Genomic DNA, 229,928 nt, shown 5'->3' with positions numbered 1-229,928 from the left:
TGCCGTCGCCGCCGGTCAGTTCCCGGACCCGCTCGACACCCTCCTCACCGCGCTCGGCGACCACGTCGGTGGCGCCGAACTCGCGGCCCAGATCGGTGCGGTCCTTGTGCCGCCCCATCAAGATGATCTGCTCGGCACCCAGCCGCCGGGCGGCCAGCACCGCCGACAGCCCGACCGCGCCGTCCCCGATCACCGTCACCGTGGTGCGCGGGCCCACCCCGGCGGTCACCGCGCAGTGGTGCCCGGTAGGGAACACATCCGACAGCGCCAGCAGCGACGGCAGCAGAGACGAATCCTCACTGGCCACACTGGCCGGCAACTTGACCAGCGTGCCCTGCGCCTGCGGCACCCGCACCGCCTCGCCCTGGCCGCCGTCCACCCCCGGCGCGCCCCACTGCCCGCCGTGCCGGCACGAGGTCTGCAGGCCCTCCCGGCAGAGATCGCAAGTGTTGTCGGCCCATACGAACGGCGCCACCACCACGTCACCGGGCCGCAGCCCCGACACCTGCGCGCCGGTCTCCTCCACCACGCCGAGAAACTCGTGCCCGATCCGGGCGCCCTGGTCACTGGCCGGACGCGACCCGTACGGCCACAGATCGCTGCCGCAGATGCAGGATCGCAGCACCCGCACCAGCGCATCGGTCGGCTCGCGCAGCACCGGATCCGGGACGTCCTCCACCCGCACGTCACCGGCACCGTAGATCAACGTCGCACGCATAAAAGAGATCTCCGATCATGTGAAGTCGTCTCAGCACTACCCGGAGCAGGGCACACGCGGCTATTCGCCCGCCCCGTCGGCAGCCTGTTATCGGTAAAGAACCGCAGCCGCGGCAGCCGTCTGGACGACCAGATGCCCCCGCGCGGCCGGACACACGGTCGAGCGGCCTGCGCCGGGCTTCGGTCCGCGATGAGGAACTCTCCTGCTCGCCGTCGGTTCCTTGAGATCCAGCCTGCCGTGAGAGAAGGCCCGATGACAGGCCGGGCCGTTCGGGGGTGTGGCAGGGCCCCTCACAAGGGATCCGCCGCTCTCGGAGGTGGTGGAACACTGGACCCATGGCAGGTGACAGACACCAAGGCGGGACCGAGCTCGGGCGGTTCCTGCGGGCCCGCCGCGAAGAGGTCACCCCCGACCAGGTCGGCCTCACCGCCGGTCCCGGCCTGCGCCGCACCCCGGGGTTGCGCCGCGAAGAACTCGCCACCCTCGCCGGCGTCAGCGTCGACTACTACACGCGCCTGGAACGCGGCCGCGAGACCCGGCCCAGCCCCGCCGTCGTCGACGCCCTCGCCCGCGCCCTGCGCCTGGGCGAACCCGAGCACCAGCACCTGCTGGAGCTGGCCGTCCGCGCCGCCCGCCACATCCCCGACCCGGCGGTCGTCCCCAGCCGCACCGTCAAACCCGGCGTCAAACAGCTGCTGGAAGCGCTGCGCCCGCACCCCGCCGTCGTCCAGAGCCGCACCATGGACGTCCTGGCCGCCAACCCCGCCGGGTTCCGCCTGTACGCAGGCATGCAGGACTGGCCCGCCAAGCACCGCAACCTGGCCCGCTACACCTTCCTGCACCCCGCCGCCCGCACCCTGTTCCACAACTGGAACAGCCAGCTCCGCGGCTGCGTCGCCCGCCTGCGCGCCCTGGCCGGCACCGACCCCGACGCCCCCGATCTCGCGGCTCTGGTCGGCGAACTCCTCCTCAAAAGCCCCGAGTTCGCCAAACTGTGGGAACGCTACGACGTCCGCCCCCACACCGCCGGGACCAAAACCTTCCACCACCCCGAAGTCGGCGACCTCACCCTCGGCTACCAGGGCATGCTGCTGGAAGGCGCCCCCGGCCACCGCATGTCCGTCTACCACGCCGAACCCGGCACCCCCGACCACGACGCCATGATCCTGCTCGACATGGCGGCCCCCGCCTCCACCGACACCCACCCCATCGACCGGACCCACCGGCCCAGCTGATCATTCACTGTCACTCCACCACGCTAGATTCCTTGGGGCCGCCGTGGGGCAGGTGGAGAAGGTCGGGTCGGGGCAGGCGGGTACGGCAGGTCGCGGGCATCGGCCTCGACCGTCTTCCCCCAGAGGTGTGCACCCCCGAACCGTGAGTCCCGTCCCAAGGGCAGGGAAGCCGAGCTGTCGGCTGCGCTCGGCTTGCCGATGGCCTCAGCGTGGCCGTTCCGCCATCCAGCGGCGGTGACGTGCGGCGTGGCGTATCCCGTCGGGCGGGGAGGTCGTGGCCGGTGGCGCCTGGGGGGCGATGGCGTGGGCGAGCGCTGCGGCGCGGATGCCGTGGATGATCTCGTCGAGTGCGCCGATCGCCTGCCGCAGTGTCCTGCGTAGCCGCTCGGTCTCAGCGGGGGTCACCCGGCGATGGGCCGCGGCGGCAGGTCGGCCGTCGCGCTGCCGCCGGGGCAGCTGGTCGTCACCGTCCTGTGGGCTGAGCCGGGCGAGGTCCTGATGCAGGTCCATGCTGACGGTGAACGCCCGGCGGATCAGCCCGTCGGCCAGCACGGTGAAGTCGGGGGGCCCGCCGTCCGCGGGTAGATGGGGCCGTTGTTCCGGCATCGCAGAGCTTCCTTACTGGATTGAACGACGACGGCCCCGCGGTGGTGAACTCGCTCCGCCCGCCGCGCGAGCCCAGAGCGGCGGCGTGGATTTCCTCTCCGGCCGCATCAGCCGCCGGCATCCGGAGCGTGGGGAGAAGAGTCCGGGTGGACGTTGAGACCGCGGTCCAGGCCGGTGATGCGCAGCAGTTTGGCGACCTGCGGGCGGGGGGCGGACAGCCGCAGGGTGAGGCCGAGTCCGGTGGCCTGGCGCTGGATGCCGATCAGCAGGGTCAGCCCCGCCGCGTCGCAGAAGGTCACCCCACTCAGGTCGAGGATCAGCAGCCGGGCGCTCCTGGGCAGCGCGGCGAGCAGACGCTCACCTAGTGCGGGGGCGGACGCCATGTCGAGATCGCCCTGCAAGGCGAGAATGGCGATTCCCGATCGTCCGCGGGGAAACGCAGTGGCCCTGGCGGCTCCATGGGAGCGGTTCACTGCTGCGAACCTGGTGTGTTCGGCGTATCGGTTGCTCAGAGCGGTGGGCCTGCTGCCGGTCATGGCGATCTCCGATCGCGAGGTGGTGGCTCCGGCCGTGTGAATCCTGTCCGCTGATCAGCGCGACGTCGCCGGTTCACGCAGTCGTTCGCCTTGCCGTGTCGAGGCGCTTCGGGGTGGTTCGGCGCCCCACCCGTCCCGCGGCTTGGCCGGAGCGGTCGGTACGACCGGCACGTCGCGGGCGGGCAGCCTGCCGGCAGGATCGGCGGCCCTCTCCAGGGCCGCCTGAGCCGCCGCACTGCCGGTGGCGGCCGGGACGGTGAGCAGCTCGACGCGGCGGCCGTCGGCGTAGATCGCGGTGAGCAGCCCGGCGGGCAGGTGGTCGAACCAGCTCAGCAGGACCTCGCGGGTGTCGTCGGGACCGTTGACGAGCAGGCGGCGCGGATGGCTGTCCCAGTCGGCCGCCCGCAGCAGAACGTGGCTGATCGGCCGGCGGTCGTCGGGTGGGCCGTGGGCCCTCAAGGCCAGCAGCAACCCGGGCAGTTCGGCGACCGGATCGGCCGAGCGGGGCCACCACGCACCGTCCAGAAGCGTGCGGCCCCGTGCTGAACGGTTTCGGCTGAGCGGGGCGGACGGCCGCAGGGCGAGCCGGGGGGCCGAGGGCGGCGGAGGGCCGACGATCGTTCCTGGTTCCGCGGTGGCACGCATGGGATTCCCCTTCCCCTTGAACCGCGAAGCGGTTCCGAGCAGTGAACGAGCCGGTGTGGCGGATCACCCTCTAGGGTGGGGATGTCGTCTTTGCCGGATATGTTTACTCTAGCCGCCAACCCTCGGCGCCTTAAAAACCTGGAGTAATATCCGCCCAAGTTTTCGACATTTCTCCCCTGTCTTTTGATTCTGAGGGTTTGACGGAGGGGGATTTCCAATTCCGAATTTCCGTCCGTCCGGAGGTGCCGAATCCGTGCCGCCAGGGCCGACCTGGGGGCTTCTCGGCGTCCTTGATCTGCAGTGATCAGTAGTGGAGCGCGGCACGAGGAACGTCCCCTGGCCGCTCAGCGTGGCGAGAAATGCAGGCGTGAGGAGAGCTGCCGAGGCCCGCCGGGCTCCGACCGCCCCACCGGCTCCGGTGGCCGCTGGGGTCAGCGGGAGCGCAGTCTGTCGAGGCGATGGGCCGGCACCCCGAGCGCCTGCAGAGCGTCGCGCAGTTCGCCGCGCTCCGTTGCGCTGACCGGTGCGTCCCTCATGTACAGGCCCATGATCAGCTCGCCGATCGCCTTCTCCCACCGCCCGAGGGCGGCCGAGTCGGCCACACGCCGCAGCGTCGAGGCGGGAAGGCGATCCTGGAAACCCCCGGGCAGGCACCGCATGGCGTCAGCCAGCTCCCGGTGCTGCGCGGCTGCCAGCGGTGGCGCGGATGCTGGTTCGGGGGGCGGTCTGGTGAGACCGAGTAACCGCACCATCTGATCCATCGCGCCCACAGCGTGCCCCTGCCTTTGCTGGCCCGGAGGGGGCGCCCGGCGTTCGTGCCCGTTATTCCGGAGGTGTGGCCAGCTCATACCCCCGAACGCCCAGGCCCACCCATCGCGATGAGCCGGCGCAGGGTGGTCCGGCGCTCCAGTGACCTCGATCGCCGGCAGCACCCCCGGGTGAGGCCCGGTGGCGTAGGCTCCGTGGTACCGGAGGCACTTCGTGCGCGGGCCGCCATGTCGGCGCCGTCTCCGGCGATCACGACCCGGTCCTCCACAGACCGAGAACGGGGCCTTCGAGATGGCCCGCACGGTCTTCGATTCGCATACGTCGCCAGGCGGCGGTCCCGGTCGGCCAGGTGCCGCGGAGGAGATCCGCGCCTCCCGTGCCACGCGATTCGGTGTCATTCATCGCCCACCTCCCGGGGCGGTAGAGCGTTCCGTGATCGGAGATCACCAATGAGCGCCATGACCGCCGCGTCCACTGCCGATGATCTGACCACGGCACCCGCCACGGGACGGGTGCCCGCCCGTCGGCGTCCCGGCCACACCACCGTCGCGCTGCACGGTGACCTCGATGCCGCCGCGGCGCCGGCACTGCGCGAGCATTTGCTGCGCATGCTGCGTCCAAGCGGCAGGCTGCTGATACTCGACCTGGGAGAGGTGCCGTCCTGCGACGAGGCGGGGCTCGCCGTTCTGGTCGGCGTCCAGCGCCGCGCGGCAGGACTCGGGATCATCGTCCGCATCGGTGCCCCGAACCGGCAACTCACCGAACTCCTCCACCTCACAGGTCTGGACCGCGTACTCGTGGTCCAGACGGCTCCGGGGTGACGATGAAGGACGAATACCTCGCGCTGATGAAGGGCCTCGCCGCGGGCATGGCCCTTGCGCTGACCGCCGTCTGCGCGGTCATCGCCGTCGTCTCTCTGATCGTCTCCTGAATCGGCCGGCCGGAGGCGACCGCGCAGTGCACCCAAGACCCTTCGGGGACCGGGCCGGCGGCAGATCGGACCGCGCACCTGCGTAACCGAGGTGTTCCGGTGGCCGCGAGGGGCAGGGGTCCTGATGTCCGACCAGGAGGAACAGATGAGCGGGCAGCCGCACGACCGGGTCGGCGCGGACCACGCGGGCCCGGTCGAGGCGATGGACTCGGCGATCGTGGCCGTCAGCGCGTCCGGCAGGATCACGGCCTGGAATCCCTGGGCCCGGCATCTGCTGGGTTACACCGCCGAGGAGGCGCTGGGACGGCCGATGGAGCGGTTCCTGCCCCGCATCGCAGCGGGCGGTGCCCCTCCGATGCGAGACCACCGCATCCTGCGGGCGCTGCGGGCCGGTGTCCCCGACCACGCCGACGGCGACTCGTTCACCCATCGTGACGGGCACCCGGTGATGCTGGCCTGGTCATCCGCTCCGATCCACGCCGACGAGCCGGGAACTGAGGGACGCGGAGCCGGGGCGGTGACCGGAGCGGTCATCGTGCTGCAGGACGCGACCGAGCGGCTCCGGATCGAGCGGGAGCAGCACGACCGGATGGAGCAGGCGCGGCGGGCCAACTCCCGGCTGGCGCTGGTCGCCGAGATCACCACCGTGCTGTCGTCCACCCTGGACGAGAACGAAGTGCTGCGGCGACTGGTCCGGCTGGCGGTGCCCGCACTCGGTGACTGGGCGGAGGTCGACCTTCTCCTCCCCGACGGCCGCGTCGAGCGCGTTGCCGCGACCCACCGCGACTTCTCCCCCGCCGACATCGCTCGCCTGGAAGGGCCGCTGCCACCGCTCCCCCGGTCCCCGCGCGGCCCCCTCGCGCGAGTGCTGCACGGCGGCACGACCATGGTCGTCGGCGGCGACGCCGCCCGGCCCTACTCCGACGAGCCGCTCACCGCCGCCCAGCACGAGCTCTTCCAGACCATGGACGCCCACAGCGTGATCATCACCCCGCTGGCCGCCCGGGGCGAGACCTATGGCGCGCTGACCCTGGGCTACTCCCGTCCCCGGCACGACTACGGTCCTGACGACCGGCTCGTCGTGGAGGACATCGCGCGCCGCACCGGCCTCGTCCTGTCCAACGCCCGGCTCTTCGCCACCCAACGGAACACGGCCGAGGCCATGCAGCGCAGCCTGCTCACCCCTCTGCCCCAACCGGACGACCTGCAACTCCAGGCCCGGTATCTGCCCGCCGCCCAGGCCAGCTGGGTCGGCGGCGACTGGTACGACGCCTTCCCCCTCGCCGACAGCGCCACCGGGCTGGTCATCGGCGACATCATGGGCCACGACCTGCACGCGGCGTCCCGCATGGCACAGGTCCGCAACATGCTCCGGGCCCTGGCCTGGGACCTCGCCGCGCCCCCGAGCATCGTGCTGGAGCGCCTGGACGCGGTGATGGACGCCGTCAGCGACGCCGAACTCGCCACCGCCGTGTTCGCCCGCGTCGAGAGGACCGCCGCCGGGCCCTGGCACCTGCGCTGGTGCAACGCGGGCCACCCCCCGCCGCTCCTGATCACCCATGACGGCGCCACGACGTTCCTCGAAGAGCACGGAATGCTGCTCGGCAACCCCGGCCTCACCGGTGGCCGCCCCGACGGCACCCGCGAACTGCCCGCGCTGTCCACCCTGCTGCTCTACACCGATGGCCTCATCGAGACCCGCGGCACCGACCTGACCGACAGTCTCACCGGCCTTCGCCGCCACAGCGCCCACCTGGCCCGGCTCCCCGTGGCCGAACTGTGCGACCAGCTCCTGGAGCGCATGGAACTCAGCGGCGAGGACGACCTCGCCCTCCTCGCCCTCCGCATCCCCGCATGAAGGCACGGGCACCACGCCCCCGCGACCGGGACCGGCGTGCGCCTCCGCTCACAGGGGTTCGCTGATCCAGCGCCAGCCGCCGTCGACACGCCGCGCACTGATCAGCTGCGCGCTCCCGGAGTCCGCGACCTCGGCGATCATCCTGACCAGCCGGCGGTGGAAGTCCGCGGGCGGACGGCCCTCGCCCTGCGCCCCCTCCAGAAGGGACACGCTGACCTTCGCCTCGTCGCGCAACTGCACGGTCAGCCGACCGGTCCTGTCCAGACGCAGGACCACGATCGCATCAGCACGGATCAAGTCGCCTTCAGCAGCCGAAATCCATACCTCTGGTGCATTACCGCTCATGAGCCCCACCCTCCATGAGTCCAGGAGCCCGCCTCACCCCCGAACCTAGTACGGCCCCCGCCACAGCCCCCTCGGCGCGCCGACGAAGAGGGCAAGGCCCAACGAAACGAGGTACCCGCGATAGGCGGCCGGTCAGCGACGACTCCGGCCTCTTCCCCATTGGATGGCGCGGCGGAAGCGCCGATCACTTCACCAGCCCCCTTCCTCCCCCCGGGGGAAACAGACCCGGCCATAGCCTCACCTCAAGCTCCCACCACCTCACCTCCGTCGCCGTTGCTGCCGGCCATGTCGGCTCGTTGTCCGCTCCACGGTTCTGAAACAGGGCAGCACCACACGGCATGGCGCGGCATGGGGATGGGGTCGGATGTGGACAGAACAGTACAGCCCGACACTAGGAGCACTGCCCTGATACGAGAGTCGCGGACTTTCAATCCGTAGGTTGTGGGTTCGAGTCCCACGCGACCCACCCAGCCCAACCAGGGCAGACACGAGACCACCCGGCTTGTCCGCCACCCGCTTCGCCCCGCTTCGTCCCTATCTCGGGTCAAAAGATCAACATGCGTCGGGCAGCGCAGGAGCCGATCGAGCTTGATGTCGGTGAGGCAACGGCCGCTTCAGGATGTGGCGGAGCCCGCGACCGGGCTTAGAAGCGGGTTGGCGTTGGCGGCGACGAAGTCGCGGGCGGCTTGGCAGAAGGCGCGGATGCGGTTGGTCTCCGCGGACGTGCGCCAGGTCAGCCGCCATTCGAATGGAAGGCCGTCGCGTATGGGTACGTAGGCGACGTCCGGGCGTCCGTCGTACAGGCTCGCGTGCGTGGGGACCGGGAAGATACCGCGGCCCGCGCCGACCAGGGCGAGCAGTTCCTGGATGGTCCCGAACTCCGTGCCCCGCTCGATGGGCTTGCCCGTGGGGGTGGCGGTCGGGGTGGTGAGGGCGTCCAGTTCGGCGGGGACGCCGCGCGGGCGCAGGACCTTGTCGCGAGAGAGGTCCTCGATGGAGACCGAGGAACGGCGGGCAAAGGGATGCCTGGCCGAGACGGCCAGCATCGGCGGCTCGTGGAAGAGAATCGGGCCTTCGCTGAGGTCGGGCCCCGGGGCCCGGGCCGCTGTGAGCATGAGGTCGACGGCGTCGCCGAGCAGCGGGGCGAAGCCGTCGGTGTACCGGGTCTCCTCGATCTGCACCTGGCAGGCCGGGTGCCGGGCGTGGAAGGACTCCACGACGTGGAGGACGAACTGGGCGGTGGCGGTGCCGATGAAGCCGACGCGCAGGAGCCCGTCGACGCCCCGGCCGGCGGCGACCGCTCGTTCGATGCCGTCGAGGATCTGCTGGTAGGCGGGCCGCAGGTCGTCGTAGAGCCGCCGGCCGATCGGGGTCAGCGCCACCCGGCGGCTGGTCCGGTCGAACAGCGCGGCACCGACCGCCCGCTCCAGCTTCTTGATCGTCTTGCTGACCATCGCGACCGAGACCCGCAGCCTCTCGGCGCTGCGGCCGAAGTGCAGCTCCTCGCCGACCGTCAGGAAGATTTCGATCTCGCGCTGCTCCACCATGCCCTCCAACCGTCAACCCCCAGGTTAACGATCCTTGCATGATCGGCTGTTGTTGACGATTCCTGCGCGCCCGATGGTTGTGGTGTGGCCAGAACGGCACGGCCACCGCTTCGGAACTGAGGAGAGCCCCTGTGACTTCCCGTGATCTGACCCTTGTCCTGGGCGGGACCGGCAAGACCGGACGACGCGTCGTCCAGCGGCTGACCGGACGCGGCCTCCGGGTCCGGATCGGCTCGCGATCGGGCGGGGTGCCCTTCGACTGGGCGGACCGTGCGACGTGGGCGCCCGCGCTCGACGGTGTGCACGCGGTATACGTCGCCTACTATCCGGACCTGGCCGCCCCCGGTGCGCCAGAGACGATCGGCGCGTTCGCCGAGCTCGCGGTGGAGTCGGGCGCGGGGCGTCTGGTGCTGCTGTCGGGGCGCGGCGAGGACGAGGCGCTCGCCTGCGAACGGACGCTTGCCGCTTCGGGCGCCGACTGGACGGTGTTGCGCGCTAGCTGGTTCGCCCAGAACTTCAGCGAGAGCTACCTCCTCGACCCGGTGGTGAGCGGCGAGGTGGTGCTGCCAGCGGGTGAGGTGCGCGAACCGTTCGTCGACGCCGGCGACATCGCCGACGTCGCCGCGTCGGTCCTCACCGAGGACGGGCACGGCGGCCGTACATACGAACTGACCGGACCGCGGCTGCTCACCTTCGCAGAAGCCGTCGCCGCCATCGGCCAAGCGGCCGGCCGCGACATCGCCTACGTGCCCGTCCCCGTCGACACCTACGCTCGCGCGCTGGCGGCCGAAGGTGTCCCGGACGAGGTCACCGGCCTGCTGACCTACCTGTTCACCACTGTCCTGGACGGCCGCAACGCTCACCTGGGCGACGGTGTCCAGCAGGTCTTGGGCCGCCCGGCCCGCGACTTCTCCGACTACGCCAACGACACCGCCGCCACCGGCATCTGGACCTCCAAGGACGCGATATGAAGATCCTGCAGACCGCGACCATGCTGGCCGCCCTCATCTCCACCGGGCTCATGGCCGGGCTGTTCACCGGCTTCGCCTACGCCGTCATGCCCGGCCTGAACCGATCCTCCGACCGAACGCTCATCGAGGCCATGCAGGGCATCAACAAGGCGATCCTCAACCCCGCTTTCATGCTGCCCTTCATGGGATCCATCCCCCTGATCGCGCTGGCGGTGTTCCTGGCCTGGCGCGGCCACGGCCGGCCGGCCATGCCCTGGCTCATCGCCGCGCTCGCGCTCTATCTGATCGCCTTCATGGTCACCAGCGGAGTCAACGTCCCCCTCAACGACCAGCTCGCCAAGGCCGGCGATCCCCAGCACATCGACCACCTGGGCACCGTGCGCGACCAATTCGAGAACAGGTGGGTCATCGGGAACACCGTCCGAGCGCTCCTGCACACCGCCGCGTTCGCCTGCCTGGCCTGGGCCCTGGTCGTGTACGGCGCACACCGCCTCAACGAAGGCCCGGGCACGAACGCGTCAGCGGTGCCTTCGACGCACAACAACGGTGCAATCGTCCCTGCCGCCCCCCACCACCCGCGCCCCGTCCACCATGGTGCGCACCACACCCTCCATCGCTGATTCCGCTCACCCCGCACCTGCACCGCCTCGCCGCTCACTCCGCCGGCACGGGCCCGCTGGGCCCGTGCCGGCGGGCCCGTGCCGCAACCGCGGGCTCGTCCGGGGCGTCGCCGCCGACCGCGAGCATAGGAATGAAAGTCGACCCCTCGCACGGGGGAGTTCGATGGGCGGCCGAGCCAGTGACTCCGTCGGCTCGCGGGCACGCCCCGGGCTGGCAACGGCCACCTCTGCGAACTGACGAGGGCATGACCGGAGGCTTGAGCGGGGCGGTAGTAGCAGGGAATGCCCCCGCTACTGGCGGCGTGAAGAGGAGTCAATTTGGGGAGGGAGACGACCCGCTGGCGCAGTTAAGACGGACGCTGGCAGCCTGAGCCGAGCCATTTTTCCCACTTACAGAGAAACGGTGTCCCAGTTTCTCCTTCAAGACTCGAATCGATGCCGCACTTCGCCGCCGCTACTAGCCGATTGCCGACCTAAGAGGGCGCCATCGAACAACCGCCGGAAGTGCCGGGACCGCAGGGCGATGGCGCGGGTCAGAGCGTCACCTTTCTTGGCGCCGCCTGGCGGTGTACTTGAAGAAGACCGTTCCTGCCGAGAAGATGACGGCGGCCACTCCGATCAGGATGAGGATCTGGACGAACGCCGACGCTGCTGATGGCATGGGGGTTCCTTTCCCGGCGGAGCGGCTGGGGGTCGGCTGTCAGGCGCCGCCCCGAAGGGAGACCTTCCCGCTGGGCCATGACGGACGCCTCGATCTCGGGACGAGGGCGGCGGCCCGGACGGGTTCGGTCGCCACGATCACGACATCGGCCCCGAACGTCTCCCCGTCGGCGGGCCGCAACCCCTCAGCGGTGACAGCTCGCACGGCGGTCGCCAGTGACAGGGCTCCGTCCGGCAGTCGGGCCGCACGTTGCTCCGGTATCCGTCCCATGCCGAGCGGAGCTGTTCACGCGTGGCCGAGCGATCGTCGGTGATCTCCAGATCGGCCAGGTCAGAGCGAGGTCGGCCGGTTGGACGCACAGCGCCGCGCAGTCGATCAACTCGTGAAGGGAGGCCGTTGTCGCCCTGGAGCGAATGCGCAGCTCTTGGGGAGACTTGTGGTGCTCGACATCTAAGCGTCGGCGTTCTTGCACCGGATCCCGCCGGACCCCTCCACGCCCAGCACCCACCCGGTCAAGCCGCCGTCTCTACGGTCGCCACGCCGGCGCGGACCATGATGCGCTCGCTCTGCCGACAGGTCGACATCCGTCACAAAAGTGGACTTATGGGGACAAATACCCCTAATCGGGGGCACCGATCCTGGCAATCTCGGCAATCCGCGCTTCCACCTTGGGGGGTTGTGACAGCCTAGCTACGGGTTGTGCCCATACGAGAGTCCGCATTAACCAATGTCGCGAACTGCTGTCGACGCACCGAGGATGCCGATGCCTGATTTCTTCCAATCCACCACCGGTGCCGAGCAACAGAATGTCCGGCGAGCCCGCAGGTCAGTAGCCCATGGTACGCATCGACAGAACAAAATACGAGCGCTTCACCTGTCCATTTCCGTGCTCCCCGCAGTGATTATGGGTTTTCTCGGGTTCGCCGCCGTGGCGGTCGTGTACGACGGCACCGTCGTGACCCAGGGTGCGCGGCTGGTGCTGATCATGGCGACGGCCGGGGCGGTGATCACCCTCGGAGCCGCCTTCGTGGCGGCGGACTCGGCGACCCGCCAGATGCAGCGGCGGCTGTCCGAGTCGGCCCTCCAGGGTCAGGAGAACATGCAGCGGCGGCTCGGCGAGCTCGGATTCCTGATCCTTGAGGGGCGGCGGGACCTGCAGCGGCTGGCCGAGGGGCTCCGCGCCGGCGGGACGGCCGCCCCGATCAGCGAGGACTTCCCGCCCCCCGTCAACGCCGACTCCTATCTGCAGCTCGTGCACGAGCTGCGGAAGGCGCAGAGCGCGGCCTGGAACGCCGTGGTCGGCGCCGCAAGCCGCGATGCGGCCGGTGAAAGCGGTCACCGGGTCGCGGTCTTCGTCAACCTGGCCCGGCGGATGCAGTCGCTGTCGCATCGGGCCATCCAGGGCCTCGACGAGCTGGAGAACCAGGTCGAGGACCCAGACCTTCTCAAGGGGTTGTTCAGAGTCGACCATCTCAGCACCCGCATGCGTCGACAGGCCGAGAGCCTCGCCGTGATCGGCGGAGCTGCTTCGCGCCGCCGGTGGACCAAGCCGGTGACGGTGTACGAGGTGCTGCGCTCGGCCATCGCCGAGGTGGAGCACTACAACCGAGTCAAGGTGGTGCCTCCGGTCGAGGGGAGCCTGGACGGCGGCGCGGTCGCGGACGTCGTCCATCTACTGGCCGAGCTCATCGAGAACGCCACCAAGTTCTCGCCGCCGCAGACGCAGGTGCTCATTCGCTTCGAGAGGGTTGCCGCGGGCATGGCCGTCGAGGTCGAGGACCGCGGCCTGGGCATCCCGCGGGAAGACCAGCGGCGGCTGAACGAGCTGCTCGCCGATCCCGATCGGGCCGACACTGAGGAACTGCTGAAGGACGGGCGGATCGGACTACTGGTGGTATCCGCGCTCGCTCGCCGCCACAAGGTCCGCGTCCAGCTCCAGGGCAATGTCTACGGCGGCACCCAGGCCATCGTCGTCGTTCCGCAGGAACTGGACGGCCGCGAAGCGGAGGAGGCGGAGGAGGCGGAGGCGAGGCCCCCGGCGGAACCGGTGGCCGCCGGGGCACGACCCGACGCGAGCCTCTCGTCCCCACTACCGGCGCGCGTTTCCGGCTCCAGGCAGGGCGTCGAGACCCGTCAGGGTCTGCCGCTGGATGAACGTGATCCGCTCGGCGCCTCCCTGCCGGCGCCCTCGGCGGCTGAGGATTCCCGGCACCGGCTCCCTCCCCTGCCCGCGTCCGGCGCCCCGGCGGCCATGACGGGCCACGGAACCGCGCCGGACTCCGGAACGGGGCCGGGCTTTCCGGGCGGCGCCGGCGAGCGGCCGCCATTGCCGCAACGCCAGGCCCAGACCAGCCTGGTGCCCGAACTGCTCAATGCGCCCGCTCCCCCGCGAGATGATCAAGAAGTCGAATACAATCCCGGTTTCATGGCCGCATTCAAGAAGGGTCTGGACAGCGGCGCCCAGGAATACAACGACTCCGCCGGTGATCCCGACAATGCGAACTGACGATAAGTACACGACAAGGAGTTTCCGTTGAGTGTTGCCTCCCCGAACCAGGGTCGAGATCTTGCTTGGCTGTTGCGGGGGCTCGGCGAACAGGTTCCGGTCATTCGCGGCAGCGTGCTGCTGTCGTCCGACGGAATGATGAAAGCCGCCGACGGCTTTGACCGCGCCAGCGCAGAACATCTCGCCGCGCTCGCCTCGGGGCTCTTCTCCATAGCACGTAGTGCCGGAACGAAGTTCGACGACAGCAATGAGGTGCGGCAGGTCGTCGCGGAACTGAAGTCCAGCCAGTTGTACATCTCCTGGGCCGGTTACAACTCCGTGCTCGCGGTGCTCGCCCGGGCGGAGGCCGACCCGGCCGTCGTGGGTTTTGAGATGGCCCGGCTGATCAAGGCCGTCCGCCCCTTCCTGGACACCGCGGCACGGTCGACGGCCGCGACGAGCGACCGAAGCCGCGCGTTTTGACGACCGGCGACGATGAGCTCTGGCTCGACGAAGCCGCCGGGCTGCTGGTACGCCCGTACGCGGTGACGGCCGGCCGCACCCACCCGACCGTCGACCTGGACATGCTGTCCTTGGTGGTGGCGGCCGACGGGCATCCCCCGGCCATGGATCCAGAGCATGCCAAAGCGCTCGAGCTGTGCCGCAAGCCGACCCCGGTCGCCGAGGTCGCGGCACATCTGCGGCTCCCCGTGGTGGTCACCAAAGTCCTCATCTCCGATCTGGTGGACAGCCAGGTGATGACCGCACACGCGCCGCGAACCGCGGCCGATCCCACCGACCGAGCCCTTTTGGAGAAACTGCTCGATGGCCTACAACGAGTCTGAGGCGCTCCCCACTCAGGTCAAGATCCTCATAGCGGGCGGTTTCGGTGTGGGGAAGACGACGTTCGTCGGTGCGGTGAGCGAGATCGAGCCGCTGAGCACCGAGGAGCTCATCACCTCGGCCAGCGTCGGCATCGACGATCTCGGCGGGGTCGAGCACAAGACCACCACCACCGTGGCGCTCGATTTCGGCAGGATCACGATCGAACAGCACGGGATCGTCCTCTATCTGTTCGGGACGCCGGGGCAGCGGCGGTTCTGGTTCATGTGGGACGAACTGAGCGCCGGAGCGTTGGGCGCCATCGTGCTCGCCGACACCCGCCGTCTGGAGGACTGCTTCGAGGCGGTCGACTTCTTCGAGAGCCGGGGGACCCGGTTCCTCGTCGCGGTCAACGAGTTCGACAGCGCGTTCCGCTACGGATCCGAAGAACTGCGGGCCGCTCTCAAACTCGACCCGCGCGTACCGATCGTGCTGTGCGACGCACGGGACCACACCTCCGCCATTTCCGCGCTGCAGGCCCTGATCCGGCATCTCCTCACAGGCGCCCCCGCAGTCCCTGCCTGACAGAACTCCAACACATGGAAAACGCTTAATTCGGTGCCGCCACTTCGTTCTCGGTCCGCAATCCGCTAAATCAGCGTGCCCATCTTCGCAGTCGGTCATAAATGGAGGCCTCCGTGACATATTCATCCAATGACCAGGCCGGGGCGTTCTCGGCCCGTCCCTTGATGCCGCCCGATCGTGAAGCGGCCCAGCGCGTGAAGCGCCTCCGGGAACTCGGCCTGGGGCAGGCACGGGAGGGCGAATTCGATGATTTCGCCCGCAGAGTCGCGATGGAAGCGCAGGAGCTCGTCGGGCTTCCCGGCACACCGGTGGCCTTCGTGAACCTCGTCGGCGACGATCAGTTCATCTGCGGCGTCTACACGCCACCGGCAGCCGCCGAACTCGTGGGTGGCGTCCTCGGGGCGCGAGTGCCCCTCGACGCCGGCTACTGCCCGCATGTCGTCGTCCGGCGCAAGGCCCTGATTCTGGACGATGTCCTTGATTATCCGCGTTTCGCGGGCAATCCGATCGTCGACAAGCTCATGGTGCGCAGCTACGCCGGAGCTCCGCTGACCGACCGCACGGGCACGGTTCTCGGCACGATCTGCGTCGTGGACAGCGAACCGCGCCCGTGGGGCAGGGCCGGGCTGGATCTCCTGAAGCGCCGGGCGGTCGACCTCGCGGACCTGATACACCGCCGCGAGGGCCTGCCGGGCTAGCCGCCCGGCGGGTCCGGTGAGAGGTCCGGAGAAACGGACCGGGGGCGATCCCGGCGCCGCTCTCCGGACCTACTCGGCGATGAGACCGTCAGGGCTCAAGCCGCCCGGCAACCTCGCGCGCCGACGGTGGCGTCGGGCGGTGAGGGGGTCCGGGGGATCACCGTGGCCGGGTCTCGGTCGCCGGGCCTCGGTCGCCGGGCCCGTCCGCGGCCGCGGATCACGAGACCCGACTCTTCGGCCCGTAGGCGTCGAGTATTCCGGTGGCCAGCAGCCGGAATTCCGCGGCGACACCGACGATGTCATTCCTGAGGAACTCGATGGCGGGCCGGACCCGTGCCGGATCTGCGGCGGTCTCCTCAGCCCATTTCAGGACTTGGGCGACCGCGATCAGGTAGGCGATCGCGCGGCCGGCGAGGACCTGCTGCGCCTGGCCCAAGCGCTGATCGAGGAACCCCAGGTCCTCCTGGAGCGCTGCGACGGCGGGCGCTGTGAGCGGCCAGTCGGCCAGGAACCCGCTGAGAGGCCGACCGGACCGCCGGGTCAGGCAGTGCGCGGTCAGTTGCTGGCTGAGCATGTCGTTGTTGCCGTCGAAAATACTGAAGACCCGTGTGTCCAGGAACGCCTGACCGGCGATGTTGGTGGGAGACCCGCAGCGGTATCCCTCAGCGCCGGTCAGCTGCTGATAATGCTGGGCCGCGCTGATCATCCGCTCGGTCGCGACGGTTTTGAGAGCCTGCACGGCCGGAAACGCCGGAGCCAGGTCGCTCTTGAAGTCCACTCTCGTCTGCAGGTAATGGCTGAGCGCCTCGCAGATGGTGGAGGAAGTGTCGATGGCCGCGAGCCTGTACTTCACGAACCCGATCCTGGACTGCGACTTCCGCCCGATCTGGCGGCCCTCCGCGTACGCGTGCGCCTCCCGGCTGATGCGGCGCAGGAAGCCGGCCCCCGCCGCCGCCAGCAGCGCTCGCGACGCCAGGAAAACGTCCACCGAGTTCAGGCCCGTCTCCTCGGCATCGATTCGCCGGTGCCGAGGGACGGTCACATCGATGTCGTTGACCCCGTAGTCCAGCAACTTCAGGCCGAGCGCCTCGTACAGTTCGACGGTGCGGAACCCCTCGCTCCGCCTGACGACGAAGTAGCCGTACTCGTGACGGTGGGCGTTCTTCGCAAGGACCAGCCACCAGTCTGCGGAGGAGCTGAGCGCCTGCCAGTGCTTGCGGCCGCGGATCCGGTAGCCTCCCTCGCACTCCTCGAATGTGGTCGTCATGACGGAGAGGGCGGAGCCGGCGCCCGGCTCGGTGGCGGCGAGCCCGGCCATCAGGGGATCGCCGCCGGCGAACAGCGGCAGCATCTCCTGCTTGGCTTCTTCACCGGCCCACTTCACCACCGGGAGAAGCGCAAGTGCCGTGTTGACTATCACGTAGACACCGAGTGCCACGTTCCATTCAGAGGCCGTCTCGACGATCCGACACATCTCGACGCTGCTGTCTCGCCCCCCGTACTGCTTGGGCAGAGTCGGAAGCCGGACGCCGGCCCTGACAAGGAGCGCCCAACTGTCGGGCGGAAGGATCTGCTGCGGGAAGGTCGCCGAGTCGAACTTGGACGCGACCGCGTCGAAGCCGGCGATGAACTCGTCCGTCGACAGAGCCAGCAGATGATTCGTCGGCAGTACATCATTCGTCATGGTGTCCGCTCTCACGGGTCGTCCTGCCAGGGGCAAGGGGGGAAGCTGCCAGGATCCGGCGGTCAAGGGCGCGCCGATGTTCTTTTCATCCGCTGTGACAGGCCATGGACCACCTTCCGAATCACCGGGATCTTGGGCATATGTCATGGTCATTCGGTCGATCAAGGAGTGCAAGGAACATCATGCTTACCGCAGTGGGCGCGTTAATCATTCACACCTGTGTGACCTGCACAGACTCGCGGATCAGCAGAGCTCGCCCTCCTCGGACCATGACCTGACCACAGCGCAATCACGAGACGTGGTTCCAGCCCGGATGCGGAGATACACCCGGACTTGAGTACCACGGCGCCATACCGCGGACGGATTCCACACTCGAACCGACCGCGGTGTTGATCAAGGTTACACGGAGCCCTTTTCAGCGCGATATGGTCCTGCGGAGTTTCGGGGTTGGACTGGCTTTGTCGAGTCCTTTATTGGGCTTCACGCAGGTGAACCAGGGGTCGTCAACGCCCGGCGAGAACTCTGCGCGGTCGGCCCGGCCGGGATCCCAGGGGTGATGACGTTACGGCCGGTCCGGACAGGCCCCGGACTCCTAATACCGCCTCGCGTACCAGGTCGGTTGCTCGCCGAACATGCCCTTGAAGTCGCGGATGAAGTGGCCCTGGTCGACGTAGCCGAGGTCGGCCGCCAGCGCGGCCCAGTCGATCGCCCCGCCGGCGGCCATGCGTGCGGTCACCTCATGCAGGCGATAGCGGCGGATCACCCACTTGGGCCCGATGCCGACGTACTCCGCGAAAAGCCGTTGCAACCCCCGCATGCTCAGCCCGAGCTCGCCGGCGAGGTGCTCGACCCTGGTCACGGCCTTGTCCCTGGCGATCAGCTCGACCGCGGCCACCGCCTGGCGCACCCGGGGGTCGTCGTCCGGCAGGTGTTCCAGCAGGAACGCCTCCACGGTCGGCACGTCGAGCGTCGTGGGCAGGTCCGGGCCGAACACCTCGGTCGCCGGGACGACGCGGTCGGTGATCGTCGAGACGGAGGCGCCGAGGAACGGGCGGAAGCAGCCCGGCCGGAACGCGACGCCGAAGACCTGGTCGCGGCCCTCGAGGACCTTGATCTGGTAGCCGCTGCACACGCCGTTGACGTCCGCGCGGCCGCCGCCGAGCGACAGGTGCACGTTCGGGTACGGCACGATCTTCTGCCGGTAGGGCTCGGCGTAGTCCCAGCGAGCCTCCCAGTACCGCTCCACCCATGGCGCGAGCGCCGGCGACGGGTCGTGGAACGCGTGGCGTTGATGCCTGGTCCACGCACCGCGCAGCTCACGAACGTCCCGCTCCACACGGCAGAGTGTATGTCGCCTTTGTCCAATACCCCTCCGGCCCGGGTCCCCTAGCGTCGCCGCCATGTCACATCTGTCCGACGCCGCCGAGGCCATGGCCGCAGTCGTCCGCACCATCACCGACGCCCAGCTCGCCGACAAGACTCCGTGCACGGAGTACGACGTGCGGGCACTGGTCAACCACCTCCTGTTCTGGGGGCCGTCGCTCGCCGGCGGCGGCCGCAAGGAGTCCGTTCCGCAGCCGGCGGCCGCCGAGTCCGAGGTGGACCTGGCGGCCGGCGACTGGCGCGGCCGCCTGCTCGACCTGCTGGACGACATCACCTCGTCGTGGGCGCCGCCGAGCGCCTGGGAGGGCGAGACGAGCATGGGCACGCCGCACACGCTGCCCGCGCCCGTCCTGGGCGACATGATCGTCGGCGAGCTGGCCATGCACGCCTGGGACCTGGCGGTCGCGACCGGGCAGCGGCTGGATCTGCCCGCCGACCTGCTGACGCACCTGCACGACACGGTGTTCGCCAACGTGGAGCAGGGGCGGGAGATGGGCATGTACGGACCGCAGGTCGCGGTGCCGGCCGACGCACCCGCCTTGGACCGCATCCTCGGCCTGACCGGCCGTGATCCCGCCTGGACATAGCCCCTGGCCGGTGATGTCGGTCCCACCTGCTGAAGACCCGCAGGCTCCCGGTCTATGCCTCTGCAGCTAGGCCGGGGTGCCGCCGGTGTTGTGGATCAGCTGCTTGAGCACCTTCAGGGTGGTGACGTAGTCGGCGTCATCGATGTCCTGGTGGATGCGGGCCCCGATCGCCGGCGCGTGCTCCTTGACGTCGGCACGGGCCCTGTCCCCCGGCTCGGTGATCCACAGCCGTCCGTCGGCGTCGCGCGTGATCCAGCCGCGCTCCAGCAGGACCTCCGCCTCTGCCTTCAGGTCGTCTTCCGGTCTGATGTACGAGCTCATGGCCTGCTGGAGTTCGGGGATGGTCATGCCGTGGCCGTCGGGTGAGATGTCGTTCTTCGACAGGTTGCGCAGCAGCCAGAACTGGGGCTGGGTGAAGCCGATCTCGGCCAGTTGGGCCCGGATGAACGAGATGAGGGACTCGTAGGCCAGCCCGGTCCAGTAAGCGGCGGGCTGCGCGGCGGAGATGTGCTGGATGGTCATGTTCGGGTCCCCCTGAATGTCGGCTGATGTGAGCACCGTAAAACCTCAAGCACACTTGAGGGCAAGACCGGCCTCGTCCAACACCCGCCGCCCACGGAGCGCGAGAAAAAGGCAGTCGGCTCCGCGCCACTCGGGGGAAGGTCCCGGCGGCGGTTCGGGCCAAGTGGACGTCTACCGCGCTGGCCAGCACCGCCAGCCCGGCGAACACGCCTCTGGCGACGACCCGTGGCCGCTGAAACGGCGGCGCTCTGGGAGTAGGGCGGGCTCGAATTCCGATTGGACGGTCGGGAACCATCCGAGAATAGGCTTCCCGCAAACCGGGGGAACAGCAGAGTGTCCGCGCATCTGGGGGGAAGCTCAAGCTGTCGTCAGAGGGCCTCACGATGACGCGGTCGTTGAGCCCGGCCTGTCATTTGCTCGGCTGGGGGACCTTGCAGTTGGCGGTGGGGTTGAGACCGATGTAGTTGAGCGGACCGGAGGCCAATGTGATTCCGATCGTGGCAATTCTGGCGCAGCTGCCGTCGAACTGGGTGTAGTAGTGGCGCTGTCCCGCGGCGAGCGCTCCTATGACCAGCCAGGCGACGAGCATCCACCGTCCGGACCTCATCGCTACCTCCGGTGACCGCTTCGCCGACCCTGGGGTACGACAGTAACGACAAGATCGTCCATAGTTAAGCAAGTCGGGCCTGGTGTGTCATGTCACCAGGCCGTTGTGTTCTCGACGAAGCTCCGCCCACCGGGCGGTCTCCCGACGCCCCGACCGTGCACAACCCTCCCGCAGACATCGCCCAGCGTCCAGCCATATCGCTCCCACAGCTACACCCACGCTGGCTGCGGCGGCGTCGCCACGGGGGTCGTGGACGGGCACCACGCGTCCGGCTGTTGCGGGAGAACCCTTAGAAGGACGGCCGAGAAGATCGGGGATCGTTCGGGGTGCTCCCTAATGGCGAGGCGTGTCACCGACCTCAAGAGTTGAGACACGCGGTTCGCGAGCTCGCCGGCATGTCGAGTTCGAGGAGCGACACCCACGACGCGGCAGAAATGAGATGCAGTGCGCCTTGTAGGAAGACGCCGGAATCGCGGCGGCCCGGCCCCGGTGGACGCCCTCCCAGTGGTGGTGCGGCTGGACAACGTGGTTCGCCGCTACGGGGCCGGTCAGGCCGAGGTGGCTGCCCTGGACGGCGTATCGCTCGACTTCGGGCCTGGGACGTTCACCGCGATCATGGGGCCGTCGGGCTCCGGCAAGTCGACGTTGCTGCACTGTGCCGCCGGGTTGGACCGTGTGGACGAGGGCCAGGTGTGGTTGGCCGGCCAGGATCCGTCGCGGCTGCCGCGGCGGACCTTGACCGAGCTGCGGCGTGACCACACCGGCTTCGTCTTCCAGGCGTTCAATCTGATCCCGACGCTGACGGCGAAGCAGAACGTGGAGCTGCCGGTGCGGCTGGCGGGCCGCGTACCCGACCCGGACCAGGTGGCACGGTCACTGGACCGTGTGGGACTCGCCGACCGCGCCCACCACCTGCCGACACAGCTTTCAGGCGGTCAGCAGCAGCGGGTGGCGGTCGCGCGTGCGCTGGTCGCCCGGCCTCGGGTGCTGTTCGCGGACGAGCCCACCGGCGCTCTGGACATCCGCTCGTCGCGGGAGGTCCTCCGCCTGCTGCGCGACACCGTGGCGCAGAGCGGAACGGCCGTGATCATGGTGACGCACGACCCCGTGGCCGCGGCGCACGCCCAGCGGGTGGCGTTCCTCGCCGATGGACGTCTCGCCGGCGAGCTGGCCGGTGCGAGCGCGGAGAAGATCGCCGCGCGCATGACGCTGCTGGAGTCCGGTCGATGGGCTGATGGTCAGGGTGGGCACGAGCCGACCCGTTCCGACGCGGTGGGAGCCATCTGTGCGCGGGATTGACCGGCTGACCTGGGAGCTGGGACTGGCCAGCGTGCGACAGCGCTGGTCGAGCTTCGTGGGAGCGTTCGTGGCCCTGGCGGTCGGGACGCTGATCACGGCCGCCAGCATCCATGTCCTGGTGGCGACCACGAGTACACCCTCACCAGGGCCACAGCGTTTCGCGGCGGCTGAGAGCGTCGTCGTCCCGGTCGACGGTTTCGGGACGCCGTTGCCGGCACCGGCAGGCCTGCCCCGCGAGACCGTGAATCGGGCACAGCGCGCCGGCCCGTCCGTGGTGGATCGCAGCTTCGCGGTTCGAAGCCCGACCGGGACCGAGGCCGTGGGCCACGGATGGTCCTCGTCGTCCCTTGCCTCCTACAAGCTGCTCTCCGGGCATCGGCCGATCGATGACCACCAGATCGTCGTGGCGGCCGACGGCACCGGATCCGCTCACCTGGGCGAACGGGTCAGGGTGGCGACACCGCTGGGAACGGCGTGGTACACCGTCGTCGGCGCGGCCGAACGCAGGTCGTTCGAGGACGCGGTCTTCTTCACTGACGCGGAGGCCGCTCGCCTGTCCCCGGCTGTGAATGCGGTGGCCGTCCAGGCGCCGGCGTCCGCGGTTCGCGCTCGTGTGTCCGGCGAGACTGCCGGAGTACTCGCCGGTGACCTGCGGCGGGTGGCGGATCCGGCCGCCGTCGGCGGTCTCGGCAGAGCCCGGTCCGTGGTGCAGATGACCACCGGGCTGTCGGTCCTGGTCGTGGTGTTCGTCCTGATCGCGACGTTCGCCTTCGTCGTCGAGCAGCGGTCGCGCGAACTGGCGCTGCTGAGTCTGGTGGGCGCCTCGCCCGCGCGGATCCGAAGGATGGTCCGTGCGGAGACCGTGGTGGTCGGCGCCGCCGCGGCACTGCTGGGGTGCCTGCTCGGGATCCCCGCCAGCCTGCTGCTGCGGTCCTGGATGGTGGCGAACCACCTGGCTCCGGAGTGGTTCCACGTCGGTTTTCACCCCGCGGCGTTGGTGATCGCGTTCCTGGTCGGCATCGGAGCGGCGGTGCTCGGCTCCGCCGCCGCCTCATGGCGCGCGTCTCGCGCCCAGCCGCTCGACGCCCTGCGGGAGACGATGGCCTCGCCCCGCGTGATGTCTCCGGTGCGGTGGATACTCGGCGGCCTGATCCTGGTCGTCGCCATCACTGTCGCGCTCGTGTTCGCCGTGATCAGCCCGTTGAGCGCCGCGAATCCGGGAACCTATTTCGAGGTGCCCGTCCTTTGCGCGGCGGGTCTCGCGATTCTTTCGCCAGTGCTGGTGCGCCCTGTGGCACGGGTCGTGACCTGGCCGCTGATGCGCTTCGGCGCGCTCGCGCTGGTGCTGCGGCAGAGCACCCTCAATGGCGGACGCAGGGTGGCTGCCATCGTGACGCCGGTCGTCCTCGCCGTCGGCATGTTCGGCGGGATGATCGGCATGCAGAATTCCGGCCGTGACGCTGCCGCCCGCGAGCGCACTGCCTCGATCCAGGCCGACTTCGTCGCCACTCCGGACCTCGGCGGAACCTTCAATCTTCCAGCCGTCTCCGCCCTGCGCCACGCCGGCGGCATCCGGAGCGTCGAAGTGATCGACGAGGTCGTCACCCTGGCCACGAAGGACGGCACGGTTCTCGACGCGGTCGACGCGCGAGGCGTCGACCTCAGCGCTCTCGGCGACGTGGTGACGCCACGTGTGCGGCAAGGCTCGCTCGACGCGCTACCCGCCGGTGCCATCGTGGTCGGCCGCGACCTCGCCGCCTCCGCCGACCTGCGGATCGGCCAGCCCCTCGTGGCGCGGGCCGGCAACGGTCGTCGCGTTCCCGTGCACGTCGCCGCCGTTGTCGACTCAGTGCTCGGGGGTGGTGCGGCCTACGTGCCCAGCGAGCTCCCGGGAAGCATGCCGCCTGGCACAGCGTTCCTCCGCACCGTCCCCGGCAAGAGCGCGACACCGCAGCTGAGAGAACTGCGCGAGGCAGGCGTGCGGATCGAGCCCGTCTCGACGTACGTGGCCCAAGCGAGCCAGGCCGAGAAGGAGGACTCGCATCTCGCGAACGTCGTCATCCTGGGCATCGTGATGGCTTACGCCCTCCTGGCCCTCGTCAACACCCTCGTGACGAGCGTCTCTGCGCGACGGCGAGAGATGGGCGCCCTCAGCCTCACCGGCGCCACCCACCGGCAGATCGTCGGCATCGTCGTCAGCGAGGCGGTGCTGGCCGTGGCGGTCGGCACCCTGGTCTCGATCCTCTCCGCGGGGTCGGTGCTCGGACTGCAGCACGTCACGCTGAGCCGCGTCATCGACCATCCACCTCTGGCATTGCCCTGGGCCGATCTCTTGCAGATCGTCACGCTGTGCACCGCGACAGCCGCACTCGCTGCCATCGTCGCCGGCTGGCGCACCCTCGCACGCTTCGAGGCCGTGCCCACAAGCGAGTAAACGCGCCAGTGGCCAGGAAGGGCGGACCGTGCGGAACGCGAGGACCGTCTGCGGACGCAGGTCGCGCACCGATTAGCTTTGCGCGCCGCGCCCGTCTTTAGGTGTGAGATCGACTCCCGGAAGGCTGGCACGATGCGGAAACTGACCTACGGCATGAACCTGAGCCTGGACGGCTACGTCGCCGCGCCGGGTGACGATCTCGGTTGGGGCGTGCCGAGTGACGAGTGGTTCCAGTGGTGGTCCGACCGGGTGGGGGCGACGGACCTGGCGCTGTACGGGCGCAGGTTGTGGGAGACGATGAGTTCCCACTGGCCGACCGCCGATCAGCAGCCCGGCGCCACCCCGGCGCAGATCGAGTTCGCTCGCCGCTGGCGGGACATGCCGAAGGTGGTGTTCTCCTCCACGATCGACAAGGTCGGCTGGAACGCCCGCCTGGTCACCGGCGACGCGGTCACCGAGATCACCCGGCTCAAGAACGAGGACGGAGGCCTCATGGACATCAGCGGCGCCACACTCGCCGCGACCGCGATGCGGGCCGGGCTGATCGACGAGTACGTGCTGGTCACCCACCCGGTCCTGCTGGGCGGCGGCAAACCGTTCTTCACCGCGCTGGACGACTGGGTGAACCTGAACCTGGTCGAGACCCGGACGTTCCCCGACGGCGTACTCCTGACCCGATACGAGACGAGGTGATGAGCACGGGCCGAATGCTCGGCTCGTAGGGCGGACGACGTCGTCCTTGATCGTGACGGTGGTCTTCGGGCAGGCAGACGCCCCGCCGACGACGCCGGCGGGGCGGCCGTGTTCGCATTGCCGCGCAGGTGTTCAGCTGGTCGCGGTGACTTCGGTGACGCCGGCCCGTGCGCTGAACTCGTCGGCAGTAGGGACTTGCCTGGTCACAGCGTCGCGGGCAGGCTCAGCCACGGTTTGTCGGTGGCGTCGAATCCGGTGAGCTCGGCGATCTTCCCGTCGACGATGTGCAGGACCGCGATGTTGAACAGACGGTATTCCGTGTCGCCGGGGGTGCGGAGGTACAGCACGGCGGCAGGCATGCGGTTGACCGTCGTGGCGACGCAGCGCCAGTCGTCGCGGCCGCGCTGGAAGAGCCCGCCGGAGACCCAGCCGTCCACCGCGTCCTCGGCCGTGACGATCAAGGTGTCCGGCAGCATCGCGAAGCGCAGGTCGTCGCGCAGCAGGGCCGTCAGCCCGTCGAGGTCGTTGCGCTCATGGGCGTCGATGTACGACTTCACCACGCCGCGCTCGTCATTCGACAGCTCGTGCGTCGCGGGGCTCCGCCAGTCGAGGCGGCGGTCGGACAGCTGCTCGCGCATCGTCACGCGCGCCCGCTGCAGTGCGCTGGTCACCGATGCGACGGTCAGTTCGAGGGCGTCCGCGGCCTTCGACGCCGGCCAGCCGAGGACGTCGCGCAGGATGAACACCGCCCGCTGCCGCGGCGGCAGGTGCTGGACGGCGACGATGAACGCCAGCTCGATCGTCTCCCGTGCCACCACCGCTTCCTGCGGGTCCTCCGGGAGCATCCGGTCCGGGTAGGGCTGCAGGTAGCGGACTTCCGAGCCCGCGTCCGGCAGATCGGCAGGCACGGGTGTGCGGTCGTTGCGCTTCTCCAGGAAGTCGAGGCAGGCGTTCGTCGCGATCCGGTACAGCCAGGTCCGCAGCGCAGCGTGACCCTTGAAGGTCTCCCGCTTGTTCCACGCCCGCAGGAACGTTTCCTGCGTCATGTCCTGGGCGTCCTCGTAGTTCGCGAGCATCCGGTAGCAGTGCACCTGCAGCTCACGCCGGTAGCGCTCCGTGATGTGCGCGAACTGTGCCGTGTCATGTGAGCGGGCCGCCGCGATGAACGCGGCCTTGTCGGCGCCTAGCAGGCTGGCGTCGGTCATTGGTCGTCAATCCTTCCGCGGGTGGCGAGGGGCTACCAGAACTGACGACGTGGCGAAGGATTACTGATCGGTGAAGTCGCCGGCACCGGGCCGCTCGTCATGAGGGGCGGGTGGGGAACGATCCAGGGGACGTGTTCGGGTCGCGCACACCCTCGTTGTCGAGGTGAGGTCCCCACAGTACTGGCGAAAAAACAGGCGGACGAAGCAACGGCGGCGCCGGGCTCACGTTGGGCAGGGCGGTGGCCCGGCCGCTCGTCATGGGCGGCGGTAGCGGGCAGAATGCTCTGCACGGTCATCTCGTTCCGGCCGGCTGGTACTCATCTTTCCCGTGAGCGTGAACATGGACGCTGAGAAGCAAGGGACCCCCGTTCAGCCTGGCCGGCTCGCGAACCTCCGGTCCAGGCTCCGCGACGGGCAGGACCGCGCGCCGACCTCGGTCTTCGTCGTCGGAACGCTGTTCTCGGGCTCGACACTGCTCGGGCGCGACATGACCACACGGATCCGGGGCGCCCACTACGTCGGCGAGCTGAACAACTACACGCAGATGCCCGAGTACAGCCACAAGAACGCCAGTCGAGACTGCGGGCCCTGCTCACTGCTCGGCAAGGAGTGCCGGCACTTCACGGACGCGCTCCGGGAGCGGGTGTCGTACGACGACATCCCCGGCATGCACCGGCGCTTCGCGCAGTCGCTGGGCGTTTCGGTGGTCGTCGACGGAAGCAAGTACGTCGCCTGGCTCCGGCAGGCCATCGAGCAGCAGCTCGCCGACCCGGCCGACCGGGCACCTGTGAAAGTGATCGTCACGGCCCGGAACCCGATCGCCTTCGCGATCAGCTACCGGAACCGGACGGGGGAGCCGCTGTGGCGGGGCGCGGGCATCTGGCGGGACACGTACGTGGACGCCCTCCGCACCGTCAACATGTACGGTCTGCCGCACATGGTCGTCCGCTACGAGGACTACATAGCGCGCCCGGAACGGTCGCTGGAGCGGCTGGCCGGCTTCCTGCACCTTCCGCTGGACTCGGAGCCCGACAACACGAGGATCCACGACACCGGCGGCAATTGGAGCTCCTTCGTCCCGTACGTGGGGAAGGAGCAGCTTGAGACGTTCATCCGGCGGCTCGACGGTCCCGGGCGTGCGGAGGCGGAGGACTTCGTGCGGCATGCCCGGGCGTATTGGAACGACGAGAAGGCCCGGGAGGACACCCGCTGGCGAGGCGGCTTGGAAGCCGGTGAGGTGAACGCGGTCCTCAGCACGCCGGGGGTGACCGACTTGGCGAACGTCCTCGGCTACGACGTCGCGGAGGTCGTCCACGCGGCCGTCCGCGGCACGCCGCCGAAGCCCCGCAAACCCATGCCCGCCGCAGAGCAGTGACGCACGCCGCAGCGGCGGGTGCCACGCGGCTCAGTCGGGCAGGTCGGCCAGGGCGGCTTCGGCGGCGCGGCGGCCGGAGACCAGGGCGCCTTGGATGGAGCCGGTGTCGCGGTGGTCGCCGCATACGTAGCGGCCCCTGCGTATCCGCACCGGGCGCCGCAGCCGCAGTGGCGGAAGCATCGCCGGAAGAGCGCCTTTGATCGGATAAGTGGCGATCAGCTCCCACGCGGCGGTGTCACCGTAGATCTCGTCCAGCCGCCCGCGCACGCGCGCCTCGTCGGCGTCGATCCCGAGCACGGAGGTCGAGATGAGCGCGCGGCCGTCGGCGGAGTACTCGGGCGCCGCGTCGGTGAGGACGAGGGTGTCGGTGATGATCCCCTCGGCGTCCAGGATCTGCAGGGGCTCCTTCAGCGGGGAGTTCGGCGCCGCGTGGTAGAAGGTGGTGACGTCCCGCATGACGGGCGCCTCGACCTCGGGGACGAGGGCGGCGGCCTGGGCGGGGTCGGTCGCCACGATGACGGCATCGGCCTCGAACGTCTTCCCGTCGGAGGTCTGCACCCCCTCACCGGTGACCGCTTCCACGGCGGTCTCCAGCGACAGCGCTCCGTCCGGCAGCCGCGCCGCGAGTTGCTCCGCCATCCGTCCCATCCCGAGAGCGGGAACGCCGATCGTGCCGCGCGCGAACGACCGCCAGATCAGGTGGAAGAAGCGGCTCGACGTCTCCAGTTCCCGTTCCAGCAGCACTCCGGCCAGGAACGGGCGCAGCAGCTTTTCGATCATCTGATCGGAAATGCCCCAGTGGCGAAGCTCCGCGGCCGTGTCGCGGTCGGCCTGGTGCAGGATCCGCGAGGTGGGGAACGTCAGGTCGCGAGCGGTCATCGCGGCCACTGCGGCCTTGTCGCGGACGGAGCCGATATCGGCAAGGGCACCGCTCAGCGCATGCCGGGGGTGCTTCCACGGGAGCATCACGCGCTCACGCCGTCCCTGATGGAAGACGAGCAGACCGGAGGCGAACGGCCTCAGGTCCAGGGCCTGGATGTCCAGGACACGTCTGGCCTCGGGATAGGCCGTATTGAAGACCTGGAACCCCCGGTCGAGACGGAATCCGTCGACGATGTCGGTCCGCGTCCGGCCCCCGACCCCGTCGGACGCCTCCAGCACCTGTACCGGCACCCCGGCCTCGTGCAGCCTCACCGCACACGCCAGCCCGGCCAGGCCGGCACCGACGACCACCACGGAACCAGTCACCAGACCCCCACTTTCCGTAACGGCCCCTCGGATGGGCGGTTCGACCTCACGGTCCTCCTGCCCATCCTGTGGCCCCTTACCCGGTCACCCCCCGTCGTGCCGAGCGGGCCGTAGTGGTTCTGGGTCAGGCCTTGGCGCGCTGCTGCTTGAGGCGGAGTTCCTCTTCGCGGACTTTGGCTCGGGTGGCTTGCTCGCGTTCCAGCCACTCGGGGTTTTCGGCCTTCAGGTCCTCGATCTCGGCTGTGGTGAGGGGGCCCGTGATGCCGCCGCGGGCCAGGCCTGAGGCGGAGACACGGAGCTTGGTGGCGACGACCTGGCGGGGGTGGGGGCCCTCGCGGCGAAGGTCGGTGAGCCAAGCGGGCGGGTTGGCCTGGAGCGCGTTCAACTCGTCCCGGGAGACAGGGCCTTCCTGGAACTCGGTGGGCGCTGCCGACAGCAGGATCCCCAGCTTCTTGGCCGCGGTCGCGGACTTCATGGTCTGCGGGGTCTTCGCCTTGGACGTGCTCATGGCTCAAGGGTAGCCAGCGGAAGGGGGCTGCCCGGACGTGACTAGGCTGAGGGAGTGACCGAAGGTGAGTTCCGGCTGGCCTACGTGCCTGGGGTGACGCCCGCGAAGTGGGCTGGAGTGTGGGCCGAGCGGGTGCGAGACGTGCCGCTTCGGCTGGTGCAGGTCCCCGCCGCCGATATCGTCCCCCTGCTGCGCAAGGGTGATGTGGACGCGGCGTTCGTGCGCCTGCCCGTCGACCGCGAGGCCCTCCACGTGATCCCGCTGTACCTGGAGACGACCGTCGTGGTGGTGCCCAAGGACCACGCGGTGGCCGCGGCGGAGGAGGTGGAGCTTGCCGATCTCGCCGACGAGGACGTGTTCGAGCCGCTCGACGAGGTCCTGACCTGGGACGAACGCCCCGGGCAGCCCGCCTTCACCCGTCCCGAGCACACCGCCGAGGCGATCGAGTTGGTGGCGTCGGGGACCGGCACCCTGCTGCTCCCGCAGTCTTTGGCCCGCCTCCACCACCGCAGAGACCTCACCTACCGCACGGTGACCGACGCTCCTCAATCCCAGATCGGCCTGGCCTGGCTCGAGGTCGTGACGACCGACCTCATGGAGGAACTGATCGGCATCGTCCGCGGCCGCACCCCCAACAGCTCCCGCGGCCGCAACGCCCAACAGCAGCCCGCCACCAAGAAGCCGCCGCGCCAGCGCTCCACCCCTAAGCAGCCCCGCCGCCAAAAGCGCCGCCGGACGTGAAGAGACGCCCCAATCCGCGGGGCGCGATTCCGCGACGCTACGGGGTCACTGCCAGGTGGCCGTCTCTGGGGCGATCCCGTGAGTGCGAGCGCACTCGTCGATGATTTGCCGGAACCAGGAGGCCAGCCCGGCCCGGATTCCGTCGTAGTGGGAGGAGAAGCCGGGGTCGGACTCGAACATTCTTCCCAGACACACCTGCATCTGTCGCGTGAGCGGGAAGAAGTTGGAGAACACTTCGCGGTGGCGTTCGACGATGCTCCCGTGTGCGCGAAGCGGACCGCTCGGCGAGCCGCGCACGCTGCTCGCGCAGGGTGGCGCCGATCGGGACGGTCACCCCTGCCAGCTCGGCGGCCACGCCGACCGTGACGCCCTCGCGGAGGTCGCGCTCGCGTTCAGTCATGGACGTCATTGTTTCCCTCCTCCGCCGAACCTGGGGCGACGATTCCGACCGAGGCGAGATCGCGCGCTTCTTGGCCGTCAGGATCGAACTCCAGCGCCGCGGTGAACGCGACCCGCGCGCCCTCGGGGGTGGTCACCTCGACGTCGCGAGTACGCCACGGCGTATCCCTCGGCCCGGTTCGCCGTCGGAATCGTCACGAACATCGGCATCAGGTAGATGCCGCGGAACACCTCTGGCGCGACCGCCTTCAGTCCATGCTCGGTCACGGGGCCCATCTCGAATGCGTCGAAGTAATCACTCATGCGGTCTACCGTCGCCCCTCACGCGGCGTGAGGGTCAAGCCCGATCCGTGGCGCGGCGGCGCAGGTGGTAGTGGACGGTGACGACGGCAAGCAAGGGGCCCCAAAGCAGCAGTGGCGCGTAGAGGATGTCGATCAGCCAGCGTGCCCAGGCGGTGCCGTCGATGTGGGCGTTGAAGCTGGTGTAGACCAGCAGGCCTCCGTAGACGGTCGTGGCCACCGAGCCGAGCGCGGCGGACACGGTCACGGGCAGGATTGGGATCCGCCTGCCGTGCAGGAACGGGACCCACCGCGGCCAGGTCTCGCCCCAGGGCTGGATCAGCCCGAGGGCCAGGAGACCGAAGAGCTCGGACAACGCGGCGAGCGCGGTGAGGTACAGCGAGCCCCAGCCAGGTGTGTGCAACTGCCTCATCTCCGCGTCGGCAAGCCCGAAGCTGATCCCCGCGGCGAGGCCGAGCCGCCACAGCCCTGACGGCACGTTCACCAGAGCGATGACGTGCGCGGCCCACTCGGCCCACCGGGGCACCCCTGGAACGGTCCTCCACGGCGACGTACGGTTCCCGGACCGCGAGACGTCTCCTACCGGGCGAGGCAACAGCGTGGTCATCACAACCTCCTGGGGTAAGGGCCGATCACGGCCCGTCGGGCTTGGTGATCTCCGCCCTGGCACAAACGTGCCGTGCCGCACCTGGTGGCCGACTCCCCCGCCAGAGTGGATCACCTGTGCTCGTTCCCTCCCGCGGGGGAAGTCGGCGCCCCCGCCGCGCCATCCGGAGACGCCAAGGTCACCGGCCGCGCGATCGAGATCACCGACCCCGCACGGAGCGCCGCGATGCCGACCGGGCGAGGACTGCCCCCGACATGGCCGGCGCGAAGCATGGCGTTCTCAACGGTCGTCCGCACCGCTGTCGCCATCGCGTTTGCGATGCCTGTGTTCACGGAGCCGCCAGGTGACGACGGCGAGGACGACCACAGCGACGATCACGATCGCGGTGACCCGCCCGGCGACATGCTCGACCCGGGCATAAGCGTGGCCGGCGAAGTATCCGAGCAGCGTGAAGCTCACGCCCCAGACCAGGCCCCCGGCGGCGTTGTAGAGCAGGAACACCCGGCCCGGCATCCCCGAGACGCCGGCCAGCGCGGGCATGATCGCGCGGAAGAACGCGACGAAGCGTCCGACGAAGACGGCGGCACCGCCCCTGCGCCGGATCAGGTCGCGGGCACCGTCCACACGGTCGCGGTGGCGGCGGAGGGGACGGCTGTCCAGAATCGGCTGCCCGACATGGCGTCCGATCTGGTAGCCGACGAAGTCCCCCGCGATCGCCGCCAGGACCACGATCACGGCGAGCCACACGACGGAGACCTTCTGCTGGGCGGCCAGCGCCCCGCCGAGCACGACGGCGGTCTCACCGGGCAGCACGAAACCGAAGAACAGCGCGTCCTCGCAGAACACGAGGCCCGCGACGACCCCATAGACGACCGGCCCAGACAACCCGGCCACCCATGACGTAACCGAGGCGAACAAGACTTCAGCGCCCCCATCCGGACCCTTGAAGGCCGACGGCGCTCCGAGCCCACCCGCCGGCACCTCGCCTGCCGGACCTTTCCCCTACCCGGCGTCAATACCCCGACCGGCCGGGCCGTGCCCTCATCGGCCGGTCAGGAGTGATGGCGCCGGGTCGACGCGGCGGCCGTCAGCAGAACACCTTGCCCGCGAAGGCATAGAGCTTGTCGGCCGAGGGCGGGGAGGAGCCGAGGTTGACGGACAGGTTCATCTGCCGCCCGTCGTCGGAGCGGAGCGCGTAGGTGGTGTAGCCGATGAGCTGACCGCTGTGCCCGATCATGCGCTTGCCGCAGGGCAGCGTGTACTCCTGGAGCCCGAGCCCGTAGGCGAAACCAGCGCCGGTGGGGTGCACGGCGCGCATCGCGGCGAGCGTCGCGGGCGACAGCAGGCGCCCGCCGAGCAGCCCGTCGAGGAACCGGCCGAGGTCGCGGGTGGTGGAGATCATCTCGCCCGCCGCCCAGTCGAGGGAAGGGTTCATGCGGGTGGCGTCCACGGTCCGCCCGTCCGGCAGCAGTGCGTAGCCGTGCGCGTGCGGGCGCGGGAGCCCGGGCCGGTCGCCGGGGACGATCGTCTGGGTCAGCCGGAGCGGACGCAGCACGCGCCGTTCCACCTCGTCCCCGTAGGGCCGACCGGTCAGCCGCTCGATCAGCTTCCCCACGACCACGTAGTTGGTGTTGGAGTACTTCCAGGTGACGTCCGGGGGGTTCTGGGCGGGGGTGCGGAACGCCTGCGCGAGGAGCCGGTCGGGCTTGTAGGCGCGGAACCGCTCCGCCCCGCGCCAGCGGTTGGTGGACCATCCCGGGTCGCTCATGTAGTCGCGAAGCAGGCTGGTGTGCTGGAGGACCTGCCGCACCGTGATGCGCTCCCCGTCCGGGACGACGCCGGGCAGGTGCTCGGCCACGGGGTCGTCGAGCCGCAGCCGTCGCTCGTCGACGAGTTGCAGCAGGACGGTGGCCGCGAACGTCTTGGTGACGCTGCCGATCCGGAAGTACCCGGCCGGGTCGGCGGGCCGTCCCGTCCGGACGTCGGACAGGCCCGCCGCGCCGGACCACTCGCCACCGCCCGCGGTCCGCACGCGGAGCAGGACGGCCGTGGCCGCCTTGGTCTTCACCAGGTCGTCCAGCATCCCCTGGAAGCCGTCCTGGGACGAGGGGGCCCGGTTCGACTGTGGCTGAGCCGTATGCGCGTCGGGCACGGCGATGACGGCCATGGCCGTCGCGAGGGTCGCCGCCGTCGCGCCGGACGCCGCGAACGCCGTCCATCGAGAGATTCTGATCATGGGGGGACGCTACGGAGCCGGGCCTCTTGCCGCCCATGGGGACGGCCACCCGGCTCCCCTGCGGAAAACCGCACTCGCAAGGCGTCGTCGGCGACGCGGAACTTGCGTTACGGGCTGGTCGGCGTGGGCGTGTCAGCCGCCCAGCTTCGCGACCAGCGAGCGCAGGTGCTGTGTCGCGGCGTTCTCCTGGCCGCGCTTCACCCATGCCTGGATGTGGTCGCTGACCAGCTCGGCAAGGCTCGCGCGCTCGTCATCGCTGAACTCGACCGTGGTCGTGGTGCTGGTCCGGCAGTCGTAAGCCGTGAAGAGGATGTCTCCGACCGCCTGTTCGGCCGCCGGGGGCTTCCGGTTGCGCTGAGCATGCCATCCGGCGCTGCTGTTGACGACGCCCCAGCCGTGCAGGGCTTCGTAGTTGGTGAGTTCGAGCCTCATGGGCCGGGTACCTCTCGCGAAGAGGGTGTGGCCACACCCTAGGCAGCACCTTACGCGGGTATCTCCCCCAGGCAGACTGACCAGGCGACACGCGTGGGCGATATTCGGCACGGGCCGGGGGCCGCAGCCGCGTGTCTCCGGTTCTCCCGATCGGGAACGTCCGACCTCCGCACTATGGTGCGTTGTCATGAACACACTTCAGACCCGCTTCGATGAGAAGGCCCGGGCGTGAGCCGCTACCGGGGGCCCGCCACCCTGATCAGCGGTGAGGGAGCGGAGGTCGAGGTCTACGTCGATCTGCGCGCCAAGCAGCGGGAGTGGTCCGGGACCGCGACCATCGCCGACTTCGATGCCGACGGTCCCGCCGACCAGACGCTGAGGCTTCCCGACGGCCGCGAGGCACAGGTCACGCTCGGCGGTTCGGAGGCCTGGTCCGACGTCGTCACGCTGGTCGGAAGCGGTTCGCCGCCTTTCGCCTGAAACCGGCGCCCCGGCCAGGCCTGCCCGCAGGGGCCTGGCGCGTGCGAAGAGGCCGCCTCGTTCTCGATCGTTGCCTACGATTGTGCAGATGCGTGTCCTCCTCGCCGAGCGAGTGGCTCCGTCCGCGCCTTTGGCGGACGACGAAGTCGGTCTCTCGTACACGGCGAGCGCGGAGGGCGTGATCGGTGTTCTGGCGACCAGCGAACCCGGTCTGGCGCGAGGCTTCGTCCGTGGGCCTGGACACAATTCGTTGCCGTTCTACCGGCCGCCGCCGTCCTGCCCGGCAGTGCTTTACAGCTACGTGGCGCATGAATGGCATCGGCTGGAACTGTCCTGCCTTCCTGTTTCTTACCCGGTGATCGCCCTGCTGCCGCGTGGTGAACTGCTGGTCGCCTGTCCCTGCCTCCCCTGGGTCGACGGCCGCTGGGAGTCCCGTAACGGCCACGTTTTCGGCTCGGACGGAACGCATCGGCGCACTTTCGCGCTGGGCGATGACATCGAGCGGATCGTCTCGGACGATTCCGGCACCATCTGGACCACGCACGGCGAGCAAGGCTGGCCCGACTCGTTGAGCCTGGTACGCCGGGACCCGCAGGGCACCTGGCTGTGGGACTCGGGGATCGCATGCCTCGACGACGCCGTCAACAGCCACGCGGGAGTCACCTGGGCGTACCGGAGCGGCTCACTGATCCGGATACAGGCCGACCGTACGGCCGAATACGCATGCCCGGTGGACGACGTTCGCGCACTCGCCTTCACCGGCGACCACCTGTTGCTCGCCGGGCCCGACGACCGGCTTTCGTGGTGCGCGTTGCTCGACGGTGCGATCCGGTGGCTGGACGCCGCGGAAATCGTCGGACCGGCAGGCGGCCCTTTGCGGGATTGGCAGGTTCTCGACACCCACGGCCCTCACTTGTACCTGTACGACCATGGCGACGGATATCACCGCCTGGACATCACGGATGAAGCACTCGGTCGCCCCACGCTTTGAATCGGGCAAGGAATAGCCGCGGTTGCGTCATGTTCCGGTTCTCGCCGCGTCCACGGCCGCCCGCACAGTGGGATAGACGTGCCTCAACTCCGCCCTGGCTTCGGCGGTGCGCAACACGTCCCGAACCTGGCCCACGTCGCCTGCCAGCAGGAACCTGACTCCGCGGGCCTCCAGTTCCTCGGCCACCTCGTCGAGCATGCGCACCGCGCTGACGTCGACGAAGGGGACCGTCTCGGCGTCGATCACGACGGCCGTCGTCCCTTCCCGTCCGGCGGCACTCCGCACCGTGGACCGGATCCGCTCGGCGTTGGCGAAGTAGATGCCCCCCTCGACGCGCAGCACGACCACTCCCGGGATTCCGCGGCCGTCCGTGTGCCTGTCGAGCGCGGCGAAGTGCCCGCTCTCTGGCAGCCGCCCCAGTTCGCTGATGATCGGGCGCGAGGAGCGGTAGAGCAGCAGGAGCAGCGAGGCACCGATGCCGATGAAGAGGCCGGGCAGCGTGTCGAAGACCATCACCCCGAGCATCGCGGCGACCGCGGCGGCGAAGTCGGGCCGCGCGGCGACGCCGTAGGCCCGGCCGAGCCTGTGGGTGAAGACGCGGTAGAGGGCGGCGAGCGAGGGGATGTCGACGAGTTCGACCACCGCCGCGACCACCACCCCCGCGAGCACCGCCTCGGGGAGCCTCTCGAAGAGGCCGGTGAGGAAGAGCAGCGTGATCACGGTGAGGAGGGCGACGAAGACCCCGGAGAGCTGGGTGCGCGCGCCCGCCGTCCAGTTGACGGCGGTCTTCGAGAGGCTGCCGTTGACGACCATGCCGCTGGACAGGCCCGCGCCCAGGCCGGCGGCCCCGAGCCCGATCAGCTCGCGGTCGGCGTCGACCTCGTAGTGGTCGCGGACGGCGTAGCTCTTCGCCGCCCCCAGCCCCTCGGCGAAGGCGACGAGCAGCACGCCGACGCTTCCGGCGGCGAGGGCGCCGACGTCGTCCACCGAGACGTCGGGGAAGCCGAACGAGGGCGGCCCGGTCTCGATGGCGCCGACGACGGCGACGCCGCGGTCCTCCAGATCGAAGGCCGCCGACGCCGCGATCCCGAGCGCCACCGCGATCAGCGAGCCGGGCACGGACGGGGCGGCCCGCTTGAGGACGAGGATCAGCAGGAGGCTGCCGACGCCGACCAGGGTGGTGAGGCCGCTGATTCCGCCGAGATCGCCGATCAGGGCCCAGATCCTCTCGAAGAAGTCCCCCGACGCGCCCTCGACGCCGAACAGCTTCGGCAGCTGGCCCGCGATGATCGTCAAAGCCAGGCCGACGATGAAGCCCTTCAGGACCGGCTCGGAGATGAAACCGGCGAGGAAGCCGAGGCGCAGCAGTCCGGCGAGGAGCGCCGCGACGCCCACCGTGACGGCCAGCGCCGCCGTCATCGCGGTGCGCAGGTCCGCACCCGAACCGCCCGCGGCCTCACCGACGATCGCCGCCGAGAGCGCCGCCGTCGCCGCCATCGGCCCGACCACCAGGTGCCTGGAGCTGCCGAAGGCGGCGTACAGGATCAGGGCCGCGGGCGCGGCGTAGAGGCCGACCACGGGCGAGACGCCGGCGATCGTCGCGTAGGCGAGCGCCTCGGGCACGAGGACCGCCCACACCGTCACCCCCGCCAGGGCGTCCCGCCCCAGCCATCGCCGCCGGTACCCCCGCAGCGAAGGGAACAGCCCGAGCATGCCCGGCCCCGTCAGGAGGACAGGTCGCTGATGGCGCCGCCCACCAGCTTCGCGGCGAGGATCAGGCAGACCACGGTCATGATCGCCGAGTTGTTCCGCTCCATCCAGACCTTGAGGCCGTCGAGGAGGTGCTCGGAGCGCTCCTTCAGGGCGAAGTAGAGGACGACCGGCGCTCCGGTCCCGAGCGCCCCGATCACGACGAAGACCGCGAGCGCCGCGGCCTGCGCGCCGGCCGGGACGTCCGTGCGCGCGATCGCCGCCGCCGCGGCGATCACGAGCAGCAGGTTCTTCGGGTTGAGCGCGGACAGCACGATCCCCAGCGCTCCCGCCTTGACGGGGGTGAACGAGTCGACCGTGCGCATCCACTTCGGCAACGACACCTCCTCGTCGCCGCGCGGACGGCCGCGCCACTCCTTCACCGCAACCCACAGCAGCAGCACGCCGAGCGCCAGGTCGAGCGCGCTCACCCAACTGGCCGGCTGCCCCTGGTCGCTCGGCCCCGCGCCGCCCGAGACCAGCAGCACGATCGCGCCGACCAGGGACAGTCCCAGGATCCAGCCCAGGAGCAGCGCCGGCCCGTTGGTGCGCGCCCTGGGCGTCGCGAGCATCAGCACCGCACCGATGATCGGGAACGGGCTCAGCGCCACTCCGACGCCGTACGACAGAATCTGCCCGATCGCTTCGCCCACGACCCCCTACCTCACGCCGGTTCGACCTCGCCCGGCCGCCAACTCCGGTCGAACCAGCTTTCGAGCGGACCGTAGAGGCGCAGGACGACGAACCACCCCTTGCCGGGGACCGTCTGGATCCAGTTCGCCTCCCTGCCGGGCGGCGCGGCCGGGCCGAAGTGGACGACCGTGTCGCCGCCGTCCTCGGCCCGCACGGCGCCGGAGAGGCTGTTCACGCTCGGGTAGGGGTCGGAGGTGCGCAGCAGCGACCGGGTCTGGGGGTCGTAGACGTCGACGGCCCAGAAGTTCTTCGCCGGGACGTCCTTGGGAAGGGTGAGCGTGTAGTTCCTCCCGCCGTCGAGCCAGGCGCCGGTGGAGTCCTCCGCCGTGTAGGCGTACTGCGATCCGGCCCCGACCGTCGCCGCCGCCATCGCCGGCGTGATCACAAGCGCCGCATGGTGGAACACGGCGCGAGCGTCCAGCAGGCGCGCACCCTGCGGCGAGAGGAACTCGTGGCTCCCCGAGGGGAACATGTTCTTCCACGAACCGCCCGGATAGTAGTAGAAGCTCGGGTCGCGGGGTTTGAAGGTCAGCGTCCGCGCGAGGCCCGACCCGATCCGCGCGGCGGTGCCGAGGATCGAGCGCATGCGGTCGTCCGGTCGAAAGGGCGTGCCGGGCACGATGCCGATCGAGGCGAGCTGGCCCGCGCGCTCGGGGTCGAGCGCCTCGGGCGGTTCCTCCTGGACGATCTCGTCGACCTCCTCGAAGAACGAGAGGTCGTTGGCGGGGACCGTGTTGAAGGCGGAGTCGGCGAAGTTCACGAAGCGCTGGTCGGGCGGGTCGGCCGCGTCCGAGAGCGGGTAGATCCGCGTCCTGAGCAGGCTTTCGACGCCTCCCAGCACGCGGAGGGCCGCCCAGCAGGAGAAGGTCGGCGACCGCGAGACGAAGTAGCCGTCCGGGACGTCGCCGTCGTAGCCGGGAGGCAGGAAGAGGTACTTGCCTCCCTTGCCCCCGTCGGGTCCGGCGATCCCCATGTCGGCGACGTAGCGCTGCCAGAGGTCGTCGACGACGCTCAGCGACCCCTCCGGCACCTCGATCACTGTCGGGCCGTCCTGGTCGAGCGCCAGGAAGGCCATCCCGTACGCGGTCTCGGTGTTCGCCGTGAGCATCAACGGCGCGGAGCCGCAGCGCGGGGCCGTGTAGCCGATCGTGCCGGAGTCGATGCCGAGACTCCGCAGCCCGCGCCGCATCGCCACCATCGCGGCGCCGGGCAGGCAGGTGAGGAAGACCTCGATCCCCCGCAGCAGGTCGAGCGCGTCATAGCCGCGGGTGACCGTGTCGGGCAGCGGCAGGCCGTCGAAGAAGTCCATCTCGCCGAACAAGGTCTCCAGCCGGTCCGGGACGCTCATCGACGCGAGGGTCTCAGCCGATATGCCCGGGCTGGGCGCGTCGCTCACGTGAGGCACCGCGTTCCTCCTAGGTCAGCCCACAGCCTCGATCTCGCCCGGCCGCCAGGTCTTGTCGAAGAACGGTTGCAGAGGGCTGTAGAACCGCAGGACCACGAACCATCCCCTGCCCGGCGCGGTCTGGATCCAGTTGCCCTCCGGTACCCCGTCGGGCCGGTCGGGCCCGAAGTGCACCGTGGTCGTGCCGTCCGCGCCGGCGGTCGCCGCCGGGGTGGGATAGTCCTGGCTGCCCGCCCGGGGGAAGCGTTGCGGCGTGGAGAGCATCGAGCGGGTCTGGTTGTCGTAGACGGTGCACGACCAGAAACGGGCGGCGGGGATGTCCGGCGGAAGCACCAGGCGGTAGCGCCTGCCCCCGTCGAGGCCCTGATCCTGCCGGTCCGCGAACGCGAACAGGTACTGCGAGCCGATGCCCGGCAACGGTGCGGTGAACGCCGGGCTGATGCCCACGCCCAGGTACCACCACCAGGTCCGCAGGTTGAGCATGCGGGCGCCGTCGCTCGCACGGAGTTCGACGCCCCGGTCGGTGATGTCCGGGGGCGGGGTCATGAAGTCGTAGCCGGACGCGAGCAGGCCGTTGATCCACTGGGAGGACGCACCGTAGAAGTGCGCTCCCTCCTCCGGACGCGGGCGGCAGGCGACGGTGCGGGCCGTCGCGTTCCCCACCGCGGCCGCCTCGGCGAGGATCCCCCGCATCCGCTGATCCGGCTCGAAGGGCCGCCCCTTGACGATCCCGATCGCGGCCAGCGCGCCGGCGATCTCGGGATCGAGCGCCTCGGCCGGCTGATCGTGCACGAGCTCGCTCGCGACGTCGAAGTACGTCGCGTCCGCGGGCGGGACGGTGTTCACGGCGAACCCGGTGCCCTCGACGAAGCGCGGCGGGTCGGGCCTGCGGAGCGCGGCGGTCCACGTCCGCGCGGTCCACGGCACCGGCGGGGCCGTGCCCCCCGTGACGATCTCCCCGATGCTGGTTCCGAAGAACCCGGGCGCGTAGCGGTGGATGCGCAGCCCCTCCTTGATGCGCTCGACCGCCGGCCCCGGGTCGTCGCCCTCCAGGAACGCCCGCCCGCCCAGGAGGAGCCGCGTGGTGCGGGTCGGCTGCGTGAAGTGACCGCCCTCCGGAAGCGGACCCTCATAGCCGGGCGGGACGAAGAGGTATTTGCCGCCGGCTCCGCGATCCGGCCCTGCCATACCGGGATCCGCGACCCAGCGGAACCACATGTCATTGACGAAACAGAGGGACAGGGGCGGCATTTCCACGACCAGCGGCCCCTCGGTCAGGTCGAGGAACGTCACGAAATAGACGGTGTCCGCGTTCCCGGTCAGCACGAGCGTCTCGGGATCCATGAACTCCGAGAAGAGGAGGACGTCGTGGTCCCTAATCCCCGCATCGAGGAAGCCCTTGCGCGCCGCCCACACATTGACCCCGGAGTACGCGTCGAGGAACGCGCGAACGGCGTGCACATAGTCCAGATGGTCGTAGACGCGGTCGGCGGTCTCGCCGGTGGGCCTGCCCAGCGGAAACTCCAGAGTGCCCAGATGCGTCACCACCTGCTCGGGCGTCGAGAGCGACGTGATGACCTGAGGTGGGATCCGTCCGGCTTGCTGCAAGGCGTCGCTCCGTTCTGGGAGAGGTCTCCTCTCGCCCATGAGCCGTACCTACAGCGGACCACCACTAAACGCAATGTTCTAAGTCATTGGTTTCAAATTACTCGGCGGGCTGTGGAGATTACCGAGCTTGAAGTTGTTCTCTTCCGTCCGGGATCAGCAGGTCTTCCGGTACGGGACGTCGGGAATGTTGGCCTTCCACTCCTTTTTCGTCAGTCCGCCGGTCGTTTCGCAGAGTTCGGCCCGCAGCCGCTCGGGCCCCACCGCATGGGTGCGGAAGCCGCCGAGGGAGTCCACGCTGACCAGCGACCGGCCGTCCGGTGTGAACGCCATCGCCAGCACCGTGCGGCGGTGGCCGGTGAGCGGGATTCCCAGCGGGGTGCGGGTGCGCAGGTCCCACAGCTTGATCTCGCCGTCGGAGCCGGAATCGCCGTAGGCGACGGCCAGCACCCGGTCCCTCGCGTCGTGCACGGGCAGGGAGTAGCGGCCGGTCGGGGTGAGATCCCCGGTGCGCAGGACGTATCCCGTGCGGGCGAGCGTGACCGGATCGTAGAAGGAGACGCTGCCCCGGAGCTCGGAGGGGCCGTCGAAGATCATCGACCCGTCCGCGCTGTACCGGCCCGCTTCCAGGACCGTCGAGCCGCGCCGCAGCACCTTCCCGGACGGGAACTCCACGAGCGTGTGGCCCGAGAGCACCGCCCGGCCGTCCGGACGGAACGCCACCGCCCCCCACGGCTCCCCGCGCACCTCCCGGATCCGCCGCATCGGGGAGAGGCCCCAGAAGGACAGGGACCTGCCCGCGTCGTCGGGACGGTGCTGGACGAGCGACCGCCCGTCCGGCGCGAAGTCCACGTTCTCGACGACCGGGTCCGAGTAGTCGGTGACGGCACCGGGGAGGGAGCCGATCCGGGTGCGCCTCGACAGGTCCCAGACGTCGATCTTCCCGTCGCCCATGCCGGTCCTGACCGCCAGCATCCGGCCGTTCGGGCTGAGCTTGAGCCCCGACCCCGTGCCGAACTGCTCCTCCGGCAGCTCGAACCGCTTGGCCGGCGGGCTGGTCGACCAGATCTCCACGGCCTCGCCGTCCCGGAGCACCGCCATCGTGGAACCGTCGCGGCTGGAGGTCGCCACGTCGTACTTGACGGGTTCGCTCGCTGGCGGCTGGGTGTAGCGCGTGATGTCGAGGGAGAACAGCACGCCGTCGCCGCTCGTGCACCGCAGTTCGGCGTCGCCCGCGGTGAACCGGAAGGTTCCGGCCGCGCACTCGTCCATCGTGGTCGGGTAGCGCATGACCAGGCCGGTGTCCACCGACACCCGCCACAGGTTCAGCTGGGTCGCCAGGAACTCGCCCGAGTGGCTGAAGGTCTGGTCCGCCCAGGTGACGTCCCTGTCCCCCTCCACCTCGTAGGAGGTGTCGGCGTCGATCGTCACCAGGCGCACGCCCTTCTTGCCCGGCAGCGCCGCGGTCCGGCCGTCCGGGCTGAAGCGGACGGCCCCGAAGCTGGACTCGTCGCCGATGTGGAAGTCGGGCGTGGGCAGCTTCTTCCGGGTCCGCAGATCGATCCAGGTGACCCTCTTCAGAACCTTGATCGACAGCAGCGTCTCCTGCGGGGAGAACGAGAGCGCACCGATCATCCCCGGTTCGTTGAACACCTGCCGGCCGGTGCGGGTGTCCCAGACGGTGACGCCGCCGCGGTGGGCGCCCGTCTCGGTCGCCGCCAGGTAGGTGCCCGCCGGGCTGAGCTGGAGTTCGGCCGCGCCGACCAGGCCCTGGTCCTTGTAGCGGATCACATTGCGGACGCGCAGGCCGGGCACCGACAGGATGGCGACCGTCCCGTCCATGACCTTCACGGCGACGGTCCTGCCGTCGTCGGACATGTCGATGGCGCCGACCCCGGCCGCGGCGCGGAAGGAGCCGACCTCGCGCCCGCTGTCGGCCTCCCACACCCCCGCCTGGTTCCCGCCGGCCGCCGCCAGCAGTCGTCCGTAGCCGTCCAGGTCGGACCACATCGCGTCGAAGTCGGGCAGCCGGACGGACAGCCGCTCCACCTGGTGCCGGGTCGCGGCCAGCGCCGACCACGACTCGGGGGTGTCGGCGAGCGACCCGGCCGCGACGGCGAGCCTGCGCGCCAGGTCCGGACGGCTGCGGCGCAGCGACTGCGCCAGCCCCGCGACCTGGGCGGACGCGGCGCGGTCGCGCTGCCCGACGACGGTCCGCCGCTGGTCGATCGCGACGACGGCCGCGCCGATCGCGATGACCAGCAGGACCGACAGGCCGACGCTGATCAGCGCGCGCAGCCTCCCCCGGCGCAGCGACAGGTCGGCGGCCGCGTCCAGGAAGCCGCGCTCGACCAGGTTGAGGGTCAGGTGGCGGCGGCCGGTCGCGGCCCACGACTGGGCGCGTTCCAGGGCCGTCCCCTGGTAGAGGTCGCTGCGCTTGCGGCCGTGGCCGTGCCAGAGCCGGGAGGCGTCCACGAGGTCCTGGTGGACGCCCAGTCCCGCACGCTCGGCGTCGGCCCACTCGCGCAGCCTCGGCCACGCGCGGATGAGCGCGGCGCTGGACAGCGTGACGGTCCCGTCCGTCCAGACCAGGACGCCCGCGCCGGTGAAGTCGCGCAGGACGCGGTCGACGACCCGGTCGTCGACCTGGCCGTCGGAGAACTCGTCCCGGCGCGCCGAGCGCAGCGTGTCCTCGGCGCGCTCGCCAGGCGCGACCAGCCGCAGCAGCAGTTGCGGCACGGCCTCCTGCTCGCGGACGCCCAGGCCGGTGAACACGACCTCCGCGAGTTCGGCGCGGGAGGGCTCGGGCGGCGCGGGCCGGTCGTCGGGGACGGCCCTGCGGGTGGCCTCCTCCAGGTCGATCGCTCCGACCAGGCCGAGAAGCAGGTCCTCGGCGTCGGGGCGGTCGGCGGGATCCTTCGCCAGCGACGCCGTCACCAGCGAGCGCAGCGGCTCCTCCAGCACGGAGGTGTCGGGGTGGTGGGTCTCCACCTGACGCGCGATCACGGGCGGGGTGTCGCCGGTGAAGGCGTGCCGTCCGGTCGCGGCGAACAGGACGACCGCGCCCCAGCCCCACACGTCCACCTTGGCGTCGCCGTGCTCGCCCCGGTACCGCTCCGGCGGCATGTACCGCAGGGTGCCCTTGAGCAGGCCGGTCGTGGTGGGCTGCTCCTCGATCCGGGCGATCCCGAAGTCGATGAGGCGCGGCCCGTCCGGGGCCAGCAGGATGTTCTCGGGCTTGAGGTCGCGGTGCACGACCCTCGCGCGGTGCACCCCCACCAGCGCGGTGGCCAGCCCGATCGCCAGGCGGCGCAGCTCGTCCGGCCCGTACCGCCCGGCGCGCTCGACGGCCTGCCGGAGGTTCGGCCCGGCGACGTGCTCGCTGACGACGAACGGGATCGGCCCGTCGAGGTCGGCGTGCAGGACCTTGGCGGTGCAGTAGGCGGCGACCTTCCGCCACGCCCAGGTCTCCTTGCGGAGCATCTCGCGGTCGCGGTCGTGGACCCCGTACAGGGCCTTGACGGCGACCCGTTCGCCGCCGGGCCCGTACCCTTCGTAGACGACGCCCTGGCCGCCCGCGCCGAGCCGTCCGTCAAGGTAGAAGGAGCCGAGCTGGCGGGGGTCGCCGGGTTGGAGCGGCTCGGCCATGGCTCTCCTCGCGCTGCCGGTGGAACTCAGATGATCCTCTCAGTCAGACACCAGTGTCTGTCTGTTTGTTCGCCCTTCCACGGCACCGCTGCGAAGGAAGAGCGCGATCAGTCCTCGGCGAAGGCCAGGGCGGTGAGCTCCGATGCGCTGGTCATGAGACGCCGATCACAGGAGTCCTCGTTTGACGTCCTCGTAGACCCTGGACCACCACGAGCCGCGTTTGCGGTACGCCTCCCGGTCGGCCTTCTTGACCCTTCGGGCCAGCTTTCTGCCATGGGAGAGCCTGCTTTTCTCGTAGGCCTCGTCGTCGCCTTCGTCCTCCTCCGGGAACGCTTCGAGGAAATTCTGCCAGGCCGCCAATGCGTCAAGAAAGGCGATCAGCGAGGTGTTGACAGCCCTGAGGTTTCCGTTGAGGTAGTGCACGACCGCCCCAGCACGGTCCAGGCAGTACAGCCCCTCGATGCCGGTTTCGTTCTGCCCGAGCACGAAGGCCCGCCTCCCGTCCGGGAGTTCGACCGGCCTTAGCGGGCGCTGATCCTCGCTCGGATAGAACATGCCCTCGATCTGCCGGGGCAGCCCGAAGCGCTCGAGAGCGGCAACGGCATCGGAGGGGACGTCGACCGAAGCGATCGCTTCCGGCGAGAGGTCCATCGCCCCGACTTCTTTCCACGGGTCATCCGAAAGCCATTGAGTTAGGTAAGACACCTGACCTTCTCTTCTGTCGTTGCGAATCGGAGATTCGATCCCGCACCCTTTTCTCGATCGAGTGTTTTTCCGAGGTTCAGTGCGGGGGCTGTGATCGGCTCCAGCTTCGGGCGGGGCCTGGTGTGATGTTCCGTTTGGGGTTGGCGCTGTTCATGGGGGGTTGCGTGTCGAGCCGGGCGTGGGCCGGCGGGGACGAGGGATCGGGGACAGGTGCTGGTAGCGGGGCGGTATCTACTGGAGGAGCCGATCGGCAAGGGAGGAATGGGCGAGGTCTGGCGCGCCACCGACCAGAGCCTGGAGCGGACGGTCGCGGTCAAACTGCTGCTGACGACCGCGCCGGACCCGCAGGCACGCGAGCGGTTCCTGATGGAGGCGCAGACCGCGGCCCGCCTCAGTGACCCGCACGTGGTGGCGGTGTACGACTTCGGAACCCACGAGGGCCGGCTCTTCCTGGTGATGGAGTACGTCGACGGGCACAGCCTCGCCCGCGAGGGAGCCGTGCGCGGTGCCATGACGCCGGCGCGGGTCGCCGACATCGCCGCGCAAGCGGCGGCCGGGCTGTCCGCCGCGCACCGGCAGGGCGTCGTGCACCGCGACATCAAACCGGGGAACCTGCTGCTCGCCGCCGACGGCACCCTGAAGATCGCCGACTTCGGCATCGCGCGGTTCACCGGCGAGGCGTCGGCGGCGCTCACCATGACCGGCCAGGTGATCGGCACCAGTACCTACCTGGCGCCCGAACGGGGCCTGGGCCGTCCCGCCGGCGCGCCCTCCGACGTGTACTCCCTGGGCTGCGTCCTGTACGAGTTGCTGACCGGGCGGCCGCCGTTCCACGGCGACAGCGCCGCCGCCGTCGTGTTCCAGCACGTGGACGCCGCTCCCGTGCCGCCCCGGCACGCGTGCCCGGGGTTGCCAGGCGCGTTCGAGGACTATCTGATGCGGCTCCTGAGCAAGCAGCCCGAGCAGCGCCCCACGGCCCCCGAGGTGGCCGCCTGGTTCGCGGAACGTCCCTGGCACGCCGACCGGCCCACACCGGAGACCGCCGTCACCTCCACGGCCCGGCTGCCCGTCGTCGATCTGCCGTCGCCCGCACCGAGAACCCGTTCGTGGACGCGCTACGGCATCGTCGCGGGCGCCGCGGCCGCCGCGGTAGTGATCGCAGGTGGAATCGGATTGGCGGTCGCCTCAGATGGGGACCGACCTACGCCGTCCCCGACGGTGTCCACATCGGCGCCATCGGCGGGTAGCGCATCTCCGAGGCCGTCCCCGGAGAACAAGTCCGCCGTCGAGCGCCACGGCCCGCCCCCGAAAAAACCACAGAAACCGGCAAAGAGGGCACCCAAGCGCAAGAAGGGCAAGCACAAGTGAACCGCCCGGGTTCGCTGGACGGTAGCCATCGCGGCGGATGACCCGCTCGTCAGTCCAGGTCGTCCCACCGCCATGGAGCCGCCGGGGTGCCGTCGGGCTCGCGGCCGTACCGGAACCGGTCTGCCCGATCGCCCAGTCTGACGTACGCGTCGAAGCGGCCCACCTGCGGTAGCCGTTCGGCCAGTTCCGCGGCGGGCTCGTGCGCTCCGACTTTCCGCAGCTTCTCCAAGATGGCCGGAAAGTTGACATATATGCCAATTTTGGCGAGGTCGGCGTGGGTGCCCAGGTCACGGGCCAGTAGACGGTCGATCTGCGCGTGGGCACCGACTGAGTGGAGGCCTTCCAGGAGGGTGGCGACTGGGCCGGGGCCGGTGAGGTCGGCGTGCGTGGCGGGGTCGCGGGCCATCAGCCTGTCGATCGGCTCGTCGGCATCCAGACGGTGCAGGGTGTCCAGCAGATGACCGACCGAGGACGGGTCGGCGAGATCCACCTGGGCGACGGCACGGTCTGCCAAGGCCACGACCTGCGCTTCGGCGTGCAGTTCCCGCAGGTTGATCAGGAGGTCGCAGGCGCCTCTCGTGTCGGTCAGGTCGACGGTGCGCACGGTGCGTTCCAGCAGCGCCGCGATCAGTGCGGCTTCCCGCACCCGGCGCAGGGACTTCAGCAGGGTGCTGACCGCTCTGGGGTCGGTGAGCTCGGCGTGGGCGGTGACGCGTTCGATCAGAGCCGCGACGTGGGCGTGCGCTTCCACGCCGCGCAGAGCGAGCAGCAGTTTGCCCACCGCGCCGAGGTCGGTGAGGTGGACGTGCGACTCGGGATTGCGGGCCAGCAGTCGACGGATCTGTGTCTCCGCTTTCACCTGACGCAGATTGCCCAGCAGACTGGAGAGCGCCTCCGGGTCGGTGACCTCGACGAGGTCGGCGGGGTTGCGCGCCAGCAATTGACGGATCTGCTTGTCGGCTTTCAGCCGGGGCAGTGTGTTCAACAGGTGGCTGACCGCGGACGGATCGGTGAGATCGGCCTGGGCGACGGCACGGTCGGCCACCTGCATGATCTGTGAGCTGGCCTTCAGTTGGCGCAGGGTCTCCAGCAGTCGGCAGGCGCCTTCGGTGTCGGTCAGATCGGTCCGGGCGGCGGGGGTGGCGGTCAACAGCCGGTCAACCTGCGCGTCGGCCTTCATCAGGTGCAGGGCGGCCAGGAGGCGGGCCACTCCCCGGGGGTCGGTGAGGCCGGCCCGGTGAACAGCGCTGCCGGCCAGCGCCACGGCGTGCCCGCTCGGCTCTTCCCTTCGCCCGTGGTCCAGGCGGTTCAGCAGCCGGGCCGATTCGTTCGGGTCGGTCAGGTCGGCGGGGTCGTGGGCCATGTCACCCGCCACCTGCGCTTCGCGCTTGAGCCGGCGCAGCGCCCAGAGCAAGCGGATGACCGAGTCGGGGTCCGTGAGATCGGTGCGGTGGACGTGCTGGGCCGTCACTACCGCGAGCAGCGCGGTGGGCGCTTCGCCCCTGGAGTCTTTCAGGAACTGGTTGATCGCTCGGGGGTCGGCCAGGGCAGCGCGAGCACCGGGGTTCAGGGCCAGCGCTCGGGCGAACTCGTGGCTGCTCCCCATCTGGGCCAACAGTGAACCGACCGCGGTGGGACCGGTTGAGAGGGCGTGATCGACGGCACGGGCGGCCAGGGTCGCGGCCTGCGCGTCCGCCTTCACCATGATGAGCTCATGCAGGAGGTCGGCGACCGCTCGATGCCGGGAGAGGTCGGTCCGGTCGGTGACCCATCGCACCGCCTGCTGTTCGTCGGGATCGACCTGGTGAAGCAGGTGGACCAGGCGGCGGGCGGGAGTCCTGCCGACCCAGCGGAAGACCGGGCTGGTAAGACCCTGGCTGACGGCGTTCTTGTACATCTGTGCGGCGTGCCGGAGCAGCCCCCTGCTGTTCGCCGCTTCGGCGAGCCGCCGCAGGTCGTCGGTGGCGGTCCCGGCAAAGGCGTCCCAGAAGGTCGCGGGAGGAACGACCTCGGCACGATGGTGGCGGCCGTGCTGGTCGAGGTAGTCGTTGAGCTCATAGGCGGCGGGGTCGCCGGTGCGGGCGCGGAGCGGGGTCACGGCGGTCAGGGTGTGGCGGATGTCGGTGCGGCTTCCGTCGGGGCGGTGCCCGCGTTCGAGGTCGCGCAGCGCGGCGTCGATGTCGGCGAAGGTGTCGGGACGTTCCCATGGCCGCAGGTAACCATCGGCGGCCGCGCTGAGGAGGGCGGCGGGCAGCGGGGAGCGGACGCCGAGCCGGCGGGCGTCGAGGGCGGCGGTGATCAGCGCGCGTTCGATCGGGGTGAAGTGGCCGCCCGCCCGGCTGACCTGGCCGTCCAGGTAGGCCGCCAGGAGTTCGGGGCCGCCGCTGAGGTGCTGGATGACCTTGCCGTCGGTGGCACCCGCGGCGGCCGCCGCGGCCATCCTCGGGTCACCGGTGAGGTCGGCCAGCCGGCGCTGCTGCTCGGTGTCCAGACGGTCGGGAACCGGGATGCGGACCGTGCGGGCCCCGGTGAGCAGATCGCGTGCCGCCGCGGACGTGTCGGGCGAACGGCCCAAGGCGGTGAGGTGACGCCAGTAGGGGTCCTCCCACATGGCGCCGGCCGCGATCAGACCCGGTGTGCTTTCCAACGTCTCGGCCAGCAGCGTCGCGGCCACCGGCCCCTCGGCGCCGTCGAGGAACTTCTGCGTTTCGTTCAGCCACAGCACCGTCGCGGGGGTCGCCTGCCCGGACTTCAGCAGCGCGACCAGGCCGCCGGCACCGGGACACAGCAGCCGCCGACCGGGCACGACGGCGCGGACGCCCTCCCACAGCGCGCGGGTCTTGCCGACCGAGGAGTCCCCGGTCAGTATCACCAGCACGCCCTGCCCTGCCGGATCGGCTGCCCGCTCCAGAACAGCGCGCAGCTCGGCGTCGTGCGGCCGGGGCAGATAGGCAGGCAGCGCCCCAGCCTCAGGCCCGCCGGTGGCGGGTGCCTTGCCCAGCGGGAGCGCGCGGTGCACGCCCAGCAGCAACGGATCCGCGTCAGCGACGATTACGGCGCCCGCCTCCGGCCCCGGCCCCCGGTTGGCGGAAGCCTTCTTGGCCTGGCCGCGGGCAGCTCGGTGCGTTTCGAGCCATCGCGCCCTGCGAAGCAGATAGTGATCCTGGACGTCGAGCACGAAGGCCCCTGACTCGTGGCGCTCCTTCAGCCGGGCCATGGCCGGGACGATCAGCTGCAGCATCTGCGCCTGGTTTCGGGGCACGGTGCCGCGGCGCCAGTCGCTGATGGTCTGCTTGGCGACGCCGCTGCGGCGGGCGGCGGTCTCCTGGTCCCAGTCGCACAGCTCCAGAAGCCGGTTCAGCCGCGCGGTCCACTCCGCCCGCGGATCGGACGCGTCCTCACTCACAGGGCCCGCCGCGATGCGTCAGGGGCGGGGCCACGACTGTCCGGATCCGACTCGGACCGATCCGGACAACACATCGACGCAGGTGGGAGCGGGGTGGCCCGGCGCAATCGCCTCTGGAGGGGGACGGCACGTGGCGTGCTGGGTGTGCCCGGGCCGTCCGGCCCGGCAGCCAACGATCTCCAGGAGATGCCATGTTCACCACGGCGCTGGCCGTGCCGGCCGTCATCGTCATCGCCCTGACGGCCGCCGCCCGCATTCCGGCCGCGGCCGCGGAACTCGTCCGCGCCTGCCTGTCCCTGGTCCAGGCGCTACAGGAACTACACGCCTCGCTCGCCCCGCCTCGCCCGACCGCGGCACCGCCCGCCGGCCCGGCCTCGCCTCTCCCCGCCGCCCCTCGCCAGGGCGCCCCCCGCAGCACGGCGGTACCCGGGGGCGGGAACGCGGACCCGGCATGAGAACGCACAGCGCCGAGCCTAGCGCGATGACCGCGGACATTCCCGGTTATAACCGTGCGGCCATTGGGCTTGGACATTTCCGACGCCGCCTGAATTTCGCAATCCCTTTGCATCACCGTACAAGTGGGTGGTGGCGCCAAGCCGTTCTAAGTGACGCTTGAAAAGGCCGTCGCTGATCGGCGATGGGCCAGAGAGAAGGGACAGAGGACATGGGAGATCTACTTTCGCGACGGATCGGGGCGAGTGCCGCGGTCCTCGCGCTCGGTGCCGCGATCGCAGCGGGTGGGCAGACCGCGGCGAGCGCGGCGACGCCGGGCCGGCACACCACCTCGGCGGTCGCGGGCACGGGCGCCTGCACGACCGGGATGTTCTGTCTGTGGGGGAAGCCCAACTACGACCCACCGCTGGTCGCGCGGATCTACCCGGTCACCCACGGGCACAGCGACGTGGGATCGATCGGGGCCGTATCCGGCTACAACGCCACCAACCAGGGCCAGATACTGTGGCAGCGGCTTAGCGGCTGCATCAATGGGACGGGCCCGCGCGTCTACATCCCGCCCTTCACCCACTTCTCTGACATCCGCCCCAAACTGGGCTGGCGGGGCGGCTTCTGCGTCACCCATTCCTGATCGCCATAGGCTCACCGGGGCCGGCCCTGTGCGGCCCGGCCCCGGTGAATGGACGAGGCAGCCCTATTTGAACGCCTCGCGGCAGGCGGTGATGGCGTGGTACTGGGCCACTCCCAGGTGCATCAGCATGTCCCGGCACTGCGCCCCGCGGGCCGGGCCGTTGCTGGGGTTGGCCGCCCAGGTGCAGGCATGGGTGGCCCTCTCACGGACCAGGTAGTGCTGAGACTTCAGGTAGGCCGTGCAGTGATCGACGTTGGCGTGGGCTGGGGCCACCGCCAGCAGCGGCGCCGCGGCCATGGCCAGCAAGACGCTGGTCGCGCGGAGAGCGGTCTTCCGGATTCGCATGCGATATCTCCTGTGCGGTCTGGTCGTCCTGTGCAGTCGCCCGGGGGCTTCTTGAGCATCATCCGAACCGGCCCGTCGGAACCACGCGCTTGTGCTCTGGCGCAACTCCGTTGACCGGTCTGGAGAGCACGTGTGCGGGCTGCGCCACTCGACTCGGGGCCCTGCCGCCGTCCGATTCGTCAGGGCCGAGTGCGGCTTCTGTGCTCAGGTAGGGCGCGACGTGGAAGACGTGATGAGGGCGTCGCCGAGTGGGGTGCGGGTGTAGAAGGTGCGTCCGGCGTGGCGGGCCTGGAGGATGAGGTCGTTGGCGGCCAGCACGGCGGTGTGGCGGGATATCTGCGAAGGGGAGATCCCTGTCTGGCCGTGGATGGTGGCGGTGGGGGTGGCGACGGTGATCGCGATGAGGATGCGGGCGCGGGTGGGGCCCAGGAGTCTGGCCAGCGCGGTGGGGTCGGCGGCCGGTAACGGCTGGTGGGTCAGCGGGTAGACGAGCACGGGTGGCAGGGAGTCGTCGACCAGGACGACGGGTGTGGCGGCGCAGAACCATGAGGGGATCAGGTGCAGCCCCCTGCCGTCGAGGCGCACATCCCAGGGGACGGGGTAGCGGGCCTGCAGCATCCGGTCGTCGGGGTGCCAGACGGCGAACGGACGCAGGCTCGCCAGCAGTTCCCCGGGCCCTCCGGACGCCGCGACGCCCGCGAGCCTGGTGTGCTCGATGGAGACCTGCCTGCTGATGTCGGCCCAGCGGGGGGCCAGCGCGGCGGAGAAGTAGGACCGCAGGTGATCGCCGAGGAGGGTGAGGGCGCCGGAGTCCGCGACGGCCAGGTCCGCGCCCCAGCTCGGCGCCCCGCTGCGGTCGGTCAGCCTGTCGAGTTCGCGGCGGATCTGCGCGCGGGGGGTCGACAGGACGGTGTCGAGGGCGGGTTCCAGCCCGGCCGGTCCGGTGTGCGGGGTGAGGAAGTCGGGCCAGTACGACGAGGCCGGCACCAGCGGCAGCAGGCACCTGCCCACCGCGGCGCCCACCGGCCGGGCCGACAGGCCGCCGAGCGTGTCGGTCCGCCACCGCACGACGTCGGCGGGCGGTGACAGGCCGGGACGTGGCCGCCTCAGCCGGTGCAGACTCAGCACCAGTTCCCACAGCGCGTCCGGCCGCATCGAGACCCGCGTGCGCTCAAGGTCCTCGGGCTCGAAGAAGATGCGCAACCTCACGAGGGCGGAATACCCGCCCCCAGAGATCCGCCAACGCCATTACATCAGCACACAAAGAATCGATTCTTGATATGCGCCTAAATCATGCTAATGGGGATGTGTCTAGCAAAAGAGAATCGAGCTAGATGCTTCCCCGGCGGGCATCGGTGTGCTGAACGCAGGCCGGGGGAAGCGTCCTACAGCACAGTGGCGGGAGCGGGGTCTGCCCGCTCCCGCCACTGGCGGGGGTTCAGCCCTTGCGCAGTGCCGCGAAGAAGGTGCGCAGGTCGGCGGTCACCGCGTCGGGGGCCTCGAGGGAGGCGTAGTGGCCGCCGGTGGGGAACTCGCTCCAGTGCACGATGTTGGTGTTGTCGCGTTCGGCGAGGGAGCGGATGGTCTGGAAGTCGTCGGCGAAGACCGCGACGCCGGTCGGCGCGGTGTTGATGGCCGGTTCGGCGCCGGAGTGCGCCTCGGCGTAGTGGTAGCGGCCCGCGGTGGCCTGGGTGTTGGTGAGCCAGTACAGCGTGACCTGGGTGAGGATCTGGTCGCGGGTCACCAGGCTCGTGCCGTTGCCGAAGGAGTTGAACAGCTCGCTCCAGGCGAGCTGGCCGACCGGCGAGTCCGCGATGCCGACCGCGACGGTCTGCGGCCGGGAGGCGTTGATCGCGTTGTAGCCGCCGACCGACTGGAACCACTGCATGTGCTCCAGCGCCGCGTACTCCTTGGGCCCGAAGCCGGCGAACTCGGCCGGGTCGCCCGAGGGGAAGGAGAACAGCTGCAGCACGTGCATGCCGAGGTATCCGGGCGGCTTGAGCAGCCCGAGCTCCCGGGAGACCATGGTGCCGGCGTCGCTGCCGTGCGAGCCGTAGGTCTCGTAGCCGAGCTTGCGCATGAGGGCGTCGAAGGTGCGGGCGACCCGCGCCATCGTCCAGTCCCCGTCGGCCAGCGGGGTGCTGAAGCCGAAGCCGGGGATCGAGGGGACGACGACGGAGAACGCGTCCTCGGCCTGCCCGCCGTGCGCGACGGGGTCGGTGAGCGGGCCGATCATGTCGAGGAAGTCCACGAACGAGCCGGGGTAGGTGTGGATGAGCAGCAGCGGGGTGGCGTCCGGCTCCGCGGAGGGCACGTGGATGAAGTGGACCTCCTGGCCGTCGACGTCGGTGAGGTAGTGCGGGAACTCGTTCATCCGCGCCTCCTGCCGCCGCCAGTCGAAGTCGTTGCGCCAGTAGTCGACGGTCTCGCGCAGGTAGCCGTTCGGCGTGCCGAGGTCCCAGTTGTCGACCGCGGCGGGCCGGGGCAGCCGGGTGTTGGCCAGTCGCAGGGCGAGGTCGTCGAGCTCGGCCTGCGCGATCTCTACGCGGAAGGGACGGATTTCGGAGGAAGCGGTGTTCGTCGTCGTCATGTCTTCACAGTAGAACCCATATAGGAAGACCTGATTCCTAATGATGCGGCATCATGCTGAACATGCTGGAAACTTCGGCGAGGCTGCTCGCCCTGCTCTCGCTCCTGCAGTCACGACCGTCCTGGCCGGGCTCTGAACTGGCCGAACGCCTCGGCGTGAGCGGTCGCACGATCCGCAACGACATCGCGCGGCTGCGCGAGCTCGGCTATCCCGTGGACGCCACGCGCGGCACGACCGGTTCCTACTCGCTCGGCGCCGGCACGAAGCTGCCTCCGCTGCTGCTGGACGACGAGGAGGCCGTCGCCATCGCGATCGGGTTGCGCGCCGCGACCGGCATCAGCGGCATCGGCGACAGCAGTGCCCAGGCCCTGGCCAAACTGGAGCAGGTGCTGCCGCACCGGCTGCGCCGCCAGGTGGCGGCGATCCACCAGTCCACGTCGCAGGGGCCGCACAACACCGGTTCCAACGTCGAGGACCCGGAGGTCGACGCTGCGGTCCTGGCCCAGATCGCGACGGCCGTCCGCGACCGCGAATGGTTCCGCTTCGACTACACCACCGGGGCCGACGACCGGCCGGGCGAGCTGCCCTCGGGCACGGCGGCGACGTCCGGGCACAAGCTCGTGGAGCCCTACCGGCTGGTCAGCTGGACGCGCCGCTGGTACCTGGTCGGACGCGATCCGCAGACCGGCGCCTGGGCGACGTTCCGGGTCGACTGGATCACCCCGCGCATGCCCACCCACCGCGTGTTCACCCCGACCCCGCTGCCGGGGCTCGACTACACGAGCTTCGTCCTGCGCGACGTCGCCTCGACGGGCTGGAAGGTGCACGCCCGGATCACCGTGTTCGCCTCCGCGCAGGAGGTGCTGTCGCGAATCAACGCCACCGTCGGCGTGGTCGAGTCGGTCAGCGACGAGCAGTGCGTGCTCGTGACGGGGGCCGACAGCCTGGAGACCATCGCGGTGTACATCGGCATGCTCGGACTCGACTTCGAGGTCACGGGACCGCCCGGTCTCATCGACCATCTCGCCGTCCTGGGCGAACGCTACCTGCGCTCCATCGGTCAGGCCGGCAAGGGCGGCGGCGATGCGGACTCGGCCCGGCGTCCGTGAACGCTCCGCCTTAAGGCGCCTCCTACGGCGCGGCGTCTCGACGTCCCGCAAGGGTCACTTCCCCACGGTGGCCTGGACGGTCTCGACCTCGTCGCCGACCTTCAGGGGGAGCGTCGCACCGCCGGCGAGCGCCAGGCTCAGCACCGCCGCGACCAAGCCGAGCGCGGGACGCCACCGCGGCCTCCGGGCCGCCCTCGGCTCCGTCGCTGCGACGCAGTCGCCGACCGCGATGCGCTTCCGGACGGCGACCCAGGACGCCGCCTCTTCGTCGTCCAGCCCGCATGCCAGGACGAAGGCGACCAGCAGTTCCTCGCGAGGCAGGCTCTTGCGGCCGAGCGCCGTGGACGCGGTCGAGTAGGGCAGGACGCGACCTGCTTCGGCGGCCCGGCGCTCCAGTTGCCGGTAGCTGAGACCCGACCAGGCCTTGAGCCGGCGCAGCGCGGCGATGAACTCGCCCTCGTCGGTGGCCACGTCCGGTGACGGTGGCGATGCGGTCACGTTCTCACCCCGATGCTCGTCGATCGCTCCACTATGCCCCAGCCTGAACAGGCCGTACAGCGTCCCGCACAAGCTCGAACAGCATGACCTCTTGATCACCGCGGCCCGCCGCGGCCAGCCTCTGGCGCATCCCACACGACTGTTCTGGAGGTCGCATGCGACGGATCAATCCGTTCCCCTTCGCCATCGCGCTCACGGCCGCGCTGGCCGCGGCGGGCTGCGGCGGCGACGCCGTGGGCGCGCCGAGGGCCGCCCGAAGCGCGCCCGAGCCCGTCGACCGTTCGATCGCGAGTTACCTCGACCGCACGCTGCCCAAGGGCCCGGGCGGGACGGTGGTCGCCGCGCGCGGCGCCGAGCTCGTGCACTGCAAGGGTTTCGGCCTGGCGGACCGGACGGCCGGGACCCCGGCCACCTGCGACACCGTCCACGACGTCATGTCGATCACCAAGCAGTTCACCGCGGCCGCCATCATGAAGCTGGAGATGATGGGCAGGCTCCGGACGACCGACCGGATCGGCACGATCCTCGGCCCGGTGCCCGCGGACAAGCGCGGCATCACCCTGCATCACCTGCTGACGCACACGGCCGGGCTGGCCGAGGGGCTCGGTGACGACTACGAGCCCGTCTCCCGCGACGAGATGCTGGCCAAGGCACTGAAGTCCAAGCTGGTCTCCCGCCCTGGCGAGGAGTTCCACTACTCGAACACGGGATTCAGCGTGCTCGCCGCCATCGTCGAAAAGGTGTCGGGAACGAGCTACGAGCGGTTCCTGGCAAAGTACTTGTTCGCACCGGCGGGAATGACCCGGACGGGCTACGTGCTGCCGAAGTTCTCCCGGTCAGAGGTGAGCGTCGAGTACGACGAGGACGGCGCGAGCCAGGGCCGGCCGTTCGACCATCCCTGGGCCGCCGACGGACCGTACTGGTACCTGCGCGGCAACGGCGGCATGCTGTCCACCGGACGTGACATGTTCAAATGGCATCGAGCGCTGCTCGGCGACACGATCCTCAGCGCCGCCGCCAAGGCCAAGATGTTCGAGCCCCACGCCCGGATCCCCAAGACCGAGGCCGCCTACGGCTACGGCTGGGGCGTCCTGCACACCAAGGACGGCCGGGTCGGCTGGCACAACGGCGGCAACGACTGGTCCTTCGCCAGTTACAGCCGGATCCTGCACGACGGAACCATGGTCTATTGGGTCACCAACCAGGCCGCCCAAGCAGGCCGATGGAACCTCGAGGAACGCGAACTGGAAATGAACCAGGCCCTGGCCGACCGCACCCGCGACGCCGATTAGCCTCTCAGCGCTGTTCGGTGAGCCACTGGTCGAAGGTGGTCGGCATGATGCGGGCGTCCGGGCTGGGCAGGAGGGCGTTGCCGGCCGTTTCCAGGCTGAACATCGTCGACCACGTCGGCACGAGCTTCACCGTGCGGCCGCGCGCCTCGTTGGTGCGGCGGGCCATGTCGACCAGGTCCTGGGGCTCGGGCCCGGCGACATCGCTGTAACGCCCCTGCGGCCGGCCCGTCGCGATCTCGGCGAGGACGTCGGCGACGTCCGCGGGCGCGACCGGCTGGACCAGCAGCGGCGCGATCGTGGCGACCCCGTCCTGCTCGGTCCAGCTCGTCACCATCGCGGCGAAGTCGTGGAACTGCGTGGCCGGGACGATCGTCCACGGGACCGGGCCGGCGGCCGCCAGGCGCTCCTGCTCCCGCTTGCCGGCGTAGTGCGCGTTGCCTTCGATGCGGTGGGCCCCCGCGATCGACAGCAGCACATGGTGGCCGACTCCGGCGCGCTCCTCGGCGGCGAGCAGGTTCCGCGTGACGGCACCGAAGTAGGCCACCGTCTCGGCCGGGTCGGCCGCGGTGCTGTTGGTGACGTCGACGACGGCCTCGACGCCGGTCAAAGCGTCGTCGAGGCCCTCGCCGGTCGTCAGGTCCACGCCGAGCGAGCGGCTGATGCGCACCGCTTCGTGGCCGTCCCGCTGGAGAGCGGCGACGGTGAGGGTTCCGATGTTCCCGGTCGCGCCGGCGACGGCGATCCGCATGGCGGCCTCCCTTGTCTGGTGTTCGGGAGCCTATCATGGACTAAATAGATCCATTATGTCTGCGATAGGCTGGTGTCGTGAAGCTGCCTGTGAGCACCGAATGGGTCCTGCACTGCGCGACCACGCTGGCTCAGCTGGATCCGGGAGTCAGCGCGTCGACGGCGCAGCTGGCGCAGTACTACGACCTGCCGGCGCCCTATCTCGCCAAGCAGCTGAAGGCCCTCGTCAAGGCCGGACTGCTCACCGCGACCGCGGGCCCGCGCGGGGGGTTCCGGCTCGCACGGCCCGGCTCCGAGATCACGCTCCTGCAGATCGTCGAGGCCGTCGACGGCACGTCCTCCCCGTACGAGTGCCGCGAGATCCGCCGGCAGGGACGGGGGGCGCTGCCGGCCGCCGAGTGCCGGGAGCCCTGCGTCCTCGCCGCGAAGATGGCCGACGCCCACCAGGCCTGGCGGGACAGCCTCTCCGGCGTCACCCTGGCCGACGTCCTCGACATCCTCCCGCCGTCGGCGCCGGCCCGCACCCGATCACGCCTGGCGGAGCCGTCCTAGCCTGCGCCCCTTCCGCACTGGGAAGGAGGACCCGGAGTGGTCTGGTCGATCTTGGTCTCGGGGGGCCTCGGGCGTCATTAGGATCCCCTGGTGCTCTCCAAACGATCTTTCGCGGGCGGCGGTCTGCTCGCCCTGCTCGCCCCCTCGGCACTGCTCGGCGCGCCCCCCGCCGCCGCCGACGACGGCGGTCCCGCGGAGCCTCCCAAGGTCGAACTGGTGCTCGACGTCAGCGGCTCCATGCGGGCCCGCGACATCGACGGGCGCAGCCGGATGGAGGTCGCCCAGCACTCCTTCGGCGCGGTGGTCGACTCCCTGCCCGCCGAGACGCAACTGGGCATCCGCGTGCTCGGGGCGCGGTACCGGTTCCCCGGCAGCAGCAAGGCCGTCGGATGCACCGACACCCAGCAGATCTCCCCGGTCGGCCCGGTGGACAAGGCGCGGGCGAAGGCGGCGATCGCGACGCTGCGCCCCACCGGCTGGACGCCGATCGGGCTCGCGCTCCGCGCGGCGACCCGGGACCTGGGCGCCGGGGAGACGACACGGCGGATCATCCTCATCACCGACGGCGAGGACACCTGCTCGCCCCCCGACCCCTGCGAGGTGGCCCGCCAGCTCGCGTCCCAGGGCACGCACCTGGTCGTGGACACCCTCGGGCTGACCCTCAACGACAAGGTCCGGCAGCAGCTCACCTGCATCGCCGCCGCGACCGGCGGGACCTACACCGCCGTCCAGCACGAGGAGGAGCTGACCGGGCGCCTCAACCAGCTCGTCCAGCGCGCCGGCAGCACCTACAAGAGGACTCCCGAGAAGGTCGCCGGGACCGCGGGGTGCGCCGACGCACCCACGCTCGCACCCGGCGTGTACACCGACCGGGAACGGTTCAGCGAGCACCGTTGGTACCGGGTGTCGGTGGCCCCCGGCCAGGAGCTGCGCGCCTCCGTCAGCGTGTCGCTCGACCGGACCCTGAACCCCGACCACGGGGTGCTGCTGCGCGCGGTGTCGGGGGCCGGGCAGGAACTCGTCCGCGGCACGGACGCGGGCAGCGGACGCACCGACGTGCGGTCCACCGGCCTGCGCTGGTCGGACCAGCGGACCGAGGCCTCCGCCTCGCCCTCGCCGGACGGCGGTTCCGGCGGCACGCCGGTCTGCCTGGTGGTGAGCAACTCCTTCTCCGCCCCGGCGTCGGTGCGGACGGCGCCCGGCATGCCGCTGGAGCTGACCGTCGACCTCGTGCCGTCCTCGGACGCGCCGGGCGAGCCGGACCTCGGCCGCGGCTGGCTGCTGCTGCTCGTGCTCGCCGGGACGGGCCTGGTCGCAGGCCTGGTCACCGGGTGGCTCGCCCGGTGGCGGGTGGCCGTCTGGAAGGAGAACTGACCATGCGCACCCCCCTCCTCCTCGCCTGCGCGGCCGCCGCCTGCGCCGTCCTGCCCGCGACCGCCCTGCCGGCCTCCGCGGACGCCTCCCCGAGCCCGCGGCCGACGGTCGGCACCGCGGGGACGTCCTTCCTGACCGCGACCACCGTGGAACCGGGGCAGCCGGTCCGCGTGCCCGCCTCGACCGGCGACTACCTGTACTGGTCGTTCGCCGCCGCGGCCGGGCAGACCGGGCGGATCGCGGTGACGGTGACGCTGCCTCCCGCGGCGAGCCGCCACGGCGCCGCGACGTACACCATCGACGTCTTCGACGGGCTGCGGCGCCGCCAGGCGTGTACGGCCGGTCCGCAGAACGCGACGGCGGCGGCCGGGGCCGCGAGCGTCAGGCTCCGCTGCACACTGCGGCAGGTCCGGGCGTGGGCCGAGCCGTGGGCCGACGACCCGCTGCCCGGCACCTACTACCTGCGGCTCGCGGCGAGCGGACTCCCCGAGCAGGACCTCGGCCTGCCGATCCGGGCCGACGTGCGGATCAGCGCCAAGGACGGGGACGCCCGGCCGGCGGGCGCGGAGCTGAAGGCGCCGCTGTCCCCGGCCGTCGACCCCGGAGCCACGCTCGCCCCGGGGACCGCGCCCTCGGCGAGCCCCGTGAACTCGGCGCCGAAACCGGCGGAGCGGGTCAGGGGCTGGTTCTCCTGGCCGTCGAGCCGGTGGTGGTGGACGATCGGCGGAGGCGTCCTCGCCGCCGTCACGGCCGTGGCGGGCTACAGCCTGACCCGGCATCCGCGCCGCTGGTTCTCCGCACCGCGCTGAACCGCTCCGGGCGGTCAGAGGCCGTCGATGCCGATCTCGTGCATCTTCCCGTCGGGGCCCAGACGGAAGCGCCGGGGCGGGCCCATCCTCGCGATCGCCTCGGCGTAGGCGGCTTCACGTTCGGCCTGCTCGCGTCCCGTCGGATCGGTCACCTTGAACCCGTACATGGGGATCTCTTCAGCGTTGAGGTCGGTGTCCTCCGGGAGGCCTTCGAGGACGAAACCGAACAGGAAGCGCAATGCGTCCTCGCCCATCTCCAGCGGATGGAACGGCAGCGCATACGGCTCCTCGTCGTCCCAGGCCGGATCCGGCTCCACGGCGCGTTCGCCGGCCCAGTACGGGCGCTCGAACTCCAGCGGCTCGCCGATGTTCTCCATGACGCCGCTGTCCGGGGAGAGGCTCAGCGAGCGCACCAGCGTCCCGTCCTCCCAGATCGCGAACGCGAGCCAGTCGACGACCGAGTGCATCCAGTGCAGGACGATCCGGCGCCCCTCCCCGAGCCGCCGCAGATGCTCGGGCAGTTCCGACGGACGGTCGAGCACGGGCCTGTGGTCGATGAGCAGATCCGTCCCGGGCAGTGCGAGGGCGTAGGTCACGTCGTCGGGCGGGTAGGTGCGATCGAGCGTGCCGTCAGCGATCCGCTCGATCGCGTGGCCCGGATGAATGCGCCGGACGAGGTTCTCGGCCTCAGCACGGCCTGAGGGCGGTGCCCCGGCCAGCGCCGACCGCACGTCGCCGTCCGTGAATGCCAGCAGCGCCGTCTTGGCTCCCATGCCGCTCCCCAGGTTCGCGTGTCCATTGCCCCCGATGAGCGAGAACTCTAGGGATCGGCGCTGACACTCCTCTCGGCATTTACATACATGGCGTATGTATGTACTCTCCTGTGTGATCTTTCCAGGGAGGGACGCTCATGCGGGCGGTACGGCAGACGGCATGGGGAGGCACCGAGACCATGGCGCTGGTCGAGGTGGCGAGACCGGCACCGGTCTTCGGTGAGGTGCTCGTGAGGGTGGTGGCGGCCGGGGTCAATCCGGTGGACGTCTACACCCGCCGCGGGCAGGCGTACAACCGGGTCCTCGACCTGCCGTTCATCAACGGCTGGGACGTCGCCGGTGAGGTGGTGGAGACCGGCTACGGCACGCCCCGGTTCCGGCCGGGCGACCGGGTGTTCGGCATGCCGTGGTTCCCCCGGGCGGCGGGCGGCTACGCCGAGTACGTCACCGCCCCCGCCCGCCATTTCGCCCGGATGCCGGACGGCCTGGACTTCACCGAGGCGGCGGCGCTGCCGCTGGCCGGGCTGACGGCGTGGCAGATGCTCGTCGAGGTCGCCGCCGTCGCGCCCGGACAGCGGGTCCTGGTCGCGGGCGCGGCCGGCGGCGTGGGGCACCTGGCGGTCCAGATCGCCAAGGCCCGCGGGGCGCACGTGACCGGCACCGCGAGCGCCGCCAAGCACGCCTTCGTCCGCGGGCTGGGCGCGGACGAGGTGGTCGACTACACCGCGGCCGAGGTGTCCGCCGCGGTGCGGGACGTGGACGTCGTCATCCAGATGTTCGGCGGCCGGGCCGGGCTCGACGCGCTGGAATGCCTGCGGCCCGGCGGTGTCCTGGTCAGCGGCCAGGCGGCCTGGACCCCAGGGCTGCACGAGCGTGCGGGCGAGCTCGGCGTGCGCGCCGTGGACTACCTCGTCGACCCCGACGGCGCGGGGCTCGGCGCGCTGGCCGGGCTCGTCGCCGCCGGACGGCTCAAGGTGCACGTCGACGCCGTGTTCCCGCTGGCGCAGGCGGCCGCGGCGCACGACCGCATCGACGGCGGCCGCACCACCGGCAAGATCGTGCTCGCCGTCGGCGAGCCCGCGTGAGACGGGGAGACACGGCAATGCCCGAGGAGCACATCGCGCCGACCGCGGTCGTACGGGCGTACGCGCGGGCCAAGAGCCGCGCCGACGTCCCGGCGGCGATGCGGTTCTGTCACCCGGACGTCGTCTTCGAGACGATCGCCTTCGGGGCGGTCGCGACCGGCTGGGACGAGGTCGCCCGGCAGAACACCGCGTTCCTGCGCACCTTCCCCGACTACGGCGTGGAGTTGGAGTACCTGGTCGAGGCCGGTGAGCTGGCCGTCGGCGCCGGGACGGTCCGGGCCACCATGGTGGAGAGGCTGGTGGGGATCGAACCCACGGGCAGGTCCTTCGCGCTGCCGTTCGCCTGCCACTGGACCGTGCGGGACGGGCTGATCGCGCATGAGCGGTTCTTCTTCGACTTCCATCAGATGTGCGAGCAGCTCGGACTGTCCACAGAGGCCGCGGCGGCGAAGTTCGCCGCCTGGCGCGAGCGTGCGGAAGAGGCGACGCGATGACGACGTACGTGCTGGTTCATGGTGCTTGGCACGGCGGCTGGTGCTGGCGTCACGTGGCGGCGCGGTTGCGGGCCGCGGGGCACGAGGTCCACACCCCGACGCTGACCGGCCTCGGTGAGCGCGCCCACCTGGCGGGGCCCGAGATCGGCCTGCGGACGCACATCGACGACCTTTCGGGCCTGCTGACGTACGAGGACCTCCGGGACGTCGTGCTCGTCGGGCACAGCTACGCCGGTCTCGTCGTGCGCGAGGCCGCCGACCGCATGCCGGAACGCGTCGCCCGCATCACCATGGTCGACGCCTGGGCGGGCCGCGACGGGGAGTCGCTGGACGACGTGGCCCCCGGATTCTTCCGCGACTGGATCGAATCGGTCACCGTCGACGGCCTCGTCCCGCCCGCCCCCGCGGCCACCGTCGGCGTGACGGAACCGGACCAGGTCGCATGGCTGGAATCCAAACTGACGCCCCATCCGCGGCGGACGTTCTCCCAGCCGACCCGGTTGTCCGGGGCCGTCGACGCGATCCCGTGCGGCGCGGTGCTCTGCACGCCCGGCGGGCCCATGCCGTTCGTCCGGCTCGCCGATGAGCACGGCTGGGCGGCCACGGTCCTGGACGCCGGCCACGACGCCATGGTCACCGCACCGCGCGAACTGGCGGACGTCCTCCTCCAGGACGCGTGCGACTCCTGACCCGGCTGGTCGGGCATGCCCGGCACGCCGACGTCCTCGGGTTCGTCTCCGTTCTTCTATTCTCGTCCGGGTCGGGAGGAGACGCGGGTGGCAGCGAACACGAGTGCGCGCCGGAGTCAGCAGGAACGCACCAGGGCGACGACGGGCGCCCTGGTCGCGGCGGCTCGCGAGCTCTTCGTCGATGACGGGTTCTCCGCCACCACCCTGGACGCGATCTGCGCCAAGGCCAGGGTGACGCGCGGCGCCTTCTACCACCACTTCAGCAACAAGGAGCACATCTTCCGCGAGGTCTACGCCGCCGAGCAGGAGAGGCTCGCCGCCGTCGTCCGGCAGGCGTTCCGGGCCGAGCGGGATCCGTGGGACGGCGTGTTCGCGGGCTGCCGCGCCCTGCTGGAGGCGTCGCTGGAGCCCGACGTCCGCCGGATCACCCTGCTTGAGGCGCCGGGGGCGCTCGGCTGGTCCGCCATGCGCGACGTCCAGGCGGGTTGCAAGGACCAGATGCGGCGCGGGCTGGCCATCGCCGTCGAGGCCGGGTGCATCTCCGAACGGCCGCTGGATCCCGCCACCTCGCTGCTGTACGGCGGGATCTGCGAAACAGCCCTGGACATCGCGCGCACCACGGACCAGCGTGCCGCGTTGGACGGTTCACTGGCGGAGCTCCGCCTGGTGCTCGCCGGCGTCTCCGGCCGTGCGACCGCCGGCTGCGCCCACACGGACCGTCCCTGAGCCCCTCTGGGCCTCTGACCCGGCGTCACGAGCGGCGACTGCCCGGAGTCCGCGCGGTGCGCGGCCGCTTGCGCGTTCGCCGAGGCGGTCAGTCGACCATGAGCCAGCCGCGCACTTCGGCCTCGTGGTCGATGAAGCGGTCGCCGGAGACGTCGATGACGACCTTGTCGATGACACCTCCGGTGAACCGGAACGGCGGCCGGTAGTCGGGGGTGACGGGCGAGCCGTCGGCACGGCCCACGCAAATCCCGTCTCCGACGGGACAGAAGTAGCTGGGCTGGGTGATGATGCGGGCGTCGGCCACCTGGCGCTCGTTGACGTACAGGGTGAGGAGGCCCGACATCCCGGGCATCTCGGGGTCGGTGCCACGTTCCTCGGCCTTGAACTCGGCCGTGAACGTGTGCCTGCCCCGCTGAAGGGACAGGTCGGCGGTGACGACCTGCAGGCGGCTGCCCACCCAGTTGTAGGCGTAGGTCAGGCGGCCGTCCTTGATGTACAGGCTGTGCCCGCCGGAGACGCCGCCATGGGCGAACAGGACGCCCTCGACGTCGTCCGAGTGGAGCTCGACCCCGGCGACGATGGTGTACGACCGGCCGTTCGTCATGACGCCGGACTGCTCGGGCACCGGCGCGCAGTCGGGGTAGTAGACGTAGCGGTCGCGGCGCGGTGTGCCCTGCGGCCGTTCGGCGAGGGTCTGCTCCAACGCGGTGCGGTCGTCGAGCGGAAGCCCGTTGTAGAGGCCGGCGTGGTAGTGCCACAGGCCCTTGAGCCGCTCCAGCCGCTCGGGCTCCCGGACGGCCAGGTTCGTGCTCTGGGCGCGGTCGCGGGTGAGGTCGTAGATCTCCCACTCGTCTTCCTCGAACCTGCCCCAGCCGCTCAGGGGCGGGTGGACGGTGCAGGCCAGCCACCCGTCATGGTAGATCGCGCGCTGCCCCAGCATCGCGTAGAACTGCGTGAGCTTCCCGGGCGCCGAGGGGTCGGTGACGGAGGCCGCGAAGCTCCGCCCCTCGATCGGGCTCTGCGGGCGTCCCCTCAGAACCTCCGGAGGCTCGACGCCCAGCAGGTCGTAGAGCGTCGGCGTGACGTCGACCGCGTGGACGTACTGGTGGCGCGCCTGGCCGCGGGCCTTGATCTTGGCGGGCCAGGCGACCAGGCACATGTCCGCGACGCCGCCCTCGTAGCCGGCCCAGCGCTTCCAGTACGGGAACGGGGTGTCGAACGCCCACGCCCACCCGGTGTTGTAGTGGTTGTAGGAGGTGGGGCCGCCGAGTTCGTCGATGTGCTCCAGGGACAGCTCGGCCGGGGTGGGCAGGCCGTTGAAGAACCGCCACTCGTTGAACGTCCCGTCCGGGCCGCCCTCGCCGCTGCCGCCGTTGTCGGAGACCGCCACGATGATCGTGTTGTCGAGCTCGCCGGAGGACTCCAGGAAGTCGATCACCCGGCCGAGCTGGTCGTCGGAGTAGGACACGTAGCCGGCGAAGACCTCGGCCATCCGGGCGAACAGCCGCCGCTCCCCCTCGCTCAGGGAGTCCCACGGACGGACCGTGTCGAGCTCCGGCCACGGCTGCCCCGCCGGGCCCGTCGCGTCCGGCTCGCCGTGCGGGTTGATCGGGGAGAGCTCGGTGTCCTCGGGCAGCAGGCCGATCTCCTTCTGACGGCGCAGGATCTCGGGCCGGATCGCCTCGTAACCCTCGTCGAAGACCCCCTTGTACCTGTCGGCCCACTCCGTGAAGACGTGGTGCGGCGCATGGGCCGCGTCCAGCGCCAGGTACATGAAGAACGGCTTGTCCGGCTGGACGGCCTTGGCGTCACGGATGAACTGAATGGCCTTGTCGGACAGGTCCTTGGCTATGTGGTAGCCCTCCTCGGGCGTCCCCGGCGTGGCGACCTGGTGGTTGTCGTGGACCAGGGTCGGATACCAGGAGCTCGATTCGCCGTTGAGGAAGCCGTAGAACCGCTCGAACCCGCACCCGAGCGGCCAGCGCCCCTTGTAGGCGGCCATGCTGGTCTCCCACCCGGGCGCCAGATGCCATTTGCCGACGCAGTAGGTGTTGTAGCCGCGCTCGGCCAGGACTTCGGAGATGAACCCGTTCCCCTCGGGGATGCGGGTGGAGATCCCGGGAAAACCGGCGCCGAACTCGGCGACCGTGGCCATTCCGTTCGACGTCGCGTTCCGGCCGTTCAGCAGCGAGGCCCTGCTCGGCGAGCACAGCGCGGTGGTGTGGAAGTTCGAGTAGCGCAGGCCCAGGTTCGCGATCCGGGTCATCGTCGGCGTCTTCACCGGGCCGCCGTAGCAGTCCATCGTCCCGTACCCGACGTCGTCCCACACGATCACCAGCACGTTCGGGGACCCCTTGGGCGCCCACGGCGACAGGAACGGTTCCCAGTCCGGCTCCGAATCACGGATGTCCAGAGCGATCCTGCCCTTGAAGCCCTTCGCCATGACGCCGCTCCCCCGCGTGCGCTTCCTCCGCTCACCGGTGCGCTGCCGCCGGATACGTTCCCTCCGTGGGCGGCGGTGGTACCCGCACCGCGTCAAGGCCTCGCGATGAAATGGTCACCTCGGGGCGGCGCGCCTCATGCGGGAGTGGTGCCCGCGGCGTGGTTCAGAGCGGTGTTCTCGGTCCTGATGCGGATTCTCAGGAGGCCCAGGTTCACGACGGTGAACAGCAGGGCGGTGATCCAGCAGGTGTGCACCAGCGGCAGGGCGACGCCCTCGACGACGACCGCGACGTAGTTGGGGTGGCGCAGCCGGCGGTAGGGGCCCCGGTCCACCAGCGGCAGGTGCGGGACGATGATGACGCGGGTGTTCCACCGTCTGCCGAGGGTGGCGATGCACCACCAGCGCAGCCCCTGGGCCAGGACGGCGAGGGCCAGCATCGACCAGCCCAGGATCGGGACGAACGGGCGGTCGAGCAGCCGCGCTTCGAGCAGCGCGCCGCCGAGGAGGCCGACCTGGGCGGCGACGATCCCCGGGTAGTGCCCGCGGCCGTACTCCACACCGCCCCTGCTCCTCGCCCAGGCCTGGTTCCGGCGCGCCACGATCAGCTCGGCGATCCGCTCGGCCCCGACGAGCGCGATGAGCAGCGTGAACCCGATCACGGGTTCACCAGCGCAGCAGGAGCAGTTCGGCGGAGAACCCGGGGCCCAGCGCCATCAGCAGCCCGGGTTCGCCCTCCGGCGGACGGCGCCGTTGGATCGTCTCCTGCAGCACGTTGAGCACCGAGACCGAGGACAGGTTGCCGACCCTCCGCAGCGATTCCCAGGTCAGGTCGAGTTCGCCGTTCCCGAGGGCGAAGGCCTCGGCGATCGTCTCGATCACCTTCGGCCCCCCGGGATGGCAGACCCACGAGGTCACCTCGCCGGGAGACAGACCGTGCTCACCGAGGAAGGCGGTGACGTCGCCGGCCAGCGTCGCCTCGACGTGGTCGACCAGGTCGGCGGCCAGGACGATCCGGAAGCCGTGCTCGCCGACGTCCCATCCCATGAGCCGCTGGGTGCCGGGATAGAGCTTGCTGCGGGTCGCGACGACCTGCGGCCCCCAGCGGACCGGCAGCCCCGGACCGGTCTCGCGGTCACCCCCGACCGCCACGGCGGCCGCGGCGCCGTCCCCGAACAGGCCGCTGGCCACCAGGTTGGCCAGCGAGCCGTCGTCGCGCTGCGCCGTCAGCGAGCACAACTCGACGCAGACCAGCACCGCCACCTGGTCGGGCCACGCGCGCAGGTAGTCGTACAGCCGGGACAGTCCCACGGCGCCGGCCGCGCATCCCAGCCCGAAGATCGGTACCCGCTTGACGTCGTCCCGCAGGCCCAGGCGCTGGGCCAGCGACGCGTCCAGCGAGGGGGTGGCGACCCCGGTCGAGGAGCAGAAGACCAGCTGGTCGACCTGCGACGCGTCGACCCCCGACGCCTCCAGCGCGCCCCGGGCGGCCCGCTCCCCGAGGGCCAGCGCGGTATCGGCGTAGACGCCGTTCGCCGTGGTGAAACCGTCGAGGTTCGCGTACTTCTCGATCGGCAGGGCCAGGTACCGGCCCATCACCCGGGTGGCGGAGTGGAAACGCTCCACCACCCGCCGATCGGCCGCGGTCGCCTCGACGACCGCCTCGGTGATCTCACGCTGGTCGTAGTGATGTTCCGGCAGGACGGTCTGAACAGCCCCTACACGCACAGCTCCCCCTAAGGCCACCCTCCCGCCCCTTACCCATCGGTGCGGCTTGTACCAGCCGGACGGGTTCGATGGGGCGATCAGGTGGCCCGTGAAAGGGGATGCTCACGCAGCGGGCAGCACGTTCAGCCGCTGCAGCAACTCACGCGAGACCGTGGCGCGCTTGGCGGCGTCGCCGTCCTTCACGACGTCGAGGTTCAGCGCGAAGGTGTAGCCGCGGCCGTCGCGCTCGACCCACCCGGCCCACCAGCCGGTGCCGGGGCCGGGGGCGTTCTGCCAGCCCGACTTCGCGTACAGCTTGTACCCGTCCTTCTCCTCCTGCTTGATCAGGTCGCGGACGGTGCGCTGGTGCTCGCGCGAGGCGGGCAGGCGTTGGGCCGCCAGCCGCTCCATGAACCGGGTCTGCTCCACCGCCGAGATCTCCAGCGGGCCGTCCAGCCAGAACCGGTCCACCTTCGTCCCGGTCTGGCGGTTGCCGTAGCCGAACCGGTGCAGCCACTGCCGTTCGCGCTTCAGGCCGATACGGCGGGCGATCACCTGGAACGCCGCGGCGTTGGAGATGCGGATGGCCTCCCGCATCGTCATGTCCTGCTCCCATTCGGGGAACGGCTGCGGCGTCCCGTCCCAGGGGATCACCTCGTCGGGGCTCTTGACCACCCCGGTCTCCAGGGCGACCAACGCATGCGGGACCTTGAAGGAGGAGGCGGGCACCAGCCGGGTCTCGGCGCGCCGCCGGTCCACCACGGTCGTGTTCCGGGTCTTCACGTCCAGCAGCGCGAACGAGCCGCGCACGCCCGCCGCGTCGAAGACGGCCAGCAGATCGTCGCGTTCGGTGACGCCGGGCCGGATCTGATCGGTCGCGGCGACGGCGGTGGCGCCGCGCGGCGCGGAGTCCTGGGCGGCGGCGCCGCACGCGGCGGTGCCGAAGAGGGTGAGCGCGGCGAGTGCGGTGGCACCCAGCCGGACGCGTGTAGTTCGGGAAGAGGGCTTGATCATGCGGTCACTCGATCATCGCGCGACCCCTCTTGTCCAATATGGATATCAATCACCGATCAGGATTGAAATACATATCATTACCGGTCAGAGCCGCGATCTCCCGATTTCAGGGAGGATCTCGTCGGCAATGTTCGGACATCCCATGAGAGGGGCCGGCTCGCCGGCCGGCCTCGTGCGGTCACGCAGACACAGTTGTCTGCCAGTTGGCCGGAACACCTTCTTCCGGCCGTTTCACACCGATAGGTTCTGATCATGGGCTGGGACGGTGACGGGGTGCTGGCGGGCCGGTACCGGAACCTCGGCCGGATCGGCCAGGGCGGCATGGGTTCGGTGTGGCGCGCCCATGACATCGACCTCGACCGCGAGGTCGCCGTCAAGGAGCTCCGGGTGCCCGAACAGGCCACCGACCAGGAGCGGCGCGTCTGGTACGCCCGGATGGAGCGCGAGGCCCGCGCCGCCGCGCGCCTGAGGCACACCGGGATCGTCACCGTCTACGACCGGGTGACGGGCGACGACGGCCGTCCCTGGATCGTCATGGAGCTGGTCCGCGGGCGCTCCCTCGAACAGCTGCTGGCCGAGTGGCCGGCGCTTCCCCCGGGCCAGGTCGCCGCGATCGGGCTCGCGATGCTGGACGCCCTTTCGGCCGCTCACGCGCAGGGCGTCGTCCACCGCGACGTCAAGCCCGCCAACGTGCTCCTCGAAGGCGACCGGGTCCTGCTCACCGACTTCGGCATCGCCGCGCTGGAGGGCGACGTCACCATCACCCGGTCGGGGATGGTGCTGGGCACGCCCGCCTACATGTCCCCCGAACAGGTGGAGGGCAAGGCCGTCACCCCGGCCTCTGACCTGTGGTCCCTGGCCGCCACCCTGTACGCGGCGGTCGAGGGGCGCCGTCCCTTCGACGGGCCCAGCCATGGAGCCGTCTTCGTCGCGATCGCCACCCGGCAGCCGCCACCGCCGCGGTGCGGTGGGCCGCTGGCGCGGGTCCTGAACGGACTGCTCCGCAAGGAACCGGACGACCGCCTCTCACCCGCCCAGGTCCGCGACCTGCTCAACGCCGCCCTGAACCCCACCGCCGGGACCGCGGCCGACGTCGGACCGCCCATCCCCCACCGGCCGCCGCCCCGCACCGCGCTCCTCCACCCGCCCCCCGCGGACATCCCACTCCGGCGCTACCGAAAAGCCCTCGTCAGAGCCGCCCTGGTGTGCACCGCCCTCGCCATCCTGGCCTTCCTGGCCGGCCCGTGGAGGGCGGTCGTCGACGAAGCCCTCGACAGGCGCTGGGACGTAACGATCATTCTGCTGCTGCCCGTCGTCGTGGCGTTCATCGTCATGTGCGGGCTGTGGTTCCTGCCGCACAGGCCGACGCTCGTCCTCACCCTCGTGTTCGCGATCCTCGTCGGCCTTCACTGGGAACCCCTCCTTGTGTACATGCACCACAAGGGCGGGATTCCGATCATCGAGCCCACCACCTGGTTCGAGATCTCCTGGGTGCTGAGCACGCTCGCGTTCATGTTCGCCTTCACCGCGGTGAACCCGTCACTCGCCGGACGGGCGACGGACCCGCCCGCCCGCGCCGCCCTCCTCACGGTGGCCGTGCTCACCGAAGGTCTGATGGCCCTGCTCTGGATCGTGCCCGTCTATGAGGCGGCAGGGTCGGGCCTGGACATGGACTCGGACCACGACCTGCGCCTCTACCCCCCTCTCATGCTCCTGGGCCTGATCTGGCTCGGCGTCCAGCCGTTCATCTGGTCGAGCAAGGTCAGAGCCGAGTTCTCCCGCCACTGACCGATCCGGGCCGTGCTCGTGGCCCGTGCTGCGGAACCGATCATGGAGGCGGACCGTCGCAGGGTTTCGCGGTCGTTCAGAGGACCAGGGACGAAGGACGAGATGACTCAGTTTCCGCAAGTGCCGGCACCGGCGGACCTCGCCGCCGCCGGGCCCAAGGGCGCCAAGAAGATGCTGACCAAGGCCGCGGACCCGCTGCCCGCCGCCGAACTGGCGCCGTTCTTCGAGCAGGCCTGCCGGGAACTGGTGCGGGCGGGCGAGAGCGAGCTCGCGTTCTGGGCGTTCGGGCAGGCGCGCAAGGTCGAGAAGGACCATCCCGCGCTGCTCGACCTCGACCGGGTCCAGGACGTCTTCCTCGAACTCGTGCCCGCGGGCGGCGTCGGACCGGCCGCGCTGCGCGACTACGCCAAGACGCTCGCCGCGGAGCTCCCGGCGGAGGAGGCGCACGCCCGCTTCCGCGCGGTGATCTGCGCGGGGTTCGACGCCGGGCTCATCCCGTACGCCCGGATCTTTCCCGACCTGCGCACGCTGGCCCGCGCCGCGAAGATCAAGAAGCGGGACGAGGAGGAGTTCCTGGCGGAGCGGCTGCTGCGCGCCGGGCTCATGCCCGTCGCGTCCCACCAGATCTGGGCGGCCGCCCGGGATCCGCTCGCCGCGGTGGCCCGACGCGACGACGCCCTGATGGAGCGGCTGATCGCCGCCGAACCCGACTCCGCCCACCACGACGAGGAGAGCGGCGAGGAGGTCGCCGAGGAGATCCGGCAGATGTGGCTGGAGTGCCTGGCCGCGAGCGGCGCGGGGGCGCACCTGTCGGCCCACTGGTTCGGCCACGACGGACGAGGGTGCGCGGCCGCCGTCCTGCTGGAGCTCGTCGACCAGGCGGGGGAGCGCCTCTTCCCGGACGCCGAGGTGGTGTACGGCGACGAGACCGACCCCACGCTTCCGCCTCGCGACTACCGGAACATCCTTCCCCAGAACGAGATGGGCACCGACGCGCCCCGCTGGTGGGGTTCGAACTTCGACGCGGGCCGGCAGGCCGCGGACGTGGCGTCCGGGCCGGAAGGACGCGACCGCTTCGCCGCCCTGCTCGACGCGTTCGTCCGCGACATGGGGTACTACGGCAACGTCGACTACCCGGCCACGGTGAGAGCGCTCTGGGGCCTGCCGGAGACCCGGGAGGTGCTGAGCGAAGCCGTCGAGGGCTGGAAGGCCGACGCGGGCCGCCCGGACCTGCCCTTCCTCCACACCGCGCTGCAACGGCTGGTGCGGCTCACCGGCCGCAGCGGAGGTCTCCTCGACCTGGAGCCCGGCGTCGCCGAGGGGCTCGACCCCGCCGACCCCGTGGACGCCCTGCTGGCGGCTCTGCGCGGCGGCATTCCCGCCGAACTGGGCGTGCCCGGTGACGGGACGCCGTCGAAGTCACCGAAAGCGGGCCGGACGATCATCCAGCACCTCGGATACCTCACCGTCACCGAACGGTCCTGGCACGCCTACGCGTCCGTCAGCGGCGACGACTCCCTGGGGGTGAGGCTTCCCCAACTGCCCGACGGGATGCTGCCCTGGTACGACGGCGAGACCGCCGTCCTGTCACGGGTGAAGGACGGCGTCTGGCAGTCCTTCCGGGTCGAGGGGCAGACGGGCCAGACCGTCGCGCTGACCCTGGACCCCGACACCGCCACCGCACGCCCCCAGGCGCCGGGGACCGCCGAGGTGACGTTCCCGGGCGCCGCCGGGCCGAGCGAGGTCCGGTCGAGCCGCGGCGCGATCACGGTCACCGCCTCCGACGGGACCCGGACGGCCCGGCTGCCCTTCTCGCCCGTCATGAGCACCAAGGGCGGGCTCGTGCCGCCGCCCGGCTGGTGGCCGCGGCGGGACCCGGCGGACCCGGCCGGGTCGGCGGCGCTGCGGCGGCTCGGCCGCGAGGGGGCGGCGCGCCTGCTGGAGGCGGCGCTGGCCGGACCGCGCGCGGCCGCCGGCGCGCTGGAGGCCGTGCTGCCCGAGGTGACCGCGCCGCCCCTGCGCGACGGCGTCCTCGCGGCGGCCCGCACCGCGGCCGAGTGCCTCCTTCTGGCCGTCGAGGTGCGGGACCGGATCGGCCGTCCCCAGCCTCCGGCGCTGCCCGCGCTGGTCTCACCGGCCGCCGGCCTCCCCTTCGAGCGCACCGCGGCGCAGACGAGATGGCTCGTGCGCCAGCGGCTCATCGCCCGCGCGCTGGAGTCGGCGACGAACGACGAGCCCGAGGCCGGCAAGCCCTACCTCGTCCGGACGGTCTCCCTGCCGCCCCGCGCCTACGTGGGCGTCGAGCCGGACACCCTGGCGGGCTACGCGCTCCCGGCCGTCCTGCCGTGGACTCCTGACTCGCAGCGCGAACGCATCCTCGACGTCCTGCGCCTCTGGGCCAACGCTCCGATCGGCGACGGCACGGACTCCTGCCGGCTGCTGCGCCTCACTCCGGCGGGCGCCGAGGGGCAGACCCGCGCCGAACACCAGATGGTCGACAGGCGGCTGGAGAAGGAGGCGCCCGGGGAGCTCTGGCGCACCCCCGGCGGCGCCCTGCTGATCTTGGACTACCAGCGGCGCGACCGGACCGCGACGGCCGTGGAGTACGCGCCCGGAGGCGAGTTCGACCAGGACGGGCCGCCCGGCTGGCAGGCGGCCCGGGCCCCGGTTCCCTGCTGGGGCGACGCCGACCGCGTCGTCCGGCTCATCCGGTTGCTGGCCGATCGCGGCCCCGCGCCCATCGATGCCGCCGCCACCGTCCGCGATCTGGCGGAACGTGCGGGATTCGGGTTGGCGGACGCCGTCGAGGTCTGCCGGTTCCCCGCCGGCATCCTGGACGAAGACGTCTCCGCCACCGGCGCCACGCTCCCCTACCCCATGCGGGACGCGGTACGGGAACGCCTGCTGCCCGACGACCCGGCCGACCTCTGGACCACGGGCCTCGACGTGGACGCGGCAGCCGACTGGTGGCGCACCCACGGCGAAGCCCAGCCCGCAAAGCCGTGACCTAGGGCCTGTCTCGAAGTGGCCCCGCCCACGCGCGCGAACGCGTGACCTGCCCGGTGCCGCGAAGCCAGAGGCGAGCGAAGTGGGCCGGGACTGAAACAGGCCAGCGGCCCGCACGCGATGTGCGTGCGGGCCGCTCCTGTCAGTCGTTCCGACCCGTCACGCCCGCGTACTGACGAAGGCGTCACCGGAGCCGTTGGTGTCGTTGGCCACGAGGTTGGACGCGGCCGACCCGAACAGCACGGTGCGCCCGTCACCGCTGATCCCCATGGCCTCGCTGCGGCCGTCGCCCTGCTCGCCCGCGGCGCTCACGGACACCCGCGTCGTCGCCTGGGTCAGCAGGTCCGTGACGAGGACATCGATCTTTTCGTTCGTGTCCTCATCCGGGGTCAGGTTCGTGGCGCGCGACTCGTACGTGACGAAGCGTCCGTTCGCGCTCATCGAGGGCCACGCGCTGTCACCGTTGCCCGGAGTGCCTCCAGTGCCGACGCTGACCTGCCGGGTCGTGCCGCTCTGCAGGTCCCGGCGGTACACGTGGGAGGTCCCGTCGTCGGATCCGCCGCCGAAGGCGACGTAGCGGCCGTCCGCACTGATCGAGGGTGAACCGCTGCCCAGCGTGAACTGCTCGCCCGGCACGGTGAGGCTCGCCCGCGTGGTCGTCATGGCCGTCCGGTCCCGGACGAACACGTCATACGTGTCGTTGGTGTCGTCCGGGACGGCGTTCGAGGCCTTCGACGTGAACGCGACGTAGCGGCCGTCCGCGCTGATCGACGGCTCGCTGCTGGACTCCCAGAGCGGTTCGCCGGCGGTGCTCAGGCTGACCGCTTCGGTGGTTCCCGCCGCCACATCCCGGAGGTAGACGTTGTGGTAGCCGTTGTCGACCCCGGGCACGAGGTTCACCGAACTGGAACTGAAGGCGACATAGCGACCGTCGGCGCTCACCGACGGCGAGTACGCCGCGGAATTTCCCTGGTCCTCGTCGCTGTCGACGTGCAGATTGGTCACGGCACCGGTCCACCGGTCCTTCAGGAAGACGTCGTACGTCCCGTTGGCGTCGCCCGCCACCAGATTGGAGGCCTGCGAGGTGAACGCGACGTAGCGGCCGTCCGCGCTGATCGAGGGGTCGGAGCTTTTCCCGTTCCCCTCCGCGCCCGTGCCGGAGACGCTCAGCCTCTCCGTCCTGCGCGTCCAGCGGTCGCGCATGAAGACGTCCGGTACGCCGTTGGTGTCGCCGGGCACGAGGTCGGTGGCCGCGGAAGTGAACACGATGTAGCGGCCATTGCCGCTCACCGCGCCGCCCCACCGGGACCAGTCCGAGTCCAGCCCGCTGTCGGCGTTCCCCTCCGCGCCGGCGCTGCTGACACTGACCCGGCTGAGCGAGAGGACGGGGTCCGCTGCCACTCCCGACTCAGCGCCGGCGGCCTGAGCCAGCGCGATCTGCATCGTTACAGCAATGGCCGCCATGGGTAGAACAATGTGTGCGCCGAGCCCGCGTCGCGGCATGCATCCATCTCCTCACAGTGCGTGTGATCATGCATTGACAACTGCTTGACGCATGTGCGGGGCGAACGGATTACAGCACCGCTGGAAAAGCCATTCGCCGGGTTCGGTAAGTGCGCGAGAACCGTTTCGCGGAGGGTCTTCTATTTGTCAGGGCGCCGGTTCACTCGGTGAGGCGGTGCAGGTCGGCGATGACCTCGGAGGCGGCGACGGGGTCGAGTTCGCCGAAGGCGAGCGGACTGCCGGAGTGGCGGCCCGTCATGAGCATGACGCGGCCGATGTGCTGCTCGGCATGCTCCTCGGGGTCGAAGACGCGGATGCCGGGCTCGAAGGTGACCATCACGTGCCGGTCGTCCGGGGTCATGCGCATGACCTGCCGGCGGAAGCCGCCGGTCTCCTTCTCGCCGATCTCCCAGCCGCGCGACGTCATGCCGAGGATCCTGCCGAAGTGGACGGTGCCGCCCTCGAAGCGCCGCAGGCGGTCGCCGCCCCGTTCGTCCTCCCGGAGGGTGTGGACGGGACGCCCGAGCTGCGGGAACGGCTGCAGGATCTCGTAGTCGGCGAGGATCGCGGCCCAGGCTCGGACGGCGGCCTCGCCGAGGACGAGCGGGTGCGGCAGCGCGACCTCGACGTCGCCGGGAAGCGTGAAGGCGTCCTCGTGGACGTCGGCGAGGGTCCCGTCCTCGGCCACCCGGAACGTGTCCGCGCCGGCCGACCACACCAGGCGGCGGGCGAGGTGGCGCATGAGCGGATGCTCGACGAACAGGGAGGCGAACTCCCCGGCCGTCCAGGTGCGCCCGGCCGCCATCGCCGCCTCCAGGCGCTTGATCTGGTCCGCGGCGACCGTGCGGACCTCCTTCTTGAGGCCGGTGAAGCGTGCGTGGGCCGCGGGGGCGAGGGTGGCGTCGTCCTTGACGCCCGGTTTCGGCAGCGTCTTGCGGGGCCTGCCGCTCTCGTCGGCGACGAAGGGCCTGAGCTCCTCGTCGAAGCCCACCACGAAGCGGCGCGGCCCGTAGTCGAGCGTCAGGGAGCCGTCGGCGTCCAGGCCCAGATCGGGGACGAGCCGGTCGGCGAGCTGCTCCTGGGTGAGCCCGCGCTGTTCGGCGGCGTACTTCAGCAGCTCCCGCGCGGACCGCCCGATCCACTTCTGGTCCTCGGCCTTGTTCGCGAGCCGGTCGAGATGGCGGAGCGCCGGGTCGGTGCCGAGCCGGCGGAACAGGTTGAGCGCGGACTGCCCGCCCGCCTCCCACACGTAGGCCCTGGACCACCGTGCGACGATCGGCGCGAGCCGGTCGGCGGTCCCTTCGTCGCCGAACTCGGCCAGGGCGTACTGCACACCGGGCGACGCCCACAGTCGGGGATGGCGGTCGGCCTCGTAGAGGGCCCAGGCGAACTCGGCGAGCGACTCCGGGTCGAGAGGGGCGACGACCAAGGGCACGCCGGGATACGGCTTGTGCTTCTCCGAGATGGACAGCATCGTCAGCAGATGCCGGGTCGCGGCCAAGGGGAGCGCCTGCCGGCGCTGGCGGAGCAGGAGCCGCGGCAGCTTCTCGGGGTCCCAGCCCTCCGGGAGGTCGGGCAGCGGATCGGGGTACACGTCGAGCGGGTCGGTGCGCAGCCGCGAGACCGCCTGCACCGCCTCGTCCCCGTAGTACCTGGCGGCCTCCACGAGGACGTCGTGGCCGTGCCGTTCCGCGACCCAGCGCAGCGCCGCCTCGGCGCGATCCCGCTTGGGGCCCGGCTTGCGCAACGCGTCCGGGATCGTCAGCCGGACGGCCTCCACCCCGTGCACCTCGTACCAGGCCTCCTGCGCATGGTTGCGCCCTTCGTCACCGAAGTCCTTGATCATGCCTTGGGCGACGGCGTGGTCCAGGAAGGGTTCGAGGGCGTAGACGCTCCATTTCTTCTTTTTCAGCTGGTGCATCACCAGCGGGTAAGCGGCCATCTCATAGCGCGCCACCGCGCCCCTGTCGGCACTGACGTTCGAGAAGTCGGCGAAGGCGTCCCAGTAGCGTTCGTCCGCGAGCAGTTTCTCGCCGAGTTCGCGGGGAGCCTGCATGACGAGCCCTATGTAGAGGCGCTCGAACCGCGACTTGGACTGCCACTCGCGCGGCTTCCACAGTTGAAGAGCGTCGCCGCTGGCGAAGAACGCGGCGAGTTCGTCCCAGTCGGTGTCCTCTGGCATGCGCGCCTGCCCGTACTTGTACGGGGCCTCCAGCCACTCCTCCCGCCGGCCGGGCGCCCAGCGGACGAGGGTCGGCTCTTTCGGCGGCTTCAGCTTGAGGACGACCGGTTCCCTCGTCCCGCCGGCCCAGGGCGGCTGGACGAGCAGGGCGGGCAGAGCGGCGGCGGGGGCGTCCTCGACGTGTGGATCTCGGCTCATCGTCGTGATTATTCCGGCCGGCGGGCGTCCCGGATCACCGTTTCCGGGGCTCAGCGGGCGCTGCGCTCCAGCATGTCGTGCATGTAGGCGCGGAAGCGGCGAAGGGTCGGCGGGTGGTCCGCGAAGCGCCGCTCGCCGTCCGTGTCGACGATGCCCACGTGGATGAACCCGTTCACGATCCAGATGATGTTCCAGAGGCCGAGTTCGAGGTCGTAGTCGGCGCGCACCGCGCCCCTGAACATCTCGACCACGGCGGCGATCAGCGGGCGGTACAGGCTCTCGACGTCCTGCACGTCGGCCGCGTCCCGGAGCCAGCGGTGCACCCACAGGGCCCGCATCTCCGGATGGGCCACCGAGTAGTCCAGGTACCGGTCGACCAGCGTGTGCAGGCCGGGCAGGTCGGGCGGGACGCGTTCCATCACGGCCCTCATGTGGGCGGCCTCGGCGTTGTAGTACCGGTTCATCACCTCCAGGTAGATCTGCCGCTTGTCCCCCACGAGGCGGCTGATCTCCGGCGGGCTCATCCCGGCGACCTCCCCGATCATCTGCAAGGTGGTCCCGTCGTATCCGAGTTGCACGAAGAGCCTGCCCGCCGCCTCGACGACCAGTTCGCGTTCCTCCTGGGCAGCCACAGTCCCTCCCTTCGACGCCCCCACATTCCGGTCGCACCTGCACAGATACCCACCGTCCGACCAGTGACGCGGTCCGTCCTGTGACGCCGGGACGCGCCGAGAGCCTCGACAGAGATCATTTACGGCCCAGGGCCCTCACCCCGTCACGCTCCGTGATTGTTCTGTCACCTCGGCGCGAGCGCAGGCGTGCCAGCAGGGCGATCGTCGCTCAGCGGCCTGGTCCGTACCGTTGGGCTCCCCCCGTCACTTCCCCCCGGAGGACTCATGAGGATGCCCTTACGCGCCGCGCTGACCATCGCGGGCGCCGTTCTGGTGTCGGCCGCTCCCGCTCTCACTTCCGCGTCGGCGTCGGCCGTCGGTGCGCGGGCCACGGGGACCTTCTTCTACCACTCGCCCGACTCGGGGGACGTGGAGATCGAGGACCCAGACAACGGCGAGTGCCGGCTGCTGTTGCAGGGCGCCACCAGCGCTGCCAACCGCACCGACGCCCGCGCCACCCTCTTCCTTGACCGGCTCTGCGAAGAACCGGCCGGCCTCACCCTCAATCCCGGCGAGGCCAGGACCTTCACGAGTCCTCTCCCGCACAGCGTCATGTTCGGGTGACCTGGTCCGCGTGGCCGTCACCGGTGCAGCGCCGGCATCGCGGGTCCTTCAGTGCCCTCGCTTCGCTGCATTCGCCGCAGTGCGGGCAGTAGGCCACCGCGCCTCTGACCCAGCACTGAGCACTGAGGGCCTCGCTGCCGAATCTGTGGTCCATGGTGTCCCCGTCGGTTTCGACGGGGGCACCCTCGTCTCGGCCGTTACCGTTCAGCACCGGATAGCCGCGATCGCACGAACCGCACCGCCTCAGTTCCCAGCTTGCTCTGCAGACGTCGCATGAGCCGCGGAACGTGGCTTTGTCCCACACCTGAAAGGTTCGGGAGGGATCGCTTGAGGCGTTCCGGCAGAGGGGGCATCGGGCGAGTTCCGCCAGGCTCTCCGCAGCGGCCTTCACCTCGGCCTGCAACCGGTCGACCAGCTCGGCGTTGTCACCGCGCTGCATGAACTGGGCGGAGCGATGGCCGAGGGTCCCGATCCGGCGTCGCACCGCGGCGAGTTCATGGGATGCGGGCGGCCTCACGACGGAGAGGCCGTTCGCGCTCCTGACGATCCAGTCCGTCCCCTCCGCGATGGCGTTCGCATAGCGGGCCGGGCAGTCGATGCGCGCCGGGTATCGCGCGAACAGGTGCTGGGCGAGGGCCCAGCGGAGACTGCGCGCCAGCCGCGTCACGCTGTCGATCTCCAACGGTGACACGGGAAGGAGCGGCAGTGCTCGGCCGCCGCCGGACGGAGCGGGCGCCTCGCAGCCCTGGAACGTCCTGAGCCGAACGTGGAGTGGCAGCTTCTGCCGCGTCTCGCGCTGCCCGGGGTAGACGATCAGCGTGCGCGGCTCCGTCGTGGCCGCGGAGGCGATCGCCTCGATCTCCTGGGACACCCGGCCCGGCTGCTCCGAAGCGACGAGCGCGTGCGCGACCGGAACGACGCGCAATACGGGCTCGCCTCCGCAGCGCAGCACGAATGTTCCTGCCTGCTCCCAGCGAAGGCCCACGGGCTCCGGGTACCAGCCGCCACATGAAACCTCTCCGCCGGGCCCGAACGAGCCTTCCGGAACCAGGTCCAACTGCGCCAGCGCATGCGTGAGGAGGAGGCCGGTGTACAGCGTGAACGATTCGCACCACTCCTGGATCCGGTCGTTGGTCGTCCCGGACGGACCGTTCCCGCTCTTCGCGGCGACCCACGCCCGCCAGAGTTCGGCGGCTCGCCTGTACCTGTCGTCGTTCGTGAAGACGTTGGTGGTGCGCAGGACGGTGCCGACATCGGCGTGACGGTGGACTCCCGGCAGGATCGTCGGCCCGCGAAGTTCGACCAGCGCGTTGCGCAGCCGCTCCAAGTCCTCCCGCAACTGCTTGGCCCTCGTACGCCGGGTGCTGCTCTCGACGAGGCCTTCGATGAGGAGGAACATGTACTGGCTCACCCGCCATGGGCGTCCGCTCGCGTCCTCCGCGTAGGTGCTCACGTCGTCGAGCATGGCCTCGATCCGTTCGACCTCGGCCAACCGTCCCTGCACGTGGTCCCAGAGATGGTCGACGAGCCTGGCGAGCACCCGGTTCTCGTAGAAGTCCAGATCGGTCTCGCGCGCAGGGTCGAGGAGGCGTCCCGGGCGAATGCCGTCGGGACGCAGCGCCGCCCAGTCCTCGCTGCGGGCGGTGAGGCGGGTGATGGCGGCGGGAGTGACGCGCCGTACCTGCGACGCCGGCACCAGCCGGTTCACCGCCCGCAGTCGGGCCACGGGCAGATGGCAGGCCGCGCGCAGATGCGGGAGGCAGCGCTCGATCGCCTCGTCGATGTCGCGGGGGCGCAGGCGCTCGTCCATGTCGGCCCCGCCCATCAGCGGGGTCTCCGACAGCCACTCCTCCGCGGTGACGTCCCCCGCGACCAGCGAGTCGAGCCTTCTGCCGATGGCCGTGACGATGTACGTCGTGATGTCGTCGGGCATGGCGTGATGCCCGAAGTCGCCCTCGTCACGGTGATGCCGGGTCTCGTCCCACAGCGTCCACGTCCCGTCCGCGGCGAGGTACCGGCCGGGGCGCAGGGCCGTCGCGTTCAGGAAAAGGGAGCGGCCGCCGGGCGCGAAGAACAGCCTGCCGAGGGGCATGCGCCCACCTGGCGGCCGCTCCACCTCGCGCCCCAGCAGCCGGTCCCAGATCCGCACCGGCATGTCAGACGCCCCTCCGCAGATGGATCTCCTCGTCGAGCCGTTCGAGCGACCTGTGCGGGACGGTGCCGAACGGCGCCCAGAGCCCGGGCAGATCGTCGCGGAGTCCCTGGATCAGATCGAACGGGATCTCGAACCGGCCGCGCAGCTTGCGCAGGACGCGGGTCGCGAACGCGTGGTCGGCCGCCTGCCCCTGGCCACCGCCCGCCGCGCACACGACCGGGACGAACGCCTCCAGGTACTTCATGGTCCGGGACCCGGACGAGATCCGGAAGTCCCGGAAGAGGCGGTCCCGCAGCTCGCCGTCCAGGAAGGCGAACACGCTCTGCGCGGCCTGCGCATGCGTCCGGCGGGCGCGCTCGAAGGCCGCTTCGAGGGCGCCGAGCGACGGCGGAGCCGGCAGCGGCGGGACGGGGTCCGGTTCGAACATCTGGGGGCGGGCGGGGAGTTCCAGCACGTGCGAACGGTCGTAGGTCTTGTCGGCGAAGGCCACCGTCGTCTCGTCGTGGTTGGCCGTGCCGATGAACCACACGTTCGGCGGGATGACGAGCTTGCGGCCGTCCACGAGCCCTCGGGGGGCCGGCTGGACCTCGGTCGTCATGAGCTCCAGGCTGGGCGGGGCGCCGTCCGGCTTCCTCGTCTGTCCTATCTGGTACAGGACCTCGCTGAAGTACTGCTCCGGGTGCGACAGGTTCATCTCGTCCAGGACGACGAAGAACGGACGGTCGGCGTAGGCGGGGCAACCGGCCTGGTAGAGCGCCTGGGTGAAGGGCGACTCGTAGAACCTGCGCTCGAAGGCGTTGAAGTACCCCACGAGATCCTGCGGGGTGCGCCAGTCGGCGCTCACCGGGACGAGAGCGGTCTCGGCCTGGAGGGCCTTGGCGAAGACGATCGGCAGCTGCGTCTTGCCGATGCCGCTGATCCCCTGGAGGAGATGCAGCCGCGACGCGGCCAGCCCTCCGAGGAAGAGGATCAGGTCCTCCTCGGCGTAGAACATGCGGTACTGCTGGGCGACATAGTTCCGGAGCCAGTAGACGAAACTGTCCAGCTGCGGGACCTGGCCCAGAAGGTCGTCGCGCTTCTCGTTGTGCTGCGCGTCCATCGCGCGGCATTCGGGGAAGGGCGACTCGCCCTCCTTCCGCGCCGTCAGGCTCTGGATGTCCTGGTGCAGTTCCTGGACGCGGACGCGGTAGGCGCCGACCGAGGCCTCCATGGCCTCCTTGGTGACCTTGAGCCGCTCGAGCTCCAGGGCGGTGATCTGATGGCCGGTGAGCTGCCGCTGCAACCGCTCGTTGTCCGCGACGAGCACCGCGCGCTCTTCCCGCCAGCCGCGCTCCGCTTCCTGGAGCCTTGCGAGCCGTTCCGTCACGTCCTCGGGCACCTGGCGCTGGAGGCGGAGCGCGGAGTTCTCGGTCCGCAGCTCCTGCAGCTCCTGCAGCACCTCGTCGGGCGGCCGATGGCCGAAGGCCCGGTCGACGCGGTTCCGCTCGTCGCGCTCCTTCTCCATGTCGGCGGTGTGATCCTGAAGCGCCCTACAGCGCTGTTCCAGCTCCCTGGACCGCAGCTCGGCCCGTTCCACGGCCGCGGCGACGGCGTGCTCCACGCGTTCGCTCAGCAGTGCACGCGCGTCGGCCAGATCCTCGTCCCGGGCGTTCAGCTCGACCTCGAACTCCCGCAGGCGCGCCCGCTCCTCGGTGAGTTTCTCCGTCCGCTCGGCCAGTTCCCGGCGCTGCACTTCGAGATCGGCGCCGAGCGCGGCGCGGGTGCGGGCATGCTCCTCCGCCAGCTCGCGCTGCCGGGTCTCGACTTCTCGCCGGGTGCTCTCCAGCGCCTTCCGGGCTTCGGCGAGCGCGGTCTCCTTCGCTCGTTCCTTGGCGGCGACGAGCTCGCGTTCCTCTTCGACCAGCCGCTTCTCCCGCTCGTCGAGTTCGCCGCTCCTCTTCTGGACGAGGTCCCGTTCCGCGGCCAGTTCCCGAGCGTCCTTCTCGATGGCCGCGAGACGCTCGGCCGCCTCCTCGGTACTTCGCTCCAGGGCCTGCCGCGTCTCGTCCACACGCTCGGCGGCCTGCCTGAACAGGGCCACGGCCTCGGCGGCCTTCTGCCATTCGGCGGCGACCGCCCCGTCGTCCACTCCGCGGGCCGGGGGCTCCGCGGGCGCGGGCAGAGCGTCCTCACCTCCGACGGCGGCCACCGCCTCGGGACGTCGCGCTTCGGCCTCCTCCTCGGCCGCCTTCCGATTCACCGGCTTGGCGGCGGCCGGCCTGGTCCGGCGCTGGGGCGTCTGCCGACGCGCCTGGGCGGGGCGCTTCTTGGCCATCGTGAACTACTCGTCCTTCCTTGGAGCGGAATGGATGTCAGTGCAGGGGGATGAGTTCCGGCACGGCGAGGGCGGCCAGCTCGCGGCACCATTTCGCGTCCTGCGCGGCGGAAGGGTCCCTTCCTCCGTGCGAGACGCGGTTGCGCATCGTGCCGAGCGCGGCGAGCGCACTGAGCAGGTCGGGACGCCGCGCCGCCAGCCGGTGCAGGGGATGCTCCGCGTTCCGGTGCGCCGCCACGAGGGCCAGGGCGCCGACATCCTTCAGGAGCATGTCCTTCCCCGCCTCCAGGTCCCTGGCGGCCTTGCAGAGATCCTGATCGAAGAGCCGGGGGACGGCCTGGAACCCGATGCCGTGTGCGGCCTCCTCGATGACGGACCGGTTGAGCGCCCGAGTCGACGCGAGGGCCCGGACGGAGGCGACCGACACGGGAAAGCCGCGCGCCAGGCGGCGGAAGAGCTCCTCGTACAGGCGGTGCGTCGCGTGCACGACGCGCTCCAGCGCACCCGCCTGGTCGCCCAGCATGACGGCGAGGTCAACCTCGGTCATCAGGTCGAAGGCGTCCTCGTCACTCCGGACGGACGCGCCGAACTCGGCGACGAGCACGGATTCGACGTGGGCGCGCGCCGTCGCGTCCGCCTGCCGGTAGGTGCGCTCGGCGCGCTCCGCCTTCGTCCGGGTCACGCCGCGAATCCGCTCCGCGAGCGGCCCGCCGTCGTGCAGGCACCGATCCAGGAGCTCACCGAACATGGCACTGCTCCCGACGCCGAAGGGGTCGTGCGCGACCAGCTCCCCGGATCCGTCGGCCGTGGCGAATCCAACGACCAGGACGGGCTCGGGGGCGTCGATGAAGGCGATCCGCTTCAGATCCGGCGGCCGGTCCCCGCCCGGCCCCGGGCGGGCGACCGCCGTCTCGCCCGGCCGCGCCACCGGCGCCAGACCCTGGCCGCGCTCGAACTCGCGCACCCGCCGGGCCTCCCGCGCGTCCCGGTCCAGCCGGGCGACCTCGATGATCTGTTCCGGCCGGGGCCGGCCGGGGGCGGCGGCCTCCGTCCCCGCGTCGGCCGTGTCGACGATCGTGGCCTCGACGTGGTCCGGGTGGCCCGTGGTGCCGAGCTGGAGCCCGGCCCTGCCCGGGGCCCGCCAGGTGACATGCGCGTCGACGAGCCGCCCGGCGGTGCGGGGCCACAGGTCGCCGCCGGCCTCGGGCGACTGGAAGACGTACCGCACCGACCAGGACGTCTCCTCGGCGACGCCGCCCGTGCGGAGCGCCCGCCTCCCCTGCTCGGTCAGCTCCCCCTGCCGGTCGAGCAGCCCGTGGTGGACGGCGTGGTCGATGATGTGCGCGCACAGCCGAACGTGCAGGTTGATCCGGGCCGCTATCAGGTCCGGCTCCCGGACGCCCGCGTGGCAGAGCCCCAGCACGACGCGTTCGAAGAGATCGAGCCCCCGGTGCGGCAGGACCGGGGCGGTCACGCGATGCGCCCACGCTGGGAAGGCCACGCAGATCCGCTCGTCGCGCCGCGGCGGCGCCGGGCACAGCTGGACGATCCTCGCGCTACGGGGAAAGGACGGTGCCATGCTCACCTCCCGAACGGCACAGCCGGAGGAACTCGGTCAGCGGCCCGACCTGCGCGGGAGCCGCGGGTCCTTCGAACATCGCGGCATCGCCCACGGTCACCAGCAGGCGCTTCTGCCGGCTCATCGCCACGCACAGCCGGTTGCGCAGGGTGAGGTGGCCGTAGCGGCGCCGCACCCAGCGATCATGGGCGGCGCCCGCGGGCGGCGGACCGGCCGGAGGCGATGATCTCGTCGTGGACAGGAACACCACATCGAACTCCTTGCCCTGGAATGCGTCGACGCTCCCGACGTGCAGGCGGTCCAGCCGGCGGCCTCCGGCGTCGTACTGGAGCCCCCTGACCAGCTCGTATCCCTGGTCGGTGCGGCGAGCGAGGTCGCGCGCCACCAGTTCCCGCCAGATCTCGTCCACCTGGTCGGAGTAGAACGAGATGACACCGAAGGTGAGGTCCGGCGCCGACGGCAGGAGCCGCTCCAGCTGGTCGGCGATGACGCGAGCCTCGGCCCGCCGCCGTTTGCTGCGCTTGCCGGACTCGGCGCCCCGGGCGTTCGGGACGTCGATCCACGCCGCGTGCACGCCCTCGTAGCCGGGCAGAGCGTGCGCGAACTCCTCGTCCGGACGCGGCGATTCGAGGATCCCGTCGTAGAAGCAGCGGCTCACGAACGCCCCGAGCGTCCGGTGCATCCGGAACTGGGCGTTGAGGGTGACGACGCGGTCCACCGAGGCGCCGGGAGCCCGGAGGTTCTCGAACAGGCGCTGGAACAGGCTCTCGCGCAGCCTTCCGCGCACGCCCGCGTCGAGCCGCTCCACCTGCCGCTCGACCTCCGGCTCCAGCATGTGCGGCAGCTGGTTGTGGTCGCCGACCAGGATGATGCGCCGGCCCGCGTGGATCAGCGGGATCATCAGATCGAGCGGGTTGGCGCGGGCCGCCTCGTCGATGATCACGGTGTCGAAGACGACGTCCTCGATCCGCGTCTCCTCCTTGGCCACCGCGACGGTCGGCGACGCGGCCTGCTGGCAGGTGGCCGCGTAGGAGGCGGTGTAGGCCCGCAGGGTCCACTCGACGGCGACCGGGTCGCCGCGCAGCCCTTCGAGGTAGTCCAGCATGGCGAGCTGGGGGCCGCTCTCGCCGGAGTCGCGCACCCGCTCTTCGAGCTCTTCGGCGATCTCAGCGAGCAGGTCCTCCACGTCGGGGTCCGCTGCGACGGGCGCCTGCGGCCCGGTCGCCGGGCGGAGCGCCTCCAGCAACCGGTCACGTGCCGCCGCCAGCTCGGTCAGGAACGGGACGGGCTCATCGACGTCCCAGGAGGCGGCCCTGGCCAGCAGGTCCAGATCGGCCCCGTGACCCGCGTCCTGCCCGTGCAGCGCGCGGACCCGGCGCAGCGCCTTCGCCGCCGCCGCGGGCCCGTCGTCCGCGAACGACTCCGCGAGGGTCCGCACGCCGCGCAGCGCCCGGGCCGCCAGCTCGCGGTCGTCGTCGAGGTCGAACGGGACGGGCCGCGAAGCCGTCTCCAACCGGCGGCGCGTGCCGTGCAGCCGATCGGCGAGCCCGGCCGGGAGCAGTTCGCCCGCCAGTTCCTCGATCTCTTTCAGCAGGCGCGCGGTCTCCTCCGGCGGGGTCGGTGTGAGCAGGTAGCCGGCCGCCCTGGCGGTCACCGTCCGCAACAGGCCGAGCGCCCGCCCGAAGGAGTCGGTGTCGATCTCCTCGGTGAGCCAGTCGACCGTCTCCTGCAGCCACCGGTCGGTCTGGACGGTCGTGCCGCGGCCGGCGCGGTCCACCTTGTTGGCCGGGAGGCCGAACACCCTCGAACGCTCGACCAGTTCGTCCACCGCGGCGTGCTGGAAGCTGGTGAGCAGGATGCTGCCGCGCAGCCGCGCGTAGCCGCGGCCCTCCTCGGCGAGGCGGGTCTGCAGGGCGGTGATCACCTGGGTCTTGCCCGTGCCCGGCGGGCCCTGGATCACCGCGATGTCGGGCGTGTTCAGGGCCACCTCCAGCGCCCGCTCCTGCATCGGGGTGGGCTCTCCGCCCCGGAAGCAGTCGCGGACCGCGGCGGAGACCGCCCTGGTCGTCCTCCTGGGGGGATCCGCGCTGACCGTCTTGCCCTCGAACAGCGCCAGCAGGTTCGGGATCCTGGTCCCGTCCGCGAGGATCCGGTCGAAGGCGGCCTTGCGCCGCTGCATCTGGCGCCGGTCGCCGCGGAACGAGCGGTAGAGGAAGCCCTGGGGCGGAGGCGCGACCGTGCGGTCCCGTCCCACTCCGGAGACCCGCCGGCGTCCCAGGTCCACGAGCCTCAGGTCGATCGTGCCCGCCGCGACGTCCGCCGCGACGACGGTGCCGCTGACCACGCCCCTGCCGAGCCGGTCGCCGATCAGCGCCCACTCCGAGGCGTCCTCCTCGTCCGCCGCGGCGAGGGCTTCGGGCAGGGTCTGGGCGGCCTCCAGTTCCAGGGTCTCCCGCGTGTCGAGGCCCCGCCGGGCCCTCTCCGTCAGCGTCAGCTCCTGGTCGTCGAGGTGGGACGACGCGTCGACGCGGAACCGGTAGACGCCGTCACCGAGCGGTTCGCGCTCGGTGTAGCGCCCGAAACCGACATCGCGCACCTGCCGCCGGACGAACCGGGTTTCGAGCCGGTTGTACTCGTGCCACATGGCCAGGAAGCCCTGGCCGGTGGCCAGCCGGTTGAGCTGGTGCTTCATCTCGGCGTGCGCCTCGCTGGCCCGCGAGACGTCGGTGAACTCCAGGCGGCACTCGGTCAGCCGCAGCGGCCCCTGCCCCTCCTCGTCGCCGGTGCGGCGCAGGCGGTGCAGCACCAGCCGTCCGTCCTCCGTCCGGACGTCCCCGGTCACGCCCCGCCCGTGGATCCGGTAGCCGGTCGGCGCGCTCGGGTCGCTCAGGCCGATGGACACGACCAGACGGCGGGGCGCCTCCGGCCCCGCGTCCGCCCTCGGGGGCAGCAGCAGGCGCTCGGTGAGCCACCGGACGATCTCGTCCGGCCTGTCCCTGAGCTTCCTGTCCCATCTCCCGACCGTGTCCATGACCCGGTCGCCCACGCCGACGGACTGCGGCTCCAGCGGATCCGCCTGCTCGTAGGTGTGGACGTCCAGGCCGATCCGGAGGCGACGCCGCCGCCCCTCGTTCTCCACCTTGCGCGTCGACAGGACCGCGATACGGGCGCGGTTCGACGTCGCCCGCGCCAGGCGTTCGCGATCCTGCTCCCCGTCCGGTCTCACTCCGCCTCGGACGGTCCCGCCGACGCCGGCGACCACCTGGCCCGTCGGCATCTTGGCCAGGATCACCTCGTGCCAGCCGTCGTCGAGATTCTGGAGGGCGTCGGGGGCGCCGTCCCAGAGCAGCCAGACGAAGTCCGAACGTCCCGGCAGGGGTTCGGTGACGGTGCCGGACGCTCCGCGGGGCGCCGGAGCGCGGTTGCCGCGACCCGGGGCGCTCATGTCCGGTCCGTTCCGAGCAGGCGGAACCGCAGCACCCGGTGGAGCTGGGACCGGTGGCCGAAGTGAACGCTCCACTCCGGGACGTCCTCGTACACCGGAACCGTCAGCTCGCCGTCCGGCTCGACGACGCGCGGGGAACCACCGGTGCGCCGGCTGAGCCACAGCGGTTCACGACCTCTGTTCCGCACGGCCAGCCCGCTTCCCGGTTCCCACCACAGCCAGGCGATCGGACGGTCCTGGTCGGCGTCGGGCGCCAACTGCGCGGTGCGCGCGGTCACGCACAGCCATTCGCGCGGCGGAATCGCGAGGCCGTCACGGGTCCCGGCGTAGGTCTCCTCTCCGGGGACGGCGAGATGCATCAAGCCCATCAACTGCCGTGGCGTTGTGGTGCCGCACCACGGGCAGGCGGCGGATCCGACGATGAACGTCTGCGTGCATTGCGCGCACGTGAGCGTGAGGTCCGCGGCGGTCTGGAGCTTGGTGCGCCATTCGGCCACCGTCGCCCGTTCGACCGGATGCGATCGCCCGGCGCCGAAGGTCCGCTCGGCCAGCGTCCTGAGGCCCGGCGTGAGGACGGCCCGCCTGGGCAGGCCGTAGCTCGACCGGTTGCGGTCGTCGCCGGGATCGTCGATCCAGGGCAGCTCGCCCGCGAACGCCCGCTCCTCTTCCTCCGGCTCGCCTTCCTGGACGTCGTCGCCGAGGAAGGGATGCACCAGCGCGAGCGTCTCGAAGGCCATGACCGCGAACGCGTAGGCGTCGCTGAGGCTGGATATGCCCATGCGGCCCGCGACCACCTCGGGCGCGCCGTATCCGGGCGTCGTGAACGACTCGTCGGGGACGACCGACTCGACCTCCAGGTTGTCGGCGTCGACCAGCCACACCTGCGAGTGCTCGGCGGACGCCGACGCCATCATGTTCCCGGGCGAGGGGTCGCCGTAGACGATGCCCCGGGCGTGCAGCGCCGCCAGGACGTCCGCGGCCCTCGCCAGCAGCCGGAGCCGGCGTCGCAGCCCGCCGGTCTCCCCGTACCAGTCCACGAGATCCGTGCGCGGGGGCGGGTTAGCGAGGACGCGCAGAGCGGTCATGTCGCCGAGCAGCTCCATCGTGTAGCCCACGTCCGGTTCCGCGAGCATGGCCAGCGGGCGGGAGATGGCGAGCCCGTCGAGGTCGAGCCGTCTCACCGTCCGGAGCCGCTGCCGCAGCCGCTCGGCGGCCCGCCGCGTCCGGGCCCGGAGGACCTTGACGGCCACGCGGTCGCCCGCCGCCCAGACCTCGCCCTGCCCGCCCGTCCCCAGCAGGCGCGTCAGCTGGAGCGGCCGTCCGTGCTCGTCCTTCACCACGCGCATGTCGCCGACGTCTCCGTCCGTCTCAGCCCAGCAGGTCCTCTAGCTCGTCGAAGGACATATGGGACGTATCGTTCGGCCGGGCGCTGCGGGCCCTCGCGGTGACGCTCATGGTGACCCAGGAGAAGTACCGGGACAGCAGGTGGGCCTCGTCGGCGCGCACGGGCTGGATCACGGGATCGTCGATGAAGGCCCGCAGGACGTCGAAGGCCTCGTCGTCCATGTCCTGACCGACACCGACCGCCAGCCGCACGGCCTTACCTCCGCGCGGCGAGGCCAGCAGCCGCTCGAGCGAGCCCCGCCAGTCGTCGTTCGGCAGCCCGTCGGAGACCAGCACCAGGGTCGGCGTGAAGGCCCGCCGGGAGATGACGTTCTCGTCGGCCAGCAGCTCGTTCACCAGGTCGAGCGCCTCGCCCAGGGGCGTGCGTCCCCGGGGCAGCATGTCCTCCCAGACGACCTCGGCGGCCGGCGCCGGTGGCTGGTGCAGCGCGGCGCCCCCGCCGCCGAAGGTCACCACGCCGACCGTGATCTCACCGCGGACGGTGTCCTCGTCGGCGAACGACCTGATCATCGCGGCGATGCTGCGGTTCAGCACGTCGATCTTCCCCGCCTCCGCCATGCTCCCGCTGACGTCGGCGAGGACGAGCACGGGCAGGGGACGGGGCGGCGGCGCGGACGGCCGTGCCGCGGACGGGTCGGGCATGGCGGTTCCCTTCTGCTTTCCGAAACGAAACATTCCAGAATGAGAGGCAGCACCCCTTCCGTCAAGGCTTTTCCGAAAGATAGGCAAACTGCGGTCATAATCGGACCGACCGGAATTCCCGCTAGCACCAAATAGGCGATAAACGGGCGATCCGGCATTACACCCCTTGACCGGCCACGGAGCGGCGGCTCCCCGGCCGCTCGGCCCCCTGGCGTGGCGGGAGGGCCGGATGTTTCGCGGTGGCGGGCAGTGGGATGAGTCCTTACTCCAGAGGTCTTGGAGGCACGGATGGCGCGGATCGATCGGATCGCCGAGCCCTGGGGGACGAGGACGCCCTACGGTCCGGGCGAGGACTGGCCCGTCCGAGTCGACACCTTCCTCCAGGAGGGGATCACGCCCCGGGACGTGGACCGATGGGTGCCGACCGCGTCGATCCTGCACTCCAACGGGGACGGGATGGACATCGCGGTCAAGGACGGCCGGATGGTCGGGGTCCGCGGGGCGGCCGGAGATCGGATCAACCGGGGACGCCTCGACCCCAAGGATCTGTACGCCTGGCAGGCGGGCGCCTCGCCGGACCGGCTGACCCGTCCGCTCGTCCGCCGGAACGGCACGCTGGTGGAGACCGATTGGGACACCGCGATGGACGCGGTCGTCCGCCGGAGCCGTGAACTGCTGGACGAGCAGGGCAGCGGCGCGTTCGGCTTCTACACCAGCGGCCAGCTCTTCCTGGAGGAGTACTACACGCTGACGACCATCGCGCGCGCCGGGATCGGCACCAACCATCTGGACGGCAACACCCGCCTGTGCACCGCCACGGCCGCGGCGGCGTTGAAGGAGTCGTTCGGGTGCGACGGGCAGCCCGGGACGTACGCCGACATCGACCACGCCGACGTCATCGCGCTGTTCGGGCACAACGTGGCCGCGACGCAGACCGTGCTGTGGATGCGGATGCTCGACCGGCTGGCCGGCCCGGACCCGCCGCGGGTGATCTGCGTGGACCCCCGGTCGACGCCCGTGGCGCGCATGGCGGCCGTGCACCTGGCGCCGCGCCCGGGGACCAACGTGGCGCTGATGAACGGCCTGCTGCACGAGATCATCTCGACGGGGAGGATCGATCGCGACTACGTCGACGCCCACGCGGTCGGCTACGAGGAACTGGAGCGGCGCGTCCGGGAGTACCCGCCCGGCCGCGTCGCGGAGATCTGCGACGTGCCCGAGGAGCTGATCCGCCGGGCGGCGGGGCTGCTCGGCGGCGCCGGACGGCTGGTCTCGACCGTCCTGCAGGGGTTCTACCAGTCGCACCAGGCCACCGCCGCCGCCGTGCAGGTCAACAACCTGCACCTGATCCGGGGAATGCTCGGCCGCCCCGGCTGCGGGGTGCTGCAGATGAACGGGCAGCCCACCGCCCAGAACACCCGCGAATGCGGCGCCGACGGGGACCTGCCGGGCTTCCGGAACTGGGCCAACGACGACCACGTCGCCGACCTGGCCCGGATCTGGAACGTCGAGCCCGAGCGCATCTCCCACCACGCGCCCCCGACCCACGCCATGCAGATCTTCCGGTTCGCCGAGCAGGGGTCGATCCGCCTCCTGTGGATCAGCGGCACGAACCCGGCCGTCTCGATGCCGGACCTGGCGAGGATCCGGTCCGTCCTCGCGCAGGAGCGGCTGTTCCTGGTGGTGCAGGACATCTTCCCGACCGAGACCACCGAGCTGGCCGACGTGGTCCTGCCGGCGGCGGCCTGGGGCGAGAAGACCGGCACCTTCACCAACACCGACCGGACCGTCCACCTCTCGGAGAAGGCCGTCGAGCCGCCCGGCGAGGCCCGCCCGGACCTGGAGATCTTCCTGGACTACGCCGGGCGGATGGGCTTCACGGGCAGCGACGGCACTCCCCTCGTCGGCTGGACCGGCCCGGAGTCGGCGTTCCGCGCCTGGCAGGAGTGCAGCCGCGGACGCCCGTGCGACTACACCGGCCTCAGCTACGAAAGGCTCCGCGCCGCGGGCGGCGTCCAATGGCCCTGCGACCGCGACCATCCGGGCGGCACCGAACGCCTGTACTCCGGCGGCCGCTTCTGGGCCGCCCCCGCGGACTGCGAGAGCTTCGGCCGCGACCTGGTCACCGGCGCCCCCGTCGAGGAGGCGGAGTACCGGTCCCTCAACCCGTCCGGCAAGGCCGTCATCAGGTCGGCCGGCTACCTGCCACCGCACGAGGCGCCGGACGAGCTCCGCCCGTTCCACCTGATCACCGGCCGCACCGTCCACCACTTCCACACCCGGACGAAGACCGCCCGCGCGCCGCAACTGCGCGACGCCGCCCCGGACGTCTGGGTGGAGATGAGCGCCGCCGACGCCGAGGCCCACGACATGCGGGAGGGCGACCTCGCCGAGGTCTCCAGCCCGCGCGGCGTCGTGCACGCCGAGGTGCGCGTCACCGGCATACGCTCCGGCGTCCTGTTCCTGCCGTTCCACTACGGCTACTGGGACCTGCCGGAGGGGGCCGCCAGGACGCGCGCGGCCAACGAACTGACGATCACCGACTGGGACCCCGCCTCCAAGCAGCCGCTGTTCAAGACCGGCGTGGCCACGCTCCGGCTGCTGGAGCGCGGCGGCGAACCCGCCTCCGCAGACCGGGCCGGCGAGGCCGGACCGGCTCGGAGCCGAACGGCGATGGCCGACGAGGAGCCGCGATGAACGGGATCGGTCTCGCCCTGCGGGGGCTGCACCACGGCGAACGCGCTCTCGCCCAGGATCTGCTGCGCGTCTCCGAACGCCACACCGGCGACCACGAGATCCACCACGTGGCCCGGGACCTGTCCGCCTGGTCCCAGCGGCATGTGCGCGAGCTCGCCGAGATCGGCGGCCGGTACGGTGCCCGCCTGGGCACCGCGCACCCCTTGGAGACCGGGCTTGGCGCGAAGCTCCGGGGGAAGGGCGGCGAACTGGTCGGGCACCGCGGCCCGCCCGGCATGCCGCTCCTGCACGACCTGCGGCACGTCCACGTCCAGGCCGCCGGAGTCTCCCTCGACTGGGAGATGATCGCGCAGGCCGCCAGAGGGAACCGCGACACCGCGCTGCTGCGCCTGGTCGAACGCTGCCACCCCGACACCCTCCGGCAGATGCGCTGGGCCGACGCCCACCTCAAGCAGCTCAGCGCCCAGGTGCTGAACGGCTGAGTCCCCGCCGCCGGCCCGCCGGAGCATGACCGGACAACCGGTCGGAGGCCGGCTACAACCATCGGTTGTGCGGGCCTAGGGTGGGCGCGTGGACACCGAGGGGCTGCGCTCGTTCGTCCGGGCGGCCGAGCTCGGGCAGTTGCAGCATGCGGCCGATGAGCTGGGCGTGACGCAGCAGGCGGTCTCCAAGCGGATCGCCGCCCTGGAGCGCCGGCTGGAGGTGCGCCTGTTCACGCGGACCGCCCGAGGCGTCGAGCTGACGCTCGACGGTCAGGCGTTCCTGCCTCACGCCCGGAGCATCGTCGCGGGCGTCGACCGCGCCGTCGCCGCGGTCAGGCCGGGGTCGCGGGCCCTCAGGATCGACGTCCTCGGCCTGCGGAGCGCGCAGGCCGTCGTCCTGCACGACTACTGGCGGTCGCGTCCCGGAACCGACCTCGACGTGGTGACCCTGAGGGTCGAGGACCCGCGGGCGGCGGTCGCCGCCGTCGAAGCGGGCGAGATCGACGCGTCGTTCCGCACCGTCACCGACCCGGCGGCGCTGCCGGCCGGCATGCGGATGATCCGCGCGTTCGACTCCCCGCTCGAACTCCTCGTGGGCCCGCGGCACCCGCTCGCCGCGGCGCGACGGCTGACGCCGCCGCAGCTGCGCAGGCACCGGATCTGGGTGCCGGGCATCGCGGCGCGGAGCGAGTGGGCGGAGTTCTACGACCAGCTCGCCACCGGATTCGACCTGCGCATCGACGCGGCGGGCCCGCACTTCGGGGACGAGGTGCTCCTGGACACCCTCGCGGATTCCGCGGACGTGGCCACGCTCGTCGGGGCACGCGACCGCTACGTCTGGCCGGCGGACCACGATCTGCGCCGGATCCCCATCGTGGACCCGGTCCTCGCGTATCCGCTCTCGCTCATCCTCCCCGGCACGAATCCGCACCCGGAACTCCGCGGATTCATCACCTACCTCGAAGGCCTGCCGAAGCTCTCCGGGACGGTCTGGCTCCCGTCCTGGGCGTCGCCGCACGGCGGCACCGACCGGTGAACCTCGTCAGCCAGCACACCGAAAAGGACCGCGGCATGCCCGGCGACCATCTCATGCGCATCCACAGCACCGAGTTCCAGGCCATGGCCGAGAGGGTCCTGCGGGCCACCGAGCTCACCTCCCGCCTGAACGTCCTGCCCTTCGAGGACGAGGCGGGCAAGGCCGGCCTGTTCGAGCGGATCCTCGGCAGGCCGCTGCCGGCGAGAGTCACGATCTACCCGCCCTTCTACACCGACCACGGCCTCCGCCTGGACCTCGCCGAGCGCGTGTTCATCAACCAGAACTGCACGTTCCTGGACTACGCCGGCATCCGGCTCGGCGAGCGCGTGATGATCGGGCCGAAGGCCACGTTCATCACCGTCGGCCACCCCGTCGATCCCGGGGAGCGGCGGGAGTGGCTGACCGGCGGGCCCATCGACGTGGCGGAGAACGTGTGGATCGGCGCCGGTGCCACGATCCTGCCCGGCGTCAGCATCGGCCGCGACTCCGTGGTCGCCGCCGGCGCCGTCGTGGCCGACGACGTTCCGCCGTCGAGCCTCGTGACCGGCGGCAAGGCGGACCTGAACCGGCAGTGGTGACGACCGCCCTCACGGGCGGGGCGGACGCGGACCGTCGCGGAGGGTCGCCTCGATCGCGGACAGCTTGTCGGCCAGGTGGAGCAGGGCGCCGACGGAAGGGTCCCCGGTGTTCCCCGCGAGTGTCCGGGAGCGCCGGTAGGCGGCCTTGACCTCCGTCCAGCGCTCGGCCCCGGACGGCGTGAGGGTGCCCTGGAGCTCGGCGAGCTTGAGGAGGTTGGCCTCCGCGTCCGAGGTGAGGGTCTGGGACTCGGCCCGGTAGTGGTCGTCGATGACCGCTTGCAGCTCGGTGTCGTCCATGACCGGGAGGATGCGCCCGGCCAGCTTGTTCATGTCGCGGTAGGAGCCCTGGAGCCGGAACGGCGGCTCGGTGCGGGACGAGTCGTCTTGGGCGGCGGAGGCCATGTAGGCGCGGTTGACCGTCAGGACCACCTGCTGCGCGCGGCGGAGCTTGGCGAGCACGGACAGGATGTCGTCCAGCTCGGCCGGGGAGTAAGCGTGGGACAGGCGGTCGGGGTGGACGGCCGGGTCCCCTTCCGCCAGGCGGACGAGCAGTTCGATGTCGCCGCGGTCCCTGGTGCTGAGGGGCGCTAGCACGGGGTTCGAGGTCAGGGCGTTCTCGATGTAGCTCATCGCGAACAGTTCGTCCTTGCCGGACAGGACGTCGCCGAGGTTCCACACGTCGGCGCGGTTGGCGAGCATGTCGGGGACGCGGAAGCGCCGGCCCGACTCGGTGTAGGGGTTCCCGGCCATGCAGACGGCGAAGCGCTTGCCGCGCAGGTCGTAGGTGCGTGCGGCTCCGTCGATGCGGCGCTGGGCGTCGCAGAGCGGGATGAACTTCTGCAGGAGCTCCGGAGAGGTGTGCTGGATGTCGTCGAGGTAGAGCAGGACGTTGGTGCCCATGTCGAGCGCGAAGTTGATCTTTTCGACCTCGCGGGCGGCGGTGGCGTCGGGCGCCCTGGCGGGGTCGAGCGAGGTCACGCCGTGCCCGAGGGCCGGGCCGTCCACCTTCACCAGGGCCAGGCCGAGGCGCTCGGCGACGTACTCCATCAGGGTCGTCTTGCCGTAGCCGGGCGGCGAGACGAGCAGGAGCAGCCCCATCCGGTCGGCACGCTCGCCGTCGCCCGCGGCGCCCAGCTGCTTGGCGAGGTTGTCGCCGATGAGGGGAAGGTAGACCTCGTCGATGAGGCGGTTGCGGACGAACGCGCTCATGGTGCGGGGCCGGAGGCCGGCCGTCCCGAGGCGCCTCTCCTCCGCGGCCACCAGCGCGTTCCGCTGTTTCTGGTAGGAGCGGAAGGCGGGGACGCGCTCGGTGCGGAAGCGGTGCGTGCGGGCGAGGAGTTCGTCCAGGCGCAGGTCGAGGCGGCGGTCGTCGATCCGCGGATGGCGGCCGAGCAGGTCGCCGACGGTGGCCGTCAGCGCGGCCGGCGAGTCGTACCGGGCCGACGGGCACAGCAGCAGGGAAACGGCCTCGGGCAGGTCGGCCGGGTCTCCGTCCGCCCCTGTCGCGAGGTAGGCGGAGAGCCACGCCTCGGCGAGCTGCCGGCGCGCGGCGACGGTTCCCGCGCCGCGCAGGTCCTCGTCCAGGGAGAAGTCGCCGAGCGCCTGCGTGAAGTCCTTGAGCAGGGTGCGGGCGCCCTGGCTCGTCACGAAGCCGTCCGGGGCCGCGGCGAGTTCCTCGATCAGGTACTCGGCCGTGAGCGGGTCGGGTGCGGGCATGGCGTTGAGCTCGGCGAACGCGGCGACCGCCGAACGGAGTTCCTCGGTGAGGGCGGAGAGGGCGCCCGGCCGTCCGAACGCCTCGCGGGCGCGGACGAGCGAGCGGGCGCGGACCGTCCACGTCGCGCGCTCGGCCTCGTCGGGGCCGTGGGTCCAGAAGAGCTGCGCGGCGGCGCGCGCCGCACCCGGGTAGCGCAGGAGGCCCGCCTCGGTGCGCAGGCGCAGGAGCGCCTCCAGGATGCGGGCGGCGTCGTGGTCGTGGACGCCCCGCTCGTAGCCCTCGTCGTAGCGGTCGGCGGCCGCGTCCCGGACGAGGGCGAGCAGGCGGCCGCCGGCCTCGGCCCGGCGCAGGTCACCGGGGTCGGCGCCGGCGAGGACCGACGTCGCCAGGTACTCGGCGCGATAGGTTTCCGCCGTTTCCGAGACGAGGCTCTGGCTCCAGAAGCGGCGGGTCCCCGCGAAGTCCGCGTCGTGGACGGGCGCGCGGTAGTCCGTCCCGGTGATCGCGAACGCGACGGTGTCGCGGTGCGGGACGAGGGTCAGCTCGATCGGACGGGTGTCGACCGCGAACCGGTGGCGCCCGAGCCGGATCGTCGCGCCGTCCTCGCCGTACAGGTCGAGGCGGTCGCGGAGGGCGCGCCCGGCCTCCTGGCGGGCGGCGTCGAGACGGCCCTCCAGTTCCTCGGCCCGGACGGCGTCGTCGAGGGCGCGCAGCTCGCCGGCGATCGCGCGGAGCCGGAGCACCGTCGCGTCGGTCGTGAAGTAGACGGTGACCTCGTCAGGGGACGCGAGCGTGGCGGCGCGGCGGCGGACACCGGCCAGGATCCGCTCGGCCGACCCGGTGAGCCGGTCGCTCCGGCGGGCGCGCTCGTCCAGGAGCGTCTGCTTGCGGGAGGAGAACGCCTCGTACAGCTCGGTCCGCCTGGCCTCCAGCTCGGTGAGGAAGTCGTCCAGCTCGGCGAAGCGGGTCTGGAGCGTCTCCAGGCGGAGCAGCAGGCCGCCGAGCCGCGCGTCGCAGTCCTCGGGCGTCGCCGCGGCGGCCAGGGCTCCGGCGACGGACCGGTCCAGAAGCGCGAGCTCCGCCGCGAACGCGGCGCTTCCCTCGCGGGCGAGCAGGTCGCGGCGGCGGCCGTCGAGGACAGCGCGGGCGCGGTTGAGGCCGCCGAGCACCTCGCCGACGCGCTCCAGGATCGCGGTCCGCGCGGTGGCGTCCGCGATGTCGAGGTCGCCGACGACCTCGGTGACGACGTCCAGCCCCTCGTTCTGCGCGTCGAGGAGCCCGGCCAGAGGCGCGGCGTCCGCGGCGGTCTCGATGGCGCGGGCCGCGTCGGTGATGCGCTCCATCTCGGCGTGGTAGCCGGTGAACGCGTCCTCGCCCCGCAGGTGCTCGACGGCCTGCCGCGCGGCCTCGTCCAGCTCCGCCCGGACCTCCCGCGAGAGCTCGTCGATCCGGGCGCCGTCGGCGTAGCGGAGGTCGCGCAGCGTCTCCAGGTGCCCCTGGGCGCGGCGGAACTCCGCCAGCCGGGCGATCCAGCCGTCCGCGCTCCGCGGCGCCTCGGCCCTGGCGCGGCGGACCAGGGCCGCCTGCCGCTCTGCCGCCTCCGCGACGGCCGTCGCCGCCTGCTCGGTGAGCGCGCGGACCTTCTCGTACTCGTCCAGGACCCGGGCGGCCGTGGAGCGGACGTCGGCGAGCGGCGCGGCGAGGTCGCCGAGGCGCTCGTCGCCGAGCCAGGGGTACAGGTCCGAAGCGCGCGTGCACGAGGCGATCAGCGCCTCGAACGCCCTGGTCGACGGGGGCGTCTCCGCCGCCGTCCGGGTGATCGACAGGCACTCGGAGACGCCGCGCACGAGGTCGGCGTTGCCGACCCGCTCCAGCGGGCCCGTGCCGACCGGCTGGGCGGCGGCGTGCGCGTCGGAGGTGAACGGGGTCGCCCAGATCTGCACCGGGTGGACGCGGGACGGCTCGTCGGAGAGCGCCCGCATCACCACGAGCGTCCCGTCGTCGAACAGCGAGTACCCGTGGCAGGTGATCGGCGCCGCGACCCGCTTGCGGATCACGTTGTAGGGCAGCAGCGACGACCGGCCGTCCTCCCGCGAGTGGAAGACGTAGAGGACGTCCTCCCCGTTGGGAGAGCGGACGACCCGCTCGTACTCCAGCCCCGTGACGTCGGTGTCGAACGTCTTCGCGGCGCCCGTGTCCAGGTGGTAGCCCCCGGGGAAGACGATCCCGTGGTCGTCGGGCAGCCGGCGGCACGCCTGCGCGATCCCGTCGACCCGCACCACCCGCTCGGTGCGGACGTTGAACACCAGGTGCCGCCACGCGGACTCGTTGTACGGCCTGATCCGCAGCAGGATCAGCGCCCCGACCCGGGCGTGCAGGACGTCGGCGTCCGCGAGCGACTGCAGCGGCTCGTCCACCGGCTCGGAGTAGATCCCCTCGCCGGTCGCGGTGTCGTCCTCGGTCTTGACGGTGAGGGTCCCGCCGGCCGTCGCGACGAAGACCTCCCCATCGATCGAGATGTGCGGGTGCCGGCCGGCGACATGGTCGTCCCGGGTGGCCTCGATCCAGTCGACGTCGTGCGCGGGAGGGAACGCGTGGTCGCGCTCGCCCTGGTTGTCCTCGTAGGCGACTCCGCCGTCCGGCGCGGTCCGCCACCGCAGGACGCGCAGGTCCGACAGGCGCGGGCCGGTCTGGAAGACGGCGAGCAGCCGCCCGTCCACCAGCCGCAGCTGGAGCAGCCGCGCCTGCCGGTAGTACCGGTACATGTCTGCGAAGTCGCGCACGAAGCGCGGGTCGTCCAGCAGGCCCGGAACCGCGTCCGGGCCCGCCCGGACGAAGGCGATGCCGTCCTCGCCGCGGGTGAACCGGTGCAGCGAGAAGACGTCGCCGACCGACGTCTCCGGCCGCAGGCCGGGGACGACGTTGTGGCCGAAGAGCATCACCTCGCCGAGCGCGACGATGTCGCGGGGCACGCACCTGTCCGCCGTGCGGATCCGCTCGGTGCCCGCCTGCCGCAGGTCCGAGCCCCCGAAGACCTCCAGCCTGCGGGCGTTGAGCGCCTCCGCGCGGCGTGCCAGCTCGCCGGCGTGCCCGGCCAGCCGCGCCCGCAGCACCTCGTACGTGCCGTGGTCCGGCTCCGCGTGCCGTGGTCCGGCCCCGGTCCCGCCGGGCTCTGTCATGTCCACGCCCACCTGTCTCCCGTCCGTCCACCGCGACGCACGCGGCCCGTCACGTCCCTTGCCTGGACGCCTCGTCAGCCGGATGCGAGACCGGCGGTGAGCCCGGTGCCGTTGACCTTCGACAGCGGGGCGTCGGCGACGCCCCGGCGGCGCGCGGCGTCCAGGACGTCCTGGAGGCCGGCGGTGTCCGGGCCGCCCGACCTGATCAGGCGCAGCAGGAGCGCCGAAAGGGTCAGGTCCCGCACCCCGCCGGTGTCGACCGCGCCGAACAGGCGCGACAGGTCGCCGGTGAAGCTCCCCGACCCGTCCAGCCACGGACCCGCCACCGCCCGCGCGACCTCGGAGTTCTGCACGAAGCCGTCCACGCTCTTGCCGAGGGCGACCGACCCGACCAGGCGGTCGAAGAAGACGGACTCGCCGCCGACGATGCTGATGTCGGCGTGCTCCAGCCCGGTGGCGAGGACGGTGGCCTGCGCCTCCGCGACCTTCTGCTGGACCTCGATGCCGGCCAGCCGGACGTCCTTCTCCGCCTCCAGGCGCAGCCGGTATTCCTCGTGCTCGCGGGACGCCTCGTCCAGCGCGGCCATCGCGCCGGCCTTCTCGGTCAGCCCCTCCGCCTCGGCCTTCAGGTTCTCGCGGATCCGCGAGGCCTCGACCAGCGCCTTCTCCCGCGCGACCGCGGCCTCCGCGCGCCCGACCTTCTCGACCGCGTCGGCGTCGCGCTCGCGCACCTGGACCTCGGCGAGCCCGGTCGCCGCGGCCTCCGCGCGGATCCCTTCGGCCAGCCTCGTCTTCGCCTGCGCGTCCAGCTCGGCGGTCTCCTGCCGGGCCCGCGCCAGCGTCAGCTCCTCGCGGGCGCGGTGCACGGCGGCCGCCTCCGCCGCCTCGGCGGCCTTGATGTCCTTGACCAGGTTCTCCTGCGCCTCCGCCTCCGCGTGGATGATCAGCGCCTGGCGGTCGCGCTCGGCCTCCTCGACCGCGCGCAGCCGCTTGATGGCCTCCTCCTGCTCGGCCACCGTCCGCTCCACCGCGATCCGCTCGCGGACGACGTCCGCGATCTCGCGCTTCTCCGCCTCGACCTCCTTGTCCGCCGCGATGCGGGTCAGCTCCGTCTCGCGCTCGCGGGCGATGACCTCCAGCAGGCGGTCCTTCTCGATCCGCTCGCTCTCGATCGCGAGGACCCGCTCCCGGTTCTTCGCCGCGACCGACACCTCCCGGTCCTTGTTCTCGTGCTGGACGCCGAGCTGCTCGTCGGTGCGGATGTGCGCGGCCTGCGCCCGCAGCCGCTCCTCGGCCTTGACCCGCTCGATCTCGGCGGTCTCGCGGGCCCGGACGGTCTCGACCTCGCGCTCCTGGCGCAGCTCGGCGTCCGCCTGCCGGCGCTCCAGCTCCAGGATCGCCTCGCGCGCCTCCACGTTCTGGCGGGTGATCTCCTTCTCCTCGTTGCGGGCGTGCTCGTTGGTGCGGACGTGCTCGATCGCGGTCAGCTCGGTGATCTTCCGGATGCCCTGCGCGTCCAGGATGTTGGAACTGTCGAGCGAGAGCAGGGGCGTCTGCTCCAGGTGGTCGATGGCGGCGTCCTCGAGGCTGTAGCCGTTCAGGTCCGTGCCGATGACGCGGATGATGTGGTCGCGGAACTCGTCGCGGCGGGTGTAGAGGTCGGCGAACTCCAGGTGCTTGCCGACGGTCTTCAGCGCCTCGGAGAACTTGGCGGCGAACAGCTCCTGCAGCGTCTCCCGGCTGCTGGCGCGCTCGGTGCCGATCGCCTGCGCGACCTTGATCACGTCCTCGACGGTCTTGTTGACGCGGACGAAGAACGTGATGCGGATGTCGGCGCGGATGTTGTCCTTGCAGATCAGCCCGTCCCGGCCGGTCCGTTCGATCTCGATTGTCTTGACCGAGATGTCCATGAGCTCGGCGCGGTGCAGGACGGGCAGGACGATCGCCCCGGTGAAGGTGACGTCGACCTTCTTGAGCTTGGAGATGATGAGCGCGCGGCCCTGGTCGACCTTGCGGAACAACCGGGTCACCATCAGCACGAGGCCGAGGGTGACGAGCAGCGCGAGAGCGAGGAGCACACCGGCTCCTATCGTGATGGTGTCCATCGGGATCCCTGTCTGCGGGAGGGGAGGGTGGCGCGGGGTCCTAGCGGAGGCCGGGGGCCGTGTCGTGCGGCATGACCCAGAAGAACCGGCCGTCCGGATCGAGATCGAAGATCAGTGCCGTGCTGCCCGCGGTGAGGCCGGCGCCGGCCGCGGCGCCCGCCACCGGCACGTCCATGGCGGGCTGCCGCACCTGGACGATGGCGGACGACCCGTCCGGGGCGGTCACCTCCGCCTGGCCGAAGTCCGGGCCGACCCGCCCGGTGCGGATGACGCACGGCAGGCCGACGAAGTCGCGCAGCGACGTCTCGGCCCGGTCCTGGAAGACGTGCCGCAGCGGCAGGACGACCGCCCGCGTCCCGGCCCAGGCGGCGGCCAGCGCGACGGGGAGGACGAGCGCCCGGGCGGCGGCGCCGTCCAGCAGCGCCGATCCGGCGAGGCTGACGAACCAGGCGAGGCCGACGAGCACCGACAGCGCCACCGTGGCCGGGACGCCGCCCAGCCCGAGCGGTGCGAGCCGCTCCGCGGCGAACCCGTCCTCGGCGCCGGCGCCGGCCCCCGTGTCGGCATCGGCGCCGGCGCCGAGGAGGTCGACTCCCAGCCCGCCGAGCAGGACGAGCGTCCAGTACCCGGCGACGACCAGGAGAGAGAAACTGAAAAGCGCGGTCGGAAAACCGAGCGCGACATCGGTGAATTCGCCCATGTGAATGCACGCTTCCGCGTCGAGACGTCAGGAACCCCGGCGGGGCGGTGAATGCGGCCGGCCCGGCCGTGAAAAAGGCTTCGTCAGGTGAAGAAGTGGTCCCGGTCAGCTATCCGGGAAGGCGTGCGCCCAGAACACCCGGCTGCGGGCGGGGCGGCGGTGGAGGCGAGAGGCACGCGGGTGCGGCGCTTCCGGCGCATACGAATAGTGCCGGGGAGTCATAGACCCTCCTGATCGGAGACGTATCCTGTCTCGCCGACCAGACTTCCCGGCACACCGAAAGACACTTTAACTCATTCGCCGCGCTAAGGGAACCCATTTATCCGCGACCCCGGGGAAGCCGGGCGGGCGGGGCGGAGTTTCCGCGTTCCGCGGTCCGCCGGGTGGAGCGCCCCGTCGTCTGCTACAAGTGTAGTAACTAGCGGCCGGCCGTACGGCCGCGGGGATGACGACGGGAGAAAGGGCCTCATGGTCTTCAAGCAGCTGCTCGGCGCCTTCGGTGTGGGCGGGCCGTCGGTCGAGACCGTTCTCGCCGCCTCCCACACCCGTCCGGGGGATCTCCTGACCGGCGAGGTGCGGGTACAGGGCGGTGACCGGGACGTCCACGTCCACCAGGTGGTGCTGAGCCTGGCCACCAGGGCCGAGTACGAGCACGGCGACCACGAGGGAGCCGGGAGCCGGGAGTTCTACCGGGGCGCGATCACGGGCGGTCTCCACCTGGGGGCCGGGCAGTTCCAGGCGATCCCCTTCCAGATGCCGCTGCCCTGGGAACTGCCGGTGACCGAGGTCTACGGGCAGCACCTGCACGGCATGGCCATGGGCGTCCGCACCGAACTCGAAGTCGCCGGCGCGATGGACTCCGGCGACCTGGACCCGGTCTCGGTGAGCCCGCTCCCGTCCCAGCAGCGCGTCCTGGACGCCTTCGGGACGCTGGGCTTCATGTTCAAGAGCGCCGACGTCGAGGAGGGGCACATCGCGGGCGTCCACCAGGAGCTGCCGTTCTACCAGGAGATCGAGTTCTTCGCGCCGCCGCGGTACGAGGGGCGGATAGCCGAGGTCGAGCTCACCTTCGTGTCCGACCCGCACGGGCTCGTGGTGATCCTGGAGGCCGATCGGCGCGGGAACGTCTTCTCCGAGGGCGACGACGTCTTCGGCCGCTTCCACGTCTCCCACGACCAGGCCCTGCACATGGACTGGGAGAACCAGGTGGAGGGCTGGCTGCGGGCCGTCGCCGGACACCTCCACGGCGGGTTCGCCCACGGGTCCCACGGATTCCACGAGCCGTACGGCCACCACGGCGACCACTCCGGAGGACGCGGCGGGCCGGGCTGGGGCGGCGTCGCGGCCGGGGCGGCGGGCGGTCTGGCGGCCGGGTTCGTGGCGGGTGCCGTCGCCGGCGAGATGCTCGGCGACGACGAGGAGGAGAAGGACGAGCCGTCGGTGGGCGACGCCTTCGCCGAGGTGAGCGGGCAGGCCGCCCAGGACGCCTACCAGGCGGCGGCCTACGAGCAGGCGTACGAAGACGCGTACGACGACGCTTACGAGGACGCCATGGAGAGCTTCGAGGAGGAGTGAGAGGGGCCCGGCTACTACATCTGTAGCAGTAAGGCTATGGTCGGAGAGACGACCGACGAGCGGAGGAAGACGATGCCTTTCTGGGACAAGCTGCGTGCCTCCACCCAGAGCATGCAGACGCAGCTGCTCAGCAAGAAGAACGAACTGACGAGCGGAGCGTTCCGCGACGCGAGCATGGCCATGTGCGCGCTGGTCGCGGCCGCCGACGGCAGCGTGGACCCGTCCGAACGGCAGCGGACCGCGTCCCTGATCGCCTCCAACGAGGTGCTGCAGAACTTTCCGGCCGACGACCTGCAGCGGCGGTTCAACGACTACGTGTCCAAGCTCATCGCCGACTTCGACTTCGGGAAGGTCGCGGTCCTCCAGGACATCGGCAAGGCGAAGAAGAAGCCCGCCGAGGCCCGCGCCGTCATCCAGATCGGCATCGTGATCGGCGGCGCCGACGGGCACTTCGACCAGAGCGAGAAGGCCGTCGTCCGCGAGGCCTGCTTCGCCGTCGGCCTCGACCCCGCCGAATTCGAGCTCTGACGGACGGCGCCCGTCACCGGAACGCGAGCAGCGACACCAGGAACGACACGAGGACATGGTCCAGTTGCAGGGTCGCGGCGGTCAGCGAGCCGGTGACGACGCCGTTGCCCATGAACAGCAGCGGGCCGGTGACCGCGTTCTTGGCCGGGGGCGTGCCCAGCAGCGCCTCGACGCGCTCGACGATGCCGGACTCGGCGAACGCGCTCACGGGCCCCGGGCCGCGCGGGTGCGCGAGGGCGACCTTGGCGATCGTCCGGGCCACGGCGGCGCGGTCGCCGGTCGCCTCCGCGGCGTCCTCGTCCGCCCAGCGCTCCGTCGCCAGCCGCAGCCGGGCGGCCAGGGGCCGCAGCGGCGGCAGGACGGCCGAGGCGAGGACCCCGGCGGCGAGGTAGCGGTGGTGCCGGTGCCTGAGGTGGGACGTCTCGTGCTGGAAGACGACGTGGAGCTCCTCGGACGTCAGGTCGCGCAGCAGGCCCCGGGAGACCAGGACCCCGCCGTGCCGGCCGGGGACCGCCACGGCGATCGGCACGTCGGTGTCGAGCGGTTCGCGGGCGTCCGCCCGCGCGGTGCGGAGCGCGGCCGCCCAGCGTGCGGCGGCCCTGCCCGCCGCCGCGAGCCCGGCGGCCGACAGCACGGCCGCCGGGACGCCCACCGCGTCCGGGACCGGCCGGTCGTCCCCGAACAGCGCCCATTCGGGGACGTGCGCCGCGGCGGACGGCGCCAGCGTCGCCGCGTAGTTGACGGCCACGAAGAAGCCGGTGCCGAGCGCGGCCACGGCGGTCATCGCCCCGGTCGTCGCCAGCAGCCGCGCCGACCAGGACGGGTGGAGCCGTGACGGCGCCTTCGCCAGCGCGGCGCTCAGCGTCAGCATGATGGCGAGGGGCAGGAAGGTGAACCAGTTCACCCGCCGTCCTCCGGAAGGTCGAGGAACTCGCGCAGCTTCCGCGCCTCCTCGGCGGTGAGGGACCGCGCGAACCGGTTCAGCACGTTCCCCGGGTCGCTGGCGTGCCGCAGGTGGTCGCGCATGCGCCCCGCCACCAGCTCGGACTCGTCGACGGCGAGCCGGTACCGGTAGTGCCGTCCCGCCCGGGTGCGCGAGACCAGCCTCTTGTCGTGCAGCCGGTGCAGGATCGTGTTCACCGTCGTGTAGGCGGGATCACCGTCCAGCCGCTCCACCAGCTCGGCGGTGCTGGCCGTCCCGCCCAGCCCGGCCAGCGCGGCGAGCACCTCCGCCTCCAACTGCCCGAGCGGCCTTCGCGACACCGTCCTCAGCCTCCCTTGCGCAGCACGTCCGGCTCAAGGTAGACCAGGCGGGCGATCGGAACCGCCTCGCGGATGCGGGCCTCGGCGTCGTTGATCGCGTCGGCGACCTCCCGCGCGTCGTCGCTCAGGTCCACGGCGATCTTCGCGGCGACCAGCAGCTCGTCCGGCCCGAGGTGCATGGTGCGCATGTGGATCACCGCCGGGACGTCCCGGCCCTCCACGATCGCCCGCCTGATCAGCCGCAGGTGCTCCGGGGTCGCGGACTCCCCGACGAGCAGGCTCTTCACCTCGGTGGCCAGCACGATCGCGATGGCCGCCAGCAGCACGCCGATCGCGGCGGTGCCGATCCCGTCCCAGACGCCGTCGCCGGTGATCAGGGTCAGGCCGACGCCCGCGAGCGCGAACACCAGCCCGATCAGCGCCCCGGTGTCCTCCAGCAGGATCACCGGCAGCTCGGGCGACTTGGACCGGCGGACGAACTGCACCCAGCTCGACCGTCCGCGGCTGCGGTTGGACTCCCGGACGGCGGTGCGCAGCGCCGCTCCCTCCAGGACGATCGCCACCAGCAGGACGGCGATGGGCACCCACTGCCACTCCTCGATCGGGTGCGGGTCGCTGATCTTGTGCCAGGCCTCGTACAGCGCGAACAGCCCGCCGAGGCTGAACAGGACGATCGCCACCAGGAACGCGTAGATGTAGCGCTCCCGCCCGTACCCGAACGGATGCTCCTCGGTCGCGTCGCGCTCCGCGCGCTTCCCGCCGACCAGCAGCAGCGCCTGGTTGCTGGAGTCGGCCACCGAGTGGATCGCCTCCGCCAGCATCGACGACGAACCCGTCAGCGCGAACGCCACGAACTTGGTGACCGCGATCCCCAGGTTCGCGCCCAGCGCGGTGATGACGGCCTTGGTACTGCCTTCGGCGCTCACGGACTCCCCTGTCGTCCCCGCCCTCCGCAACCTCGGGCGACTCGAAACTACTTTTGTAGCAGAAACGGTGGGGACCGGGCGGATCGGCCCTCGGCGGTCCGCGATCATCGGGGCCCGGGGGGCCTGCCTGCCGAACGCCGCGGAATCCGGCAGGATCCATGGGGACGAGACTGCGGCCGACCGGAAGGGCTGGGGGACATGGACGAGTTCGATGTCGTGGTGGTGGGGGCCGGGCCGACGGGTGAGAACCTGGCCGAGCGGGCGCACGCCGGCGGGCTCAGCGTGGCGGTCGTGGAGAGCGAGCTGGTGGGCGGGGAGTGCTCGTACTGGGCCTGCATGCCCAGCAAGGCGCTGCTGCGCCCGGCCGCCGCGCTCGCCGACGCGCGGCGGCTGGCCGGCGCCCGCGAGGCGGTGACCGGTCCGCTGGACGCCGAGGCCGTCCTCAGGCGCCGGGACGAGTTCACCTCGCACTGGAAGGACGACGGCCAGGTCGCGTGGATGGACGGGGCCGGGCTCGTCCTGGTGCGCGGCCACGGGCGGCTGGACGGGCCCAAGCGCGTCGCGGTGCGGACCCCCGACGGCGGGCGGCGGGTGCTGACCGCCCGCCACGCCGTCGCGGTGTGCACCGGCACCCGCGCGGCCCTGCCCGGCCTGCCGGGTCTGGACGAGGTGCGCCCCTGGACCAGCCGCGAGGCGACGTCCTCCGAGCGGGTTCCGCCGCGGCTCGCCGTCATCGGCGGCGGCGTGGTGGCGTGCGAGATGGCCACGGCCTGGCGGGCGCTCGGCAGCGAGGTGGTGCAGCTGGTGCGCGGATCGCGCCTGCTGCCGCGGATGGAGCCGTTCGCCGGCGAGTCCGTGGCCGAGAGCCTGCGCGCGTCCGGGATCGACCTGCGCTTCGGCACCTCGGTCACCGGAGCTCGCCGCGACGGGCAGGTGACGCTCACCCTGGACGACGGCGGCACGGTCACCTGCGACGAGGTCCTGTTCGCCACCGGCCGCAGGCCCGCCACCGACGACCTCGGGCTGGACACGGTCGGGCTGGCCCCGGGCCGGTCGATCGAGGTCGACTCCACCGGGCTGGCGGCCGGCGTGCCCGGCGAGTGGCTCTACGCGGCCGGGGACGTCAACGGCCGCGCCCTGCTGACCCACCAGGGCAAGTACCAGGGCCGGATCTTCGGCACGGTGATCGCCGACCGCGCCGCAGGTCGCCCCCTCGACACCGCCGCCTGGGGACGGAGCGTCGCGACCGCCGACGAGCGCGCGGTGCCGCAGGTCGTCTTCACCGACCCCGAGGTCGCCGCCGTCGGCCCCACCCTGGAGGAGGCGACCCGCGAGGGACGCCGGGTGCGGGCGGTCGACTACGAGATCGGCGACGTCTCCGGGGCCTCCCTGTACGCCGACGGCTACCAGGGCCGCGCCCGCGCCGTGGTCGACCTGGACCGCGAGACGCTCCTCGGCGTCACCTTCGTCGGCCCCGGCGTGGCCGAACTCCTCCACTCCGCCACGATCGCGGTCACCGCCGAGGTCCCCATCTCCCGCCTCTGGCACGCCGTCCCCTCCTACCCGACGATCAGCGAGATCTGGCTCCGCCTCCTGGAGACCTACCGCGGCTGAGCACTCGGGACGAGCCGGGATCCAGCCCGGCGCTACGCCTCCGAAGGCGCGGACAGCCGGCCGTCGGTCATGGAGTACACGCGGTCGGCGGCGGTGAGCCTGGCCAGATCGTGGGTGACCATGACCGTGGCCAGCCGGCGGTCGCGGGTGAGCCGTTCGAGCAGCTTGACGACCTGCTCGCCGCGGACGTGGTCCAGGGCGCTGGTGGGCTCGTCCACGAGCAGCACCTCCGGGCCGTTCATCAGGGCGCGGGCGATGTTGACGCGCTGGCGCTCGCCGCCCGACATCTGGTGCGGCCGCTTGTGCTCCAGGCCCGCGAGGTCCACGGCGGCCAGCAGCTCGCGGGCCCGGCCGGCGGCGCGCCGCGGCGACCGGCCGGCCAGGTGCGCCATCACCGTCAGCTGGTCGAGGGCCGTCAGCGAGGCCGGCAGGTTGGGCTGCTGGAAGACGATGCCGATGTGGTCGCGGCGCAGCCGGGTCCGTTCGGCGGGACGCAGCCCGGTGGTCTCCCGGCCCGCCACCGAGACCGTCCCGGACGCGGGGGTGATGAGCGTCGCGGCGACGGCCAGCAGGCTCGACTTGCCCGACCCGGACGGCCCGACGACGGCGGCGAACTCGCCGGGCCCGACCTCCAGGCCCACATGGTCGAGGGCGGTCAGGGTGCGGTCCCCGTCGGGGTAGGTCAGGACGACGTCGGTGAGGGCCAGGCTCATCGTGCGGCTCCCAGCGCGGTCAGCGGATCGACAGAGGTGATCTTGCGGATGGCCAGCGCGGCGCCGGCCGCCCCGAGCGCGATCATCACCGCGACGGGCAGCACGGTGGTGGCGGCCGAGACCACGAACGGGACCCCGTCCCCGATCGCCAGCCCCGCGAGCCCGCCGGCCGCGCCACCGAGCCCGGCCCCGGCCAGCAGCACCAGGACGGCCTGGGCGAGCGCGTCGCGCAGCAGGTAGCCGGTGCTCGCGCCGAGCGCCTTCAGCACGGCCACGTCGCCACGGCGCTGGATCGTCCAGACCGTGAAGAACGCGCCGATGACCAGCGCCGAGATGGCGAACAGGAACCCCCGCATGAGTTGCAGCGACCCGTTCTCGGAGGAGAACGACGGGATCGCGGACTTGGCGTCCCCTTGGGCGAGGGTGGTCGTGCCGAGCCGCCGGTCGGCCGCGCCGAGATCGGCATGCCCGGTCTCGCGCAGCAGCAGGACGGTCGCGGCCCGGTCGCCGCCGCCCGGTTCGAGGGCGCGCCAGTCGTCGATGTCGAGCCAGGCGACCGGCGCGTGGCTGTAGGACGACGCGCCGCCCGTGCCGGCCACGGTGAGCCCGTGCCCGAGGACGTCGACCCTGTCGCCGGCCGCCAGCCCGGTGCTGTCGGCCAGTTCCGCCGACAGCACGATCTGCCCGGGCGCGGGCGGGTGCGCCCGGTTCCCCGGGGCGACGCCGAAGAGCGCGGCCGGTGCGCCGCGGTCCCCGGACGGGCCGAAGGACATCCGGCCCATCGAGACGCCGAGCGGCTCGGCCTTCACGCCCGCGACGTCCTGCCAGCCCGACGCCGCCGCCCGGTCGATCCGGCTCCCCGCGAAGGAGGTCTCCCCGCCGAACACGATGTGGTCGGCGGGGAGGTCCTCGATGGCCGAGGCGCTGTCGCGCGCGAGGCCGGCCGTCAGCCCGGACAGCATCGTCACCAGCAGCGTGATGAGCAGCACGACCGACCCCATCAGCGCGAACCGCCCCTTGGCGAATCGCAGGTCTCGCAGTGCCACGAACACCGTGGGCCCCCGTTCCACGTCATCATCCCGAAACCGACGCTTCCCAGCGTGCGCCGCGGGCCGCGCCCGGCACATCGTGCGCCGGGACGGGCGGATCGCCTTCTTCCGGACGCCGGGACATCAACCTTTCGATCGATGCGGCTCGCGGATCCGTCGCCTACTGTGAGTGAGAAATGCCGAACGATCTGTTCTCGCCCGCGATGCGGTTGCTCGGCTGGGCCGTGCACGGCACCTTCCTGGTGCTGCTCGCGATCGCCCTGGTGCGCACGCTGCACGACGGGCGGGCGGGGATCGCCGCGGGCGGCCTGGCGCTCGGAGCCCTCTACGTCGGCGGGGTGGTCTGGGCCGGGCACGACCGGCGCGCCCGTCCGGTTCCCGCGCGGCTGTGGCTCGCGCTGCTCACCGCCGCCTGGGCGGGGCTGGCCGCGTCCTCTCCCGACTTCGTCTGGCTGGCCTTCCCGCTGTTCTTCCTCTACCTGCACCTGCTGCCGCTGCCCGCCGCGCTGCCCGGTGTGGCGCTGCTGACGGGCGCGGCGATCGGGGCCGTGGCCTGGCACGGCGGCGGGGTCACGCTGGCGGAGGTGCTGGGCCCGAGCATCGGCGCCTCGGTCGCCACCCTCATGGCCCTCGCCTACCGGGCGCTCTACCGGGAGAGCGAGCAGCGCCGCCGGCTCATCGAGGACCTGGTCCGGACCCGCGCGAGGCTCCTCAGGGCGGAGGCGGACGCGGCACGGCTCACCGAGCGCGAGCGGCTGGCCCGCGAGATCCACGACACGCTCGCCCAGGGGATGTCCAGCATCATCCTGCTGCTGCGCGCCGCCCGCCGCGACCTCGACAGCGACCGCGACGCCGCGGTGGGACGGCTGGCGGAGGCCGAGCAGGCCGCCGCGGAGAACCTCGAGGAGGCCCGCAACTTCGTGCGCGAGCTGGCCCCGCCCGCCCTGCAGCGCTCCTCCCTGCCCGACGCGCTGCGCCGGATCACCGAGTCGGCGGACGCCCGTTCCACCGCCCGCATCCGCTTCCAGGTGTCCGGGCCTCCCGCCGAGCTCCCCGTCGACTACGAGGTGGCCCTGCTGCGCATCGCCCAGGGCGCCCTGGGGAACGCGGCCGGGCATTCGGGCGCCGAGAACGTCGGGGTCACCCTGACCTATCTTGACGACATGGTGGTGCTGGACGTCTTCGACGACGGGCGCGGCTTCGACCCCGCGGCGAGCGGCGGGCGGCGGCCGGGGGGCGGGGCGGGCACCGGCTACGGGCTGCGGGCGATGCGCGACCGCGCCCGCGCGCTGGGCGGCGCGCTCACCGTCGAGTCGGCCCCGCGGGAGGGGACGGCCGTGGTGGCGACGCTGCCGCTTCCCGGCGCCGAGGAGCGGCGATGAGCGGGCCGATCCGCATCCTGCTGGTGGACGACCATCCCGTGGTGCGCTCCGGGATCCGCGCCATGCTCGCCGACCAGCCCGGCTTCGCGCTGGTCGGCGAGGCGGCGACGGGGCTGGAGGGGGTCGAGGAGGCGCGCCGCCTGTCCCCCGACGTCGTGCTGATGGACCTGCAGCTCGGCGCCGGGATGCACGGCAGCGAGGCCACCCGCCAGATCACCGCCGCCGGGGCGGACGCGCCGCGCGTCCTCGTGCTGACCACGTTCGACACCGACTCCGACATCCTCGCCGCCATCGAGGCCGGCGCCACCGGCTACCTGCTCAAGGACGCGCCCCCGGACAGGCTGTTCACCGCGATCCGGTCGGCCGCCGCCGGAGACAGCGCGCTCGCGCCGAGCGTCGCCTCGCGCCTCCTCGGCCGGATGCGCTCGCCCACCGCGACGCTGACCGCCCGCGAGCTGGAGGTGCTGAGGCTGGTCGCCGAGGGGCTCTCGAACCGGGGGATCAGCAGGCGGCTGTTCCTCAGCGAGACCACGATCAAGACGCATCTGGTGCACATCTACGCCAAGCTCGGCGTCGACTCCCGCACGGCCGCCGTAGCCGCCGCCACCCGGCGCGGCCTGATCCGCCCGTCCTGACCCGGTGCCGACCAGTCGGGCGGGGCCGGAGCCCCGCCCGCCCGGGACCGGACTGCTACTGCTACTGCTTCAGCAGGGTCCGCATCTTGGCGATCTCGGCGGTCTGGGAAGAGATGATCTTTCCGGCCAGCTGCCTGGCCGGCGGGAACTGCCCGGCGGACTCCTCGGTCCTGGCCATCGCCACGGCGCCCTCGTGATGCTCGATCATCATCTCCAGGAACGCCTTGTCGAACGCCCCGCCCTTGGCGGCCTCCAGCTCCTTCATGTCCTTCTCGCTCATCATGCCGTCCATGCCGTCCATGCCGCCGTGGTGCATGCCGCCCATCCCGGTCGTGCCGGGCGAGGGGACCGGGGAGCCCCAGCTCCTCAGCCACGCGCTGAGCTGCTGGATCTCCGGTTCCTGCGCCTTCTTGATGTCGGCGGCCAGGGCCTTCACCTGCGCCGACGAGGCGCGGGTGGCGGCGAGGCCGGCCATCTCGACCGCCTGCCGGTGATGCGGGATCATCATCTGCGCGAACATGACGTCCTGGCCGTTGTGCGGTCCGGCCTGCGCGCCGCCCGGCGACGCCGAGTGGCCGGGCATGGAGTGCGAGGGCGCCGGTTGTCCCGTCGAACCCTCGTCGTTCCCGCACGCCGCCAGCGCGATCGCCAGGGCGGGGACGGTGAGGAGCGCGAACGCTCGCTTCATGGTGGTGGCCTTCCGTGTCGAGTGCTGTGATCAGTGGTCGGCGGCGGCGCCCGATCCCGGGCGCCGCTGGACCTCCTACAGCCTCAGCACGCTCAACCTGTGCAGGGACGGTCTCGGCGGCGGGCGTCCGACCAGCAGGATCCGCACCCGCGCCGGCCTCGAAACGGCCCTTGGCGGCGACCTTCGCAGGCGCAGTGCCAGGAGGGCCAGGGCAAGCGCGAACAGCGTCAGCATGGCCAGGCAGACCTGGCCGCCGGGATGATCAGGATGGCGGTCGGAGTGATGGTCGCCGGGCCGGTCGCCCTGGGGCGGGCGGTGCCCCGTCACCGCTGCGGTGACGGGGACCGCGTGCCCGGCGGCCATGGACGTCAGCGGGACGCCGATCATCCCGGCCGGGCTCGATGTGGCCTGGAAGCCGTGCATCGCCAGCAGGCCGAGAAGCACGAGCAGGCCGGACGCCAGAGAGAGGACGTCCCGGCGCACAGATCGCCTCAGCCGTCCCAGCCACCGTTCCGCGTTCGCGCCGCCCCGTCCGGGGAGGCCGCCGACGTGCATGCTCATCCCGGGAACCAGGGTAGCGAAGCGTGATCGGCGGTCACCGGCGGGTCACCGGGTCAGGCGACACCCGGTCAGGCGACATCCGGTCAGGCGACACGGACTCCACCGGCGAACGGGCGGCCGGCGATCGGGGCGATCTTGACGACGTCGCCGGTCTGCGGCGCGTGGACCATGTTGCCGTTGCCGATGTACATGCCCATGTGGTGCAGGTCGCTGTGGAAGAACACCAGGTCGCCGGGCTTGAGCTGGCTCATGCTCACGTGGGTGCCGGCGTTGTACTGGCTGCCGGTGTAGTGGCCGAGGGTGATGCCGACCTGCGCGTAGGCGTACAGGGTCAGGCCGGAGCAGTCGAAGCCCTTGATGTTGGCGCCCTGCGCGGTGCCGTAGCTCGGGCCGGACGCGTTGCCGCCGCCCCAGGAGTAGGGCACGCCCTGCTGGGCCAGGGCGGCCCGGACGGCCGTCATCGCCTTGGCCGAGGCCCCGCCGGAGTTGATGTTGGGCATGGAGCCGGGCCGCGAACCGGCGGTGTTGAAGGTGCCGAGCTGCTTCTCGACCTTCTTGAGCTTGACCTGGAGTTCCCGGCGCTTCTTCTTCGCCTCGCCGGTGAGCGCGCGCACCTGGGCGGCGCGCTGCTCGGCGGCCTTGCGGGACCGGTCGGCGCCCTGCATCACCTGGAGCATCTGCGTGATGCGGGTGTCGTTCTGCTTGGCGAAGTAGTTGAGGGTGGCCGACTGGTCCAGGACGGCCTGCGGGTCGGAGGCCGAGGCGAAGCTGATGGCCGGGTCCGCGGGGCCGTTCTTGTAGCTGTCCGCGGCGATCTTCGCCATCCGCTCGCGCGCCTCGTCCAGGGCCTTCTGCTGCCGCAGGGCGCTGCTCCTGGCCGTCTTCGCGGCGTGCTCGGCCTGCTTGAGGCGCTCGCGCAGTCCGTTGTACTGCTCGCTGAGCTTCTCGGCCTCGTCGGCGAGCTTCTCCTGCTGCGCGGTCAGTTGCTTGCGCGTCGGCTTGGGCTCGGCGTGGGCGGGCGCGGGGGCGAGAAGCCCGGCGGACAGCGCGAGGGCGGCCGTCCATGCCGTGACGTTCGAGCCGGTGCGGATCCTGCGGCGGGCTGTCGTTCGGGGGCCGGCAGCTCGTCGCTGCATACGGTGTCCTCTCCTGTAACGCCTACCGGGTCAGCTGACGGGTTCGGGCCGGAGTCGCCCTTCCGTCCGCGCGGGACGGATTCACCCCTGAAGATCGGGTCCCCGGTTCCCCGGACGGAGCCGTCCGCGGGATTCGGCGCGGTCGCCGGCCGTCCCCGGCGGGGACGTCGGACCGAGACCTCCTACGGAGCGTAGGAGGTTTACGGGCGGTTCGCCACCTGAGCGGAGGTTTTCCTCAAAAGCCACATACCGCCTCAGCAGGTGGCGGCCAGCTCGGCGATCGCCGCGGCCCCGGCCAGGAGCGGCGCGGTGACCGCCGCCACCACGAAGAGGCCGGCCGCGAGCCGGACGGCACGGCGCGGCCTCGGCGGAGCGGCGCCCTCCAGCCGCAGCACCCGCTCCCTCAGCGCACCGGCGGCGGGCTCGCCCGCCGCCCCGAGCGCCCCCGCGCCGGTCGGCGCCGCCGACAGCCGGCACAGGGCGCCGACCAGCGGCTTGCTGCCGTGGACGCGGACCGCCGCGTCGTCCGCGGCCATCTCCAGCAGCAGCGGCAGCCGCGCCTTCGCGCGCCGGACGGTCGGCAGCCACGGCAGCATGGCGTGGACCAGGTCCAGGGCCAGCAGGAGCACATGGTGGCGCTGGCGCAGATGCGCCCGCTCGTGCGCCAGGACGGCGCCGAACTCCTCGGCGCTGAGCGCCCGCTGCGCCCCGGTGCTGACCACGATCGCGCGGTGCCGGGACGGCAGCGAGTACGCCACCGGCACGGGATGGTCGAGGACGAGGACGTCCGGATGGCGCCGGTCCTCGCCGGCGACCAGCCGCAGCATCTCCCGGTGCCGGCGGCGGTGGCGCATGGCCCGGCCGAGCCTCGGCAGGCCGCGGGCGAGGACGGCGGCGCACGCGGCGGCGAGGACGGCGGTCGCGACCGCCGCGGCGACGGTGGCGAGACGGCCGTGATGGGGCAGGCAGTCGCGCAGCCGCGACAGGAACCCGTGGCCCGGGCCCGGCGGCGCGAGCAGCGCCGCCGCCGCGCTCCCCGCCGCCGCGATGGTCGTCCCGGCGAGGGCGGCCGCCCAGCAGGCGATCGCCGTCCCCGGGCCGACGGCCGAGCGCCGCAGCAGATCCAGGGCGGGCCCCGCCGCGCATCCCAGCAGGACCACCGAACCGGCCAGGCCGGCCACCAGGAGGATCACGGTCACGCGTCCTCGCCGGCGGTGCGCCGCCGCAGGGCGTCCAGGAGGTGCCGGGCGTCCTCCGGCGGGACGCTCTCGGCGAACCTCGCGAGGATGGCGCCGTGGTCCGCGGCCTCGCTCAGGGCGTCCATCATCAGCTCGACCGCATACTCCTCCTGCGGCCGCGTCGGGCTGTAGCGGAAGGCCGTGCCGTCCTGCGTGCGGCGGACGAGCCCCTTCTGCGCCAAGCGTTCCGCCACGGTCTGCACTGTGTTGTAGGCCAGCGCCTTGTCCGCGTTCTCGTTCAACTCGGCCAGCAGTTCACGGATCCGCAGCGGGTGGGGCGCCGCCCAGAGCACGTCCATGATGGAGCGTTCGAGCGCCCCTCCGAGTGCGGACACGCGGTCACCTCCGTCCCGCCCCCATTGTGCCGGACGTCTCCTGAGCACCCGCCTCCAACAAGGGGGTCTCTCCAGCGTGGACGGGCCTGCGGCGCCCGGGCATCCACCAGTTGGCCCCGCCGCACAGCTCCATCACCGCGGGGACGAGGATCATCCGGACGATGGTGGCGTCCACGAGCACGGCGACGGCCATGCCGAGACCGATCTGCTTGACGGACACGTCGGGGCCGAGCAGGGACGTCCCGAAGACGGCGATCATGATGGCGGCCGCGGCCGTGATGACCTTGGCGGTGCGCGCCAGCCCGCGGGTGACGGCCGTCCGGGTGTCGCCGGTGCGCTCGTACTCCTCCCGGACCCGCGAGATCAGGAAGACCTCGTAGTCCATGGACAGGCCGAACAGGAGCGGGAACATCATCATCGGCACCCAGGTCGTGATCGGCATGGCGGTCGGGAACCCGAAGGCCTCGCCGAGCCACCCCCACTGGACGACCGCGACCAGCACGCCGTAGGCGGCGCCGATCGACAGCAGGTTCATCACCGCGGCCTGCACCGCGATCGTGACCGACCGGACCAGCGCGACCAGCAGCACGAGGGACAGGGCGACGACGACCCCGATCATCAGCGGCAGGCGGGAGCCGACCTCCTCGGCGATGTCGATCGCTCCGGCGTTCGGGCCGCCCACCTGGATCCCGCCGCCGCCCGGCGCCCCGGGCAGGACGTCGTCGCGCAGCCGGTGCACCAGGTCGGCGGTGGCCTCGTCCTGGGCGCCGGTCGCGGGGAAGGCCATGAACGTGGCCGCCCGGCCGTCGGCGCTGATCCGGGGCGGCGTGACGGAGGCGATGCCCTCGGTCCGGCGGACCGCCTCGACGACGGGACGCAGGTCGGCGTCCGCGGACCCGATCCGCGCGGCGAAGATCAGCGGCGCGCCGTAGCCGGGCCCGAAGCCTTCGGAGAGGATCTCGTAGGAGGTGTGGCTGCTCCGGTCGTGCGGCTGGACGCTGGCGTCGGGCAGGCTCAGCCGCATCGACAGGACGGGGGCGGCGAGCACCAGCAGGCCCGTCCCGGCCAGGACCGCGGCGACCAGCGGCCTGCGCTGCACCACGCCGGCCCAGCGCTCGGCGGGGGGACGGTGCTCGCGGGTGCGCGGGCGGGACGCGCGGCGCGGCAGCCGCAGCGAGTCGATCCGGCGGCCGGTGAAGCCGAGGAGCGCCGGCAGCAGGGTCACCGCGGCCGTCATCGTGACCAGCACCGTCACGGACGCGGCGATGGCCACGCCGGTCATCAGCCGCTGCCCCATGACCACCAGGCCGAGCAGCGCGATCACCACGGTGGTGCCGGCGAACAGCACGGCGTGCCCGGCGGTGGAGATGGCCTTGGCCGTGGCGCCCTCGGGGTCGTCTCCGTCCTGGAGGGCCTCCCTGTAGCGGGTCACGATGAACAGCGCGTAGTCGATGCCGATGCCGAGCCCGACCAGCGCGGCGACGAGCACCGTGAAGTCCGGCGCCGGGACGAGGTGCCCCACCAGCTTGATCAGGGCGATGCCGCCGAGGATCGCCGTCAGCGCCGTCGCGATCGGCAGGCCCATCGCGACCAGCGATCCGAAGGAGATGAACAGGATCACCGCCGCGGTCAGCAGGCCCACGCCCTCGGCCGGTCCCTGCTGGGGCGTCTCGGCCTTCTCCGCCCGCTCGCCGCCCAGGCCCAGCGTCACGCCGTCGCCGGAGGCGTCCTTGACCGCGTCCACCAGGGGCTTGACGTCGGACTTCTTGGCTTGCGCGTCGGTCAGCGGGATGGTCGTCCTGGCGATGCGGCGATCGCGCGTCACCAGGTTCCCGTCCTGGTAGGGCGAGGTCACCGGTCCGGTGACCGGTGAGGCGTCCAGCTCGGCGACGACCTTCTCGATCCGCCGCCGCGCGGCGGGGTCGTCGATCCCCTTCGCCGCCTTGATCGCGAGGGTCAGGGTGTCGCCCCGGCGCTCGGGGAAGTGCTTCTGGATCAGCTCCTGCGCCTTGGCGGAACCGGAGTCCCCGCCGGAGAAGTCGTTGTCGGACGGGGCGCCGTAGCCGAAGCCGGCGAACGCCACGGCTATCACGCCGACGAGCCAGGCCAGGAGGACGAGGCGGCGGCGCCGGTGGCAGAAGCGGGCCAGCGCCGCGAGTGCGCCGTCCGGTCGAGGGTGTGCGGATTGCTCGCTCATGGCGGCGATCGTCGCGCCGGCGGGGCGCCCGCCGCGTCTGACCGGGGACGGCCGCGCCTACGCGTTCGGGCGTACGCGGCACCGTGGCCCGCTCCACCTGGCGGAGGAGCAGGTCACGCACCTGAGCGCAGGAGCGCCCCCGCACCACGACAGTAGGATTCCGGCATGGAACGCCGTACCGGGACGTTCTCCCTGCGAGCGGTGACGCATGACGTCCTGCTCGCGCTCTTCGTCACCGTGATGCAGGTCCAGGGGACGGTCGCCCGTGTCGCCGCCGAAGGGGCGACGCGGCCGCTCGCCGACCTGGGAGATCTCGGCTACGCGCTGCTGGTGGTGAGCGGCCTCGCCCTGCTCGTCCGCCGCCGGTGGCCGGTGGCGGTGTTCGCCGTCGCCGCGCTCGCCAGCCTGGCGTACTACGGTGCCGGCTTCCCGGACGGCCCCGGCTGGCTCGCGCTCTTCGTCTCCCTCTACACCCTCGCGGCCTACGGCGACGGGCGCCGGTCGCTGGTGATCGCCGGTTCGGGGATCACCGTGCTGGCCGCCGTATGGCTGTACACGGCCGCCGACATCGAACCGCGCGCCGCCATCGGCTGGGTGTTCTTCCGCATCGGCGCGTCGGTCATGAGCGCGGCCCTCGGCGAGTCCGTCCGGTCCCGCCGGGTCATCGCGGCCGAGGCCGAGAAGCGCGCGGAACTGGCCGAGCGGACCCGCGAGGAGGAGGCGCGGGCGCGCGTGGACGCCGAACGCCTCCGGATCGCCCGCGAGGTCCACGACACCGTCGCCCACGCGGTGGCGATCATCAACGTGCAGTCCGGGGTCACCGCGCACGTGCTCGACAAGCGCCCGGAGCAGGCGCGCGAAGCGCTGCGGACCATCGAGGAGACCAGTTCCCGGGCGCTGCGGGAGATGCGGGCCGTCCTCGGCGTCCTGCGCGACGACGGCGACGGCCGCGCACCGCACCCCGGCCTGGACCAGATCGGCGAGCTCACCGCCAAGGCGCGCGAAGCGGGGCTGGACGTCACGCTGGAGGCGTCCCCGCCCGCGGCGCCGCTGCCGAGCGCGGTGGGCAGCGCCGCGTACCGGATCCTCCAGGAGTCGGTCACCAACGTGATCCGCCACGTCGGCCCCACCCGGGTGACGGTCGCGCTCAACCCCGGGACCGACGTCCTGGAGATCCGCGTGACCGACGAGGGCCGCCGCACCGGGGACGGCACCGCGAGCGCCCCGGGCGGCCCCGGCCACGGGATCCTGGGCATGCGCGAGCGCTGCCGGCTGCTCGGCGGCGAGTTCGACGCCGGCCCCACTCCGGGCGGCGGGTTCGAGGTGGCGGCCCGGCTCCCCCTCGCGCCGGCCGGCCCGCGGCGGGAGGCGGCACCGTGAGCGCGCCGTCCACGGCACCGATCAAGGTGCTGCTCGCCGACGACGAGGGGCTCGTGCGGTCCGGGTTCAAGCTGCTCATCGACGTCGAGGACGACATCGCCGTGGTCGCGGAGGCGACCGACGGCGCGCAGGCCGTCGACCTGGCCCGCGCCGCCCGTCCCGACGTCGTCCTCATGGACATCCGCATGCCGCGGCTGGACGGCATCCAGGCCACGGCGCGGATCACCGCGACGCGCGGGCTGGAAGACGTCCGGATCCTCATCCTCACCACCTACGACACCGACGCCTACGTCTTCGAGGCGCTGCAGGCCGGGGCGAGCGGCTTCCTGCTCAAGGACGCCGGGCCGGCGGAGCTCCTGCACGCCATCCGGGTGGTCGCCGCCGGAGAGGCGCTGCTCGCGCCGCGCATCACCAGGCGCCTCATCGGCAAGTTCACCGCGTGGCACACGGCGTCGGCGAACGCGCGGGACCGGCTCGCGCCGCTCACCGGCCGCGAGCGGGAGGTGCTGGCCCTGATCGGGCGGGGGCTGAGCAACCAGGAGATCGGCGCCGAACTGTTCATCAGCCCGGCGACCGCGCGCACCCATGTCAGCCGCACGATGGCGAAGCTCGGGGCGCGCGACCGCGCGCAACTGGTCGTCGTCGCCTACCAGACGGGCCTGGTCGTCCCCGACGCGTGACCCCCCACGCGGCCGGTCAGTGCGCGGGGTCGCCGAGCCGGCGGACGATGCGGACGAGTGCGGCGCGCTGGCCGTCCGGGTCGTCGTCGAGGTCGGGCATCAGCATCCGCCGGAGCTGCGGTGTGGCGAACCACCAGCCGGCGAGGACGATGACGGAGTACAGCAGTTCCCGGGCCGCCAGCCGGGTGTCCAGGTGCCCCGACTGCTGGGCCCTGGCCAGCGCGGCGATCTTCTCGGCGTAGTGCGCGGTCCGCTCGGCCTCGGCCGCCACCGGGCCCTCGCCGTCGCTGTGGAGGCCCTCCCAGTGCAGCAGCCGGACGAAGTGCGGGTGCGCGCGGTGGTAGTCGAAGACCTGGCCCGCGTACTCGCCGAGGTCGCAGGCCGCCTTCTCGTCCAGCGGCACGGCCTCGGCCAGGCGTTCCAGCTCCGTGGTCAGCACGATCGCGAACATCTGCCGCTTGTTGCCGAAGTAGGAGTAGATCCGCTCCTTGTTCACCCCGGCCGTGGCGGCGATCCGGTCCATGCGGGCGGCCTCGGGGCCGTGGGCGGCGAACTCGCCGACCGCGGCGTCCAGGATGAGCCGCCTGGTCTTCGCGGTGTCCCATGCCATGGCCCGAGCATACCGAAGATTCCAACTAATGAGTTGGAAATCTGCCGCCGGCCGTGGCAAACTCCAACTCACGAGTTGGAGTTATCGAAACCGCAAGGAGACACCATGCCCCCGGTCCGCCCCACGCCCCCCGCCGCCGCGGCGCCGTCGATCCACCTGCGCGCCGCGTTCACCTGGCTGGCCGTGTACTTCATGATCATGGCCACGCAGCTGCTGCTGGGCCCCCTGCTGGGCTCGCTCTCCCTGCCGCTCCGAACGCTCGTGGTGACCGGCGTGGTCGTGCCCACCGTCGTGTACGCGCTCGTCCCCGCGATCCTGCGGACCTACGGCGCGCTGCGCCGTCAGGGCACGCGGCGGGGGACGAAGCGCACGAAGGGGATGTGGTGGCCGACCTGGCGGTAGTCCTCGACACTGCCGTCGACGGCGAAGCCCATGAGCTTGCACAGCTGCCGCGCGGCGGCCGGGTGGCGAGGGGCGTACCGGGCCATGATCTCGCCGCCCTCCTCCGTCGGGATCGGGGAGGCGGTCGCCTGGACGCGCTTCCCGCCGATCTGGAGCGTGACGTCAGGGCTCGCCATGACGTTGCGGTACCAGTCCGCACGGGGGCCGAAGCCGGAGGCGGCGACGTAGCCCCGTTCGTCCTTCTGGACGACCTCGATGACGACCTGGCGCGGCAGGCCCGAGACGCGGCCGGTGTGCGTGAGCAGCATGATGCGGCGCCCCATCAGCGGCCCGAGCCCCACGCGGTACAGCCGGATGGGCAGCCGCCACAGCACGCGGCGCAGTCCGGTCGGCGGTGCGGGCCTGTCGATGATCTCCATGACTCTCTCTCCTTGCCGAGGTCGGGACGGCGGGTCCCGAGGATCCTCAGGGCCGTTGCTCCAGCAGGTCGTCCACCGCGGACAGGACGTCGCCGACCGGGAGGGCGTCGTCGATCATGTAGTGCAGCATCACGCCGTCGATCGCCGCGGTGATCAGGGTGGCCGCGCCGGTCAGGCGGCCCGGGGGCCAGTCCGGACGCAGCGCACGGAGGCGGTCCGCGATCTGCGCGCGGGCCTCCCGCAGCTCGTCGCGCAGCACCGCGCCCAGCGCCGGGTCGCGCATCGCGCCCACGATCAGCTCCGCGGCCAGCCGGGAGCCGAGCTCGTCCGCCGGAGCCCGGGCCAGCTGGCGCCGCATCGCCTCCAGCGCCGCGCGCTCGTCCGGCGCCCCCAGGAGCTCGGCGACCATCGGCCCGACGATCAGGTCCGTGGCCTGCCGGAAGATCGCCGCGTGCAGCCCGGCCAGCCCGCCGAAGTGGTAGTGGATCAGGCCCGGGTTGGTGCCGGCGCGCTCGGCCACCGCGCGGGTGGAGACGCCCGGCCAGCCCTCCCGGCCCAGCAGCGCGATCCCGGCGTCCACCAGCTGCCGGCGGCGGCGGTCGCCGCGCGGTGAATTTGGTCGATCGGCCAAGTTGGTCACATGACCAAGTTAGCACCGGTGGAGCGTCGCCGGAACGGACATGGGGGACCCGCCGCCGGAAGGTCGTCTCATCCGGCGGCGGGCCGGTCTCGCGCCCTCAGCCCACGCCGAGGGTCAGGATCGGGGCGCCGCTCGGCCGGGACGAACCGCCCGCGGGCTCGACGGTCACGCCGATGCGCCGGGCGTCGCCGAGGCCCGAGGCGATCAGAGGCCGGTTCTCGCCCGACGGGTTCATCGTCCCGGCCGAGCGCGGAGCGGCCGGGCCGAGCCACCACAGCTGGTACGTCCTCGCCGACGGCAGGCGCGGCATCCGGGAGGTCGTGACGACGGCCCTGCCGAGCGAGCGCGACGAGACGACCGTGACGGTGGCGGCGTCCGGCGTCCGGACGGTGGAGGTGTGCGCGTCCGGCGCGCTCATCACCGCGGCGACCTGCCGGTTCAGGGACTGCTCGTGCTCGGCGGACCGCTGGAGGCGCCAGGCCGCGCCGACGCCCGCCATCGCCAGCACCAGGCAGGCCGCGGCGGCCAGCCAGGTCAGCCCGCGCGTGCGGGGGGACGGCAGGCGCCGGGCGAGCGGCGGCGACTGCCGGGTCCGGGCGATCTCCGCCATGACCCGTCCGCGCAGCTCGTCCGGCGGGCGCCGCGCGGCGGCCAGCGCCAGCCGGGTCGCGGTCTCGCGGAACCCCGCGGCCTCGTCGGCGCAGGCCGGGCAGCCGGGCAGGTGGCGCTCGAAACGGCGCCGCTCGGTCTCGGTGAGCGCGTCCAGCGCGTAGGCGCCGGCGAGCCGGTGCGTGTCGTGTTCATGCAGGTCGTGGGTCATGGCTGCACTCCCAGGCAGTCACGCAGCCGGATGAGTCCGTCGCGCATCCGGGTCTTGACGGCGGCGAGGCCGACGCCGAGCAGTTCGGAGACCTCGCGATAGGTGTAGCCGCCGTAGTAGGCGAGCCTGATCGACTCGCGCTGGGTCTCGGTCAGGCCCCGCATGCAGCGGCGCACCTGCTGGTACTCCAGCCGGACGCCGACCTCCTCGGCGACCTCGTCGTACTCCGGCCCCGGCGCGGCGGCGCGCTCCTCGCGGTCGCGGTCGGCCTGGCTGGAGCGGACCCGGTCGACGGCGCGGCGGTGCGCCACGGTCAGCGCCCACGACGTCGCGCTGCCGCGTTCCGGACGGTAGTGCGACGCCTTGCGCCACAGCTCGACCAGCACGTCCTGCGCGATCTCCTCCGCCTGCGCGGGGTCGCGGACGATCCGCAGCGCCAGCCCGTACACGGGCCCGGACAGGCGTTCGTACACGTCCCCGAACGCCTCCTGGTCGCCGCGGGCGACGCGGCCGAGCAGCTCGGCCAGGTCCGGCGGCTCGACGCCGACCGCCCCAGCCGGGCGCGGTCCGATGCCCGCTTCGTTCATCTCCACACTGATGATTCGGCGCGGACGGCCGGACGGATGGGTTCGGATCCCGATGAAATTTCGACCCATCCATCTGCCGTCCGGCCCCGAACACCGGTTGTGACAGACGAACGAGCGACCGAGCCACCGCGTCCGGTGACCGCCGCCCTGAGCGGGGCGGCGGCCGCCGCGGCCGCGCTGGGGGTCGCGGAACTGGCCGCCGGCGCGCTCGGACGGGCGTCGTCCTCGCCGCTGCTCGCGGTCGGCGCGGGCTTCATCGACCTCACCCCCGGGTGGCTCAAGGACTTCGCGATCCGCCGTTTCGGCAGCGACGACAAGACGGTACTGCTCATCGGCCTCGCCGCCGGAGTCACCGTGGCGGCCCTGGTGATCGGGCTGCTGAGCCGGCGCCGGCTCACGCGCGGCCTGGCCGGGCTCGGCGCGTTCGGGGCGGTCGGGGTCGTCGCGGCACTGACCCGGCCGATCGCCGGGCCCGCCGACGCGGCGCCGTCCGTCGTCGGCGCGCTGGCGGGCATGGCCGCGCTGACCGCGCTGGTGCGCGCCGCCCGCCCCGAGGACACCGGCCCCGGGACGGAGGTGGATCGGCGGCGCGTGCTGCTGACCGGGGCCGGAGTGATCGGCGTCGCCGCGGCCGGCGGTGTATCCGGGCGGGCGCTGCTGCGCCGCGGCGACGTCACCTCCGTCCGGGCGGACCTGCGGCTGCCGCGCCCGGCGAGCCCGGCGCGCCCGGTGCCCCAGGGAGCGCAGGTGCGGGCGGCGGGGATGACGCCGTTCCACACGTCCGCCCGGGACTTCTACCGCGTCGACACCGCGCTCACCCTCCCCCAGGTCGACCCGCGCGACTGGACGCTGCGCATCCACGGCATGGTCGGCCGTCCCGTCGAGCTGTCGTTCGACGACCTGCTGCGCGAGGCGCTGATCGAACGCGACATCACCCTGTCGTGCGTGTCCAACCAGGTCGGCGGCGACCTCGCGGGCAACGCCCGCTGGCTGGGCGCGCCGCTGGCGCCGCTGCTGCGCAGGGCGGGGATCCACTCCGGCGCCGACCAGATCCTGTCCCGCTCGGCCGACGGCATGACGCTGTCCACCCCGATCGAGGCGATCCTCGACGGCCGGGACGCGATGCTCGCCGTCGGCATGAACGGCGGGCCGCTGCCGATCGCCCACGGCTTCCCCGCGCGCATGGTCGTCCCCGGCCTCTACGGCTACGTCTCGGCCACCAAGTGGGTCGTCGACCTCAAGGTCACGCGCTTCGCGACCGACCGCGCGTACTGGACGGAGCGCGGCTACGCCGAGAACGCCCCGGTCAAGACGTTCTCCCGCATCGACGTGCCGAAGCCGCTCGGCGAGGTGAAGGCGGGGCGCGTGACCGTGGCGGGCACCGCCTGGGCCCAGCACCGCGGCGTCGATGCCGTCGAATGGCAGGTCGACGACGGACCCTGGCGGGAGGCGCGCCTCGCGCCCGTCCCCGGCCTCGACACATGGCGGCAGTGGGTCGCCGAGTGGGACGCTGCTCCCGGCTCCCGCACGCTCCGCTGCCGCGCCACCGACGGGACCGGGCACACGCAGCCCGGACAACGCGCCGCGCCGTTCCCGGACGGCGCCACGGGATGGCATTCGGTGGTGGTCACCGTGACCTGAACCGTCCCCCACACGCGACCAGTCCCGCTCGACGAACGACCGCATCCGGTCCACCAGAAGTTCCGACAAAGGAGTTCACCATGTACCGCAACCGCATCGTCGCCGGCGTCCTCGCGGCGACCGCCCTCGCCACCGGCGCGGCCGCCTGCTCCGGCGACGACAAGGGCGACGCCGCCGCGGCCCCGGCCGAGTCGTCCGCGCCGGCGGCCCCGACGAGCGAGGCGCCGACCGGCGGCCAGCCGTTCGGGCCCGCCTGCTCGGCCGTCCCGGCGTCCGGCAAGGGCAGCTTCCAGGGCATGTCCGCCGACCCCGTCGCGACCGCCGCGTCCAACAACCCGGTGCTGTCCACGCTGGTCAGCGCCGTGAAGGAGGCCGGTCTGGTCGACACGCTCAACTCGTCGAAGAACCTCACCGTGTTCGCGCCCACCAACGACGCGTTCAAGAAGATCCCGAAGGAGACGCTCGACAAGGTCATGTCGGACAAGAAGACGCTGACGAGCATCCTCACCTACCACGTGGTCGGCCAGCAGGTCTCGCCGAGCGGGCTGGGGACGGGCGACTTCAAGACCCTGAACGGCGCCATGCTCAAGACCAGCGGTTCGGGCGACTCATACATGGTCGGGAAGGACGCGAACGTCGTCTGCGGCAACGTCCAGACCGCCAACGCGACCGTCTACATCGTCGACAGCGTCCTGATGCCGCCCAAGTGACGCCCGTCTCGCGGCCGGGGCCCCGGGGCCCCGGCCGCGCCGGGCGCGCGACCCGGTGGCAATATGGCCTGATCGAGATATGAGAGCGGCCGCCGGGACAGGTGGTACCGGGCGGTATTCCCCTAAGGCGCCGAGCCCGGCCCGCTCGCCCGGACGGCTCCTTTCAGGAGGCGTCCTGGCGCGCGTTGGGAACCAATGGCGCGGGCTGCGCGCCGGCCCGGCCCGCGACCTTCGCGAAAGCGTGCCGCAGCGTCGGGCTGATCATGATGTGCGCGTCGAGGCCCGTGCGCTGCAGGATCCGGTGGCACACCGGGCTCGGGCGGCTGAGGACCAGCCGGCCCTGCCGGGCCGTGACGGCCTTCCACAGGCCCACCAGCGCCCCCAGCCCGGAGGAATCGCAGAACCTCACATCCTGAAGGTCCAGGATGATCCGCCATTCGGCCGTCGCGTGAGAAAGAACATGTTCCCGGAAGGCGTCGGCCGTGAGGTAATCGATTTCACCTTCCACATGCACGAGAATGCAGTCGTCACGGTTCTCGACGCGTATTCGGAGCCTGTCCTGCGGGTCGTGCCACAGTCGAAGCGACGTATGATTCCCGTCCTGTACCGCGTCCATCACCAGACTCAACCTCCCGTTGAGGCGAGGCTACCCCGGAACGCGGCGGACATTCCCGAGGCGCCGATCATGAAGCGCCACCCCCGGCTGACCTGGTCGTACTCCGGCCGACGGGGGCCCGCCGACGAGGTGGAACGAATCTTTGCCTTTCGGCAACTGTCTTGTTCCGGTTAGGGTGGTGACGAGGACAAGATCCTTGTTTGGCGGCTCAGCTCAGGAAGGAAGTGGTCCCGCCGCAGGCTGCGACGTGATGGAACTGACTCAAGGCATAGACGACACTCGGCGCCTGCTCGACCCGGCGCTGGGGCCCGGTCCGTATCCCGCGCTCGCCGTGAATCCCGGCGGTACCGTCACGCGGCTCAACGACGCGGCGCGCCTGCTGCTCGGCATGATCCCGGGCGCCGACCTGGACGGCGCGGCGCCCGCCTGGCTGGCCGACGCGCACCACGCGCTGACCGGCGCCCCCCTCGCCACCGTGACCGACGCCGACCTGTCCCATCCCGGTACGTCGCGGCCGGTCGCGCACGGCCCGATCGGCGAGCGCGCCTTCGAGGCCCACGGCGTCCCCGACGAAGGCCCCGACGGCCCCGGAACCCCGCCGGGGACGGTCTGGTGGCTGTTCGACGTCACCGAGCACCGGCGGCTGGAACGGGAACTCGCCGACGAGCGGGAACGCACGGCCTTCCTGGCGGAAGCGTCCAGCCAGCTGCTGTCGTCGCTGAACCTGGAACGTTGCATGGAGGTCACCGTCCAGCTCGCGGCGCGGTACCTCGCCGACGCCGCGCTGGTGATCGCACCCGGTTCCGGACGCGCCTTCCCCATCTCCTACTGCGGCCCGGACGGCCGGGTCGACCATCAGGAACTCGTCGTGGACCCCGCCGAGGTCCCGGGGCTCGCGGAGGCCATGCAGGGGTTCCCACCGGTGCCCTCCCGCTGGCTCGACCCGACGGCCGCGCCCCCCTGGATCCTCCGCGCGGACCTGGGCGACCTCGCCGCCATGGTGGTGACCGCCCTTCCCGGGCACGGCGTGCCCGCGGGTGCGCTGGTGCTGCTCCGGCGCCGCGGGCAGCGCGCCTTCTCCGAGGGCGAGGAGATGATCGCCCGCCTGTTCGCGGCACGGGCCGGCGCGGCGATGTCGGCCGCCCGCGTGTACGCCGAGCAGGCGTCCATCACCGAGACGCTGATGCGCGAACTGCTGCCGCCGCGCACCCGGGAGCTGGGCGAGGTGGAGCTGGCGGCCCGCTACCGGCCGTCCGGCGCCGGAGAGCGGGTCGGCGGCGACTTCTACGATCTGCATCCGGCGGCGGCGGGCTCCGGCCCGGAGCAGGAGTCGCTGGTCGTGCTCGGCGACGTGTGCGGCAAGGGCCTGGAGGCCGCCGTGCTCACCGGCAAGATCCGCAACACGCTGCAGGCCCTGCTCCCGCTGGCCGACGACCACAAGCGCGTGCTGGAGCTGCTGAACGGGACGCTCCTGAGCAGCGAGTCCACCCGCTTCGTGACCCTCGTGCTGGCCTCGGTCCGGCGGGAGGGCAACCAGGTGCGGCTGCGCCTGACGAGCGCGGGCCACACCCGCCCGCTGATCGTGCGGGCCGGCGGCGAGGTCGAGACCCCCGACACGGGAGGCTCCCTGATCGGCGTCCTGGACAAGATCACCTCCAAGAGCGCCACCGTGGTGCTGGAGCCGGGCGACACGTGCCTGCTCTACACCGACGGCATCACCGAGGCCGTCGGCGGCCCGCTCGGCGACGAGATGTTCGGCGACGACCGGCTGAGCGGCGAGCTCGCCCACTGCGGGGGCATGCCCCCGGAGGCCCTCGTCGAGCGGGTGCACATGCTCGCCTCCGAATGGGTGGGCACCGGCAAGCACGACGACATGGCCGTGGTGGCCATCACCGCTCCCCGGCGCTTCCACCTGAGCGCCGTAGGGGGGCAGGGACCGGGGAGGTTCACCGCGTGACCGGGCCCGCACGTCACTACGGGCCTCCCCCCGGGCTCGACGCGGCGACGGACGGACTCTGGGACGCCGTCATCGCGGGCGACGAGTACGCCGCCGCCGACGCCGTCACGACCGCGCTCGACCGGGGGGCGGACGCCGAGACCGTCCTGCTGGAGATCATCGCGCCGCTGCAGGCCCGGGTGGGCCGCGAATGGGCGGCGAACCGGCTCACGGTCGCGCAGGAGCACACCGCGACGGCGATCAACGAGCGGACGATCGCGGCGCTGGCGCACCATCCGGCCGTCCGCAAGACCCTGGCGCGGTACGCCGAGCGGCCGCGCGGCCGGGTGGCGGTCGCGTGCATCGACGGGGAGTGGCACGCGCTGCCCGCGCGGATCCTGGCCGAGGTGCTGCGGCTGCGCGGCTGGCAGGTCGACTACCTCGGCGCCCAGGTGCCGACCCCGCACCTGATCGCCCACGTGCACCGGACGAACCCGGCCGTGGTGGCGCTGTCGTCCTCGATCGCCACCCGGCTGCCGTCCGCGCACGCCGCCATCACCGCCTGCCAGGCGACCGGTACCCCGGTCCTGGTGGGCGGCGCCGCGTACGGACCGGACGGCCGGTACGCCGCCCTGCTCGGCGCCGACGGCTGGGCCCCCGACGCCCGCTCCGCCGCCGACCGGCTGGCGGAGGGGCGGCTGCGCAAGCCGCCGCCCGTCCACCAGGTCGTCGACGACCTGCCGCACCTGGCCGACCAGGAGTACACGCAGATCAGCCGGACCGCGCGCGGGCTCGTGCGGCACGTGATGACCGAGCTGCCCGCCCGCTTCCCGGCGATGGCGGACTACACCGACCAGCAGCGCCGCCACACCGCCGAGGACATCGCCCACATCGTCGACTTCCTCGGCACCGCCCTCTACGTGGACGACCCCGACCTGTTCACCGGGTTCATCGCCTGGACGGCGGGCATCCTCGGCGCGCGCGGCGTGCCCGCCCGGAGCCTCCTGCCCGGGCTGGACCTGCTCGCCGAGCAGCTCGTCGACTATCCCCGGGCCGCGGACCTGCTGTCCCGCGCCTGTGACACTCTCCGGCAGCCGCTGCCGGACGCCGCCGACACCGCCCCGAGCCCGGTGAGCGACCCCGCCGAAGGAAGGACTGCATGACCGCCTTTGTTCCCGATACTCCGCTGCGCGTGGTCGCGACCCTGGCCGGGACGCGTGCGCTGCGGATCGAGATTGAGGGTGATCTGGACTTCTACACCGCCGACACGCTGGTGGCGGCCGTCCGGACGCAGATGGAGGACAACCCGGACGTCCGCGAGCTGGAGCTCGCCTGCGGCGGGATGGGCATGTGCGACTCGGCCGGGCTGGCCGCGCTGCTGATGGTGCACCGCCGGACGTCCGCGGCCGGGGTCCGGCTCGCGCTGACCGGCCGGAGAGCGCAGCTCGACCGGCTCCTGGACATCACCGGAACCCTGCACCACCTCACCGGCGAGTCGACCGAGACCGCCAAGGGCGAGGATCAGGGAGTGCCCCAGTAGCGACCGCGGGGGGCTTCCGGGCGGCGGGTGCCCTCCACGAGCGCTTCTCCGTTGGCCGTCCGGTAGTAGAGGACGGAGCGTCCGGCGCGGCGGCGGTCGATCAGGCGGGCGTCGTGGAGAACCCGGAGGTGGCGGCCCACAGAGCCGAGCCCCTGGCCGGTCAGCGCCACGAGCTGCGTGGTGCTCAGCGGCGTCGCGAGCAGGATGAGGACGCGGGCGCGTCCTCGGCCGAGGAGGCGTTCGAGCGCTTCGGGGACGGCGGCCTCGCCCGCGCCCGCCAGCGGGGCCGAGCAGGGGTAGACGATCGCGTAGCGGTCGAGGTCCGGTTCCTTCCAGGCCACCCAGCCCGTCCGGGGCGTGACCGGGACGAACAGCAGCCGGGCGCCGGAGATGTCGCGCGACGGGAAGTCGGAGGCGTCGATCTGGAGGCGGCCGTCGCCGAGCCAGCGCATCCCGGGGCGCATGTCGTCCAGGGCCGCGGCCCATCCGCCCTGGCCCAGCTGCCCGGCGCGCGCGACGGCGTCGGCCTCGATGACGCGGCGGCGGCGCTCCCAGTCCGGCTCGACGGCGTGCGTCCACACCCATTCCAGTAGGCCGGCGATCCGCTCGGGCGCGTCGGGGCGGCGCAGCCCGGCGGGCAGCGGGCCGCCGGACGAGACCTCCAGGTCGGCGTACGCGCGTTCGGGCGGGGTGCGGCGGACGACGTCGAGCTCCTCCTGGAACGGCGGCGAGCCCGCGCCCGGGTGCGGGGGCGTCAGGAAGTCGGCGTTCCAGCGGGTCCTGGCGCCGAGGGCGGCGTCCAGCAGATCGGCGGTGACCGGGTCGCGCCGCAGCATCCGCCGGTAGGCGGGCAGGTGGGCGTCGAGCCAGGCCCGCTCCCCCGGATGCGCGGCGGCGCCCTTCTCCAGGAGCTTCACGCAGGCGGTGGTCTCCGCCAGGGCGGAGACCACGAAGCGGCCGCTCGCGAGCGTGTCCGCGTTGACCGTCCACAGGCTCACGTTTCGCCTCCTCGCGAAACTCTACCGGTCGCCCGGCGGCGGCCCCGAGCCTGTCGACCATGCGCACGTATCGGGATCTCTTCCGCGCCCCGGAGTACACGCCGCTCTTCGCGTCGTTCACCGTCCAGGAGTCCGCGCAGACGGTGAGCGGCCTGGCGCTCGGCACGCTGGTGTACGACGCGACCCGCTCGCCGCTGCTGGCGGCGCTGAGCATGTTCGGCGGCTCGTTCGCCCAGATGGCGGGCGCGCTGACGCTGCTGTCGGCCGCGGACCGCCTGCCGCCGAGGACCGCGCTCGCCTGCATGGCCCTGCTGTTCGGCGCGGGAACCGCCGTCCTGTCGGTTCCCGGCCTTCCGCCGGCGGCGCTCCTCGCCGTCGTCGCGGGCCTCGGGCTGGTCGCCTCGCTGAGGAGCGGCGTCTGCTACGGCCTCCTGAGCGAGATCCTGCCGGACGAGGGGTTCCTCCTCGGGCGCTCCGTCCTGAACATGGCGGCGGGGCTGACGCAGATCTGCGGCTTCGCCGTCGGCGGGGTCCTCGTGGTCGCGCTCTCGCCGCGGGGCGCCCTGCTCGCCGGAGCCGCGCTCTACCTGCTCACCGCCCTGGTGGCCGTCACCGGCCTGAGCCGCCGCCCGCCCCGGGCCGCCGGGCGCCCGAGCCCCGGCGAGACCTGGCGGACCACCGTGCGGCTGCTCTCCTCGGTTCCGCGCCGGTACGCCTACCTCGCGATGTGGGTGCCGAACGGCCTGATCGTCGGCTGCGAGGCCCTCTTCGTCTCCTACTCGCCGCGGCACGCGGGACCGCTGCTCGCCGCCGCGGGCATCGGCATGCTGATCGGTGACACCGCCACGGGCCGGTTCGTCCCCCGCCGCCTGCGCGGACGCCTGAGCGTGCCCCTGCTGCTCCTGCTGGCGGGCCCCTACCTGCTGTTCGCCGCCGGCCCGCCGCTCCCGTTCGGCGCGGCCGCCGTGCTGCTGGCCTCCATCGGCTACGGGTCGACGCTGCTGATTCAGGAGCGCCTCATGGCGCTGACGCCCGTCCCCATGCACGGGCACGCCCTGGGGCTGCACTCGTCCGGGATGCTCACCATGCAGGGCGCCGGCGCGGCGCTGGCGGGCGGCACCGCCCAGGTGACCTCGCCCGGCGCCGCCATGGCGATCATGGCGGTCGCCTCCATGGCCGTCACCCTCGCGCTGGCCCCGGGGCTCCGCCCGCACGGGATCTCCACACGATCCGCACACGACGGACGCCACCGGCGCGACGGCACGGCGTCCAATGAGACATGCGCGTGAAGATGATCCTCCCGGCCCTGACCGAGGCGACCTCGCCGTTCTTCCGTCCGATCAAGTACTCGCTGTTCCCGCCGCTCGGGCTCGCCACGCTCGCCGGGTACCTCGACCCGGACGACGAGGTGACGGTGACCGACGAGCACGTGCAGAAGGTCGACACCTCCGACGAGCCCGACCTCGTGGTGATCCAGGTCTACATCACCTCGGCCCGGCGGGCCTACGAGCTGGCGGACCTCTACCGCGCCCGGGGCGTCCACGTCTGCCTGGGCGGGCTGCACGTCACCTCGCTCCCGGACGAGGCGGCCCGGCACGCCGACACGATCTTCTGCGGGCCCGGCGAGGACACCTGGCCCCGCTTCCTCGCCGACCTGCGCGCCGGGCGCCCGGCGGCCCGCTACGACTCCTCCGAGCGGACGCTCGCCGCGCTGCCGCCCATCCGCCGCGACCTCATCGCCCGCGAGCGCTACCTCGTGCCGAACTCGATCGTCGTCTCGCGCGGCTGCCCGCACGTGTGCGACTTCTGCTACAAGGAGGCGTTCTTCGAGGGCGGCAAGTCGTTCTACACCCAGACGGTCGACGCGGCGCTCGCCGAGATCGACCGGCTGCCGGGGCGGCACCTGTACTTCCTGGACGACCACCTGTTCGGCAACGCCCGGTTCGCGTCGGCGCTGTTCGACGGGATGCGCGGGATGGGACGGCTCTGGCAGGCGGCCGGGACGGTGAAGGCGGTGCTGAACCCCGGGCTCCTGGAGAAGGCCGTCGAGTCCGGGCTGCGGAGCCTGTTCGTCGGCTTCGAGACCGTCAACGCCGGGAACCTCACCGAGCAGCGCAAGTGGCAGAACATCGACCGCGACTACGGCGCGGTGGTGCGCCGTCTGCGCGACAACGGCGTGATGGTCAACGGCAGCTTCGTGTTCGGGATGGACGAGGACGACCCGTCCGTGTTCGACCGCACCGTCGAGTGGGCGGTCGGCCAGGGCATCGAGACGGCCACCTTCCACATCCTGACCCCCTATCCGGGCACGCGCCTCTACAGCCGCATGGAGCGGGCCGACCGGCTCCTGCACTCCGACTGGGACCGGTACGACACCCGCACGGTCGTCTTCAAGCCCGCCAAGATGACCGCCCAGCAGCTTGAGGACGGCTATTGGCGCGCCTACCGCGACTTCTACCGCTGGGGTTCGATCCTGCGCGGCGCCGCGACCAAGCCGACGCTGCGCGGCAAGAGCCGGCACGTCGCCTACGCCGGGGGATGGAAGAAGTTCGAGCCCGCCTGGGACCTGGTCATCCGCGCGAAGAGGGCGGGCCGCGCGCTGCCGCTGCTGGAGGCGATCCTGTCAGGCTTCGGCAGCCGTCCGGCCAGGAACGAGCCCCGCAGGGAACCGGAGCCGGTTTCCGTATCCTGATCCCCTCGCTCGTGCAGTGCGGGAGACCGGTTTTGCAGGTTTCCTACAACTACAGCGGCGCAGCGTGCGTTGTCGGCGGCATGGCGCCGCCGCTCTCTGGGCGGAAAGGTGAATGTGTCCGGGTGGCGCCGTGGCCCGGCGCCGCACATCGTCTAGAGGAGGGCTCGGTCGGGTGTTCAGTCGTGTCGCCATCGTGAACCGGGGTGAGGCCGCGATGCGGCTCATCCACGCCGTACGGGACATCGCCGCGGAGAGCGGGACGCGGATCGAGACCGTCGCCCTGTACACCGATGTCGACCGGACGGCCACCTTCGTCCGCGAGGCGGACCTCGCCTACGACCTCGGGCCCGCGTCCGCCCGGCCGTACCTGGACCTGGGGGTCCTGGAGCGCGCGCTGGTGGAGACCGGCGCCGACGCCGCGTGGGTCGGGTGGGGCTTCGTCGCGGAGGACCCGGCGTTCGCGGAGCTGTGCGACCGGATCGGGGTGACCTTCGTCGGGCCGAGCGCGCAGGCCATGCGCCGGCTCGGCGACAAGATCGGCGCGAAGCTGATCGCCGAGGAGGTCGGCGTGCCGGTCGCGCCGTGGAGCCGCGGCGCGGTCGAGACCCTGGACGAGGCGATCGCGGCGGCGGCGCGGATCGGCTACCCGCTGATGCTCAAGGCGACCGCGGGCGGCGGCGGGCGCGGGATCCGCGTGATCACCAGCGAGGCCGAGCTGGCCGACGCCTACGAGCGCACCAGCCAGGAGGCGGCGCGGGCGTTCGGCAGCGGCGTGGTGTTCCTGGAGCGCCTGGTCACCGGCGCCCGGCACGTCGAGGTCCAGGTGATCGCCGACGGGGAGAGCGCGTGGGCGCTCGGGGTGCGCGACTGCTCGGTGCAGCGCCGCAACCAGAAGGTCATCGAGGAGTCGGCGTCGCCGGTGCTCGGCGCCGAGCAGACCGCCGAGCTGAAGGCGTCGGCCGAGCGGCTCGCCGTCGCGGTCGGGTACCGCGGCGCGGCGACCGTGGAGTTCCTCTACCACCCCGGCGACCGCATGTTCGCGTTCCTGGAGGTCAACACCCGCCTCCAGGTCGAGCACCCGATCACCGAGTCCACCACCGGGTTCGACCTGGTCAAGGCGCAGCTGCACGTCGCCTCCGGCGGGCGGCTCGACGGCGCGCCGCCGGCGGAGCGCGGGCACGCGATCGAGGCGCGGCTGAACGCCGAGGACCCCGACCGCGACTTCGCCCCCTCGCCGGGCCGCATCGCCCGGCTGGACCTGCCCGCCGGGCCGGGCATCCGGGTGGACACCGGGGTCAGCGAGGGCGACACGATCCCCGCCGACTTCGACTCGATGATCGCCAAGATCATCGCCTACGGCCGCGACCGCGACGAGGCGCTCGGCCGGCTGCGCCGCGCGATGACCCAGACCACGGTGATCATCGAGGGCGGCGCGACGAACAAGAGCTTCGTGCTCGACCTGCTCGACCGGCCCGAGGTGATCGACGCGAGCGCCGACACCGGCTGGATCGACCGCGTCCGCGCCGAGGGCGGGCTCGTCACCCACCGGCACTCCGCCGTCGCGCTCGCGGCCGCCGCCATCGAGGCCTACGAGGAGGCGGAGGGCGCCGAGCGGCGGCGGCTGCTGTCGACGGCGTCCGGCGGGCGCCCCCAGGCGCGGCACGAGAGCGGCCGGCCGCTGGACCTCAAGCTGCGCGGCGCCGGCTACCGGGTGCGGGTGGCCCGGGTCGGCGCGGACCGGTTCCGCGTCGCCGTCGAGGCGGGCGGCGAGGTCCGCACCGCCGACGTCGAACTCGAACGCTTCGACCGGCACCTCGGCCAGATCACCGTCAACGGCTCCCGCTACCGGCTGCTCACCGGCACCCACGGGCCGGTCCACTTCGTCGAGGTGGACGGGGTGGCGCACCGGGTCAGCCGCGACGAGGGCGGCGTCGTCCGCTCGCCCGCGCCCGCGCTGGTCGTCGCCACGCCCCTGGAGGTCGGCGCCGAGGTCGAGGCGGGCGCGCCGGTGCTGGTCCTGGAGAGCATGAAGATGGAGACGGTGCTGCGGGCGCCGTTCAGGGCGCGGCTGAAGGAGTGCGTCGTCTCCGTCGGCAGCCAGGTGGAGACGGGTGCGCCGCTGCTGCGGCTGGAGCCGCTCGCCGACGAGGCCGAGGTCGCGGACGTCGCCGCGGCCGGCGCCGTCGAGCTGGACCTGCCCGCCGCGCCCGGGGCCGTCCCGGCGCGCGAGCGCGCGGCGCGCGGCCAGGAGGACCTGCGCAGCCTGCTGCTCGGCTTCGACGTCGACCCGCACGACGAGCGCCGCGCCCTGGACGACTACCTCGCCGCGCGCCGGACCGCCGCCGCCGACGGGCACCGGCCGGTGGCCGAGGAGCTCGGGCTGATCGACGTGTTCGCCGACCTCGCCGAGCTGAGCCGCAACCGGCCGGCGGGCGGCGACGGCACCGACGGCGGCCACGTGCACAGCGCCCGCGAGTACTTCCACACCTACCTGCAGAGCCTCGACGTCGAGCGGGCCGGGCTGCCCCAGGCGTTCCAGGCCAAGCTCGCCAAGGCACTCGGCCACTACGGCGTCACCGACCTGGAGCGCTCCCCCGAGCTCGAGGCGGCGGTGTTCCGGATCTTCCTGGCCCAGCAGCGGGCGTCCGCCGACGCCTCGGTCGTCGCGACGCTGCTGCGCGAGTGGCTGGGCGAGCCGCCGCCGGACGAGGCGCTGCGCGAGTCCGCCGGCCTCGCGCTGGAGCGGCTCATCTCCGCCACGCAGATCCGGTTCCCCGTGGTCTACGACCTCGCGTGCGGCGTGGTGTTCGCCTGGTTCGCGCAGCCGCTGCTGCGCCGCAACCGCGCCGCCGTCTACGCCCGCGTCCGCCGCCACCTGCGGCACCTGGACGCGCACCCGGACGCGCCGGAGCGCGACGAGCTCATCGCCGAGATGGTGCGCAGCACCGAGCCGCTGGTGCGGCTGCTCGGCCAGCGGCTCGTCCGCGGCAACCGCGGCAACGACGTGCTGCTGGAGGTGCTCACCCGCCGGTACTACGGCAACAAGGACCTCACCGGCGTCCGCACCCGGGAGGCCGGGGGCCGCACGTTCACGGTCGCCGAGCACGCGGGCTCGCGCCTGGTCTCCTGCGCGGTGAGCTTCGACGCGCTCGGCGCCGCGCTGCGCGGGCTCGCCGAGCTGGCGGACGGCGACGAGGCCGTCGACGCCGACGTCTACCTCGCTTGGGAGCGGCAGCCCGAGGACTTCGACGCGATGGCCGCCGCGCTGCAGGAGGTCGTCAACGCGCACCCGCTGCCGCCGCAGGTCCGCAGGCTCACCGCCACCGTCGCGGGCAGCAGCGGCGCGGTGATGCACCACCACTTCACGTTCCGCCCGGTGGAGGGCGGCGGGACGGATGAGCGAAGCGATCCGGGGGGTGTGGGGGGTCGTCCCCCCACAGGGGGCATGGCCGAGGAGCGGCTGATCCGCGGCCTGCACCCGTTCATCGCGCAGCGGATGCAGATGGAGCGGCTGCACAAGTTCGACCTCACCCGGCTGCCGTCCTCGGACGAGGAGGTCTACCTCTTCCAGTGCGTGGCGCGCGACAACCCGTCCGACGACCGGCTCGTCGCGTTCGCGCAGGTGCGCGACCTCACCGCGCTGCGCGACGGCGACGGGAGGCTGCGCTCGCTGCCGACGGCCGAGTACACCCTCGCCACCTGCCTGGACTCGATCCGCCGGGCGCAGGCGCGGCGGCCGTCCACCAAGCGCTTCCCCACCAACCGCATCGTGATCTACGTCTGGCCGACGAGCGACCTCACGCGCGCGGAGCTGCAGCGGCTCGCGGGCCGCATGCTGCCGACGGCTGCGGGCGCCGGGCTGGAGGAGGTCCTGCTGATCGCGCGGCAGCGCGACCCGCGGACGGGCCGGCCCGTCAAGATCGCCGTGCGGGTCTCCTTCGACGCCACGGGCGGCACCCGGCTGACCGTCGGCGAGCCGTCGGACGCGCCGGTCGAGCCGCTCGACGGGTACCGGCAGAAGGTGCTGCGGGCGAGCAGCCGCAACACCGTGTACCCCTACGAGCTGACCGGCCTGCTCGGCGACTTCGTCGAGCACGACCTCGACGACGCGAACGTCCTGGTCCCGGTGGACCGGCCGAAGGGGCGCAACACCGCGGCGATCGTCGCGGGCGTCGTCACCAAGCCGACCCGGCGGCACCCGCAGGGCGTCACCCGGGTCGTGCTGCTCGGCGACCCGACCAAGTCGCTCGGCGCGCTGTCGGAGGCCGAGTGCCGCCGCGTGATCGCCGCGCTGGACCTGGCCGAGCGGATGCGGGTGCCGCTGGAGTGGTACGCGCTGTCCTCGGGCGCCCGGATCTCCATGGAGTCGGGCACGGAGAACATGGACTGGGTGGCCGCGGCGCTCAAGCGGATCGTCGAGTTCACCCAGGACGGCGGCGAGATCAACGTCGTGGTCGCGGGCATCAACGTCGGCGCCCAGCCGTACTGGAACGCCGAGGCGACGATGCTCATGCACACCAAGGGCGTCCTGATCATGACGCCGGACTCGGCGATGGTGCTCACCGGCAAGCAGGCGCTCGACTTCTCCGGCGGCGTCTCGGCCGAGGACAACTTCGGCATCGGCGGCTACGACCGGGTGATGGGCCCGAACGGGCAGGCGCAGTACTGGGCGCCGAACCTCATCGCGGCGCGGGACGTGCTGATGTCGCACTACGACCACACCTACGTCGCGCCCGGGGAGCCGGGGCCGCGCCGCGCCGGCACGACCGACCCGTTCGACCGCGACGTCTCCGCCTTCCCGCACGTCCTGGAGGGCAGCGAGTTCACCACGGTCGGCGAGATCTTCTCGGCCTCGGCGAACCCGGACCGCAAGAAGCCGTTCGACATCCGGACCGTGATGCGGGCGCTGTCCGACCAGGACCACCCGGTGCTGGAGCGCTGGGCGGGCATGGCCGACGCCGAGACCGCGGTGGTGCAGGACGTGCACCTCGGCGGCATGCCGGTGTGCCTGCTCGGCATCGAGTCGCAGTCGGTGCCGCGGCGCGGCTTCCCGCCCACCGACGGCCCGGACGCCTACACCGCCGGGACGCTGTTCCCGAAGTCGTCGAAGAAGGCGGCGCGGGCGATCAACGCGGCCAGCGGCAACCGGCCGCTGGTGGTGCTGGCGAACCTGTCGGGCTTCGACGGCTCGCCGGAGTCGATGCGCCAGCTCCAGCTGGAGTACGGGGCCGAGATCGGCCGCGCGATCGTCAACTTCCGCGGCCCGATCGTGTTCTGCGTGATCTCCCGGTACCACGGCGGCGCGTTCGTGGTGTTCTCCAAGGCGCTGAACCCGAACATGACGGTGCTCGCACTGGAGGGCTCGTTCGCGTCGGTGCTCGGCGGCGCCCCGGCCGCCGCGGCGGTGTTCGCCGCCGACGTCAACGCCCGGACCGCCGCCGACCCGCGGGTGCGGGACCTGGAGGGCCGCGTCGCGGCGTCCTCGGGGCCCGGCCGCGCGGCGCTGACGGCGGAGCTGGACGAGCTGCGCGCGTCGGTCCGCACGGAGAAGCTCGGCGAGGTGGCGGCGGAGTTCGACCGCGTGCACGACATCCGGCGCGCGGTCGAGGTCGGCTCCGTCGACGCCGTCGTCCGCGCCGCCGAGATGCGCCCGCGGATCATCGAGGCCATCGAGGCCCGGCTGAAGTGACCTCGGGGGCGCGGGGGCCGGGACTGGCCGGCCCCCGCGCCGTCAGGGGTGCGGGGGGCCGGCCGCCGGGGCCTCGCGCCGGAAGCCGTCGAGCGTCAGCTGCCCGGCGGCGGTGTCCGCGGAGGCGTGGCGCAGGGCCGTGACCAGGACGCCGCCGTAGCCGACCATGTAGTCGGGGGTGACGCAGCCGGTGGTGTCGCTCCGCCAGCGGACGCGGCCGTCCCCGGCGCGGGTCTCGAAGGCGTCCAGGAGCCGCATCGCCGCCGTCGCCTGGCGGTGGTACTCGCGGTCGCGCGTGTGCTGGTACATGTCGAGCAGGAAGTCGACGCTTCCGGCCAGCCCGTGGCAGTAGGACGGCCCGAGCCAGCGGGCGCCGCGCGCCACCATCGACGCGGCGGCCCGCGGCCACCAGAGGTCGTCCATGCGGCAGGCGCGGTTCATGTTGAGGAGGAACCGGCCCACGCCGGCGGCTCCGTGGCACCAGACGCCCGCCGACCCCTCGGCGGCGCTCGGCCATTCGCGGCCGTCGCCGTCCGGCAGGGCCGGACGTGCCCGTCCCGTCAGCCAGCGCACCGCCGCGGACGCCGTCCGGGCGAACCTCTCGTCGCCCGTGACGAGGAACAGGTCGAGGAGGCTGTCGGCGATCCCGGCGGCGCCGTGCGCGTACCCGCAGTGGGCCTTCCCGCCGAGTTCTCCGAAGCCTTCCGGTATGCGCCAGCACGCCGTCCCGGGCGCGGGCGACTCCGCGGCCGACACCAGGGCGCGCCCCGCCGCCTCCGCGTGGGCCAGGTGCCGCCGGTCCCCGGTCTCCTGGTGGACGAGGAGGTGGAAGCGGAGCATGCCCGCCCGCCCGTTCATCAGGTCGGGCGATCCGGTGGGCATCCCGGCGACCGCGTCGCTGATCCGGGCCGCGTCCTCGACCAGCGTGGCGTCGTCCAGCACCTGGCCCGCCCGGAGCAGCGCGGCGCCCACACCGGCTTCTCCGACGTACAGGCCGGGGACGACGGCGCCCGGGAAGGGCGCGGAGGTGCGAAGCCACTCGACGGCTCCCGACAGGACGTCGCGATGCCGCTGTGCGCCGAACCGGGCGACCGCCTCCGCGAGGGCGAGGACGCATCCCGCCGCGCCGATGTGGAGGAAGCGGTGCGGCAGCCCCAGCGCAGAGGGGTGTGTGCTGGTCCAGGTGAGGCCCGCGCCTGCGGGATGCGCGTCCTCGCACATCGCGTCCGCCAGGGCGTGCGCGGTCTCGAGCGCGTCGCGGCGGGGTTCCGGGGTGAACGGCTCGATGCGGGTAGGCGCGCAGCGGAGCAGGCGTCCGACCTCCGCCGGGGACGGACGTGAGCCGGGGTCCGCGCGCAGGCAGCGAAGGATGAGCGACTCCAGTGACTCCGACACCCGTGGATTGAGCAGCCGGACGGGCCGCTTCGGAAGGTCGTACGGCTCGGGGGCGTGGCTCGGATTGGCGCCGGTGGCCGCGTAGTACAGGAACGCGCCCAGCGAGTAGACGTCGTCCGACGGCTCCGGGGACCCGCCCTCGGCCGCACGGTGCGGGCACAGGTAGCCGCGCGTCCCGGCGGGCGGCGGCTCCGGGTCGCGCACGTCGTGGGCCAGTTCGAAGTCGATGAGGCGGAGGCGCCCGCTCCCGTCGGTCATCACGTTCGACGGCTTCAGGTCGCGGTAGACGATCCCCTCCTGGTGGAGGTGCTCCAGGAGGGCCAGCAGCCGCCGCCCGACGGACCGGATCTCCTTGTCGCCGTACAGCAGGCCAAGCCGCATCCGCCGGGAGAGCAGATCCTCCATGTTGCGCCCGCCCGCGTCCTCCATCACGAGGGCGCCGCCGGGACCGTCGACCAGCACCTCGTACAGGTCCGGGCAGACCCCTGTCCCCCGCAGCCTGCGGAGCATCGCCGCCTCGTGCGCCAGCCGTTCCGCCGCGCCCTCGCTCCGGCGGTCCACGCACTTGACGACGCACTGCCGCAGCCGTTCCAGGTCGACCGCCGCGTGCACCGAGGCCCGCGGCGTCCAGTGCAGCCGCGCGACCACGTGGTAGCGGCGGGCGAGCGCGCGTTCCAGCGCGGTGTCGTCCCGCTCGGCGGCACCGGACGCCTCGAACGGATCGAGCGTCACCGGGGCGTGCCTGCGCCGGTCGTCGACCACCAGCCGGCCCCGGCCGTCGTACAGCCCCGGCACCACGTGGCCCGGTTCCAGTTGCAGGGGGATGAGCTTGAACGCCCCGTACCGGTAGTGGACGGCGCTGTCGCGCCGCAGCGGGTAGTCGGCGGGGATGCGCGGACCGGCCCGGCCGGGCGTCGCCCGGTCGAGTTCCCGGGCGAGCCGCACCGCCTCGGCCGTGTCGTCGGGATACACCGTCAGCCACTTGCCGACCTGGGTGAGGCCCAGCTCGCCGCGGTTCATCCGGTCGAGCTCGGCGGCGGTCCCGACCAGCTTGAAGTCGGCCCTGCCCGCCGCCAGGACCGGGAGCACCGCGCGCAGCGCCTCCTCCGCGCCGCCCGCGTGCGCCGACACGTGGATCTTCCACCCCTGGACGGGGCGGTCCGCCGGCCCGCGCCGGGTCGCGCGGACCCACACCCCGTTCTCCTCGACGTCCCAGACCGCGCCGGGCAGGCCCGCCCGCAGCAGCCCGGGGACGCCGGCCCCGGCGTGCTCCCCCTCCACCCTGGACCGGATCACGTGGTGAACGGCACGCATCCGCAGATGGTGACGATGCACGAGATCCCGTCGCAGGTGAAGGCGCAGTCCGACTCGGGCGCCCGCCCCGACCAGCCGAACGGCCCCTCGCCGAGCCGCAGCTCCCGCGTCAGGTCCTCGATGATCGGTTCCACGACGCCCGCGTCCCCGAGCAGCCGGCCCGGGTCCCGGCGCAGCGCGTCGGCGTACTCCGGCTCGCCCACGGCGCGGGCCAGCACCCGCCGCACCCGCTCGCGCGTCTCGTCCAGGTTCTCGCTCATGGCGCGCCTCCTCCCCGTTCCCGCCGTCAGGCCGCGCCGGGCCCGCGGCGCTCGATCATCTTCCGCATGCTCCGCGCCTCGATCTCCTGCTGGACGTTCTCGACCTCGGCGGCGACGGCCACCGAGACCACCACGGAGACCGCGACGTCCACGCCGACGTGGACGTAGGTCTCGGCGACCTGCCCGACGCCCTCGCGGGCCCCCGGGACCTCGCGCGGGACGAGCTCGGACAGGCGCCGCCCCGCGATCTCGGCCCGCTCGGCGTCGGAGACCCGCACGCCGAGGCCGGCGAGCGTGCCCGCCGGGTCGTGTTCGAGGCGGTCCCGCATCTCGGGCCGGGTGATCAGGTCGTCGAGGGCGCGCGCGAAGGTCTCGGCGTCGATGCCGATGCCCTCGCCGATCGGGAATGGGGTCGTCATGGTCGTCTCCGCTCTCGCTAGCGCATGAGTGAGTCCGGCCCCCAGTCGGAGCCGGCGGGCACGGGATCGTCGTCCGTGCCGATGAAGTGGCGTCGCGGGATCCCGACGTGCACGGGCCCGGTGCGCTCCGCGGCAGGGGCCGGGGCCGTGGCCTCGGGCGGCAGGTCGGACGCGCGCAGCGGCTTGGGCGCCCGGGCGACCTCGCGCAGGCCGCGCAGGCCGGTGCCCGGCCGCCGCAGGACCGTCCGCGGGTAGAAGTCGTGGATCGCCTGGGGGAACGCGAACTCGATCATGCGGCGGCCGGGGGTGCGGATCAGCGCCACGGCCTTGAGCTGCTCGACCAGGTCGCCGATCTCCCAGATCTCCTCGGGGGTGAGCCGGACGCCGGACCGGAACAGGTAGAGGTCACGGAAGAAGCCGAACTCGTCGTACATGGTCTCGTTCACCACGCCCCGGGCGCGGTCGGCCTGCCACAGCCTCGATCCGGGGATCTGGCAGTACCACTGGAGCAGGATCCGGACGCCGTACAGGGCGTGCAGGCGGACGGCGAACCGGATGGTCTTCTCGACCTCGGCCTTGGTCTCCCAGGGCAGGCCGAGGATGAAGGAGAAGTCGGCCCGGTCGCTGATGCCGAACTCCTGGAGCCGGCGCGCGGCCCGTTCGAGGATGTCGCAGGTCGTGCCCTTGCCGACGAGCTTCAGCCCCTCGTCGTACCCGCATTCGGCGCCGATCAGGAACTGGCAGGTGAACGGCGCGATGGCGGGCACGTACGGCTCGTACAGCAGGTCGGTCGCGCGCGAGTCGTACACCAGCAGGGGGCTCAGCCCGCGGCGGGCGATGGCCTCGGCGATGGCGGTGGCCCGGCGGGGGTTCATCGAGAACTCGTCGTCGATGATGTGGACGGTCCGGTAGAGCGTGCGGTCGAGGTGCGGCAGCACCGCCTCCAGGCGGTCGACGAACGCCTCGGGCCGCAGGCCGCGCCAGGTGCGCCGGTAGGAGGTGCTGCAGAAGGAGCAGTCGAAGGCGCAGCCCCGCGACGACTCGATCGCCAGCCCCTTGTAGACGCCGGCCGGGACCTCCGCGTAGTCGGGGACGGGGAACTCCGCCAGCCGCTCCGCCTCCATCTTGGGCGCCAGGGCGGTCCGCCTGATCGTTCCGTCGGCCTCCCGCCGGCTGAGATTCGGGACGCCGTCGAGACCGGTCCCCTCGGAAATGGCGGCGCACAGCGCGGGCAGACCCGTTTCCGCCTCGCCGCGGATCACGTAGTCCACCGGGAAGGCGCCGAGAATGTACTCGTCGAACATGGTCGGATGGATCCCGCCGAGGACGATCGGCACGTCCGGCCGGTCCCGCCGGATTTCCTGGATCACCACGCGCGCGGTCGGCCACGACATCGACGTGGCGCCGATTCCGACGAGCTCGCAGTTCTCCAGATCGGCCGCCCAGGCCGTGAGCCGGTGGTCCGCCGCGGCGATCAGGTCGGCCAGCACCACCTCGTGGCCCGCCGCGCGCAGCACCGAGGCCAGCAGGTAGATCCCGTAGGGCGGGCACTCCCGCACGGCGTCCATCGCGATGGACCGCAGTTCCCCGGTCCGCCGGCCGCCGCCGCGGTAATCCATGATCGGTGGTTCGACGAGCAGAACCTTCACGGCCTTCTCCCGTCCGGGAAAGGACGGACGGGGGAATGCGGGCCGCGCGATCAATGGCGCACCGCCGCCGCTCCCCCGTACCCCTTTCCTCGCATCCCCGTTAACGCATCGATGGTCGACCTGCCCGAAATTCCAGGTCAAGAGATGATAAAGTGATCAATGCCCGAAAAGGTCGTTTGCGCCGCCGCCGAAAGAGGCCCGCGACCGCGCCAGAGATCGTTTCATCGGCGCACCCGCGGGCTCGGAATGTCCTCCTGCGAACCGGGCCGCGAACGACACGAGATTGTTCACCGGGCCGGAAACGGCGAGCAGGGCGTCCGCGAAAGAGGCCTCGCGGCGAAGTCCGAAACCCGGCGGCTCGCGCCCGTCCCGGCGCTAGGAGATCCAGCCGCTGGCCTGCGCCTGTTCGAGGACGTCCTCGGCCGCGCGGGTGTCGAGCATCTCCAGGCCGCGGACCGCCCAGAACCGCAGCGGCTCGTCAGGGCTCTCCAGCTGGTCGCGGAACACCTCCAGGGCCTCCGGCGACCGGGCCTCGGCGATCAGTTCGAGCAGCCAGCAGCGCAGGCCGGGGTCGTCGCGCTCCGCCGCGAACTCGGCGATCAGCTCGCAGACGTAGGCGTCGGCGTGCTCGCGCAGGAAGTCGAAGGCGTCCTCCCGGACCCGCGGCTCCCTCGTCCGCATGAGCTGCATGGCCTGATCGAAACGCCGCCGCGACATGCGCCGACCCTACGGCCGAACCCCGACAAAGCGCATCCGGCCAACGGATCGCGCCGGCGGATCCGCCTCCGCCCGCAGGGTCAGCGGACGCCCTTCCAGAGGTCGGACAGGAGGGCGGACAGGTTCTCGATCGTGTCGCCGTGCCGTTCGGCGAGGGCCTGCTCGTGCGCGCGGGCCAGCGCCTCCAGCCGCTCCAGCTTGGCGCGGCCCAGGTCGGAGACGTGCACCGACACCCGGCGGCGGTCGCGGCTGGAGTGGGACCGGTAGAGGTAGGCGGAGTCGGCCAGGGCGTCCACGAGCCGGGTCAGGGTGGGATGCGGGATCTCGACGATGAGCGCCAGTTCGCCCATCGAGACGTCGTCGGCCTCGGCGAGGGCGCGCAGCACCCGCCACTGCTCGACCGTCGCGCCCTCCTCCTCCAGGCGGGCGCCGAGATCGCGGGCCAGGGCCCGCTGCGTGCGGGTGAGCAGGTCGACGAGTTCGGTCCGCGCCCCGCGCGCCGCCGCTCCGTGCCGCTCGACCACCCGGTGCCTCCCTCGCCAGCCGCCCGTGGGGAGAGCATACTTGGCCTGGTCATGAGGGGTTCGGCGGTCATGCGCGCGGTGGTGCGGGACAGCACGGGGTTGCTGGTCACCGGGCCGGACCCGGCGGTGCTGCGGCTCGGGCTGCTGCTGCCGCTGTCGGGACCGCTCGGCCTCACCGGCCCGTCGGGGATGAGCGCCGCGTGCCTGGCCGCGACCGAGGTCAACGCCTCCGGCGGCGCGGCCGGACGGGCCGTCGAGCTGGTGCCGGTGGACGCCGGGCGGGCGCCGGGCACGGTGGCGGGCGAGGCCCGGTTCCTCGCCGACGCCGGGCTCGTCCAGGCGTTCGTCGGGTTCCACACGAGCGACGTGCACCGGGGGCTGGAGGCGGCGCTCGCCGGGCGGGCGCCGTACGTGTTCACGCCGCCGCACGAGGGCGGGCCGCGGCGGCAGGGCGTGGTGCTGCTCGGCGACTCGCCGGAGCGGCAGCTCGGCTCCGCACTGCGCTGGCTCAGCGCGCGGCTGAGGCTGCGGCGGTGGGCGCTGGTCGGCAGCGACTACATCTGGCCGAGGGCGGTGCACCGGGCGGCGGAGCGGCTGGTCCGGTCGGCGGGCGGCGAGGTGGTGCTGGACCGGCTCGTCCCCTTCCCGTGGGCGGCCGGGGACGACCCGGAGGCGCGCTTCGAGGAGGTCGTGCACGCGCTGGCGCGGACGGGCGCGGAGGCGATCCTGCTCAGCCTGGTCGGCCGGGACCTCGCCGTGTTCAACCGGGTGTTCGCCGGCTCGCGGCTGTCCGCCGGCATGGTCCGGCTGTCGGGGGCGCTGGAGGAGAACGTCCTGCTCGCCGCCGGTGGGGACGACACCGGGGAGCTGTACTCGGCGATGCGGTCGTTCGCGGGGCAGGGGGACGACCGGCAGCTCGCGCTGGCCGAGCGGTACCGGACGGTGTTCGGCGAGGCCGCGCCCGTCCTCGACGCCTACGCGGAGGGCTGCTACGACGGCGTCCACCTGCTGGCGGCGCTGGCCGCCGCGGGCATGCTGACCGCGCGGCACGGGCGGGCCGCGTCGGCGCGGCTGCTGGCGGGCGCCGACCCCGTCGCGCGGCGCGCCTGGTCGGCCGCGCCGCTCGGCCCGCCGCGCCCGGAGGGGTACCTGGCCAGGGCGGACGGCCTGGACCTCACCGTCGTCACCCGCCTCTGAGATCTGTGCGGATCAAATCTTTTCATTTGAAAAGATTGCCTCTAGGGTTCGCTGAGCGGGAACGACCCGCGTCCTCGGCTGAGGAGGAAGCATGGCCGTCGACCCAACGCCGCCGGAGGGCATCGAGCGCTACGGGTACACCCAGGAGCTGCGGCGCTCCCTCACGTTCCGGGACCTGGTGGTCTACGGGCTCATCTTCATGGTGCCGATCGCGCCGTTCGGCATCTTCGGCAGCGTCTTCCAGGGCTCGGGCGGCATGGTCGCGCTCGCCTACGCCGTCGGGATGCTGGCCATGCTGTTCACCGCCGGCTCGTACGCGCAGATGTCGCGCGCGTTCCCGATGGCCGGATCGGTCTACACCTACGCCGGGCGGGGCATCGCGGCACCGGTCGGGTTCCTGTCCGGCTGGATGATCCTGCTCGACTACGTGCTGGTCCCGGCCCTGCTGTACCTGATCGCCAGCGTGGCGATGAACTCGCTGGTGCCGGACGTCCCGGTGTGGCTCTGGCTGATCGCGTTCGTCGTGCTCAACACGGTCGTCAACTTCTTCGGCATCGAGATGACCGCCCGGATCAACCGGATCATGCTGGTCGCCGAGCTGGTCATCCTGGCGATCTTCCTGGTGGTGGGGCTGGTGGCGCTCGCCCAGGGCAAGGGCCACGGCGGGGGGAGCCTCAGCCCGATCTACAACGGCGGGACGTTCTCGTGGGGGCTGGTGTTCGGCGCGGTGTCGATCGCGGTCCTCAGCTTCCTCGGCTTCGACGGCATCTCCACGCTGGCGGAGGAGAACCGCGAGTCGGCCCGCGCCATCGGACGGTCCATGGTGGCCGCGCTGCTGCTGGTCGGCGTGCTCTTCATCGTCCAGACGTGGGTGGCGTCGCTGCTGGTCGCCGACCCCGACAAGCTGATCAAGGACGGCGACGCGGACGGCACCGCGTTCTACGACGCCGCGCGGGTCGCGGGGGGCGCGTGGCTGGCCAAGCTGACCGCGCTGGCCACCGCGATCGCGTGGGGCTTCGCCAACTCCCTGGTCGCGCAGGCCGCGACGTCCCGGCTGCTGTACGCCATGGCGCGGGACCGGCAGCTGCCGGGGTTCCTCGCCAGGGTGCACCCCCGGCGGCAGGTCCCGGTCAACGCGACGCTGCTCGTCGCGGCCGTGTCGCTGGGCCTCGGCCTCTACATGGAGCAGCGCGAGGACGGCATCACCCTGCTCAGCTCGCTCGTCAACTTCGGCGCCATGACGGCCTTCCTGGTGCTGCACGTCTCGGTCGTCGTCCACTACGTCGTCCGGTCCGGCAGCCGGGACTGGTGGCGCCACCTGATCGCACCGGCGATCGGCTTCGGCATCCTCGGCTACGTGGTGGTCAACGCGAAGGTCGCCGCGCAGGAGCTGGGCTTCCTGTGGCTCGGCCTCGGGGTCGTGCTGCTCGTCGGGCTGCTGGTCACCCACCGCCGTCCGGCCCTGGCCGGCATCGCAGAGGAGGAGGACGAGAAGTGACGTTCGACGTGGTCCCGATGAGGGACACCGAGCCCGGCTTCGCGTTCGGCGGCCGGGAGGCGGCGCTCACCGTCGCGCCCGGCACCGTCGTGGAGCTGACGACCGAGGACTGCTTCGGCGGCGCGGTCCGGGGGGTGGACGACCTGCCGAGCCGGGTGTGCGCCTTCCCCTACCTCAACCCCGTCACCGGCCCCATCGCCGTGGCGGGCGCCGAGCCGGGCGACGCGGTAGCGGTGCACTTCGCCGACATCCGCCCCGCCCGCGACTGGGCGGTCTCGTCCACGTTCCCGCACTTCGGGGCGCTGACGGCGACGCACGCCACGGCGATGCTGCACCCGGCCCTGCCGGAGCGGGTGTGGATGTACGACGTGGACACCGCCCGCGGGATCTGCCGCTTCCGGGCCCGCGAGAGCGACCTGGAGATCGAGCTGCCGCTCGACCCCATGCACGGCACCGTCGGCGTGGCCCCCGCCGCCAACGAGGTGATCATGAGCATCACCCCGGGCGCGCACGGCGGCAACATGGACACCCCGGAGATGCGCGCGGGCACCACCGCGTACTTCCCGGTCAACGTGCCGGGCGGCCTGATCTCGATCGGCGACGGCCACTGCCGGCAGGGCGAGGGCGAGGTCTGCGGCACCGCCGTGGAGGCGGCGATGGACACCGTCGTGGTCGTGGACCTGATCAAGGGGGCCGCACCGGCCTGGCCGCGCCTGGAGGACGACCTCCACCTGATGTCGACCGGCTCGGCCCGCCCGCTGGAGGACGCGTTCCGGATCAGCCAGCACGACCTCGTCACCTGGACGTCCGCGCTGCTCGGCCTGGACGAGCTGGACGCCTACCAGCTGGTCAGCCAGGCCGCGCTCGCCCCGGCGGGCAACGTCGTCGACACCAACTACACGATGCTCGCGAAGATGCCCAAGACCGCTCTGCCCGGCGTCTCCGCATACGACGGCGTCCACGCGCGCCTGCGCGACACAGCCGGAAGGTACCTCTCCCAGCGCTGACGACGTCGGGGCTCAGCCTCCCACCGTCCTCACCCTCCGTGTTCATATAATTCCGATGCGTTGCGACGTTCGGGGGCGGAGCGCGGCCGCGCGCTCCGCGGGAGGGGTGTGCGTCTTGAGGACGAGCTGGAGAGTGGCGGGCGTGGCCGTCGGGACGGCCGCCGCCGCGGTCGTGTCCGCGGGGTGGTCGGTCGGGGCCGCGGGAGGCGGCCGGTGGAAGCTGGTCGCGCAGGAGGAGTTCGACCGGCCGCTGCGCGTCGACGGGGCGCCGTGGCGGCTGGACCCGCAGGGGCCGCGCAGCCCGTGGGCGGTCGACGCGTTCGACGACGACGGGGCGGTCTGGAAGAAGATCAGCGGGCCGCTGTTCGAGCGCCAGATGAAGACCCTCAACGTGTTCCGCAAGCGCGTCGCCTTCGGGCGGCACGGGTGGCTGACGGCGGAGGTCGCCGCCGTCGACAAGGACCGCGACGGGCGTCCCGACTCCCGGCCGGGGCTGTCGGCCGTGACGCTGCCGGGCGGCCACCGCGTCGCGCGGATCTCCGAGCCGAGCTGGGACGCGGGCGTCCTGATCCGGCCGACCAGGGCGCTGCCCCGGTACTACCGGGTGGAGATGACGCTGCGCGGCATCCAGTTCGGCGGCAAGCGGGGCGGCACGTTCGACTACGGCGGCAGGCACAACGGCTACACCAGGGAGCCGTGCAAGACCCGCTACCCGTGGACGTTCCAGGGCGCGCTGCCGGGCAGGTCACGCTGCCAGTACCCGGACGTGACGCGGGAGAACGGGTTCTACTACCTGACGATCCTCGACCACGCGAACCCGGCGCCGCACGGCAACCCCGGCATCCACTTCCGCCGCAAGGTCATCATGGACGGCTACTACAGCGACGACGCCCGCTGGAAGGACGCCGCGACCTGCGACCCGAAGACCCGCAGGATGTACCGGACGTTCGACGGCACCTTCAACGGGATCAACGCCCTGTTCCCGCGCGGCGACCTGTTCCGCGAGACCGCCAACAACAACATCAGCAACGAGTACTACGCCAAGACCGCGTGCGGGGAGGCGTCCATGGACCGGCACTACGGGCCGGGCGGCCGGTTCGAGGGGCACCTGACCAGCGCCGAGCTGAGGCCGGAGCTGATGCCGAAGGCCTCCTACCGGTTCGCCATCGAGCGCGACCGGACCGGGTACACGCTGGAGATGAGCGGCCCGTTCCTGCACACCGGGCAGACCACGCTGCGCGTCCACCACGACTTCGTGGAGAACGGGCGCCCGATCTGGCACTACAACCAGACGCCGGGCGAGTACGACGGCCGCTTCGACCGCAGCCTCGTCCACAAGGGGCCCGCCGGGACGTACACGACCGAGCACATCTGGCCCAAGGGCTCGGCCTACCCCGACTCCTTCATCATCGGCGACCCGCACCTGAACTACTACGAGGGCGAGGCGTACGTCGACGACGTCCGCCTCTACGTCCCGCGGAACCAGGGGTGACCCGCACCGGCGGGGCGCGTCCGGCCGCGGCGCGCCCCGCCGGTGGTCGGCCGGGTCCGGCGATCAGCAGCGGCCGATCCAGGAGCACTCCAGCTGCGGGGCGTTCCCGGAGGCGCGGAACGTCCGGACCGCGGCGGGGTCTCCCCCGGCCAGCCGGATCGCGATCCTGTCCTCGATGTCCTTGGGCGCCGCGCCCTGGTAGCCGTTCAGGACGACCGAGAAGACGAGCCGCCGCCCGGACGCGTCGGTGACGTAGCCGGACAGAGCGGAGGCGCCGGTCAGCGTCCCGGTCTTGGCGTGCACGTTGCCCGCGGCCGGGGTGTTCTGCATCCGCGACCGCAGGGTGCCGCCGTCGAGGCGGTCCGGGTCGCCGGCGACCGGCAGCGCGCGGTACCAGGTGCCGAACCAGGGCGCGCCCTGCGCCTTCCTCAGAATGGTGCTGATGTCCTGCGCGGTCGTGCGGTTCTCGCGCGACAGGCCGGATCCGTCGGCCATCTTCAACCGTGCGGTGGGAACGCCCTGGCCGCGGGTGTACTTCTCGACGACGGGGAGTCCCGCCGTCCAGCTCCCCTTGCCCACCTTCTCCCGGCCGATCGCCTTGACCAGGGTCTCGGCGACCATGTTGTTGCTGAGCTTGAGGAACGGCACCATCAGCCGCGACAGCGGCATCGAGGAGCGGGCGGCGAGCACGGCCGAGCGCTTCGGGGTCCTGCCGCGCTCGGTGGCGCCCTTCACCTCGACGCCGTGCTTCCGGAGCGCGCTCCGGAAGACGTCGGCCGCGTACAGGCTGGGGTTCTCGACCGTGCGCAGGGTCGTGTAGGCGGCCGCGCCCGCCGGGTAGGAGCCGCTGACCACGATGGTGCCGGCGCCCTCGGCCCGGTTCACCGCCAGCGTGGACGGCGTCCCCGGAGCGCCCGTGACCGCCCTGTTGTCGATCTTGACGGCGCGGGTCGCCGGGGCGAGCCCGACCGCGACCGGGGCGCCCTCGGCGGCGCCCGGCCTCACCGACACCTCCACCGAGCCGGCGTCGAAGTCGTCGTTCGGCGCGACGGTCAGCGCGGACGTCTGCGCGGCGTAGTAGTACTGGAGGTCGGTGGGGTCCCAGTGCGAGGGCGTGCGGACGGCGTCGAACCAGGTGTCGTCGGCGACGAGGCCGCCCTCGACGCGCCGGACGCCCCGCGCCGCCACCTGGGCGGCGAGCCGGTCGTAGTCGGCGGCCCGCGTCGTCGGGTCGCCGGTCCCCTTGAGGTAGAGGTCGCCCTTGACCGTCGTCCCGGACACCGCCCGGGCGTACACGCCGGTGCGGAACCGGTACCCGGGGCCCAGCAGCGACAGAGCCGCGCCCGACGTGTAGAGCTTCATGTTCGAGGCGGGCATCACCGACGCCGTCGCGCCGCGCGAGTAGCGGACGGCGCCCGTCCGGGCGTCGCGCACCACCCCGCCTACGGTGGCGCCCTTGAGCCGGCCGTCGGCGAGGATGGCGTCGAGGTCCTTGCCCAGATCTCCCTCTGCGGCCGTGCCCGCCTTGGCGGTGGCGAGAGCGGCGGGGTGCATGGCGGGAGCGGCGAGCAGGGACGTCCCGGCGACCAGGACGGACGTGATTCGCACCAGTGGTCCACGCATGGGGTGTGAGCGTAGGGCACAGGCCGGACCATCGCAGAGAAACGACACGGCCACATCAGCCCCCCGCGTAGACCAGGGAAAGCTCCCTGGAGAAGTACTCCGGCAGGCCGTCCCACGGGTTCGCTCCCGTCCGGTCGGTGATGTACACGACGCCCGCGTTGCAGCGCCGGGCACGTGCGAGCGCGCGCGGGAGAACCGGCCGCGGCGCCGCGTAGACCAGGTGGCAGAACCGGTCGGCCGGAAGCCGCGTCGCCCACGCGGGCGCGCGGACGTGCCGGTACGCCGACCAGGGGCCCTCGAAGGTGACGAGCAGGTCGGCGAGCCGCGCGTACGCCTCGTCGGGGTACACGCCGTGGTTGAGGACGACATGCCGGGCGCCCCGGGCCCGGACCCCCGCGACGATGCGCCGGTACCGCAGCACGTGCTCGGGCATCGCCGACACCTGGTCGAGGAACACCGCCCGGACGCCGTACCAGAGGCGGTAGCGGCGCACCTCCTCCTCGATCTCCGCGGGCGGGCGGTGCCCGTACGCGGTGTCCACGTACCCGGCGAGCCGCACCCCGGCGGCGGACGTCCGGTGCGCGACGTCCGCGAACCCGCTGTCCCGGACCGTGCCCGCGCCGCTGTCGACGTTGAGCACGACGGCGCCGAGACGAGGGTCGGCGAGGTCCGTCCAGTAGCCGGCACCGGGATGGAAGTACGCCGGCACTGCCACCGACGAAGCAAGGTCCACTCCACCCGGTTCGCCGCCGCTCATTTTTGTTCCGCCCACAGGTCCCGCAGCGACGTCGTCAGGTCGGTGACGGGAGTCCAGCCGAGCGCCCGGCCGGCGGCGCGGATGTCGGCGCGCTGCCACGCCACGCCCGCCGACCGGTCCGAACCCGCGGCGGCCTCCAGCACCCGGCTCCGCGCCCCGGCGACGCGCAGCAGCTGCGCCGCGAGGTCCCGCAGCGGCGTGGCCCGCCCGCTGCCGACGTTCAGCACGGCGGGCAGCCCCGCGGGGGCGAGGACGGCGGCGACCACCGCGTCGGCGACGTCGCGCACGTCCACGAGGTCGCGGCTCGCGTCGAGAGGCCCCACCCGCACGTCCTCTCCGGTGCCCGCCGCGCGGCGCAGCTCGGTGGCGAGCCGGCCGGCCAGCGTGGTGCCGGGGGCGCCGGGCCCGACGGGGTTGAACACCCGCAGGACGACGGCGTCGAGCCCGGTCGCGGCGCGGACGAGTTCCGTCCCGGCCAGCTTCGTGACCCCGTACGGGCCGAGAGGGCGCGGCGGCGCGAGCTCCGAGACGGGCGTGCCCTGCTCGACGTGCCCGTACTCGGCGGCCGAGCCGAGGTGCACGAGCCGGACGCCCTCCGGCGCCGCCGCCACCCCCGCGAGGAGGTTCGCTACGGCGACGACGTTGCTCCGGACGAGGTCCGCCGGGGAGCCGTGCGCGGCACCGGCGCAGTTGACGACCGCGTCCGGTGCGGCGCGACGGACGGCCGCCGCCACGTCGCCGGGGCCGGCGGTCAGGTCCAGCGGCAGGCCGCCGAGCCCTGGGGACCGTCCGGCCGCGACGACGTCGAGTCCGGCGGCGGCCGCCCGCGCCCGGACGTGCCGGCCGACGAACCCCGTCGCGCCGACCAGCAGGATCCGGCTCATGACGGCCGGGAGGCCGGGACGCGGCCCTCCAGCAGTTGCGGGCGCAGCGCGGGGAACTCGGCGTTGGCCCGGTCGTAGTCGGCGGGCCGGCCGATGTCGAGCCAGTACCCGTCGAACCGGTACTCGCGCGGATGGCGCCCGGCCGCCAGCAGGTCGAGGACGAGCTCGTCGAAACCGAGCGGGAACCCCGGCTCGTACCCGGCGAGCGCGGCGGCCGACACCCCGTACACGCCCATGCTGACCTGGTAGTCGAGCGTGGGCTTCTCGGCGAACTCGACGACCCGTCCGTCGACGGTGGTGAGGACGCCGAAGTCGATGTCGACCTTGCGCGCGTAGGTGGCGACGGTCAGCAGGGGCCGGGTCGCCCGGTGCTCGTCCAGCAGCCCGGCGAAGTCGAGGTCGGTGAGGACGTCGCCGTTGGTCACCAGGAACTCGTCGGGGAGCCGGTCCCGCATGGTCAGCAGCGGTCCGATGGTGCCGAGCGGCGCCTCCTCGGAGGCGTAGTCGACGCGCAGCCCCCAGCGGCTCCCGTCACCGACGTAGGAGCGGATCAGGTGCCCGAGATGCCCGATGGCCAGCGTCACGGCGGTGAACCCCTGCCGGGACAGCTGGTGCAGCAGGATCTCCAGGATGGAGTACTCGTCGCCTATGGGGACGAGCGGCTTCGGAAGGGTCGTCGTGTACGGGCGCAGCCGCACTCCCTTGCCGCCCGCGAGGATGACGGCGTGCATGATGACGGTGCCTCACTAGATGGTGTAGGTGGACGTTCGGTAGCGCGCCAGGTTGGCGGGGTCGAGGAACCATTCGACGGTCTGTTTGAGGCCCTCTTCGAGGGTGTGCCGGTGCCGCCAGCCGGTGACGCGGCGCAGCCGGCCGCTGTCGCAGACGAGCCGCATCACCTCCGACGCGGCCGGGCGCTCGCGGTCGGCGGCGCACCGGAACTCGGGGTCGGCGCCCATCAGGCCGGCGATGGTGCGGGCGAGCCGCCCCATGGAGATCTCCACGCCGGTGCCGGAGTTGAACGTGCCGCCGACGACGTCCCCGGCGGGCGCCGTGCCGAGCGCGACGAACGCCTCGGCGGTGTCGCGGACGAAGGTGAAGTCGCGGGTCGGTTCGAGCGCCCCGACCTCGACGGCCCCGGTCCCGGCGGCGATCTGGGCGACGACGGTGGGGATGAACGCGCGGGCGGACTGCCGGGGCCCGAAGGTGTTGAACGGGCGCAGCGTCACGGCGGGCAGGCCGAACGAGGCGTGGTAGCTCTCCACCAGCTTGTCCGCCGCGATCTTCGTGGCCGCGTACGGGGACTGCGCCTGGAGGGGGTGCGCCTCGTCGATGGGCACGCGCCGCGCCGTCCCGTACGTCTCGCTGGTGGAGGTGTGCACGAGCCGCGGCGTCTCCTCGTCCCGCACGGCCTCAAGGACGTTCAGGGTCCCGGTGACGTTGGTGTCGACGTAGGAGCGGGGCGCCCGGTAGGAGTACGGGATCGCGATCAGCGCGGCCAGGTGGTAGACGGCCTCCGCGCCCCGGACGAGGCCGCGCACCGACGCCGGGTCCCGGACGTCGCCCGGCACCACGTCCACCTGCTCCAGCACGCCGGGCGGGACGTCGTCGAGCCAGCCCCAGGACGCGAACGAGTTGTACTGCACCATGGCCCGGACGCGGTGCCCGCGCTCCACGAGCGCTTCGACCAGGTGGGAGCCGATGAACCCGTCGGCTCCCGTCACGGCGACCGTGTTCTGCATCGGTTGTCTGCCCTTCATCGATGGGAGGTCGCGCGGGCCAGGACGCGGCCCGCGTGGATCGTGAGGAGGACGAGCAGCCCGCACGAGGCGGCGAGCTGGACCGTGGCCGGGGCCGCGTCCGGCAGGGCGAGGGTCGCCGCGGCCTCGGCGGCCAGGGCGCAGGCGTATCCGGCGAGGGCGGCGCCGACGCGGCCGCAGGCCTGCAGGACGAGGGCCAGGAAGAACGCGCAGCCCAGCGCGGCGAAACCGCCGAGCGTGACGGCCGTGACGGCCGTGGCGGGCAGGCGGGCGACCACCGCGGCGACGGCGATGATCGCCAGCAGCGCCGCCAGGTACTGGACGAGCGCGCGGGCCAGGGCGCCGCGGGCGGCGCGGGTGAACGCGGCCATGCCGGTGTGCGAGCGCAGGAGGTGGTAGACGCGCCGGCGGTAGGCGTACAGGACCCATTCGGCGCAGCCCATCGACAGTGAGAGCGACAGCACCGCCACCGTCGTGGTCCCCGACGGGACGGGACGGCCCGCCAGCGCGCACAGCAGCGTGTAGGTCAGCAGCCCGCCGGTCAGCACCCCGAAGAGGGCGAACGGCAGCGCCGCCCTGAGGTTCGCCCGGGTGACCCTGGGACGTCCGGCGCCGCGCGTGCGGAGGAGCGCGAGCACGACCGTGGCCGCGAGCGACACCGCCCACGCGCCCCAGACGGCGGCGGGCCGTCCCTCCCCGGCGAGGTGGAGCGTCCCCCCGGCGACGCCGGGCAGCAGCGCCGGGAGCAGCCACGCCTCGGCGCCGTCGACCTGCACGGCCGTGGCCGACAGCAGGTAGACCGACAGCCCGGCGGACAGCGCGGTGGCCATCGTGCCCGCTCCCACGAGGACGCCCGTGCCCACCGTGGCCGGGACGACGACCAGCGTCCCGCCCGCGAGCCCGTACCGCAGGACGCCCGACGCCGCGGCCCGGTCCATGAGCCCCAGCCGGACGTACCCGAGGTAGGCCGTGCCCTGGCTGAACGCCCAGGAGAGCAGCAGCGAGAAGACCAGGAGGACGCCCGCGCCCGTCCCGTCCAGCACCTGCGCTCCGGAGACGTAGCAGAGCCCGGGGAGGCCGAACAGCACGCCGCGCAGCAGGTGCCGCAGAGGCTCGGGCCGCCACGGCGCCTCGGTCCTCTCGGGCGGCGGCGGGCGGCGCGGCGTCCGGGCGTACAGGTCCTCCGCCAGCGCGAACACGTCCGGATGGCCGTAGTCCTTGGCCGCCTCGTCGTTGATGCCCTCCGCCTCCAGCCCGGCCGTGACCTCCAGCGCGTCGACGGCGCCCGCGCACAGGTCGGCCATGCGCTCGCGCAGGTCCTCCACCGAGGCGCTCACGCCGGCCTCGCCTCGGCCGCCGGGCGGTGCGCGCCGCCGGGCGCGCGGAGCCCCGCGTAGATCTCCCGGAACGCGTCGATCGCGCGGTCGACGGTGAACAGTTCGAGCGCCCGCTCCCGCGCGGCCCGGCCGAGGCGCCGCCGCGCCATCTCGTCCCCGAGCAGCCGCAGGCACGCGTCCGCCATCTGGCGGGGCGCGCGCGGCGGGACGACCAGGCCGGTGTCGGCGACCGCCTCGCGCACCCCGCCGACGTCGGTCGCGACGGTCGCGCGGCCGCAGGTCATCGCCTCGATCAGCGTGTAGGGGAAGCCTTCGGAGATGCTCGACAGGACGACCACCGTGCCCGCCGCGTAGGCGTCGCGGATGTCGTCGACCCGCCCCTCGAACGTCGCCTGCCCGGTGATGCCGAGGTCGGCGACGAGCTCCTCGCAGCGGGCCCGGTACCGCTCCCCGCCGGACGGGGTGCCGCCGAACATCCGCAGCCGCGCCTCCGGCAGTTCCTCCCGGACCAGCGCGAACGCCCGGATCAGCGTCTCCAGGTCCTTGATCGGGTCGACGCGCCCCGCCCAGCTGAGGGTGGGGCCGGCGGGTTCGGCGCCGGCCGCCGGGAAGCTCGCCGGGTCCACGCCGTTGTAGACCGTCTCCATGTTCGCGGGGTCGGCGCCGCACCTCACCTCCCACCGCTGGTTGTAGAGGTTGGCGGGGGTGAGCAGGTCGGCCGAGCGGTAGCCCGCGGCGCACAGCAGGCGCATGAAGCCGAGCACCGCCGCCTTCACCGGATGGGAGAACGGCGACCGCCGCATCCCGATATAGCGTTCCCGCAGGTAGATGCCGTGTTCGGTGAGGCACAGCGGGGTCCCGTAGGTCCATTTCGCGGCGAGGCCGGGCAGCACGGGGATGCCGTTGGACACCGCGTGCGTCACGTCGGCGCGCGGCGGCGGGACCGTCAGCGGGCGCAGCAGGTGCTCCAGCAGGTCGATCGCCGTGAGCGCGTCGTGGACGGTGGGCCGGACGCCGATCCGGTCGAACTCGTCCGCGCGGGCCGTCCAGGCGTCCATGAGCCAGCGGACGGGCCCCTCGGCGCGCATCGCCGCACCGAGGTCGCTCGTCCGCCCGAACTCGAACAGGCCGCGCAGGATGTGGGGGAACACGTCCGCGTCCCGGGAGGGGGCGAGGACCGCCTCGATGAAGGAGCGGAAGAGCCGCTCGAACCGGCGGGCCGCGCCGCGGGACGGGGGCCGCCCTCCGGACGGCCCCCACATCGGCACGGACTCGGCGGTCACATGAGCGGGAAGGTCCCAGACCACCGGTTCCGAGCCGGTGGTCGTGAGCGCCCGGACATGGAAGGCATGCTCCGGCATGCCCTGGACGAGCTGGTCGCACCAGACGCTCACGCCACCGTAGTTGTGCGGATACGTTCCCTCCGTCACCAGGGTGATCTCCAACGTCAGGCTCCGGGCGGGGTGAGGGTGACGTCCCCGGTCCGGTAGTCCGAGCGCTCGCCCGCGTAGGCCCGGCCGAACGGCGCCCCGCCCTCCCGGGTGCCCTCCGGCATGGTGACCGGCACGTCGAGGCCGCCGGGCGCCCTGACCGTGACCTTGCCGTCCTGCAGGTGGGCGGTGACGTCGGCGCCGCTCTTGAGCGCGGCGCGCCACGCGTCCTGGCGGAGCAGTTCGGCGCCCGCCGCCGACATCGGGACGTTCGTCACCGGGGTGTCGTCGGCGAACACCGCGCGGTAGTCGGCGAGGACCCGGTCGAGCAGCGTGTAGAGGATGCGGCCCTCGGTGAGGTTCGACTGGTGCGCGTAGTGCGGGCGCGGGTCGTTGCCCAGGATGTGCGACAGCGTGATCCGCGTGTCGGTCGGGACGATGTGCGAGGTGAACCCGGTGGCGGGGTCGAGCGGCGTGATGCACGTCGTCGTGTCGGGATGGTCCTCGCACAGGCCGCTGCCGCCGTCGGCGCGGCGCGTGTAGATGTAGTTGTACTCGTCGACCTCCTCGGCTTCCGTCGCGACGTTGAAGAAGACGCTGAGCGGATGGCGCGGGACCGTCCGCACGCTCCCGAGCTCCCGCTGCCCGCTCTCGCGGGAGGCGTCGCCCGCCGTCCACCTGACGCCGGCACCGGCCAGCGCGGGCGCCAGGTTTGGGTTGTCGTCGGGCTGCTGCGGCAGGATCCGCAGCCCCGAGTGCTCGCCGGTGACCAGCTCGTCGGTGTCGAGTGAGATGCCGTGGGCGGTCGCCCAGTCGATGTTCTTGGTGACCTCCTTCTTGATGTCGTCGGCGCCGACGTAGAGGGTCTCGCCGGTCGCCGGGTCCTTCACGCACGTCCACGGCCGGATGCGCAGGTCCTGTTGGCAGCCGAGGAAGGCGTGGCCGAAGGTGTGGTTCACCCAGCGGAACTTTCCGCGGGCCGCGACGAAGGCGTCGGCGAGGGGGTCGCCGCCCTTCTCGCGTATCTCGTCGTCGCTGCCGTCGCCGTTGAACGCCAGGTCGAGGGCGAACCCTCGCTGCGTCTGCCACTGGTCGGCGAACGCGACGTCCTCGGGCTTCATGCGGATCTCTTCGGTGAACGTCGGGCCCTGGCAGTCCTCTCCGGGCGTGCAGTCGTCCTCGGTGCTCCACCGCGAGTCCGGCAGGAACACGTCGTCGACGTGGACGCCGAAGTAGTTGCGGCTGTAGCCGAGGTGCACGCCCTTGGTCAGCCAGGTGACGATGCCGTGGCCGATCGTCCGGAACTGCCACTGGTCGCTGTTGGCGCTGAAGGTGAGGACCAGCTCGCTGCGCCCGTCGTGGTTGTAGACGCCGCCGAGCGTGCCCGTCTTTCCCTGGACGGTCCCGGTGAGGAACGTCTGGAACGACGTCCCGGCCGCGGGGTCGTCCGGCAGGGGCGTCGCCAGGAAGCCGTAGCTCTCGCCGACGTCGGCGGCGTTGTCGTCGAACCGCACGGGGCCGCGCAGGTAGCGGAACGCGTCGCCGCGCCCGGCGTCGGTGACCTCGGCCGTGGTCCCGTCCAGGTTGCCGGAGTAGCCCGGCGTGTTCATCCCGACCGTGGAGGACGGGTACACGTAGGAGTCGAGCTGGCGGATCCCGAACCGCTTCTCGTAGTCGGCGAGAACGGTCATCTCGGCGGTGTTGGAGAAAGGCGCCGCGTTGGGCAGCACGACCGCCTGGTACTTGGCGCGCGGCGCACCGTCGACGGTGTCGGACAGGAACGCCTCGTCGATCACCGGCCGGCCGGAGTCGCGCAGATCGACGGTCGTGTGGGGGACGCCCTCGGCCTTCAGCTGGTCCGCGACGGCCGACACCGAGGCGCCGCCGTCGGTGACGACGAGCACCCGCAGGTCGACGCGGGGGCCCGCGGCGGAGGCCGGGGGCTGCGGGCCGAGGGCCAGGGCGGCCGCTGCCAGCGCCCCGAGGACGCTGAGAGCGGGACGGCGGAGGACGCTCACCGGGCCTCCCGGAGCGCGCGACGACGGCGACTGAATTTCAACACCGTTCACATCCCGAATAGAAAAGGCAATTGGCTCTTTCGAACCGGACGACCAGAGCATGCGGGACCGCAACGGGCAAGTAAAGGCGGGAGGGGTCCCATCTTGGACCGGGACCGGTCCTAGGACTCCGCGGGGCCTGCGGATATCGGTTTACCGCGGCCCGTGATCGGCCTTAGGGGATGTCCGCACCGCCGCCGGCGGGCGCCGGGCGCAATTCCCGCCAGCGGGCGATGGCGTGCTCGCGGCCCGCCGCGCCCAGCCGCCTGTAGATCTGGTGCGCGTGGTTCTTCACGGTCTTCTCGGCGATGACCAGGCGCCGCGCGATCTGCCGGTTGGTCAGCCCGGCGGCGATCAGGTCCAGGATCTCGGCCTCCCGGGCCGTCAGCCCGGAGCCCTGCCGGTCCGGCGGGAGCCGCCGCGTCCCGTCGTGCAGCCAGCGCACGAGCGCGGTCACCGCCGGCGGGGACAGCGACGACTCCCCGCGCCCGGCCGCGAGCAGCACGTCCGCGAGGTCCGCCGGTTCGAAGTGGCCGTAGGTCAGGCAGCCGTGCGCCCCGGCGGCGAGGACCTGCACGAGGACGTGCGGGTCCTGCGTCGCGGTCACCACGACGATCCGGACGGCGGCCGCGGCGCGGGCCAGCCGCCCGACGGCGCCCGGGTGCGGCGGCGAGGCGTCCAGCAGCACCACGTCGGGCGCGAGGTCGCGGACGGCGGCCGGGGCGCGGTCGGCGGGCGCGCCGGCCGCGACGGCCACGTGCGGCACCGGGTCCAGCAGCGCCGCGAACCCGATCCGGGAGACAGGATTGTCACTGACAATCAGAACCCGAACCGATTTCGATTCGGGCTCCGGACCGGAAGTGGACATACGCCAAGAATAGAGGATGCCATTGACCCGTCCCTTGACCGCAGGAGGACAGCGGCTCGCATTCGAACATTGCGAGAAATATTCGCCACCGGCCGCTCACCACATCGCGTCGAGCAGTTCCACGACCGCGTCGGCGTCCGGGGGCCGGGGGTTGGGATAGGGGTCGGCGGCCACCCGCGCGGCCATCTCGGGGAGCCGTTCGCGGGGGACGCCGAGGGCCGACAGGCGGGTCGGGCCCCGGTGCGCCCGGGCCAGCGCGGCGACGACCGCGACCGGGTCCGGCCCGGCCACCCGGGCCAGCCGGGCGGAGGCGGCGGGCGCCGACGGCAGGTTGAACGCCATGACGTGCGCCAGCAGCATCGTGTGCAGTTCGGCGTGCGGGAGGCCGAACGCGCCGCCGAGGACGTGCGCGAGCTGGTGGTGCAGCCCCATCCGCGTCTGCGCCAGGCAGGTCCCGGCCAGCCACGCGGCGGACTGGAGGCGCGCGCGCCCCTGCTGCCCGGTCGGGTCGTCCAGCACCTCGGGCAGCGCGCCGAGGATGCCGGCGGCGGCCTCGGTCGCCAGGGCGTCCGTGACCATCGTGGCGTCCGGCGCCCACAGGGCCTCGACGGCATGGGCGAGCGCGTTCATCGCGCTGGTGCGGGTCAGCCCGGACGGCATGCCCAGCGTGAGCAGGGGGTCATAGACGACCGTCCCGGGTGCCAGCGTCGCGGCGCGGCGCGTGGTCTTCACGCCGTCCTCGGTCTCCCCCAGCACGGGCGTCATCTCCGAGCCGGCGTAGGTGGTCGGCACCGCGACCTGCGGCATCCCCGTCCGCGCCGACACCGCCTTGGCCAAGCCGATCGCGGATCCGCCACCGACCGCGACGACGCAGTCCGCGCCCGCGGCCGCCTCCAGGGCCCGCGCCGTCACGGCGACGGGGGTGTGCGGCGCCGGACGGTCGAAGCGCGCCGCGAGCCGGGCCCCGAGCGCCCCGGCGATCCGGTCGGCGGGTCCGGCGGCGGACGGCGCCGCGACCAGCAGCACCCTCCCCGCCCCGATCCGCGCGACCTCGCCGGCGACGAGATCGCTCGCTCCCGGCCCGATCAGGACGCGGGACGGGAGCGTCTCGTGGACGACGACCTCGTCCGCACTGCTCATGTCGACCGGCCCGGCAAAAAGATCATGTGCACTCTCCCGTACGGCGCTGCTGCCTTGTGTACCGCGTGACCTCTCTCTTACTCAGCGCCACGGCCTTCGCATACGACACTCTCCCTTCCGCGACGCCGTCCCGGCGCCGGCCCGGCTCAGCCCTCGTCCCCGGCGATCCGGCGGAGCAGCTCCACGAGCCGGTCGCGCTCGTCGCGGTCGAGGCGGCCGAAGATCCGCTCGCCCACGGCGGCGCCGGCGCGGCGCCCGCCCTCCAGCGCCCGCGTCCCGTCCGGGGTCAGGCTGATCGAGTGGGCCCGGCGGTCCCGCGGGGCGCGCTCGCGCCGCACCAGGCCGCCGGCTTCGAGCTCGTCGACGATGCGCACCATCGTGGACTTGTCGATGCCGGTGAGGTCGATGAGGCGCCGCTGGCTGGACGGCCCGTACATCTCCAGCGCGAGCAGCATGCCGAACCCGCGCACGTCGACGCCGAGGGGGCGCAGCTCGTCGTTCATGCCCGCCCGGCTCCGGTTGTGCGCGGCGGCCAGCAGCATGCCGAGCCCCACGTGCCGGTCGGCGGGGTCGCCGTCCTCGGACAGGACGCGTTCGAGCAGGTCGTCGAGCATGGCCCCAGCCTAGGGGCTTCTGATATAGTCTCATCTGAGACTTTCTCATGAGAGAAAGCAGGGTGGGCGGCCCATCGAACGATCGAGGGAGACGCGCATGCCCGAGACGACCCGCCGCCGCGCCCTGCAGGTGACCGGCCTGGCGATGGCCGCGGCCGCCGTTCCGGCGGGTGAGGCGGCCGCCGCCGCCCCCCGGCGGTCGCGCGGCAGGATCGACACCCACCACCACGCCGTCCCGCCCCGGATGCGGGAGTGGGCGGTCGAGCAGGGGCTCCTCCCGCCGACCGGCGGCCCGTCCTGGGCCCGGTGGACGCTGCCGAGCACCCTGCGGACGATGAACGCCAACGGCATCGCCGCCGGAGTGGCCTCCGCGCCGGTGCCAGCCGAGGCGTTCCTGGACCGGAGGCTCGCCGTCTCAGGCGTCCAGGTGTGCAACGAGTCGCTGGCCGAGCTGGCGCGCGAGCACCCCACGAGGTTCGGCTTCTTCGCCAACGTGGCGATGCTCCACCCGGACCTGGCCGTGCGGCAGCTCGCCCACGCGCTCGACGACCTGGGCGCGGACGGGGTGCTCCTCAACACCTCGGCCGCCGGGCACTACCTCGGGGACCCGATGTTCGACCCGCTGTGGGCCGAGCTGAACGAGCGGCGCGCGGTCGTGTTCACCCACCCGGTCGCCCCGAAGGGCCTGGCCGAGGCGCCGGGCGTCGGGGACTGGCTCGCCGACTACCTGCTCGACACCACCCGCACCGCGCTCAACCTGATCGCCTCCGGCACCCTCGACCGGTATCCGCGGGTGCCGGTCATCCTGTCGCACGGCGGCGGGTTCCTGCCGTACATGGCGGGACGTGCCGAGCGCTCCGCGCGGGAGGACGGCGGCCCGCTCCCGGCGAGGATGCGTCCCGCGCTCCGCCGCTTCCACTACGACACGGCCCTGCCGGTCTCCCCGTACGCCGCACCGTCGCTGATCGCCGCCGTCGGCGCCGACCGCGTCCTGTTCGGCACCGACTGGCCCGCCAACTCCGCTCGCGAGGTCGCGCTCAACACCCGGGACCTCGACCGCGACCCGGTCCTGGACGACCGCGCCCACCGCGCCGTCGACCGGGGGAACGCCCTCCGCCTGCTCCCCCGGCTGGCCGAACGCCTTACGTGATGCGGACGGGGAGGGTGCGGGGGCCGCGCACCTGGCCGGCGGCCCAGGTGACCGCCGCCGGATCTGCCAGGGTGAAGGACGGGACGCGTTCCAGCCAGACTTCGAGGGCCGTGCGCAGCTCCATGCGGGCCAGGTGCGAGCCGACGCAGCGGTGGATGCCGAGGCCGAAGGCGGCGTGCCGGTTGACCTCGCGGTCGATGGCGATCTCGTCCGCCCGGTCGAACTGCGCCGGGTCGCGGTTGGCGGCGGGGAACGACAGCAGGATCCAGTCGTCGGCCTTCATCTCGACGCCGCGCCAGGTCATGTCCTCCCGCACCAGCCTCGCCATCGTGACGGGCGCGAAGGCGCGCAGGAACTCCTCCATCGCGGTCGGCACCAGCGACGGGTCGGCGACGAGGCGCTCGCGGTCCGCGGGCGTCCTCGCCAGGTGCCACAGCGAGGCGCCGATCGCGCTCCAGGTGGTGTCGATCCCGGCGATGAGCAGCAGCGCCATCGTCCCCGAGACGTGGGACGGTTCGAGCCTGCGCCCGTACAGCTCGGCTTCGATCAGGTAGGTGGTGAGGTCGTCGCGCGGGTTCGCGACGTGGTCGCGGATCTGCTCCAGCAGGTAGTCGAACAGCTTGTCCATGCGCGCGATGCGCTCGTCCGGGGGGAGGTTGACGCCTTCGAGGGTGTTCTCGACGAACTCGCGGAAGCGGGGCCCGTCCTCGGGCGGGAAGCCGAGCATGTCGGCGATGACGCGGATCGGGATGTGCTGCGCGTACTCGTGGGCGGCGTCGACGACGTCGCGGCCCTCGAAGGAGTCGATGAGCTCGTGGCAGTACGCCCGGGTCGCGGGCTCCAGCCGCGCCACCGCGGACTTCTTGAACGCGGGGAGCAGCAGCTTGCGCGCGTCGTGGTGGAACGGCGGGTCGGAGGAGATCGGCGGCGTGACGCCGATCGGCGCCACCTCGCGCGGTGGCCGGAAGTTGCTCATGACGACCGAGCGGGAGGTGAAGTGCTCGGTGTCGTAGGCGACCGCCGCGACGTCCTCGTAGCGGGTCGGCAGCCAGCCGCCGCCGAACCGCTCGGTCCGGGCGACCGGGCAGCGCCGCCGCAGGTCGTCCTGGATCGGGTACGGGTCGGCGGCCCACTCCGGTTCCAGGTGGGAGAAGTCGGTCGCCCAGTCGGAGACCGGGCCCGTGACGATCTCGTTCCGCCTGCCGAGCGGGCGGCTCTCCCGCTCCTCCCTGAAGCTCCGGCCGAAGCGGTCGTCCGCGCTCATCTCACGCCTCCCCGAGGACGTCGATCGCCCGCTCGGGGCAGTTCGCGGCCGCGAGGCGGGCCTCGTGCTCGCCGCCCTCGGGGACGGCGCCGTCCCCGAGGACCGTGCCGTAGCCCTCGTCGTCCTCGCCGAACAGGCCGGGGGCCAGGTCGTAGCACCGGCCGTGCCCCTGGCAGCGCTTCGGGTCGATCTGCACCTTCATCGTGTTCCTCCCGTGTGGGGCGGCGGCGGGACCGGGCGGCGCGAGCGCGGTCACGATCCGCGCGAGCAGCGCGGCCCACTCCTCGTCCCCGACGGCGTGCATGTCCGGAGGGATGAGCGCGCTTCCCATCCCGAGCAGCAGGCAGAGGTGGGCGAGCGCGTCCGGCGACAGCGCCGGGTCCGTCTCCTCGCCCGCCTGGGCGATGCGCATGAGCCCGGCGAGCCAGTCGCCGCGCTCCCCGACGTAGTCGCGCATGGGACGGGCGACCTCCTCGTCCCGGCGGGCCGCGACGAGGGCCTCCACGACGAGGTGGGCGCGGGCGTCGCGGCGCTTCGGCAGCCCCCGCCCGATGGCGAGCAGCAGCTCGACGACCGGGCGGTCCGGGTCGGCGTCGAACAGGTCGGCCAGCAGCCGCCGCCCGTGCGCGCGGAGCGCGGCCACCAGCAGCTCCGCCTTCGAGTCGAAGTGCGCGTACAGGGCGCCGTTGCTGACCCCGGCGGCCCGCGCGATGTCGGCGACGCGCGTCCCGTCGTAGCCGCGCCGGGCGAACTCGTCGGCCGCGGCGCTGAGCAGCCGCTCCCGCGTCTCCGCGCGAGTGACACCCGCAATACGCCCCATACCAGAATTAAACGAGCGTTCATTTGCGGGGTCAAGGGCCCCGGCCCGGGGCCGCGAGGTCCACCCGGTGGACGCCCGGGCCCGGACGCGTCATCGCACGGCGGCCGAGAAGGACTCCGCGCGCTCCTTCCCGCCGACGGTGAGGAACCCCGCGAGCGCGGCGAGCGCGGCGACGGCCTCCCCGGCGAAGCTGATCGTCTTGTCGGCGTACCACTGCGGGTCGTACATCCGGGGGATCGGGCCGAGCTGCCCGAAGTCGACGAAGTAGTACAGCAGCACGGCCCCGGCCGCGCTCGCCGCGACGACGAACGCGAGCGCGTACGTCCACCTCCGCGCCCAGACGAGCACGAGCAGGGCCGCGACCGCCGCCGCGATCGCCTGGCCGTAGAACAGGTCGTCTCCCGGGATGACGTCGCTCGGGGTGTTGGGCCCGGGGGCCATGTCGGGCGCGAAGCGCCAGTGCACGACGGCGTCGGCCGCGAGTCCGGCGGCCACGAGTACACGAAGAAGGATGCCCATACCCCTTGCACGGCGGCGCGCGGCCGGCGGATCAACCCGGCGGAACATTTCGCCGTGGCCGGGCCCGGCCGCGGCGGGCCGTCCGCCCGGCCCGTCACTCCGGGAAGGTCTCGGCGCGGCGGGCCCTGACCCGCCGCCAGCTCCAGAACAGGAGCCCGAAGAGGATGAAGCCGGACAGGATGAGCCCCGAGCCCGTGCTCCATCCGCTGAGCGGCAGCTCCTCCACCAGGCCCCACGCCACGCCCGCGCCCAGCAGCGCGAGCCCCGTGAGGACCGAGCCCGTGAGGCGCCACCAGGACGTCACGCTGTCCTCGGCCGCCTGGATCGCCTTCTCCCGGACGGGCTCGACGTAGCGGTTCACGGCCGGGAACTCCCGGGAGAGGATGAGCAGGCCCGCCAGCACGAGCAGCAGCCCGGGGCCGGGCAGCACGAGCAGCGCGACCCCGGCCAGCAGCACGGTGCCGCCGGCGACGATCACCACCCCCTGCCGGGTGGACCTCCCGTATCCCATGCCTCTCCCCGTCCCCGCTCCCTACCGGTAACGGCCGGTCTACCCGCCTCAGAGGATCTTGCGCGCGGCGGGGCCCTCCAAATGCGCGGCCGGACCCGTGACGCCCGCCCGTGACGCCCGCCCGTGACGCCGCGGAAGCGTGCTGTGACTCCGAGGATTCCGGAGGATTTCGTTAGGTATGCTCCACGAGCCCCTCCCAGGATCAGAGATCTTTCATGACACAGACACCCGAGGCGTCCGTCGTGGCGGTTCCCGGCTCCGCCGAGGCGGCGGCTCCGGACTCCGCCCCGGCGGCGTCCCCCGCCGAGCGCCCGCAGGACAAGCCGCGGACGGCGGGCGGCGCGGCTCCCCGAGGACGCGACCCGCACCTGGACAACGCCAAGTACCTGGCGATCCTGCTCGTCGCGGGCGGGCACGCGCTGTCGGGCCTGCGGGACGTCCCGCTGGCCGCGGCGCTCTGGAACTTCATCTACCTGTTCCACATGCCGCTGTTCCTCATGATCAGCGGGTACCTGTCCAAGCGGTTCACCCTCACCGACGACAAGGCCGTGCGGCTGGTCGGCTCGACCATCGCGCCGTACCTGATCTTCCAGTGCGCCTACAGCCTGTTCGCCTGGGGCGTCGACGGGCGGCGTTTCCAGTTCGACGTGCTGGACCCCTACTACCTGACCTGGTTCCTGCTGGCGCTGTTCGTGTGGCGGCTGCTCACCCCGGTGTGGCGGCGGCTCAGGTTCCCGCTCGCGACGGCCGTGCTCATCGCCCTCCTGGCCTACATGTCCGACATCGGGAGCACGCTCGACCTGTACCGGATCCTCGGGCTGGCGCCGTTCTACGTCCTCGGGCTGAGGCTGTCCCCGGAGGTGCTCCAGATCGTCCGGCGGCCGTGGGCGCGGATCACGGGCGCCGCGCTCCTGGCCGCCGCGCTCGCGGGCTCGTACCTCACCCAGGACCACATGAACGCGCGCTGGCTGAACTGGGACACCTCCAACGGCGACCTCGGCGTGGACGAGTTCACCGGCACCGTGATGCGCGCCGCGCTGCTGCTCACCGGGACGGTCCTGATCCTGGCCTTCCTGGCGGTCACCCCGTCCCGGCGCACCTGGTACAGCGACCTCGGCGCCGCCACCATCTACGGCTACCTGCTGCACGGCTTCGTGATGCGGCTGTTCACGTTCGAGGGCTGGCACAAGCTCGCCTGGTTCGACACGATCCCCGGCGTGCTGTCGGCGCTCCTCGCCGGCTTCGTCATCGTCACGGTGCTGAGCACCTCCCCGGTGCGCCGCGTGACCCGCTGGGCCGTCGAGCCCGACATGAGGCCGCTCTTCGGCCGGTGAGACGGGGCCCGGACGCGCGGGCGCCCCGGGGCCGTAACGATCATGGCACGGAGCGCCACAGGCCCCGTCACGCAAGGGTTACAGGAGCCTGGAACGTCGATGAATTCGCCTCAAAGTTCTACAGACCGGGTACAGTTAGGCGGCAGTTCCCCCCTGTGCGGATCACCAGCCCTGCGAAAGCCGTGCCGCCCGCACCCCCAGATCCCCACGGGTGACTGCATCACGTTCGGTTTTCGGCCGCCGTTCCGGCTGCCATGAAGAAGAAGGACGGTCGCATTGGTCATGGCGCCGCAGGGTGAGCATCGCGTCGTAGCCGTCATCCTCGCGGGTGGCAGCGGACAGCGGATGGGTCTCAGCACCCCCAAGCAGCTTCTCAAGATCGCCGGGAAGACGATCCTCGAGCACACGCTGTGCGTGTTCGAGGAGGCCCCCGACGTCGACGAGATCATCGTCCTGATGAACCCCGGCTTCCTCCAGGACGCCGCGGACTGCGTGCGCAAGGCCGGCTGCACCAAGGTCAAGGCCGTGCTCCCCGGCGGGACGTCCCGGAACGCGACCACGCAGCTCGCCCTCGACGCCCTCGCCGACCACCCGGCCGAGACGACCAGCGTGCTGTTCCACGACGCGGTGCGCCCGCTGCTGTCGCAGCGCATCATCCGCGACTGCGTGGCCGCGCTGCGCGAGCACCGGGCGGTCGACGTCGCCATCCCGTCCGCCGACACGATCATCCAGGTCGACGAGGACGTCATCGTGGACGTCCCGCGCCGCGCGAACCTGCGCCGCGGGCAGACCCCCCAGGGCTTCCGGCTCGCCACCATCCGCGACGCCTACGAGAAGGCGTGGCGGGACGAGAACTTCGAGGCGACCGACGACTGCACGGTGGTGCTGCGCTACCTGCCCGGCACCCCGATCTACGTCGTCCCGGGCGACGAGCACAACATGAAGGTCACCGAGCCGGTCGACATGTTCGTCGCGGACAAGCTGTTCCAGCTCGCCTCCTCCGACGCCCCCGACCTGACCGAGGACGAGTACGCCGCGGCCCTCGGCGGCAAGACGATGGTCGTGTTCGGCGCCAGCCAGGGCATCGGCGCCGCCATCGCGGAGCTCGCCCAGCGGTTCGGCGCCCGCGTCTTCGGCTACAGCCGCGGCGCCACCCGCACCCACGTCGAGCGGCCCGACGACGTCGCCGGCGCGCTCGCGCAGGCCTACTCGGCGACGGGCCGCGTCGACTTCGTCGTCAACACGGCGGGCATCCTGCGGATCGGCCGGCTCGACGCCATCGACCCCGAGGCGATCGAGGAGGCGCTGCGGGTGAACTACCTCGCGCCGATCCACATCGCGCGCGCGGCGTTCCCCTACCTCGCCAAGACCGGCGGGCAGCTGCTGCTCTACACCTCCAGCTCCTACACCCGCGGTCGCGCCGACTACAGCCTGTACTCCTCCGCCAAGGCGGCGACGGTGAACCTCACCCAGGCGCTGGCGGACGAGTGGTCCGGCGACAAGGTGCGGATCAACTGCATCAACCCCGAGCGGACCAGCACCCCCATGCGGACCGCGGCGTTCGGCCAGGAGCCCCCGCACACCCTGCTGAGCGCCGACCAGGTGGCCCGCACCTCCCTCAACGTCCTGCTGTCCGGTCTCACCGGGCAGGTCATCGACGTGCGCCGTGAAGACCCCCTCAGCGGCGGCCGCTCCGGCTGACCGCCCCACCCCCGCACGCGCCCGCCCGGCCCGGCGGGCGCAGGTCCCCCCTTCCCCTCTCCACAACGCGCCACCCCTCAGGCGCTGAACAGACGGAGGTGTGCCGTGCGGCGTCTCGTCTCCCGGTACTCGGCTCTCATGCGGTACTCATCGGTGTTGTGGCTGCCCGTCACGCTCGGGCTGCTGATCGGGGCGGCGGCGGCCGGGTGGCCCTGGGCCTTCCTCGGCGCCGCCGTGCTCTGCTACGCGGCGGAGTTCGCCGTCGGCCGGACGCTGCCGGACGCGGCCAGGCCGCTGCGCTGGGGCCAGATGAGCCCGGGCGCGCGGGTGCTGGTCCGGCAGGCGGCCCTGGTGCTGCTGCTCGTCCAGTCGGGCGACGCCGGCAGGCCGACCGTCCTCCTGGCGGCCGTCGGCCTCCTGCTGGTCGACTGGATCCGGGCCGCGACCCTCGCCGGCGCGGTCGCCTCGCGCCGCGTCAACCGGCTCCCCTTCGTCACCCGCAACCTCGGGCAGGGCGAGCCGTCGCCCCCCGTCGCGGGCTCCGCCCGGCAGGCCCGGCTGACCCTCCTGCTGGAGAGCCACGCCGACCTCCTGCCGCTGCTGTTCGGCACCGCCGGGCTCCTGCTCGGCCTCCCCGTCCTGGTGGTCGCCGGGCTCCTCGGCACCGCGGCCGTCGCGATCGCCGTCGCGTCCGCGCAGCTGCCGCGGCTGCGCCGGATGCGCGCCCTCCTCAACGCCGAGCGGACGGGCCGCGACGTGCAGCGCCGCGTCGACCGGTACAAGCCCGAGGTCGTCCTGTACTTCACCGGCCCGGCCACGACCGTCTACCAGGCCAACATGTGGCTGGAGACGCTGGAGCGCCTGGACCGCAAGGCGATGGTCCTCGTCCGCTCCCCCGAGGTCGTCGGCGCGCTCGCGCCGACCCCGCTTCCCGTCGTGTGCGTCACGCGGGCCGAGGACATGATGAACTTCGACCTCGGCACCGTGAAGGTCGCGCTCTACCCGGGCAACACCGGCAAGAACCTCCACCTGCTCCGCGAGGAGCACATCAAGCACGTGTTCGTCGGTCACGGCGACAGCGACAAGGGCCCGAGCTCCAACCCGGTCAGCAAGGTCTTCGACGAGGTGTGGGTGGCCGGCCCGGCGGGCCGCGACCGCTACCACAACTCCGACGCCGGGGTGCGCGACGAGGCCATCGTCGAGGTGGGCCGCCCGCAGCTCGGCGAGATCACCACCGAGCCGTCCGGTGGGCCCGTCCCCACCGTCCTGTACGCGCCCACCTGGGAGGGCTGGGACAGCGAGCACGGCTACAGCTCCCTGCTCGGCATGGGCGAGCGGATCGTCCGGACGCTGCTGGACCAGGGTCCGCGGCTGCGCGTCATCTACCGGCCGCACCCCTACACCGGCCGGCGGCTGCCGGAGGCCGCCGCCGTGCACGCCCGGCTCATCCGGATGATCGAGCAGGCGAACCGGAGCGGCGCGGGCGGCCACCAGGTGGTCACCGGCGCGGACGCCTCCCTCTACGAGTGCTTCAACCGGTCGGACATGCTGATCACCGACATCTCCAGCGTGATCTCCGACTACATCCCGAGCCTGAAGCCGTACGTCGTCGCCAACCCCGACGGCATGGACGAGAACCTCTTCAAGACCGAGTTCCCGTCCGCGTCGGCGGCCTACCTGCTCAGCCCCGGCTGCGGCGAGCTGACCGACATCCTCGCCGTCGCGGCGACGCCCGGCCAGGACCCGCTGGCCGCGGAGCGGCGCACGCTCCGCGACTACCTGCTGGGCCCGGAGCACCCGGACGCCATGACGCGGTTCGCCGCCGCCGTCGACGCGCTCGCGCAGGCCGGCCCGCGGTCGACGATGTACGGAATCTCCGGACGAGCGGTCACGGCCGCCACCGAGCCCGCCTAGAGTGGCCCTGAGAGTCACCTCCGAACGTAGAGGGGCCATGAGGCAACCCCTGGTCAGCGTGATCGTCCCGGTGTACCAGTGCCGGGACACGGTGGGCGGGGCACTGGAGTCGGTCTTCGCCCAGTCCCTGCCCGCCGAGCAGGTCGAGGTCATCGCCGTCGACGACGGCTCGACCGACGGCGGCGGCGAACTGCTGGACGAGCTCGCCCGCGCCCACGACCGGCTGACGGTCGTCCACCAGCCGAACTCCGGCGGCGCGGGCGCGCCGCGCAACCGGGGCCTGGAACTGGCGTCCGGGACGTTCGTGTTCTTCCTGGACGCCGACGACCGGCTGGGCCCGGAGGCGCTGGAGCGCATGACGGCGATGGCCGAGCGCAACGGCACCGACATCGTCCTCGGCAAGCAGGTCGGGACGGGCGGCCGCAAGGCGCCCAAGGTGTTCGACCGGTCCGTCGAGCGCACCCACGTCCTCGACCCGGGCTGCGACCTGTTCGGGCGGATGTCGATGGCCGCGCTCCAGCTGTTCCGCCGGTCCCTGGTCGAACGGGCGGGGCTCCGCTTCACCGAAGGCCTCGTGGCCCACGAGGACCAGCTCTTCACCGCCGGCGCCTACCTGAACGCCGGCGGCGTCTCCGTCCTCGCCGACTACGACTGCTACTACTGGGCCGCCCGCGAGGACGGCTCCAGCGCGACGCAGGGGGCGGGCGCCCCGCCCGCCGACCTGTACGCGATCATCGGCCGGGCGATGCGGCAGGTCGCCGACCACACCGAGCCGGGCGAGACCCGGGAGCGGCTGAACCGGCGGTACCTGCGGCTGGAGGTCTTCGGCCGCCTCGACCGGCTGTACCTGGACTCCTCGCCCGACGACCGGAAGGTCACCCTCACGGGCTGCCGCGAGCTGCTGGAGGAGTGGTACACCCCCGCGCAGCGGGAGCTGGCCCACCCCCTCCACCGGGTGATCGGGCACTGCGTCCTGCACGATCTCGAGGACGAGCTGCTGGAGGTCCTGCGGTTCCGCCGCGGCGGGTCGCGGCCCCGCCTCCACCTGGAGGACGGGCGCGCCTACCTGAAGTACCCGTTCTTCCGCGACGCCGCCGTCCGCATCCCCGACGCGTGCTTCGCGAGCCCCGCGCCCCTGGTGGTCCTGCCCACCCTGACGCGCCTGGCCTGGGAGGACGGCGCCCTTCAAGCCGGGGGCAGGGTGGTCGTCCGCGACGTGGACGAGGGAAGCCCCGCCGTCCGCCTGCTGCTGGAGGACGGCGACGGCGGCCGCCGCGCGGTGGAGTGCGAGACCGTCTCGGCCGCGCCGGCGGACGAGGGCGTCGAGGCGTCCTTCACCGCCGCCGTCGGCCCGGAGGCGGCCGACCTGCCGGACGGCCGCTGGGCGCTGCACATCGAGGTGTCGCTCAGCGGGCACGTGCGGACGGTTCCGCTGGTCAGGCCGCGCGACCTGCCCCTTCCGCGGGCGGCCCTGGCGGGTACCCGCCTCCTGCGCCCGGTGCGGGCGCGCGCCGGCGAGCCCCTCGCGCTGGAGGCCGGAGCCTCCCTCACCTCCGCCGACTTCGGCGACGTCGAGGTCGGCTGGGGGCCGGGGCGGCGGGTCCGGGTGCGGGCCGGCGCGCCGCCCGTCCTCGGCGACGGCCCCGCGATGAGCGTCCAGCTGCACCACGCCGACGACGGGACGACGATCAGCGCGCCGCTGGAGGCCGCGCCGGACGACCCGTCGCGCCTGCGCGCCGACCTCTCCCTCGCGGGCGCGCGTCCCGGCCGCTGGCGGGCCCGCTTCGCGGTCGACGGCGCGGGCGAGCCCGTCCCGGTGCGTCTGCCCGCCGAGGGCGGCGGCGTCCTCGGGCCGGTGACCGCGTCGGTGGTGCCCCCGCGCCGCGTGCACGTCAAAATGGACCGCAGGACGGCGACCGTGCACGTCACCGCGCCGATGGGGTCGCTGGCGCGGCGCACCTGGCGGCGGCTGCTCCCGGGCGGGGGCACGAAGCCGCGGCCGTGACCCGCATCCACCCGCTGAACATCCGCATGGAAGGCACCGAATGAGTCACCGCATCCTGCCGAGCGCCCAGGTCGACCCCGGCGCGGAACTCGGCGACGGCACCACCGTGTGGGACCTCGCCCAGATCCGCGAGGGCGCCCGGCTCGGCGCGGGCTGCATCGTGGGACGCGGCGCCTACGTCGGCGCGGGCGTGCGGATCGGCGACAACGTCAAGCTGCAGAACCACGCGCTCGTCTACGAGCCCGCCGTGCTGGAGGACGGCGTGTTCGTCGGCCCCGCCGTCGTGCTCACCAACGACCGCGAGCCCCGCTCGGTGGACCCGGACGGCAGGCTGAAGCGCGGCGACGACTGGGAGGCGGTCGGCGTCCACGTCGCCGAGGGCGCCTCGCTCGGCGCCCGCAGCGTGTGCGTCGCGCCGGTCCGCGTCGGCCGCTGGGCGATGGTCGCCGCGGGCGCGGTGGTCACCCGCGACGTCCCCGACTTCGCGCTGGTCGCGGGCGTCCCCGCCCGCCGGATCGGCTGGGTCGGCAAGGCCGGCGCCCGGCTCACCGAGGGTTCCGGGGGGACGTGGGAGTGCCCGCGGACCGGTGAGATCTACGTCGAGGCGCCCGCGGGCGACGGCTCGGAGTCGACGGTCCTGACCGAGAAGGGCTGACCCGCCCGGGGGCCGGCGGGCCGCCGGTCAGGGCTTGGCGTCGAGGCTGCGCTCCTGCCGCGTCGTCACGACGAGGTCGGGGTGCAGGCGGGCCAGCCGGCGGCCCAGCGGCACCGACGTCCGGTCCATCACGATGACGCGGACGAGCCCGCCCGTGTCGATCTCGCGCAGGACGCGCCGCCGCGCGATGCGGGCCAGCACGTGCGGCCGGACGTGCCGGTAGAACGGCACGAAGAGCCGCCGGTGCACGGCGCGGGAGCCGCGGCTCCGGGCGCGCTCCAGGCGGGTTCCGAGACGGCCCGCCCGCGCCACCGGCCGGACGGCGATCCGCGGCGCCCTGATCACGACCGTGTGCTCCAGCCAGGGCAGCGGGTGCCGGGCCTCCGCCCGGTCGAGCCGGTGCAGGCGCACCCGCTCGTCCAGGCCCGCCCAGCCGTCCGGCTCGGCGGTCACCACGTCGACCCGGGCGCCCTCCTCCGCGAAGTGCCCGGCCAGCCCGATGACCCGCTTGTGCTGGCGCTTGGCGGGCACGGCGGGCGCCGGGTCCATGGTCAGCCTGGGGTCCATGGCCAGGACCAGCACCTTCGGGGGCTGCGCGCCGTGCACGTCACCGTCTCCCAACATGGTCACCCGCCCGCGCCGCGCCTGCGGGCGGCCAGCTCGTCGAGCCGCCCGACGAGCGGCTCCAGCGTCACGTTCCGTTCGAACCGGTCCGCGTAGGCGCGGGCCTCGGCCGCCTGCCGCTCGTCCAGTCCGGCGGCCGCCTTCGCCGCCGCGACCATCGAGGCGGCGATGTCGGCCGGGGCGAGCCCGCCGGGGTTGAACCACAGCGGGTACCCGCGCAGCAGCTCCTCGGCCGCCGACCCGGGCGTGTGGACCGACACGATGGGGCGTCCCGCCGCCATGTACTCGAAGATCTTCCCGGAGGTGACGTAGCGCCCGCCCCCGTTGAGGAACACCAGTACGTCGGAGTCCTGGTAGACGTCGGCGAGCGCCGTCTTGGACACCGGACCGCGGCGGTAGACGCCGGGGGCGAGCAGCTGCTCGTCGGCCTCCGCGTCCTCGGCGGCGGCCGCCTGCTCGGCCATCGCCGCCCCGCCCCCGACCTCCTGGGCGGTGACGGCCTCCGCCGCCGCCTCGGCCGCGGCCGCGAAGCGTTTGCGGAGCTTGTTGTCGGTGCCCTGGAAGAACCCGAAGTAGCCGTAGAAGTTCAGGGTGGCGGCCCGCATGTCCGAGTGCGCGCGGGCGCGGGAGAACCCCTCGATCAGCTCCTCGATGGGCTGCTTGTCGGTCACCGTGCCGACGAAGGAGAAGCGGGGCGCGTGCCCGTCCGTCGTCGCGCGGGCGGCCGGGGGCGGCGCGGCGCTCTGCGGGAGCGTGTCGGCGTCCCACCCGTTCAGGACGGTCATCATGCGGTCCGCCGCGCGCGGGTAGCGCTCGGCGTGCCAGGCGCGCTGGGCGTCGTTGACGTACAGCGAGTTCGCCGCGGACCGCAGCACCCGGCGCTCCCAGCGCCAGGCGGGATGGTCCTCGTCGAACATCGGCTCCTCGCTGAACTGGTCGAGGGTCCAGGAGTCGCGGTAGTCGATGATGTAGGGCGTGCGGGTCAGCTTGTGGAACAGCCACGCCGCGGCGAACGAGGAGTACGGGTTCCCCGTCGCGAGGACCACGTCGAACCGGCGCCGCGCGTGCATCCGCAGAGCGCGCCGGACGGAGTCGCGCCCCCACGACGCGTAGTGCTCCGGGAAGACGTGCTTCTGCCCCCACGTGTACAGCGACTGGGCCAGCTGGGGGAACGCCCCCCGGAACCGGCTGTACTCGCGCAGGTCCGTCTGCCAGACGAACCGGTTCAGGTCCGGGCGCACCAGCGTGATCCGCGGGTCGACGGTCTCCATCAGCTTGTCGTCGACCGAGCCGATCGTGTCGTACAGGAACGGGAGCGGCGCCGCGAAGACCGTGACGTCCCAGCCCAGCTCGGTCAGCCGGTTCGCGGTCGCCCGGGGCCGGTACACACCGCTGGCTCGGGACGGCGGGAAGTAGAAGGCGAGGTAGAGAAGGCGTGGGCGGCGTTCGGTCATGGAGTCATCCTCTGGCGTAGCCTGCCGGGGACCTTTCATGGGCGATGGAGTAGGAGAGCGCCGCTCCGGCGTCCGTGATCGTTTCCGCGAGCTCGGACACGGTCACCAGCGACTGCGGGTCCGCGATGACGACGAGGTCGATGGAGCGGCCGCGCAGCAGTTCGCGCTCGACCATCCTGCACCGCACCGCACCGGCGTCGCGCCGGTAGAGGCGGGCCAGCCGCCGGTCGACGGGCCGGGCGACGCGCCTGCGGTACGCCGAGTCGATCCGCTTCCCCAGCGCGCGCAGCGGCCCGGGGAAGCACACGCGCAGCAGCAGCGCGGGAATCCGGAAGAGCGCGATCCGCACCGCGGCGGGGCGGTAGCGCCGTTCGAGCGCGGGCAGCTCGACGGCGTCGACGCCGTCCGGGAGCGGGTCCTTCGCCCACGTCGAGGCCTTGCGCACCAGCACGGCGGCGGTGCCGCCGTCCGCGAGGACCTGCGCCGCCTCCCGGACGACCGCGGGCCGGCGGGAGGCGCCGAGCGCCACGAACAGCACGTTCACGCTTCTTCTCCCCCGTTTCCGGCACCGTCGTTCTCCGCTTCGGGCCCGCCGTCCGCTCCGCCGGCCGCGCCGTCCGCTCGGGCCTCCGGGAACCAGTGCCGGTAGTGCGCCTCGGCCACCGTGCGGTATCCGAATCGCCCGTCCAGGATCTCGCGGGCCTTCGCCAGGTCGAGGCCGTCCGGGAAGCGGTCGCGCAGGCGGCGGTAGCCCGCGACGATCGAGCCCGAGTTCTCCTCGACGTCGATCATTTCCCCCGCGGCGGTTTCTATGCCGGCCAGGGTGCGTTCGGGGCCGCCGCAGCGGGTGACGAGCACCGGCAGGCCCGCCGCCACCGCCTCGATGATCGTCACGCCGAAGGTCTCCCACCGGGCGGGGTGGACGAGCAGGTCGTGCTCCCGCATGAGCCGCGCCGCCTCGTCGGGGGCGACCGCGCCGAGGAACGACACCGCGCCCTCGACGCCGAGCTCCGCCGCGCGCTCCTTGAGCTGCTGGGCCAGCACGCCCGGCCCGGCGATCGTCAGCGTCAGCCCGGGGTCGTCGGCGAGGCACTCGGCGAACGCCTCCAGCAGCCAGCCGACGCCCTTGCGCTCGACGAGGGTGCCGACGTACAGCCAGCGCCGCAGCTCGGTGACGGGACGCTCGCGCGGCTCCCCGAACGAGATCGGGTTGGAGATCATCTCGATCTTGTGGGCGAGCGCAGGGAACGCCTCGGCGAGCGTGTCCCGCAGCACGTCGGTGACCACGAGGAAGCCGGTGCAGCGCTCCAGCACCCGCTCGTACATCTCCCGCGAGTCGGGCTGCTCCAGGACCTTGTCCAGGAATGACGCGTGCTCGGTGACGAACACTCGCGCGTCCGGGCGGGCGTTCTCCAGCGCCGTCCAGCCGCCGCGCAGCCCCACGTGCGCGTGGACGACGGGCGCCGGGATCGGCTCGCCGCCCAGCGCCTCGCGCAGCCACCTGGCGTGCTGCACCGCGAGCTCGGCGAAGGTGTAGTCCGGGACCGTCGGCACCGGGACGCGCACCAGCCGCGAGCCCGCGACGTCGGGCGCGGGGTGCAGCGCGACCGGCAGGAGGCGGCGGTGCGCCTCGCGCGCCGCCTCGACCTCCTCCGCCGGCTGCCGCATCAGCCACGCCTCGGTGTGGTAGACGGTGACGTCGCCGCAGCCCGGGGCCGTCGCCCCGACCATCGACTGGACGAAGGCGCCGGCCCACTCCTGCTTCGGGTTCGGGTACCAGGGGGTGACGACGGCCACGTCCCGGTCGCCGCTCCTGTCCGCCGCCATCGTCAGTCCTGGGCGCCGATGAGGTGGCCGTCGGCGCCGTCGGCCCCGGCCGCGGGCGCGCCCGGGGCGGACTTGGCGGCGGAGGGCAGCAGGCTGGTGTAGACGCCGTCCAGCACCTCGGCCTGCGCCTCCCACGTCCACTCGTGGAGCAGGTCGGGCCGGTCGTCGTACACGGTGCGGTACCGCTGCGGGTCGCCGAGGACGGCCTCGACCGCCCGCACGTAGTCGTCGAGGTCCTCGGCGTGGAAGACCTCGCCCTGCCCGGTGGACTTCACCATGTCGCCCATCGCCTGCACGTCGCTCACGACGATCGGCAGCCGCGCGTGCGAGTACTCGAAGAACTTCGTGATCAGCGCGATCTCGTGGTTGGGCCAGTGGTGGATCGGGATCACGCCGATGTCGGCCGCCGCCAGGAACGGGACGACCTGGTCGAACGGCACGTACGGCAGCGTGTGGACGCGGTCGGCGACGCCGAGTTCGGCGGCGCGGGCGATCAGGCCGCGGACGTAGTCGGACCGCGCCGAGGAGACGATCAGGGCGACGTGCAGCCGGGGCAGCCGCGGCAGCGCGTCGATCATGATGTCCAGGCCGCGCTGCACCGAGGCGCTGCCGCTGTAGACGGCGATCGGGGTGTCCGGGCCGACGCCGCACATCTCCCGCATGTCCGGGACGGGGTCGGACGTGCTCGGCTCGCCCCCCGTGATCGGCGCGTTGAGCACGACGGTCGGGCGGCCGCGCAGGCCGTGGCTCTCCACCAGCCGGTCCCCGAGCGCCTCCGACACCGTCACCACCGCGTCGGCGTCGCCCGCGTACTCGCGCTCGTGCGCGATCATCGCGGGCAGCCAGCGCGGCCCGGCGCCCCACGGCCGGATGCCCGGCAGGAACTCGTGTGCGTCCCACACGAGCTTCACCTTCCGGCCCTTCGCGCGGGCCCGCCGCACCGAGCGCGCCGCGACGCCGAGCATGCGGAAGTCGTTGGCGTGGATGATGTCGGGTTCGAGCTTGTCGATGACCTTGCCGTAGGTGCTGTCCCAGTCCCACAGGTTGCGGTCGAGGACGCGCCACGCCCGGTCGCCGAGGACCTTCAGCCAGAAGTTGACCGCGAGCCGCTCCATCGGCGAGCGCGCGTTGCCGCGGGCCTCCGCGAGCGATTCGGTCTGCCTCACCCGCACCGCGACCCACCGCGACTGCGCCTTCGCCGTGACCCGCCGCGCCAGCAGCCACGCCTTGCGCGCCGGGCCCCGGGAACCCCGGTCGAGGCGCGCGGCGGCGAGGTCGGCCCGCCGGGACTGCACGAGCCGCCGGCGGTAGTCCGCCACCTTCGGGTGCCCGTAGGCGAGCGGGCGGCGCAGCGTGGCGCGCAGGACGCCGTGCCGGTTGCGGATGAGCACGTGCTGGATCGGCAGCAGGCGCACGCGGGCATCGCCGATCTTCCAGGAGCGGCGCTTCTTGGCCCCGGTGCAGCCGAGCAGGTGCACCTCCCAGCCCGCCTCGGACATCGACTTCGCGGCCTTCTGCACCCGGGAGTCGCGCACGACATCGTTGTCGACGAGCATGACGACGCGGCCGCGCGACGACGCGCCGGGAACCGTCCCGTCTTCGATTTGCATTCGATTCTCCAGTTGCGGTCGGCCGGGGCGCTCGCGCGGACCGGCCCGAGCGGTCAGCGAGCGGCTACGAACCGGTCCGGGCGTCGGGGGCGCCGATGACGACGCGGTGCACGCCGGGCCAGCGGGTGGCGTCGGTGACGCGGCGACCGTCGACCAGGGCCTTGACGCCCGGCAGGTCGTCCGCGCCGAGTTCGCGGTAGGCGGCGTGGTCGGACTGCACGATCGCGGCCGTGACCGACTCGCCGCGGTGGGGCGGCAGGCCCAGGGCCTCCAGCTCCTCGGCGGTGTACAGGGGGTCGGAGACGTACGGGACCGCGCCGCGCCGGCGCAGCGCCTCCACCGTCGGGAAGACGCCGGAGAACGCCGTCTCCTTGACGCCGCCCCGGTACGCCGCGCCCAGCACGAGGACCCCGGCGCCGGTCAGGTCGCCGTAGGCGTCGGCGAGGAGGCCGACGGCGTACTCGGGCATGCCCGTGTTGGCCTCGCGGGCGGCGCGGACGACGGTCGCGTCCGGGTCGTTCCACAGGTACATCCGCGGATACACCGGGATGCAGTGGCCGCCGACGGCGATGCCCGGCTTGTGGATGTGGCTGTACGGCTGGGTGTTGCAGGCCTCGATGACCTTCATGACGTCCACGCCCGCCGCGTCGGCGTAGCGCGCGAACTGGTTCGCGAGGCCGATGTTGACGTCCCGGTAGGTCGTCTCGGCGAGCTTGGCGAACTCCGCCGCCTCCGCGGAGCCGAGGTCCCAGACGCCGTTCGGGCGGTCGAGGTCCGGCCGCTCGTCGAAGTCGAGGACCTGCTCGTAGAACTCGACGCCGTGCCGGGCCGACGCCTCGTCGAGGCCGCCGACGAGCTTGGGGTAGCGGCGCAGGTCGGCGAACACCCGTCCGGTCAGCACGCGCTCCGGGCTGAACACCAGGTGGAAGCCGTCGCCGGCGGTGAGGCCGGACCCCTCCGCCAGCATCGGGGCCCAGCGGTCCCGGGTGGTGCCGACGGGCAGCGTCGTCTCGTAGCTGACGAGCGTGCCGGGGCGCAGGCCCTGCGCGATGGAGCGCGTCGCGGCGTCCATCCAGCCGAAGTCCGGGACGCCCTCCGCGTCCACGAACAGGGGCACGACCACGACGACGGCCTCGGACTCGGCGACCGCCGCCGCCGTGTCGGTCGTCGCCGTGAGCAGCCCGGCGCGCACCGCCTCGCCGAGGTGGACGTCCAGCTCCGCCTCGCCGGGGAACGGCTCGCGACCGGCGTTGACCTCGGCCACGACGCGTTCGTCCACGTCGGCGCCGATCACCCGGTGGCCCTTGCGGGCGAACTGCACCGCGAGCGGAAGGCCGATCTTGCCGAGCGCGACCACGCAGATCCGCATGTGCTACCTACCTCCAAGGGACGTCACGCGCCGGACCCGCTGGGCGACGGCCTGGGCCGGACGTACCGGACGTGTCTCGATGATCGTGCCGTGCCGGTCGTCGCCGGCCACCGCCAGCCGGTAGGGCCTGGCACGGTGCCAGAAGAACTCGCCGCGCGGGTCGGGCACGACCGGCGCCGCCGCGGGCACGGCGACGTCGTGCGTCTCCCCGGCGGCGCGGACGATCAGCCGCAGTACGTGCCGGGCCTTGCCGGACGCCGCCGTGAGCACCCCCGGGATCCGGGCGGTGACGTGCAGGCCGTCCTCGCGCGCCTCGCGGGTCGTGTACTCGTCGAGGTCGAGGGTCTCGCCGTCGCCTCGGGGGGCGAGCGCGAGCCGGACGGTCGCGGGGTCGGCGGCCTCGGGGCCGGTGAGCGGGGTCCGGACGGTGATCTCCACCGTGTCGCGGTCGCGCCGCACGGCGACCGTCCGCGCCTCCTGGGACAACCGCTTGCGCATCCCCTTGGTGATCTCGAACAGGTCGTCCGGCAGCCCGAGGCGGGGGTCCTCGAAGCCCTGGTAGGCGAGGTAGGTGCGGCCGTCCTTGAGCGCGATCAGGTAGGGGCGCTCGGCGACCCCGTCCCGGATCGCCTCGCACAGCAGGTCGACCTCGCCGAGCTGCGCCAGCCGGAGCCGGGCGCGGCGGACGATGGGCAGCGTGTAGAGGACCTCGTCGGTCACGTACCGCTCGACGAGGCTTCCGACGCGGGCGCAGACGTCCTCCTGCGCCGCGCGGTCGAGTTCGAGGAACCCCTCCCGCGTCGGCATCGTCAGCTCCCAGCGCGCGTGCCGCCGGAGGATCGCGTCCCGCTTCGGGCCGGGTTCGATCAGGTCGGCGACGACGCCGAACAGGCTCTCCGCGCATTCGAGCCGGGTGTGGACCTGGACGGCGCCCTGCGTGATGTTGCCGCCGTCGTCGCGCAACACCGCGTAGTAGCAGGTGTAGTCGGCGAGGACGGAGATCCGGCGGGCGCGCACGCACGCCTCGAGGGTGAACGGCTGGTCGCTGCCGATCCGCATGTGCTCGTGGAAGCGCAGCTTGTGCCGCTCGACCAGCTCGCGGCGGAACAGCTTGCAGTTCGACAGCACCCACGGCAGCACCGAGTCGTACAGGTCGATCTCGGGGCGGTTCTCGGCGAACAGCTCGGGGCGCCGGACGGCCCGCCCGTTGACGCCCTCCATCTTCCCGACCAGGACGTCGGAGCCCCACTCGTCGGCCGCCGCGACCATGCGCTCCAGCGCCTCGGGGCCCAGGTGGTCGTCGGCGCCGACGAAGTAGACGTAGCGGCCGGTCGCGTGGTCCAGCGCCCGGTTGCTCGGGGCGGCCGGGCCGCCGGAGTTCGGCTGGCGCAGCACGGTGATGACGTCCGGGTGCTCCGCGGCGAACCGGTCCAGCTCGGCGCCGCTGCCGTCGGTGGAGCCGTCGTCGACCGCGACGACCTCCATGCGGTCGGGGCCGATGCTCTGCCCGACCAGCGAGTTCAGGCAGTCGGTCAGGTACGGCATCGTGTTGTAGACCGCGACCACGACGGTGACGTCGGGTACCCCGGCGGCTGCGTCAGACGGCACCGAGCACCTCCCCGGGGAGCAGCGTGACCGTCTCGCCGAGACGGGCGGACTTCAGGACGGCGGCCGAGACCTCGACCGTCCGCAGGCCCTGCCGCAGGGTGACGACGTCGCCCGGGGCCGATCCGCCGGGGCCGGCGAGGACCGCGTCGCGGAAGCGCTCGTGCTCGACCAGCAGCGGCTCGCGCTTCGGGATCGCGTACCGGATCATGTCGCCCTCGGAGACGCCGCGGAACGCGCGCAGCGCCTCCCACTCGGTGTTCACCTCGCCGTTGGCGTAGAACGTGAGGTCGGCGGTGAGCGTGTCGGCGATGAAGCAGCCGCGCTCGCCGGTGACCACGGTGGTGCGCTCCTTGAGCGGGCTCAGCCAGTTCACCAGGTGGTTGACCATGGAGCCGTCGGTCAGCCGCCCGACGGCGGCGACCATGTCCTCGTGCGGGCGGCCGCTGCGCGCCACGGTGTGCGCGGAGATCGACACGTAGTCCTGGCCGGTGACCCACCCGGTCAGGTCGATGTCGTGGGTCGCGAGGTCCTTGACGACGCCGACGTCGGCGATCCGGTGCGGGAACGGGCCCTGGCGGCGCGTGACGACCTGGAACACCTCGCCCAGCTCGCCCGCCTCCAGCCGGCTCCGCATGCTCTGCAGCGACGGGTTGTAGCGCTCGATGTGGCCGACCCCGGCCACGAGCCCGCGCGACTCGAACGCCGTCACCAGCCGTTCGGCGGCCTCCACCGAGTCGGCGAGCGGCTTCTCGATCAGCGCGCCCGCGCCGGCCTCGGCGAGCGCGAGCCCGATCTCCTCGTGCAGCGCCGTCGGGCAGGCGACCACGGCGTAGTCGACTCCGGCGTCCAGCAGCTCCTGGAGGGACGCCATGAGCGGCACCCCGTGCGGGGCGCCCTCGGGACGCCCGGCCGGGTCGACGATCCCGACGAGGTCGACGCCGGGCAGCCCGGACAGGACCCGGGCGTGGTTGCGTCCCATCACGCCGAGCCCGACCAGGCCCGCGCGCAGCGCGCTCACGACGCGGCCCCGGCGGCGTTGACCGCGTCGGCCACGCGCGCCAGCTCGTCGTCGGCGAGGGACGGGTGCACCGGCAGCGACAGCACCTCGGTCGCGGCGCGCTCGGTCTCGGGCAGGTCCCAGCGCGGGTCGGGGGCGCCGTCCTTCAGGAACGGCCGGAGCCGGTGGACGGGCGTCGGGTAGTAGACGGCGCTGCCGACCTTGCGCTCCTCGAGGCGGCGCTGGAAGGCGTCCCGGTCGCCGGCGACGCGGACGGTGTACTGGTGGTAGACGTGCCGGACGCCGGGCGCGACCGGCGGCACCACCGCGCCGGTGATCTTGCCGTCCAGGAACCGGGCGTTGCCGATGCGGCGCTCGGTCCACCCCGGCAGCCGCTTGAGCTGCTCGCGGCCGATGGCCGCGGCGACGTCGGTGAGCCGCACGTTGGCGCCGACGATCTCGTTGGCGTAGCGCTGCTCCATGCCCTGGTTGCGCAGCAGCCGCAGCGTCCGGGCGGTCTCCGCGTCGGCCGTGGTGATCATGCCGCCTTCGAGGGCGTGCATGTTCTTGGTCGGGTAGAAGCTGAAGCAGCCGATCGTGCCCAGGGCGCCCACCGGGGTGCCGCCGTGGGCGGCGCCGTGCGCCTGGCAGGCGTCCTCGACGACGGCGAGGCCGTGCCGCTCCGCGATCGCGCCGACGCGGTCCATCGCCGCCGGGTGCCCGTACAGGTGCACCGGCATGATGGCGGCGGTGCGGGGGCCGACCGCCGCGGCGACCGCGTCTGGGTCGACGCAGAACGAGCCGCGCTCGATGTCGACGAAGACGGGCTCGGCGCCGACGAGGCGGACGACGTTGGCCGTGGCCGCGAACGTGAACGAGGGCACGATCACCTCGTCGCCGGGGCCGATGCCGAGGGCCATCATGCTCAGGTGCAGGGCCGAGGTCCCGGAGTTGACGGCGACGCAGTGGCGGCCCGCCACCAGCGCGGAGAACTCCTCCTCGAACGCGGCGACCTCGGGACCCTGCACGACCCGCCCGCTGCGGAGCACGCGGACGGCCGCCTCGATCTCGGCCTCCCCGATCACGGGACTCGCCGCGGGGACGGGCCTTTCCGATTCCACGGGCATGCACAGGCTCCTTAGGGCAGGACGATGAGCAAGGGCTTCCTCGCGGGGGACAGATCGCGACCGGACAAAGATGCGCACTCTCGGCGGAAGCCTGTCTGACGGACGGATTCTAGCCAAGTCGGACCGTGGCGAGGACGTTTGCCGATCTATCCCCCCTGGAGACCTCCCATGAAGACGCCCGTCCAAAACCGCTGCCGCTCCGGATCGGCTCCGAACAGGTACGTGGCCTTCAGCTTGGGCGGCAGCAGCGGCGCCAGCCGGGCGGCCGCCTCCGCGTGCCGGCGGAGCTGCGACAGCTCGGCGTTGGCGAGGACGCGGTGCACGATGTCGGTCGCGTCGGAGCCCTCGTCCCCGGCCGCGCGGAGCCGCTCCGCCCAGACGTCCAGGTCGGCGGCCAGTTCGCGCAGGCCGGTCACCTCCCGGCGGGCCAGCCGCGCCTCGAGGGCGGTGAGCGAGACCGGCGCGTAGTCGCCGTCGCCCAGGTACATCTTGCCGACGTCCAGGGGCAGCCCGGTGCCGTGCAGGCGGATGAGGCGCTCCAGGGTGCGCTTGGTCATCCACTGCCGCCCCTCGTCGTCGATGTCGTTCTTCCACCACTCAAGGACGGTTTCGGCCACCCCTCCGTAACGGGAAATAAGCCATTCGTTCGCCGGAATGTCATCTGGGTCGATTTCCAGCGAGACCGTGAAGCGGGACGCCTGCGCGATGGTGTTGCGTGACACCAGCAGCTTGCGGCCCAGGTAGTACGGAGGATTCTGCAGGGCGATCTGCGCACGGAGATCCTTGATGCGCCGTCCGGCCAGGGACCACTCCTGCGTGACCTCCATGAGGCGGGCGAAGGTGGCCTTGTCCTTGGGACGGTTGTACTCGTCCCAGACGATGGCCTTGTCGCCCGGCTCCAGGAACGGGCCCGACAAAAGGTTGTCGAGGGTTCCGTCCAGGGTCGGGACGGGCGCGCACAAGTCCTCCACGTTGGTGACGGGCAGAGAGAAGTAGAGCGGGTCCGCGCCGAGTTCGTCCCGGACGACCTCCTTCACCACCTCCGTCTTGCCGCAGCCGGGCGGTCCCTGGACGAGCACGGCCCAGCGCCGCTCGATCGCCGCGCGGACGACCCGGCGGACGGCGTCCGGCACGTGCGCCGGATTCGGGACGTCGGCCCCGGCGCGGCGCAGCTCGGCGGCGATGCGGCCGAGGATCTCGGGGGCCTGGTCGGCTCCCCGCTTCTTGTCCGGGGCGGCGAGCGGCAGACGGCGTCCGTCCACGAGAGGCAGGCCCCAGGCGAGCGGGAACCCGGCGAGCGCGCAGTCGAGGACGTGCTCCAGCGTGCGCGGCGACAGCAGCCTGCGCAGCTCGGCGGGCAGCGACGCCCACACCCGGAACACGCCGGTGAGGTCGACGCCGCGGAACCTGCGCGACAGCGCGGCCCGCCAGGCGGTGTCGGCGGCGGTGACCCGCAGCGTCGCCATCCGGTCCAGGACGGCCGGGTCCGTGCGCAGCGCGGCGGTCTCGGTGAGCGTCTCGTTGTCGGTCAGGAACACCCCGACGCAGCCGAGCGCGCGCAGGTCGTGCTCGCCGAGCGTCCAGTTGCAGGCGATCTGCATGAGCTGCGACTGGATCGTCGCGCCCGCCTGGAGCGAGTCGTCGATGAGCAGCACGAACGGCTTGCCCGGCTTGAGCTGCCGCATGATGAGCTGCCGCAGCACCAGTTCCCCGTCCTGCCGGACGGGCGCGTTGACCAGCAGGTCGTCCGGCGTGAGGTTCGCCGCGGGGACGTAGACGAGCGCGGTGCCCTCGCGGCGCCGGACGTGGTGGAAGAACGTGGAGGTCTTGCCGATGCCGTGCTCGCCGAAGACCTGCCCGGTGATCCCCAGCTCGATCATCGTGTCGATGAAGCGGGCCAGCCGCGGCCCGTCCGGCATGCTCATGCGGTCAAGTACACCGGTCCGGAGACGTCCGGATCACCCGATTTAACCGCTGACCCGCCGCCGCTCCCCCGGCCGCGGCCCGGAGCCTGTCGTATCGGCCCGCTATCGTTCCTGGCTCCGGATGTCACAGGGCGGGATCGGAGAACGCCATCTACACGGGGAAGGGCGCGACCGGGGGCCTCCGCCGGCTCCTGGCGGAGGAGGCCGCGGACCCGGAGGTGGTCGAGCAGGCCCGCCGGCGCAAGGAGTCCGTGCTGCTGGGTTTCGGGGCGGGGCAGAGCGTGGTGGCGTCCTGGCTGTACGCCAAGTGCCATCACCACATTCCGACCACCGCGATCCCGACGGCGGCCGTGACGGCCACCGGCGACGGAAGCTGTGCCCTGCTCTACAACCCGTACTTCTTCCTGGAGCTGGACTACGACGGCGTCGGGTTCGTGCTGTTCCACGAGGCCCGGCATCTGATGCACCGGCACCTCCACGTGGACGAGGAGCTGCGCTCCGACCCGGTGTTCACGATGGCCGCCGAGGTCTCCATCAACCATGTCGCCCTGCGCCGGTTGGGACGGTCCGGCCTGCCCACGGTCCCCGCGCGCACGGCGTCCGGCGCCGGGGAGCGGGAGCCGGTCGGCGTCGACCCCGGCCTGGTCTACGAGGCGTACCGGGACGATCTGCGGCGGCAGGGGCTGGCGCCGCTCCCCTACGACGAGTTCAGCCACACCGATCTCACGGTGTACGGCGAGCTGCGCCGGATGAAGGCGCTCAGCGAACCCGTCACGGCGTACTGCGTCCACCTGGGCGGCGGCGACCCCGGCGAGACGAGGCACGGCGACCGGCTCGGACGGCGGGACCTTCCCCTGGACGCGGAGACCGTGGAGCGGCTGGGCGGCGAGGTCCTGCGAGAGGTGATGCAGGCCGCGCTGCGCGGGAACCCGGCGGCGCGCGGCGAGCTCCTCGATCTGGCCGGCCGCACGGCGGACGGCGGTGAGCGGCTGGAGCGGCTCTGGGGAAGCCTGGGCCTGGACAGGCTGCGCGGCGTCACCCCGAAGACCCGCCGGGTCGACTGGTGGCAGCGGTGGCTGACCGACGTGCTCGCCTCGAAGCTGAGCGAGGGCGACCGCCTCGTCTACCCGAAGAAGCACGGCGCGGTCCTGCTGGCCCTAGGCCACGACCCCATGCTGGTCCGGCGCGGACCGGAGCGGATCAAGGTGGTGCTCGTCGCCATCGACACGTCGGGATCGATGCCCGACCACGTGATCGACTGGCTGACCACGCTGGTCGGCTCGACCGACGGGGTGGAGAGCCACTGGCTCTGCTTCGACGGTGTCGTCACGCCGTTCGTCCCCGGCGAGCGGGTGGCGGGCGGAGGCGGCACCGACTTCCAGAACGTCGTCGACTACGCCGAGGGCCGGCTGGAGGTCGACGGCAGGCGGTTCGAGACCGAACCCGACGCGGTCATCATGGTGACCGACGGCCGCGCGCCGCACGTCACCCCGGCCGCCCCCGGCCGCTGGATCTGGTTGATCACCGACGGCGGCGACGACTGGCCGGACCACCACCGCCCGCCGATGGCGTGCCACCGGGTCACGTCCGGGCGATGAGCGAGGAGAACCGAACAGTGACGGCTGCGGGACGGCTGTGGAGACCCACCGCCACCTATCCCGATCCACCGGAGCACGGCCCCGCCACGAGGCTCGAGAAGTTCATCGACGCGATGATCTCGACCGGGCAGACCGGGCAGATCTTCGGCGAGCACGGCATCGGCAAGACCTCCACGTTCGTCTCGTACGTGCCGGAGCGCTTTCCCGGCACGGCCCTGGTCGTCGTGCCCGCCGCCAACCTCTCCCCCGACGACCTGCTGGTGAACGCCCCTGTGCGCGACGAGCGCAGCGGGGAGCTGGTGCTGCGCCAGCTCGTCATGCGGCAGCTCGTCCCGGGCAGGCCGTTCGTCCTGCTCATCGACGACTCGCTGCAGGCCGGCAACGCGGTGCAGTCCCAGCTGATGCAGATCGCCTGCGACTGGAGCCTCGGCGAGTACGACCTGCGCGAGCTCGGCTGCGTCGGGGTGTTCCTGGCCGACAACGAGTCGCTGGCCGAGACCGGCGTCCGCCGGTCCGACCCGGCGATCCTGGACCGGATGGTCACCCTCCGGCTGACCGCGAACGACACCGCGTGGCGGGCCGCGCTGGCCGAGCGGTATCCCGACTGGGATCTGCGTGAGGTGTTCCGCGACTGGGCCGGGCTCAGCCCGGAGCTGCGCCACCTGCTCTCGCCGCGCACGCTGCAGCACGTCCTGGACTGCGCCCGCGCCGGCTTCCCCCTCGCCTGGGGACTGCCGATCCAGAACGGCCGCCGGCTGGCGCTGGCGGAGGAGGATCGGGACGGCCGGCCGGGCCGGGACCGCACGGCCGAGGTGCTCGACGGCATCGCCGCGGCGGTCGGGGCGGGCAACCCCGCCACCGTCGCCGACCCGGTCCGCCGCATCCTGCGGGCCGCGGTCGCCAACCGCTGGGCCGTCCTCCTGCAGGGCCCGCCGGGATGCGGCAAGACGGAGATCACCAAGCAGGTCGCCCGGGAGGAGACCGGCCACGAGCCCGTCTACTTCTCGCTGCCGGTGACCAGCGTCGAGGACCTGTGCGTGCCGGTGCCCACCCGGGACGGGTCGCTGGAGACCATGCTCGCCCGGTCGCTGCTCGACCCGAGGCCCAAGGTGCTGATCTGGGACGAGTACAACCGGCCGAAGGACAAGGCGGCCTTCGCCAGGCTCATGGAGATCACTCAGGAGTGGACGCTCGCCGGGCGCCGGCTCCCCGGCCTGCGGGCGCAGGTGGCGCTGCAGAACCCTCCCTACCATCTGGGCCGCAAGCTGCTGGTGGCCGCCAACAACGTGGCGCAGGCCAGCCGGTTCACGGTCAGCTACGAGGTCCACCCGGACGACATCCCGGCCAACGAGTGGCTGATCTCGACCTACGGCGAGACGGCCGAGACGGTCCTGGAGTGGTGGAAGAACGACATCGACGACGAGGGCCGTGACTGGGTCACCAAGCGCACCATGGAGCGGCTGATCAAGCTGCACCGGGCGGAGATGCCGCTGCAGCCCGGCCTGATGTACCTCGGCGACGGCGAGTACGCCCCGGTGCCGCTGTCCGGGCTGGAGGCCCGGCTGGCGGACCGCCGGCAGATCGGCCTGGTGGAGATCGCCGAGGACTGCTCCGGCTGGGAGGCCCGGCTGTCGAAGGCGGCCGAGACGTCGCAGGAGGGCACCGACGACACCGATCTGGTCCACCAGGTGTTCTCCAACGCCGAGGTGTCGCAGCTGGAAAGGCATCTCGACGTGGTGGCCCGGCTGCTGCCGTACCTGCCGCCGAAGCTGCGGGCCACCTACCTGGTAGGGCAGACCCGGGAAAGGCAGCGCTTCTGGGTGGCGGCCCTGGCGCGGATGGCCCAACTGTCCACGCGCGGCCGTGCCCGGTGACACGACCGGCCGACTACACCGTCGAGTGGTCGCGACGGGGCTCCTCGTCGGCTTCTTCGGGCTCGGCTTCTTCGGGCTCGCCTTCCTCGTCATCCTCTTCGGCGCACCCGCAGCCGCACTCCTCGCAGTCGTCGTCGCACAGGCACTCGTCCTCATCGCAGCCGCAGGAACAGTCGCACTCGCACATGCACTCGTAGCCGATCTCGTCCATGTCGAACGGGCGGATCATCGGCACCGTGACGGTGGACTGCTCGTGCTTCGCCATCCACGTGTTGCGGAAGAAGTCGAACTTGAGGTGGTAGGTGTCGGCGGTCTCGGCGAACAGGATCGGCGGAACGAGGAAGTGCGCCACGCCGACCTCGGCCGCGGGGGTGATGAAGTCCTCCGCGTCCGGGAACCGGGGGCCGCCCTGGCAGGCGGCGAAGTTCACCGGCGCCGGCGCCTCCCTGCCGAGAACGTGGATGCGGTTGCCCTCGACGACGAACATGTCCGGATCGAGATGGACGTCCTCGCCGAGCATCAGGACGGGCGCGGGCATGATGCCGGCCTTCGCGGTGTCCTGCGCGCGCGTGTAGTGCTCGATGATCTTCGCGTTGCGCGAGGTCTCGAAGTTCGGGCCGACCACGCTCCCGCTGCAGATCATGCAGGCGCAGTCGGGCAGGTCGTCGCTGGAGGGCGACTCCGGGGCCGGGAACAGCAGGGACTTGTCGAACGGCGCGACCGCCGGCCCGCCGCGCCTGTCCCCGAGGAAGGCCGGGATCCAGTCCGTGCCGTCGGCCTCGATCACCTCCGAGTCGCACAGGGTGCGGAAGGCCTCGTCGCCGAGCTTGCAGTTGAAGTAGTCGAGCAGCGTGAGGGCGGCGCACTCGGCGAGCGTCGTCTCGTCGCCCTTCGCGAACCAGAAGTCGTAGCCGTTCGCGACGAAATGCACGCCGCGGAACTGCTTGTGGACGAAGGGCTCGCGGCCGGCGCCGGTCGCCAGGCCGTTCCAGTGCGCGGCGGCGACCCGGTTGTAGTAGGCGTCGGCATGGCGGGCGAGTTCCGGCGCGAAGACGCTCTCGCCGGTCAGGTAGCAGGCCTTGCTGAAGAGCGCGCCGATCTCGGGATCGTGCGCGACGTCCGGATCGGTGAAGACGAGTTCGGTGCGCAGGAAGACCTTGCGGCCGTCCAGGTAGGGCGCGCCCTCGTGCTCGTACCGCTGGTCGAAGATCACGCAGGTGAGGGGCTCGATCGTCTCGAACGCGGCGCCGCCTTCGAGGGCGAGGGCGGGCTCGGCCGAGCCGCCGGTGAGGTACAGCAGGACCGTGTGGCGGGAGACGTGGCGGCGCGAGGCGTCGTAGTAGGGGGTGTCCAGGTGGCGGTGGAAGTCGGCGTCGCCCGGCTCGAAACGGTTGCAGCGGAACACCGGGTTCACGTGCGAGAAGCCGTCGAGGGCCGGCTGCGGCATCGCCTCGGCCACCGCGCTGGTGAGGGCCTCGGCCAGCAGCGCCGAGTGGAAGATGAACCGGTCGCCGCCCCGCGAGCCCGCGTTGAGCGGCGGCACGTACAGGTCCAGCGAGTCGAGCTGCTCCAAGCAGGCTCGGGCGGGGTCGGGGAGCCGCAGTGAGAACACCTGGACGCCCTCGGCGACCTCGTCGCGACCGGCCAGCTCGAGCTCCAGGGGGACGCCTGCGAACCGGTGGTCGAGCGGGAGGATGTTCTCGAACGTGCGGAACGAGAACTCGCGGGGATCGACGAAGACGGCGGCGAGGTACGGCGCGTTCTCGCTCGGCCGCGCGAACAGATCTCGTACACCGGCGTCGATGCGTTCGGCGTCGACGAAGCGCACCGCCTTGAACCTCGCCGTCGGGTGCCAGCTCGCCGCCAGCCCGTCGATCGTCGTCGCGGCCTCGGTGTCGGTGGCGTCGACCAGGGCGCGGTAGCGGTCGACCTCTTCCGCGGGGGCCCGGCCGTTCGACAGGGCGAAGAAGCCGTCGCGGAGCTCGATGCTCACACGTTCCTCCAGTAGCTGCGCAGTGCGGGCGGGAGGTGGGGTGCGTCGGCGAGCATCTTCGCGCCGGCCTCTCCGACGTCGTCGCGGTACAGCAGCAACCGCTCCAGCGAGCCGGCGAAGGGCGCGGCGAGCAGGGCCTCCACCCCCTCCGCGCCGATCGCGTTGTAGCGCAGGTCGAGCTCGACCAGTCCGGTGAGGAGATGCAGCGCGCTCACGCCTTCGGCGGAGAGCAGGTTCCGCTGGAGGTGCAGGCGGCGGACACCGGCGAAGCCCTCTGACGCCGCGAGGGCTGCCAGGCCGGCGTCTCCGACGCGGCAGTACCGCAGGTCGAGGACCTCGGTCCGCCCCCTCCCCGCCGGGGCGCCGGGGCCGCCCGCGCCGGACGCCACGAGGCGGAAGTACGTCGAGACGGCGAGGGCCTCGGCACCGGGTGCGCCGATGCGCAGGTACGAGAGATCGAGTTCGACGATCCGGCCGAGGTCGAGCGTCGCGAAGGCGCCGGTGTCGATGTACGGGGACGGCACCGGCCACGGGGGTTCGGACGGGTCGTCGTCCCAGAGGAGGTCGCCCCGCTCCTGGGCGTCGGAGGGCGCGATCCGCAGCGCGGTCACGAAGGGGGCCTGCACGACCTGCTCGATCGACGCGGGCGCGTTGTCGGACCATTCGACGGCGACCTTCGTGGCGAACCCGTACCGGCGCTCCAGGACGGTCGCTCCTTCCGGCAGCCCCGCGTCCCAGCTCCGCCGGTGCTCGTCCTCGATCGCGGCGATCTCGCGGTCCAGGGCCTCGCGGTCGGCCGGGCGGGTGCGGTCACGGCGCTGCTGGAGTTCGATGAGCTTCCCCCGGGCGTCGCCCCGCTCCCGCAGCCGGTCGCCGTAGGCGCGCCAGGAGGCGAGGTCGCCGGGGTCGTCCCGGAGCGCCTGTTCAAGATCGGCAGCCTTCATTGGACGGACGCTAACAGCAGGCGGCGACAGACTTCTCACGGTTCGGGCATGACCGGGCCGTTTTGTGATCTTGATGGGCGAGGTCGCGGGGCGGGAGATCGCGGGTCTTAAATGGTGCGCATGCGCGACGACGATGTGCGGACCTGCCTGCGCGTCCTGGCGGAGTTGGCGGACGCGCCGGACGGCGACCCCGACGTGGCGCGGGTGCGGGCGGCGGCGGGCGCGTTCGTGCGGCGCTCCCGGGAGCGCGAGCGGGCCGCGGCCCGGCTGCGGCGCGCGGCGGCCGACGCGCGGATGCTGGCCGCGACCGCCACCGGCGCGGCGGCACGCGTGGAGGGCGCGCCCGCCGAGCCGCCGCGCGAGGCCGTCCCGTCCGGGACGGTGACGGGCGGGCTGCGCGCCTGCTACGTCTGCAAGGCGCACTTCCGGGAGGCGGACGCGTTCTACCACCGCCTCTGCCCGCCGTGCGCGCGGGAGCACCGGCGGCACCGGCACGCGCGGGCCGACCTGGCGGGACGCCGCGCGATCGTCACGGGCGGGCGGGTCAAGGCGGGGTTCGAGCTGGTGCTCAAGCTGCTGCGGGACGGCGCCGCCGTGACCGCCCTGACCCGGTTCCCCGCCGACGCGCGCCGCCGCTTCGCCGAGGTCGCCGACCGCGCCGACTGGCACGACCGCCTCACGGTCGCCGGCATGGACCTGCGGGACCTCCCGTCCCTCGTGCGGTGGTGCGACGCGCTCGTCGAGGCGGGCGAGCCGCTCGACATCCTGGTGAACCTGGCGGCGCAGACGCTGCGGCACCCGCCGGAGTCGTACGCGGAGCTGCTGGCGGGCGAGGATCGCGCTGCGCTCCCCGCGCCCGCCGCGCCGCCCGTGCCCCTGGCTGCCGGTGCGCTCGACGTCGCGGGCCTGCTCCCCGACCCGTCCCCGGTCAACTCCTGGACCCGGCTGGTGCACGAGGTCGATCCCGTCGAGCTGCTGGAGGTGCAGCTCGTCAACGTCACGGCGCCGTTCGTCCTGCTGGGGCGGCTGCGTCCCCTTCTGGAGCTCTCGCGGCATCCGCGGCGGTACGTGGTGAACGTCTCGGCCGTCGAGGGTCAGTTCGACCGCGTGTACAAGGGGGCCGAGCATCCGCACACGAACATGGCGAAGGCGGCGCTGAACATGCTGACGCGCACGACCGCGTCCGAGCTGGCCGGGCACGGCGTGCACGTCACCAGCGTCGATCCGGGCTGGTTCACCGACCAGCAGCCGGAGCCCGCGCGGGCGCGCCGGGCCGCCGCCGGGTTCCGCCCGCCGCTGGACGTCGTGGACGCCGCCGCCCGGATCTACCACCCGATCGTGCTGGGCGAGCGCGACGGCGACCCGCCGAGCGGCTGCCTGCTGAAGGACTACCGGGTCGTCAACTGGTGACCGCTCAGCTGGAGACGGCTCCGGCGGTCGCGAGCAGCTCGGGCAGCGTGCCGACGAACCCGTCCTCCAGAAGCTTGAGCGCCACCATCCACGCTTCGGGCCGCCCGCCGAGATGCCGGTCGACGTGCTCGGCGAGGCGGCGCAGCACCCGCGGGTCGGGCCTGCCCTCGACCTCGTCGAGGGCGGGATTGACGTCCAGCGCCACCAGGACGGCGTTGACGTTCGCCGCCGCGAGCACGGCGTCGGCGGTGACCTCCCCGCCCCCCGCGAACAGCCGTCCCGCCTCCTCGCCGTAGGCGAGAACCGGGTCCCAGTGGTGCCACACGCCGGGTTCGCGGAGACGGCGCGTGCGGCCGTGGCCCGTCTCGTCGACGAACGGCGGTGTCAGGGCGACGTCCCCGTCCAGCCCGAGCAGCGCCCTGACCTGCGCCGTGCCGCGCAGGCCCGGAATCCACAGCGTCTCGGCGACCGCGCGCAGCGCGTGCTCCGGGACGGTCTCGGTGACGAACCCGGCGGTCAGCGTCCCGGCGGCGAAGCCGTTCCCGACGACCTTGACGATCACGTCCGGGCCCGCCCCCGCCGCGGCGAGGTCGGCGAGCACCTCGGGCGCGGGGTCGGGCAGGAGGACGGCCACGTCCGGATGGTCGGCGACGACGATCCGGAGCAGGTCGAGCGGGGCGTCGGTGCGCCTCGCCACGAACCGGGCCGCGCGCAGGGGGAACGGCCCCTCCGCCGCCCTGCGCCGCGGCTCGTCCGCCAGCACCGCGTCCCAGCCCACGCGCGGGACGCAGGGGTGGCGCCGGTTCACGACCGTCCGGACGAGCGGCCTCCCGCGCCACGGCTCGCAGCCGTCCACGTCGGCGATCTCGGCGACCGAGCGGAGGAACTCGGGCCGGCGCACCCGCTCCGACAGCTCCCGCAGCCGCCGCTCCCCCTCCGCGCTCGCCAGCGCCGCCTGCGCGTACGCCAGCACGCTCGGCTCGGACTCCTGCGGTCCCCACCGGAAGGCGGGCAGGCGCCCTTCCTCAACGAGCTGCCGGAGCTCGGTCCGCCGGTCCGCGTCCAGCAGCGTCAGGCAGGCCAGGGCGGCGCCGTGCGGATCGGCGCCCGCGCCGAGGTAGAGCAGCGCGTCCCCGGCCAGCTCCGGGTCGGCCGCGTAGAGCAGCGCGTGGTCGAGGGGCTCCTGCCCCCGCGTGGACAGCAGGGTCCGCCGCACCTCGGCGGGCAGCGGCAGCGGCGTCACGCCGTCCCGCCGGGACGTCTGGTGGGCGAGCTGGCGGCGCAGGTTCCGCGGGATGCGCCCGAGCGCGCTCTCGGCGGTCAGCAGGGTCGCGTTGACCTCGGGGTCGTTCCGGTCGAGCAGCCGCCCCAGCAGTTCCGGCGGGTCGCCCGCGAGCATGGCGTGCTGGACGAGCAGGTCCAGGTCACTGGGCCGGCCGCGGCGCAGCAGGGCTTCGAGGACGACCCGGTTCGGCCGCCCGAAGCTGTGCACCGCCCGCTCGACGCGGCTCTTCGGGAGATGGCCGAGCAGCGCGTCCATCTCGCCGGGCGTCGCGAACCGGAGCAGGCCGGCCGTGCAGCGGGCGATGTCGAAGGCTCGGGTCCTGGGGTGGGGGGCCATGAGCCGTCACGGTAGCCGAAAGATCACCCCGGCCGGACCCGGTGGCAGGCCATCCCCCGACGCTCCGGCCACTCGTCGCCCCCGGAGGTGATCAGCCAGATCCACCTGCCCGGGTCCGCCGGGACGATCGGGTCGGCGTAGCCGTCGGTCACCACGATGACGGCGTCCGCGGGCTCGTCCCGTCCCTCCACGTGCCGCCGGACGGCGCCGAAGTCGGTCCCGCCGCCGCCGCGGAGCGGCTCTCCGGGCCGGAACGGCTTCACGGAGCCGTCGAACGCGACCCACTCGGCCTCGGCCCCGTCGATCCGGCCGACCAGCTCGCCCAGCCACTCCACGAGGCCGTCCGGCATCGACCCCGACGTGTCCAGCGCGATGACCAGCGTCTTCACCCGCTGCGGCCCGCGCCGCGCCAGCATCGGCTCGTGCCCGAGCGCCGCCAGCACCGCCCCGCGCTTCTTCGGGTAGACGAGCCGCTCCCCCTCCTCCAGCTTCGAGGCGAGGACGTCCACGAGCCACCGCTGCCACCACTCCACCCGCCGCGTGGCCGACGTGGCGCCCCGCAGGGCGTGCGCCCCGAGGTCACCCCAGATCTTGTCGACGCCCTCCGTGGCCCCCTCGGTGCGCCGCAGCAGGTCGAGCAGCTCGTCGCCCGCCACCCGGTCGCCGCGCCGCGCCGCGATGAGCACGCTCCGCAGCACGTCGTCCCCGACCCGCCCGGCGGTCTCCTGGTCGAGCACGTCGACGATCACGTGGACGCAGGCGGCCCGCCCGGTGCCCGGCGGGTTCCGCATCCGCCGGAGCTCCCGGTAGACGCTCATGTCGGTCTCGGCCCACTCCTCGAACGCGAGCGGCTCGACGCCCTGCTCCCGCAGGTCCTCCGCGTAGGCCCCGTACACGCCGCGAGGCGAGATCCCCACGGGCGCGCCGCCGATCTCGGGCAGGTCCGCTCCGAGCCGCACCATCGCGACATGGTTGATCGTGACCTCGCACGCCAGCGTGAACACCGGGTCGCTGCGCAGGTCGGCGTCGGCGAAGAGGTGCCGCTGGACGAGGTGCCGGGCCTCATGGAACAGGACGAACCGCACCCCTTCGCCGCCGATCCCCACGAAGAACTCGGGGTTGTAGAGGAGCAGGCAGGACCCGTCCCCGGAGGCGACCACGGCCGCCGTGTCCACCGCCGTGGTCGGCACCTGGTGGTGGCAATTGCTGAACAGCCACGACGCGACGGCGCTGTGCGTCATCCCCAGTTCGAGCAGCGCCCGCTCCTTCAGCGCCCGCGCGGCCGCCACGACCTCCTCGTCGGCGGGCCGCCACCGCTCCAGCGCCCGCCGGTCGGCCAGCTCGATGACCGGCACCCGCGGCCGCCCGACCTCTCCGTATCCCACCCCCCAACCCTCCCGGCAACCCGCGTCCTCTTTCCACAGGATTAAGAAGATCCGAGCAGCCCGGCCGCGTGGCGCATGGCGTCCCGCGCACGGGCCGCGGCCGAGGGGTCGTCCAGCAGCTGGATCTCCTGGTTGGCCGCCATCGACAGGCCCATCAGCGTCATGGCGACCTCCTCCGCCGGACGGTGCGGGCCCGGCAGCGCGGCCCGGGCGGCGGCGACCTCCTCCGCCAGCGCCCGCCGGTTGGACGCGACGATCTCCCTCAGCCGGTCGCGCAGCGGCCCCGGCCGCCCGTCGAGCTCGGACGTGGCGGCCGTGATGAAGCAGCCCCCGGGGAACGGGCAGTCGGCCAGGTAGTCCACCCACCCGTCGATGAGCCGCCCCAGACGTTCCGGCCCGGGCGGCAGCCCCTCCAGGGGGCCGGTGACCGCGGCGCGGAAGATCTCGCAGGCCTGGTCGAGCGCCGCCATGAGCAGCCGCTCGCGCGACCCGAACGGGCCGACCAGGCCCGCCTTGCTCATGCCGAGCCGCTGGGCCAGCGAGCCGACCGTCAGGCCCTCCAGCCCCAGAAGGGAGGCGTCGAGCACCGCGGCGCGCACGATCCGCTCGCGCGTCCGGGCGGCTTCGGCCGCCGAGTGACGAGGAGACATGCCCGCCAGTTTAGCGAACGGCCGTACGCTATGGTTTGGCGAACGAACGTTCGCCAAAGATGGGACGCGACATGACCGACCTGCTCGACCTCGACGCCACGGCCCTGGCCCTCATCGGCCACGACGTGGCACTGATCCCCGACGCCGCGCTGGCGGACCCGACCCCCTGCGAGGGATGGACGGTCGCGGACCTGCTCCACCACATGAACGAGCGCCACGAGGCCGTCGCACGGACCGCGCTGCCGCCCCTCGAACCGGCCGGCGACCCGCGCGACGGCTTCGCCCTGACCGCCGCCCGCTGCCTCGCCGTCCTCGAACGGGCGGGCGAGACCGTCACCATGCCCCGGCTGGGCCCGCTGTCGACCGCGTGGGTGCTCGGCATCCACGCGGTCGACATGCTGGTCCACCGCTGGGACCTGGCGCGCGCCCTCCGCACCGCGCCCGCCACCCCGTCCCGGATCACCGAGGCCGCCCTGCCCCTCGCCCGGGCCAACACCGCTCCCGGCAGCCCCCTCAACGGCCCGGACGGCGCCTACCGCCCGCCCCTCGCCGAAGACCCGTCCCGCCCCGCGATCGACAACATCGCCGCCCTCCTGGGCCGCGACCCGCACTGGTCTCCGCAGGAGGTGACACCCCGCGAGGAGGCCCTGTGAACCGAGAGGCTCAGTCGGTGCCGAGCAGGAGGCTGCCGGCGCGTTCGATGACCTCGCTCCGGGCGCGGGCGCCGTGGTCGGCGGCAAGGAAGTGGCTGCCGACCAGGAGGCAGAAGGCGAGCATGCTGCGGGCCTCGACCTCGTCGGGGTCGGAGCAGAAGGTGCCGAACAGCTCGCGCAGGTAGTCCATGCGCTGGTTGTCCACGCGGCGGACGCGCTCGGCGACGGCCGGGTCGCGGCGGGCCCAGTCACGCATGGCGAGGTCGATGTGCAGGTGGTCGCCCGCCCGGGTGAGCATGCCCGCCCGCCGGATCTTCGCGCGGGCGTCACCGCCCTCGCGTTCCACCCGGTCGCGCATGTCGTCGACGGACTGCCGTTCCCAGTGGTCGAGCATGGCGGCCAGCAGCGCCTTGCGGTCGGGAAAGTGGCCGTAGAAGCCGCCCTTGGTGACGCCGAGGGCCTGGGCGAGGGCCTCGATCCGGACCGCGTCGGGCCCGCCGGCGGCGAGGGCCTTCAGGCCCTGCTCGATCCAGCTGCTGCGTGGCGTGCGCATGACGGCGGGCATGGTCCATTATCGCCTCCCCCTCCGAGAGGCCGATTCATACGGTGCCGTATATTTGAGCGCGAGGCGGACGCGACGGCGCGTCCCGCCCACCGAGGAGGTGCTTGGCGATGAAGCTCCCCGCGAGCGCGCACACCGACCGTCCCTGGCGGATCCACGAGATCGCGTCCGACTTCCGGCTGGAGGACGTGTGGGCCCTGCCCGTCTCCGGCGGGCCGGACGACCTGCCGAAACTGCTGGAGCAGATGACCTCCAGCGAGAACCCCCTGCCCGGCGTCGCCGGGGTGCTCTTCGCCATCCGCTGGCAGCTCGGGCGGCTGCTCGGCTGGGACAAGGAGGACTCCGGGCTCGACGGCCGGGTGGGGTCGCTGCGCGAGCGGCTGCCGGACGATCTGCGCGGCCGCCCGGCGGGCCCCGCCCCCCGTTCGCTGCCGTTCCGGCCGCTCTACCTGACCGAGAACGAGTGGGCGGCCGAGATGGCCAACCGGACGGTGCACGGCGTCATGCACATCGGCTGGGTCCCCGACGGCGCCGGCGGGCACCGCGCTCACATGGCCGTGCTGGTGAAGCCGAACGGCCTGCTCGGCAAGGCCTACATGGCGGCGATCCTGCCGTTCCGCTACACCCTCGTGTACCCGACGCTGATGCGGACCATCGGGCGGGCGTGGAAGGCCCGCGAGGCGAAGCCGGCCTGACGCCGGACACAGAGCGGCCCCGTCCCCGCGGGGGCAGAAGGGGACGGGACCGCGAGCCGCGCGGGCGGGGGCGACGCCCCTCCGCGCGGCGGCTCTCAGTGCTCGGCCGCCGGCTCGGCGCCAGCGCCCGTGAGGGAGCGGACCTCGATCTCGGCGTACTTGGCGGCGTTGAACTCCTTGCTCAGCAGCGTCCCGATCCAGCCGCACAGGAAGCCGAACGGGATGGAGATGATCCCGGGGTTCTCCAGCGGGAACCAGCTGAAGTCGGAGTCGGTGAACAGGGCCTTCTCCGAGCCCGACACGACCGGCGAGAACGCCACCAGGAAGATGGCCGAGCCGAGACCGCCGTAGATGGCGGAGACGGCACCGGTGGTGTTGAACCGCTTCCAGAACAGGCTGTACAGGATCGCGGGCAGGTTCCCCGACGCCGCGACCGCGAAGGCGAGCGCGACGAGGAACGCCACGTTGAGGCGCTGCGCGTAGATGCCGAGGACGATCGCCACGGCGCCGATCACGAACGCGGAGATGCGGGCGACGCGCACCTCGTCGCGCTCCGAGGCCTTGCCCTTCTTGAACACGTGGGCGTACAGGTCGTGGGAGAACGACGAGGACGAGGCGAGCGTGAGGCCCGCCACGACCGCGAGGATCGTCGCGAACGCGACCGCCGCGATGACCGCGAGCAGGATCGTCCCGCCCGCGTCCCCGAAGACGATCTCACCGATGCGCTGGGCGAGCTGCGGGGCGGCGGTGTTGCCGGCCGGGTTCGCCTTAGCGATCTCCTTGGAGCCGACGAGCGCGGCGGCGCCGAAGCCGAGGACCAGGGTGAGCAGGTAGAACACGCCGATGATCCCGATGCCCCACAGCACCGACTTGCGGGCGTCGCGGGCGGTCGGGACGGTGTAGAAGCGGATCAGGATGTGCGGCAGCCCGGCGGTGCCGAGGACGAGCGCGAGACCGAGGCTGATCAGGTCGAGCTTGCCTTCCAGGCCCTGCTTCTCGGTGGCGTAGCGCAGCCCGGGCTCCAGGAACTCCCCGCCCTTGCCGCTCTGGTCGGCGGCGTCGTTCAGCAGGCTGGACAGGTTGAACCCGAACTTGCCCAGCACCAGCAGCGTGATGAGGGTGGCGCCGGTCATCAGCAGGACGGCCTTGACGATCTGCACCCAGGTGGTGCCCTTCATCCCGCCGAACACCACGTACACGATCATCAGCACGCCGACCAGCGCGATCGTCGCGCCCTTGGCGAAGTCGCTCGTGAAGCCGAACAGCAGCGACACCAGCGCGCCCGCGCCGACCATCTGCGCCAGCAGGTAGAAGATCGAAACGACGATGGTGGAGACGCCGGCGGCGGTGCGGACCGGGCGCGGGCTCATCCGGAACGCCAGCACGTCCGCCATCGTGAAGCGGCCGGAGTTGCGCAGCAGCTCGGCGACGAGCAGCAGCGCCACGAGCCACGCGACGAGGAACCCGATCGAGTACAGGAACCCGTCGTAGCCGTAGAGGGCGATCAGCCCGGCGATCCCGAGGAACGAGGCGGCGGACATGTAGTCGCCGCCGATCGCGATGCCGTTCTGCGCGCCGGAGAACGACCGCCCGCCGGCGTAGAAGTCGGTGGCGTTGCGGGTGTTGCGGCTCGCCCACACGGTGATCGCCAGGGTGGCCGCAACGAAGACCAGGAACAGGATGATCGAGAGGGTCTCGTTGCTCATTTGGCGTCCTTCGCGGCCGGGGCGGCCTCCGCCTCGATGCGGGCGCGGATCTCGTCGGAGACGGGGTCGAGGCGCCGCTCGGCGTGCCGCGCGTACAGGTAGGCGATGAGGAAGGTCGAGACGAACTGCAGCAGCCCGAACACCAGGGCGACGTTGACGGCCCCGAACAGCTCGGTGCCCATGAAGTCCCGCGCCCACCCCGACAGGACGACGTACAGCAGGTACCAGCTGAGGAACGCCGCGGTCATCGGGAACACGAATCGGCGGAATCTGCGCCGGAGTTCCTGGAACTCCGTGGTGCCCTGGAACCGTTCATAGACGGTGCCGGTGGCGCTCTTGTCGACGGACACGCCCACCCCTCCTCGGTTGTGACGCCGGTCACGCGCAACCGTAAAGATCCTGCTGGGAGCGGACGAGGGGTCGGCGGCGGGGCTGCGACAAGCCGCCGTTCACCGTCGTTCAAAGGTCGCCCGCGTCGCCGAACGGTCGTTCTCGCGCGACGAACGGTCACACCCGCTTGGGCCTCCACGTGCCCCGGTCGACGTCGAGCGACTCCGGCGTGTGCAGGCGCACCATCATCCGCGCGACGCCGCGCGGGATCCGTCCGGGCGTGCACAGCGACACGAGGATCATGACGGTGAACGCGATCGGGACCGTCCAGGCGGCGGGCTGGGCGAGCAGCGCCCCGAGCAGCCCGGACGGCGGCCCGGCGGCGATCGTCACCACGACCGCGGTCCCGGCGAGCGCGCCGCCGAGGACGAGCCCGGCGAGCGCGCCCGGCACGGTGAGCCGCCGCCACCAGACGCCGAGGACGAGCAGCGGGCAGAACGTGGACGCCGCGACGGCGAACGCCAACCCGACGACGTCCGCGACGGCGAGGGACCGGGCCGCGATCGCCAGGCCCAGCGGGACGGCGAGGGCGAGCAGCGTCCCGACGCGGAACGACCGGACGCCGCCGCGCAGGATGTCCTGCGCCAGCACCCCCGCGACCGACACGGTGATGCCGGACGACGTCGACAGGAACGCCGCCACCGCCCCGCCCGTCACCAGCGCCCCCAGCAGGTCGCCGCCGAGCCCTCCGATGAGCCGTCCGGGCAGGGTGAGGACGACGGCGTCGGCCCGTCCGGTCATCAGCAGTTCGGGGGTGTAGAGGCGCCCGAGCACCCCGTACAGGGCGGGCAGCAGGTAGAACGCGCCGAGAAGCGTCAGCACAACGACCGTCGTACGGCGCGCGGTGCGCCCGTCGGGGTTGGTGTAGAAGCGGACGAGGACGTGCGGCAGGCCCATCGTCCCGAGGAACGTGGCGAGGATCAGCGAGTAGGTGGCGTAGAGGGAGTGGTCGCGCCCGTCCAGCGGCAGCGCCCACTCCCGGCCCGTGGTGGCGGGGCGCCCGCTGACGTGCGGGACGTCGGCGCCCGCCGGGAAGGTGACGGACGTGTCCTTGTCGAAGTGGTGCGATCCGGGCCCCAGCGCGAGAGGGACGGTGGAGTAGGCGCGCCCGTCGACCCGTCCGTCCACGGTCACCTGGACGGGCGCCGTGACCTCGACGGTGACCGCCATGCCGACCGCGACGGTCGTGCGGTCGCCGAACCGCGGAGGGACGTCCGGCGACAGGCCTGGCGCGCCGTCGTACCGCCACGCCATCAGCAGGAACACCAGCGGCACGGCGAGCGCGGTCAGCTTCAGCCAGTACTGGAACGCCTGCACCATCGTGACGCTGCGCATGCCGCCGACCAGCACGTTCGCCGCCACGACGACCGCGATGAGCACGCCGCCCGTCCATACCGGCGCGCCCGTGACCGTGCGCAGCACCAGCCCGGCGCTCTGGAACTGGGGCAGCAGGTACAGCCAGCTGATCAGCACCACGAACACGCTCGCGACGCGGCGCACCGCCATCGACTCCAGGCGCGCCTCCGCGAAGTCCGGGAGCGTGTAGGCGCCGGAGCGGCGCAGCGGCGCCGACACCAGGACGAGCAGCACGAGGTACCCGCCCGTCCAGCCGACGGGCAGCCACAGCATGTCGGCGCCGTAGGCGAGGATCAGCCCGGCGATGCCGAGGAACGAGGCGGCCGACAGGTACTCCCCGCCGATCGCGGACGCGTTGCGCAGCGGCGTCACCGTCCGGGACGCGACGTAGAAGTCGGACGTGGTGCGGGAGATCCGCACCCCGAGCACGCCGACGAGCATGGTCGCCACGACCACCAGCAGCACGCCCGCGAGCCCGTACGCGGCGCTCACGGCCGGTCGGCCCGGTCGACGAGATCGGCGAAGTCGTCCTCGTTGCGCTCGGCCTGCCGGACGTACCACCAGCCGCACGCGACGAACCACGGGTACATCAGCCCGCCGAGCAGCACCCACGGCAGCGGAAGCCCGAACACCTCCCGCTCCCGCACCGCCGGGACGAGCGCGAACAGCAGCGGCAGGCCCAGCACCACCACGGCGAGGACAAGGCACAGCCGCGCCGCGAGGCGCCACTGGGCGCGCACCAGCGAGCGCATGTACGCCTCGCCGAGCCCGGTCTGCTCGTCGATCTCCCGCGTCACCGGGTAGCGGGGCCGCCGGACCGTCCGGGTCCGCGGCCCGGTGACCAGCGTCCGCCCGGGCGCGACGTCCCGCGCGTCCGGCCCGCTCAGGGCGACCGCCTCGCCCGGCGGACGAGCAGGTCGCGCAGCTCGCGCACGTGCCGGCGCGCGACCGGCAGCTCGGCGCCGCCCACGACCACCGTGCAGCGCCCCGAGTCGAGCCGCAGCTCCGTGATCGCCGCCAGCGCGACGAGATGGCTGCGGTGCACCCGGACGAACCCGGCGCCGCTCCACCGCTCGCTCAGCGCGGCGAGCGGGATCCGCACCAGATGGCTGCCGCCCGGCGTGTGGAGCCGCGCGTAGTCGCCCTGCGCCTCGACGTACAGCACCTCCCCGGGCGCGACGAACCGCGTCACCCCGCCCAGCTCGACGGGCATGGCCTCCGGCTCGGCCGGCTCCGGCGCGGCCCCGTCCTCCCCGGAGGCCTCCCCCGCGGCCTCGGTCACCCGCCGGATCGCCACGGCCAGCCGCTCCGGCCGCACCGGCTTGAGGATGTAGTCGGTCGCCTTGATCTCGAAGGCGTCCACGGCGTGCTCCTCGTAGGCCGTCACGTAGACGATCTGCGGGGCGCGGGCGAACTGGGCGAGGACGCGGCCGAGGACGGTGCCGTCCAGGCCGGGCATCCGGATGTCGAGGAAGACGGCGGCGACGGGACGCCCCTCGGCGAGGGCCCGGTCGAGCCTGCGGAGCGCGGCGGCCCCGTCCCGCGCGGTGTCGATCTCGCCGATGCGCGGGTCGGCGCGCAGCAGGTGGACGAGGTCGTCGAGCGCGGGCGCCTCGTCATCGACCGCCAGGACACGCAGGGACACCGCACCGCCCTTCCGCCGCCATTCGCCACATTCCAGTCAACTGACCGCACCGCGTCAAGAGGCGGTGACGCCCGGCCGGTACTTCGGCACCCGCACCGTGGCCTTCGTCCCGGCGCCCGGCCCCGTCTCCACCGCGAGGCCGTACTCGTCCCCGTACACCTGCCGGAGCCGCGCGTCGACGTTGGCGAGCCCGATCCCGGCCGCGTCGTCGGCGGACGGCTCGGGCCGCTCCCCCGACAGCAGGCGGCGGACGTCCTCGGGGTCCATGCCGATCCCGTCGTCCTCCACACTGATCACGCAGTCGGCCCCCGCGTCCTCCGCGATGATCGTGATCGACCCGGGCTGGGACCGGTCCTGGAGCCCGTGCCGGACGGCGTTCTCCACGAGCGGCTGCAAGCAGAGGAACGGGACCGCGACCGGCAGCACCTCGGGCGCGATCCGCAGCGTCACCCGCAGCTCCTCACCGAACCGGGCCCGCTGGAGCAGCAGGTACTGGTCGATCGACCGCAGCTCCTCCGCCAGCGTCGTGAAGTCGCCGTGCCGCCGGAACGAGTACCGCGTGAACCCGGCGAACTCCAGCAGCAGCTCCCGCGCCCGCTCCGGATCGGACCGGACGAACGAGGCGATGGTCGTCAGCGAGTTGTAGACGAAGTGCGGCGAGATCTGCGCCCGCAGCGCCCGCATCTCCGCCTCCATCAGCAGCGTCCGCGAGTGGTCCAGCTCCGCGAGTTCGAGCTGGGCGTCCACCCACTGCGCGACCTCCTCGGCGGCGCGGATCAGCCCGGCGGGAACGTCCTCCCCGTACGCGGCCAGCGTCCCGACGACCCGGTCGTCCGTGGCGAGCGGCACGACCACGACCCGCCGGATCGGGCAGTCCAGCCGGTCGCACTCCACGTCGTGGACCTGCGTCCGCCCGTTTCCGCGCGTGACCTCGGCATGCCTCGGCCCGTCCACCGCATGATGGTCGTGCTCGCCGTCCCAGGCCAGCAGCCGCTCCCCGTCGGTGATGGCGAGCGCCTCGCACCCGAGCAGCGCCCGCAGATGCCGGGCCGCCTTCTGCGCCCCTTGCTCGGTCAACCCCGCCCGAAACGCCGGCGCCGCCCGCGACGCGGTGTGCAGCGTCTCGAAGGTCGCTCGCCGCTCCGGCCCCCCGAGATCCCCCCGCCGCCGATGCCGCCGCCCCCACAACAACGCCGGCACCCAGGTCACCACCAGCGCCGCGGCCACGGCGACGACCACACTCATCCGGTAAACCTACGCCGAACCGGGCCGTCCTCCACCTTCTCCCTCACTTTCCCTACTCGGAAAATCTTTAATTATTTCAACACTCAGCGTGTGTGACAAGCCCCATAATCGCGACATTTGCCGCGCCTCGAACGCGGACCAGTAGACAAACTGGGGAGTCACAACGTGCTTTTGATGGAGCCGAAGCTCGAGTCGCAGTCCGACCTGCCGCCCGAGACACCGTTCGACGAGCCGCCCGAGTCCTCCAATCTTCCGATATGCATGGGGGACTGCCCTTCGAGCCCGGACGGCAACCACAACCTGGTGGACCACCACACGAAGGGTTTCAAGATCTGCACGTACTGCAATGGGGTCTACTACGGGTAAACAACTGCTTTCAAAGCTCTCCTCTCGATGAATCTCGGGAGCTCCTCTAAGGGGGTCCTGGCCGCCATGCGGCCAGGACCCCTTTTTGCCATGGCCGCTCAGCTCATGCGCGGGCCTGGAACCAGTGGAGCGTGTCGGGCAGTGCGCGGTGGAGGGTGGCGAAGTGGTCGGTGCCGGCGCCGGTTCCGTAGTCGACCACCTGCGGACGGGTTCCGTGGGCGCGCAGAGTGCGGACGCAGTTGCGCGTGTTGTCGAAGGTGACCTGCTCGTCGCCGGACGCGCCGTACAACCGGACCGGGACGTCCGGAGCCCAGTCGCAGGTGCCGTCCGCCGCGCGGATCGCCCGCAGGAGCGCGCCGGAAGGATGCTTGAGCCAGTTCAGGTAGCGCGGGGTCAGCAGTTCCTCGGGGCTCGCGGGTAGCTGCGGGAAGATGTCCGACTCCTCGTGGCTGCCGTCGAAAAGCCGTTCCGCAGTGGTGTCATAGGGCGCTTGGAAGACCTCTGAGGGCGTCTTGTAAAGATGGTGGAACCGGTTCCAGGCCACCGTGGCGTAGGCGAGGTTGAACGCCGACACCCGCGAGTCCAGCGAGCTCTGGGTGCGCAGTGACGCCGGGATCTGGGCGCGCCGCAGGTCATACGTCCCGCTGATCGGGGCCAGCGCGCCCAGCCGCAGGTAGGGGTCGGTCCCGCTCTGCAGTTGGCGTCCCAGCGCCATGGCGGCCTGACCGCCCTGCGAGAAACCGGTCACCAGCACCCGCCGCTCCAGATCTCTGCCTTGCCGGGCCACGACGTCGCGGGCGGCGCGGAGCATGTCCAGCGACGCGGACGCTTCCGAGGCGGCGTCCAGGTAGGGATGCGCTCCAGGACCCTCACCGAGACCGAGGTAGTCGGGGGCGACCCCTGCGTATCCGGCGGCGGCGTAGTAGACAGCCGCGATCCTGCTCTGCCCGTCCGCGGCGACCGAACCGGCGGTACTGCGTCCGGCATGGGTCCCATGAGTGAAGCTGACGGCTCGCAACGCTCCAGTGGCGCCGCTGGGCAGGACGACGACCCCGCTGGCGACGGTGGGCCGGCCGGTCGCGGAGACGGTGCGGTAGAGGACCTTGAACCCGCTCACCCCACCGCGCGGCCGCGACGCCAGCCCCTCACCGCCCAGGTAGTCGCGAACCTGCGCCCGCGACATGCGAACCACCGGCGTCACCGACACCACCGTCCCCCGCCCGCCGGCGGCGTCCGACCGTCCGGCGGCGGCGACGGCATGCCCTCCGGACGACGCGGCGCAACCCGCCCCCGACACGACCAGCGTGGTACCGACCAGAACCCGCGAAATGCGGCTGCCCACAAAGCGAATCTTCATGCCCACGACGCTAGAAAGGCCGGAGCCCGCCCACCATCGACCTACACACCCGTCCCCCGGTGAACCTAAGACCGCCCCACACGGTGTACCCAGACACACCTGAACTCCGCCCGCCACGACAGCGGAAATCCGTTGCCCATGGGCCATGCGACTCGCGGACCATGGGCATCCTGTCGTGATCGGGCCCGCATCGCCTTGTCGCCCGCGGTGCGTCCGTCATGCTGGTGCTGAGCGTTCTGGAGGGGCTGTGGACTCGATGCCTGAGCGGATGACTGATCACTGGTGGTGGCTGCCGGGGATGAGGCCCGGGCGGCGGATGTTGCTCTGGCACCTCCTGCCCCACGGGCAGGAGGAGGTGTTGGACCTGGTCCGTCGTTACCAGGACAAGCTTGCCGGGGTGGACGGGCTGGACCTCGTTCCTGCCGAGTGGCTGCACATGACCACGCAGATCGTCGGGTTCGAGGACGAGATCCCAAGCGGGCGGGTCGAGGCGCTCGTCGCGGGTGTCGGACGCCGGCTGGCAACCCTCGCGCCGATCGAGGTGGAGGTCGGGCGGTTGTGGGTGCACAGCGAAGGGGTGGCGCTCGGCATCCGTCCGGAGCGCGGGCTCGATCCGGTGCGGCGGGCGATGCGCCAGTCCGCCGCAGAGACCGTGGGAGTGCACTCGCTCGACGGTGACCCAGGTTGGACGCCGCACGTCTCCGTCGCCTACAGCAATGCCGACGGCCCGGCCGCGCCCATCGTCAAGGCTCTCGATCAGGCTCCCGAGCCGGTACCTCTGCGGGTCGGCGCCGCGCACCTGGTCGCCCAGGTCAGGGACGGACACCTCTACCGGTGGGAACCCCTCGCAGAGGTCACGTTGGGCTGACGCCCGGCCGGGGTCCGGCCGGGCGTCAGGCCGTGGTCAGGGGAGGTCGAGGGTGTCGGCCAGGGTGTCGAGGTGGAGGTCGGCGTCACCGAAGGCCAGGGACGCCGATAGCGCGTGTTCGGAGAACAGGTGCAGGTCGTGTTCCTGGGTGAAGCCGATGGCGCCGTGTACCTGATGGCCTAGGGCGCACACGCGTTCGTAGGCCTCGCTCACCCAGGCCTTGGCCATGGAGACCTGTTGGGCGGCTTCCCGGTTCACCGACAGGAGCCAGATGGCCTCGTAGGCGGTGAAGCGGGAGCCCAGGACGTCGATGGCCATGTTCGCGCAGTGGTGCTGGACGGCCTGGAACGAGCCGACCGCGCGGCCGAACTGCTCGCGTTCCGCGGCGTACTGGACGGTCATGTCGAGGACGCGTTGGGCCGCGCCGACCATTTCCGCGCAGGTGGCGGCTGCGCCGAAGAGCGAGATCGCGGCGGCGGCGTCCGGGCCCAGAGCGGTGTCGCCGGGGACCCAGAGGCCGTCCAGTCCGGCGTGGCAGGGACGGTCGTGGCCGGCCGTTCCCAACGGCTTCAGGGTGACGTCGGCGGCGTCCACCCAGAAGGCGTGCGGTTCGCCGTCCAGACGCGCCACCAGCAAGACGTGCTCGGCGGACGCGGCGAACGGGACGAAGGTTGCCGTGCCGTCCAGGACGTAGCCGGAGTCGGAACGTGACGCGACCGGGCCCTCGCCGGGGCGGTCCCAGGGGAGCGGCGCGGCGGTCACGATCTGGCCGTCCGAGATGGCGTTCAGCCAGCGCTCCTTCTGGGCGGACGTCCCGAACCGCGCGACCGGCATGCCGCAGCACGCGACGGAGGCCAGCAGCGGGCTCGGGACCTGCGCGTACCCCAGTTGCTCGAAGAGCAGGCAGACGTCCAGGAAGTCGCCGCCCACGCCGCCGTGCTCTTCGGGGAAGGCCAGGCCCGTCCAGCCGAGCTCGACCATCTCCTTCCAGAGCGGCGCCGAGAAGCCGGCCGGGTCGCCGTCGAGGGCCCGCGCTCCCGCCGTCGCGGCCTTGGACTCCAGGAGTTCGCGGGCCGTGGCGGCGATCAGCTCCTGGTCCTCGGTGAGGCTCAGGTCCATGGCGGCGGCACCTTGTCCGAGCGGACCCACACGCCCGGCCGCTCCTCCCAGAACAGCTGGACGAGGATGCCGCCGGTGTGCTTCGGGTGGACGAACGTGTGCTTCCAGGCGGCGCCGTCGGTGACGCCCTCCTCGTCGTCGAAGGTGGGGACGTCGTGGTGGTCGCAGGCCGCCAGGGCCGCGTCCCAGTCGGCCACCTCGAAGGTGACGTGGTGGGCGCCGGGGCCACCGCGCTCCAGGAAGCGGTCGATGAACGAGTCCTCCCCCCGCGGCATGATCACTTCCCAGCAGATCGTGGAGCCGGGGATGTTCAGGACGAGGTCGGCCATGTCGGGATGCTCCTCGTCCGCCGTCCGCCAGACCTGCACGAACCCGGCGAGGTCGTGGTACCAGCGGGCGAGGACGTCCCGGTCGTGGAACGCCTGGCAGATGTGGTCGAGCGCCACGACGCCGAGCGACGGGCCATCCGGCTCGGACGTCTCGGTGACCGAGGCGGCGGTGTCGCCGCACATGTCCAGGCCGCCCGGCCCGCGCAGCCGCCACAGGACGCCGGGACCGTGCTCGGGCGGGCTCAGCGACGCCTCCAGCCAGCGTCCCCACGCCCAGTCGGTGGGTTTGATGCCGCGCACCTCGAGTTCCGCGCGGACGGCCTCCAGGTCGGGCACCTCGGCGCCGACGTGGTGCAGGCCGGGGCGGCCCTTGTGCTCGTCCAGCCACGTCTGCAACGTCGAGCCGTCGCCGGCGGGCGCGAGCACCTCCCACGCCTGCCCGCGGCTTCCCGGGATCTCCAGCCGGGCGCCGCGCACGCCCTCGGCCGGGTTGTCCCAGCCCCGGACGCGCCGGAACCCGAACAGCCCCTCCAGCAGGGCGACCTGCGTGTCGAGGTCGGGGGTCACCTGCGCGACGTGATCGATGCGGTAGATCTGCACGGGTCCTCCTAGCTCGGGTGGGGCTCGATCCAGTCGTAGCCGTAGGTGACGAGTTCCTTGACGAGCCGCAGGTTGTAGCGGTTCATCGCCGCGATCCGCTCGGCCAGCTCGCCGATCCGCTTGTCGAACTCCTCCGCCGGATACACGTCGTTGACCAGGCCGAGCCGCAGCGCCCGCTCGGCGTCGATGCGGGCGCCGGTGAACAGCAGCTCCTTGGCGCGGGCCTTGCCGATCCGTTCCGGCAGCCGCTTCACGCCGCCCCAGCCCGGGGCCGACCCGCCGAACTCGGGCTGGTCGGGGTCGCCGTCCTCGGTCATCTTCGGGCGGTACGGGGGACGCGCCGACAGCGTGATCTCGACGAGCCCCATCTTGGCGTTGTCGGAGGCGATGATGAAGTCCGCCGCGAGCGCCAGCTCCAGCCCGCCGCCGACCGCGTAGCCGTGCACCGCCGCGATCACCGGGACCGACAGCCGCTCCATCATCGCGAACGTCTTCTCACCGAGCCGGCCCTGCTCGATCCGCTCGCGCGGGGTGAGCTTCTCCGACCAGGACAGGTCCATGCCGGCGCAGAACGCGCGCTCGCCCGCGCCGCGCAGCACCACGACGCAGACGTCCTCGTCGTCGTCCACGCGGGTGAAGATGTCGCGCAGCTCCGTCATCGTGGTGGGCGTCAGCGCGTTGAGCTTGTCCGGCCGGTTCAGCGTCAGCCAGGCGACCCGCTCCTCGATCCGCAGGTCGACCGTCTCATAACCGTTCTCGTCGGGCATGTGCGTGCGCTCCTCCCGTGTGTGGTCAGCCGCGGGGCAGGTTCAGGCCCCGGGTGGCGATGACGTTGCGCTGGATCTCGGTGGTGCCGCCGAGGAAGGTGGACGCGACCGAGTCCCGGCGCATGTGGGTGAACACCGCGTCGAGGGGCGCGCCGCCGCGCTCCCACAGCGCGGCGGACCGCCCGAACGCCAGCGCGCCCGTCCGCGCGAGCCGCTGGTGCAGCTCGGCCCCGAACAGCTGGTTGACGGACGCCTCGAAGCCGGGCTCGTCGCCCGCCGCCTGCCGCGACACGGTGTAGCGGGCCAGGTTGTACAGGACGGCGATCTCGGTCCGCCGGCGGGCGATCTCCTGCCGCAGCGCGGGGCTCCGCCGGGCGTGCCGCGCCCCCTCCGGCGACCTCAGGCAGGTCACCAGATCGGCGAGGGCGTGCTCGTACTTGATGGTGGCGCCGATCCCGGCCCGTTCGAAGCCGAGCGCGGACATCGCCACGTACCAGCCGCGGTTCTCCTCGCCGACGCGGTTCGCCACCGGCACCCGGACGCCCTCGAAGAAGATCTCGCAGAACGGCGCCGCGCCGCGGATGTCGGTGATGGGGCGGATCGTCACGCCGGGCGCGTCCGCCTCGACGAGCAGGAACGTGATGCCGCGGTGGGGGCGCTCCGCGGACGGGTCGGTGCGGACGAGCACGAACAGCCAGTCGGCGTACTGGCCGAGGGAGGTCCACACCTTCTGGCCGTCGACGACGTACTCGTCCCCGTCCCGGACGGCGCGGGTGCGCAGCGAGGCCAGGTCGGAGCCGGACTCCGGCTCGGAGAAGCCCTGCGCCCACGTCGCCTCGCCCGCCGCGATCGGCGGGAGGTGGACGGCCTTCTGCTCGTCGGTGCCGTGGACCAGCAGGGTCGGGCCGAGCAGGAACGCGCCGATGCCGTTCACGGTCGGCACCCGGGCCCGCATCATCTCCTCGTGCAGGACGAACTCCTCCAGCGCCGACAGCCCCGCGCCGCCGTACTCGCGCGGCCAGTGCGGCGCGATCCAGCCGCGCTCGGCCAGCGCCGCCGCCCACGCCCGCGCGCCCTCCCGGCGCTCGGGGTCGCCGGCGACCCGGTCGACCGGCCAGTTGTAGCCGGACACGTCCTCGGGTTCGAGGCTCTGCTCCTCGTCCCCCGCCGGACGGTACGACGCGGGGAACCGCTCCTCGACGAAGGCGCGGACCTCCTCGCGGAAGGCCGCCTGCTCCGGAGTGTCGTCCCAGTTCACGGGTTGCTCGCCTCCCGGTCCCAGGTGGTCGGGGTGATCCCGCCGTCGCCCTGCGCCCGCAGCCTGTACTTGGCGACCTTGTCCGTCGGGGTGCGCGGCAGCGCGTCGATGAACTCGACGTAGCGCGGCACCATCGAGCGCGGCAGCCGCTCCTCGCAGTAGGCCACCAGCTCCTCCGGGTCGAGCCCGGTGTCCGGTTGCACCACGACCGACACCTTGATGTCCTCGTCCTCCAGTTCCGAGGGCACGCCGATCGCGGCGCACTCCAGCACGGCCGGATGCCGGTTGATCTCGGTCTCCAGGTCGAAGGCCGAGATGTTCTCCCCCCGCCTGCGGATGGCGTCCTTCATCCGGTCGAGGAAGTAGAAATACCCGTCGTCGTCGCGCCACACCCGATCTCCGGTGTGGAACCACATGTTGCGGAAGCAGCGGGTCGTGGCCTCCCAGTTGCCGTAGTACCCCGTCGTGAGGACGAACGGCTGCTTCGGCCGCAGCACCAGCTCGCCCGGCTCACCGGGCCCGACCTCCCGGTCGCACTCGTCCACGACCGCCACCTGGAACCGCTCCTCGTGCGCCTGGCCGCACGAGCCGAGCCGCCACTCCCCGTACGGGCTGCCGGTCGCGATGCCCGCCTCGGTGCTGGTGTAGGTCTCCACCGACCGGACGCCGAACCGCTCCCGCAGCGGCTCGTCCAGGTTGGACTTGCCCATGTAGAACGTCTCCAGCCGGTGGTCGCGGTCGCGGGACGTCGGCGGGCGTTTCAGCAGGATCGGGATCATCGAGAACACGCTCATGCACACCTGCGCGTCGAAGCGGCGCACGTCGTCCCAGAACCTCGACGCGCTGAACCGCTCGACGATCGCGATGGAGCCGCCGCCGAGCAGGGCCGACAGCATGCCGTCCCAGAGCGCGGCGGCATGGAACAGCGGGAGCGGGCAGTAGACCGTCTTGCCCCAGCGATCCAGGAAGTCCAGCGAGTCGTAGGCGCAGGTCAGCGCGAGCGCGTGCGGGACCATCGCGCCCTTGGACGGCCCGGTCGTGCCGGACGTGTACATGATCGCCTGCATGTCGCCGAAGCCGACCTTCACGTTCACCGGCCCGGTCCCGTCCGCCGGGAGGGCGGACATCTCCCGCGCGGGCTTGCCGAGCCGGTCGAGCAGCACCCCGGCCGCGGCGGCGTCCCGCACGACGACCCGTTCCAGCGTGGGCAGGCGGTCGGCGATCTCGACGAGCCGCTCGGCGTACGGGCCGTCGACGATCAGCCAGCGGGAGTCGGAGCTGTCCAGGACGTGGCGCAGCAGCTCGCTCCGGTAGGCGATGTTGATCGGCACGGCGACCGCGCCCAGCCGCGCCAGCGCGAAGATGACGTGGACGAAGTCGGCGCAGTTGGGGAGCATCACGCCGACGTGGTCGCCGCGCGCGATGCCGGCGGCGGAGAACGCGCGGGCCAGCCGGTCGGCGGCGGCGTCCACCTCGCCGTAGCTGATCTCCCCGTCGCGGAATCTGAGGAACGTCTGTCTTCGGTGAACCTGCGCCTGTGACCGGAGGACGTCCCCGAGGACGAAGCTCTCCAGCGTCTCCTTGCGCATCCGGACCTCCGCTGTCGCTGCGTGGGGCGGCTCAGTGGCTGGCGGTTCGATGGCTGGCGGCTCAGTGGCTGGCGGCTCAGTGGCTGGACGGTTCGGTGGCTGGACGGTTCGGTGGGCGGGTCGACGGCGGGCGGGCGGACGGCGGCGCGGAAACGGCCGGCGATGGTCCGCAATCAGACATTGCCTTAAATAGAGGAGCACGAAACGCTAAACACGGCAATACTGACTTAAAGGCCACAAAGACGTTCAAGCGGTTAGCTACTGGGACGCCCTGGCATCAATGTGACGCAGGCCACACCGGTCGGCCCCCGGGTTTCGGACACACGTCCCCTTGAGCGAGGTACCCCCGATACGACGAAACGCCCGGTCGGGCAGAGCCTGACCGGGCGTTCGCGCGGGGCGGGATCAGCCGATGACTCCGGCGATCCAGCGGTGGTAGTAGCCGACGCTGGTGTAGAGGTCGGGCGTCTCGCCGCAGACGTCGCCGACGCCGCGGGAGTCGACCCCGGTGATGACCCAGCGCCCCTTCACCTTGATCAGCAGCGGCGAGCCCGAGTCGCCGCCGCAGGGACCGCGGACGCCCTCGGGGTTGTCGGTGCAGATGTCGTGGTCGCGGTAGCCCCACGCGTCGTCGCCGTTGGCGTCCACCTGGCACTTCTCGGTGGCCGGCGAGATCACCTTCGTGTCGAGCTGCTGCAACTGCACGGGCAGCTGGCTCGGGTCGCCGTCACTCGTGGAGGTGTAGCCCCATCCGATCTGCCGGACGGGCGTCCCCGGCGCGGGGATGGTCGTGGCCTGCCGGACGGGCGCCTGCGGCACCGCGGTGTCGAGGTGCAGGAGCGCGATGTCCTTCCCCTCGGAACGGTCGTCCAGGTACTGGTAGCCGGGGTGGACGACGATCCCCTTGAGCTTGGCGACGCTGCCGCCCTGCGTCCGGTCGCTGGACCCGACCCGGACGTGGAACAGCCCCGGATCCATCACCGAGTAGGGGGCACCGTTCTGGCCCGCCTGGGTCACGCAGTGGGCGGCGGTGACCACCCATTCCTTGTCGATCAGCCCGCCACCGCAGCGGTGCGAGTCGGGGTTGCCGTTCCGCTCGTACTCCAGGGAGGCCATGAACGGGTACGCCTGGTCGGCCGGCGTCCCGCCGATGATCTTCGGCGTGGGCGGCGGCTCGCCGGCGTGCGCCGCGGGCCCGGCGAGCGCGCCGCCCGCCAGCACCGCGCCGGCCGCCAGCGCCGCCACGCGGGCGAGCCCGCCCCGGGTTCCCGTCGTCATCCTGTCGCGCGTCCGCAAGGACAGCTCCGATCGGTCGAGTTGATCTTGGCCCGAGGGACGCTACCGGCCGCGGCGGACCGCTGTCCGCACGCCTCCGGCACAAGATCAAATAGGCCCAGGTCAGGCGTCGTGCACAAGGACTGCCAACGAATCCGCCCAAGGATCGGAAGATCTCGCCGAAAGCGATCGTGAGCTGCGCCTCTATCGTTCTGCCGTCCCCTCCGCCGAAGGAACGAGAGCGTCATGCAGAACAGCCCCAAGGCCCCCGAGCCGCGCTGGTGCTCGTGCCGCGTGCCCGACGTCAGCCGCAGGCAGGTCCTCGGCGGCCTCACCGCCGCGAGCGCGCTCGCCCTGGCCGGATGGCCCGGGTCCGCGCGGGCCGCGGCCCCCGGCCGCTCCGTGACGATCACCGTCATGGGCACGTCCGACCTGCACAGCCACGCCGTCGACTGGGACTACTACAAGGACGCCGAGTACACCGACAGCGGCGGCAACGTGGTCGGGCTGGCGCGCGTGTCCAGCCTCGTGAACCGGATCCGCGCCGACCGCGGGCGCGACCGCACCCTGCTCTTCGACGCGGGCGACACCGTCCAGGGCACCCCGCTCGGCTTCTACTACGCCTCCGTCGAGCCGATCACGACGACGGGCGGGATCCACCCGATGGCGCGGCAGATGAACGCCGTCGGCTACGACGCCGTGGCCCTCGGCAACCACGAGTTCAACTACGGCCTCCCGTTCCTGAACCGGTGGATCGAGCAGATGGACGCGCCGGTGCTCGCCGCCAACGCCGTACACGCGGGCACCCGCCGCCCCGCCTACCGGCCGTACATGATCAAGACGATGCGGGTGCACGGCTTCCCGCCGATCCGCGTCGGGCTGCTCGGCCTCACCAACCCGGGCGTGGCGATCTGGGACAAGGCGAATGTCTCCGGCAAGCTCGACTTCCTGGACCTGGTGGAGACGGCGCGGCGCTGGGTGCCGGTCATCCGCGCGAAGGGCGCCGACGTCGTCGTCGTCAGCGCCCACTCCGGCGACAGCGGCACCTCGTCCTACGGCGACGCCCTGCCCGTCGAGAACGCCGCCGCCCTGGTCGCCGAGCAGGTCCCGGGCATCGACGCCGTCCTGTTCGGGCACGCGCACCTGGAGATCCCCGAGCGGTTCGTCACCAACAAGGCCACCGGCCGGACGGTCGTGATGAGCGAGCCGAAGTGCTGGGGCCAGCGCCTGTCCGTCTTCGACCTCACCCTCGTCCACGAGCGGGGCCGCTGGAAGGTCACCGGCAAGTCGGCGACGACCGTGAACAGCAACACGGTCGAGGAGGACCCCGCGCTCGTCGCCCTCGTCAAGGAGCAGCACGGCGCGGTGGTCGCCTACGTCAACGAGGAGGTCGCCACCTCCACCGAGGAGATGTCGGCGGCGGAGTCGTGCTGGAAGGACACCGCGATCCTGGACTACGTCCACCAGGTGCAGACCGCGAAGGTCAGGGAGGCGGTCGCGGGCACCGAGAACGCGTCCCTGCCGGTCGTCTCGATCGCCGCGCCCTTCAGCCGCGCCGCGACCTTCCCCGCCGGCAAGGTCACGATCCGCGACATCGCGGGCCTCTACATCTACGACAACACGCTGCTGGCGAGCATCCTGACGGGCTCCCAGATCAGGGCGTACCTGGAAAACTCGGCCCGGTACTTCAAGCAGGTCGACCCCGGCGCCCCCGTCGACCCGGCCTCGTGGACGAACGCGAACAACCGTCCCGACTACAACTACGACCAGTTCTCCGGCGTCACCTACGACGTCGACATCGCCAAGCCCGAGGGCTCGCGCATCACCGGCCTCGCCTACGACGGCACGCCCGTCGCCGACGACCAGAAGTTCGTCGTCGCGGTCAACAACTACCGCCAGTCGGGCGGCGGCGGCTTCCCCCACATCGCCACCGCCCCGGTCGTCTACAACGCCCAGGTGGCGATCCGCGAGGCGATCGTCGAGTACGCGTCCGCCGCGGGCACCATCGACCCCGCGACGTTCCACGTCGAGAACTGGGAGCTCGTCCGGAACGGCGCCCCGGTCTTCTGACCCCGGATAACCGCTGGCGGTGACGCCCCCGGGGCGGCCATCGTGTGCTCATGCTCTCCGACGCGCAGGTGGCCGCCTTCGTCGCCGACGGCTTCGTCCGCATCGAGGCCGCGTTCCCCCGCACCCTCGCGGACGAATGCCGCGAGGCCGTCTGGCGGGACCTGGACGCCGACCCCGGCGACCCGTCCACGTGGCCGACCATCGCCTCGCGCCCCGACTACACGCAGCCGCCCTTCGTCGCCGCCGCCAACACCCCGCGCCTGCACGCCGCCTTCGACGCCCTGGTGGGACCGGGACGCTGGGCGCCGCGCGCCGGCCTCGGCGGTTTCGTCGTCCGCTTCCCCTCCCCGGAGGCGTCGGTCGTCGACGGCTGGCACGTCGACGTCAGCTTCCCCGGCCCCGGCTCCATCGGCGACGACTACATGACCTGGCGCGCGAACATCGCGTCGAAGGACCGGGCCCTGCAGATGTTCTTCCTGTTCTCCGACGTCGGGGAGGACGACGCTCCCACCCGCCTGCGCCCGGGCTCCCACCGCGACACCGCCCGCGTCCTGGCGCCCGAGGGCGAGGACGGCCTGGACGCGCGCGAACTGGCCCGGCTCGCGGGCGCCGCCAGCGCCCACCGTCCCACGGCCCTCGCCACGGGCCGCGCGGGCGACGTCTACCTGTGCCACCCCTTCCTCGTGCACGCCGGGCAGCCGCACCTCGGCGAGCACCCTCGCTTCCTCGCGCAGCCCAGGCTGTCCCCGGCCGGGCCTCTCCGCATCGATCGTTCGGCTGACGCCTCCCCGGTGGAGATCGCGATCGTCGGAGCACTCGGACGATGACGCCCCACGCGGAACGGGTCAGCGGGCGGGGGCGAAGGCGCGGCGGTAGGCGGTCGGGGGGACGCCCACCGCCCGGGTGAAGTGGTGGCGGAGGTTGGCCGGGCTGCCGAGGCCGGAGCGCTCGGCGATCTCGCCGACGGGCAGGGACGTGGTCTCCAGGAGCTCGCGCGCGTGGTCGACGCGGATGCCGCGAAGCCAGGCCATGGGGGTCGTGCCGGTCGCGGCGTGGAAGCGGCGGATCAGCGTGCGGGTGGTGACGTTGGCGCGGCGCGCCAGGGCGGCGACGGTGAGCGGCTCGTGCAGGCGCCCGCGCGCCCAGTCGAGGAGCGGGCCCAGTTCGTCGACGTCGGCCAGGGGGACGGCCGCGTCGATGTACTGGGCCTGGCCGCCGGGACGGTGCGCGGGCATCACGAGGCGCTTGGCCAGGGCGCTCGCGACGGCGGCGCCGTGGTCGTTGCGGACGACGTGCAGGCACAGGTCGAGCCCCGCGGCGGTGCCCGCGCTGGTCAGGAGGTCGCCGTCGTCGATGTAGAGGACGGACGCGTCCACCAGCACCTCTGGGTAGCGGGCGGCCAGCTGGCCAGCGTGCATCCAGTGGGTGGTCGCCGGGCGCCCGTCCAGGAGGCCCGCGGCGGCGAGGACGAACGCCCCCGTGCACAGCGAGACGATGCGGGCGCCGTTGCCGTGCGCGGCGCGGACGGCGTCGACCAGGTCCGGCGGCTGCTCGTCGACGACGCTCGCGCAGGCGGGGACCACGACGGTGTCGGCCTCGGCGAGGGCATCGAGACCGTGCTCGGCCCGCGGGGCGAACCCGGCGGTGGTGCGGGTGCCGGGGGCGGCGCAGAGGCGGAAGTCGTACCAGGAGTCGGCGAGCCCGGGGCGCTCGTACCCGAACACCTCGCACGGGATCGCCAGCTCGAAGATCGGCACTCCTTCGGTGACCGCGACGGCGAGCGTGTGCATGTCACTAATTTAGCGATGACGGTCACTTCTGCCACTTGGGGCGGGGACCGGGGCGCGCCAGGCTCGGACGCATGGACGACTTCCCCTCTGGACGAGCCTCCTTCGACCCGCCTTCGGAGGCCGCCGAGCGCGTGTGGCGGCAGGTCGTCGACCTGCTGCGGGACGAGCGCGAGCGGACCGCCGGGCGGGACGTGAGCGCGCCCGTGGACGTGGACGGGCTGCGAGCGGCGGTCAAGGCGTACGACTTCGCCCGTCCCGTCGCCGCCCGCGAGGCGGTCGACGGGGTCGCGGAGCTGCTGCGGGCGGCCACCGTCCACACCACGCATCCCCGCTACTTCGGGCTGTTCAACCCGGCGCCGACCCTGATGGGCGTGGTCGGAGAGACGCTCGCGGCGGCGTTCAACCCGCAGCTCGCCGCGTGGTCGCACGCGCCCGCCGCCGCGGAGATCGAGGCACACCTGCTGCGCTTCCTCGGCGGTCGGCTCGGCTACCCGCAGGAACAGGTCGCCGGATCGTTCACGAGCGGCGGCGCCGAGGCGAACCTGACGGCCGTGCTCCTGGCGCTCACCAGGACCTGGCCCGAGTACGGCGAGAAGGGGCTGCGCGCGCTGCCCGGCCGTCCGCTCCTGTACGCGTCGGCCGAGAGCCACCTGGCCTGGCTGAAGATCGCGCACGCCACCGGCATCGGCCGGGAGGCCGTCCGCCTCGTCCCGACGGGGCCCGGGCTGCGGATGGAGGCCGCGCGGCTGGCGGAACTGGTCGCCGCCGACCGCGCACGCGGCGACCTGCCGTTCCTCGTCGTCGCGACGGCCGGCACGACCGGCGCCGGGGCGATCGACCCGCTGCACGACCTGGCCGGCCTCTGCCAGGACCACGGGCTCCGCCTGCACGTGGACGCCGCCTACGGGGGCGCGGCCGCCCTGTCGGACCGGCTGCGCCCCGTCCTGGACGGCATCGAGCGCGCCGACTCGATCACGCTCGACGCGCACAAGTGGCTGAGCGTCCCGATGGGCGCGGGCGCGCTGCTCACCACCGACGCGGAGGGCCTCGCGGAGACCTTCCGGGTCACCACGTCCTACATGCCGGACGAGATCCAGGGCACCGTCGACCCCTACACGTCGAGCCAGCAGTGGTCGCGCCGGTTCATGGGCCTGAAGCTGTTCCTCAGCCTCGCCGTCGCGGGCCGCGCGGGCTACGCCGAGCAGCTCGAACGCGACGCCGGCCTGGCGGACGCGCTGCGCGAGGGGCTCGCCGCGACGGGCTGGGAGATCGTCAACGACACCCCGCTCCCCGTCGTCTGCTTCGCCGACCCCGGCGACGGAACGTGGGAGCGCCACGACGCGCTCGCCCGCGCGGTGGTGGAGAGCGGGCGCGCGTGGATCAGCCCCGTCCGGCTGGACGGGCGCGCCGCCCTGCGCGCCTGCGTCATCAGCCACCGCACCACGCTCGCGGACGTCGAGGATCTCGTCGACGCCGTGAACAAGGCGCGCACCTGATCCGGCCGATCCGAAAGATTTTGCGAACGGATCGCCGCGCCGCGTAGCTGCACGGTGAACTTCCGGGCAGGACACCGGGCTATGGAGAGGATCGAGCCCGAGCCCGGCGAGCGGGACGAGTATCCCGGCACCGAGCCCGTCAGCCTCGTCAAGCGCGGGCGCCCCCGTACCGACTGGATCGTCTACGGCGTCGCGGCCGTGCTGTCGGCCTCGTTCGTGATCTGGGGCGGGGCCGACACCGGCGGCCTCAGCTCGGCCGCGGACGCGATGCTGGACTGGCTGCTGACGAACCTCGGCTGGCTGTTCGTCCTCGCCGCCACCGGCTTCGTGATCTTCTCGCTGTGGCTGGCGTTCAGCCGGTACGGGCGCATCCCCCTCGGCCGGGAGGGGGACGAGCCGGAGTTCCGCACCGTCTCGTGGGTCGCGATGATGTTCAGCGCGGGGATGGGCATCGGGCTGATGTTCTTCGGCGTGGCCGAGCCGCTCACCCACTTCGTCGAGCCGCCGCCCGGCACCGACCCGCCGCAGAGCGAGGCCGCGATCGAGACGGCCATGGCGACCACGATGTTCCACTGGACGCTGCACCCATGGTCCATCTACGCCGTGCTCGGCCTCGCGATCGGGTACAGCCACTACCGCCGGGGGCGCAGCCAGCTGATCAGCTCGGCGTTCTTCCCGCTGCTCGGCCGCCGCGCCGACGGCCCGGCGGGCAAGGTCATCGACATCCTCGCGCTGTTCGCCACCCTGTTCGGCTCGGCCGCCTCGCTCGGCATCGGCGCGCTGCAGATCCGGACCGGGATGCAGGAGGCGGGCTGGATCTCCTCGCTCGGCACCACCGTCCTCGTGCTGATCATCGTGGTGCTGACGGTCTGTTTCGTGGTGTCGGCGGTGTCGGGCGTGGCGCGCGGCATCCAGTGGCTGTCCAACACGAACATGGTGCTGGCCGTCGTGCTCGCGGTGTTCGTGTTCGTGGCCGGGCCGACCGTGTTCGTCCTGGAGCTGCTGCCCACCTCGCTCGGCGTCTACCTCCAGGACTTCGGGCAGATGGCGTCCCGGTCCGGCGCGACCGGCGGCGCGCCGATGGAGGCGTTCCTGTCCAGCTGGACGATCTTCTACTGGGCGTGGTGGATCTCCTGGGCGCCGTTCGTCGGGATGTTCCTGGCCCGGATCAGCCGCGGCCGCACCATCCGGCAGTTCGTCGGCGGCGTCATCCTCGTGCCGAGCGCGGTCAGCGTGGTCTGGTTCGCGATCTTCGGCGGGACGGCCATCGACCAGCAGCGCAAAGGGCTGAACCCGTTCGGGAACGGCACCGAGGAGCAGATCACCTTCAACGTCCTCGGCCACCTGCCGTGGACGGCGGTGACCGCGGTCGTCGTCATGGTGCTCGTGGCGATCTTCTTCGTGTCCGGGGCGGACGCCGCGTCGATCGTCATGGGCACGCTGTCGCAGCGCGGCTCGACCTCCCCGTCCCGCTGGGTCGTGATCTTCTGGGGCGCGATGACCGGCGGGGTCGCCGCGATCATGCTGGTGATCGGCGGGGACCGGGCCCTGAACGGCATCCAGAACATCACGTTCATCGGCGCGCTGCCGTTCGCGATCGTGCTGATCCTGCTGTGCGTCGCGCTGGCGAAGGACGTGCGCTCCGACCCGATGATGCGCCGCCAGCACAAGGGCGCCGAGGTCCTGGAGGACGCCGTCATCGCCGGCGTCATCCGCCACAAGGGCGACTTCGAACTCCAGATCAGGCCGTCCGCTCCGCAGAGTGCCGCCGGGGACGCGGAGGACCCGTCCCGCTGAGGGGACCCGGTCACACGATCGGGCGCCCGGTCCTGATGCGGCGGCGGACGTCGCGGAGGTAGAGGTTGAAGGGGAACTCGCGGGCCGGGCGGGGCAGGGCCCGGTTGCCCGCCGCCAGGACGCGGACGAAGCGGTCGAAGCGCGCCTGGTCGCGGGGCGTCCACGGTAGGCCGAGCTCGTCGCGGAACGGCTCGGGCAGGAAGCCGAGCGTCAGGAAGCGGTGGAACCGGCCGAACGTCCAGTGGACGGGGGCGGGCAGGAAACGCATGCCGGCGAGGTCGCGCAGGTAGCCGCGGGTGACGTCGTCCATCTCGATCTTCGCCAGGCCCGCCCGCCAGTAGTCCTCGAAGGCGTCCCGGTCGGGCGGCCACATGTCCTCGGTGACCTGCAGCGTGGTGCCGAAGCGGGCGCCGTGCCGGTACAGGTCGGCGGCCTGGTCCGGCGACGGCCTCCCGTACAGCGTCGTGTAGATCATCTCGATGCCCACGTAGAGGCACGCGGCGACCCACAGCTGGAGTTCGCGGTCGAACGCGTTGTAGGCGACGGGCTCCTTCGCGCGGACGTGCCGGTGCGCGCGGTTCACCTCGCGGCGCATCGCCTCGCGCTCGGCCTCGGTGCCGAGCATGGCGACGGCGATGTAACTGAGCGTGGTGCGGGCGCGCTTGAGCGGGTGCCTGTCGACGCGGCCGCTGTCGACCGTGCTCTCGGCGACGCCGTGCCCGATCGGGAGGCGGGAGAGCTGCATGACGACGTTGGCCGCGGCGGCGGCCAGGGCCACCCCGCTGATCGAGTCCAGGACGACCTTCGGCGGCGTGTCCTCAACGGTCGCGGTCATGCCGGCCCCACCTCCGTACGGGCTCGCGCCTGCGCCCACGATTGATACAACGAGTCGAATTTCGTCTCACTGTGCCATCGTAAGTGCGCACTTGCAAGGCGGGCCCGCACGGAGGCCGGGGTCAGGCGCCCCCTCGCGCGCGGACGACCCGGTCAGGCGTAGGGGTTCTCCTTCGCCAGGACGCGGCCCGCGAACTCCTTCAGCGAGTCCAGGGCGCGCAGGTACGGCATCGGGCCGTAGGAGACGCGAGCGACGCCCATCTCGGCCAGCTCCGCGAGCGAGGTGCCCGGGAAGTTGTTCGCGTTGACCGGGCCCGGAATCCCCTTGACCAGGGCCGGGACGGCGTCCGGCGGCGCCGTGATCGGGTACACGCAGTCGGCGCCGGCCTCCATGTACAGCCGACCCCGCGCGATCGCGTCCTCGACCGGGTCCGGGACCTTGGCGACGAACGTGTCGGCCCGGGCGTTGATCACCAGGGCGTCCCCGGCCGCCTCCCGGACGGCCGCGATGTACTCCGCCTGGGCCTCCGGCGCGGCCAGTTCCCCGGCGTAGGTGTCCTCCAGGTTGCAGCCGGCCGCGCCGATGGCCAGCAGCCGCTCGACCAGCTCACCGGGTCGCAGCCCGTACCCCGCCTCGGCGTCCACGGTGACGGGGACGGTCGCCGCGCGGATCACGCGTCCCGCGGCGGCGAACATCTCCTCCACGGGCGCGCCCTCGTGGTCGGGGTAGCCGAGCATGGCGGCCACGGCGGCGCTCGCGGTGGCGAGCGCCGGGAAACCGGCCTCCTGGACGATCTTCGCGCTCCCCGCGTCCCAGACGTTGGGCAGCAGCAGCGGGTCACCCGGGCGGTGCAGGTCCCTCAGGAGTGCGGCGTTGTCGGTCATCTTCGTCTCCTTCCTTCGACAGTAGGAACGGAGGACCGGGGCGCGGTGTGACACCCGTCCCGGCGGCCCCGTCCCGGCCATGGGTTAGCGTCGAGCTGATCATCCGCTTGGGACGAGGGAGTACGCGATGCAGCCGTGGTCCGCCGATCTCGCCGGCCGCCTCGAAGAGCACGTCGTCGGCAGCGAGCTGCTGCGCGGCAACCCGCTGGACGACCCGCACGAACGGCCGGTACTGGTGTACGTACCGCCCGGCTACGACGACGAACCGGACCGCCGCTACCCCAGCGTCTACGTGATCACCGGGTTCACCGGGCACGTCGGGATCTGGCGCAACCGGATGCCGTACCGGCAGCCGTTCCCGGAGACGGCCGACGCGGTGTTCGCCTCCGGGGAGGCCCCGCCCGCGATCGTGGTGTTCGTGGACGCCTGGACGGCGCACGGCGGCAGCCAGTTCGTCGACTCCCCCGGCACGGGCCGCTACCACTCCTATATCTGCGACGAGATCGTCCCGTGGGTGGACGGCCACTACCGGACGCTCGACGCGCCCGGGCACCGGGCGATCAGCGGCAAGTCCAGCGGCGGCTACGGCGCGATGATCACGCCGATGCTCCGTCCCGAACTGTTCGGCGCGCTCGCCACGCACGCCGGCGACGCCCTGTTCGAGTACTGCTACCTGACCGAGTTCCCCAAGTGCGTCCGGCACCTGCGCAAGTACGACGGCGACATCGGGCGCTGGTGGGACGACTTCAGGAGCCGCACCTCCTTCACCAAGCCCGAGGACATGGAGCTGCTCAACATCCTCGGCATGGCGCTGTGCTACTCCGCGCGCGAGGACGGCGCGGCCGAGCTGCCGTTCGACCCGGTCACCGGCGTGCTCCGCCCGGAGGTGTGGGACCGCTGGCTTGCCTGGGACCCGGTGCGGATGGTCCCGGAGCACGCCGAGGCGATGCGCTCGCAGCGGGCGATCTGGATCGACGGAGGCACGCGCGACGAGTGGTACCTCGACATCGGCGCGCAGGCGTTCCACCGGGCGCTGCTCGACGCCGGCGTCGCCGAGGACGTGATCCACTTCGAGCTGTTCGACGCCGGCCACGGCGGGATCGACTACCGCTACCCCCTGGCGCTGTCCTGGCTCTGCCACCGCATCGCCCCCTGATCCCACCCGGGCGGGCCGGGCGTCTCAACGCGCGCGCCGCCCCCGTGGTTCCCTGCCGGACGGGCCGGGCCGATCCATCGGCCCGGCCCGTCCGCGCTGCTCCGCCACGGAATTCCATTGGTTTCAGCGAAACGCTCCACAGAATTGAAAATCCAGAACCAAATGGATTTATTGACACCTTTCTCGAACCAGGGTGCACTTCGGGTCAGCTCATCCGGATGAGTCCCCCATCCAAACCCCCCGCCGGGCGGGCGGCGGTACCTGGAGCGCTCTTACAAGGGCCTCCGCGTGCCCACCCCCTCCGCCCGTCCGGCACGTGGAAGGAGCACCCCCGTGAGACACCAGACCGCGATCGGGGCGGCGGCCTTGTCCGTCGGCCTCGCCGTGGCGATGTCCTCGCCCGCCTCAGGTGCGACACCCCGCACCGCCCCCGCGGCACCGGCCAGGCCGGACCCCCGCACCGTCGCCGCCGCCTCGGCCGACCGCCTGGTCGCGGCGAAGCCCGCCGCGTTCAAGAAGGCCCCCAAGGACAGGATCGTCCGGCGCGGGGTCACCTCGGGCCTGCGCGGCCTCCAGTACGTGGCCTACGAGCGCACCTACGACGGCCTGCCCGTCTACGGCGGTGACTTCGTCGTCACCACCAACGCGAGCGGCGGCGTGCTGAGCACCTCCGTCGACCAGACCCGCACGCTCGACGTGTCGACCAAGGCGTCGGTCGGCGCGGCGCAGGCCGCCGAGACCTCCCGCGCCCGCGTGTCCAAGGTCGAGACCGCCTCCGCGCCCCGCCTGATGGTGCTCGCCGAAGGCTCGGGACGCCTCGTCTACGAGACCGTCGTCAGCGGCACCCAGAAGAAGGCCCCGACGAAGCTGCACGTGTTCGTCGACGCCAGGTCCGGCAAGGTCGTCAAGACCTACGACGAGGTCCGGGACGCGGCCGACGACCGCAGCTACTACCACGGCACCGTCGACCTCAGCACCGCCGCCACGTCCATGACCGACCCGCAGCGCTCCGGCATCCGGTGCGGCGGCCAGAACGGCTCCGCCTACACCGGCACCGACAGCGCCTGGGGCAGCGGCAGCGGCACGGACCTGGAGACCGCCTGCGTCGACGCCCTCTACGCGGTCCAGAAGGAATGGGACATGCTGGGCTCCTGGCTCGGCCGCAACGGCATCAACGGCAGCGGTGGCGGCTTCCCGCTCCGCGTCGGCCTGAGCGACGTCAACGCCTACTGGAACGGCAGCTACACCAACTTCGGCCACAACCAGGCCGGCACCAAGCAGGCCACCTCGGTCGACGTCGTCGGCCACGAGAACGGCCACGCCGTCTTCACCACCACGCCCGGCGGCGACAGCGGCGGCAGCGGCAACGAGAAGGGGGGCATGAACGAGTCGGCCGGCGACATCTTCGGCGCGCTGACCGAGCACTACATGAACGAGCCCTCCACCCTCGACCCGCCGGACTACCTGGTCGGCGA

General features: G+C 72.3%; 195 protein-coding genes, 1 tRNA gene, 1 pseudogene and 1 riboswitch (1 of these 198 running past the window's edge). Of the genes and pseudogenes, 77 read left to right on the top strand and 120 right to left on the bottom strand.

Features of this window, described 5'->3' with window-relative positions; all coding sequences use genetic code 11:
- Positions 1-718 carry the 5' portion of an alcohol dehydrogenase catalytic domain-containing protein gene (locus AB0C84_RS06415; RefSeq protein WP_361061769.1) on the bottom strand. It extends 326 nt beyond the left edge of the window, so the window shows 718 of its 1,044 coding nt (coding positions 1-718); it begins with the start codon at positions 716-718; the stop codon falls past the left edge of the window.
- A 335-nt stretch (positions 719-1,053) separates the two neighbouring features.
- On the opposite strand from AB0C84_RS06415, the gene AB0C84_RS06410 reads away from it, so the two are divergent.
- Positions 1,054-1,953, top strand: coding sequence for a helix-turn-helix transcriptional regulator (locus tag AB0C84_RS06410; RefSeq protein ID WP_361061766.1), 900 nt, complete (start codon positions 1,054-1,056; stop codon positions 1,951-1,953).
- A gap of 204 nt (positions 1,954-2,157) precedes the next feature.
- Here AB0C84_RS06410 and AB0C84_RS06405 read toward each other — a convergent pair whose 3' ends face one another.
- The 4 genes from AB0C84_RS06405 to AB0C84_RS06390 form a co-directional block, all read right to left on the bottom strand.
- Positions 2,158-2,559, bottom strand: a complete 402-nt coding sequence (locus AB0C84_RS06405; RefSeq protein WP_361061763.1) for a hypothetical protein — start codon at positions 2,557-2,559, stop codon at positions 2,158-2,160.
- A gap of 107 nt (positions 2,560-2,666) precedes the next feature.
- Complete coding sequence (locus AB0C84_RS06400; RefSeq protein ID WP_361061760.1) at positions 2,667-3,095, bottom strand: STAS domain-containing protein; 429 nt, start codon at positions 3,093-3,095, stop codon at positions 2,667-2,669.
- Positions 3,096-3,149: 54 nt separating this feature from the next.
- Positions 3,150-3,740 (bottom strand): DUF5994 family protein, encoded by a 591-nt coding sequence (locus tag AB0C84_RS06395; RefSeq protein ID WP_361061756.1) that lies wholly within the window; start codon positions 3,738-3,740, stop codon positions 3,150-3,152.
- Positions 3,741-4,171: 431 nt separating this feature from the next.
- Positions 4,172-4,501 carry a hypothetical protein gene (locus AB0C84_RS06390; protein ID WP_361061753.1) on the bottom strand — a complete coding sequence of 110 codons (330 nt, stop codon included), beginning with the start codon at positions 4,499-4,501 and terminating at the stop codon, positions 4,172-4,174.
- A gap of 456 nt (positions 4,502-4,957) precedes the next feature.
- On the opposite strand from AB0C84_RS06390, the gene AB0C84_RS06385 reads away from it, so the two are divergent.
- Both AB0C84_RS06385 and AB0C84_RS06380 read left to right on the top strand, forming a co-directional pair.
- A complete protein-coding gene (locus AB0C84_RS06385; protein WP_361061750.1) occupies positions 4,958-5,329 on the top strand; it encodes an STAS domain-containing protein in 372 nt (123 codons plus the stop codon).
- Between the two features lie 234 nt (positions 5,330-5,563).
- Complete coding sequence (locus AB0C84_RS06380; RefSeq protein ID WP_361061747.1) at positions 5,564-7,297, top strand: SpoIIE family protein phosphatase; 1,734 nt, start codon at positions 5,564-5,566, stop codon at positions 7,295-7,297.
- Between the two features lie 48 nt (positions 7,298-7,345).
- On the opposite strand, the gene AB0C84_RS06375 is transcribed toward AB0C84_RS06380, so the two are convergent.
- Positions 7,346-7,594, bottom strand: coding sequence for a hypothetical protein (locus AB0C84_RS06375; protein ID WP_361061744.1), 249 nt, complete (start codon positions 7,592-7,594; stop codon positions 7,346-7,348).
- A 405-nt stretch (positions 7,595-7,999) separates the two neighbouring features.
- Between AB0C84_RS06375 and AB0C84_RS06370 the strand changes: the two genes are divergently transcribed.
- Positions 8,000-8,108, top strand: a tRNA-Ser gene (locus AB0C84_RS06370).
- Positions 8,109-8,256: 148 nt separating this feature from the next.
- On the opposite strand, the gene AB0C84_RS06365 is transcribed toward AB0C84_RS06370, so the two are convergent.
- Positions 8,257-9,189: a LysR family transcriptional regulator gene (locus AB0C84_RS06365; protein WP_361061740.1), complete on the bottom strand. Its 933-nt coding sequence runs from the start codon at positions 9,187-9,189 to the stop codon at positions 8,257-8,259.
- Between the two features lie 131 nt (positions 9,190-9,320).
- Between AB0C84_RS06365 and AB0C84_RS06360 the strand changes: the two genes are divergently transcribed.
- The 7 genes from AB0C84_RS06360 to AB0C84_RS06330 all read left to right on the top strand — a co-directional run bounded on the left by AB0C84_RS06360 (position 9,321) and on the right by AB0C84_RS06330 (position 16,031).
- Positions 9,321-10,160 carry an NAD(P)H-binding protein gene (locus AB0C84_RS06360; protein ID WP_361061737.1) on the top strand — a complete coding sequence of 280 codons (840 nt, stop codon included), beginning with the start codon at positions 9,321-9,323 and terminating at the stop codon, positions 10,158-10,160.
- Entirely contained in the window at positions 10,157-10,780 is a 624-nt protein-coding gene (locus tag AB0C84_RS06355) for an anthrone oxygenase family protein (protein WP_361061734.1), read from the top strand. Before AB0C84_RS06360 ends, AB0C84_RS06355 begins: the two co-directional genes overlap by 4 nt.
- A 1,424-nt stretch (positions 10,781-12,204) precedes the next feature.
- A complete protein-coding gene (locus AB0C84_RS06350; protein ID WP_361061731.1) occupies positions 12,205-13,947 on the top strand; it encodes an ATP-binding protein in 1,743 nt (580 codons plus the stop codon).
- 27 nt (positions 13,948-13,974) lie between these two features.
- Positions 13,975-14,409, top strand: coding sequence for a roadblock/LC7 domain-containing protein (locus AB0C84_RS06345; RefSeq protein WP_258945436.1), 435 nt, complete (start codon positions 13,975-13,977; stop codon positions 14,407-14,409).
- Positions 14,406-14,771, top strand: coding sequence for a DUF742 domain-containing protein (locus tag AB0C84_RS06340; RefSeq protein ID WP_361061728.1), 366 nt, complete (start codon positions 14,406-14,408; stop codon positions 14,769-14,771). Before AB0C84_RS06345 ends, AB0C84_RS06340 begins: the two co-directional genes overlap by 4 nt.
- Positions 14,752-15,333, top strand: coding sequence for an ATP/GTP-binding protein (locus tag AB0C84_RS06335; RefSeq protein ID WP_361061725.1), 582 nt, complete (start codon positions 14,752-14,754; stop codon positions 15,331-15,333). The genes AB0C84_RS06340 and AB0C84_RS06335 overlap by 20 nt, the downstream gene beginning before the upstream one ends.
- Before the next feature lie 113 nt (positions 15,334-15,446).
- Positions 15,447-16,031, top strand: a complete 585-nt coding sequence (locus tag AB0C84_RS06330; protein WP_361061722.1) for a GAF domain-containing protein — start codon at positions 15,447-15,449, stop codon at positions 16,029-16,031.
- A gap of 217 nt (positions 16,032-16,248) precedes the next feature.
- Here the strand turns inward: AB0C84_RS06330 and AB0C84_RS06325 are convergent, their stop codons facing one another.
- Both AB0C84_RS06325 and AB0C84_RS06320 read right to left on the bottom strand, forming a co-directional pair.
- On the bottom strand, positions 16,249-17,730 hold the full coding sequence (locus AB0C84_RS06325) for an acyl-CoA dehydrogenase family protein (protein WP_361061719.1): 1,482 nt from the start codon (positions 17,728-17,730) through the stop codon (positions 16,249-16,251).
- Positions 17,731-18,307: 577 nt separating this feature from the next.
- Positions 18,308-19,051, bottom strand: a complete 744-nt coding sequence (locus AB0C84_RS06320; protein ID WP_361061716.1) for a helix-turn-helix domain-containing protein — start codon at positions 19,049-19,051, stop codon at positions 18,308-18,310.
- A gap of 64 nt (positions 19,052-19,115) precedes the next feature.
- On the opposite strand from AB0C84_RS06320, the gene AB0C84_RS06315 reads away from it, so the two are divergent.
- Positions 19,116-19,685, top strand: coding sequence for a TIGR03086 family metal-binding protein (locus AB0C84_RS06315; protein WP_361061713.1), 570 nt, complete (start codon positions 19,116-19,118; stop codon positions 19,683-19,685).
- Between the two features lie 66 nt (positions 19,686-19,751).
- On the opposite strand, the gene AB0C84_RS06310 is transcribed toward AB0C84_RS06315, so the two are convergent.
- Complete coding sequence (locus AB0C84_RS06310) at positions 19,752-20,207, bottom strand: MarR family winged helix-turn-helix transcriptional regulator (RefSeq protein ID WP_361061710.1); 456 nt, start codon at positions 20,205-20,207, stop codon at positions 19,752-19,754.
- A 409-nt stretch (positions 20,208-20,616) separates the two neighbouring features.
- Positions 20,617-20,814, bottom strand: a complete 198-nt coding sequence (locus AB0C84_RS06305) for a hypothetical protein (protein ID WP_179844450.1) — start codon at positions 20,812-20,814, stop codon at positions 20,617-20,619.
- Positions 20,815-21,318: 504 nt separating this feature from the next.
- Between AB0C84_RS06305 and AB0C84_RS06300 the strand changes: the two genes are divergently transcribed.
- The 3 genes from AB0C84_RS06300 (at position 21,319) to AB0C84_RS06290 (ending at position 25,240) form a co-directional block, all read left to right on the top strand.
- A complete protein-coding gene (locus AB0C84_RS06300; RefSeq protein ID WP_361061707.1) occupies positions 21,319-22,113 on the top strand; it encodes an ABC transporter ATP-binding protein in 795 nt (264 codons plus the stop codon).
- Positions 22,100-24,547 (top strand): ABC transporter permease, encoded by a 2,448-nt coding sequence (locus AB0C84_RS06295; RefSeq protein WP_361061704.1) that lies wholly within the window; start codon positions 22,100-22,102, stop codon positions 24,545-24,547. The genes AB0C84_RS06300 and AB0C84_RS06295 overlap by 14 nt, the downstream gene beginning before the upstream one ends.
- 132 nt (positions 24,548-24,679) lie before the next feature.
- Positions 24,680-25,240, top strand: coding sequence for a dihydrofolate reductase family protein (locus AB0C84_RS06290; RefSeq protein WP_361061701.1), 561 nt, complete (start codon positions 24,680-24,682; stop codon positions 25,238-25,240).
- 203 nt (positions 25,241-25,443) lie between these two features.
- Here the strand turns inward: AB0C84_RS06290 and AB0C84_RS06285 are convergent, their stop codons facing one another.
- Positions 25,444-26,445, bottom strand: a complete 1,002-nt coding sequence (locus AB0C84_RS06285) for an RNA polymerase subunit sigma-70 (protein WP_361061698.1) — start codon at positions 26,443-26,445, stop codon at positions 25,444-25,446.
- A gap of 340 nt (positions 26,446-26,785) precedes the next feature.
- Between AB0C84_RS06285 and AB0C84_RS06280 the strand changes: the two genes are divergently transcribed.
- On the top strand, positions 26,786-27,820 hold the full coding sequence (locus AB0C84_RS06280) for a hypothetical protein (RefSeq protein ID WP_361061695.1): 1,035 nt from the start codon (positions 26,786-26,788) through the stop codon (positions 27,818-27,820).
- Between the two features lie 30 nt (positions 27,821-27,850).
- Here AB0C84_RS06280 and AB0C84_RS06275 read toward each other — a convergent pair whose 3' ends face one another.
- Positions 27,851-29,068, bottom strand: coding sequence for an NAD(P)/FAD-dependent oxidoreductase (locus AB0C84_RS06275; RefSeq protein WP_361061692.1), 1,218 nt, complete (start codon positions 29,066-29,068; stop codon positions 27,851-27,853).
- A 124-nt stretch (positions 29,069-29,192) separates the two neighbouring features.
- On the bottom strand, positions 29,193-29,576 hold the full coding sequence (locus AB0C84_RS06270) for a DUF5997 family protein (RefSeq protein ID WP_361061689.1): 384 nt from the start codon (positions 29,574-29,576) through the stop codon (positions 29,193-29,195).
- Between the two features lie 54 nt (positions 29,577-29,630).
- Between AB0C84_RS06270 and AB0C84_RS06265 the strand changes: the two genes are divergently transcribed.
- Positions 29,631-30,317, top strand: coding sequence for a LysR family transcriptional regulator substrate-binding protein (locus tag AB0C84_RS06265; protein ID WP_361061686.1), 687 nt, complete (start codon positions 29,631-29,633; stop codon positions 30,315-30,317).
- Positions 30,318-30,362: 45 nt separating this feature from the next.
- Here AB0C84_RS06265 and AB0C84_RS06260 read toward each other — a convergent pair whose 3' ends face one another.
- The 6 genes from AB0C84_RS06260 to AB0C84_RS06235 all read right to left on the bottom strand — a co-directional run bounded on the left by AB0C84_RS06260 (position 30,363) and on the right by AB0C84_RS06235 (position 34,291).
- Positions 30,363-30,518 carry a TipAS antibiotic-recognition domain-containing protein gene (locus AB0C84_RS06260; RefSeq protein WP_361061998.1) on the bottom strand — a complete coding sequence of 52 codons (156 nt, stop codon included), beginning with the start codon at positions 30,516-30,518 and terminating at the stop codon, positions 30,363-30,365.
- A 191-nt stretch (positions 30,519-30,709) separates the two neighbouring features.
- On the bottom strand, positions 30,710-30,853 hold the full coding sequence (locus AB0C84_RS06255; RefSeq protein ID WP_361061683.1) for a hypothetical protein: 144 nt from the start codon (positions 30,851-30,853) through the stop codon (positions 30,710-30,712).
- Between the two features lie 200 nt (positions 30,854-31,053).
- Positions 31,054-31,542 (bottom strand): hypothetical protein, encoded by a 489-nt coding sequence (locus AB0C84_RS06250; RefSeq protein ID WP_361061680.1) that lies wholly within the window; start codon positions 31,540-31,542, stop codon positions 31,054-31,056.
- 360 nt (positions 31,543-31,902) lie between these two features.
- Positions 31,903-32,508 carry a DedA family protein gene (locus AB0C84_RS06245; protein WP_361061677.1) on the bottom strand — a complete coding sequence of 202 codons (606 nt, stop codon included), beginning with the start codon at positions 32,506-32,508 and terminating at the stop codon, positions 31,903-31,905.
- 202 nt (positions 32,509-32,710) lie between these two features.
- Entirely contained in the window at positions 32,711-33,859 is a 1,149-nt protein-coding gene (locus tag AB0C84_RS06240) for a serine hydrolase domain-containing protein (protein ID WP_361061674.1), read from the bottom strand.
- 132 nt (positions 33,860-33,991) lie between these two features.
- Positions 33,992-34,291: a hypothetical protein gene (locus tag AB0C84_RS06235; protein ID WP_258945580.1), complete on the bottom strand. Its 300-nt coding sequence runs from the start codon at positions 34,289-34,291 to the stop codon at positions 33,992-33,994.
- A 228-nt stretch (positions 34,292-34,519) separates the two neighbouring features.
- Between AB0C84_RS06235 and AB0C84_RS06230 the strand changes: the two genes are divergently transcribed.
- Together AB0C84_RS06230 and AB0C84_RS06225 are read left to right on the top strand one after the other, a co-directional pair.
- Positions 34,520-34,771, top strand: coding sequence for a DUF4873 domain-containing protein (locus AB0C84_RS06230; protein ID WP_179844461.1), 252 nt, complete (start codon positions 34,520-34,522; stop codon positions 34,769-34,771).
- A gap of 88 nt (positions 34,772-34,859) precedes the next feature.
- Entirely contained in the window at positions 34,860-35,762 is a 903-nt protein-coding gene (locus AB0C84_RS06225) for a hypothetical protein (protein WP_361061669.1), read from the top strand.
- 27 nt (positions 35,763-35,789) lie between these two features.
- Here the strand turns inward: AB0C84_RS06225 and AB0C84_RS06220 are convergent, their stop codons facing one another.
- The 6 genes from AB0C84_RS06220 to AB0C84_RS06195 form a co-directional block, all read right to left on the bottom strand.
- Entirely contained in the window at positions 35,790-37,475 is a 1,686-nt protein-coding gene (locus AB0C84_RS06220) for a SulP family inorganic anion transporter (protein ID WP_361061666.1), read from the bottom strand.
- 11 nt (positions 37,476-37,486) lie between these two features.
- Positions 37,487-38,164 (bottom strand): GAP family protein, encoded by a 678-nt coding sequence (locus AB0C84_RS06215; RefSeq protein WP_361061663.1) that lies wholly within the window; start codon positions 38,162-38,164, stop codon positions 37,487-37,489.
- 11 nt (positions 38,165-38,175) lie between these two features.
- Positions 38,176-39,552: a DUF1254 domain-containing protein gene (locus AB0C84_RS06210; protein WP_361061660.1), complete on the bottom strand. Its 1,377-nt coding sequence runs from the start codon at positions 39,550-39,552 to the stop codon at positions 38,176-38,178.
- A gap of 72 nt (positions 39,553-39,624) precedes the next feature.
- A complete protein-coding gene (locus AB0C84_RS06205; protein WP_361061657.1) occupies positions 39,625-41,217 on the bottom strand; it encodes a DUF1254 domain-containing protein in 1,593 nt (530 codons plus the stop codon).
- A gap of 153 nt (positions 41,218-41,370) precedes the next feature.
- Positions 41,371-44,862, bottom strand: coding sequence for a WD40 repeat domain-containing serine/threonine-protein kinase (locus tag AB0C84_RS06200; RefSeq protein ID WP_361061654.1), 3,492 nt, complete (start codon positions 44,860-44,862; stop codon positions 41,371-41,373).
- A 165-nt stretch (positions 44,863-45,027) separates the two neighbouring features.
- On the bottom strand, positions 45,028-45,513 hold the full coding sequence (locus AB0C84_RS06195; protein WP_361061651.1) for an SUKH-4 family immunity protein: 486 nt from the start codon (positions 45,511-45,513) through the stop codon (positions 45,028-45,030).
- 264 nt (positions 45,514-45,777) lie between these two features.
- Here AB0C84_RS06195 and AB0C84_RS06190 point away from each other — a divergent pair, with 264 nt between their 5' ends.
- Positions 45,778-46,935: a serine/threonine-protein kinase gene (locus AB0C84_RS06190; RefSeq protein ID WP_361061648.1), complete on the top strand. Its 1,158-nt coding sequence runs from the start codon at positions 45,778-45,780 to the stop codon at positions 46,933-46,935.
- A gap of 49 nt (positions 46,936-46,984) precedes the next feature.
- Here AB0C84_RS06190 and AB0C84_RS06185 read toward each other — a convergent pair whose 3' ends face one another.
- Positions 46,985-50,176, bottom strand: a complete 3,192-nt coding sequence (locus AB0C84_RS06185; RefSeq protein WP_361061645.1) for a hypothetical protein — start codon at positions 50,174-50,176, stop codon at positions 46,985-46,987.
- A gap of 356 nt (positions 50,177-50,532) precedes the next feature.
- Between AB0C84_RS06185 and AB0C84_RS06180 the strand changes: the two genes are divergently transcribed.
- Positions 50,533-50,796 (top strand): hypothetical protein, encoded by a 264-nt coding sequence (locus AB0C84_RS06180; RefSeq protein ID WP_361061642.1) that lies wholly within the window; start codon positions 50,533-50,535, stop codon positions 50,794-50,796.
- 209 nt (positions 50,797-51,005) lie between these two features.
- Positions 51,006-51,425 (top strand): hypothetical protein, encoded by a 420-nt coding sequence (locus AB0C84_RS06175; RefSeq protein ID WP_361061640.1) that lies wholly within the window; start codon positions 51,006-51,008, stop codon positions 51,423-51,425.
- A gap of 63 nt (positions 51,426-51,488) precedes the next feature.
- On the opposite strand, the gene AB0C84_RS06170 is transcribed toward AB0C84_RS06175, so the two are convergent.
- From AB0C84_RS06170 to AB0C84_RS06160, 3 genes are all read right to left on the bottom strand, one after another.
- Positions 51,489-51,770 (bottom strand): hypothetical protein, encoded by a 282-nt coding sequence (locus AB0C84_RS06170; RefSeq protein ID WP_361061637.1) that lies wholly within the window; start codon positions 51,768-51,770, stop codon positions 51,489-51,491.
- A 204-nt stretch (positions 51,771-51,974) separates the two neighbouring features.
- Complete coding sequence (locus AB0C84_RS06165; protein WP_361061634.1) at positions 51,975-52,979, bottom strand: winged helix-turn-helix domain-containing protein; 1,005 nt, start codon at positions 52,977-52,979, stop codon at positions 51,975-51,977.
- A gap of 229 nt (positions 52,980-53,208) precedes the next feature.
- Complete coding sequence (locus AB0C84_RS06160) at positions 53,209-54,360, bottom strand: epoxide hydrolase family protein (protein ID WP_361061631.1); 1,152 nt, start codon at positions 54,358-54,360, stop codon at positions 53,209-53,211.
- A 62-nt stretch (positions 54,361-54,422) separates the two neighbouring features.
- Here AB0C84_RS06160 and AB0C84_RS06155 point away from each other — a divergent pair, with 62 nt between their 5' ends.
- Positions 54,423-55,469, top strand: coding sequence for a WYL domain-containing protein (locus tag AB0C84_RS06155; protein ID WP_361061628.1), 1,047 nt, complete (start codon positions 54,423-54,425; stop codon positions 55,467-55,469).
- A gap of 54 nt (positions 55,470-55,523) precedes the next feature.
- Here the strand turns inward: AB0C84_RS06155 and AB0C84_RS06150 are convergent, their stop codons facing one another.
- On the bottom strand, positions 55,524-55,967 hold the full coding sequence (locus AB0C84_RS06150) for a hypothetical protein (RefSeq protein WP_361061625.1): 444 nt from the start codon (positions 55,965-55,967) through the stop codon (positions 55,524-55,526).
- 155 nt (positions 55,968-56,122) lie between these two features.
- On the opposite strand from AB0C84_RS06150, the gene AB0C84_RS06145 reads away from it, so the two are divergent.
- Positions 56,123-57,259 (top strand): serine hydrolase domain-containing protein, encoded by a 1,137-nt coding sequence (locus AB0C84_RS06145; RefSeq protein ID WP_361061622.1) that lies wholly within the window; start codon positions 56,123-56,125, stop codon positions 57,257-57,259.
- Between the two features lie 4 nt (positions 57,260-57,263).
- Here AB0C84_RS06145 and AB0C84_RS06140 read toward each other — a convergent pair whose 3' ends face one another.
- On the bottom strand, positions 57,264-58,007 hold the full coding sequence (locus AB0C84_RS06140; RefSeq protein WP_361061619.1) for an SDR family oxidoreductase: 744 nt from the start codon (positions 58,005-58,007) through the stop codon (positions 57,264-57,266).
- 77 nt (positions 58,008-58,084) lie between these two features.
- On the opposite strand from AB0C84_RS06140, the gene AB0C84_RS06135 reads away from it, so the two are divergent.
- The 3 genes from AB0C84_RS06135 to AB0C84_RS06125 all read left to right on the top strand — a co-directional run bounded on the left by AB0C84_RS06135 (position 58,085) and on the right by AB0C84_RS06125 (position 60,741).
- Complete coding sequence (locus tag AB0C84_RS06135; protein ID WP_361061616.1) at positions 58,085-58,558, top strand: Rrf2 family transcriptional regulator; 474 nt, start codon at positions 58,085-58,087, stop codon at positions 58,556-58,558.
- 90 nt (positions 58,559-58,648) lie between these two features.
- Positions 58,649-59,932 carry a VWA domain-containing protein gene (locus tag AB0C84_RS06130; protein WP_258945736.1) on the top strand — a complete coding sequence of 428 codons (1,284 nt, stop codon included), beginning with the start codon at positions 58,649-58,651 and terminating at the stop codon, positions 59,930-59,932.
- Between the two features lie 2 nt (positions 59,933-59,934).
- Complete coding sequence (locus AB0C84_RS06125) at positions 59,935-60,741, top strand: hypothetical protein (RefSeq protein WP_361061612.1); 807 nt, start codon at positions 59,935-59,937, stop codon at positions 60,739-60,741.
- A gap of 14 nt (positions 60,742-60,755) precedes the next feature.
- On the opposite strand, the gene AB0C84_RS06120 is transcribed toward AB0C84_RS06125, so the two are convergent.
- The gene (locus tag AB0C84_RS06120; RefSeq protein WP_361061609.1) at positions 60,756-61,514 is read right to left on the bottom strand and encodes a hypothetical protein; all 759 of its coding nucleotides are present in this window, start codon (positions 61,512-61,514) and stop codon (positions 60,756-60,758) included.
- A gap of 137 nt (positions 61,515-61,651) precedes the next feature.
- Between AB0C84_RS06120 and AB0C84_RS06115 the strand changes: the two genes are divergently transcribed.
- The 4 genes from AB0C84_RS06115 to AB0C84_RS06100 all read left to right on the top strand — a co-directional run bounded on the left by AB0C84_RS06115 (position 61,652) and on the right by AB0C84_RS06100 (position 64,508).
- On the top strand, positions 61,652-62,599 hold the full coding sequence (locus AB0C84_RS06115; RefSeq protein WP_361061606.1) for an NADP-dependent oxidoreductase: 948 nt from the start codon (positions 61,652-61,654) through the stop codon (positions 62,597-62,599).
- Between the two features lie 17 nt (positions 62,600-62,616).
- Positions 62,617-63,093 carry an ester cyclase gene (locus tag AB0C84_RS06110; RefSeq protein ID WP_361061603.1) on the top strand — a complete coding sequence of 159 codons (477 nt, stop codon included), beginning with the start codon at positions 62,617-62,619 and terminating at the stop codon, positions 63,091-63,093.
- On the top strand, positions 63,090-63,782 hold the full coding sequence (locus tag AB0C84_RS06105; protein WP_361061601.1) for an alpha/beta hydrolase family protein: 693 nt from the start codon (positions 63,090-63,092) through the stop codon (positions 63,780-63,782). Before AB0C84_RS06110 ends, AB0C84_RS06105 begins: the two co-directional genes overlap by 4 nt.
- Before the next feature lie 87 nt (positions 63,783-63,869).
- Entirely contained in the window at positions 63,870-64,508 is a 639-nt protein-coding gene (locus AB0C84_RS06100; protein WP_361061599.1) for a helix-turn-helix domain-containing protein, read from the top strand.
- A gap of 88 nt (positions 64,509-64,596) precedes the next feature.
- On the opposite strand, the gene AB0C84_RS06095 is transcribed toward AB0C84_RS06100, so the two are convergent.
- The 4 genes from AB0C84_RS06095 to blaOXA all read right to left on the bottom strand — a co-directional run bounded on the left by AB0C84_RS06095 (position 64,597) and on the right by blaOXA (position 69,669).
- Positions 64,597-66,951: an arylsulfatase gene (locus AB0C84_RS06095; RefSeq protein WP_361061597.1), complete on the bottom strand. Its 2,355-nt coding sequence runs from the start codon at positions 66,949-66,951 to the stop codon at positions 64,597-64,599.
- 134 nt (positions 66,952-67,085) lie between these two features.
- On the bottom strand, positions 67,086-67,610 hold the full coding sequence (locus AB0C84_RS06090) for an isoprenylcysteine carboxylmethyltransferase family protein (protein WP_361061595.1): 525 nt from the start codon (positions 67,608-67,610) through the stop codon (positions 67,086-67,088).
- A gap of 4 nt (positions 67,611-67,614) precedes the next feature.
- Positions 67,615-68,676, bottom strand: coding sequence for a 3-oxoacyl-[acyl-carrier-protein] synthase III C-terminal domain-containing protein (locus tag AB0C84_RS06085; protein ID WP_361061593.1), 1,062 nt, complete (start codon positions 68,674-68,676; stop codon positions 67,615-67,617).
- A gap of 102 nt (positions 68,677-68,778) precedes the next feature.
- The gene (blaOXA, locus tag AB0C84_RS06080; RefSeq protein WP_361061591.1) at positions 68,779-69,669 is read right to left on the bottom strand and encodes a class D beta-lactamase; all 891 of its coding nucleotides are present in this window, start codon (positions 69,667-69,669) and stop codon (positions 68,779-68,781) included.
- A 252-nt stretch (positions 69,670-69,921) separates the two neighbouring features.
- Here blaOXA and AB0C84_RS06075 point away from each other — a divergent pair, with 252 nt between their 5' ends.
- On the top strand, positions 69,922-71,457 hold the full coding sequence (locus AB0C84_RS06075; protein WP_361061589.1) for a serine/threonine-protein kinase: 1,536 nt from the start codon (positions 69,922-69,924) through the stop codon (positions 71,455-71,457).
- A 120-nt stretch (positions 71,458-71,577) separates the two neighbouring features.
- Positions 71,578-74,463 (top strand): hypothetical protein, encoded by a 2,886-nt coding sequence (locus AB0C84_RS06070; protein ID WP_361061587.1) that lies wholly within the window; start codon positions 71,578-71,580, stop codon positions 74,461-74,463.
- A 159-nt stretch (positions 74,464-74,622) separates the two neighbouring features.
- Here AB0C84_RS06070 and AB0C84_RS06065 read toward each other — a convergent pair whose 3' ends face one another.
- The 3 genes from AB0C84_RS06065 to AB0C84_RS06055 all read right to left on the bottom strand — a co-directional run bounded on the left by AB0C84_RS06065 (position 74,623) and on the right by AB0C84_RS06055 (position 78,978).
- Positions 74,623-75,927 (bottom strand): hypothetical protein, encoded by a 1,305-nt coding sequence (locus AB0C84_RS06065; protein ID WP_361061585.1) that lies wholly within the window; start codon positions 75,925-75,927, stop codon positions 74,623-74,625.
- Positions 75,928-76,126: 199 nt separating this feature from the next.
- Positions 76,127-78,346 carry a DUF4132 domain-containing protein gene (locus AB0C84_RS06060; protein ID WP_361061583.1) on the bottom strand — a complete coding sequence of 740 codons (2,220 nt, stop codon included), beginning with the start codon at positions 78,344-78,346 and terminating at the stop codon, positions 76,127-76,129.
- Positions 78,347-78,396: 50 nt separating this feature from the next.
- Positions 78,397-78,978 carry a TetR/AcrR family transcriptional regulator gene (locus tag AB0C84_RS06055; protein ID WP_361061581.1) on the bottom strand — a complete coding sequence of 194 codons (582 nt, stop codon included), beginning with the start codon at positions 78,976-78,978 and terminating at the stop codon, positions 78,397-78,399.
- 264 nt (positions 78,979-79,242) lie between these two features.
- Between AB0C84_RS06055 and AB0C84_RS06050 the strand changes: the two genes are divergently transcribed.
- The gene (locus AB0C84_RS06050) at positions 79,243-79,581 is read left to right on the top strand and encodes a hypothetical protein (RefSeq protein ID WP_361061579.1); all 339 of its coding nucleotides are present in this window, start codon (positions 79,243-79,245) and stop codon (positions 79,579-79,581) included.
- Here AB0C84_RS06050 and AB0C84_RS06045 read toward each other — a convergent pair.
- Genes AB0C84_RS06045 through AB0C84_RS06020 form a run of 6 tightly spaced genes read right to left on the bottom strand, consistent with a single transcriptional unit; the run spans position 79,568 to position 91,120 of the window.
- The gene (locus AB0C84_RS06045; RefSeq protein WP_361061577.1) at positions 79,568-81,736 is read right to left on the bottom strand and encodes a hypothetical protein; all 2,169 of its coding nucleotides are present in this window, start codon (positions 81,734-81,736) and stop codon (positions 79,568-79,570) included. The genes AB0C84_RS06050 and AB0C84_RS06045 overlap by 14 nt on opposite strands.
- 1 nt (position 81,737) lies before the next feature.
- On the bottom strand, positions 81,738-84,050 hold the full coding sequence (locus AB0C84_RS06040) for an AAA family ATPase (protein WP_361061575.1): 2,313 nt from the start codon (positions 84,048-84,050) through the stop codon (positions 81,738-81,740).
- A 37-nt stretch (positions 84,051-84,087) separates the two neighbouring features.
- Positions 84,088-85,629, bottom strand: a complete 1,542-nt coding sequence (locus AB0C84_RS06035; protein WP_361061573.1) for a hypothetical protein — start codon at positions 85,627-85,629, stop codon at positions 84,088-84,090.
- Positions 85,607-89,074 carry an AAA domain-containing protein gene (locus tag AB0C84_RS06030; RefSeq protein WP_361061571.1) on the bottom strand — a complete coding sequence of 1,156 codons (3,468 nt, stop codon included), beginning with the start codon at positions 89,072-89,074 and terminating at the stop codon, positions 85,607-85,609. The genes AB0C84_RS06035 and AB0C84_RS06030 overlap by 23 nt, the downstream gene beginning before the upstream one ends.
- Positions 89,071-90,420: a hypothetical protein gene (locus AB0C84_RS06025; protein ID WP_361061569.1), complete on the bottom strand. Its 1,350-nt coding sequence runs from the start codon at positions 90,418-90,420 to the stop codon at positions 89,071-89,073. The genes AB0C84_RS06030 and AB0C84_RS06025 overlap by 4 nt, the downstream gene beginning before the upstream one ends.
- Before the next feature lie 22 nt (positions 90,421-90,442).
- Positions 90,443-91,120, bottom strand: coding sequence for a VWA domain-containing protein (locus AB0C84_RS06020; RefSeq protein WP_361061567.1), 678 nt, complete (start codon positions 91,118-91,120; stop codon positions 90,443-90,445).
- A gap of 288 nt (positions 91,121-91,408) precedes the next feature.
- On the opposite strand from AB0C84_RS06020, the gene AB0C84_RS06015 reads away from it, so the two are divergent.
- From AB0C84_RS06015 to AB0C84_RS06000, 4 genes are all read left to right on the top strand, one after another.
- Entirely contained in the window at positions 91,409-93,817 is a 2,409-nt protein-coding gene (locus tag AB0C84_RS06015) for a nitrate reductase (RefSeq protein ID WP_361061565.1), read from the top strand.
- Positions 93,814-94,299 (top strand): hypothetical protein, encoded by a 486-nt coding sequence (locus AB0C84_RS06010; RefSeq protein ID WP_361061563.1) that lies wholly within the window; start codon positions 93,814-93,816, stop codon positions 94,297-94,299. The genes AB0C84_RS06015 and AB0C84_RS06010 overlap by 4 nt, the downstream gene beginning before the upstream one ends.
- 88 nt (positions 94,300-94,387) lie before the next feature.
- Positions 94,388-95,335: a LysR family transcriptional regulator gene (locus AB0C84_RS06005; RefSeq protein WP_361061561.1), complete on the top strand. Its 948-nt coding sequence runs from the start codon at positions 94,388-94,390 to the stop codon at positions 95,333-95,335.
- 35 nt (positions 95,336-95,370) lie between these two features.
- Entirely contained in the window at positions 95,371-95,913 is a 543-nt protein-coding gene (locus AB0C84_RS06000) for a DapH/DapD/GlmU-related protein (RefSeq protein ID WP_361061559.1), read from the top strand.
- A gap of 9 nt (positions 95,914-95,922) precedes the next feature.
- Here the strand turns inward: AB0C84_RS06000 and AB0C84_RS05995 are convergent, their stop codons facing one another.
- The 3 genes from AB0C84_RS05995 to AB0C84_RS05985 form a co-directional block, all read right to left on the bottom strand.
- Positions 95,923-100,809 (bottom strand): DNA repair ATPase, encoded by a 4,887-nt coding sequence (locus AB0C84_RS05995; RefSeq protein ID WP_361061995.1) that lies wholly within the window; start codon positions 100,807-100,809, stop codon positions 95,923-95,925.
- 74 nt (positions 100,810-100,883) lie between these two features.
- The gene (locus AB0C84_RS05990; protein ID WP_361061557.1) at positions 100,884-102,914 is read right to left on the bottom strand and encodes a flotillin family protein; all 2,031 of its coding nucleotides are present in this window, start codon (positions 102,912-102,914) and stop codon (positions 100,884-100,886) included.
- Positions 102,915-102,954: 40 nt separating this feature from the next.
- Entirely contained in the window at positions 102,955-103,614 is a 660-nt protein-coding gene (locus tag AB0C84_RS05985) for a hypothetical protein (RefSeq protein WP_258942545.1), read from the bottom strand.
- A gap of 468 nt (positions 103,615-104,082) precedes the next feature.
- Here AB0C84_RS05985 and AB0C84_RS05980 point away from each other — a divergent pair, with 468 nt between their 5' ends.
- Positions 104,083-105,189, top strand: coding sequence for a sporulation protein (locus AB0C84_RS05980; RefSeq protein ID WP_361061555.1), 1,107 nt, complete (start codon positions 104,083-104,085; stop codon positions 105,187-105,189).
- Positions 105,190-105,261: 72 nt separating this feature from the next.
- Entirely contained in the window at positions 105,262-105,717 is a 456-nt protein-coding gene (locus AB0C84_RS05975; RefSeq protein WP_361061992.1) for a TerB family tellurite resistance protein, read from the top strand.
- A 13-nt stretch (positions 105,718-105,730) separates the two neighbouring features.
- Here the strand turns inward: AB0C84_RS05975 and AB0C84_RS05970 are convergent, their stop codons facing one another.
- From AB0C84_RS05970 to AB0C84_RS05960, 3 genes are read right to left on the bottom strand one after another with little or no spacing between them, the layout of a single operon-like run.
- A complete protein-coding gene (locus AB0C84_RS05970) occupies positions 105,731-106,621 on the bottom strand; it encodes a M56 family metallopeptidase (RefSeq protein WP_179844503.1) in 891 nt (296 codons plus the stop codon).
- Complete coding sequence (locus tag AB0C84_RS05965) at positions 106,618-106,980, bottom strand: BlaI/MecI/CopY family transcriptional regulator (RefSeq protein WP_179844504.1); 363 nt, start codon at positions 106,978-106,980, stop codon at positions 106,618-106,620. Before AB0C84_RS05965 ends, AB0C84_RS05970 begins: the two co-directional genes overlap by 4 nt.
- A 5-nt stretch (positions 106,981-106,985) precedes the next feature.
- Complete coding sequence (locus AB0C84_RS05960; RefSeq protein ID WP_361061552.1) at positions 106,986-107,906, bottom strand: cation diffusion facilitator family transporter; 921 nt, start codon at positions 107,904-107,906, stop codon at positions 106,986-106,988.
- A gap of 198 nt (positions 107,907-108,104) precedes the next feature.
- Between AB0C84_RS05960 and AB0C84_RS05955 the strand changes: the two genes are divergently transcribed.
- Positions 108,105-109,520 (top strand): NAD(P)/FAD-dependent oxidoreductase, encoded by a 1,416-nt coding sequence (locus tag AB0C84_RS05955; RefSeq protein WP_361061551.1) that lies wholly within the window; start codon positions 108,105-108,107, stop codon positions 109,518-109,520.
- Between the two features lie 32 nt (positions 109,521-109,552).
- On the opposite strand, the gene AB0C84_RS05950 is transcribed toward AB0C84_RS05955, so the two are convergent.
- Positions 109,553-110,233 carry an ABC transporter ATP-binding protein gene (locus tag AB0C84_RS05950; RefSeq protein WP_361061549.1) on the bottom strand — a complete coding sequence of 227 codons (681 nt, stop codon included), beginning with the start codon at positions 110,231-110,233 and terminating at the stop codon, positions 109,553-109,555.
- Positions 110,230-111,285, bottom strand: a complete 1,056-nt coding sequence (locus AB0C84_RS05945; protein ID WP_361061989.1) for an FtsX-like permease family protein — start codon at positions 111,283-111,285, stop codon at positions 110,230-110,232. The genes AB0C84_RS05950 and AB0C84_RS05945 overlap by 4 nt, the downstream gene beginning before the upstream one ends.
- Positions 111,286-111,458: 173 nt before the next feature.
- On the opposite strand from AB0C84_RS05945, the gene AB0C84_RS05940 reads away from it, so the two are divergent.
- Together AB0C84_RS05940 and AB0C84_RS05935 are read left to right on the top strand one after the other, a co-directional pair.
- The gene (locus AB0C84_RS05940; RefSeq protein ID WP_361061547.1) at positions 111,459-112,664 is read left to right on the top strand and encodes a sensor histidine kinase; all 1,206 of its coding nucleotides are present in this window, start codon (positions 111,459-111,461) and stop codon (positions 112,662-112,664) included.
- A complete protein-coding gene (locus tag AB0C84_RS05935) occupies positions 112,661-113,299 on the top strand; it encodes a response regulator transcription factor (protein ID WP_258942537.1) in 639 nt (212 codons plus the stop codon). Before AB0C84_RS05940 ends, AB0C84_RS05935 begins: the two co-directional genes overlap by 4 nt.
- A 61-nt stretch (positions 113,300-113,360) precedes the next feature.
- Here the strand turns inward: AB0C84_RS05935 and AB0C84_RS05930 are convergent, their stop codons facing one another.
- From AB0C84_RS05930 to AB0C84_RS05905, 6 genes are all read right to left on the bottom strand, one after another.
- Positions 113,361-113,987 (bottom strand): DUF305 domain-containing protein, encoded by a 627-nt coding sequence (locus tag AB0C84_RS05930; protein WP_361061545.1) that lies wholly within the window; start codon positions 113,985-113,987, stop codon positions 113,361-113,363.
- Positions 113,988-114,062: 75 nt separating this feature from the next.
- On the bottom strand, positions 114,063-114,548 hold the full coding sequence (locus tag AB0C84_RS05925; protein ID WP_361061543.1) for a DUF6153 family protein: 486 nt from the start codon (positions 114,546-114,548) through the stop codon (positions 114,063-114,065).
- 83 nt (positions 114,549-114,631) lie between these two features.
- A complete protein-coding gene (locus AB0C84_RS05920) occupies positions 114,632-115,684 on the bottom strand; it encodes an NlpC/P60 family protein (protein ID WP_339156425.1) in 1,053 nt (350 codons plus the stop codon).
- 3 nt (positions 115,685-115,687) lie between these two features.
- A riboswitch (cyclic di-AMP (ydaO/yuaA leader) is annotated at positions 115,688-115,833 on the bottom strand.
- A 105-nt stretch (positions 115,834-115,938) separates the two neighbouring features.
- Entirely contained in the window at positions 115,939-116,883 is a 945-nt protein-coding gene (locus AB0C84_RS05915; RefSeq protein WP_361061540.1) for a M56 family metallopeptidase, read from the bottom strand.
- Complete coding sequence (locus AB0C84_RS05910) at positions 116,880-117,257, bottom strand: BlaI/MecI/CopY family transcriptional regulator (protein WP_179844514.1); 378 nt, start codon at positions 117,255-117,257, stop codon at positions 116,880-116,882. Before AB0C84_RS05910 ends, AB0C84_RS05915 begins: the two co-directional genes overlap by 4 nt.
- A 4-nt stretch (positions 117,258-117,261) precedes the next feature.
- On the bottom strand, positions 117,262-119,454 hold the full coding sequence (locus AB0C84_RS05905; protein WP_361061538.1) for an MMPL family transporter: 2,193 nt from the start codon (positions 119,452-119,454) through the stop codon (positions 117,262-117,264).
- A gap of 165 nt (positions 119,455-119,619) precedes the next feature.
- Between AB0C84_RS05905 and AB0C84_RS05900 the strand changes: the two genes are divergently transcribed.
- Positions 119,620-120,834, top strand: coding sequence for a sensor histidine kinase (locus AB0C84_RS05900; RefSeq protein WP_361061536.1), 1,215 nt, complete (start codon positions 119,620-119,622; stop codon positions 120,832-120,834).
- Positions 120,831-121,514: a response regulator transcription factor gene (locus AB0C84_RS05895; protein WP_258942529.1), complete on the top strand. Its 684-nt coding sequence runs from the start codon at positions 120,831-120,833 to the stop codon at positions 121,512-121,514. Before AB0C84_RS05900 ends, AB0C84_RS05895 begins: the two co-directional genes overlap by 4 nt.
- A 16-nt stretch (positions 121,515-121,530) precedes the next feature.
- On the opposite strand, the gene AB0C84_RS05890 is transcribed toward AB0C84_RS05895, so the two are convergent.
- Positions 121,531-122,124, bottom strand: a complete 594-nt coding sequence (locus AB0C84_RS05890) for a TetR family transcriptional regulator (RefSeq protein ID WP_361061533.1) — start codon at positions 122,122-122,124, stop codon at positions 121,531-121,533.
- 105 nt (positions 122,125-122,229) lie between these two features.
- Here AB0C84_RS05890 and AB0C84_RS05885 point away from each other — a divergent pair, with 105 nt between their 5' ends.
- On the top strand, positions 122,230-122,526 hold the full coding sequence (locus tag AB0C84_RS05885; protein ID WP_361061531.1) for a hypothetical protein: 297 nt from the start codon (positions 122,230-122,232) through the stop codon (positions 122,524-122,526).
- Here AB0C84_RS05885 and AB0C84_RS05880 read toward each other — a convergent pair.
- From AB0C84_RS05880 to sigK, 4 genes are all read right to left on the bottom strand, one after another.
- Positions 122,466-122,945 (bottom strand): nitroreductase family deazaflavin-dependent oxidoreductase, encoded by a 480-nt coding sequence (locus AB0C84_RS05880; RefSeq protein WP_361061529.1) that lies wholly within the window; start codon positions 122,943-122,945, stop codon positions 122,466-122,468. The two genes, AB0C84_RS05885 and AB0C84_RS05880, sit on opposite strands and share 61 nt — an antisense overlap.
- A gap of 46 nt (positions 122,946-122,991) precedes the next feature.
- Positions 122,992-123,585: a TetR family transcriptional regulator gene (locus AB0C84_RS05875; protein WP_361061527.1), complete on the bottom strand. Its 594-nt coding sequence runs from the start codon at positions 123,583-123,585 to the stop codon at positions 122,992-122,994.
- Positions 123,586-123,682: 97 nt separating this feature from the next.
- A complete protein-coding gene (locus AB0C84_RS05870) occupies positions 123,683-124,405 on the bottom strand; it encodes an anti-sigma factor (protein WP_361061525.1) in 723 nt (240 codons plus the stop codon).
- The gene (gene sigK, locus AB0C84_RS05865; RefSeq protein ID WP_258942523.1) at positions 124,402-124,992 is read right to left on the bottom strand and encodes an ECF RNA polymerase sigma factor SigK; all 591 of its coding nucleotides are present in this window, start codon (positions 124,990-124,992) and stop codon (positions 124,402-124,404) included. Before sigK ends, AB0C84_RS05870 begins: the two co-directional genes overlap by 4 nt.
- 135 nt (positions 124,993-125,127) lie before the next feature.
- Between sigK and AB0C84_RS05860 the strand changes: the two genes are divergently transcribed.
- Together AB0C84_RS05860 and AB0C84_RS05855 are read left to right on the top strand one after the other, a co-directional pair.
- On the top strand, positions 125,128-126,633 hold the full coding sequence (locus AB0C84_RS05860; RefSeq protein WP_361061523.1) for a molybdopterin-dependent oxidoreductase: 1,506 nt from the start codon (positions 125,128-125,130) through the stop codon (positions 126,631-126,633).
- 80 nt (positions 126,634-126,713) lie between these two features.
- A complete protein-coding gene (locus AB0C84_RS05855) occupies positions 126,714-127,343 on the top strand; it encodes a fasciclin domain-containing protein (RefSeq protein WP_361061521.1) in 630 nt (209 codons plus the stop codon).
- Between the two features lie 163 nt (positions 127,344-127,506).
- Here the strand turns inward: AB0C84_RS05855 and AB0C84_RS05850 are convergent, their stop codons facing one another.
- Entirely contained in the window at positions 127,507-127,959 is a 453-nt protein-coding gene (locus tag AB0C84_RS05850; RefSeq protein WP_361061519.1) for an STAS domain-containing protein, read from the bottom strand.
- A gap of 250 nt (positions 127,960-128,209) precedes the next feature.
- Here AB0C84_RS05850 and AB0C84_RS05845 point away from each other — a divergent pair, with 250 nt between their 5' ends.
- Genes AB0C84_RS05845 through AB0C84_RS05835 form a run of 3 tightly spaced genes read left to right on the top strand, consistent with a single transcriptional unit; the run spans position 128,210 to position 131,435 of the window.
- Positions 128,210-129,916: a PP2C family protein-serine/threonine phosphatase gene (locus AB0C84_RS05845; RefSeq protein ID WP_361061517.1), complete on the top strand. Its 1,707-nt coding sequence runs from the start codon at positions 128,210-128,212 to the stop codon at positions 129,914-129,916.
- Positions 129,913-131,058, top strand: a complete 1,146-nt coding sequence (locus AB0C84_RS05840; protein WP_361061515.1) for a cobalamin-dependent protein — start codon at positions 129,913-129,915, stop codon at positions 131,056-131,058. The genes AB0C84_RS05845 and AB0C84_RS05840 overlap by 4 nt, the downstream gene beginning before the upstream one ends.
- The gene (locus AB0C84_RS05835) at positions 131,055-131,435 is read left to right on the top strand and encodes an STAS domain-containing protein (RefSeq protein WP_361061513.1); all 381 of its coding nucleotides are present in this window, start codon (positions 131,055-131,057) and stop codon (positions 131,433-131,435) included. The genes AB0C84_RS05840 and AB0C84_RS05835 overlap by 4 nt, the downstream gene beginning before the upstream one ends.
- On the opposite strand, the gene AB0C84_RS05830 is transcribed toward AB0C84_RS05835, so the two are convergent.
- Entirely contained in the window at positions 131,417-132,433 is a 1,017-nt protein-coding gene (locus tag AB0C84_RS05830) for a winged helix-turn-helix domain-containing protein (RefSeq protein WP_361061511.1), read from the bottom strand. The genes AB0C84_RS05835 and AB0C84_RS05830 overlap by 19 nt on opposite strands.
- Before the next feature lie 59 nt (positions 132,434-132,492).
- On the opposite strand from AB0C84_RS05830, the gene AB0C84_RS05825 reads away from it, so the two are divergent.
- The 3 genes from AB0C84_RS05825 to AB0C84_RS05815 all read left to right on the top strand — a co-directional run bounded on the left by AB0C84_RS05825 (position 132,493) and on the right by AB0C84_RS05815 (position 140,814).
- Positions 132,493-133,722, top strand: a complete 1,230-nt coding sequence (locus AB0C84_RS05825; protein WP_361061509.1) for an MFS transporter — start codon at positions 132,493-132,495, stop codon at positions 133,720-133,722.
- Positions 133,713-135,125 (top strand): radical SAM protein, encoded by a 1,413-nt coding sequence (locus AB0C84_RS05820; protein ID WP_258942514.1) that lies wholly within the window; start codon positions 133,713-133,715, stop codon positions 135,123-135,125. The genes AB0C84_RS05825 and AB0C84_RS05820 overlap by 10 nt, the downstream gene beginning before the upstream one ends.
- A 172-nt stretch (positions 135,126-135,297) precedes the next feature.
- Positions 135,298-140,814, top strand: a complete 5,517-nt coding sequence (locus tag AB0C84_RS05815; protein WP_361061506.1) for a carboxyl transferase domain-containing protein — start codon at positions 135,298-135,300, stop codon at positions 140,812-140,814.
- A 42-nt stretch (positions 140,815-140,856) separates the two neighbouring features.
- Here AB0C84_RS05815 and AB0C84_RS05810 read toward each other — a convergent pair whose 3' ends face one another.
- The 6 genes from AB0C84_RS05810 to AB0C84_RS05785 all read right to left on the bottom strand — a co-directional run bounded on the left by AB0C84_RS05810 (position 140,857) and on the right by AB0C84_RS05785 (position 147,092).
- Positions 140,857-143,523, bottom strand: coding sequence for a lanthionine synthetase LanC family protein (locus AB0C84_RS05810; RefSeq protein ID WP_361061504.1), 2,667 nt, complete (start codon positions 143,521-143,523; stop codon positions 140,857-140,859).
- The gene (locus AB0C84_RS05805; protein ID WP_361061502.1) at positions 143,502-143,783 is read right to left on the bottom strand and encodes a hypothetical protein; all 282 of its coding nucleotides are present in this window, start codon (positions 143,781-143,783) and stop codon (positions 143,502-143,504) included. Before AB0C84_RS05805 ends, AB0C84_RS05810 begins: the two co-directional genes overlap by 22 nt.
- 26 nt (positions 143,784-143,809) lie before the next feature.
- Entirely contained in the window at positions 143,810-144,202 is a 393-nt protein-coding gene (locus AB0C84_RS05800; protein ID WP_258942511.1) for a hypothetical protein, read from the bottom strand.
- Between the two features lie 17 nt (positions 144,203-144,219).
- Positions 144,220-145,851: a radical SAM protein gene (locus tag AB0C84_RS05795; RefSeq protein WP_361061500.1), complete on the bottom strand. Its 1,632-nt coding sequence runs from the start codon at positions 145,849-145,851 to the stop codon at positions 144,220-144,222.
- A gap of 375 nt (positions 145,852-146,226) precedes the next feature.
- Positions 146,227-146,568 carry a HEAT repeat domain-containing protein gene (locus AB0C84_RS05790; protein WP_361061498.1) on the bottom strand — a complete coding sequence of 114 codons (342 nt, stop codon included), beginning with the start codon at positions 146,566-146,568 and terminating at the stop codon, positions 146,227-146,229.
- Between the two features lie 80 nt (positions 146,569-146,648).
- On the bottom strand, positions 146,649-147,092 hold the full coding sequence (locus tag AB0C84_RS05785; protein WP_361061496.1) for a MarR family transcriptional regulator: 444 nt from the start codon (positions 147,090-147,092) through the stop codon (positions 146,649-146,651).
- 51 nt (positions 147,093-147,143) lie between these two features.
- Between AB0C84_RS05785 and AB0C84_RS05780 the strand changes: the two genes are divergently transcribed.
- The 4 genes from AB0C84_RS05780 (at position 147,144) to AB0C84_RS05765 (ending at position 152,286) form a co-directional block, all read left to right on the top strand.
- Positions 147,144-148,289, top strand: coding sequence for a substrate-binding domain-containing protein (locus AB0C84_RS05780; protein WP_361061494.1), 1,146 nt, complete (start codon positions 147,144-147,146; stop codon positions 148,287-148,289).
- Between the two features lie 91 nt (positions 148,290-148,380).
- Complete coding sequence (locus tag AB0C84_RS05775) at positions 148,381-149,787, top strand: APC family permease (protein ID WP_361061492.1); 1,407 nt, start codon at positions 148,381-148,383, stop codon at positions 149,785-149,787.
- Positions 149,784-150,794, top strand: coding sequence for an acetamidase/formamidase family protein (locus AB0C84_RS05770; RefSeq protein ID WP_361061490.1), 1,011 nt, complete (start codon positions 149,784-149,786; stop codon positions 150,792-150,794). Before AB0C84_RS05775 ends, AB0C84_RS05770 begins: the two co-directional genes overlap by 4 nt.
- 142 nt (positions 150,795-150,936) lie before the next feature.
- The gene (locus AB0C84_RS05765) at positions 150,937-152,286 is read left to right on the top strand and encodes a hypothetical protein (RefSeq protein WP_361061488.1); all 1,350 of its coding nucleotides are present in this window, start codon (positions 150,937-150,939) and stop codon (positions 152,284-152,286) included.
- 63 nt (positions 152,287-152,349) lie between these two features.
- Here the strand turns inward: AB0C84_RS05765 and dacB are convergent, their stop codons facing one another.
- From dacB to AB0C84_RS05710, 11 genes are all read right to left on the bottom strand, one after another.
- Positions 152,350-153,909, bottom strand: coding sequence for a D-alanyl-D-alanine carboxypeptidase/D-alanyl-D-alanine-endopeptidase (dacB, locus tag AB0C84_RS05760; protein ID WP_361061486.1), 1,560 nt, complete (start codon positions 153,907-153,909; stop codon positions 152,350-152,352).
- A gap of 55 nt (positions 153,910-153,964) precedes the next feature.
- Entirely contained in the window at positions 153,965-154,624 is a 660-nt protein-coding gene (locus tag AB0C84_RS05755) for a spherulation-specific family 4 protein (RefSeq protein WP_361061485.1), read from the bottom strand.
- A gap of 38 nt (positions 154,625-154,662) precedes the next feature.
- Complete coding sequence (locus tag AB0C84_RS05750; protein WP_361061483.1) at positions 154,663-155,550, bottom strand: NAD(P)-dependent oxidoreductase; 888 nt, start codon at positions 155,548-155,550, stop codon at positions 154,663-154,665.
- Positions 155,547-156,281 carry a sugar phosphate nucleotidyltransferase gene (locus AB0C84_RS05745; protein ID WP_361061481.1) on the bottom strand — a complete coding sequence of 245 codons (735 nt, stop codon included), beginning with the start codon at positions 156,279-156,281 and terminating at the stop codon, positions 155,547-155,549. The genes AB0C84_RS05750 and AB0C84_RS05745 overlap by 4 nt, the downstream gene beginning before the upstream one ends.
- A gap of 15 nt (positions 156,282-156,296) precedes the next feature.
- The gene (locus AB0C84_RS05740) at positions 156,297-157,292 is read right to left on the bottom strand and encodes a GDP-mannose 4,6-dehydratase (protein ID WP_361061479.1); all 996 of its coding nucleotides are present in this window, start codon (positions 157,290-157,292) and stop codon (positions 156,297-156,299) included.
- Between the two features lie 14 nt (positions 157,293-157,306).
- Entirely contained in the window at positions 157,307-158,647 is a 1,341-nt protein-coding gene (locus AB0C84_RS05735; protein ID WP_361061477.1) for a hypothetical protein, read from the bottom strand.
- The gene (gene pelF, locus AB0C84_RS05730; protein ID WP_361061475.1) at positions 158,644-160,092 is read right to left on the bottom strand and encodes a GT4 family glycosyltransferase PelF; all 1,449 of its coding nucleotides are present in this window, start codon (positions 160,090-160,092) and stop codon (positions 158,644-158,646) included. Before pelF ends, AB0C84_RS05735 begins: the two co-directional genes overlap by 4 nt.
- Before the next feature lie 2 nt (positions 160,093-160,094).
- Positions 160,095-162,095, bottom strand: a complete 2,001-nt coding sequence (locus tag AB0C84_RS05725) for a hypothetical protein (protein ID WP_361061473.1) — start codon at positions 162,093-162,095, stop codon at positions 160,095-160,097.
- Between the two features lie 214 nt (positions 162,096-162,309).
- Positions 162,310-163,002: a response regulator transcription factor gene (locus AB0C84_RS05720; protein ID WP_361061471.1), complete on the bottom strand. Its 693-nt coding sequence runs from the start codon at positions 163,000-163,002 to the stop codon at positions 162,310-162,312.
- 96 nt (positions 163,003-163,098) lie between these two features.
- On the bottom strand, positions 163,099-164,142 hold the full coding sequence (locus AB0C84_RS05715) for a maleylacetate reductase (protein WP_361061469.1): 1,044 nt from the start codon (positions 164,140-164,142) through the stop codon (positions 163,099-163,101).
- A 146-nt stretch (positions 164,143-164,288) separates the two neighbouring features.
- Positions 164,289-164,756 carry a MarR family winged helix-turn-helix transcriptional regulator gene (locus tag AB0C84_RS05710; RefSeq protein WP_258942495.1) on the bottom strand — a complete coding sequence of 156 codons (468 nt, stop codon included), beginning with the start codon at positions 164,754-164,756 and terminating at the stop codon, positions 164,289-164,291.
- Between the two features lie 97 nt (positions 164,757-164,853).
- Between AB0C84_RS05710 and AB0C84_RS05705 the strand changes: the two genes are divergently transcribed.
- Positions 164,854-165,906, top strand: a complete 1,053-nt coding sequence (locus AB0C84_RS05705) for an amidohydrolase family protein (protein ID WP_361061467.1) — start codon at positions 164,854-164,856, stop codon at positions 165,904-165,906.
- Here AB0C84_RS05705 and AB0C84_RS05700 read toward each other — a convergent pair.
- The 4 genes from AB0C84_RS05700 to AB0C84_RS05685 form a co-directional block, all read right to left on the bottom strand.
- Positions 165,899-167,170 carry a cytochrome P450 gene (locus AB0C84_RS05700; RefSeq protein ID WP_361061465.1) on the bottom strand — a complete coding sequence of 424 codons (1,272 nt, stop codon included), beginning with the start codon at positions 167,168-167,170 and terminating at the stop codon, positions 165,899-165,901. The genes AB0C84_RS05705 and AB0C84_RS05700 overlap by 8 nt on opposite strands.
- 1 nt (position 167,171) lies before the next feature.
- Positions 167,172-167,990, bottom strand: coding sequence for a TetR family transcriptional regulator (locus AB0C84_RS05695; protein WP_361061463.1), 819 nt, complete (start codon positions 167,988-167,990; stop codon positions 167,172-167,174).
- A 90-nt stretch (positions 167,991-168,080) separates the two neighbouring features.
- Positions 168,081-168,485, bottom strand: coding sequence for a hypothetical protein (locus tag AB0C84_RS05690; RefSeq protein WP_258942491.1), 405 nt, complete (start codon positions 168,483-168,485; stop codon positions 168,081-168,083).
- A gap of 118 nt (positions 168,486-168,603) precedes the next feature.
- Positions 168,604-169,020: a PGPGW domain-containing protein gene (locus AB0C84_RS05685; protein ID WP_179844557.1), complete on the bottom strand. Its 417-nt coding sequence runs from the start codon at positions 169,018-169,020 to the stop codon at positions 168,604-168,606.
- Between the two features lie 215 nt (positions 169,021-169,235).
- Between AB0C84_RS05685 and AB0C84_RS05680 the strand changes: the two genes are divergently transcribed.
- From AB0C84_RS05680 to AB0C84_RS05660, 5 genes are all read left to right on the top strand, one after another.
- Complete coding sequence (locus tag AB0C84_RS05680; RefSeq protein WP_361061460.1) at positions 169,236-170,354, top strand: acyltransferase family protein; 1,119 nt, start codon at positions 169,236-169,238, stop codon at positions 170,352-170,354.
- Between the two features lie 282 nt (positions 170,355-170,636).
- Positions 170,637-172,055, top strand: coding sequence for a bifunctional cytidylyltransferase/SDR family oxidoreductase (locus tag AB0C84_RS05675; RefSeq protein WP_361061458.1), 1,419 nt, complete (start codon positions 170,637-170,639; stop codon positions 172,053-172,055).
- Positions 172,056-172,193: 138 nt separating this feature from the next.
- Entirely contained in the window at positions 172,194-173,969 is a 1,776-nt protein-coding gene (locus tag AB0C84_RS05670) for a CDP-glycerol glycerophosphotransferase family protein (protein ID WP_361061456.1), read from the top strand.
- Between the two features lie 37 nt (positions 173,970-174,006).
- A complete protein-coding gene (locus AB0C84_RS05665; protein ID WP_361061454.1) occupies positions 174,007-175,974 on the top strand; it encodes a glycosyltransferase in 1,968 nt (655 codons plus the stop codon).
- 40 nt (positions 175,975-176,014) lie between these two features.
- Positions 176,015-176,629 carry a DapH/DapD/GlmU-related protein gene (locus AB0C84_RS05660; RefSeq protein ID WP_361061452.1) on the top strand — a complete coding sequence of 205 codons (615 nt, stop codon included), beginning with the start codon at positions 176,015-176,017 and terminating at the stop codon, positions 176,627-176,629.
- Between the two features lie 27 nt (positions 176,630-176,656).
- Here the strand turns inward: AB0C84_RS05660 and AB0C84_RS05655 are convergent, their stop codons facing one another.
- From AB0C84_RS05655 to AB0C84_RS05610, 10 genes are all read right to left on the bottom strand, one after another.
- On the bottom strand, positions 176,657-177,253 hold the full coding sequence (locus AB0C84_RS05655; RefSeq protein ID WP_361061450.1) for a hypothetical protein: 597 nt from the start codon (positions 177,251-177,253) through the stop codon (positions 176,657-176,659).
- Between the two features lie 2 nt (positions 177,254-177,255).
- Positions 177,256-178,707: a glycosyltransferase gene (locus AB0C84_RS05650; protein ID WP_361061448.1), complete on the bottom strand. Its 1,452-nt coding sequence runs from the start codon at positions 178,705-178,707 to the stop codon at positions 177,256-177,258.
- Between the two features lie 4 nt (positions 178,708-178,711).
- Positions 178,712-179,251, bottom strand: coding sequence for a hypothetical protein (locus tag AB0C84_RS05645; protein WP_361061446.1), 540 nt, complete (start codon positions 179,249-179,251; stop codon positions 178,712-178,714).
- A complete protein-coding gene (locus tag AB0C84_RS05640; RefSeq protein ID WP_361061444.1) occupies positions 179,248-180,534 on the bottom strand; it encodes a glycosyltransferase in 1,287 nt (428 codons plus the stop codon). The genes AB0C84_RS05645 and AB0C84_RS05640 overlap by 4 nt, the downstream gene beginning before the upstream one ends.
- Before the next feature lie 2 nt (positions 180,535-180,536).
- On the bottom strand, positions 180,537-182,144 hold the full coding sequence (locus AB0C84_RS05635) for a glycosyltransferase family 4 protein (protein ID WP_361061442.1): 1,608 nt from the start codon (positions 182,142-182,144) through the stop codon (positions 180,537-180,539).
- A gap of 64 nt (positions 182,145-182,208) precedes the next feature.
- Positions 182,209-183,513, bottom strand: a complete 1,305-nt coding sequence (locus tag AB0C84_RS05630; protein ID WP_361061440.1) for a nucleotide sugar dehydrogenase — start codon at positions 183,511-183,513, stop codon at positions 182,209-182,211.
- A gap of 3 nt (positions 183,514-183,516) precedes the next feature.
- Complete coding sequence (locus tag AB0C84_RS05625) at positions 183,517-185,121, bottom strand: glycosyltransferase family 2 protein (RefSeq protein WP_361061438.1); 1,605 nt, start codon at positions 185,119-185,121, stop codon at positions 183,517-183,519.
- Positions 185,111-186,139, bottom strand: coding sequence for a Gfo/Idh/MocA family oxidoreductase (locus tag AB0C84_RS05620; protein ID WP_361061436.1), 1,029 nt, complete (start codon positions 186,137-186,139; stop codon positions 185,111-185,113). The genes AB0C84_RS05625 and AB0C84_RS05620 overlap by 11 nt, the downstream gene beginning before the upstream one ends.
- Complete coding sequence (locus tag AB0C84_RS05615; protein WP_361061434.1) at positions 186,136-187,245, bottom strand: DegT/DnrJ/EryC1/StrS family aminotransferase; 1,110 nt, start codon at positions 187,243-187,245, stop codon at positions 186,136-186,138. The genes AB0C84_RS05620 and AB0C84_RS05615 overlap by 4 nt, the downstream gene beginning before the upstream one ends.
- Before the next feature lie 146 nt (positions 187,246-187,391).
- Complete coding sequence (locus AB0C84_RS05610; RefSeq protein ID WP_361061432.1) at positions 187,392-189,170, bottom strand: AAA family ATPase; 1,779 nt, start codon at positions 189,168-189,170, stop codon at positions 187,392-187,394.
- Between the two features lie 218 nt (positions 189,171-189,388).
- On the opposite strand from AB0C84_RS05610, the gene AB0C84_RS05605 reads away from it, so the two are divergent.
- Both AB0C84_RS05605 and AB0C84_RS05600 read left to right on the top strand, forming a co-directional pair.
- A complete protein-coding gene (locus AB0C84_RS05605) occupies positions 189,389-190,768 on the top strand; it encodes a hypothetical protein (protein ID WP_361061430.1) in 1,380 nt (459 codons plus the stop codon).
- A gap of 17 nt (positions 190,769-190,785) precedes the next feature.
- A complete protein-coding gene (locus tag AB0C84_RS05600; RefSeq protein WP_361061428.1) occupies positions 190,786-192,642 on the top strand; it encodes an ATP-binding protein in 1,857 nt (618 codons plus the stop codon).
- Between the two features lie 13 nt (positions 192,643-192,655).
- Here AB0C84_RS05600 and AB0C84_RS05595 read toward each other — a convergent pair whose 3' ends face one another.
- Positions 192,656-194,635, bottom strand: a complete 1,980-nt coding sequence (locus tag AB0C84_RS05595) for a hypothetical protein (RefSeq protein ID WP_361061426.1) — start codon at positions 194,633-194,635, stop codon at positions 192,656-192,658.
- Positions 194,632-195,579, bottom strand: a complete 948-nt coding sequence (locus tag AB0C84_RS05590; RefSeq protein WP_361061424.1) for a hypothetical protein — start codon at positions 195,577-195,579, stop codon at positions 194,632-194,634. Before AB0C84_RS05590 ends, AB0C84_RS05595 begins: the two co-directional genes overlap by 4 nt.
- 120 nt (positions 195,580-195,699) lie before the next feature.
- Here AB0C84_RS05590 and AB0C84_RS05585 point away from each other — a divergent pair, with 120 nt between their 5' ends.
- The gene (locus AB0C84_RS05585; protein WP_361061422.1) at positions 195,700-196,989 is read left to right on the top strand and encodes an SDR family oxidoreductase; all 1,290 of its coding nucleotides are present in this window, start codon (positions 195,700-195,702) and stop codon (positions 196,987-196,989) included.
- Between the two features lie 4 nt (positions 196,990-196,993).
- On the opposite strand, the gene AB0C84_RS05580 is transcribed toward AB0C84_RS05585, so the two are convergent.
- Genes AB0C84_RS05580 through AB0C84_RS05570 form a run of 3 tightly spaced genes read right to left on the bottom strand, consistent with a single transcriptional unit; the run spans position 196,994 to position 200,645 of the window.
- Positions 196,994-198,610, bottom strand: a complete 1,617-nt coding sequence (locus tag AB0C84_RS05580; protein ID WP_361061420.1) for a hypothetical protein — start codon at positions 198,608-198,610, stop codon at positions 196,994-196,996.
- 23 nt (positions 198,611-198,633) lie between these two features.
- Positions 198,634-199,995, bottom strand: a complete 1,362-nt coding sequence (locus tag AB0C84_RS05575) for a hypothetical protein (RefSeq protein WP_361061418.1) — start codon at positions 199,993-199,995, stop codon at positions 198,634-198,636.
- Positions 199,996-200,036: 41 nt separating this feature from the next.
- Positions 200,037-200,645 (bottom strand): TetR/AcrR family transcriptional regulator, encoded by a 609-nt coding sequence (locus AB0C84_RS05570; protein WP_361061416.1) that lies wholly within the window; start codon positions 200,643-200,645, stop codon positions 200,037-200,039.
- A 59-nt stretch (positions 200,646-200,704) separates the two neighbouring features.
- On the opposite strand from AB0C84_RS05570, the gene AB0C84_RS05565 reads away from it, so the two are divergent.
- Positions 200,705-201,298: a maleylpyruvate isomerase family mycothiol-dependent enzyme gene (locus tag AB0C84_RS05565; protein ID WP_361061414.1), complete on the top strand. Its 594-nt coding sequence runs from the start codon at positions 200,705-200,707 to the stop codon at positions 201,296-201,298.
- Positions 201,299-201,308: 10 nt separating this feature from the next.
- Here AB0C84_RS05565 and AB0C84_RS05560 read toward each other — a convergent pair whose 3' ends face one another.
- On the bottom strand, positions 201,309-201,851 hold the full coding sequence (locus AB0C84_RS05560; protein ID WP_361061412.1) for a TetR/AcrR family transcriptional regulator: 543 nt from the start codon (positions 201,849-201,851) through the stop codon (positions 201,309-201,311).
- 119 nt (positions 201,852-201,970) lie between these two features.
- On the opposite strand from AB0C84_RS05560, the gene AB0C84_RS05555 reads away from it, so the two are divergent.
- On the top strand, positions 201,971-202,555 hold the full coding sequence (locus AB0C84_RS05555; RefSeq protein ID WP_361061410.1) for a DUF2867 domain-containing protein: 585 nt from the start codon (positions 201,971-201,973) through the stop codon (positions 202,553-202,555).
- 95 nt (positions 202,556-202,650) lie between these two features.
- Here AB0C84_RS05555 and AB0C84_RS05550 read toward each other — a convergent pair whose 3' ends face one another.
- The 6 genes from AB0C84_RS05550 to AB0C84_RS05525 form a co-directional block, all read right to left on the bottom strand.
- Positions 202,651-204,261: a cation acetate symporter gene (locus AB0C84_RS05550; protein WP_179844578.1), complete on the bottom strand. Its 1,611-nt coding sequence runs from the start codon at positions 204,259-204,261 to the stop codon at positions 202,651-202,653.
- Positions 204,258-204,611: a DUF485 domain-containing protein gene (locus AB0C84_RS05545; RefSeq protein ID WP_258942464.1), complete on the bottom strand. Its 354-nt coding sequence runs from the start codon at positions 204,609-204,611 to the stop codon at positions 204,258-204,260. The genes AB0C84_RS05550 and AB0C84_RS05545 overlap by 4 nt, the downstream gene beginning before the upstream one ends.
- 157 nt (positions 204,612-204,768) lie before the next feature.
- Complete coding sequence (locus tag AB0C84_RS05540; RefSeq protein ID WP_361061406.1) at positions 204,769-206,499, bottom strand: cation acetate symporter; 1,731 nt, start codon at positions 206,497-206,499, stop codon at positions 204,769-204,771.
- Positions 206,496-206,804: a DUF485 domain-containing protein gene (locus AB0C84_RS05535; RefSeq protein ID WP_258942462.1), complete on the bottom strand. Its 309-nt coding sequence runs from the start codon at positions 206,802-206,804 to the stop codon at positions 206,496-206,498. Before AB0C84_RS05535 ends, AB0C84_RS05540 begins: the two co-directional genes overlap by 4 nt.
- An 86-nt stretch (positions 206,805-206,890) precedes the next feature.
- Positions 206,891-207,652, bottom strand: a complete 762-nt coding sequence (locus AB0C84_RS05530; protein ID WP_258942461.1) for a LytTR family DNA-binding domain-containing protein — start codon at positions 207,650-207,652, stop codon at positions 206,891-206,893.
- Between the two features lie 54 nt (positions 207,653-207,706).
- Positions 207,707-208,897, bottom strand: coding sequence for a histidine kinase (locus tag AB0C84_RS05525; RefSeq protein WP_361061403.1), 1,191 nt, complete (start codon positions 208,895-208,897; stop codon positions 207,707-207,709).
- Positions 208,898-209,071: 174 nt separating this feature from the next.
- Here AB0C84_RS05525 and AB0C84_RS05520 point away from each other — a divergent pair, with 174 nt between their 5' ends.
- On the top strand, positions 209,072-209,263 hold the full coding sequence (locus AB0C84_RS05520; protein ID WP_361061401.1) for a hypothetical protein: 192 nt from the start codon (positions 209,072-209,074) through the stop codon (positions 209,261-209,263).
- Positions 209,264-209,366: 103 nt separating this feature from the next.
- Here the strand turns inward: AB0C84_RS05520 and AB0C84_RS05515 are convergent, their stop codons facing one another.
- Entirely contained in the window at positions 209,367-210,620 is a 1,254-nt protein-coding gene (locus AB0C84_RS05515) for a hypothetical protein (RefSeq protein ID WP_361061399.1), read from the bottom strand.
- A gap of 256 nt (positions 210,621-210,876) precedes the next feature.
- On the opposite strand from AB0C84_RS05515, the gene AB0C84_RS05510 reads away from it, so the two are divergent.
- Entirely contained in the window at positions 210,877-211,488 is a 612-nt protein-coding gene (locus tag AB0C84_RS05510) for a 2'-5' RNA ligase family protein (protein ID WP_361061987.1), read from the top strand.
- A gap of 36 nt (positions 211,489-211,524) precedes the next feature.
- Here the strand turns inward: AB0C84_RS05510 and AB0C84_RS05505 are convergent, their stop codons facing one another.
- The 6 genes from AB0C84_RS05505 to AB0C84_RS05480 all read right to left on the bottom strand — a co-directional run bounded on the left by AB0C84_RS05505 (position 211,525) and on the right by AB0C84_RS05480 (position 218,428).
- Positions 211,525-212,607, bottom strand: coding sequence for an acyl-CoA dehydrogenase family protein (locus tag AB0C84_RS05505; RefSeq protein WP_361061397.1), 1,083 nt, complete (start codon positions 212,605-212,607; stop codon positions 211,525-211,527).
- On the bottom strand, positions 212,598-213,536 hold the full coding sequence (locus AB0C84_RS05500) for a VOC family protein (RefSeq protein ID WP_361061395.1): 939 nt from the start codon (positions 213,534-213,536) through the stop codon (positions 212,598-212,600). Before AB0C84_RS05500 ends, AB0C84_RS05505 begins: the two co-directional genes overlap by 10 nt.
- An 8-nt stretch (positions 213,537-213,544) precedes the next feature.
- Positions 213,545-214,303: an enoyl-CoA hydratase/isomerase family protein gene (locus tag AB0C84_RS05495; RefSeq protein WP_258942454.1), complete on the bottom strand. Its 759-nt coding sequence runs from the start codon at positions 214,301-214,303 to the stop codon at positions 213,545-213,547.
- A 25-nt stretch (positions 214,304-214,328) separates the two neighbouring features.
- On the bottom strand, positions 214,329-215,561 hold the full coding sequence (locus tag AB0C84_RS05490; protein ID WP_361061393.1) for an acyl-CoA dehydrogenase family protein: 1,233 nt from the start codon (positions 215,559-215,561) through the stop codon (positions 214,329-214,331).
- Complete coding sequence (locus AB0C84_RS05485) at positions 215,558-217,150, bottom strand: AMP-binding protein (protein ID WP_361061391.1); 1,593 nt, start codon at positions 217,148-217,150, stop codon at positions 215,558-215,560. The genes AB0C84_RS05490 and AB0C84_RS05485 overlap by 4 nt, the downstream gene beginning before the upstream one ends.
- A 405-nt stretch (positions 217,151-217,555) precedes the next feature.
- Positions 217,556-218,428 carry a serine protease gene (locus AB0C84_RS05480; protein ID WP_361061389.1) on the bottom strand — a complete coding sequence of 291 codons (873 nt, stop codon included), beginning with the start codon at positions 218,426-218,428 and terminating at the stop codon, positions 217,556-217,558.
- A 243-nt stretch (positions 218,429-218,671) separates the two neighbouring features.
- On the opposite strand from AB0C84_RS05480, the gene AB0C84_RS05475 reads away from it, so the two are divergent.
- Both AB0C84_RS05475 and AB0C84_RS05470 read left to right on the top strand, forming a co-directional pair.
- Positions 218,672-220,495 carry a 5'-nucleotidase C-terminal domain-containing protein gene (locus AB0C84_RS05475; protein WP_361061387.1) on the top strand — a complete coding sequence of 608 codons (1,824 nt, stop codon included), beginning with the start codon at positions 218,672-218,674 and terminating at the stop codon, positions 220,493-220,495.
- Positions 220,496-220,545: 50 nt separating this feature from the next.
- Positions 220,546-221,322 (top strand): phytanoyl-CoA dioxygenase family protein, encoded by a 777-nt coding sequence (locus AB0C84_RS05470; protein ID WP_361061385.1) that lies wholly within the window; start codon positions 220,546-220,548, stop codon positions 221,320-221,322.
- 18 nt (positions 221,323-221,340) lie between these two features.
- On the opposite strand, the gene AB0C84_RS05465 is transcribed toward AB0C84_RS05470, so the two are convergent.
- Positions 221,341-222,285: a helix-turn-helix domain-containing protein gene (locus AB0C84_RS05465; RefSeq protein ID WP_361061383.1), complete on the bottom strand. Its 945-nt coding sequence runs from the start codon at positions 222,283-222,285 to the stop codon at positions 221,341-221,343.
- 71 nt (positions 222,286-222,356) lie between these two features.
- Here AB0C84_RS05465 and AB0C84_RS05460 point away from each other — a divergent pair, with 71 nt between their 5' ends.
- Together AB0C84_RS05460 and AB0C84_RS05455 are read left to right on the top strand one after the other, a co-directional pair.
- Positions 222,357-223,781, top strand: coding sequence for a pyridoxal-dependent decarboxylase (locus AB0C84_RS05460; protein WP_361061381.1), 1,425 nt, complete (start codon positions 222,357-222,359; stop codon positions 223,779-223,781).
- A gap of 81 nt (positions 223,782-223,862) precedes the next feature.
- On the top strand, positions 223,863-225,578 hold the full coding sequence (locus tag AB0C84_RS05455; protein ID WP_361061379.1) for a BCCT family transporter: 1,716 nt from the start codon (positions 223,863-223,865) through the stop codon (positions 225,576-225,578).
- A gap of 10 nt (positions 225,579-225,588) precedes the next feature.
- Here the strand turns inward: AB0C84_RS05455 and AB0C84_RS05450 are convergent, their stop codons facing one another.
- The gene (locus tag AB0C84_RS05450) at positions 225,589-226,413 is read right to left on the bottom strand and encodes an oxygenase MpaB family protein (RefSeq protein WP_361061377.1); all 825 of its coding nucleotides are present in this window, start codon (positions 226,411-226,413) and stop codon (positions 225,589-225,591) included.
- A 152-nt stretch (positions 226,414-226,565) separates the two neighbouring features.
- Entirely contained in the window at positions 226,566-227,297 is a 732-nt protein-coding gene (locus tag AB0C84_RS05445) for an isocitrate lyase/phosphoenolpyruvate mutase family protein (RefSeq protein WP_339156367.1), read from the bottom strand.
- 127 nt (positions 227,298-227,424) lie between these two features.
- Here AB0C84_RS05445 and AB0C84_RS05440 point away from each other — a divergent pair, with 127 nt between their 5' ends.
- Entirely contained in the window at positions 227,425-228,453 is a 1,029-nt protein-coding gene (locus AB0C84_RS05440) for an alpha/beta hydrolase-fold protein (protein ID WP_361061375.1), read from the top strand.
- 333 nt (positions 228,454-228,786) lie between these two features.
- Positions 228,787-229,928, top strand: a pseudogene (locus tag AB0C84_RS05435) (peptidase M4 family protein); the annotation flags it as partial.

Origin of the sequence: Actinomadura sp. NPDC048955 (genome assembly GCF_040649435.1) — a bacterium.
Classification (GTDB): Bacteria; Actinomycetota; Actinomycetes; order Streptosporangiales; family Streptosporangiaceae; genus Spirillospora; species Spirillospora luteofluorescens.
Note: the sequence above shows the minus strand (reverse complement) of the source record. Positions and strands in the feature narration are given on the sequence as shown.

Bases quoted from the DNA above. Each gene is read 5' to 3' on its own strand.
- AB0C84_RS06410 (WP_361061766.1), top strand. From the start codon at position 1,054: ATGGCAGGTGACAGACACCAAGGCGGGACCGAGCTCGGGCGGTTCCTG.
- AB0C84_RS06405 (WP_361061763.1), bottom strand. From the start codon at position 2,559: ATGCCGGAACAACGGCCCCATCTACCCGCGGACGGCGGGCCCCCCGAC.
- AB0C84_RS06400 (WP_361061760.1), bottom strand. From the start codon at position 3,095: ATGACCGGCAGCAGGCCCACCGCTCTGAGCAACCGATACGCCGAACAC.
- AB0C84_RS06395 (WP_361061756.1), bottom strand. From the start codon at position 3,740: ATGCGTGCCACCGCGGAACCAGGAACGATCGTCGGCCCTCCGCCGCCC.
- AB0C84_RS06390 (WP_361061753.1), bottom strand. From the start codon at position 4,501: ATGGATCAGATGGTGCGGTTACTCGGTCTCACCAGACCGCCCCCCGAA.
- AB0C84_RS06385 (WP_361061750.1), top strand. From the start codon at position 4,958: ATGAGCGCCATGACCGCCGCGTCCACTGCCGATGATCTGACCACGGCA.
- AB0C84_RS06380 (WP_361061747.1), top strand. From the start codon at position 5,564: ATGTCCGACCAGGAGGAACAGATGAGCGGGCAGCCGCACGACCGGGTC.
- AB0C84_RS06365 (WP_361061740.1), bottom strand. From the start codon at position 9,189: ATGGTGGAGCAGCGCGAGATCGAAATCTTCCTGACGGTCGGCGAGGAG.
- AB0C84_RS06355 (WP_361061734.1), top strand. From the start codon at position 10,157: ATGAAGATCCTGCAGACCGCGACCATGCTGGCCGCCCTCATCTCCACC.
- AB0C84_RS06350 (WP_361061731.1), top strand. From the start codon at position 12,205: ATGCCTGATTTCTTCCAATCCACCACCGGTGCCGAGCAACAGAATGTC.
- AB0C84_RS06335 (WP_361061725.1), top strand. From the start codon at position 14,752: ATGGCCTACAACGAGTCTGAGGCGCTCCCCACTCAGGTCAAGATCCTC.
- AB0C84_RS06315 (WP_361061713.1), top strand. From the start codon at position 19,116: ATGTCACATCTGTCCGACGCCGCCGAGGCCATGGCCGCAGTCGTCCGC.
- AB0C84_RS06310 (WP_361061710.1), bottom strand. From the start codon at position 20,207: ATGACCATCCAGCACATCTCCGCCGCGCAGCCCGCCGCTTACTGGACC.
- AB0C84_RS06305 (WP_179844450.1), bottom strand. From the start codon at position 20,814: ATGAGGTCCGGACGGTGGATGCTCGTCGCCTGGCTGGTCATAGGAGCG.
- AB0C84_RS06290 (WP_361061701.1), top strand. From the start codon at position 24,680: ATGCGGAAACTGACCTACGGCATGAACCTGAGCCTGGACGGCTACGTC.
- AB0C84_RS06285 (WP_361061698.1), bottom strand. From the start codon at position 26,445: ATGACCGACGCCAGCCTGCTAGGCGCCGACAAGGCCGCGTTCATCGCG.
- AB0C84_RS06280 (WP_361061695.1), top strand. From the start codon at position 26,786: ATGGACGCTGAGAAGCAAGGGACCCCCGTTCAGCCTGGCCGGCTCGCG.
- AB0C84_RS06270 (WP_361061689.1), bottom strand. From the start codon at position 29,576: ATGAGCACGTCCAAGGCGAAGACCCCGCAGACCATGAAGTCCGCGACC.
- AB0C84_RS06260 (WP_361061998.1), bottom strand. From the start codon at position 30,518: ATGCAGGTGTGTCTGGGAAGAATGTTCGAGTCCGACCCCGGCTTCTCC.
- AB0C84_RS06240 (WP_361061674.1), bottom strand. From the start codon at position 33,859: ATGATCAGAATCTCTCGATGGACGGCGTTCGCGGCGTCCGGCGCGACG.
- AB0C84_RS06235 (WP_258945580.1), bottom strand. From the start codon at position 34,291: ATGAGGCTCGAACTCACCAACTACGAAGCCCTGCACGGCTGGGGCGTC.
- AB0C84_RS06225 (WP_361061669.1), top strand. From the start codon at position 34,860: ATGCGTGTCCTCCTCGCCGAGCGAGTGGCTCCGTCCGCGCCTTTGGCG.
- AB0C84_RS06220 (WP_361061666.1), bottom strand. From the start codon at position 37,475: ATGCTCGGGCTGTTCCCTTCGCTGCGGGGGTACCGGCGGCGATGGCTG.
- AB0C84_RS06210 (WP_361061660.1), bottom strand. From the start codon at position 39,552: ATGAGCGTCCCGGACCGGCTGGAGACCTTGTTCGGCGAGATGGACTTC.
- AB0C84_RS06200 (WP_361061654.1), bottom strand. From the start codon at position 44,862: ATGGCCGAGCCGCTCCAACCCGGCGACCCCCGCCAGCTCGGCTCCTTC.
- AB0C84_RS06195 (WP_361061651.1), bottom strand. From the start codon at position 45,513: ATGGACCTCTCGCCGGAAGCGATCGCTTCGGTCGACGTCCCCTCCGAT.
- AB0C84_RS06185 (WP_361061645.1), bottom strand. From the start codon at position 50,176: ATGCTGCAGCTGATCGTCCCGGCCATGGCCCGGCTGAAGGAGCGCCAC.
- AB0C84_RS06180 (WP_361061642.1), top strand. From the start codon at position 50,533: ATGTTCACCACGGCGCTGGCCGTGCCGGCCGTCATCGTCATCGCCCTG.
- AB0C84_RS06175 (WP_361061640.1), top strand. From the start codon at position 51,006: ATGGGAGATCTACTTTCGCGACGGATCGGGGCGAGTGCCGCGGTCCTC.
- AB0C84_RS06170 (WP_361061637.1), bottom strand. From the start codon at position 51,770: ATGCGAATCCGGAAGACCGCTCTCCGCGCGACCAGCGTCTTGCTGGCC.
- AB0C84_RS06160 (WP_361061631.1), bottom strand. From the start codon at position 54,360: ATGACGACGACGAACACCGCTTCCTCCGAAATCCGTCCCTTCCGCGTA.
- AB0C84_RS06155 (WP_361061628.1), top strand. From the start codon at position 54,423: ATGCTGGAAACTTCGGCGAGGCTGCTCGCCCTGCTCTCGCTCCTGCAG.
- AB0C84_RS06145 (WP_361061622.1), top strand. From the start codon at position 56,123: ATGCGACGGATCAATCCGTTCCCCTTCGCCATCGCGCTCACGGCCGCG.
- AB0C84_RS06140 (WP_361061619.1), bottom strand. From the start codon at position 58,007: ATGCGGATCGCCGTCGCCGGCGCGACCGGGAACATCGGAACCCTCACC.
- AB0C84_RS06125 (WP_361061612.1), top strand. From the start codon at position 59,935: ATGCGCACCCCCCTCCTCCTCGCCTGCGCGGCCGCCGCCTGCGCCGTC.
- AB0C84_RS06120 (WP_361061609.1), bottom strand. From the start codon at position 61,514: ATGGGAGCCAAGACGGCGCTGCTGGCATTCACGGACGGCGACGTGCGG.
- AB0C84_RS06115 (WP_361061606.1), top strand. From the start codon at position 61,652: ATGCGGGCGGTACGGCAGACGGCATGGGGAGGCACCGAGACCATGGCG.
- AB0C84_RS06110 (WP_361061603.1), top strand. From the start codon at position 62,617: ATGCCCGAGGAGCACATCGCGCCGACCGCGGTCGTACGGGCGTACGCG.
- AB0C84_RS06105 (WP_361061601.1), top strand. From the start codon at position 63,090: ATGACGACGTACGTGCTGGTTCATGGTGCTTGGCACGGCGGCTGGTGC.
- AB0C84_RS06095 (WP_361061597.1), bottom strand. From the start codon at position 66,951: ATGGCGAAGGGCTTCAAGGGCAGGATCGCTCTGGACATCCGTGATTCG.
- blaOXA (WP_361061591.1), bottom strand. From the start codon at position 69,669: ATGATCAAGCCCTCTTCCCGAACTACACGCGTCCGGCTGGGTGCCACC.
- AB0C84_RS06075 (WP_361061589.1), top strand. From the start codon at position 69,922: ATGGGCTGGGACGGTGACGGGGTGCTGGCGGGCCGGTACCGGAACCTC.
- AB0C84_RS06065 (WP_361061585.1), bottom strand. From the start codon at position 75,927: ATGGCGGCCATTGCTGTAACGATGCAGATCGCGCTGGCTCAGGCCGCC.
- AB0C84_RS06060 (WP_361061583.1), bottom strand. From the start codon at position 78,346: ATGAGCCGAGATCCACACGTCGAGGACGCCCCCGCCGCCGCTCTGCCC.
- AB0C84_RS06050 (WP_361061579.1), top strand. From the start codon at position 79,243: ATGAGGATGCCCTTACGCGCCGCGCTGACCATCGCGGGCGCCGTTCTG.
- AB0C84_RS06045 (WP_361061577.1), bottom strand. From the start codon at position 81,736: ATGCCGGTGCGGATCTGGGACCGGCTGCTGGGGCGCGAGGTGGAGCGG.
- AB0C84_RS06040 (WP_361061575.1), bottom strand. From the start codon at position 84,050: ATGGCCAAGAAGCGCCCCGCCCAGGCGCGTCGGCAGACGCCCCAGCGC.
- AB0C84_RS06035 (WP_361061573.1), bottom strand. From the start codon at position 85,629: ATGGCACCGTCCTTTCCCCGTAGCGCGAGGATCGTCCAGCTGTGCCCG.
- AB0C84_RS06030 (WP_361061571.1), bottom strand. From the start codon at position 89,074: ATGAGCGCCCCGGGTCGCGGCAACCGCGCTCCGGCGCCCCGCGGAGCG.
- AB0C84_RS06025 (WP_361061569.1), bottom strand. From the start codon at position 90,420: ATGCGCGTGGTGAAGGACGAGCACGGACGGCCGCTCCAGCTGACGCGC.
- AB0C84_RS06020 (WP_361061567.1), bottom strand. From the start codon at position 91,120: ATGCCCGACCCGTCCGCGGCACGGCCGTCCGCGCCGCCGCCCCGTCCC.
- AB0C84_RS06015 (WP_361061565.1), top strand. From the start codon at position 91,409: ATGGCGCGGATCGATCGGATCGCCGAGCCCTGGGGGACGAGGACGCCC.
- AB0C84_RS06010 (WP_361061563.1), top strand. From the start codon at position 93,814: ATGAACGGGATCGGTCTCGCCCTGCGGGGGCTGCACCACGGCGAACGC.
- AB0C84_RS06000 (WP_361061559.1), top strand. From the start codon at position 95,371: ATGCCCGGCGACCATCTCATGCGCATCCACAGCACCGAGTTCCAGGCC.
- AB0C84_RS05995 (WP_361061995.1), bottom strand. From the start codon at position 100,809: ATGACAGAGCCCGGCGGGACCGGGGCCGGACCACGGCACGCGGAGCCG.
- AB0C84_RS05990 (WP_361061557.1), bottom strand. From the start codon at position 102,914: ATGGACACCATCACGATAGGAGCCGGTGTGCTCCTCGCTCTCGCGCTG.
- AB0C84_RS05985 (WP_258942545.1), bottom strand. From the start codon at position 103,614: ATGGGCGAATTCACCGATGTCGCGCTCGGTTTTCCGACCGCGCTTTTC.
- AB0C84_RS05980 (WP_361061555.1), top strand. From the start codon at position 104,083: ATGGTCTTCAAGCAGCTGCTCGGCGCCTTCGGTGTGGGCGGGCCGTCG.
- AB0C84_RS05975 (WP_361061992.1), top strand. From the start codon at position 105,262: ATGCCTTTCTGGGACAAGCTGCGTGCCTCCACCCAGAGCATGCAGACG.
- AB0C84_RS05955 (WP_361061551.1), top strand. From the start codon at position 108,105: ATGGACGAGTTCGATGTCGTGGTGGTGGGGGCCGGGCCGACGGGTGAG.
- AB0C84_RS05950 (WP_361061549.1), bottom strand. From the start codon at position 110,233: ATGAGCCTGGCCCTCACCGACGTCGTCCTGACCTACCCCGACGGGGAC.
- AB0C84_RS05940 (WP_361061547.1), top strand. From the start codon at position 111,459: ATGCCGAACGATCTGTTCTCGCCCGCGATGCGGTTGCTCGGCTGGGCC.
- AB0C84_RS05935 (WP_258942537.1), top strand. From the start codon at position 112,661: ATGAGCGGGCCGATCCGCATCCTGCTGGTGGACGACCATCCCGTGGTG.
- AB0C84_RS05930 (WP_361061545.1), bottom strand. From the start codon at position 113,987: ATGAAGCGAGCGTTCGCGCTCCTCACCGTCCCCGCCCTGGCGATCGCG.
- AB0C84_RS05925 (WP_361061543.1), bottom strand. From the start codon at position 114,548: ATGAGCATGCACGTCGGCGGCCTCCCCGGACGGGGCGGCGCGAACGCG.
- AB0C84_RS05920 (WP_339156425.1), bottom strand. From the start codon at position 115,684: ATGCAGCGACGAGCTGCCGGCCCCCGAACGACAGCCCGCCGCAGGATC.
- AB0C84_RS05905 (WP_361061538.1), bottom strand. From the start codon at position 119,454: ATGAGCGAGCAATCCGCACACCCTCGACCGGACGGCGCACTCGCGGCG.
- AB0C84_RS05900 (WP_361061536.1), top strand. From the start codon at position 119,620: ATGGAACGCCGTACCGGGACGTTCTCCCTGCGAGCGGTGACGCATGAC.
- AB0C84_RS05890 (WP_361061533.1), bottom strand. From the start codon at position 122,124: ATGGCATGGGACACCGCGAAGACCAGGCGGCTCATCCTGGACGCCGCG.
- AB0C84_RS05885 (WP_361061531.1), top strand. From the start codon at position 122,230: ATGCCCCCGGTCCGCCCCACGCCCCCCGCCGCCGCGGCGCCGTCGATC.
- AB0C84_RS05880 (WP_361061529.1), bottom strand. From the start codon at position 122,945: ATGGAGATCATCGACAGGCCCGCACCGCCGACCGGACTGCGCCGCGTG.
- AB0C84_RS05870 (WP_361061525.1), bottom strand. From the start codon at position 124,405: ATGACCCACGACCTGCATGAACACGACACGCACCGGCTCGCCGGCGCC.
- sigK (WP_258942523.1), bottom strand. From the start codon at position 124,992: ATGAACGAAGCGGGCATCGGACCGCGCCCGGCTGGGGCGGTCGGCGTC.
- AB0C84_RS05855 (WP_361061521.1), top strand. From the start codon at position 126,714: ATGTACCGCAACCGCATCGTCGCCGGCGTCCTCGCGGCGACCGCCCTC.
- AB0C84_RS05850 (WP_361061519.1), bottom strand. From the start codon at position 127,959: ATGGACGCGGTACAGGACGGGAATCATACGTCGCTTCGACTGTGGCAC.
- AB0C84_RS05845 (WP_361061517.1), top strand. From the start codon at position 128,210: ATGGAACTGACTCAAGGCATAGACGACACTCGGCGCCTGCTCGACCCG.
- AB0C84_RS05835 (WP_361061513.1), top strand. From the start codon at position 131,055: ATGACCGCCTTTGTTCCCGATACTCCGCTGCGCGTGGTCGCGACCCTG.
- AB0C84_RS05825 (WP_361061509.1), top strand. From the start codon at position 132,493: ATGCGCACGTATCGGGATCTCTTCCGCGCCCCGGAGTACACGCCGCTC.
- AB0C84_RS05820 (WP_258942514.1), top strand. From the start codon at position 133,713: ATGCGCGTGAAGATGATCCTCCCGGCCCTGACCGAGGCGACCTCGCCG.
- AB0C84_RS05810 (WP_361061504.1), bottom strand. From the start codon at position 143,523: ATGCGTGCCGTTCACCACGTGATCCGGTCCAGGGTGGAGGGGGAGCAC.
- AB0C84_RS05805 (WP_361061502.1), bottom strand. From the start codon at position 143,783: ATGAGCGAGAACCTGGACGAGACGCGCGAGCGGGTGCGGCGGGTGCTG.
- AB0C84_RS05800 (WP_258942511.1), bottom strand. From the start codon at position 144,202: ATGACGACCCCATTCCCGATCGGCGAGGGCATCGGCATCGACGCCGAG.
- AB0C84_RS05790 (WP_361061498.1), bottom strand. From the start codon at position 146,568: ATGTCGCGGCGGCGTTTCGATCAGGCCATGCAGCTCATGCGGACGAGG.
- AB0C84_RS05780 (WP_361061494.1), top strand. From the start codon at position 147,144: ATGAGGGGTTCGGCGGTCATGCGCGCGGTGGTGCGGGACAGCACGGGG.
- AB0C84_RS05775 (WP_361061492.1), top strand. From the start codon at position 148,381: ATGGCCGTCGACCCAACGCCGCCGGAGGGCATCGAGCGCTACGGGTAC.
- dacB (WP_361061486.1), bottom strand. From the start codon at position 153,909: ATGCGTGGACCACTGGTGCGAATCACGTCCGTCCTGGTCGCCGGGACG.
- AB0C84_RS05750 (WP_361061483.1), bottom strand. From the start codon at position 155,550: ATGAGCCGGATCCTGCTGGTCGGCGCGACGGGGTTCGTCGGCCGGCAC.
- AB0C84_RS05745 (WP_361061481.1), bottom strand. From the start codon at position 156,281: ATGCACGCCGTCATCCTCGCGGGCGGCAAGGGAGTGCGGCTGCGCCCG.
- AB0C84_RS05740 (WP_361061479.1), bottom strand. From the start codon at position 157,292: ATGCAGAACACGGTCGCCGTGACGGGAGCCGACGGGTTCATCGGCTCC.
- AB0C84_RS05720 (WP_361061471.1), bottom strand. From the start codon at position 163,002: ATGTCCACTTCCGGTCCGGAGCCCGAATCGAAATCGGTTCGGGTTCTG.
- AB0C84_RS05715 (WP_361061469.1), bottom strand. From the start codon at position 164,142: ATGAGCAGTGCGGACGAGGTCGTCGTCCACGAGACGCTCCCGTCCCGC.
- AB0C84_RS05710 (WP_258942495.1), bottom strand. From the start codon at position 164,756: ATGCTCGACGACCTGCTCGAACGCGTCCTGTCCGAGGACGGCGACCCC.
- AB0C84_RS05705 (WP_361061467.1), top strand. From the start codon at position 164,854: ATGCCCGAGACGACCCGCCGCCGCGCCCTGCAGGTGACCGGCCTGGCG.
- AB0C84_RS05700 (WP_361061465.1), bottom strand. From the start codon at position 167,170: ATGAGCGCGGACGACCGCTTCGGCCGGAGCTTCAGGGAGGAGCGGGAG.
- AB0C84_RS05695 (WP_361061463.1), bottom strand. From the start codon at position 167,990: ATGGGGCGTATTGCGGGTGTCACTCGCGCGGAGACGCGGGAGCGGCTG.
- AB0C84_RS05685 (WP_179844557.1), bottom strand. From the start codon at position 169,020: ATGGGATACGGGAGGTCCACCCGGCAGGGGGTGGTGATCGTCGCCGGC.
- AB0C84_RS05680 (WP_361061460.1), top strand. From the start codon at position 169,236: ATGACACAGACACCCGAGGCGTCCGTCGTGGCGGTTCCCGGCTCCGCC.
- AB0C84_RS05675 (WP_361061458.1), top strand. From the start codon at position 170,637: ATGGCGCCGCAGGGTGAGCATCGCGTCGTAGCCGTCATCCTCGCGGGT.
- AB0C84_RS05670 (WP_361061456.1), top strand. From the start codon at position 172,194: ATGCGGTACTCATCGGTGTTGTGGCTGCCCGTCACGCTCGGGCTGCTG.
- AB0C84_RS05665 (WP_361061454.1), top strand. From the start codon at position 174,007: ATGAGGCAACCCCTGGTCAGCGTGATCGTCCCGGTGTACCAGTGCCGG.
- AB0C84_RS05660 (WP_361061452.1), top strand. From the start codon at position 176,015: ATGAGTCACCGCATCCTGCCGAGCGCCCAGGTCGACCCCGGCGCGGAA.
- AB0C84_RS05655 (WP_361061450.1), bottom strand. From the start codon at position 177,253: ATGTTGGGAGACGGTGACGTGCACGGCGCGCAGCCCCCGAAGGTGCTG.
- AB0C84_RS05650 (WP_361061448.1), bottom strand. From the start codon at position 178,707: ATGACCGAACGCCGCCCACGCCTTCTCTACCTCGCCTTCTACTTCCCG.
- AB0C84_RS05640 (WP_361061444.1), bottom strand. From the start codon at position 180,534: ATGGCGGCGGACAGGAGCGGCGACCGGGACGTGGCCGTCGTCACCCCC.
- AB0C84_RS05635 (WP_361061442.1), bottom strand. From the start codon at position 182,144: ATGCAAATCGAAGACGGGACGGTTCCCGGCGCGTCGTCGCGCGGCCGC.
- AB0C84_RS05630 (WP_361061440.1), bottom strand. From the start codon at position 183,513: ATGCGGATCTGCGTGGTCGCGCTCGGCAAGATCGGCCTTCCGCTCGCG.
- AB0C84_RS05615 (WP_361061434.1), bottom strand. From the start codon at position 187,245: ATGCCCGTGGAATCGGAAAGGCCCGTCCCCGCGGCGAGTCCCGTGATC.
- AB0C84_RS05610 (WP_361061432.1), bottom strand. From the start codon at position 189,170: ATGAGCATGCCGGACGGGCCGCGGCTGGCCCGCTTCATCGACACGATG.
- AB0C84_RS05590 (WP_361061424.1), bottom strand. From the start codon at position 195,579: ATGAAGGCTGCCGATCTTGAACAGGCGCTCCGGGACGACCCCGGCGAC.
- AB0C84_RS05585 (WP_361061422.1), top strand. From the start codon at position 195,700: ATGCGCGACGACGATGTGCGGACCTGCCTGCGCGTCCTGGCGGAGTTG.
- AB0C84_RS05580 (WP_361061420.1), bottom strand. From the start codon at position 198,610: ATGGCCCCCCACCCCAGGACCCGAGCCTTCGACATCGCCCGCTGCACG.
- AB0C84_RS05570 (WP_361061416.1), bottom strand. From the start codon at position 200,645: ATGTCTCCTCGTCACTCGGCGGCCGAAGCCGCCCGGACGCGCGAGCGG.
- AB0C84_RS05565 (WP_361061414.1), top strand. From the start codon at position 200,705: ATGGGACGCGACATGACCGACCTGCTCGACCTCGACGCCACGGCCCTG.
- AB0C84_RS05560 (WP_361061412.1), bottom strand. From the start codon at position 201,851: ATGCGCACGCCACGCAGCAGCTGGATCGAGCAGGGCCTGAAGGCCCTC.
- AB0C84_RS05555 (WP_361061410.1), top strand. From the start codon at position 201,971: ATGAAGCTCCCCGCGAGCGCGCACACCGACCGTCCCTGGCGGATCCAC.
- AB0C84_RS05550 (WP_179844578.1), bottom strand. From the start codon at position 204,261: ATGAGCAACGAGACCCTCTCGATCATCCTGTTCCTGGTCTTCGTTGCG.
- AB0C84_RS05525 (WP_361061403.1), bottom strand. From the start codon at position 208,897: ATGAGTGTGGTCGTCGCCGTGGCCGCGGCGCTGGTGGTGACCTGGGTG.
- AB0C84_RS05520 (WP_361061401.1), top strand. From the start codon at position 209,072: ATGGAGCCGAAGCTCGAGTCGCAGTCCGACCTGCCGCCCGAGACACCG.
- AB0C84_RS05515 (WP_361061399.1), bottom strand. From the start codon at position 210,620: ATGAAGATTCGCTTTGTGGGCAGCCGCATTTCGCGGGTTCTGGTCGGT.
- AB0C84_RS05510 (WP_361061987.1), top strand. From the start codon at position 210,877: ATGCCTGAGCGGATGACTGATCACTGGTGGTGGCTGCCGGGGATGAGG.
- AB0C84_RS05505 (WP_361061397.1), bottom strand. From the start codon at position 212,607: ATGGACCTGAGCCTCACCGAGGACCAGGAGCTGATCGCCGCCACGGCC.
- AB0C84_RS05495 (WP_258942454.1), bottom strand. From the start codon at position 214,303: ATGCCCGACGAGAACGGTTATGAGACGGTCGACCTGCGGATCGAGGAG.
- AB0C84_RS05485 (WP_361061391.1), bottom strand. From the start codon at position 217,150: ATGCGCAAGGAGACGCTGGAGAGCTTCGTCCTCGGGGACGTCCTCCGG.
- AB0C84_RS05480 (WP_361061389.1), bottom strand. From the start codon at position 218,428: ATGACGACGGGAACCCGGGGCGGGCTCGCCCGCGTGGCGGCGCTGGCG.
- AB0C84_RS05475 (WP_361061387.1), top strand. From the start codon at position 218,672: ATGCAGAACAGCCCCAAGGCCCCCGAGCCGCGCTGGTGCTCGTGCCGC.
- AB0C84_RS05470 (WP_361061385.1), top strand. From the start codon at position 220,546: ATGCTCTCCGACGCGCAGGTGGCCGCCTTCGTCGCCGACGGCTTCGTC.
- AB0C84_RS05465 (WP_361061383.1), bottom strand. From the start codon at position 222,285: ATGCACACGCTCGCCGTCGCGGTCACCGAAGGAGTGCCGATCTTCGAG.
- AB0C84_RS05460 (WP_361061381.1), top strand. From the start codon at position 222,357: ATGGACGACTTCCCCTCTGGACGAGCCTCCTTCGACCCGCCTTCGGAG.
- AB0C84_RS05455 (WP_361061379.1), top strand. From the start codon at position 223,863: ATGGAGAGGATCGAGCCCGAGCCCGGCGAGCGGGACGAGTATCCCGGC.
- AB0C84_RS05450 (WP_361061377.1), bottom strand. From the start codon at position 226,413: ATGACCGCGACCGTTGAGGACACGCCGCCGAAGGTCGTCCTGGACTCG.
- AB0C84_RS05445 (WP_339156367.1), bottom strand. From the start codon at position 227,297: ATGACCGACAACGCCGCACTCCTGAGGGACCTGCACCGCCCGGGTGAC.
- AB0C84_RS05440 (WP_361061375.1), top strand. From the start codon at position 227,425: ATGCAGCCGTGGTCCGCCGATCTCGCCGGCCGCCTCGAAGAGCACGTC.